The organism is Paenibacillus sp. NPDC056579 (genome assembly GCF_042793215.1).
Taxonomy (GTDB): Bacteria; Bacillota; Bacilli; order Paenibacillales; family NBRC-103111; genus Paenibacillus_S.
The window spans coordinates 403,701-580,342 of the sequence record NZ_JBHTVD010000006.1; the positions used below are offsets into that span (position 1 = coordinate 403,701).

The window sequence follows — 176,642 nt, forward strand, 5'->3', positions numbered from 1 at the left end:
GGAACTGATGCTATTCAGCCGAAGTTACTAGAAACAGCGATGGCACCGTTCTCCGATGTGGATTACATATTCCAACCATTATCAAAAGTATTATAAAAACCTCAGAAAATTTATAGTATTAACTTTGTATATATAAATAACGAAGAAAAGACTATGTTTATTACAATGGAAGTCCAACAAATTTATGTAATTTGTTTTGTTAATGAACACAAGGATATGTAGCCCAAAATTTACAATTATCACCATGAGTTATTGTTATTATTTCGTAGCAGGAGCACCGCATAATTGAGGGCCGTGGGAAAGTATCCCTGGCCAGTTATCGTTAATTTTGCCTGTAATTGTTAATTATTATAAGCCTCAATGTCTCCTTTGAGGTCATCAAAAGTTTCGTACGTGTGTAAGTAATACTTCTCGCACTTTAAGAACGATTCCATTGGGCTGGTATCAATACATCGACCAACTCGAGACATACTCTGAGACATCTTGTATTCGTCCAAAATCTTCTTGAAATCCAGCGATGTGTATTGAAAACTACGATCGCTGTGCAACATAGGCTTGCTTCCAGGATTCGCCAAGGCTTGCTCTAAAGTCTGAAATATCAGCGGGTTGTTATTGGAATGCCCCATGAACTAGGAGTCGACAGATTTATAGTCTTGTTTATCTCATATTTCTTAGCAGCAGCTAGAAAACCAATCTCTCCCCTTGACACTTCTTCAAGAATAATAAGTTTCTCTAGCGCAATATTTTCCTCTGGTCATGAAAAAGCTCCCCTTACAACAAACAGGTTTTATTTTTTCACCTGTCTACCGTAAAGGGAGCATATTATCGTCAGCCGCCATTTGAGGGTTTTCCTGTTCGTCATATAATTGCCCTAGCCGAAGATGAATGTAGGGACTCCCCAACCCCTTCATTTTCAGAACAGCATTTATGGTGTAAACCGAAGTGCTGTTTTATTTCTTGTAATAGAAAGTTAAGATGAAGGTTAATCTTTCCTTCCCCTAAGTCCTGCAGCATCATCCCTCACCATCGATTCGTCGGCGCACATATTTTCAACCGCTCTACAATCGGATCGGGAACATCATGCTGAAACCGGCAAACGGTCGTTCCCTCTATCGTCCTTCCCAAGAAAAACCGGGGAGCAGGCGGGCTTCCTGGCCAAGGCTCGTTTACTTCGTGAAGTCGCATTCGCTGATCGTGTGTAGACATCGCCTCCGTGTGGAGTTCCATCGACTCATGAGCAGTCGGTTTGATTTTTTTATGGTCAATCAATTTTTCAATCTCCAACATTCAATCATTTTTAAAATCTTATCATCTTTTTTTATTTTACAGTTGGTACAATTCTTATAATCAACTGGACAACCGTGGATAACAAAACGTCAAGCATGCTAGGAAAGGACGGACGCAATCCGCTGCATCCATAAGCGAAATCATCAGCAATTTCGGGGGGCTCATCGGTTGGTCGAGATTTGATAGTTGTTGGGATTGCTTGCAGGACCGCCTTTCGCGTTCCAACACGGGGGAGTAGACGAGATAATTCAGCATGACGGTTAATACCCATTCTCCAAGGGTGATAACGATGTGACCAAGACCAAAAGGCGTAGTATTCGTTACCAATGGGGTAACAAGTTCTCCGCTTTAATCCAACGAAAAAAGCTGTCCGTATTACGCGTTATGTGAGCGGGACAGCATCTGGCAATGTTAGTTAATAACTTTATTAAAATTATTAAAAGTACATCTAGAGATTTCTATCGTTGCTTCGTTCGATGTATCATGAGCGTACCACTGTAATTCAATCAAAAACTAGACCACCCATGAACAGAGATGAGCGCGGAGGGGAAGCGTAAACCGACATCGGTCACCGCCTTGGCCCTTAGGTTACCTTAAATCTTCAAGTTTCTCATGAAAGACTCACTAGAATGATTTCTCCCCTTTTAGTTAATCCCTTTTTAACCACTCCCCGGCTCACGTCTTTGGCGATTTGATGCGAGGAGTAAATCCGCTACGTGAAAGCATAGATGGAGAATTTCAGGTATTTCGGATGATAGCTAACTCTGCCCCCGAGGGGATTGGCTTCAGAAAAGATTTGATCATCCAGACAACTCACGGCGTCGTTAACCAGAGACATACCGCATGATGGGCTGGAATCTCTTCTTCTAAATCCACACTGATAGAAACAATTGATACATGCTAATCTATCTGCAGCCTCATCGTCTTATTACATAACAATTATTATGTCTACTTATTATCGATATGCAGACTTTCTTCATCTATCGATTCATGCAACCGGGCAATTTACCTTGCATATATTTGATTACATCTTCCCTTCCTGCGCTTCGTTAGCCGATCTGAATAAAAAAAGCCGCAATAAAATGCGACTTTTTCGTCATTATTGATTAGCGGATCAGCAAGTCCAGTTTTGCAATGACATCCGACAGGGTCTCCTGTGGTACTTTACAGATAAACACTGCCTGTCGGGACTGCCAATCGAGACTCTTTACCTGATCGGCAAGGATGACCCCTTCGATGGGCAAATCCTGCGGAATGACCACTTCGAACGGGTAACCCTTTTGCTTCGAAGTTACCGGACAGAGCAACGACAGTCCGACCTTACCATTATAAGATGCAGGGGAAACGACCAAGGCTGGCCGCTTACCTGCCTGTTCATGACCTGCTTGCGGGTTGAACTGCAACCATACTAAGTCGCCGCGATCTGGCAAATAGTCATTCGTTACCATGTTTCCCGTCCTTGTGGCTCACCGGTTGAAATCTCCGTGTGGACATTATCCGGTGTGATTTGGGATAGCAACTCGTCGAGCGTTATCGACTTTGGCTTGATTACAAGGTGACCTTCTTCGATATCCAAGTCAACTTCGGTTCCTTCCTCTATTCCCACCTTCATAGCAAGGGATTTTGGGATGCGAATGCCGAGGGAGTTACCCCATTTTTGAACTTGAAACATCTAACCACCCCCTATAATTGTATAAACAAAGTGTATACAAAATGTCGTTAGAAGTCAAATCGATGTGGAGTTTTACAAAAATAACTGGCGGTGGCTGCCCTCGTACGGCAACCTAAGTCCTATTCACATTGTTATAGATATTCCGTGTAGCAGCTCGTCCGGATCGTAGCTTAACGATATGCTGCTACTTTGGTAACTCGTTTCCACCCACCCAGACTGCATAATTGATCGTATCCCCTCCATTTACCGGTATCAGAAACAAACACAACTTCACGGTAAACTTGCAGTTTGGATCAGCTAGCAGTTTGTTAATAGTATCTTCTTGTTGTCGTATGGCTTTGCGAAGGATAAGGCTTGCCGGAAGTCGTCATTAGACATAAACGATGGTTTTTCCATTACTGACACAACTCCTTGCCGAAGCCGTCGATGCTTTCAATACTCGTGTTTCTTGATAATAAAGTCGTTTAAATGGAACTCTTTTTGGGATTGCCCTCGGCTGAAATTAAACGGTCGTACTCCGTTCCTCGTTTAGTTGAACAAACTACTCCCTGCATGGAGCAATTCAAAAGAAAAACTTAGCATAAAAAAGACGCTTCCGACAGGAGCGTCTTTATCACCCAAGAACAAGTGTTCGTTTTTTGAAGCAATTAAATTAAATTGGGGCATATTTGACTTTCATATTATTAGTATAAATCATCCGTAATTATAAGTCTATTTTTTTTCAGGATAATGTTCTATAGTTTGTATACCCGGCCGGGAAGCGATGTTGTGGAAAGAGGAAGGTATTGTGCAAATACGTTTATGGAATATCAATTTGAAAGTCCGGTTAATCGGAGAAGCACTGTTTAACATGCTATTTTGGATGTACTTTCCGTTTATAACCGTATATTTCGGTGCGGCATTAGGCAATCATATTGCAGGCATTTTGATGACACTTCCTCCGATATTTAGCATAATAGGAGGTCTGCTTGGAGGAGCTTTAGCAGACCGGTTAGGGCGTCGTCCCGTGATGCTACTGGGTGCTTCATTTCAGACGGTGATGTTTGCTTTGTTCGCGGTATCACCATCCCATTGGATTGATTATATCGCATTTATCGGCATAGGACTTGGGGGAGCCCTATACAGTCCTGCAAGCTCCGCAATGGTTGCTGACCTGGTTCCCGCAAGTAATCGTCGTCAGATTTTCGCAACGTTTACAACGGCCAATAACATTGGCGCCGTGCTTGGGCCTGCACTTGGAGCCATTTTCTTCTTCAATTACCGGCAAGTGCTGTTGTGGACCTGCGCGTTAGTTATGCTCCTGTATGTTGCCGCTATCTATTTCATTGTTCATGAAACACGGCCACAAACGGCGAAAGAACCTGAAGCTTCAATGTCTATTATCCAAGTATTCATGGAACATTGGAAGGGATACGGCATTATTTTTCGCGATAAAGTGTTCCTCATTTATATTTTGGCAGGCATCTTTGCCCTATTGGCCATTATGCAATTGGATCTTTATTGGGCTGTTTATGTAATCAACGAGGTACCTGCCCAAGCTCTATTCACATGGATACGAGATTCCCTTATTCTTTCCAGTACGGAGATCTTCGGATGGTTACTGGGATTGAACGGTTTATTGTTTGTTCTGCTTATCCTTCCTGTTACGAAATGGTTCTTACATTGGAAAGATCGCAATGTATTCATTCTATCATCGCTCCTTACAGGAGTAGGTACATTCTCCCTTGGTCTGAGCACCAATATATGGTATTTGTTATTCGTCACAATAATCTTCACATTTGGTGAGATTGTACGCTCTCCGGTGACACAGAGCTTTATTAGCCGTTATGCTCCGGATCATGCAAGAGGACAGTACATGGGGGCCAACAGCCTACAGAATACTGTTGCGAAGTTTTTGGCACCATTGACGGTTTTCCTATCCAACTGGGTAGCGCCTGTGGGAATATTCAGCATCATTTTGGTGTTTGCTCTTATCAGCATTGTGTTATATAATCAATTATTTAAAATCTATGTGGAGAAGCCGGAGGCAGCGAATTGATGAAATCGTAAATACTGCCGGATTTCTGCTTCCAATTTAAAAAAGCTCGGCGGTAACATAACAACGCCACTCCGAACAAAGGAGTGGTTTCTTTGTATTGAACTTCTCTTTAATGAACTATTCTGCCAGTTAGTTTAGGGCACGGTTGAAATATTAAACAACTTTATTGTCAAACAACAACTCACAGCTACTTATGTGCGCGTAACTTTCAGCTGCACATATGATTTAATGAATCCCGTCGCTTTTCTAGGTGTGCGGGATTTGACGCTTACTTTTTACCAGGGACTTTATTGCATGCCCATTCATGCCAGAATAGGGGCTCCACATTCAAAATTTGACTTTGGCCCCCCTTTCCGGGTAAGTTCCTCGCGCAGTCTCCGTTAGTGAAGTAAACCATTTACAATATTGGCCCTCCAAGTAATGCGTCGTTGCAACGATCACAACAGGGATTCCCACAGTAGGTGATTAACGGATTCTGTTTAATAGCCTCTTGAGCAACATTTAATATTTTTTTTAATTGAAAAACTCTCCAATTGCTATTTCCAACTGTTGTTTTATCATCGAAAGGTGCAAGAACGTCTTCAAATTTGTTAAAGCCCTCAGAACACCCACCAACTTCAACCATAATGGGTGAACCCATTGAATCTTTGGACCACCTCCGAAACATGTTCCTCCCAGCCATTTGTTCAGCTAAATGAAGCGCTGTCAACCGTTCCAAACCTACTCCCATAAGTACGACTTCACCATTTAACTCAGAAAGTGTTCTAAGCGGGGCATAAACATCGGTGGAGTGTTGCTCAGTAACCAATTTCTCCGCTAAGGGGCCAACTGCAGTAAAAGAATTTAAAGGATGATTCCCACGCTTCCGATCCTTCATTTTTAAGATCGTGTATGGAATAGCTCCCATATCCTCTTTGTCGATTTCTCCACTTTGAATATTATAAATTTTCGTGGCCCGCTTTGAATCAATGCTTCCCTCAAAGTAAGGTGCTTCTTGTGAGCTAGCTTGGCGATAGCTGCTTTCTCATACCCGATGTGCGGGTTTAAGGCAATGCTCAGCATTAACGACTCTTGCAGGTAACGGTTAATCACTTCCCAATTCGGCTCGATTCCTACGGCACAATGATCGTTGAACGATACCATAACGTCCGCGAGCAAGCGGGTTTGTAGGAAGTTATGGATCAGCACCGGCTTGTGTGTTCAGCTCGAAATTGCCCTGGATTGCCGTGAACCCGATCACCGCATCGTTGCCATTACCTGGCAAGCAACCATCGTCATGGCCTCGTTCTGCGTCGGATTCATTTTGCCAGGCATGGTTTATTCACGACCCAACCGTTTAATCAAGTTAGCCAGCAGCCTCGTTCTTGGCACCATACTTTCGATAACCAAAAATTCGTCCGCAGTATGCGCGTTTCCGCCACGTGGACCGAGCGCATCAATCGTCGCAACTCTTACGGCCGAAGTCAGGTTACCGTCCGATCCTGAGCCTGTTTTCTTGTCCAATAATAACTCTCCCAGTTGTAACGCTTCTTCTTGAACGATATTCAATAAATGCTCAGAGTTCGCATTTTTGATCATCGGCGGTCTTGTAATGCCGCCTTGCAAGACCAATGTTGTTCCTTCAATCGTTGTCGTCGAGCAAATTTGCTTGATTTTCCGCTCCAACTCCATGGCCTGTTCCAGTGTCTCCATTCGTACATCAATAGAAGCTTTGGCATGGGCAGCGATCGTGTTGCTGGTCGTTCCTCCACTAACTACCCCAACATTGACATGTACGCCTGCATTTGGATCGGTCAAAGCATGAAGCTGAATAATTTTATGTGCGAGTTCGCCAATGGCGCTTCGTCCTTTTTCAGGTTCTTCCCCGGAATGCGCCGCCCTTCCGGTTACATGCAATTCGAATTTACCACCTCCGCGCCTACCGGTTATAAGTTGCCCTGTCATATCGCTCGGTTCCACGATCAAAGCATACTTAACGTCTGAAGCCTCCCGTTCAATCAATTTCCTGGAATAAATCGAACCGTGCTCTTCATCCGAATTCAGAATGATTTTTATCTGCTTGAAACTCTCATCCCCTTGTTCGATCAATGATTTTACCGCAAACAGCATCATGACCAAGCTGGCTTTCATATCGTATATGCCTGGTCCATAAGCAAAGGATTCATCACGAGAAAAAGGTCGGTTTTGTGCGGTACCTACAGGAAATACCGTATCCATATGTCCAATAATCAAGATGTTCGGATTCTGTGACTCAGGATGTACAATGATCAAATGGTCGCCCCGTTCCGTCTGCTGATCGACGACAACTTGAAATCCCAGAGCCTGATAAGCAGAGGCCAGCACGTTCCCCACCTGATCCACACCCGCTTTATTAAATGTCCCGCTATCGATATTGACAAGCTTCTCAAGCAGGTCGAGCATGTCCGTTTCCTTATCTTCCCAAAATTTTGATAGCATTGTTTTCATCCTTTCTTTGTAGCTTTCAATAAAGCTTTTTTCGTATTTTCACAAAAACAATCGATGAGATAAGTCGATCCCTTCACATCAGCGATCCGAATTCCTTTTGTTTGTTCGGAATCCGCATATATGTCCTCACACTTAACATCGTTGTGCTGAACCTCCAGCTCCTCGTAACCTTTCAAAGCTTCAAATAAAACCCTTCCCGAAAAACCGTTTTCTCCCGCAACTCCAACCAAGTGCAAAACCGTTGGCGCAATGTCAATAATGCCTGCCGGAATATGCGTCACATTGCCCTTTTTAAAACTAGGTCCAAAACCCATGCAAAACGGCCGCATATCTTCATTTCGGATAGAACCATGGTAGGATTTATTCTGCGTTCTGTCGTTTAAAAAATGAACAACTCCTTGAATGCCATCCTGATTCACTTCATCGGTCCACGCTGGAACAACGGCTAGCAGAGGGGCTCTGTCGTGAGTAATGCTGCCGAGTACCGCGCTCAAAGGCAGTGCATTGTTCAGTTGCTGATGAAGCGGTTCTTTCGCCAATAGCATACCGCACCAGGTTTGCGCAGATAGCCAATCAGCGAGCGCCTGCAATTCCTCTACTTGAATTTCGTCCCCATAAATAAAAGCGTCCACTGCGACAAAATTCAGTTCTCTGTTCAATTCCTTCCGGGCTTGATCCAAATAATGCCCCAGACTACCGACCATGTTTGCTGTCGAATGCCCGTGATCGCTGATGAGTAATATATCCAATTCATCCTCGATGCCAAGTCGCGAGACAGCTTCCAAAATATCGGACAGACATTGATCCACAAGCCTCTGGGCTTGCTTGGTCTCTTGCGATGCGATGCCGAAACAATGCTGCGTATCGTCCGGTTCGGGAAGCCACAGCACCATAACAGTATTCTGTTCATCGGGCAATTGCTGTTCAATGAGCGTCCGAGTTGCCCATAAAGTGCGTTCCTTCTTTCGGATCCAGACATCGGATTCGGCAGCGGCTGGGCCACGCTCGGCATGCAACCGGCTAAGCTCCGGGAGACCATAGTCGGTAGAAGGATTCATGACATGCTGTGGATGATTAAAATTCCAGATCAACGAAGCTCCTGGCGAGCTTCCGGCCGAAACCGTCAAACGCAGGTTCGCTTGAGCTAATCGATCACCTAACGTCGGACGCAAGAGCAATGCTTCCCCCGTTCGCTGCTGAAATTGGAATAATTCTCGATGGTCTCCTGTTTGGAGCAGTCCGTCCTCTGAAAAACCAGGCGCATACATGAGATTGTTCATCAATCCATGCTGTCCCGGATAGCATCCTGTAGTTAAAGAGGCCATGCATACCCGTGTAAGAGACGGATATACTGAATAAAAAGAATTGAACACCGTTCCGCTTTTCATTAACTGGCAATACGTAGGCATCGTATCTGCTTTAACCTGATCAGGTCTTAATCCGTCCGTTCCGATAATGAGTACCCGCCGTCCCGAAGGACTTTTCTTTTCAGCCGTTTTTCCCATGGATTTCATTCCTTTTTATTTTATAGTCATCCGTTTTTTCACTATCCTCTATTTCTTCATGATCGCACGTATCTGGACAGCAGCTTCCTTCATCGATTCTTGGGCCGGAACATTTTGTGCATAGGTTTTACCGATTGCCTTTTGGAGTTCTGCTTCTATTTTATCGAAGTCAGGCACGACCGGGAGTGCCCTTCCGTAGGGAAGCTCATCGACAGCAGTTTTGAAGAACGGATTTTGTTCATAAAACTTCACCATTTCAGGCGATGCAACGGCAGATTTTCGAATCGGCATATATCCGGTGTGCTGAGTGAAATAAATGGTTTGCTGTTTATCGGTAAGAAACTTGATGAACTTCCAGGCCGCGTCTTGCTTTTCCTTGGGGGCCTTCGCTACAATGGCGAGATTTCCCCCGGAAGACGTTGTTACGGCATACTCTTTAAACTTTGGCACGAAACCGACGCCGAGGTTAAACTTGATACTTTTTTGAATCTCACTCAAGTCGGCTGTCGAGGCCACCAGGAAAGCCACCTTGCCATTTTTAAAATTGACGAGTTCCTGCCCGCTGTCGGTAGTCGTCCCGCCCGTAGGCTGCATCATCGTTTTCGTGTCATAAATCATGCTCCGATACATTTCCAAACCTTGAATCGCCGGTGCTTGGTCGAGCACAACCTCCTTTTGATCCGGGCTGAAAATATCTCCGCCATTGGACCACATCAACGAGTAGTAGTAGAGGGGCGGCAGATATGTCGAGAAGCCGAATCGGTCTGTTTTCCCATCCTTGACGACGGTCGCTTTCTTCGCGGCGGCCATCAATTCGTCCCATGTGGACACCGGATGCTCCGGATCAAGCCCGATCTCCTTCACGATATCTTTGTTGTAATACAAGATCGACGTACTCCTGTTGAAGGGAAGGGTGTATGTCTTTCCATCGATTAAAGTGTTCTTTACAAAGCTGTCCACAAAATCGCTGTAATCAAAGTTCGAATCATTTTGAATATAAGAGTCAAGTGGCAGCAATGCTTTATTGTAAGCAAAGGTTGGCCAGAATCTGGCGTTCAACTGAACAACATCCGGTACAACATTGCCCACAATGGCCGTCAATAGCTTCTTGCCGATATTATTCGTAGTCTCCTGGAACACTGCATTGACCTTTACTTCATTTTGCGATTGATTAAATTGTTCAACCAAACTCTTGGTGGTTTCCCCGATCACCCCGCCATTGCCATACCAAAACTCAATTTCCACCGGCTTCCCCTGCTTGTTATTGTTATTTTGCTGTGATGTGGAGGAAGACGGAGCTCCTTGTTGGCAGCCTGCAAGCAACATAACCAAACATGACGTCGCGATAACACTTTTAATGATTTTACGTTTCATTGGTTTCACCTCATACTTATAATGGTCTATCGCTTACTTTAAACCCGTAGTGGCCACGCCTTTTACAATAAACTTCTGCATGGAAATGAATAATACGGCTAATGGCGCGATAATGACTGCGGCAACGGCCATGACCAGATTCCACTGCGTTCCTCCTTCCGTAATAAATCGCGTCAGTCCTAACTGAACCGTTCGCAAATTTTCATTATTAGTCACAATAAGCGGCCAAAACAATTCATTGTAACTCTTGATAAAGGACAATAAGATATACGTCACAACGGCTGCTCCCGACAAAGGGATCATCAAATGGCGCATAATTCTAGTGTGTCCGCAACCATCGAGAATAGCGGCTTCCTCCAATTCCTTCGGTACTTGCATAAAGGCCTGCCGGAGCATAAATATGCCGAAGGCATTTACACTAAATGGCGCGATCAATCCCGCATACGTATCCACCCAGCCTAATTGTTTGATCGTCAAAAAATTAGGAATAAACGTAATTTGGTTTGGAATCATCATGGTAGCCAGAACCGAGAGAAAAAGAAAGCCGCTTCCTTTGAACCGCAGTCTGGCAAAAGCATAAGCCGCCGGAATGATCAGCAGCAGTTGCATTATGATAATGACGCTTGCTGTAAACAGGCTATTGAATAGGTACCGAAGCAGCGGGGCCGACTTCCATATTTCTACGTAGTTTTCTAGGTGGAATACTTCCGGGATCAAGGTCGGAGGAAACACGTACACCTGCTCGAAGCTCTTTAATGAAGAGCTCAACATCCAAATAAAAGGAAATAACATAACGAATGAAGAAAGACTCAAAAAGGCGTATCCGAACCATCGAAATGCAAATTGTTGCAATCTCATTGATAGTGCACCCACCTTTTGGAGACCTTCATCTGGATAAACGTGATGAGCAGAAGGATAACAAAGAGCACTGTCGCGGCTGCGGAAGCATAGCCAATATCAAAAAAATCAAAGGCATGTTGGTAGATGTAATAAATCATCATATTTGTGCTTTCAGCAGGCCCGCCTCGCGTCATCGAATACAGTAGATCAAAATCTTCAAAAGCACCAATCAACGCGACGATAAGAACAAAAAAGATATAAGGAGAGAGCAGCGGCATCGTAATATTTTTAAACAACTGCAGCCTTCCAGCTCCATCCATCTTACCCGCTTCATACAGCGAATCCGCTATGTTTTGCTTGCCTGCCAGCAGAATCACCATGTAATAACCAACCACCTTCCATATTTTCGTAATGACTAGCGCAGCCATCGCCCACCCCGGCTTTGCCAGCCAAGGAGCAGGAGGAATTGAGAATAAACTGAGTACCCAGTTGATAAGGCCGAAATCCTGGCTGTACATCCATACCCATAGGGTTCCAATAGCCGCCATGGGTGTAATGTAGGGCAAAAATAAGACCGAACGAAATAACCTGACGCCCCGCAGTTTTTCGTCCAGCACAACAGCCAGTACTGTAGCCAGCAAGACTGTAAAGCCGACTGAGAAGACCCCAAATATAAACGTGTTTCCAACCACCTTCCAAAATTCGGACGTGGTAAGCATCTTCGTATAATTGTCTGCAAAAATCCAATTAAAATCTGGGGCAATCAGATTCCAATCCGTCAGGCTCAGAAAAAATGTCATACACATCGGATAAAGATGAAATATAAAAAGTAGAACAATGGCTGGAAAAACCAATACATAAGCGGTTAAGTTCGCATACGCCCATTTGACTCTGCTTTTTTTGCTTTTTACTGATTGCTCACTCAAACCTCTCTGTCTTTCCAAGACCCTATGATTTTCCATGTGCACTCCTTTGCATCGATTGATGGCTTACAGAATTCGAATAATATCAGGAATCGGCTCGCATTCGGATTCCACTTCGTAAGCTCTGTCTTGCTGCAGGATGGTATGCGCTACCCGGTTCATCGACAAATACGCGCTTCGTAGCAAATGATTGGCGTAAATGACGATATTCACTCCCGCTGACTCCAATTCTGTCTCCGTCACACTTGAAAAGGTGCTGGGTACTACAACGACGGGGATATCCTTGAACTGCGGTTTGAATTCCCGCAGAAAAGCAAAGATTTCATCAGGCTGTTCCTTTTTGCTGTGAATTAATATCCCGTCCGCCCCCGCTTGCACATACGCCGCAGCCCGATGCAACGCATCCGGCAAACCTTTATTCAAAATCAAACTTTCAATACGCGCAATCACCATAAAGTCCGAATGATCTTGTGCTTGCTTGCAGGCTCTAATTTTACTTTGAAAATGAGCGATGCTGTCTTGCTGTTGATCGGCCTCCGTTCCGAATAACGAATTTTTCTTCAAACCAATCTTATCTTCGAGAATGATGGCTGAGACGCCCCATCTTTCCAAGGTCTTGATATGAAATACCAGATGTTCGATTTGACCACCTGTGTCCCCATCAAGAATAATAGGTTTTGTGGATACTTCCTGAATATGATGCAAAGTATCGAGTCGGGAGGTAAAATCGACAAGTTCGATGTCCGGTTTTCCCTTTGCAGTGGAATCGCACAAACTGCTTAACCACATGCCATCATAAGCCTTGGATTGTCCGTTCTCGAGTGTAACCTTCGCCCGGTCTACAATTAGTCCCGTCAATCCGTTATGCGCCTCTAAAAAACGGAGTAATCTTCCCTCTTGTAACAACGAACGTAATGTAGATGGATTCAATTCAAATCCTCCTCTCTCATCTTCAATGGAGACAACGCCTCCCTGATCAATGCAACGGCCTCCTGCAATTGAGTCATCGATGTAGCGTATGAAAGCCGAATAAAACGGGGAGCCTGAAACGTATCCCCCGGCGTCACAACGACACCCGCTTGATTCAGCAAGTATTCGGCAAAGTCCTTGCTGTTGGCAATCGTTCCGTTCTCATAAACAGAGCCAAAATAACGGGATACATCAACCATCAAGTAAAAAGCGCCTCCCGCATCGGGACATGCCAATCCTCGAATCGATCGAATTTCACGAATCAGATATTGCCTCCGTTCATCAAAAGATTTTGTCATTTCCTTTACCGAATCTCCGTCATCTTGGAGTGCTGCAATCGCTGCATATTGACCGATCGAGCTTGGATTTGAGGTGGTGTAGCTTTGAAGGACCGTCATTGCTCGAATCACAGGCAATGGGCCACAGGCGTAACCGATTCGCCACCCCGTCATGGCATACGCCTTAGATAATCCATTTATCGTAATCGTCCGCAATTTAATATCCTCACTTAAAGCCGCGATCGAAGGAACTTTATCGCCATAGATCAAATGTTCATAGATTTCATCTGCAATAATGTAAAGATTATGACGAACGGCTATCATACCAATGGCATACAATGTTTCTCGATTAAGTACCGTTCCGGTGGGATTGTTGGGATTTGTCAGCAATATAGCCCGCGTCTTGGAAGTTAATTTACTTTCAAGTCGCTCCACGTTTAGCTGAAAATCTTGTTCCGGATCGGTTTCAACAAACACGGGACGCGCCCCTGCATGTGCGATCATTTCCGGGTAACTCCCCCAGCAGGGAATCGGCAAAAGAACTTCGTCGTCCTCGTTGCAAATCGAGAGCAATGCATTCGCCACTGCTTGTTTGGCTCCAGTAGTGATTATCACTTCCTCCGGGGTATAACTTAGCCCATTTTCTCGCTTGAGTTTTTCGCTGACTGCATGCCGAACTGCATATGTCCCCTGAACTGGGGTATATTTCGTTTCGCCTTTAATAATCGCTTCGATACCTGCATGAGCGATATGGATCGGTGTGGGAAAATCTGGTTCACCTACGTTAAGTGCAATGAGCTTGCGCCCCGATCGACGAAGTGCTTCGACTTTATCTCTTAATTCAGCTCCGATGTAAGGATTTAGTGAACAAACACGATGACTCAGTTGGTAATTCAATGATTGGTTCCCCTTTCGATTCATGTGGTTTCTACAAAGAAATCTTAACACTCGATTGTAATTTAAGTGTAAAAACCACGTTAATGTATTGTTAATTTTATAAATAACAACACATAAACAAAATAAAAACAACACTCGTTTAGGTTCAAACGGAGTGTTGTTTTATCGAAATCTACTTGAATTTTAGATAGAAACCCATTTTAAAGAAGACAAATCGATGTAGGGTTTCCATTCTTCAGGTAAGTCTGTATCCGTAATAATCATGTCCACTTCATGCAGGGTTGTTACTTTATACAGATGCCTGACTCCCATTTTAGAGTCATCCGCTACCAACACTTTCTTTTGGCTTTGAGCCAACAAACTTTTCATCATCAGCGCGCTCTCGCTTTGAAACGTACTGATATTTTCAGGCGTAAAGCCACCGCAGGAAAAAAAAGCTTTATTTACGGTAATGTCCTTTAACATGTCTTGAGCGAGCACGCCCGACATCCCCATCGAAGATACTTGAAGTTCTCCGCCAATCTGAATCACTCGCCCGTCAAATTCTCCGTTTCGCTTATATTGAGCGAATTCAAAAATTATTGGAACGGAATTGCTGACCACCGTAAGCTCCTTTTTGTCTCTTAGGAATGGTGGCATTTGGGCAATGGTACTCCCTGCCAGGAGGAATATAATATCATTGTCCTCCACCCATTTTGCTGCCTCGGCAGCCAGTTTTCTTTTGACCTCCAGATTGATCGACTCTCGATCGTTATATACCCATTCCAGCTTTTGATGGCTTGTTTTGATCGCTCCGCCAAATATTTTTTTAATCTTATTCAGACTCTCCAGCTTGTCCAAGTCTCGACGAATGGTCTCGGTTGTAACGCTGAATTTTTCTGCAAGCTCTTTTACATATACTTTGTCGTGTTCCTCTAGTTCCTTCAATATCTCTTTCCTTCTTTTCTCCACTTCGCTATAGGAAGAATGCATCCTTAACCTCCACACTTTGTATGTCATTCTATTACATTTATCTTATCTGAATCACACCAAAGAATCTATGGGGGATGACATATTAACCATTGCTTTTCGAACATTTACAATTTAACAATAGCGTAGTTTCATTGTATTTTCATATTATGGTGAAATTTACAACATAAAAACCACATATAAACTTTTGAGGTCTAGGTGTTTGCGCATGCCTCCAAAATACGTTCCTGCCATCCGCCATACTGAATGATTCGAGGAACTTCTTTGCAAGTGCGCTGGCTTCTTTGTGAGAATAGCCATGAAGTCCTGCGAATAGGGTTAGGTATTGCCATCCGCTGAGAGAATCGTCCAGCGCACCCGGGATTGCTTATTTTACACATGGTTTCCCTAGTAAAGCCTTGAAAATAGCTTTGTCCAAACGATAAAAAGGTATCAATGTCATCAAGACATTGATACCTTTTTATGATAATGGAAAAATCAGGTTACAGCTATGGCAGGCAAGGCGGCTCGAGTTCGCTCGATTTGTGTGAGATGCGTGTTGACATGCTTGATAAATCCATGGAACAGGTCGGATACGGAAATCTCCTTGTCACTATTGATCCCTTTCTTAAGCCAATCCTGTACCGTCAATCGCTCATAAAATAGTACGTTGTAGGCAAGGATGGCCTCAAAGGCAGTCAGAATGTCATCCAGCGATGTTTGATTCGCTTTGGATGTTGTTACCCACGCATCTTGATCGTACTGCAGAAGCGGAGGCGCGCTCTCCGCAACGATTTTGCGGATTCTTACAGAGTGAACGAGACTGGAATCTACCAGATGGGCGGCGACCTCCTTGATGCTCCACTTGTCCGGGGCAGGCTTCCACTCCAACTGCTCCTCCGTTAATCCGGCCACTCTCTCCTTTATAAGTGCGGACGTATCCCGGTATGTTCGAATTGAAGGCAATGCGGTTTCACTCATCTGTCATACTCCCCATTCCTCGAATAGTTCTTCGTTATGTTCCCCTTTGCGAGGAGGCTTCCGGTATGCTTGAAATTCATATCCCGATAACTTCACAGGAAAACCGACGGTAGTCGTTGTCGTATTATTTGGAAGCGGCAGCTCGTGGAGCAGCCCCGTCTCAGTTACTGCCTTATCTTTCAAAATGTCCTCAAACGTATTAATGGGTGCGCAAGGAACACCCCGCCGGTCGAATTCCTCCAGCCACTCCTTCGCCGTTCTCGTGCTGAAAATAGTTTGGAGCAGCTGAGCCAGCTCCTTTTGATGCCGTGCGCGTAGCGTCTGGTTAATAAACCTAGCGTCTTCCACAAGCTCGGGCCGCTCGACCGCAGCGCACACTTCTCGCCACAGCTTGTCGTTGCCGGCCGCAATGACGAACGGCTTATCGCTGCCGTGATACCCTTGATAAGGCGCATTCCGAGGATGTGCGCTGCCAAGCCGCATCGGCGCTGATTGGTTGCCGAAATACTCGCTCGTCTGCAGTGCGGAAATTCCGAGCACGCTGCCCAGCATGGAGCAATCGATATACGAACCTTGGCAGGTTCGCTGGGCTTGCAAAATAGCCGCAACAATAGTGTAGGCTCCATACAGTCCGGCTGCAAAATCGGCCACCGGCACGCCGCACTTGACCGGTTCCCCCTCTTCTTCTCCCGTGACGCTCATCAGTCCGCTTATGGCCTGAATAGTGACGTCGAAAGCGCCTTTTTGCGAGTAAGCTCCTTCCTGCCCGTACCCGGATATCGAGCAGTACACCAATGCGGAATTCCACTCGCTGAGCGAATTATAGCCTAACCCGAACTTTTGCAGAACACCGGGCCGGTAGTTTTCAACAATGACATCAGCTTTGGCACACAACTTCTTTAAGCGCTCCAGCTGCTCCGGCGACTTGAAGTCGACGGCAATGCTTCGTTTATTCCGGTTCAGAGAGCTGAAATTCGAGCTGAACGATTCCCCTGCCTCATTGGTGAAAAACGGCGGCCACTCTCTCATGCCGTCGCCGATGTCCGGGCGTTCGACCTTGACGACATCTGCGCCTAGGTCGGCTAGCAGAAGGCCGGTAAAAGGTCCGGCTGCGATCTGGCCAAACTCCAGCACTTTGATTCCTGCCAGAGGGCCTTGACCTTGATTCGGCATAGTTCGTATCTCCTCTATCTATGAAGTTAATCTTTTATGAGTAAATAGGCTCCGTGTTGTCATGGCGTGTCACGACGTCACGGAAATGACCTGTTGCAATATCATGAATGTGCCGTTCCTGCTTGCCGATATCCGTACCGTAAATGTGAACGGTTATTGCTATTTCGTCGAACGGATTCGCAACTCCGTGAATATCGTAATCCGGCGGGTAGACAAAGGAAATATCTCCGGCACGAGCCGTTACTTCCGCTACTTCGCGAATCAAGTAGCGGGGGTTAGCTGCTTCGCCATGATCCTCCCGGCGATAGCGTTTCTCTATGATGGCCCCCCGATACAATCCCACCAGGCCCCATACGAGATGATCGTGTACCGGAGCGACCTGACCCGGACCCCAAATAAACGCGATTACGGAAAAGGCTTCGGTATCCGGCTTATACAGCAAATATTGCGCATACTTGTTAGGCAGCGGTGCCTGATGTGACTCGGGAATCAGATCGTCATTCTTCAGGAGCTTTTGCAGCAGAGGCTTGACGGCTTCAATGATCGTACGATGATCCGAGTTTTTGTTCAGAATGGAATCGATATCGGCTTCCAATTGTTTGAAAGAATACAGTTGTGTCATCGGTACACCCGCTTTCTTCAGCTGAATGATAACATCATCAAGCTTAATTGAATGGAGATTTAATAGTAAGAGATGATTGTAACAACTGCTTGGCAAACTCCGGATAAATCCACATCAGCTTCCGGCAGACGACGGTTCGGAGCAGGATCAGCTCCTCGTCACGGGGCGGGTCTATGGAAGCAATGGAGTCCGGGTCTTCCATCGCGCCGAGATCGAACCCCGTTTGGGATTGTATTTCCGAAGGCGTCACTCCCGGCGCGGTTGCGGATAGCCGCAGACGCCCGTCTTGTCCGGTCGGCTTCAGAATGCCAAGAGGAGTAAACACTCCTTCAAGCCGGCTGGCTCGTTTTACTGAACCTTCGGAGGCGGACACCGACGTTACGAAGTCCAGCTTTTCGGGAAAGCCTTTGGCGATATGGTCCGTTTTGAACAGGAAGATCCGTTTGCACATAAAATAGACGACGGCCGAACCCGCACCTCCCGGAAGTCTTACCTTCGGGGATTGATAATCTCCGATAACATGAAGATTAATATTGCCGAAGCTATCGATTTGAGCTCCGCTTAAGAAAAATACATCGACGCCGCCTCTTTGCATCCAATCGAAAAACTCTTTCATTCCCTCGAACGGCCAATCCGGCTGACCTACGATATACGTTTCGGCTTGCCTTGCGTGCATAGCTTTGGCAAGCAGCGCTGCCGCTGCTGGAACCGGCGAATTATTGCCGACAGCAATGACTTCGTGATCGCGAAGCTGTCTTGCCAGCGTGCATATAAGCAATTCATCCCGGGTATAGTTCATAATACGTTCTCCTGTAAATAGAGATTGAATTGCTCCTCCGACCGGGACGCGTCCAAGTACATCTGAATATGCCCGCCATCGACAGAATAATAACCCGGACATGCGGTTGGACGTGCTCCTGAAGGCTGATGAACGATGGCCGTAATGTAGACGGATGGAATCAAAGATCCTTTCTCCATTCGCAATTCATCCGGCGAGACTATCTCCTCCACGGATACAATCGTATGCCGGGAGGCTTGCGCCAGCAGCCGGTTGTTATGCGCCGGGTGAGCCAGGACGTTGCCCGACGTATCCGCTTTATAAGCGTGAAACAAAGCGACGTCCGGACGGATCGCAGGCACGATAGCGAGTTGCTCCTTCTCATCATACGGATTGGTGATCTGAAGAAAATCGCTTCTGATCCTCATGTAATCCGTTCCGATCAGCCCCCTGACGGGAATAAACGGAATTCCCATCGCCCCCGCCTGAAGCGCCGCAGCCAAGGTTGGGCAAGCGTGCTCCCATCCTTCGATGGAGCCCTGCTCGAAGCGCCTGCGAAAATGAGGAGCAAATCCGTATTCTCCCATCGAAATTTGCGAGAATTCTACAGAGCGAACAGCTCCCGAACCAATCAGCAGATCCGCGTTGACGGCAGCAGCTCCAGCACATAGTAAGGCCAGGTCATGCTTGGCGGACCTTATAACCTCCCGGATTAATGCCATCGGCGACATATCCATATTCCCGCTGATCGCGAGCGTCGCCCCATCCTCGATCCAATGTATCGCCTCGGGAAGGCTAACGAACTGCACTGCCAATTGCGTCTCACTTCCTTAGGCTCTTTCCTTTTGAGCCATTATTTTTACTAGCGGCCTATTCCCTATGCGCTCTGCGAGTCAGCAAGCCTTAATCTTGCTTGTTCCTTTTCACGAACCCGTGGAATCACGTCCCGGCCGATTGCCGTAATCGTCTCCAGAAACGGCAATCCACGAAGCAGCACTTTTTTAAAACCGAGATCACCGTACTCCAATATGGTATCGGCCACTTGATCCGGAGTGCCTACCAATGCTATGGAGTTGCCACCCAATACTTGAGTCAACCCTGCCCAGACATGCCGGCCGATACGAAAATCATTGGTACGGGAATCGTTCATCAGCTTCTGCAGTCTCCGGTCCCCTTCGGACTCGTCTTTCGTCGTGACCGCAACTTCCTTCCTGGCAACGGCTGCCTGATCGACATGACGGACAATCTCGCGTGCTCGCTGCCACGCTTGCTCTTCCGTATCGCCCAGAATAACCTGAAAGGAAATGCTGTAATCGAGAACACGGTTGTGCTCGGCCGCCAAAGATTTGACCTCTTCGATTCGCTCTCGAGTCAAATCTAGAGATTCCGCCCACAGCATATAAACGTCCGCTTCCCGGATGGCAGCCCGCTTTCCTGCTTCGGAGGCGCCTCCGAAATAAATGAGCGGTCTGGGCTTTTGAACGGATTTATAAAATAATGAGGCATTGTGCAGCTTGTAGAAGTCTCCTTCGTGATGGAAGTGATCTTCGGTAAAGAGCCGCTTCAGAACATGGATAAATTCCGCAGTCCGGTCATAGCGCCGGTCATGGGGGACGAAATCCCCGTCAGCCGCCAACTCCTCCGCCGATTTGCCGGTCACGACATTGATTAGCGCCCGTCCCCCGGATAAATAATCCAGCGTGCCGATTTGGCGGGCGAAGGTTGCCGGAGCGGTAAAGCCCGGTCTCGCGGCGAACAGGAATTTGATCTTCTCCGTGTGGGAAATAAGCGCCGAGGCTGTAACAAGAGAATCGAGGCAAACATTGCCCGTCGGCAGCAGCGTTGCATCGAAGCCTCCCCGCTCAGCCGCCTGTACAATCTCAATCAGATTGGCGAGAGATGGCTCCCTGTCCGAGCTGTTCCTCCACGGATCGATTCGTGTCGGGTCAGAGACCACTTTCCCGATATTGGCGCGGTCCCCGCTTGTCGGAAGCATCGTAATGAAATCGATAGCCATGCTTTCATTCCTCCTATGATTAAATTGTGGAATGCTTATATACGCTGTGTAGCCGCTTCAGAATATTTGTTCCCGGGCTGCTTAAGCCCGAAATGGTCCCGAAGCGTCGTACCTGAATAGTCGGATCGGAACAGTCCCCGGTTCTGCAGCTCAGGGACAACCCGCTCCAAAATATCGTCCAGCCCTTCCGGCATATAGGGAGCCATCAGGTTAAAACCGTCGCATGCGCCTTCCTTGAACCATTCCTCCAATCGGTCCGCAATGGATTGCGGCGTTCCGGTGACGACATGGTGGGATCGGCTGGTAATATACCAGCGGGCTACCTCCGCGAGTGTCAATCCTTCTTCCTTCGCCTTGCGGAATACGAATTGGAATCGTCCACGACTGCCTCTGATTTCCTGTTCGATATCCGGGAACGGACCGTCCAGCGGATGTTTGGATAAGTCGTAATTCATGCTACCCGACATAAAGGCGAGACCGGTATTCGTATGAATCAGCGACTCCAAATATCGCTCCTTCTCCCGCGCTTCCTGTTCCGTATCTCCGACGATAAGCATGGTTCCAGGCAAAATTTTCACATCGTCACGGGATCGCCCATGCGCTTCTACACGAGATTTGAAATCGGCATAGAAATTTTGCGCAGATTCTTTGTTGGGCTGAGCGGTAAAAATCAATTCCGCATAACGTGCGGCCAATTCCCTGAAAGTCCCCGACGATCCCGCTTGAATTAGCACGGGATGCCCCTGGGGTGACCGGTTTACATTCAACGGCCCGCGAACATTGAACCATGGGCTCTCGTGATGGATGTAGTGAACTTTATATTTATCCGCGAAAACGCCGCGCTCCTTATCCAGCAAAAGCGCATCTTCCTCCCAGCTGTCCCAGAGAGACTTGACCACCTGGATAAAATCCTCCGCCCTCTCGTATCGGGTCGAATGATCAAGATGCTGCGGCTTCCCGAAGTTCCTGGCCTCTGCGTCGCTGGTCGAGGTCACCGCATTCCAGGCGACCCGCCCCTTGCTCAAATGATCCATCGTAGCGAACATTCGGGCTATGTGAAACGGCTCATGATAGGTGGTCGAAGCCGTTGCCGCAAGGCCGATCCGCTCGGTTGCTGCGCTTAATGCCGAGATCAGCGTCATCGGCTCTGCCGACAGGGAAGGGCGGTGCGTGACCGTCATATCGAAGCTGCCGCCGTAATTGTCGTCGATGGCGAGCTTATCCGCTATAAAGAGCATATCCAATTTGGCCCGCTCCGCCTTTTGCGCGATTTCTTTAAAAAGCCCGAAATCCATCGGGTTCTTGATGTCCGCATAGGGATGACGCCATCCGCCTGCGTGATGTCCATTGGCTGCAACGAACAGCCCCAAATGCATCGTTGAACTCATGCAATAATCTCCATTTCTTTCTGATTTTTATAGTTAGTGCTCCATTTTATTACGCCGGATAATGGCATGCCGCCCAGTGTCCCGATCCTACGGCTTGCAGCTCCGGTTCTCTTTCTTTGCAACGCGCCGTCGCCGCAGGGCAACGGGTATGAAACCGGCAGCCAGACGGCGGCTTGGCCGGGGAAGGCATTTCCCCTTCAATCGGCAAGTAAGTGCGCTTACGGTTCGGATTGGCTATCGGAATTGCCGATAACAACGCTTTTGTATAGTGGTGAGCTGGATGTTGAAATAATGAATCCGTAGGCGCTATCTCCACCAGCTTGCCGAGATACATGACGCCGATGCGATCGGAAATATGCCTTACGACGTTGAGTCCATGCGCTATGAACAAGTACGTCAATTGCAATTGCTGCTGCAGATCCTGCATTAAATTGATGACCTGGGATTGAACCGATACATCCAATGCCGATACCGCTTCATCCGCCAATATAAACTTGGGATTCAGCGCGATGGCGCGGGCAATCCCGATTCGCTGTCTCTGCCCTCCGGAAAATTCATGCGGATATCGGTCGTACCAGGAAGGATTTAAGCCGACCAACTGCATAATAGATTCGACCTTCTCCCTCTTTATCGTACCTCTTAAGGATTCATGCACCCAAAACGGTTCCCCGATGATGTCTCCGACCTTCCACCGGTGATTTACGGAACCGTATGGATCTTGGAAGACCACCTGCATATCCCGACGTGTTTCCTTCCACGTTCCCGCTTCCCCCTGAAGCAAATCTTTGCCCTCGAACCGCACGCTGCCCTCCGTTGCCTTTTCAAGCTGAAGCAGCACACGTCCGAGCGTTGATTTACCGCATCCGGATTCGCCTACCAGCCCGAATGTCTCGCCTTTATTAATATGGAACGAAACGTCGTCGACGGCTCGGATGTGCCGCTGCGTCCGCTGAAACAAGCCATCGCGGATTGGGAAATACTTTTTCAACCGCTTGATTTCAAGCAGTGGTAAAGTTTCGTTTCCGCCATGAAGCTTCTCCTGCCCGTCCGGGCCAGATGTATCCCGTTCAGCCAGTGGAACGTTCTTCTCCGGCTCGCCCCAATACACCTCTGCGGCCAGGTTATCCAGCCGCTCCGCATGCCAGCAAGCGACCTCGCGGCCGTTCACTTGGAGCAGCGGAGGCTCCTCCGCCAAGCAGCGGTCGGTTGCGTAAGGGCAGCGCGGATGGAAACGGCAGCCGGCGGGCAGCGCAGTCAGGGAAGGTATCGAACCGCGAATCGTATACAACCTGCTCCCCCTGACCGTATCCATCGTTATAATTGATTGGAGCAAGCCTTGTGTATACGGATGGGAGGGCTGCTCGAACAGTTGATGCACGGTTGCCTGTTCGACTACTTTCCCTGCATACATGACGACGACCCGATCCGCCATTTCGGCTGCAATGCCCAAATCGTGAGTAATAAGCAGAATCGACATGTTAAATTCATTCTTCAATTCTTGCAGCAAGTTTAGAATCTGAGCCTGAATCGTTACATCCAGAGCGGTTGTCGGTTCATCTGCAATAAGCAGCTCCGGACCGCAGGCAAGGGCCATGGCGATCATCGCTCTCTGGCGCATACCGCCGGATAGCTCGTACGGGTACTGCTTCATGCGGATTTCTGGTTCCGGAATTCCTACCCGCCGCAGCAAGGATACCGCCTTCTCCCAAGCCTGGGCTTTCGAAAGCCGTTCATGCCGTAGGATGACCTCTGTAATTTGGTAACCGATGGAAAATACGGGATCCAACGCCGACATCGGCTCTTGAAAGATCATGGCGATCTTTTTGCCTCTCAGCTCGCTAATTTCTTTTTGCGATAATCCGACAAGGCTTTGCCCGTCCAGCAAAATATCACCTTTCGTAACCCGGCCGTTATCGTAATCGATCAAGCGCATAATCGAGAGCGAAGTGATCGTCTTGCCGCTTCCTGATTCGCCAACAAGACATACGATCTCACCACTGTCTATCGTTATGCATACTTCATTCACGGCATTTAAGGAGCCATCGGGCGTTTGGAAATCAACCGATAGCTTCTGTATGTCGAGCAATGGCTTCATGATGTCGCCTCCTGACAGCTCTTAAGCTCTGTTCTTTTTAGGATCCATCCAATCGCGGATTTCATCGCCCAGCAGGTTGACTACAACAACAAGAAGCGTAATGGCCAAGCCCGGGAACGTGGCGACCCACCATGCGACCGTCAAATAGCTGCGCCCTTGCGACAGCAGGTAACCCCAATCCGGGATTTCTTGTATAACGCCGAGACCTAGAAAGCTGAGCCCTGTGCCTACAAGGATAGAGCTCCCTACGCCTATCGTCATCATAACAAGCAGCGGCGACAAGCAGTTCGGCAAGATGTGCCGGACCATAATTTCCAAATGCGAAGTGCCTACCGCACGGGCGGCGTCAATAAAAGGCCGGCTGCGTATGGAGATGACCGTACTACGGATTACTCTGGCCTTTCCCGGAATGGTTGCTACGCTGATAGCCAAAATCACGTTGAAGAAGCTAGGCCCGAGAGCTACCGAAATGGCGATGGCGAGTAAAATTCCCGGAATCGTCATTAAAATATCGTTAAATCTCATGAACACGGAATCGATGATTCCGCCCCAATACCCTGCAATTAATCCGATAAGCGTACCGATTACGCCTCCAATGACAACCGATACGATACCCATCAGCAGGGACTGCCTGCTTCCGAAAATAATCAATGACCATACGTCTCTGCCGAATTGATCGGTACCTAACCAATGGGAGATGCTTGGCGGTTGAAGCAGCTTATCCGTATTCATGTCCGTTGGAGAATAAGGAGCAATCCACTGAGGGACAATGGCGGACAGGACTAAAAAGGCCAGTATGACAAAGGAGCATATCACTAACAGCTTTGAAATAGAAAACGTTCTGAAAGGTACTCGCTTCTTGTAAGACGTTACCCGCTCCTCCGGAACAATGGCTTCCGATGATAAATCTGCAGATACCGGGTTCACCTGCATGGCTTCTCCTCCTTCCTTGGCTGATAGATTATCTGGCTTTGCGGACGCGAGGATCCACATAGGAATATGAAATATCGACCAACAAATTGACCGCTATCGTAAACAAGCCCGTGATCAAAATAGCGGCTTGAATAACGGGAATATCCTTCTGGTTAATCGCGTCTACGACGAGCTTCCCTAAGCCCTGTCTGGAAAAAACCGTTTCGGTAACGACGGCTCCCGCCAGCATATCGCCGACAAGCACGCCGAGTACGGATATGGCAGGCAGCAGCGCATTGCGAAGAACATGCTGATACAAGACGACGCGCTCCGTTAACCCCTTGGCTCTCAAAGTGGTCACGAATTGCTCGTTTACGACTTCCAGAACGCTATTGCGCACCATTCGCGTCAGCATTCCGGCTCCAGTCACGCCTAAGGCGAATGACGGCAGGATCAACTGCTTGAAGCTGCCGTTTCCTATGGCCGGGAGGAGCTGGAATTTGACGGCGAACACGAGGATCAGCAAAATGCCGAGCCAAAACTTTGGCATCGATACACCGAGCAGGCTGATGATGCGAACCACGTAATCCAGTACCCGGTTTTGATAGACGGCCGACAATATACCTAATGTAATTCCGATGACTACCGCGAACAGCGTGCTGACGGCGGCGAGCGACAACGTTGCAGGCAGCTGCGCAATCAAGCGGTCCATCACAGGCTGACTGTTGGCAAAAGAATGTCCAAAATCTCCCCGGATGCTGTTCCAGAGGTAGGTTCCATACTGCTGCCATAAAGGCTGGTTCAAGCCGAACTGTTCTCTCAGGTAATCTACCCGCTCCGGTGCCGCATCATCTCCTGCAATCATATGAGCCGGATCTCCGGGTAGCCAATGGATGATCAAGAAAACAAGAGTCAGCGATCCGATTATAACCGGGATGGAAACGATCAGCCTGTTTATGATGTACTTCCCCATACTGAGCCTCTCCTTGCTTTATTTTTTAATCCAAGCATCATAGAATACCGGCCAAGCAGGGTAATCGAAGGTGATACCGTTCACCACTTTAACGGATGCTACCGAATACTGGAACACGTAAGTCGGGATAGAGTAGACGTTTTTGATGATATACTCCTGTACTTTTTTATATATTTCTTTCCTTTTAGCAGTATCGTTTTCCAAATATCCCTCTTCCAGCCATTGATCCAGCTCCGGACTGTTCGCACGGGCTAAATTGTTCGTCTTGGAAGGACCTTTGGTTGAAAACAGCTGGCGCAGCACGTCGGGATCTCCGGAAAACTGGCTTGCCGCCACAAGATCATAATCGCCCTTCGTACGGCGTTCCGAGTAAGTTCCTGCCGGCAAAGAGACTACCTTCAGCTCGATTCCCGCCTGCTTCAGCTGCTGCTGCAGTACCGCCATCAAGTCCAACCGTTTCTCGCGATTGCCTTGAGTGTCGATGAATTCGATCGTCAGCTTCTTGCCGTCTTTGACCCGGATTCCATCCGTGCCTTTCACCCATCCCAGCTCATCCAGCGAATCGTTCGCTTTTTTCGCATCGGCTTTCCACGTATTTTCTACTGTAGGAGTATAACCGAACATGGACGGAGATAACGGCGACCACGCTTGCTTCGAGGTTCCCAGGTAGATCGTTTTTACGGCGGAGTCCAGATTCATGGCGGAACGGACCGCTTCACGGACCTTCAAATCGTTCCAAGGCTCCTTCTGCGGATTCAAATACATCGAGAAGTTAACCTGCAGCAGCTCCGTTTCTTGAATGCGGAATTGATTGTCCGCTTTAAGCGCCACCAGGTTTTGCGGTGGAATAATATCTGCCACATGCACCTGCTTTCCTTGCAGCACGCTTACCCTAGTCGCTTCCTCCGGCACGTATTTCACCGTCAGCTTATCCAGATAGGCAGGCCCTTGATGCTTGGCTGTCGGAGGAGCCCATTGGTAGTCGGGATTTTTCTCGAACTGCACCTCGGTCCCCGCAACCAGCTTGGATAGCTTAAAGGGTCCCGTACCTACAGGATTCTGGGGATATTTATCGCCATATTTCTTCACGGCGGCCGGAGATACGAAGCCTAGATCCACCTTTGCGGCATTGCTTAGGAACGGAGCGAACGGCTCCTTGAAATTGATTTTGGCCGTAAACTCATCCAAGACATCCGTAGATACGTAGCTTCCGATTTCATTCAGAGAGCTTGATGCTTTTGTCGCGGGATCCTTAATCCGGTCAAAATTAAATTTCACCGCTTCCGCATTGAACGGGGTTCCGTCGTGAAACTTCACGTCCTTGCGCAAATGGAACGTATAGCTTCTCTTGTCCTCGGAAATTTCCCAAGACGTTGCAAGCCACGGTTTTATGCTGTGATCCGGCAGTTCGACGACCAGGCTGTCGTACAAGGAGCGCATCACTCGACCGTTCTGCGCATTGCCTGCTTTGTGCGCATCCAGATTATCGTCCACGACGACGCCGCCTAAGGCAAAGATCAGCTCTCCGCCGGGTGTGGCAGGACCTGCATCCTGAGCTCCTGAATTAACGGCGGCGTTGGTATTGCTTCCGCTGCCATCCCCGCAACCTGCTGCAAATAGCATGATCGATAAGAGCACGCCAGCCGATTGAAACCAAGTTTTTTTCATTGTCCATCTCCATCTGTCCGTAGTCATTGCGACGTTAGTTGCTAACCTTGAACCACTTTTTTCTTCGTATATCGATTGACCGGGAACTCCAGGCCCAGATGTCCACGCAGCGTATCATGCTCATAGTCCTCTCGGAAGAGGCCCCTCGCCTGTAAGATCGGAACAACCAGCTCGACGAAATCCTGCAAGCCGTTCGGAATCCCCACTCCGATAATAAATCCGTCAGCAGCTCCTTGCTCGAACCACTGCTGAATCGTATCCGCTACTTGGGTCGGTGTTCCTACAAAATGGCTTTTCGGCGTGGCAAAACGCAGCGCAACTTCTCTTAGCGTCAAGTTTTGCTCTTTTGCCAACCGTTTGATTTTTTCCGATGAGCCTTGTTGGCTATTGGCACCGAGGTCTCCCAGATCAGGAAACGGTTCATCCAGCGGGTAGGTGCTGAAATTAAAGTCATTGAACGGACGGCCTAATGCAATTAACGCTTTTTCGATCGAGACCAGATTGGCAACTTCCCGGTATTTGCGTTCCGCTTCTTCCTCCGTTAGCCCAATGATCGGCCGGATGCCGGGCAGTATCGAAATCTGGTCCGCCGGCCGGCCGAAGGCAGCAGCCCTTCGCTTTAAGTCCTGATAGTAGCTGCGAGCTTCTTCTATCGATTCGTGGCCGACGAAGATCGCATCGGCATTTCTTGCCGCAAAATTCCGCCCGTCCTCGGAGGTTCCCGCCTGAAACAGTACCGGTTGCCCTTGCTTCGACCGGGCTATATTGAGAGGGCCCTGCACCGAGAAAAACTCTCCCTTATGATTCAACGTGTGGAGCTTGCTTGGATCGAAAAATACCCCCGATGGTTTGTCGCGAACAAACGCATCGTCCTCCCAGGAATCCCACAAGCCTCTTACTACGTCGACATGCTCTTGCGCAATCCGGTACCGCTTATCATGTGAAGGATGCTCCGCCTTGCTGTAGTTATTGGCACTCCCGGACAACCATGAAGTCACGATATTCCAGCCTGCCCTGCCACGGCTAATATGGTCTAGAGAGGCAAACTGCCGTGCAACGGTGAACGGTTCGCTGTAGCTTACGGTCAGCGTCCCTACAAGACCGATGCGGGAGGTGACGGCCGCAAGTGCGGATAAAATGGTGAGCGGTTCGAAACGGTTCACATAATGCGGACTTGAATTTTCGGTAATATGTACGCTGTCGGCAATAAAAGCAAAATCGAATTTTCCGGCTTCCGCCGATTGCGCCTCTCTTTTATAAAAATCGAAATTGACGCTGGCATCGGTTATTGCTTCCGGATGCCTCCAGTCCTCCCAGCCTCCACCTACTCCATGAATCATCGCTCCAAGCTTCAGCCTCTTCTGATTCGACATAGTCGACGCCTCCTCCATTATTTTTAACTATTCCGATGTAATTACTGTGTTATATGAAAATCATAGCTTACCCCCTTGTTTTTGTAAAATGCAAATAACTGAAGAATGAATTCACATTTTTTGAATTGTACTTGCTATCGCAATCCTTTATGCTGGAATTATACCTAGTTTGCTGGTTGGAATAATATGCTTTCATGTTATTATTATATATAGCTAAAATTTCCGGCGTTGTACAATGGAAATATCGAAACTAACGATTCACTTTTAATGAATCTGTGAGGAGGGCATCCGTCATGGATATTCGTACGATCAAAACATTTCAGACCATTATTAGGCTGGGCAGCTTTCAACGGGCTGCGGAGGAGCTTCAGTACGGACAGTCTACCGTCACTATGCATATACAGAAGCTGGAAGGCGATTTAGGGGTAAAGCTGCTGGAACGGGGAAAGAAACTGAAGCTGACGGAGGCCGGCCGGTTGTTTCACCAAAATGCCGATATTCTGCTCAAGGATTACGACTACCTTCACTCGACGATGACGGAGCTCATTCAGGGAGAGGCGGGAAGTGTGAGGTTGGGTGTTATGGAGCCTACGGCCAGCTATCGGCTACCGCAAATTTTGGCCCCTTTTCTGCAGCAGTATCCGAAAGTTCAGGTGTCCATCCAAATCGGCAATACGATGATCTTGACGCAAATGCTGAACGAAGGGCTCATTGATTTGGCCATATGCTCGACTCCGGAGACCGGACTCGGGCATACGTTCGAACCGCTGTTTAATGAAAGATTGGCTCTGCTCGTTCCTGATTCGCATGCTCTTGCATCCAAGGATACGGTTTTATTAAGGGACCTGCAAAACGAAAATATATTGATTACGACCTCCGTCTGCCCGTACCGTAAAAAGCTGGAGACCTCGCTTCTCGAAAAAGGCGGCAGCCCGTATACCGGAATGGAGATCGGAAATATGGCAGCTTTAAAATATTACGTGCAGGCGAATTTCGGTATCGCCGTTGTTCCCGTTATAACCGCGAGCCCCAGCCCTGAAGGCACGGTACTGAAAAACATACAGGATCTTGACTCGGGACTCGTTACCGGGATGCTGCGTAAGCAGGACGGAACGACCTTCAGCTCGGCTGCCGAGAAGCTTATCGCTATATTACGCAAGGAGCTCCAGTTGATGTAAGTTACACAAAAAAGCTGTCACGGATTATCTGACCGGAAAAGCTTATACTATAGTAACTTCAACAGTATCTGGCGTAATCCAATGCAGTGCTATGTGGCAGCTTCTCTGAGCTCCATAGCCATGATTTGTATCGCCCTCATCGATGGCTTCCAGTGCCATCCTAACTTCCAGTATCAGCTTTTTCGAAAATTCGTTTCATAATCAACGATTGTTCCCATCAGTCGAAATGCTCCATCCATGAATATGACCGTATATGTTCGTAACCATATAATGTGATGTTCTATTTCGCGCACAAACGGAAAAACATCCACGGGAGTTGCTTGATCTAACCAGTATGCCATCCCCAGCTCCCACTATCGTGCATAGTGTTTTACCATGGGATAATCGGCCTCTTGAATCTGCTGTGCTTTTGATATTCTTCCATTAATCGAAGAAGTTCATTGGAGTAGTTTATCGAAATAGGGCTCAGCATGAAGGAAATTATTCATTTCTCTACCCAACACGTAATGAGAGAAATCGATTGTAAGTCTAAGATTCGGCAAAGCTTCAACGTATTGAACAGTTCGAAGCAAATCTTGAGTAACTCGTTCCTGGTGAGTCTAGATAAACAAGGGAAGATAGTATCTTCCCGCTGCTCTCTATAAATCATCTAAACGTGATATTGTCACCAACACAAAATACATCCGGTACTTGGGCATTTATATAGAGTGCAGGATAATCGCTGGATTGTTCCAGAAGACTGGTAAGTTGCTCGCCCGAGACAGGAAAAGACTCCAAACCAGAGGTGAAGCTGCTCCTTTCCAATAGATTTCTCCACAATTTCTGCTCACCACTCTCAGGCAGTGCCCCAAAGATCCCCGTAAAGCCAGCCTCTGCTATATGGTCAAACTTTTCCTCCAATGTCCATTCTTTATTATTGTTCCAATATTTCATGGACAACATAGCTTGTTGTACTTCCAATCTTGGTACTTCATCACTACTGACTTTAGCCAATAGCTTGCTACTCATGGAATTCATCCCTCACATGTCTTTTTAAAAACTGATTCAATTATTGTCAAAATGAATACGTGGGCCAATGGCTGAATTAATGGGGTTAAAAAGCCTCCCTTCATGAATTATGAAGTAGAGGCATTCAAGCAAAGTCACCCGTTTGTACTATAAACAATTGGGTTCAGCGGACTTGCTGCCAACTCGCCCGGTTGTACACCCGGTAACCAATTTCTAAGATCAGTCTTACGTGCATAGCTGTCTGGTTCGGCTACTCGTGTGCCATCCGCATAATAGATGATGGTCATTACTTTACGCATATGGTCTGTTGGATTACCGGGTGCACTGTGCAATGTCCATCCTGCATGGAAAGTAGCGTCGCCTGCATTCATACCACCGTACGATTTCGTCTTCAATCCTTTGCTGTCAATGAATTCAGCTAATGTCCGATGGGATTCATCCGAAATGACAAGCTTATTAATATAACCCAGCTTATGAGACTCCGAAGCAAAAGTCATGGACCCTACTTCCTCCGAAATAGGTACCAGAGGCATCCACATTGTTATGGTTTTATCGGTATCTAGCGGCCAATAAATCTGATCCTGATGCCAAGGTGTATGACCCCCTTCCGGTTCTTTAAACAAGGCTTGGTCATGATAAATGCGAACCGACGGTACTCCCATCAGTTCAGCTGCAATTCTGGCAAAACGTTTGGCCAGTACAAACGCACGAACCGCTTCATTTCGTTTCCACAAATTGGTTATTTGAATGAATGCTTTGCCGTAGGTATCTCTCTCCTCTAACGGTTTATTCTGCCGATTTAACTCCCGGACGCAATCACTGATTATTGGTTCAAATTGTGAGATCAATTCTGAATTTGCCACATCCCGTAGAATGATATGTCCTTTTTGTTGATAGTCTTCGATCTGATGTCTACTCAAACTATACGTGCTTTCCACTGGTGAAATCATTGTCTTCTTCTCTCCTTTGTCATTTTATATCATAATTTTATCTACTTAACTGGGCATTGTCTTTGTCAGAACCCGCTTTAATATTGTCAAAAACGATTAATCTCCAAATTGTTTGTGCTATGATAAGTATGATTTAACCGGAAAGGGAGGCATGAATGCATGCTTATCCAATGGGATGACATTCCCCAACTTGCACCCTATGTAAGAGAGGGAGGTATTAATAGGAACAAGCCATGGACATATCCAGAGCGACGGCTCTTGGATTATTTACTTGTGTATATCCAAGAGGGGATTTTTAACTTAAATGTAGATGAACAGAATTATTTACTCCAACCTGGAGAGTTTGGTCTCGTACAACCCGGGAGTTTAGTTGCCCTTGAGGGGATTACCGATACGATTGTACCTTTCATTCACTTCGACCTCTTCTTTAATCCAAAACGATCAAAAAGTTTCCCAACAAAGCCGGGTCAGGTAGATTTAAGTGCATATGCTGAACTCATTCAACCTCGAATAAATCAAGTCTATGGAATTGATATCCCCGTTCGAGTCCAGCCGTATAAATTAGAAAGTTCCCGTTCGTTTTTTATACAGGCTGTTGAGTTAAGTCACCGACGTCACCCGCTGGACCAGCTACGTGCACAACATTTGATCACTGAGATTATTATCAGTATTCTCGATACCTATGGGAGAAACTCTAAACCTCATGCATATAGTTTTGATTGGATCACCTCCTACCTTTCCCATCACTTGAATGAACCAATACGTGTAGAAGATATGGCACGTCGAGCAAATCTATCAATTTCTCGATTTAGCAGCATGTTTAAGCAGCAATTTGGGATGTCGCCTCATCAGTACCTTCTCGTTATGAGAATCGGTCATGCCAAAGAATTGCTATCTCAATCTCAATTGACTCTAGAGCAGATTGCATCCTATTGCGGCTTTGCCGATATGCATCATTTTTCCAAAGCATTTAAAAAGAAAACTGGACTCACTCCTGGTCAATGGAGAAGCAAAACATGATTGAAATCGCGAAAAGCCCGGACCGATTAATAAATCAGATCTGGGGCTTTTCTATTTTCCGTTACTTACAATTAAGTGCCCATCGTATCTCGCATAATATGTCACCTGTTTAAATAATACTGGCCTGGGGTACATCCTTCCAGTTTACGGAAATACCTGATAAAGTTCGCCGGCGTATTGTACTTCAACTTCTCCGCGATCTCCGATATTTTCATTCCAGCCATTTCTTGTCCATTTTCATACGGTATTCAGACAAGTAATCGCTGAAATCGACTCCTGTCTCCTTGCGAAATACTTTCGTCAAGTAGTGGGACTGTAGTTCATGCGGCGGGCACAAACCTCCAGTGTCAGGTCGGTATCGAAACTGGTTTCGATCTGGCGGATAATTTCGCTGGAAATACTCTGATATTGCTCATCCCGCCGCTGCTCCAAAAGCTGCAATAGAGGCGACATGACAGCATTCTGAAGCCACATCTCTACTTGCTTTGCTGTTTTCAAGCGGAACAGCTGAATGTACAACTCTTGCTCCGCGGCGTACAATTGGTTTGGATTAACTCCCGCATCTTTGACGGCTTGCAGCATTTGCAGCAGAAGTCGAACGAAGGACATAAAATAAGCCTCGTGCGTCCGCTCGTCGGCGGCGATGGCAGCAATCAATTGAGGCAGTAGCCGTTCGGCCTGTTCCCGGTCCGCCAGTTTGAGCGCGCCGAGCAGATGTTGCTCGAGAGCGTCAGGATAATACTGTGGAACACCCTGCTCGGGCTGCACTCCCTCGGTATTGTTTTTCGAATCACATGGTTACGACATACTGACTTCGATCGCGGCTTGATAGATCCCAGGACGAGACGCTACAGTGACCGATCGATGTCTTCAACGTCATCTTGTTCAGGCTCCTGTCGCTTAAAGATTTAAATGCTCGTAAAGGTGCTGCCAGCCTTGCCTTGGTTGATGTTGTCTTTCAGCTTGTTGCCTTTGATCGCACCGAAGTCCTGGTTGAGCAGCTTTCGTCGTACATCTTCTTCAACAGCTTGATCGTTTGCATGTACTCCGGGGTCATGAAATCGGGTGTCACTTTCCCATCTTTGATGCCCTATTGGTCTTGCAGCGCCTTGAACGCAGCATTAGAGTCGTCCTTAGTCGGCGGTTGTGCGGAAAAAACGGTGCTATCACTTATCTGGGTGGGTTGTGAAGACGGTGCCTCGCTTTCAGACGCTGTCCCGCTATTGTCTCTCCCTCCACCACAAGCGGTTACCATGGATGCGGCTGAAATGGCAGTGACTTACGGACATTCATTTTTCCAGTTACGGCTTTCTTCTCTTTTTCATTGAACATCATCCGATTAATGAACGTTTTATAAAAAGACAGCCTCCTGACACCTTGGCAACATACAGGTCATCCCTCTACCGAATTGACTATTTTCAGAAAGCGATTACAATGCCAGGAGTCTTAACAAATCTTCGGCTGACAGATATACGCCGTTGGCGGTCGGCCTTTAACGGCACTCGCCAGTGTCGAATGGGAGAAGACAGAATGTCCTCTCCCATTCGCGCTTTCTATGCTAGTTCAGTATCCGTTGTGCCATGGCAATCAGGTCTGCCAGATCAAGCTTGCCGTCATTGTTCAGGTCAAGATAACGGATGGACGCCCAGTTCGGAGCGCTGCTGGTTGCTTGGTAGTTCGCGGAGATCAGCGCCAGGTCGCCGACCCCGGCCGACTGGCTAGCCGACGCGCGGAACTCTGCCAGCGCCTGCGAAAGCGCAATGCTGGCTTGATCTACCTGCGACTGCGTGACCTTGCTCTGATCATACACCGCATTCGCTGCTACTAGAGCTACGACGAGAGCATCAATGGCGCTCTGCGGGTAATAACCAAAGCGCGGTGCTGCCGGATTCAGGACCTTGGCGCTTGCGACTGCCGCGCTTGCTTCGGCGATTGCCGCCGATAGCTCCGTCTTGTCGATTGGCACCGGAGGTGCGATACTAATGGAATGACCGCTGCCGCTATTTACAGTCTGCTCGTTGCCGGATTGGTCGCCCAGAATGATACCGCTCGTGTATACGTTTGTGGTGACCGTTTGATTCTTTGCCTTGAATGTAAGGGTGAACAGGTCCAAGCTGCCAGTAACCGGAGAATTGGAGCCTGTGCTTGCCGCAAGGATCTTGACGGAGCCTGAACCGTAAGTGCTTCCCACCACGGTAAACCCGTTGATCAAGGAGCTCGAATCTACGTATTCCAGATCTGCAGGATTGTAATTCACGGTTACTGATTGGGCATATACGCTGTTGGTCACATTGGATAATCCATAATTCAGCTGGAAAAGCTCTTCTGTTTCAACATGGCTTGGCCCTGTAAAATAATAGGAAGTCCCCCCGGCCGGCAGAGCTTCCACGGTCACTTGTGCCGTTGCCGTCAACGAGCCGTCGGCCGTTGTGGCCGTTACTGCGGCAATACCCGCTTTTTTTGCTGTTACTACACCGCTGTCGCTTACTTCCGCTACTGTGCCATCACTGGTACTCCAGCTTACAGCTTTGTTTGTTGCTTGCTCCGGAGCCACTGTGGCCGTCAACTGCGTCGTTTCCCCTACATGCAATTCGACCGTATCCGGAGCTATGCTGACGCCCGTTACCGGGACCGTGTTCGAGCCGTAGACGAAGGTCACCTTGTTGATCGTGGCGGTCCAATTGTCGCAAGCTTCGTTCCCATACGGGAAAACAATCTTCAGATACCGATAGCCTCTTGTCAAGCTGTCGACCTTGATCCTGATTGTATTGAAGCCGGATGAAGAACTGAGCAAAGTCTGATCGGGTGTGAGCTTCGTGAAGCTCACACCGTCAGTCGAAGTAGCAATCTCAAAGCCGACGGACGACGGCAGGCCGGTCCAAGCCGAAACATTGATATCGAAGGAGTAAATATCGTTGGCCGACGATTTGTAGATCACATATTCCGGGTTCATGCTGTCGTCGTTTTCGTGGCGGAATTGGGTGGCATCGTTGCCGTATTTGTCTAAGCCGCTGGTAGCGGTTGCCTGAACGATATTTGCAGACTTGTCATATAGCTTTGTTAAACCATCCGCTTCATCCGTCCATTGCAGCTTAATCGGATCTTCGGGCTGCACCGGCTCGGCTAAATACTTAAAGGAAACACTCAGCAGTCGTTCATGCCAGTTGAGCTTGCCTGAGAATACCGCCTTCAGGTACTTCGTCCCCGCCGGCAGGTTGCTCGCCGTATTGCTCCACACGGAGTAGCCGTTCGCACCGCCGGTCTGCTTCGATTTGACCTGGATTGGAGTAAAGTTCACGCCGTCGGCGGAGCCGTAGAACGAAAACTGCGGCGTGTTGGAGAACAATCCCGTCGAGATATCCAACGAGTAAATATCTCCATACGGCGATTTGTACATCACGTATTCGGCAGGATCAGGATTATCGTTGGTATGGATGAACGAAGCCGCGTCATAATCGAAATTTTGCGGGTTCGAGGTTTGCACGGCAATTTTTGCCGATTTCGAGTAAAGCTTGGCAAAGTCGTGGGCATCATCCGAAAATTCCACAAGTCCTTCCGGCTCCGGCGTACCCACAACCGGCAAGGGCAGGTTCAAGTTATGCAACAACAGATGCCCGAAGTTAGACGTATCCTGCCAGTTGTTTCCAGTCCCATTCCACATCAGCTGACTTTCCCGGTTGCCATTATTGTTCCCGTCGTCATCGTTGTTTCCAACGTCAAATCCTATCGTAATATCCCTTGCCGGAGTAATGCCCAGGGATGCCCAAGGAATTGATATTTCCACCGTGTAGCCGCCATCGATATCTTTCTGCGCATATTGAATGTCGGTGATATTCCCGCCGATAGACAGCTGCCCGTCATGCCAGCCTAGCGTAATCTGACGGTCGTTCGCCTCGTAGGAGGTTCCCTGGCTGTTGTTGGGATCGAGATAGATTTCAATCGAATCGTCCTGATGAGCCTGAGTCGAATCGTTCTTCAGCACGGAATCCAGGATCATCAGGCCGACATAAAGATTTTGTGCATTGCTTAGCGTGGCGAAGCTGACCGCATTGTTCGGCGTGCCGGTTATCGTCTTGGTCGCATGATTGCGCAGCAACCAATCGGATTCATTCAACGTCCCGTCAACCATAATAGGGCCGGTATGCTGTACGGCAGCCGTCACCTTCCTGCCGTCATTGAGATACAGGGCGCCGAAGTTGGCCGTACTTTTCCAGTTCTCGTTGTCACCCGTCCACATCAGTTGGCTCTCGCGGTTGCCGTTACTACGGCCGTCATCGTCATTGATCCCTATATCAAAGCCTATAACGGAGCCTACCTTTGGAGCCGGAATGCCGATACTGCTCCAAGGAATGGCCATTTCCACGCTGTAGCCCCCATCTATATCCTGCTGTGCATACTGGAGTCCGGCCATGTTGCTGCCGACGGAGAGCTGCGTATCATGCCAGCCGAGCGTGATTTGATGATCGTCTGGGCCATAGGCCGTGCTTCGATCATTGTTGCCGTCTAAATAAATTTCCACCGAGTCGTCCTGATACGTTTTGGATGCTTCGGAGTCATTGACGAGATGGCCATCGAGTACCCGGACGGCTACATAAAGATTTTGGTCATCCCACAACGTTCCGAAGAAGGCGCTGTTGTCAGGCGTTCCTGTGATTATTCTGCGCACCCCATTATTAATGATCCAGTCGGCCTCCGACAAATCTCCATCGATGATCGGAGAATGGGCCGATCGATTGCCTGCTGCGACTCCCCAGACGATGGATCCGTCCTGTGACGGATTGCAATCAACGTTGACAGTGGCAGTCGATGCGTTTCCTGCGGGGTCCGTCGCGACAATCGTAATCGTGTTGCTCCCCTTTACCACCGGAACGATGGCAGTAAACGATTCATCGTTCTGTAAATTCACCGCTACGCCGTTGACCGTAACCGTAGCCGTTTCACTTACGGTTCCTTTCAGCACATAACTGGTAGTTGTCGTCGATCCGGCGGCAGGTACCGTAATGACCGGCGCAACGGGATCATATACCACATGAATGACCTTTGGCTCAGCTTGTTGACCCGCTTCGTTCTCAGCCGAAACGGTAATCAGGTTGTCTCCCTGCTTAAGGTTCAAGCCTGCGCTGAAGGTTGTCGACCCTCCCGCAGTTGGCGACACATCCAGATAGACGATTTTGATGTCGTCCACACGCGGGGAAATAAACATCGTTGCCTGGCTTAAAAATGCGAAACCGCTAATCTTGGTCCAATCAATCTGCTCATTGATGGTTCGGTTGTATGCGGTTACATCTGTGGACGGGACATAGTGCACGGCATTGTCGAAATCCGCCAACGGGATGGTCACCAAGGCCCATTGATTGCTATAAACAGCGGCGTTAATATAATTGGCCAACGGCAATCGGGATTCCACTCTCGTCCCGTTGTTGGACTCCACCACAGCGGAGAAGCTACTGTCAGTCGACGAGGCGTTTACCCGAAACTGGAGCGCACCAGTATGGTGGTATAGCGATAAATCCTTGGTGATGCCTTGCCAACTTGAGTTAAGAAAATCGAGATTGAGGCGCGCGAATCCCCCATCCGGATATTGCCCCAACTTCATCCGCAGAGAACTGGTGCCTTCGGCAGACGCGAAGGTTGAGGCGGAATCCCACACACCGACGGCGTTGGTGGTCAACCCTCCACTGGATGCCCCCAGGACCCCCATGTAGGTGGAGCCAAGGCCTCCTGTGTAAGGTGTGCCGGCAGCTCCCGGTTGAGGCCATCCATCCTTGATCAGCGGCTGAATTAATTCACCCAGCTGGTGGCCGGACGATCCTGCTCCGGCTACGCTATAGGAGCTTTCCGCTACCGTGTCGCCGTTAAACTCGTGCTTAACCTTGACGGTTGCTCTAGAATTCGTTTTGCCCGAAACAGTGAACATGCTCTGGTTGACATGGTTCAGACTACTATGGTTGAGCGTTAAACCCAAATAAGTCGGATCAAACCTGATATCCAGCAACATGGGATCGCCCTGGTTGCCAGATAAATCCGTCGCTACAGCGGATATGACATTGAGTCCGGCCTGCAGCTGAAGCGTCGTGCTAAAGCTCAGATCGTTCGCCACGGCAACAGGCTGTCCATTGATCTTAAGCGTGCCCACTTCATCCAAATGACCCGAAACCGTAAACTGCGCATTTCTTACTGCATAATCCGCATCGTATACGGAGGAACTGACGGTTTGATCGAAGCTGACGAACGGTGGAGCTGCATCTGCATCGGAAGTGACGATGACCGTCACGCTCTTCGCCGGCAATGCGACAGCGGAGGCCGTTCCGCCGATAATGTTGCGCTTGCCTGTCAGCTTCATGTCCTGTCCCAGCGGAATATCTGGGGTGATTTGATGAACGCTTGCCGTCAACCCGCTTAAACCGTTCACATGAACGATCTTCTCCTGAGCCGTCGGATTCACGAGTAGTGCGGTCGTTTTGGAGCCGTTCACAAAGGCGACGCCATCCATCCAGACCGAATTGTCCGTCGTCAAGCCGGAAGCGGCGTCAGCTGTGATACGCCGCACCTTGGAGCCGACCGGTGCGTTATTGAAAATTTTGGCGAGCACATAGAACGCCTTCGATTTGGTCACGGTTACCCCATTGCCGTCAAGCAGCACTTCGCCCACATCGGTCGGATGCCGGTTGGCCGCCCATCCCAGCCACCAGAACCAGTAGTTGTTTCGGATGAACGCCATATCGCTCGCCAAGCGTTGCGAGGCGTTGATCGCCATATCCATTTCCGATACGCCGCTAATCAAGGTGCTGTATTCCGTTTGCCAGCGCTCCTTACCCGGCACATGGTCCAAGGCGTCCGCATAATCCTGATAAACGCTTGTCGTGTCATACCCTTTGGCGAAATAGCTGTGTGACGCCATTCCGCCGATCGCGCTGTTCAGCGCCGGGTCATTGGTCAATGCCGAGAACTCATGTCCCAGCAGCAGCTCATTTTCATGATATGTTGCGCCTTCCGGTGCCAAAATCTGAACGCCTGTCAGGCCGGCGGCATCCAGCTTCGAGCGAAGCAGCTTGGTCACGCGCTGAAACTGCGCCCCGTTGTCCCCTCCCCAATAACACCACTCGCTCACGATCATCGAGAGCGGCTCGTTCTGGAAGCTGATGGCTTTAGGAACCGAAACGCCCTTATTTTTAAGCCATTGGATTACTTTCACTAGATAATCGGTAAACGCCTGCTCCTTTTCGGGCCGCAGCCTTACATGCTCCGTCCCCGTCCACCCGTTTGCCGTCGGAATGGTTTTCATTCCGACCGGAGGCGACCATACGGAGATGATATAGTCGTGCTTTCCCCTCGTCTCGCCGATTTGAATAAGGTCGTAGAGCTCCTGCATTTTGTTGTCGTACAGATTCCCATCCCCGTCCCCTGCTACGGCTGGGATATTCACACGGAACATGCTGATGCCCAAATCGTTGTAGAGCGCATCTTGCCCCCGGTTGCCGGGATAAAATTCCGGGTCCAATCCGCGCGGTGAAATGACGGGAAGACTCCCCATCCTTTGACCGTCTGCTGATCGTTAGGCGATATGTTGACATTATAGATGGTCTGGTCTGGTACGGCCGCGCTTGCCTGACGAGGCGGTATGACAGTGGCTCCTGATATCAAATACAATATGGAGAGCGCCAAAACGAACACTCTCTTCCAAGATTTGATCATGATTACGATTCCTCCTTCAAGGAATACTTTCATATTCACAGATTTAAATAAATCCCTCCAAATCTAAGCGCTTACAAATGAATTAACCACCTCCCTTCCTATTCAAAGGCAGATCCTGGGGATCACTTCGCCTGCCATCCGGCAATCCGAATAAGAATAGCTAAAGGCTCGAACCCACCTCTCTTCCTTCTGGTTGCATCTTATCCCCACTGCTACTCCAATCTTTCTCATCCGATCCCTTACCCGCCGGCCGCTTCGGCCCGTCAGGTTTCCCTGGGCGAAGCCGCTGCTGAAGCAGCCATTCGTAGATGCCCCCCCCCCCCTGCATCCCAAGAAGCTCCAGACTATCCTCTCTGGCCCGCTCCGTGGAGGAAAACAACCAACCTACGGCCACGCTTTGTCTTCGGCTTTTTCATAATCCTGGGGCAGATATCAATCACCTGATTTCATTAATAATGTTAGATATTTCTACTTGAATTCTATTACGATTCGATTATTAAGCGTGACAACTGTTCAGGTCGATATTCATGATATGGGTATTTCGTTGAACTGCATCGAATCCAACGCGATAAATTGTAGATATTCATTTTCTTTCGATGCATATTCATTTTCTGACACCGCCCATCCTGCAGCCGATGACGGCCACATGCATAGAAAAGACCACAAAATGAACATATCAATTACAATAAGTGCTACTGTGATCTGACACACTGTCTTGCGCACCCCCATTTGTGCTTGATGCAGCAAACAACGTAGTATCAACGCATGCAGCGCCTCCCGTCCGGAGAAGTTCCGGCGGAAAGGCGCTGCAAAGGAAAGCCGTCTCGTTATTTTTTTTGCGCTTTATTATACTCCTGAGTGAGCTCTGGGGCTTTTCTATTTTCCGTTACTTACAATCGTAAAGTTTTACCGCCATACCCACCGGCATCATGCAAATTACGCGACCATCGTATTGATTTCGTATAAATATGTCACTTGTTTAAATAATTTTCTCGGTATTGGCCTGGTGTACATCCCTCCAGTTTACGGAAATATCGGATAAAGTTCGCAGGCGTATTGTATTTCAGCTTCTCCGCGATTTCCGATATTTTCATATCCGTTTCAACCAGCCATTTCTTGGCCATCTTCATTCGGTATTCCGATAAGTAATCACTGAAATTGACGCCCGTTTCCTTGCGGAACACTTTCGTCAAGTAGTTAGGGCTGTAGTTCATACGCCGGGCACAAACCTCCAGTGTCAAGTCGGTATCGAAGCTGCTTTCAATCAGCCGGATGATTTCGCTGGAGATACTCTGATATTGCTCATCCCGCCGTTGCTCCAAGTGCTGCAATAGGGGTGACATAACCGCATGCAGAAACCACATCTCCATTTGCTTTGCTGTTTTCAAGTGGAACAGCTGAATGAATAAATCTTGCTCCGCATCGTACAATCGGTTCGGATTAACTCCGGCATCTTTTACGGCTTGCAGTATTTGCAGCAGAAGTCGAACGAAGGACATAAAATAGGCCTCGTGTGTCCGTTCGTCGGCGGCGATGGACGCAATCAATTGAGGCAGAAGCTGTTCGGCTTGTTCCCGGTCCGCCAGTTTGAGCGCATCGAGCAACTGTTGCTCGAGAGCATCAGGATAATACTGTGGAACACCCTGCTCTGGCTGTACTTCTTCAATAAACAAAATCGACTCCTCACCGAGCTTCATCCGGTATTTCAGTGCGGTTAGCGCTTCCCTGTACGCATCACGGATGTGCTTAAAATCTGTAAAGACGCGGCTGAAGCCGATACTGATTTTCAGCTCCAGATAGCGGTCGATCATGTGCATGATGTGTTGCGCCATTGAATCCAAGTAAGTCTTGAACTGCTTAGCGTCGGACTCTGAGCTACCCAGCAAAGTCACTTGCGAATCCCCCATCACGACGGGAAGCAACCGGCTTTCCGCGGCTACGAGTTCCGAGACGATATTGTTCAAGGCAAACATGAGCAAATCCCGGTCCTGCTCCTGATACCGCGTGCCTGCCAATGTATCGATTTGAATTGCCATGACGCACATGTCACTCCAGCCAAGAGGGTGCCCAAACATCGCCAACCTGTCGTGAATTTCCGCCTTGGCTGTATCGCTCTGAAACAACTTGAACACAAAATATTCTTTGATTTGATGGGATTGCCCCTGCATTTCTTGCAGAAGCAGGTGTTCCTGCGACAGCAACCTGCTGAAGCGTTCGTTCATAAATTCGAATTCGTCACTAACCGTAGTCATACTTGCGGCTTCCGGTGCGTTCCGTACAACTTCGTACAAGCTCCTGATCGGCTTGTACATTTTCCTTGATCCCAGATAAGAAATGAACAGTGCAACCACCAATATGCCAAGACATAAAAACAAGGTTAACCAGCCAATATCTTGAGACTCTTTGTTCAGTTCGTCGATCGATACTACGGACAAATATACCCAGCCATTGTAGGGTGATACGCGGTAACTAACCCCTACCCGTTCCTCGTCCCTTTGAGCAGTATAGAAGTCTTGCCCAGCTGTAGTGATCGCCGTCTTGCCACCAAACGACAAGTCATCAAATTGTTTGCCAAGAACGGCTCTGTCGTTACCGGCGAACACATACCGCGCTTCGTCCATGATTAGAACATTACCGAGCTTCGTATCGCTGACGATTAGCTTGTTAATTTCATAGAGTGGGATCGACATGATGAGTAATCCGGTCGGTTTGGAAGAATATGCCGGAATTTTTTTGACCAGCTTCATAGAGGCCGGAGCGGCAGTCCAAAAAGATGTTCTCGGGTCGTTCACCCATCTGTCATATCCCCTCAGGTCACTTGAGGATAGCCCAGACAAGCCGGAATCGTTAACAGACCATTCACCTGTTAAACTGACCAGCTCTGTGCTCATCGCGCCGAGCTCGCTGCTTTGCAACTTGCTCATTGTATCGAGCAGATCGTGCACTGTGCCCACATCACTGGCATTTCCTTGCAAATTGCCTCGCAATGCGGCTATGACTCGCGGCTGGTTCATATACTGGATAGCCGAATAATCTACCAGCCGAAGCAGTTGCTCTATTTGCGATTCCGTTTGCAGTAGCATTTGATGATTGCTTTGGTACACCTTGGTTTGCAGTGTACCGGTCGCTGTGAAATATGAAAAAGCACCCAACACAATGACCGGGAACGTTCCAAGCAGCAAGCTGAACCAGATGAGTTTTGACAAAAAAGACGACGTACGCAATTTCATGGGTTATGCCTCCAGCGATAGTGATCTGACGCAATGTCTTGGTGGGTACCGCCATTGCGTTTGCTATGGCAAGCAACAGGAATATCAACGCTTACAGCGCCTCCCGTCTGAATCAGTTCCGCCGGGAAGACGCTGCAGATGAAGTCTTCTCATTATAGTTTCTGCGCTTTATTATACAACTGAGTAAAACATCGACAATTTTATCACAGCCCGCTAATCATCTACTAATTGACAAATTCTACCTCAGAGGTCTGACCCCTCTTGAATTGATGATCTGATACATCATGACGCCAAGATCCGCTTTTTTCAGTGAAATTTAAAGCTCAATAACGGTAGGCACCGCGTTCAGTACTTATTATTAGCGTTCGGGTTCAGCTTAATCAAGACTCGTGTCGTCAATGCTCGAAATATACATGCCCAACCTGCCTTGGTTGTATGGACCAGTGTCAGGACAGACTGATTATTCAGCGTTCATAGCCGTAACCTTGAGTCCAGCGAAAGGCACAGTCTGCTGCGCCGGATGGCTGACCCGGACGGTCCTTGTCTCGTTCGGGAGCAAGTCGAAGTAATTGTCGCTAAAGTGCAACCTGCCATGCGGAAGCTCGATCTTGACAAGGCGTGCCAATCCCTCTGCTGCTGATACGGTAATCGTTTGCTCCACCTCACTCGCGTCCACCTGTAGCTTTGCTGCAGGCAGACGTAAGTCTTTATGATCGCGCAAATAGACCAAGTTGGCAGGTGCTTCCCATCCTTCCGCCTCCAGTAACACGACGACCTCTTCCGCAGCTCTTCCGTTCAATACGGCGGTTTCAGTCAAAGATCCAAGTTGCACCGCTTCATTGCCAGGTATATCAGCAGCAAGGCTGGTCCGGAACACTTCGTTACCATAGAAATCGAGCACGCTGAGCCGGACGCTTCCGGAGAAACTTTCGGTATGGTCGTTAACAACCCACACGTTCAGCACTTGTCCCGGTTCGTGATCAATGCTTAGCAGAAGCGGATGATAAAATTTTCTCGCATAATAGAAAGATGCCTTGGGTAGCAGCTCGTAGTCGATTAGCGACCAGCTTGTTCCTGGCCAGCTGTCGTTCAGTTGCCAGATGAGGGATCCGCTCGTCCTTTTCTTGTTGCGACGGTAGTGTTCGATACCATACTTCAGCCCTTCTGCCTGCGTCAGCATCGAGAAATTCATATACTCTTCGATATCGCTCGGAATTCCGGTAAATCCTTCCATAAGAAAAATTCCTTTTTGATGAGCGGTATCTTTGTTCCGATAAGCCATCTCAACGCTACCCCAATAAAATTGCCCCTCAGGAATGTGCCGCTCCAGCGTATACCGGTTGGCAGAGGCATGCATTCCGAATTCGCTGCTGAATAAGGTAAAATCGCGCTTATAATTTTTAAAGGTAACACCTTGAATACTATAATCCAGAATAGGTGGCTCACCAAATTTTCGCGGGTATACCGAGCCGTGCCATACCTGCCAGTTATGGCGGTCGCCTTCGTCCGGGTCGTTGGCATCATTGCCGCCAAACGGAGAGGATGGCCAGTAAGCGCGGCTATCGTCCAATTCCGAAAGAACACTTGGAATGAGTTCGTGATAAATGGTTTCACCGTAGAATGGGCATGTAATGTCGCCACTGGACGTCTTCATGTCGTACAACCAATCAATTTCGTTATTGCCACACCACAGTGCCAAGGAAGTGTGATTGCGAAGACGCTTTACGTTGTATTCGACTTCGCGTCGGACGTTCTCCATGAAATTGTGATTAAAGTCGGGGAACAGGGCATTTGCGAAGGCAAAATCTTGCCACACAAGCACGCCGCGCCGGTCACACTCTTCATAGAACAGATCCTTCTCATATATCCCGCCAGCCCAGACTCGTAGCATGTTCATATGTGCTTCGACCGACAACCCGATTAATTCCTGGTACCTGTCATCCGGTGCGGCGCCAATAAAATAGTCGACCGGGATCCAGTTGGCACCTTTTACGAATAGCTTCACGCCGTTCAGCATGAAGGCAAAGGCCTGGTTTCCTTCCTCGTCGTTCAACCGTAATTCGAGCTGGCGGATGCCGAACTGAGCTGCATAGCGATCCAGCTCTACTCCCTCGGTGCATAAGCTTACTTCCAGGCGATACAAATAAGGCTCTCCCAAATCGTGCGTCCACCACAGCTTGGGGTTCTCCACCGGTAGCTTGGCAGCCACTACGTCTCCATGAACAGGAAATCGCGTCGAGGCGGTCGTCTGCCCAGAATCATCCAGCAAACGAATCTCGCATTCATACTCGCGATTCATATCGAACCGCTTCACCTTTACATCAACAAGTACCACCCCTTCCAGGGATGATACGCTTGCGTTGCGGGCATACACGCTGTCCAGCTTCGCAAGGTGCCGCCGTTTAAGCCGAACCTTGCCCCAAATGCCTACAGTCACCATTCTCGGACCCCAATCCCAGCCGAAATTCATTGCCGCTTTCCGGATCCATGGACGTTCCTTCGTATAAGAAGACCATTGGAACTGCTCTTTATCATGATTATGCAGGTGGATTGGGTCAAACTTGACGGCAATTGTATTTTTGCCATTCTTGAGAATGCGTGTGACATCGAAGGTATGAGCCATTAGCATATTGTCCGTCTTGCCGATTTCAAGGCCGTTCACGTAGATTGTGGCAAACGTGTCCAAGCCTTCGAAGATCAGTTCGTGCTTCTCTTCCTTGTCACCCAGCTCATAGTTGAACTGGGTACGGTACCACCATTCCTTCTCCTCAATCCAATGTGACTTCAAATCATTATGGCCGAAGTATGGGTGGTCGATCAATTGTCTCTCTATTAAAGCAGAATGCACATCCCCCGGAACTTTGGCCGTCATCCAGAACCGGTCGTCCAGTCCAGGTGCAGCGAGCTCCAAAGGTCGCTTCTGCCCGACGTCCACATACTGAAGTCTCCATAATTGACTCAGTTCCATACGATCCTCTCCTCGACCTATGTCTAGTTTTCTTCCTTCGCACGGGCAGCGCCTCCCGTCCGAAGCAATTCCGGCAGAAAGGCGCTGTTAAGAAAAAGCCGTCTCATTTATTTTTTCTGTGCTTTATTATACTCCTGAGTGAACTCATCGATCATTTTATCGCCGCCTTTTTTGCGCCAGTCTTCTGTTGCTTTGACAAAGCCTGCCTCATCGATTTGCCCCATAATGAACTTGACACGTGCATCGTTGATGATCTTATCCAACTCGGCGCCGAGTTCCGCTTTGGTTGGTGAAATATAAGGTTCAATTGCGCTAGGCACCGCATTCGGTACTTTTTCCTTATACAGCTTCTTTACTTTCTTCATTACGTCAGATTCCGTTGGCCAGGTCAAATCAGAAGGTGCAATGCGCAACTGGCTCAAAGTATCGACCTGATCTTTCCAAAGCTGCTCATTCGTGAACACTGGATTTCCATTATCAATTTTGTAATGTACTCCTTCAACACCGAATGCAAAAAGATTCAATACGTCCGGTTCCAAATTTTTGTCAAAGTAGGTCAAAATTTTCTTCAGATCCTCTTCCGTTTTGACGCTAGACTTAGGGAACATAAACACTCCAGAATAGCCCGAGTTCGCTGGTAGCTTAACACCCCTCGGCCCTTCGAGGCCCAATACCAAATCGATCTTGGCGTTTGGGTTCAGTTTGAACAAGTCCGAATGTTTGGCGTTCGCGTCGTCGATGCTTGCAATGTACATGCCCGCTTTACCTTGGTTAATGTTTTCCTGAAGTTTAGTACCTTTGACCGCGCCGAAGTCTTGGTTCATCAGCTTTTCATCGTACAGCTTCTTCAACAACTTGAGTGCTTCCATATACTCTGTGGTCATAAAATCGGGCGTTACTTTCCCGTCTTTGATGCCCCATTGGTTGAAACCTCCAAGCGCCGTCTCGAGCACGATCGTCGTGTCATTCACCAAGTTGTCGTCCGATACCGAAAGGCCGAATGTGTCGTTCTTGCCATTCTTGTCCGGATCGTTCAACGTAAAGGCTTTTGCTATACTGTACAAGTCATCGACCGTCTTCGGCTGCTGCAGGCCGAGGTTGTCCAGCCAATCCTGGCGGAAAATGACGCCTTTGCGCGCGAATGGACGGTCTCGGTAAATACCGTAGATTTTTCCGTCAACGGAGATATTGCTCCCAATCTGATCGTTCCAGTACTTTTGCAGGTTCGAGAACTGTTTGATGTATGGGCCGATTTCCCAAAAGGCGCCGGAACGGATCGCATTAATGACGGCGGCGTTCTTGTTGTCTAGTACCACCATCACTTGCGGCAAGTTGCCGGATGCAAGCGTCACGTTCAGCTTATCATTATAGGTCGTGCCAGGGACGAAGGTAACGTCCATCTTGACACCCATCTTATCCTCCAGCGCCTTGAATGCAGCGTTCGAAGCGTCTGTCGCCGGCGGTTGCGCAGAATAAAACGGGGACATAATACTGAATTTATAAGTCTGCGCCTTGCCGCCACTCTCCGCGTCTCCCCCACATGCGGTTAACAGGGAAGCTGCTGATACGGTGGTGATACCGGCTACAATCCCTTTTTTCCAATAAGTTGCTTTCTTTCTCTTCTCCATCGAATACCCTCCGTAATTTGTTATTTATATTTAAGATAGGTTTCCGATAATATGGGAGACCTATCCTTTTACTGAGCCGAGCAATACTCCTTTGGCAAAATGCTTCTGCAGGAATGGATATAGTATCAAAACCGGTACTGCCGCTACCACGATGACCGCATATTTGATGCTCTCCGGCGGCACAACGACTTCTGACAAGGCATTGGCGTCCGTAAATCCACCTGACGACAGCATCACGATTTGCCGCAACCACACTTGAATCGGCCACATATTTGAATCGTTGATGTATAGAATCGCGCTGAAAAACGAGTTCCAATGGCCGACGGCATAAAACAGTGTAAACGTGGCCATCGCCGGCAGCGACAACGGCACGACGATGCTGAACAAGGTCCGCAATTCGTTACAGCCGTCGATTTTTGCGGATTCTTCCAGCCCTTCAGGGAGCTGCTGGAAAAAGTTCCGGAGCAAAATCAGGTTGAACGCACTGATTGCAGAAGGAATCCATAGCGACCAATACGTATCCAGCATCCCCATACTCTTGACGATCAGGAATGTCGGAATCATGCCACCGTTGAACAGCATCGTGAATACAATCAGCAACATGATTTTACTGCGACCGCGCAGCGTCTTTTTGGCCAGGGGGTACGCCATCAGCGTCGTCAGCAGTAAATTGATGAATGTTCCGACGACGGTGATAAAGAGGGTGCTCAACAAGCTTTGATAGATGATTTTGGAGGCAAAAATGAACCGATACGCCTCCCAAGAAATGTTCGTCGGAACGAGCACAATTTTTTTGACAAGCAGTTCCTCAGAGCTGACCAGCGACCCCGATATGACGTAAAGAAATGGAAGAATAGTCACGATGCCGACGATCAGTAGCAAGATGTGGTTAGCCGCATTGAATACTTTAGCTCCCCATGAACTCTCTCTCATGCTAATACACCCCTTCCTCACCGAATTTTTTCGCCAGCGCATTAGCAGAGAAGACAAGAATAAGACTGACCACAGATTTGAACAACCCCACCGCGGTGCTGTAGCTGAACTGCGCATTCAGTAGGCCGGATGTATAGACGTACGTATCGAACACTTCCGCTACGTCACGGTTCCCCGAATTCAACATCAGGAAAATTTGTTCGAAGCCCGTGTCCAGAAAGCTACCGAGTTTCAAGATGAGCAAGATGACGATCGTCGTCCGAATGGCGGGAAACGTGACATGCCATAGCTGGTGCCAGCGGTTGGCACCGTCCATACGGGCGGCTTCGTACAACTGCTGGTCGACACCCGCAAGTGCGGCAAGGAAGATGATCGTGCCCCACCCTGTCTCCTTCCAAATCACTTGCGACGTGATTAACGTGCGAAACCAGTCATTGCTAAGCAGAAAATTGATTTTGGTTCCTCCGAGTGAAGCAATCGCTTCATTGACGATGCCACCTTCCGTCGTCAACATTGTATAGGTCAAGCCTGCTACAACGACCCACGAAATAAAGTGCGGAATATAAATGATCGTTTGTATGAACCGCTTGTAAATCTCCTTACGTACCTCGTTCAGCATGAGCGCCAAGATGATTGGTAACGGGAAGAAAAAGACAAGGTTGTATACCGCCAGTAACAGCGTATTTTTGAATAGCATCCAAAATACCGGATCTGTGAAGAATCGGTGAAAGTGCTTTATCCCGACCCACTGGCTTTTCAAAATGCCAGCGAACGGCTGATAATCCTGAAAAGCGATTACAGCACCCAGCATCGGCAAATATTTGAATAATGCAAAAAACAAGATGCCGGGGAGCAGCATTGCGTAAAGCAGCTTCTCCTTGTTAATATCCAACGCGAGCTGCTTCAGATAGCCTCGTTCGACCGATTTTGACAAGGAAGTATGTCGTTCCTCCCCGATCTGAGCCACAGTCTTGTTCATGTCTACATCTCACCTTTCTTGTAGCTTCGACAACCCCATTGTAATGGCCGACTTTCGTTTCCGTCGATAATCATTTCGTTGCTTTTTGCAGACACCGCTTACAAAAAGCCGGTTTATGGGGGCGGTCATAATCATTTTCTACCGCGCGCTTATCCTTTTTTAGCCGGTCACGTCCTATGTTTCGTCGTACAGGACAGTGAAAGCCGCGATCCAACTGTGTAATCTGCCTTGGTGTCGCGGCTTCCCTTCCCATTTATATGGTGCAGAGTGCTGGAGCACCTTCGTGAATGACAACGCCGTCACAAACAATTCTGCAATATCCTGGCTGCAAATGAATATCGATGATACGACCTCGGTATGGGTAGCCCGTGACGGACACTTTTCCTTCGTGTGGCGGCTTCGGATCCACCTTAAGTGTGCCGTCCGCTCCGGGCTGCAAGCCGACCATACCGAACAAAATTGCTTCTGAGCCCGAAAGTCCTGCTATGACGTTGGCCCGTTTGTGAGGGGGTACAGCAGGTCGATCGCAGTAATGCTCCTGTGGAAAATACGGCAAATGTCTTCCCATCCAGAACAGCCGCTTTAGCACATCCCAAGCCAGCTCGGCTTCGCCAATCTCCCATAAAGTCAGCGCCAAAATCGTCGCTTCTCCCGTATAGCAGCCTCCGCCGGACCAATCCGGATCGTTCAGCTCATAATGAATCGTATCTTCGGCCGAAATGCTGCTGACGCCGTATGGAGCAAGGAAAGCACCATCGCGCAGATGGGAAAGTAATGCTGATTTCATTGGCTCAGTACAAACGCCCATTCGAAGCGTATCGTAGGCTTGGATGGTGTACACCTGCTCCACATGCCCATCCGGGTAACGGCAGATGAACCACCCCGCCTCCTCGTCCCACAGCTGCTCACGGATTGCACGCCGAATTCTTTCTGCTTTATCCCGCCACTGTACAGCTTCCCCGTTGCCCAGTCGATCTGCCAAATCTGCCAGTCGATCATAACACCAGGCCCGCTCGGCGTTCGGGCTGGAGATGACATGCTCGTGAGCTGCACTGCGCATTTCCAACAAGTTATGCTGCTTGCCATAATCGAGCAGCTCGCCCCAGGCAGGTAGCCTGTCCTCGTCACTCAGCAACAACTTTCGCATCACGTCATATAGTTCCTGACCTTCGCCGTGTTGCTCGACATTGCTCCAGATCAGATTGAAAAACGACCACAGGCTATACGAATACGGAACATCCTTGCCGACACCGCTTGGTGAGAATCGTGAATGCCGCTCGATGCCGCTGTTCGCCATGAGCTGCGCTAGCTCCATCATCTTATTGCTGCCAACCATCAATGCCAGCAGCCTACCCGCATAGCCTCCAGTATCCCAAGGATAGCAGCAAATTCCTGCACCCTCGATGCCCGACACGACCGGAAACGGCTGCATTGCGAATTCGGGATGCTCCCACAGGCAGATCAAACCGCTAACGATCGAACGTCGGTAATAGTCCTCTAGCCCAGGAATGTCGCTTTCCAGCCTCGGCACAGATGCACACAGGCGATCTATTCGTTCCTGCCATACATCCTCCGACCATTTTTCCCAAGCTGCCAAGCTTGCCGGTATTCCGTTCTTTTCACCACTGCGAGTCAGTACGACGGCTATTCGACACTCTGTTTCCTCCCCCGGCGCCAGTCGGGTCGGCTGAGAAGCTTCTTTTAGAAGCGTTATTCGTGCTTCGTTGTTTTCCCATACGTCGTCGCCAATTGGGCGTGCCAGTTCGCCCGGTGCTGGATACCCGTAGTCCCAGTCGTCCAGCGGCTGCAAGCGTAGTCGTCCCGGAATCAACTCAGGCTTGACGCACACTTCAATGCTCCGCTCTGTTCGGTTGGCGACACGCATGGCTAGCAGGAACCCTGCCCTGTCTGCCAGCGGAACAAGGCGGCTCTGAACGTACAACGAAATAAGCCTTCCCTCGTGAAAATAGTGGTACGTACCGCTCCGTGTGATGCGGTCCGGCCGCCATTCTGCCCCCGAGTACAAGAGTCCGCAGTCCCCTTTGCCCAAATTCCCGGTGTCACTTACGGTATGCCCGTCCGCTTCGATATTTAGCAGCAGCTGTACGTCATGGGCCGCAAACGGAGGCGAAAACAAACCCTTTACTCCCGCCACCGTATTGGCGAGCGGGGCAACTGTGCTATAGCCGCTTCCGACCCAAATGTGATTAGACGGCGCCAGGCTCGCCCGAAGGTCGAAAGAAAAGTCATTTAATTGAAAATTCATAGGTTTATCCATCCTTTGCACCATATTTACATTTGTAAGTTGCAGTTGAAAGAATGTGGAGAGTGCATACATTCTTGCCTGCATCGGTTGTCTCTCCTACAATGTAACGAGTCATAGTTGTTCATGTCGATATTCATTAAATGGGCAGTTCCCTAGACTCATTTCGAATCCATCAGATAAAACTTATGTATTCATCTTCTTTCGCTACATATTCATTTTCTGCTATGCAGTCGTAACTGTCATGAAGTCTTAACTAGCAGATTGCCGATTTCAATCCTATCGCTACGTAACAATCGTCAAAATGAATAAAACAATATAATTCGGGAAAATTTAAATTAACAACCTTATGTTTCTGGGAAGGTGACGTCTCATGGATTTAAACAAACTTTCTGGAAGTATTGAGAATCCCTTCCTCAGATCTGAAGTTTTCATCTCCCTTTTTGAAATAGTGGGAAATCTTCAGGATTCATGAAGGTCCTGACGTTCTCTCATTCGAACTTACGGTTAGAACAAAGGAGCTGTTAATCCGGAAAGGTTCGCTGATTGTAAAAACGGAATAGAGATGGAGATTTCAGAAACGCCTTGTATCGAATAACCTACATGAAGAGATTATCTATAGCTTCCTCCCCGCAATTTCATTTCACTGAGTGGCCAATACCTAATTAGTCCTCCTTACAATGCATGCTTTAAGTACTCTTTTTGGCTTAAGTTTCTTTTGCAAATTTTTAGCTGGCATCGAAAAATCCGTTTCGCCCATTAATGATTGTTTCCAACATGATACGAACTGTACGCCCAGCCCATTACACTGGGGATAATCCCCTTGCTTCATATCACAATATACTTTTCTATCGATTCGACGTATATCTCGTTCAATATCCTGCTCATTTCAGCCAAGTACCTCAAATCGTCGGCCTTCCGTTTGGAATATTTCGCTGCCGGGCTAAATCCCTGTCCAAGATCGTTCAAATCCCTCATTTGGTTCCCCATAATAGGAAAGTACGAATAAAGCTGACAGTTCCCGAAAAAACCTTATTATTTTTAGTTGTTCTCATTTCATTCGCGCGATACAATGTACCAAATAAAGGAGGGGAATAGGTGTGGAATTGATGAAATGGTTCGTGTAGTTCCTTATGATGAAAAGTGGCCTGATTTATTTTAAAATGAAAAAGTGAATCTTTTTAGTGCTTTTTGGGAAGATGCAATCGAGATACAGCATTTCAAAATCTACAGCAATGTTTTATGCTCTCATTTATCCTGGTAAATTTAGTATAAAAATCGTTGAAGAAAAAGAAAACCCAACGCTTCACCGATGATCACCGGAAACATTGAGTGGGTTTGCTTAGGTGCAGCTCTTGTATGGACAACCATTTCTCATCTTACTTTCATAACTGGGTACTACAAATAAAGAAATAACAAGACAAATCAAACCTTAGCTACTGGAATTATGCATGAAGGACGGTTAACTTCACAGGTTATACCTGTTGAAATCGGGATCCCCTGCTCGGTCCTCATCACAACCACTTGATTCGAATCCTGGTTCCCAACCAAAATGTAATCACAATCATGAGCTGGAATAACCGCAAAATTGCGTGGAGTAGATCCCATGGTGGGTACCGTTCTTATTGGATCAAGCAACCCTTCCCTATCGACGCGGAATATGCACAGACTATCATGGCCGCGATTAGAACCATAAAGAAACATGCCATCAGCGGATAAATGAATATCCGCACAAGTACTTGCTCCGGAAAAACTCTCGGGGAGTGTAGTAACTTGTTGCATTAGAGACAACGAACCAGTAGCAGGGTTATATTGGTAGGCAGAAATAGTAGAAGAAAGCTCGTTGATAACATAAAGCACATGTAAAATCGGATGAAAAGCAAGGTGTCTTGGACCACTTCCCGGATCGACGGATATCTGGCCCGTAAGATCAAGCTTGCCGCTGTCGGTATGATGACGGTAACTATAAATGGTATCGGTCCCTAAATCCGGAACTAGTAAACAAGATCGGGATCCTGGTACCGGCATGATGGAATGGGGATGTGGCCCCTCTTGCCTGTCATCGCGAATGCTTCGTCCAGAATGTTGTTTCATATCCGACACCGGTTGAATAGCGCCGTACTCATCCATCGGATAGACACATACGCTGCCGCCCGAATAATTAACTGTGAACAACCATCGGCCGGTCGAATCCAAACTTAGTTGGCAAGGGTCCCCGCCATGTGTTGGTTGGCGATTGATCTCCGTCATTTGGTTGGTTTCAGGATCGACTTGAATCGAGACGACAGCGCCATTGCTTAAAGTTTCACTCACTACATAGATTCGGCTACCCGTTGAATCGATCGCCACAAATGAAGGGTTTTCTATCCCTGACATCCCGCTAATGTATTCAAGATAGCCAGTTTCGCTATCAAACTCCAATAAATGAATCCCTCTGTCGTTTGCAGGAGTATATGACCCTACAAATAACCGGTATATACGAGCAGTTGTCATATCTTCTCCCCCTCTTTCATAAGCGCCGCTATTCGCAGCGTAATGCATATCGGTAAATCCCATTCATTCGCTCAACTACAATCCTCGCTTGAACGCTTGTTCCTTCAGCTGCCTGGCTTAGCATTTCGTGCAGGAGCAGCCCGGCCTGCTCCTGGAACTCGGGAAACGCTTGGTTGCGTGGTCGCATATAACTGTTCTCTAGTGTAGCGATGGTATCTTGAAAAAAGTTGTTACTTCGCAGATTCACTTGATGATCACGCCAGGCGACGGCATGGCCGGGCTGTCCTCCGCCGCTAAAGTATTCGCGCCTTTGCACGTCGGAGTGTGCGGTGTACTTGGCAAACTCCACCGCCAACGGGATGTGATCGGACAAAGCGGATACCGCTATTCCTACGCCACCAAGCAGGCTGCCCTTCGGTATGCCGGAGGTCGTAGGGATATTTCCAAATTTGATGATCTTTCCTGTTGCCCCCGGTCTGGCATAGTTAGAATAACCGAAGGCAAGCGGAATATAAGCGATTTCATGGGTCTGTGCCATCATGTCATACATTTGGATGGGATTCATATAAAGCGACCCGTGATGCAGTAGAGGAAGCATCTCAAATAGGATCTCCAGCGCCGCCACTCCCACCCACAGTGGAATGCCCCGCGTTTCATCAAAGAAATTGTAACCTCCAATATCCGCACACAGCGACAAGAAACTGCACATAGCATCTGTCGGACACAGCGGCCAGCCCACATGCTGATTGGCCGGCAAAGATTTTGCCAAGCCTATAGCCTCATCCCAGAATCGAGGCAGTGTAGCTGTATTTAACAAATCCGGCCGGTAAGCGGCAACCTGGGCGGCGGCGTCAACGGCAAACGCCCGCTGCTTCCCGTCCCATTGATAGCTGAAATGGCTTGGGCCGGTAGAATTTTTGGACTGGTCATCTAAAAAGTCCCGGTCCACCCATTCGTCCAATGGTACCAGCACGCCTTGCGACGAGCAGATACCGACATGCGGATGATCGATCATGATGATGTCATATTTTTGCGCCAGAATGTTAACCGGATAGTCGCCAAAATCTTTAAGTGACCGGCAGTCCCATGTGATTTCCACGCTGGGATGTTGCTCCTTGAACAATTCGCTTAACAACAGCAGTGGGCCGTAGCCGCGCGGATGGTTCCAGGTCATCCCTCTTAATTGGATCATTTTAAATTACCTCTTTTTGCTTCATTTCGGCGATGGCATCGGCTGAATAACCCAATTCGCCAAGAATATCTTCATTTTGCTCTCCTACAAGCGGCGGATGGTGCCGAATCTCGCCAGGCGTCTCGCTAAACTTGACCGGGATGTTGACGGTTTTAACCTCACCTGCCGTAGGATGCATATAAGATGTAAAAGCCTGCAAATGCACGGCTTGGGGGTCCTGTTCGGCTTCGAGATGGTTCTTGACCTCCGAAACCCACATGTCTCGCTCAAGCATTTTTTCCACCCAATACGCTGTCGTTTGCTTCACCACACTAGCCTGAATACGGTAAAACACCTCATCCCGCTTCTCATACAGTGTCTGTGGATTGCCATAGGCATTCAGTCCTTCGTCTCCAAGAACCTCAGCCAACAAAGGAATCGGATTAACGGAAATACACATAAAGCCGTCCGCCGTTTGGTAGATACCGAATGGAGCGGATTGGCCGGGATGGGCGATCCCGGATTGCGGACGTTCAAACAGCCTGCCTGAATTGAGTGTTACGGCGAATTCCTGTAGCTGATGCGCAAGCAAGCACTGGAACAAGTTAATCTCAATCTTCTGCCCTTTTCCCGTCTTTTCCCGGTAAAACAAAGCGGACAGCACACTATACACAATATGGAACGCACCCAATTGATCTGCAATCCCAGTACCCAGCGGTACAGGCGGTTCGTCCTTGCGACCGGTAAGAGTCGTCAGCCCAGAGAGAGATTGAATCATCAAATCCTGCCCTGGTCGTTCCGCATAAGGACCCTCTTGCCCGTAGCCGGTGCTGGAGCAATAGATAATGCGCGGATTGATCCGTTTACAATCTTCATAGCTAAAGCCTAACTTCGCCATCACGCCTGGTCGGAAATTTTCTACGACAATGTCGCAATCCTGCACAAGCTTGTAGATAATTTCTTTTGCTTCCGGCGATTTCAAATTGAGCGCAAGTGATCTTTTGTTCCGGTTAAACGCCAAATAACAGGGCGATTCTCCACCTATCCGATATCCAAAAAACGCCCACTGCCGATAGCTGTCACCACTGCCCTTGCGCTCGATTTTGATCACGTCTGCCCCTAAATCCCCGAGCATTTGCGTGGCGAATGGCCCTTGCAACAAATGGGTAAAATCCAATACTTTAACTCCTGAAAGTGCATGTTCCATGCTTTTTTTCCTCCCTTGTCGATTGATTGAAGCTTACCTGGTATTTGCCGATAGGCCCTGCTTATAGTCGGTACTACTTTCCGATAAAGCGGGCTTCCCGTTTTTCGACAAATGCGGTGATTCCCTCCTGAGCATCTTCGGTCCGGAACAAATTGGCCAGAAATGCCCGATCGTATGCTTGCGCTGTTTCCAAACTCGCATCACGGCCTTCATTGATAAGCTTCTTCAGCACCTGTACGGCGAGCGGCGCCTTTTGGGCGAGCTCCTGCGCCAAAGCCATTGTTGCATTCAGCAGTTCCTCAGGCTCTGCCACCCGATTGACCAACCCCCATTCCTTTCCCTCGTTTGCCGTCAGAAATCTTCCGGTCATGGCCAGCTCTTTCGCAATATACGGACCGAACAACCGTGAGACCTTTTGCAGCCCTCCTCCTCCCGGAACAAGACCTAGATTAACCTCGGGCAAACCGAATTTTGCCTTTGTGGAAGCAACGATCAGATCGCAAGCCAAAGCCAGCTCGAAGCCGCCGCCAAGAGCATATCCGTTTACTGCAGCCACTACCGGCTTGGCGCAATTTTCAATGGAACGATACATCTCTCGGCCTCTATCCTGAAAAGCAAAAAATTGCCCCGCATCCAACCCGTTGTACTCTTCGATATCTGCGCCAGCCATGAATGCCTTACCTTTCCCCGTTAAAACAACCGCGCGTACATCCAAAGAATCGTGAACAGAACGGAAGCATGCGGTCAATTCCTGCATAAGCAGGCTGTTCATGGCGTTCAGCTTAGCCTCGCGTGAAATCGTGACGACAAGCACGTTCCCAATGATTTGTGTCTGCAAAAATGTAAAATCCGTCAATTCGTCCTTCCCCCTCTTTTATTCTCCTCGTACCGTCTGTCCGCCGTCGGCAACGACGGTTTGTCCGGTAATGAACGAAGCCTCATCGCTGCACAAGAACAGAACCGTATCGGCAATCTCTGCAGGTTGGCCAAAACGTCCGATAGGGTGGGCGTTGTTCCATGCCTGAATGAGAGCCTGCGGATCTTCGACTTCTGCAAAAATCTTCTCGTTCATCGGCGTCATAACGGTTCCCGGTGCAATGGCGTTAATCCTGATGCCTTTACCTGCGTATTGAATAGCCGCCTGACGCGTTAACGCAAGAATTCCGCCTTTGGAGGCCGCATAGCCTGCCCAACCCATAAATCCGCGAAGCGCCTGCGTCGATCCGCAGTTGACGATCACGCCGCTCCCCTGCTGAAGCATATAGGGGATAGCGTATTTGCAACCCCGGAACACACCACCAAGATTGATGTTGAGCACCTTCTGCCAATTGTCCTCGCTCATCTCCGTCACTTCACCGCCGATCGCTACCCCCGCATTGTTGAACACAAAATCTAGTCTCTGCCTGAGTGAAAAAGCTGCGGTCATCAGGCAGCTCACCATGCTGTCGTCTCCTACATCCGTCAACACGAAATGAACGTCATGCCCATAGGCTCGCAACTTCTTAACCAGCGTGATACCAGCTTCTTCGTGAACGTCCCCGATCACCGTCGTCGCTCCCGCAGCCGCAAATTTGCGCACTGCCGCCTCGCCGATTCCCGTAGCTCCTCCTGTTACAACAGCCACTTTACCGGAAAAATCATAATGTATGTTTGACATTTCATACCCTCCTGAAATCCATAACCATTCGCTAGCTATTCTTTACTTACCGACACTTGGCTTACTGCTATTGAAACCTCGGTAGGACGATATACCGCCGTCACCGCACCACTTGCATCCGTGGCGAACAGCACGGAACGTTCGCTGTCCAACATGAAGGTGTATGAGCGGCAGGTTACTGGATCTTTGACGTGAACTTGTGCAGCGTGACCGTATTCAGAGACGAATACATACAGTGCACCGCCAGCATATTCAATTTTGCGTCCGTACACGCCGGGAAGCTCCCCGCCTTCCAACCATTCAAGCTCGGTGGTTACGCCAGCCCGATTTAGCGCTAAGTTGTATAACGCCATCAGCGCATCCTGACGATAGTTGAGTTCCATAGGAAGCGGACACCAGATCATTCGTCCCTCACCAAGCAAAGCTTCTACGAGCCCTTTGGCCTGCTCTGCGGCGGCACCGTTCACCATCTGCTTATTGGCATCCGCAATACGGGCTCCGGCAAAGGAAACTGGGTAGGTACGCCCTCCGATCTCGATTGATTCTTCACGGCGTACGTTCGTTACTTCGCCGGCCTGCAATTCGCTTTCCAAACGGTGCTCCGGACGCCAGTATGCATCCAGTCCTATCGGACCGGTGAAAAGGAGCGTCCCACCGTTCGTCCGGATGTGGCCGATCAGTCGCTCTAGCGCTTCATTGCTAAAGTTGTGGGCACTCGGCACAAGGATGAGCTTCGGATTAGACTCGGCTAATGAATCGAGATGATACTCACTGAACCCTCTGACGTGCACGTTCATGTCATAGGCAAGCGTTCGAACGGCACGTGTGGTCGCTACAGTAGCAAGCTTTCGATTTGAAAAATCATTGGAGTAAGGGAAAATGATAGCAACATCTTCAAGCTTACGGCCGATGAATAGTTCCCGAATGCTTTCCATAAACGACCCGAAGTCATACGAAACGGATACTTCCGGCTTCTCCGTTCCATCAGCACGCAGTGCACCGATGTTTGATTCATTGACGTTGTTCATGTAGAAGTTAGTGTTCCAAATCCACTGAATCGCTCCGGCTCCACCAGTCGAGAAGGCATACGCGTATTTTCGCTCAAGAATGTTTCGCAGCTCTAACTCACTGCGTTTAGCACGGCCATCCGGTGTCTCCACATACATAATGCCGGTTTCCTGGATCAAATTCGGCTTATGCGCGTCTTTTGTAAATACGCCATCCCATACAAGATCGTCCATGCTCCACCACGAATGCACGGTCGTGTAATCGACTTCGAATGCGTAGAAGAACGGCGATGGCCTTTGTGCGGTCAGCGCCTCGTCCTGCCCAACCGTCACCAACTGCTTCGGCTGGATATTTCGAATCGTTTCTACTAGCTGCTTGGCCCAACGGTTGTGCATGTCCATCGTGAACAATGTGTAATCGAGCCAAGGCCCGCCTTTTTTCGCCAATGTTTCCGTCGTACCGAAGTTGATGTCGTTCGGCTCCGGAAGCCGCGCGGCTTCAAAGGAGGGAAGATCATCCGGCGTCATATTCCAGCTCTCCTGAAGAAGACTCAGGATACCGTGACGCTGTTTCAGGAATTCGACGAATGCGTCCTTTTCGAACCGATCATGTGAGGAGCGAGGCCCCTTAAAAATCCGTTTCGGATCGAACATCGACGGTTCGTTGATCAGATCCCAGTGTACGTGCTTCGAATCGGCATGACGGGAAACAATGGCTGCAATGAACCGCTTCTGCGCTTTCACGCTTCTCGGATCCAGATAAGGGTTGACGCCTTCCCAGGTCTCCGGAGTGAACGCGAAGAAGTTAAAGGTTACTTCAAGATCATAACGCTTTGCTGTTAAGATAAAGGCGTCGACCGCGCGAAGTACCTCTTCGTAAGCATGCCCGTCGACAAACATGACTTGGCGCCACGCCGTCCAAATGCCCGTACGGATCAAATTGATGCCCGCGCGTTTCATCTGGGCCATATCACGGTCCCATACCGCAGCATTCGGAAGGAACAAATATTTACGCGCGACATCACTTGTCATGTACGTCATGCCGACGATTGGCAGCGGCATGCCTTCTTTCCAGAAATAATCACGGTCGCAGGTCAAAAAGTTGCCCTGCTTTAGAAGCTCCTCATCGAAGCCCCAGAATCCTTGACGCAGTAGGCGGCCTTCGCCAAGTGATGACACGGCTTCACATTCCGCTATGTAGAAGCCCGCTTGAATTGGCTCTGGAATTCGAACCTTCCCGAATTGAAGCTCGCGATCCGCATGAAGACGAAGCTCTGTACTCCAAATCTCAGCAAATTGTTCAGAGCGATATACAAAGTCCGGTGACGGGGTATTAACGACTGTGGCCTTCGCTTTCAGTACGCGAAGTCTGAATGTCCATTCCGTCCTCTCCATGCGCGTACCGAGAGCCTGCATTTGCAGCATTAGCGTCGCCCGGTCCCCTGGCTCGTACGAAGCATAATTTGGCTTCAGCCATAGCTCCGTGACGCCGAGCGCCGCAAAGTCCGCCCACCGGCCGAGCGCATCCGTTCCGCCATTGTTCCAGAATGTCTCACGTAACGACTGATTGACAAAAATCCATCGGCCACCAGCAAATTCGCCTTTCGTATTCTCGATCAACACGACGGGCGCCGCGACCTCGCGCTCGATCGAGCCGCCGCTGATGCCTTTCAGCAAAGGGTAAATGTTCGCGTCCATCGGCCCTGCAGAACCGAGCTCTCCCGGTTGGTCGTCGGTCCGGCTCACGTGTAGCACCAGGCCATAAGTCGGCTCGACCGTAAATAACGACTCGTGATCCTGCAGAAGCGGAATATCTCGGTTGTGGATTAGTTTCACAATCGGATCCGAATCGACCTCAAGCGCTTCATGAATTTGCAATTGTTGGTGGTAACCGGTCTGTGTTTTCTCCGATTTCCACTTACCGTCCTTCTTGACAACCGGATTCTTGAACGGGGCCCCGCCCACAAATAACAGGCCTTTTCCCGCACGAAGATGAGCCAGTACGGCGTTCCAGGCTTCCTTCGGGAAATATGAGCCGTGCAAATGTACAAGAACTTCCGTGTCCGAAAGCGCTTCTGCGAGATTTTCAGCATCGACTACATAATATTTTTCTTGAAGCTTCTTGAGCTCCGACGCATTCGGTCGCTGACCTTCATACGGAAACAAATCATCGTAAAAAACAACTATTTGCCTTAAACTCATAGTGAAAACCTCCAACAAATTATCGTAGTATCTGAATTAGTTTAGGTTCCGCTGTGTGGAAATGATTCTTTCCTTATTGAATACCTTCATTCTTGGAGGACACAAAGTACCAAAATTACCCAAACAATTGTCTTATTCTGCTACGACGTAAGGATCTTGTCTTTTCTATAATGTAAAAAGAAAACGCTATTCAGGTCGATAATCATTAAATTGGTAATTCCCATGAGCCGCTTCGAATCCAACAGGCTAGATAACATATATTCATTTTCTTGCACTCCATATTCATTTTCTGCTACGCTATGGGTCGAGGTGGCAATCGTTGAAACACTAGGTAGTGCCGTATCTTTTCAAGAGTTGAGCGCTTTCAATTATTTTAAATAAGAAAAAAGACGTTCCACATTCCCCAGTCAACCTCAATGGCAATTGACTGCGGTGCTCTTGTAGTACGTCTTTTTATAGCATTGTTTCTGTAGCTCCTGCCTTCAGATCGACTTTATTATTGTAAGAACGGGCGATTGGCTTCGAGCAATTCTTCTGCCATTTTTCGAATGTCTGTGTAATCCAAATGCCAGCATGTTGGATCATTATATAAAGCCTTGAGAGCTAGCTCAAAATTGCCCGTTGTCGCCGCTGCATAGATGATCTCCGAATTTTCGAGATGCGGTAGGACCATTCGTCGGATCGGTTCCGGAAGCGGTCCGGCTGTAACTGCCGAAAAGCCAAGCGAGTTTACGACACCAAGCGTTTCTACAATCCCGCCAAGTGGCAGATTTGGAATTTGCCCACTGTTGGGAATGTTGACAATGTCGATGAACTCTTTTCCAAGCGCTACAGCCTCGACGATGTCGGCCGCCGTTTCACGACTCCGTTTATATTCTATGGGCTTTCTCCCTTCTATCATTTGCTTGACTTCATCTTTTCGCCTATTAAGCATCCCATATCGTTCCTCTATGGAGGTGCGATGAATTTGGTATGTGGTTAACCGCTTCTCATTTCCGGTAATAATGTTGGGTAGAAATTCACATGTGTGCCTATCACCGACATACGGCAAATAGCCATAGGTGTCCAGCAACTCGCTTGTCAAATATTTATTCGACTGAAATCCAATCTCGTCCTTGTGAGCCTCGTTGATTAAATCCACGAACCGTTTGTCTTTGCCTAGCTTTTCCCGGAGTAAAGCATACCCGTCATGTCCATTCACCTTGAAATCAAGCATCCAGAAAAAATGATTGACTCCTCCGAATCGGACATTTAATTGCTGCTCCGACTCCAGTCCGAAAATATCCTGGAGCACCTCGTAGTTTTCAAACAATCCGTGGCATAGCCCTACAGTTCTTAACTTGGTTCTAGCATAAAAGGCTTTGGTTAAGCAGGCCATCGGATTCGTATAATTCAGAACAACCGCATCGGGAGACAAGCGCTCGATAGTATCAGCGAGTGCATTGAACACCGGGACATTTCGCATATTCCGGCTCCATCCGCCAGGCCCGACGGTATCGCCAACGGTTTGAAAAATGCCATACTTTTCCGGAATGCTGATATCGTTTCTCATTGCTTCCAAACCGCCTGTGGAGATGCAAATGATTACAAAGTCACAGTCTTCAAGTGCCTCTTCCTCGCTTTGCGTAGCGACAAACGTGTGATTCGTCTTTAATTCCTCATTCATTCTATCCCCTAGCCGTTTGATCGTACCTGCACTTTCAATGTCTTTATCCAGCAAGTAAAAATCAATAGCCTTCAAATCTTCCTTAAGCATAATATCCTTTAGGATACGGGGTGCCCATTGATAACTACCGCCGCCGATAAAAGCCAACTTGAGCCGTTCATCCAATTTCCTCATCTCCTCTTTTCGATTCATCAATACTTGTGATAGTTCAGTTCAGATGTATGCAGGCTACAAAAGGCAGGGAAGTTTTTAGCCAGCTTTTCTTTATCCTCCGGTGAAACGGCATCAAATTCATTCAACCTACGTAGTCGGGCTTGCTCGGCCATCTCCTGGTGCGTGACAATGATGCCTTCCCTTTTATAAAGCTCTGGCCCCCACTTCGTACCAAAATCGACATGGCTACGCTCATCGCTCAAATCAAATTCCACCGTAATTGCGGATAACACATCCCCAAATTTCCAAAAGGCTTCGGCCGATTTTCGCTTTTTCTTAAACCCGCAAGCTTCACCGATCATCGTAAGGCTGGAGTAGATTTCGGTAAAATGATTTTTTGCCAATTGCAGCCCTGGACCGGTAGGCCATTTGAATTGGTCGATGGTATAACCCAATTGCTCTAGGCGGCGCATTCCCATCCGACTGTGCCTGAATTCATCCCACATGTGACGCGCCAGATCAAAGTAAAACGCGAGTGGCATTTGCTCCACGGAGTAATAAACACAAGCAAGGCTTTCGCCAGCCGTAAATTCTGTAGCGTAAATGTAAATCATTTGCTTCACGCTATCGGACAGTACAGACATCTCTGGATCGGTATAAGCGGTTTGTCCACGCTTTACCTCAAACCGTTGGAATTTGTCCTCCAGCCTCGCTTCCTCCGGCATCGGACCAGCCGCCTCTTGCACCGGGTGAATAGGCCAAGGAATCTCGCTTGACATATCATGGTTGTTGAACCCTGCAAACACCGACCAAACTCTAACGGCATACTTTTCCCAGTTCTGGGCTTGTAATGCCAGCTCTTCACTCTCGGCGTCTGTGAAAAATGTTTGATTCACAACCCAATTCAATTCCGTATCACGTTCCACCAAATTCAGTTTAATTTGATCTACGGTAGGAGCATTAAGAACCGGATCCAGCTTTAGCAGGAGTTCATCGTATTGTTCATGCAAACGTTTTAAGACGAACAAATAACTAATAAAGAATGCATTCGGACTAGACGCGGTAAATAATCTATCAAACGCCTCACGTACATAAGAAGGAATCCATTCATTATCATTCAATCCACCCGGCAGCTCGACAATACGCTCACGCAGAAATTTAACATTTCGATTATGCAAATATGCATGTCTTCCGAGCTGCAGCTTTTGATCGTATGTTGGTATGGCAATAATCCAGCCTGCAATTATACGGGATAGAGAGAATTCTTGCCACATCAGATGCTTTAATATTGCAGAGGTATCTACCGGGCGCATAAATCGCCCTCTTAACGTGTACTGATCTGCAAATGATACCTTTTTCTCCAATCCGTCAAAATCTTTGTCATCTTTCATTTCTTTTATGACCTCCATCCTGTAAGAGTTCTTTTCACTTCCTTACTATACCAGCGAGGCCAGATCGAATCTTATCCGAATTGGGTATAAAAGTTGCAAATTTGTACGCGAATCATAATTGTTTTTGTTTAACTATTTTTCGATACTCCCTAGGTGTCATATCGCAATATTGGTTAAAGTGCTTGATGAAATAATGAATGGATTGATAGCCGCAGTCAAATGCTATCTCCGTGATAGATTTGTTTGTGTTTCCGAGCTGATACATCGCTACCTGCATTCGTAAACGGTGGATGAATTGATTCGGTGTCACGCCGGTCACCGCTTTAAACCGGATATAAAAATGTGTTCGCTGACGTCCAGTAATGCTTATCACGTCATTCATATTTAGATCTTCAGCAAAATTCTTTAACATATATTCAATGGCTCGAAACATCCCATCATCCATTTCCGGCGCCGATACCGCCAACGGTTGTTGAAAGGAATGCCTCAGTAGGTGCACAAGTATATCAATAAAAAGAGCGAACTGTCTGGCTTCCCAGCCGACTCTTCGCTCCTCCTGCTCAAGGATAGCACGATAAGCCAAATCCTGAACCGCTTGCGCACAAGTACTTTCAGCGGGAATGTAGGGAGAAACTGCTAAAACTGCATAAAACGGATAAAGAAGCTTACTTCCCTCTGGAACTGTTCGCATAATAGAGGCAAAAAACAAAATACTGATCCATCGAATTGGATTCGCCCTGTCTTTAACCAAATTCCAATGAGGTTCAAACGGGCGAAATAAAAACACGTCACCTGGCTTGCCCTCATATTGCTTGTTAATGGTGGCAAAACGTGCTTCATTTTCTCTCAACACATGAATTTCGAGTGCATCGTGCATGTGAAGGTCATGTTCCTCGAACACTCCCGTTTTCCACTCGATGACTAATTCTTTCGACGGTCGTATATTTTCGAAAAACAATCAAGGCACCTCCAGCCAGCCTCATAATGCCGATATCCACTTAGTGTTCTAGCCGAAGTACACGCCCTCCTAGTCTAAAGCAAAGTCCTTCCATTCTAAAAGTTATGAATCCGAATCGCTCCATCCCACTTGATTTCGATCATCTGTTTTTTTAATATCATCAGGTTTGCCATATGTCAGTTCGATTTCGCGCCAGGAATCCCTCGGCAAAAGAATCTCCCCCGACAGGCATGTTTCAAGCCGCTCGTACTTCGACTGAACACCGGACCGTGTCCTCTTGATATACCATGCGTTCTTCTTGGTCGGAGCCTGTAGGTGCTTAAGCGTAATCATCGGGCCGTTTATCTCTTGATGATTGGCATCCAAGCCCGTTCTGCTGATGAGGATCTTCTCGCTCTTCCCAAAATCTTTACCGTCGACGGAAACCATAATAATCGTAGCGAATCCGTTGTTACCCAATAGATGCAGGTGATTTATACCCGCCGGCGGTTGACCATCCAGAAATCCACTGAATGCCTCAGCCTGCGGCGCAGAAACCGTCAGTTGCTTACGCTTGATATCCTTGATAATCTCCCCTGTATCGGAAACTAAAGGGTTTGAAGGAGTAATCGTCATCCAAGGTGCACTGGATTGTGAAGACGGGACTGGACCGAACGCCCTGCGAATGCTGTGGATATTTTGCCAACCCAATTTAAATTAGGATGTTGCACCGGTTGGTACATCTACGTATAATGTCAGTGGATTCGCGCTCGACGATACCAGTTTCTTCTTGAAAAGCATACCTGCTGTACGAAGATGATCGATGACCATTCCGTCCGATTGCATATTGCCAACCATATCTGAAAGGACGCTTGGCTGACGCTCCTCCTTCACGGACCAGCCATCCTTGCCAAACATGCGCTCCCCATGCGCCCAAGCATACCAAGTAATTCCACTCCAACTGCTAAATGAACCATACGCGCTTGCTGCAAGCAAGAGCATCGTTCGATATGGCGCGTTAGTGCTCAGGTTCGCTTCTCCCTCCTTCTGATTAATCTCACCAATAAAATAAGGCTTGTCATTCGGTGTGGAGAGCGTCATATTATTAAACAGATCGTCAAAATCATTTACGACGAGCGGATTCGTATACTGATGATCCTCGATTAAATCCGATATATCATGCTGCATTTCCTGAAAGTCTTCACCCCGCCACAGATTTGAAAAAATCATCGGGTTCTTCACATTCAGATCTCTCACTACATTCTTCATGCGGTTATAGAAACTACGGTCAAGTTCACGCAAAAATTCGCCGCGCGCCAGCTTTTGCTGTGTTGTCGAAGGATTAAAAAATTCACACGGTGCTATACCTTGGGCAGCAGTGTAATCTGCCCATTTGTTATTAAGAATTGTTTTCCAGTACGCTATCTCTGGATGCGCCGCATTCTCGAATGTATTGCCAGCGATAATTGCGTATTCAGACGAAACTTCATTCATCGTCTCGAGATATAACACTTGTGAGCCCTCGCCGTAAGCAATTCCAGTATACGGATTCACATGAGTGAGCAACTGTCTAGCAAATTCCTCCATAAGTAGCGCCGCACGCTCATCAATCATTGGCAGTATCTTAAACAAATCCCGATTATTTGGTGCTTTGTTCAATGCAGCTATTGCCTCCATCCACTCCGACCGGTCTCTCTCATTAGTCTGCAGAATATCCGCATCTCCCGGTAAATATCGTCTGGTCCCTTCAAGTGTCAACACAATGTAGATTCCTTGATTCCGCAGTCGAGCATTAAAGTAATCGAACCGATCCCAAGCCTCATTATTGGGGTCTCGAGTATTCCCATTGTAGGAAGCAAGAGAACCTATTAAGGAAACAGGATTCCAGTCCAGGCTATTCCTCAACGTATGGTGATGCCTAACGACATTAAAACCTAAAGATGCCAGATTTGCCGCAAGATGCTCGGCCTGTTCATGGGTTGGATAAACCGAGGAAATATTCACTCCCCAAAAACGCACAGGCTCTCCGTCAGTTGTTACCATTTCAGTCCCGCGGATTTTTAGCGGCTCAGTGGTATTCACGTTCAATTCTAAAGTACCTCCTTTACTGTCCGTTTGAGAAGATGATGTATTTCGGTTGGATTTTAAGACTAAATCAATCGCGAAAACAAATAATAACAGCATGAGGTAAAACATTTTGAACCTCAATAGAGTGTGTTTGCGCATGAAAGTCCCTCCGAAGAACTGATTGAATCCTTAGCCCTGGTCAGGAGTTTGACACCGTTTATTTTTTATTCGCATCGATCCACTTATTGATTTTTTCGTCCGTCTCCCTTAAGGCTGAATTAAGATCCTTACCATTAAAATAGTCCTCGAAGCCTTGAAATAAAATTGGCCTTACTAATGCATCGTAAGGCGAGTATAGGGGAGCAGGAGCAGGGCTGCTTTTAAAAATAGATTGTAGATTTTTCCCTTTAAGAAACGGCATATCGGCGCCTAATTGTGTTTTTATCTCCGGATTTTTCAAAGCGGATAATCTTGCCGTCGTTCTCGTGCTTTTGAGCTGTACCTCATCTGAAACCGCCACACTCAGCAGTTGCATCGCTTGACTTTTATGTTTGCTTGTCTTGGTGATAGCGAAAATCTGCGCATCGACATGAGAATATATATTAGGCTTTTCTTTGTAGCTCGGATACTGAGCCACATCCCAATTTAATCCATTTTTAGTAGCATCCTCAAGGCCGATATTCAAAAGGTTATTGTAAGGAAGCATCGCAATATTTTTGTCTTTCATAAACCAATTTCTCGACTGGTACGAGTTCAACTTATCAGGTTTATTGTTTGGGATCGACCAAATACCCTTAGCCAGTGTGAATATTTCCCTCCATTCGTTGCTATCGATCCTCGCTCGATTTGTATTGTGGTCCACTACTGTAACGGGTAGCTGCATAGCCATACGCGCGATCGTATCGGGGTCGAGCCCTTTGTACGTCACCCCGTTATCTTCACGCGAGAGTTTTTTGGCTAACTCCATGGTATCCTCCCAAGTCATTCCATCCTCAGGATAGGGCACTCCAAACTTGTCAAAAATATCTTTATTGTAATAGAGCCCACTGAAGTGGGCGAAGAAAGGCAATCCATACACTTCTCCCTTATCTGAAACTGCTCTCACAGAATCGAATATGATCGGATCGAATCGTCCGAAATCCACCTGTTGCTCTTTCGCCAACGGAGTGATATCTTCCAGTAGATCCAATATTTTGAACCCATTTAAATCTCCATTCGAGGCATATATGATATCCGGCGTCTGATCTGCGGCGATTAGTTCCTCTATCGTTGTACCTTTACCGGGTCTTATTGCCTCAACAGTTATATAAGGATATTTCTTGTTAAGCTCTTCAACGATGAGGGAGTTCAGATCCTGATCTGTAATGGAACCGTTGGAAAAATATATTTTTAGCTTCACAGGAGTCGTATCGGTTTGTTTCGCTTCTTTCCCTGCATCCGATTTTTCCCCTCCAACCTCACAAGCTGCAAGAGCCACTATCATAGCCATCCATAATATCAACGATGATTTACTTTTAACCATTTCCATCGCTCCTTCGTTAACTTTTCTTTAAGCGCCTCATTACCCCAGAATCCAGCACATGTACATTGGCATACCCAAGTGAAATATTTTAAACGGTTTCACCTTTGTTTCAGATTTTTATTATTACTTTCGTGTTTCAGAGTGCCAGGCTCCACTGCCATTCTCACCAAAGACATCGATGCCCTTCTCTAGGGTATAGAATGTGCCCCCCGTCCGGAGAACTTCCGGCGGGAAAGCGTTGTAAGATGAAAGCAATCTCGTTATTTTTTTTGTGCTTTATTATACTCCTGAGAGAACTCATCGATAATTTGATCCCCGCCTTGTTTACGCCAGTCTTCCATTGCTTTGACGAATCCTGGCTCATCGATTACGCCCATGATGAATTTGACGCGCGCGTCGTTTATGATCTTATTCAGCTCGTTGCTACGCTCTGCATAGGTTTGAGAAGTGTAAGGCTCGATTACGCTTGGGACCACGTTCTGCGCTTCTTCCTTATACAGCTTCTTAACCTTCTTCATAACATCGGATTCCGTTGGCCAGGTCAAATCCGAAGGTGCAATACGCAGTTGGCCCAAATCGGCGACCTGGTCTTTCCAAAGCTGATGATTCGTGAACACCGGATTTCCATTTTCCATTTTATAATGAGTGCCATCGACACCAAAATCAAACAACTTCAATACATCGGGATCCAGAACATTGTCAAAATAGGTTAAGATTTTCTTCAGATCCGCTTCCGTCTTGACACTTGATTTGGGGAACATGAACACCCCGTAATAGCCCGAGTTACCCGGCAGCTTGACGCCCTTCGGTCCTTGAAGCCCAAGCACGAAGTCAATCTTGGCGTTCGGATTTAGCTTGAACAAGTCCGAAAGAGAGGTGTTCGCGTCATCTATACTAACAAAGTACATACCCGCCTTGCCTTGGTTGATGATGTCCTTTAGCTTGGTGCCTTTAATCGCGCCGAAGTCCTGGTTGAGCAGCTTTTCGTCGTACATCTTCTTTAGTAGCTTGAGCGAGTCCAAATACTCCTTGGTCAAGAAATCGGGCATCACTTTACCATCTTTAATGCCCCATTGGTTGAAGCCACCAAGCGCCGTCTCAAGCACGAATGTCGCATCCGTCATTAGGTTGTCGTCCGACAACGCTATGCCGTACGTATCGTGCTTGCCATTCTTGTCCGGATCGTTTAGCGTAAACGCTTTCGCAATTTTGTAAATGTCATCAACTGTCTTCGGCTGCTGCAGGCCAAGGTTGTCTAGCCAGTCCTGGCGGAAAATGACGCCTTTTCGCGCGACCGGACGCTCGCGGTAAATGCCGTAGATTTTGCCATCAACGGAGATGTTGCTTCCGATCTGGTCGTTCCAGTACTTTTGCAGGTTTGGGAACTGCTTGATATATGGACCGACTTCCCAGAAGGCACCGGAACGGACCGCATTCATAACGGCGGCGTTCTTGTTGTTAGTTACGACCATCACTTGTGGCAAATTGCCGGAAGCAAGCGTCACGTTCAACTTATCATCATAGGTCGTGCCTGGAACGAAGGTGACTTCCATCTTGACACCCATCTTATCTTCCATTGCCTTGAAAGCGACGTTGGAGTTGTCCGTCGCCGGTGGCTGCGCGGCAAAAAAAGGCGCCATAATGCTGAATTTGAATGGCTGCTCCACTGCCTTGTCGTTCTTTTTCGTGCTGCCTCCGCTGTCCGCTTCTCCATTACAAGCGGTTAATAGAGATACGGCTGAGATCGTGGTGATACCAAATACCATCGTTTTCTTCCAATGACTTCCTTTCTTTCTCATCTCCATTGAAAACCCTCCATTTTTATTTTTTTATAAAAGACGCCTCCCTGACTACATGGGAGATCTATCCTTTTATCAGACCGAGCAATACTCCATTAACAATATGTTTCTACAGGGACGAATACAGTAGCGGCACCGTCACCATCTCGAAGACCGAATATTTGATGCTCTCCGTCGGAACGACGAATCCGATAAGCCGTTAGTAAATTCACCTGATTTTCCATAGTCTTAGATGAATCGGCTGCATCTTCGATCTTATAAATCTGCTACTAGTCTCGTTCAGTATGAGCTTCTGGATGATCGACAGCGGGAGAGCAGATTGTATACCACAATTATCTGTGTATTTTTTTGTTATAACATCCAAACGCATCCATGAAAATGATGAGAGCGCTTTATCATGTTCAAATGGTTTTTAAAAAGTTGACGAATGGTAGAGAGCCCTAGAAAGCGATTACAACCACTGCTATTGAATGTATGTATCTCTTCATCAATGTAAAGAGTAATAGCTGTTCAGGTCGATATTCATTAGATGGGTATTTCTATGAGCCGCCACTTCAAGCCCAACGAAATATGACGCATATATTCATTTTCTTTCTCTGAATATTCACTTTCTGCTATAAAACAGATCGAAGCAGATTAACATGAAGCAGTCATCATGGTCGGATTCCCGCTTTTCTTACGCCAAGATTTCCTGTATTAGACAACGACAACTTTATTCTAACGGTCTCAATGTAGGAATCTGAGCAATTCAATTCCCGATCTTCGGCCCAAATATGCCGTCATGTAATGCAAAGCAAACAGCCTTTTATGCAGCAATTAGTAAGCACATAAAACATTCGGGGACGTCTTCGCATGCATCTAAAACTCCAGACTGCCAGTCGTTTTCTGAATGCTAAGATTCAATGTATCCCGTGATGCATCACATGAATCATTTTGAACTTACACAATTAATAATTTCTTGATCAACGTGGTAAAAAAATAAAGAGTCCTTGCGGACTCTCTTGTGAAGTGCCTTAATATGAAGGAACTAGCGGTCCAGTTTTATAGGAAATCGAAGCGGAATGGGTCAACGCCAAATACATCTATCGCCTGAGCGTCCAAAGTACCATTCAGACGGACACGGGTTTTACAATGATCACACTGCCTTCCGGCATATCGCATTAAGGCGTCAGTGTCTGCATCGCTAAGTACAACCAAGATCCCGCCGCCCGGTCACAAAGCGTACTTTCCCGATCAACTTGCTGCGTCGCCGACGAAGCAAGTTTTTCTCATTTTTTCTATCTTGGCCTTCACCTTTGTCCACTTATTGTTGCCGCTTTTGCTTGAGTAACCATTCATATAGATCGTCTCGGCGATATGATTCCGTCCAACAGTCATGGCCCGCACCAGGGAGAACGGTGAACAGCGCCTGATTTCCAAGGGCTTTTAGCGCTCGCATCATCTCCACAGTGTACCCTATCGGAACAATCTCATCTTTAGCGCCATGAAATGTCCAAATGGGCATGTGCTGCAGATTGCTTAGTCTCCATGACATGCCCCCGCCGCAAATCGGCACGATGGCGGCAAACAGATCCGGGTGCTCCATCGCAATTTCCCATGTCCCGAAGCCGCCCATGCTTATCCCCGTTAAATAGATTCGCAGCGGATCCACGCGGTATTCACGCTGGACGCTACGGATGGACCCTATCACTATGTCTTTTTGCATGATCCAAACAGTATCCTCAGGACATTGCGGGGCTAGAAGTAAAAAAGGAAACTCCTTACCTCCAGCTGCCTCTTTCAGCGGACCGTGCTCTTCCAGCAGTCCGCTGTTGTTCCCCCGCTGTCTCGCGCCTTGAAGAAATACGACGAGCGGCCAAGCTTGATCTGCATCATGCTCATACCCGTTCGGCACATAGACCCGGTAATTGATTCCAAGCGGCTTCAATTGCACGGCTTGATCTGTTTGATCCCATTTCTCCATTTCCATGATGCCCCCTTATCATTTAAAAGTAAGCCCAGGAAAATCGAGCTTACCCTGGGTCCCATTTCAATTTGCGTTATCACTTAGGTGTACCTTGTAGAAGAGAAGCCTAACTATGGCTTCGAAAGCACATACGGTTCGGTCTTGATCCAGAACTCTTGATTCCCCCGGCTTCTATGATTCCGGCGCTATCGTTACGAATAGCTTCTTCGAGCCCAAGCGTAGAATAACTTGAGAACGGCTCCAATCCGATATTATAATGTCAGGCGTACCAGGGGTAACCTTCAGTTGCCCCATATTCTTGCCAATACCATAAGTACGGCATTGCTGACCCATCCCATTCCACTTTCATTCCCATCTGTAGTGAGTTGTTTTCAATCAGATACCCCGCTTGATCGCCGAAGCACGTCAGGTACACCATCTCCGAAGTCGTCCCTTTCTCCGGGAGTACTGAAAAATCAACGGACTTTCCACTTTCATCTACTCCATACGGCCAATCATATGAAACTCTGCGCCTAACCCTGCTCGGTTTTGGTGCCGGGGAATCTGCCGATTCTGTGATGATCTTCACGTTGTCAGGCACGAAAAATGCGGCACCCAGGGCCCAAGAACGGCTTCCCAAATGCGATATGCTGCCCCCACAAATATCTGAGGGGGATTCCGCTCCTATTCTCCAGCTGTTCCTCTATCAAGTTCATCCAAAACGTCTCCAATTACGGCCGAATATAATTTTTGTTCCAAATAATCAAAATCGTAACCTGCAATGGAAGTTGTTCTTTTAGGGTTCATTTATTTGTCACCTCGTATATAGTTTCTAAAAATCTTTAAAGTTAGATGTCTACTACGTACTCCGATGTCTTACCATTCCGTTCTCGCCAAAAATTTGGAACGTTACGGTGGCAAGTTCTTCTGAGATGATTAAAACCTCCGGCAATTTCCTATAATGATGGACCTGCTAATGGCAGATGCAACAAAACGGGAGCAAGGCATTGCCAGCTCCCGTCTTGTTATCAGCTCGTTTCAGACAAATCCTGTGAATTTTCCTACTCTTTCAAACGAAAACTGATCAGGCCGTCGTTCATATCACGACATTTTTGTAGAGCTGAGCTCTCCGTAGCAAACTCGCTGCCCCAGGCTATTCGGTAACGGAACTCGTAAAAACCGCCAAGCGTCGCCTTGAAATTCGTTTCCCAGTAATTCGTCATGACCCATGAAAAAAGGTGCGGATTATCCATATCGACTTCCGGATGCCCATGCAGCATCCTTTCACCATGCTCAATTGAACCGAGATGTACAAGCGGCGTATCCGGCATGGCGATGGCGAGGCCATATTGCTCGGAGATGCAAGCCACTCCGTCCTCAATTGCATAAAAGTCGATTCCGGTGCCTGGCAGCTGGTCTTTCCTCGGCCGAAGTGGGAAACCGGGCTTCTGCAACCACAGTTGAACTGTCTCCTCCTCTTCCTTCTGAACAGTGAACGGCAAGGATACATACACACTTTCGGGATCCCACACGCTGTTTTTGTTCATTCGGAGCGACACGTCTACGCGGGGCATGCCGGCGTATGCAGTGAGCAGCAACGAGCAATGGCTCGCTCCCTGAAGCTCGTAAAGAAGTTCTACCGTCGTAAATAACTCGCCGTGGTCGATTCGTTTCACACCCGTCAATCGTCCTGGGGTTCGTTTGACATCGATGCCTTTCCGGTTTCTGCCCATTTGGGTTCGAATCCGCATTATATTTTCAGGACCCCCTGTGGGTGTCACCTCGTAAATGGGTGTAAAAGCGGAATAGTAGCAATCCTCCCGCAGCAACTCCCGGTTCGCTGTTTTATCGAGCCACGAAACGATGCCGGATTGTTCCCTCCAGACGATTTTGACATAAGGGGTTTCAACCAACGTTTCGGTGACGCTGACCAGCTCACTGCCGACAGCCCCGCAACCATCAGGGGCCTCCTTGATATCATTAACGCCGTCCGTACCAATCTGTTGATAGCTGGATGTCGTGCGGCCCTGTAGCGCAGTATCGGCGCGTATCTCGAGCCGCTTCTTAGAGCCTGGTGCTAAGGTCAGCAGAACACATACTTCGAGCCCACGGATTACCTTTCGGGTCTGATAAGGCAGCGCAGTCCCATCCGCCTTGTCGATGACCCGGAACCCTGTCTTCTTCAGCTGTGGCACTTCCCAGTAATCGACGTACATTCTCACGATATCGGTGACAGTCTGATCCGAAGGGTTTAACACTTGATAATGAAGCGGTCTTCCATGCGCCAGCGGTGCTTCGCCGTTGGCTTGCAAAACCTGATCCAGTGCCCTGCTTGCATATTCATGGGCCTGTGCGGCAAACGCTTCCTTCCGGATCGCCAAGGCATGTATTGATAAATGCCATGGTTCGCTAATCGAAGCGGAGTGGCCCCAAGTATGTTCGGCAAACATCATCATTTGGTGCTCAGCCTGCTGCACCGTCTCTTTATCCGCATACTGTCCCTGACTGTCCAGCCGTTTCGCAAGGCGCAGCGTACGTTGGGCGTCACGAAAAAGCTGCGTATGCATCGGGGTCGATACTGCCCCATCATTCCACCAATCAGGCCAATCCCCGCGATAAACCGGGAAGTCACTGGAGTGTTGTCGGAGCAGCGAAAAAAAATCGCTCAAGGATGACATTTCGATCTCGATGCGTTCCCCATGCTTCTTGTTCCATTGTCTGACGAAGTCCATGATATCGGTGTTTGGCGGTGCATTGTCGGTCAAAAGGCCTGATGCCATGATCGCCACAAAATCAAGCGGATATTCCTCTTCCTCCAATTTGGCAAGATAGCGAACAATCCGTGTCTCCGCAATTTCCATGTGGTTGTCTGCGGTGTACGTCGTTTCGAATTCATCCTTGATGATATAGGACAACAGGGCGCCAGGAACGAGCCCAAGATCATTGCCTAGATTGTAATGATCGCCGTTCCACACGAGCAGTCGGTCGCCTTTCGGGGTTTCCCACCAAAATGGGATTTGTTTTCGCCAAAGCGGGAACATACCGTGATGCGAATGGACGCACATCGAAAGGTTTTGAACGCCGAGATCAGCTAGACACTGGGCGTATCCCCATCCGTAACCGTTTAAATCCGCCGTCATTGCGGAATCCAGCTTAACGCCCAGAGAACCGGCGAAATCGACTGCCTTTTGAGTAAAGGTTTTGAAGATATCCTTATCAAGAATCTCCACAATATGCAGGTAATTTGCCGTCAATTCAATATGTCCGGCACGGATGGCGTGCTTGAACCGATCATGCCAGTCAATCCCCGTTTGTTCCAGAAACTGTTCGACTGGCCAGAACGATTCGCAGGTCCATCGGAAGCCTTCCCAATCGCTTCGCTCACCCGAACGAATTTGTTCACTGATTCGGATCGCCTGCTTAATAAAATCGACATGATACAGTGCGATTTTTTCCTGCCTCTCCGTGTATCCGACGTCGGTATGCGCGTGATGAATAATACAAATTTTCCATTTTCTTTTCAGCGGTCGCATTGGTATTCTACCTCTCTCGCTAGAAAATCTTGCTAGAATTTTACCAAATCATTTACATTTACCGGCTGCCCGGTGCGTATGGAGCGATTTGCCGCGATGCCTGTCAGAATGGATCTCGCCCCGTCGATATGATTAGCCGCCCGATGGAAAGGATCTTCAACCGGCGTGCCGAAAATATCGTTCAGCATAACAGTATCGCCACCGCCATGGCCTCCAACTCCTTCTTCAGCCTCTACTTGGTACGGAGCACCAAACATCGGATGAACGATAATCTTTTGCCCCAACAAGGCACCTTCTTCAGACTTTTCTCCACCTGCATTCACATAGGACTGCTCGATGACTTCCATTTCCAGTCTCCCCTTACTGCCGTTAAAGGCAATCCGATATCCTTCCCAAGGCAGATAGGCATTCAGGGAATAGTTTAGGATGGCATTGTTTTTGTAGCGAACCAGGACACCCATCGTATCCTCAATGCTGATGCCATCGCCAAAGACGCTTTGGTCCCTGCGGTAGCCGTCCTCGTGTTCCGCGTCCAAATACAGCGCTTTGTGCTGCTCGTTTTGGTCCATGTGTAGGGCAAAAGGATCGTCCTTGGCCATCGGGTTTCTGGTTGACCGGTCGTAAAATTTGGTAATGCCCCGGCGTTCGGCATTTTCTTTGCCGTAAAAGCGTAAATCACCAAACGCGAACACTGTTTCAGGCTGAGAGCCGATCCAGAAATTGACGAGGTCGAAATGATGGGTCGATTTATGGACCAGCAGACCACCGCTGTTGCGTTTATCCCGATGCCAGCGGCGGAAATAATCAGCCCCATGCCTAGTATTTAGCAACCATTCGAAGTGAACGGAGAATACCTCGCCAATCACTCCGCTTGATATAATCTCCTTTGCCTTCGTATGATGTGGCGCATAACGGTAGTTAAAGGTCACGCGCACATTGCGTCCCGTGCGCTGGACGGCATCGAGTATTTCCTGACATTTCTTCTCGTCAACGGTCATCGGTTTTTCCGTAACGACATCGCAGCCAAGCTCCATTGCCCGGATGATGTAATGATGATGCGTCCGATCGATGCTGGTTACGATAACGGCATCTGGTTTTTCCACCGCGATCATTTCTTCGAATTGCTCGGCCTTGTAGGTGTTTGCTGCCGGATAATAGTACTTCTTTGTCAAAATCTTATTGGCATAATCCATTCTTGTTTGGTTCACGTCGCAAAAAGCGGTCAATTCGGACGTTTCTCGGTAATCCGTGGCAATTGCAGCAAAAAATAGCTCAGCTCTACCGCCGGCTCCTACTTGTACAAAACGCTTTTTTCCGGTCATTTCCACTCACCCCTTTTATCTGTTTTATTTGGTTGAATCCAGATCAGACCAACATTTGTAACAGGCTGCTACTGTATAGTCCTTGTCCTTCGCATCCCATTTGGGTAATGATTTGGATTCAAAAAGATGTCCATCCGATGTCCGCGATTCAAATATTCATTACAGCGACATGCCCTTCAGATGGCTGATGTAGTTTAACCAAGAGACTGCCGTGAAGCAGCAGACAGATGCAGTATATGTTTGAAATATAGATGTAATCAGGGTACATAACATTCCTGACTGCCACAATTGTACGGATTTTGTCTCTTTTACAATGTAACGAGTGTAAGGTGTTCAGGTCGATATTCATAAAGTGGGTATTACATATGCCCCAATAAGATAGAACGCATATAATCATTTTCTTTTGAATCATATTCATTTTCTGCCATGAAGCAATCGAATTCGAATTGTGAAGTCACTAATATGTTTTCTTGTACCATGGCGTTTCTACAAACTCTCAACTCTCGCTTCACGAGCCGTTCCATGACATTCTCCGGACTTAGCTTAATGCACCTGGAAGAGCTCCATAATTTGAAATGATTATCGACACTATTTCGAAGCTACCTCTTGCATGGCATACCTCCCATACGAAAAAACCGATCTAAAAGATGGCTGTTGATTTGCTTACCTTATTGTGTCCCATGGCGACAATTGACCCGGAACAATAGAACAGCTAATGTTTGTCAAGCATTGGTGGTTTGGACTAGAAAAAATGTTGCTTTTCTAGACATGCCAAATAACCTCCATTGGCGCGGAGGACGTTGGTTAATTATGGATTCCTATCTCCATTTCTTTTTGTAGTAATCACTTAACCCTACGGTTAGCACGTCTACGAATACCATATTGCACAGCTAGATATAATGCTCGGTGATGAGTTGTTTTGTATCCTTGAATTGATTTGCATCCCCGAGGCAACCTCAAATGCAGCCGCCAGCTTATTCCCAATTCCACAGCAGCCGTTCTTATATTGCTCTTTCCAATGACTTGGCTGCTCATCGAGCTCCAACAGCAATGAGACGATCTAATCAACGCTAGGCTTTGGGAGTGACTCCTTGCTTGAGTGTTCTAGTTCAGTATCCGAGTTCTTCCGGATACCACCATCGTAAGTTGATAGGTAAAGATTCTAAGAGCGGAAACCAGACAATGTTTTTCGGTTCCTCCCAACGTACCAAACATAAATGCTTAGCATGTTTATGGAATCATTCTCGACAAACTTGCCGATGTCAAATTGCTCCTTCACGTGATGATCAATGAAGATACTCACCGTTTCGATTTGGATCTGCGTTTCCAACGCTCGTCACCCAACCCCCTGTTTCCCAAGCACAAGGCAGATAGCACATCGTTGAATTCCAGAGCACTTCGACCGCCTTGCGCGTTTTCGTAAGCGAGCACGCCTTCCCATCGCTTAAAGATGGGAAGGCGTACTCCGTCTTGGCTTCAACGGGGATCGTTACTCACAGCCGTCTTTTATGGATATAAAGCTTTTTTCATTCGGTGACTCTATTTAGGCTCCCGCACAAGATTATTTACTTCCCGCCTTCTGCGCTTCGACTTGCTTTTCCGTTTCTTCCTTCCACTCGCGGAGCACAGTATTGATATCTTTTCCTTTCAGCAGCTCGCCCATCTTTTTTATCAAATGCGTATTGCCGATCGCGTCATATTTGCTGGCCACAACTCACGTTCGTTCATGTACAGTTCCATCTTAAAATTAATCGAGTGTCCACAATCATGATATACTTGGCATTTGACTGAACTCATAATACGAACGGCAGAATACATAATGATATTAAAAAGCCGAGCCAGGGCTTAAACTGCTCCTGAACTCGACTTTTTTCATGTCCCTGCTCTTACGACTGAACATAATCAATCATAAATATCGGCTGCTCCATGTTATTGATGTAGATGTGAAAACTTCCTGGCTCCACAGTCCACTGCAAATCGGTATCGAGATACTTTAGATCTTCTAAGCGGATGGACATCTCAACGGCGCATTCTCCGAACGCTGGGACTTGAATAACTTGATATGCCACCATTTCACGTGTCGGGCGAACCGCCTTGGATACCAAATCTTCGATAAAGAGGATAGCGATTTCCGAATAGTCGTACCGGCTCGGATTATGGATCTTAAAGGTTACCTTCAATACCTGATCCTCAGTAATCTGATGACTCGATATATTAAAGTCTGAGTACGTCGTTTCTGTATATGTTAACCCATGTCCGAATGGAAAGAGCGGACCAATATCGCAATCTTGATAACGGCTGCTATAACTGGACGATTTGGCCGGTCTGCCCGTGCTGTATTCATTATAATAAACTGGTGCTTGCGCCGAATAACGAGGGAACGACATCGTCAGTTTCCCTGAGGGGGATGCTTGGCCGGTGAGGAGCGCAGCGATAGCTGCACCTGCTCGGGTACCCGGGTACCAGCACCAAAGTAAAGCCGGTATGTCGTCGATAATATCCTGAAGCGCTAGCGGCCGTCCGGAAAAACAAACGCAAGCGTAAGGCAGATTCGTTTTCTTTACATCGCGAATCAGCTGCTGCTGCCGCTGTTCCAGCTCAAGCTTAACACTGCTGTGCCCTTCCCCACTTTGCTCCCAGTGTTCGCCGATCGTTATAATAATATAATCACAAGAAGCTAAGATGTATTTCGGACAATCCTCGAGTGACTCATAAGCAGCAATTTGAAGTGAGTTATCCGCCTGCTTCAAACCCATCGCCAGTGAAACCACATCGTCGAAGCTTCCTTTGCAAGCCCAATTACCGAGCAGTTGATTCGTACTAGCAAAAGGTCCGACAAGGAGAATGTTTTTATGCTCCTTACGCATCGGTAAAAGGGTATTTTCGTTTTTCAAGAGTACGCAGCTTTTGCGAGCCGCTACTTCAGTGGCCTCCAACGACTCTTGATTCAAAATAATCGTCGTTTCCAAGCCTTCGTCTACATATGGATTTTCAAAAAGACCCAACTCATTTTTTAATTGCAATACTTTTAGGACTGCCTCATCCACATCTTTTAGCAACACCGGCTGCTGTTCAATAATCGCTTCAAAGTTTTCCAGATATAGGGTGGACACCATTTCGATATCGACCCCCGCGTTTAACGCCAGCTCAGCCGCTTCCTTGCCATCCCGAGCCACTCGATGCTTTTGAAGCTCCGCGACTGCGCCCCAATCTGAGATAAGCAAATCATCAAAAAGATATCGGTCCCGCAGTATCTCTTTTAACATAGTTCGGCTCGCTGTAACCGGAACCCCATTGAAACTATTAAAAGAACTCATGACGAATTTGGGCTTTTCCTGCAAAGCAATCTCATAGGGTTTGCCGTAATAGGCGAAAAATTCTCTCATCGACATATCAACGGTGTTGTAGTCTTTTCCGCCGATGCCCGCCCCATAAGCAGCGAAGTGTTTCAAACAAGCCGCTACACCACTAGGTGAAATTTTGTCTTCGTGAATTTTCTGGTATCCCCTGATCATCGCTCTTCCTAGATTTCCGGACAGCAAGTGGTCCTCTCCGAATGATTCCATGACCCTGCCCCACCTGGAGTCTCGCACTAGATCCACCATAGGTGAGAAATTGACATGGATACCCGCAGCTCTTAACTCAGATGCGGTCTTTTCGGCTACCATCTCAACAATCTTTTCATCCCAAGTGCAGGAAAGACCCACCGGGATCGGAAAAATCGTCTTATAGCCATGAATGGCATCATGCATAAAAAGTAGTGGAATCTTCAGTCTGGATTTCTTCAAATACTCCGATTGAATCAGGTTTGTAATTTTGGCGCTAGAGGCACCGATGACGCTGCCAATTGTGTACAAGGTCTCATCTTCAAGTATGTGCCTTGAATACTCGGGTCCGGTCTCAACCATTTCCTGATCGATTCTGCCTACATATAGTTCACCAGTAATTTGAGTGAGTTGTCCGAATTTCTCTTTCAGCGTCATTTTCTGAAGCAACTCGTTCAATTGATTATTATCCATAGCCTTATTTCCATTCTAGAGCAGGTAGAATTTCCTTCTGCAGCTCGCACATCTCATCAATCATGGCACAAGCTTGATAATAGGATGGCGCCTGCGGATCAAGCAAAATTGCTTGCAGCAATTTGGTTTTCGATTTTTCAACAAACGCCTCTAATAGGAGTTTATGGATCGTCCCTTGAATATGGATTGTTCCGATAACCGCTGTTGGTAGTTCAACGGTCATAGGCTTTAAGAAGATGCCTTTCCCGTTCACGATCGCTTGGGTTTCGACCACCATATCATCAGGGAGCCCTTTAATCGCACCTTTATTTTGCAAATTGACAGCATTCAGTTGAATTTCATCATCAAAGAAAATCGCTTCGATGATCGGAATGGCATATTCATCACTTGGTTTAACATTCTCTTTATTAAAGGTATAGGCCTCGTTAACCCATGATTCCTGTGACTGTACAGGCTCGTACAATCCTTTGTCCAAAATTTTTCCACTTGCACTATAGACAAAGTCCGGCGTTCTCGAGTCTTTCTTCCACAGATGCTCCCGCGTAGGATCATATCTGTATTGAAGCGCTAAACCCGCGTAGAAATCCTGCGCATAGGAAACATATTCTCCACAATGATTCGTTCCCGGATATGGATAATAGCCGTAAAGATGATACATAGTTCTAGATAGTCCAATATGGTCAAAATGAGCCAAGCGGTTGGCTGTTTGTTCTTTTTCGCGGAAGAGTGGGTATAAGTCTTCACCTGTCTTCTTATCCCAAACCTTGGTGAAAAAGCCGAAGTGGTTCAAGCCGCCCCCTTCTATACCGATATCCTCCGGCTTCATCTCGAGAAAATCGCATAACTGATGAATCCCCATATCTAGACCATGACAGAGACCAACAATCTTAATAGAAGTCAACTTGGAAATAGCTTCTACCAATTTCGCTTCCGGATTCGTATAGTTGATAAACCAGGCGTTCGGGCATACTTTTTCCATCATCCGGGCAATCTCTAGCATTGGGCCTAGGTTACGAAGTGTATGGAACATGGAACCCGGACCTCCGTTTTCCCCGTAAATTTGCTTGCTTCCAAAGCGACGCGGGATATGGAAATCTTGAGACCAATAATAATAACGATCCACTTCAATGGCTACGATGGCAAAATCTGCATTCTGAAGGGCTTTCTCTAAACTGGTGGTTTGCCAAATGTTAGCCGGATGAGAGAAGGTGGTAAACATCTCAGTGGCATACTTAAAAGTACGATTCACATTTTCCGCCACTATATCCATAAGCGCGATTTCAAGATCGACCTGAGTTTTCAATCGCTCTGACAATACAATATCTTGTAATGCTCCTAAGGCAAACGAAACGCTACCTGCTCCGATTAAAGCAATTTTCATCTTTTTCATAGTTCCAGCTCCTTTGATAATATAGAAGTTATAATTTTCTGCAAGCTATTCCTTTAATGCCCCTACCATAGCACCGGACATGATATTCCGTTGAAAAATAACGTAAATGATAGCAGTAGGCAATGCCGAGATAACCGCCGCAGTAGCAATCATCGGATAATCCAACGTAAATTTGGTTTGGAAATAATTGAGTCCTACCGGAAGCGTCCGCAACATGTCATTTTGAATAAGAATTGTCGGAAGCATAAAGTTATTCCATGTCCCCATGGCTGTAAACACAATGAGCGAAACTACGGGGGGATACAGCATCGGGACGATGATATGGAACAAATTTTGCGCTTCGTTCGAACCATCGATTCGCGCCGACTCAAGAAGCGCTACCGGTATATCCTTCATGAACCCTCTTAATAAAAAGATGGAGAATGGAATATTCATCGCAATTTGCGGTAAAATAAGGGCCCAGAGCGTATTCAACAAGCCGATGGATTTCAAGTTTGTAAATAAAGGAATGATGATCAGATCCAGTGGCACCGTAAGTCCCCAAAGGATCATTAGAAATAACAATCCTTTACCCTTGAATTTCATGTAAGCGAAAGGATAGGCACCGAGCAAGGATAGAAGTACTACAAATAAGACAACAACGATGGTGACAATGACGCTATTTTGAAAATAGGTTACAAAATTTCCGACATCCCAGATACGTGAATAATTTTCCCATTGTAGTATTTGTGGCAGTGCCAAGGGGCCGTTGATATTGATTTCGTCCGTTGTTTTTAGAGAAGTACTGATAATGAGAAAGAACGGGGTAATTGTCAACAGCGCCACTACAATCATTATTCCGTAGACGAGAGTACGTCGGATAAACGAAGATTTGGTCATTAGATTATTGATCCTTCTCCCTTATCAGAATGATGGTTCTAGAAACAATTAAAATGAACAAAGTCAATATAATTGAAGCCGCTGCAGCAAATCCCAAACGATTTTCAATAAAGCCCTGGGTATAAACGTAATATGAAATGACATAAGAGCTATATCCCGGACCACCCTTTGTCGTTGCCATAACGATATCAAACACGCTGAAGGAGCCGATCGCCATTAAAATGACGACGGTAGTGATCGTTTGCCGCAAACCAGGAATCGTAACATGGCGGAATTGGCTCCATGCCCCGCATCCGTCTATGTTTGCAGCATCATATAATTGTGAATCGACACCCTGTAAAGCAGCTGTGAAGATCATCGTCGTATATCCGTAACTTCCCCATAAGAAAATGACGAATAACGCATACATAACGAGATCAGGATTCCCTAGCCAACCCGCAGCAGGTTTTTCGATACCGATTTTAGCCAGAATTGCAGACAAAGCTCCAAAGTTCGGATCATAAATCCACTTCCAAATTACAGCGGCTATCACAGATGAGATGACTTGTGGAAAGAAAAAACCCATCTGAAACCATTTGGTAAATTTGATATTGCCTCTTACAAGTAAGTTTGCAAAAATAAGCCCGAGCCAAACGGGAATCGTAGCCCCGCCGACAACCCAAAGTAAAGTGTTTTTGATTGCCTGCCAAAACATCGGCTCGTCAGTAAACAGACGATAATAATTTGTAATGCCTACAAATTTCTTTGGACTAATTCCATCCCAATTCGTCATGCTGATATAAAAAGTTTGTAGTGCTGGCCAACAAATAAAATAAATGATCATAGCGAATGCTGGAAGCAGAAATAAGTAGGCAAGCGGATTTGTTTTCTCCGTATTCTTTTGTTTTTTACTGCGCTGCAATAAGGGGATGGCTTCATGTTTCAGAAGAACCGCCTCCTCTCTTAGGATGGATGTCCAGTACCCCATGACAGGATAAAGGACATCTTGTTTCATCATTTCATCTTATTGGCCTTGTGAAGCTTGTACAAGTTTGTTATATTGGCTTTTAATCTCCGTCCAAGCCTGTTCTGGAGTAGCCTTATGAAAGTACAACAATTGCAACTGTTTATTCAAGATATCCCCAAGCCCGGGAACAGCGTTGTCTAAGAAGAAGCCCATTTGCGTCGATTGTACAGACAGATCCACTTCTTTTTTCAGCTCAGAAGCTTTAGCACCTAACATATCAGCCTTAACCGTCGGTGTTGATCCACCTTCATACCAGAGCTTCACGACATCAGGGTTCATAAACGTGTCGATGAAGTCCAATGCAGCTTGTTTCTTCTCATCACTTAGCTTCGCATTGAGCGCCCATCCACCGTCTGTCGCGTTAACTGTTGGGTGTGTCGGAGTATTTGCACTAGCCGGAGGGAACGCAAATGCACCGGTAGGAATCTTTGTACCCTCGTATGTCGGAATGTCCCAGTTTCCGGCAAGTACCATTACAGATTGGCCTTTTGCATAATATTGCGGCACTGCGGCACCATCGATAGAAGCATCGTCACTTCTGTAATATCCTTTATCGCTCCAGTCGTTTATTTGATTTAGAGCGGTTACGAAACCTTTTTCGAACGCTGGTGTGATACCTTTTTGGAAATAAAACTGTTTGATGTCGTCCATCGGTACTTTATTGTAAAGGATATCGAACAGTGACCACATCTTCGGCAAGTTGGACAATCCACCATTTTCCATCGGCACATAACCCGCTGCCTTTACTTTTTCCAAGATGGTATTGAATTCATCCATCGTTTTTGGCGGAGTAAGGTTCAATTTGTTAAAAATATCTTTATTGTAGAAAACCGTTACAGGCGCCGTCATGAAAGGAATACTGTAATACCTACCTGGAGTTCTCGCGTTTTGAAAATCGACTGCGCCGGATAGCTGTTTATCAATCCAACCCCGACTTTTTACATCATTGGTGATATCCATCAAGTAGTTGTTTTTTTGCAGCATTTGCTGCATCGTATCATCCACATAGACAATATCTTGCCCCGAATCGCTATTGAAAGCTAGCTTTAAGTTTTGAGCATAATTGGCCCAAGGACTCGGATTGTATCGAATCCTTACGTTTGGGTGCGTCTGATTAAAAATTTTAATCGTTTGATTCATGATGTTAACACGGGCTTCATCAGTCATTGAAGAGGTAACCGTCAAAGTAATTTTTCCATCTCCTGCATCTGCGTCCCCTGAAGGATCTTGTCCGGATGTGCATCCGGCTATGCTGAACACCATAATAAACAGCAGGAAGAATATCGAATAAGTTTTTAATTTCTTCATAATACATTCTCCTCGTGTCATCTCATTTGAATCTTTAAAGCACATTTACTGTTCCCTTGGGAATTAGCTGCTACTTTCTGATGGTCCTTAATCGAATAGTGAAATCCCATTTGGAAACTGTTTGTCGGAACTTTGGCGTGACGTCTCAGGATTTAAAAATGGTGCGCTATGGACGAGAGCCTAAAAGCGTTTACAGCATAAGCGCTCGAATCCTTGCTCATGCTATCTGCATCATGCCCTAAGATATTAACAGCTAGCATCGCACCTTACAAAGATCATCTCGTATGCGGTTACACCTCACCCCATACTTACCGCCTGATCAAAATTCAACAGTTTAAGGGGCCTTTGCAGTCTCCACCGAATATGAAGTAGTTACAAAGTTATCCTTAGTATTTGGGTATAATTTAATACCTTTACGACAATTGATTTCCTTTAAGATAAGTAGTAGGAATGACTCATCACATTTTGCTAGCTCAGCTAGTCTATAAAGTTCAAAGAGTCTTTTGTCGTCCAATGCTTTCAATGGAGTATATCCCCTATTATGATAGTGTAAAAAGATTGCAATGATTCGCTAACTACTCATGCGAACATCGTGACCTACGACAAAATCTGCATGACCTCTTACTGCAATGCACTGGGAAACTACTTGAAAAATCAAAGTGCAACTTTGTAATACCATTCGATTTTTACTCAGGGTTTGTTTCATAGCCTTGATTCTGGCTAGATTAAAGCTGCGGCCGCTTCATCCAGACAAACATGCAAATTTGTATGCCGCTGCAGTACCGTAACAGGCACTTGATTCGTGACCTCATCACGCAATGCTTTTCTCATTATTTCCGCCTTTTTGGCTCCATCGGCAATAAGTATAGCCGTACTTGCCTCCAGCAAGTGTTTAATTCCAAGTGTTATTCCTTTCTGTACGTCCTGCTGCTTACTCTGGAAATATTTTACCGAAACTTGTTTGGTAGTGGAATCAAGATCGATAACATGTGAGCACAAATCAAAGTTGACACCAGGCTCATTAAAACCTAGATGGCCGTTCATGCCAACGCCAAGCAGCAATAAGTCAATGTTCCCATGAGCCTTTATTAGTTCATCCATCGACTTGCATTCCGCTTCCAAATTGCTACTTTTACCATTGAAAAAATGAATGTTTCTTTCCTCGATGCCGCATGGTTTGAAAAAATGTTCGTTCAACGTTTGTTTGCAACTACCTTCATCCGATTCATCGAGTCCGACCCATTCGTCGAGACTGATAAAGCGGCACTGATCAAAATTCACCTCTCCTCGCTGCATTGCATCCACTAAGAAAGATAATGTACCGAGTGGCGTAGTTCCGGCTGCAAAGCATACTAAAGATTTCGGCTTTTGATTGATGTACTGAATGATTATTTCGGCTGCCTGCAGAGACATTTCCTTGTAGTCATGAGCTATATACGTTTTCACGCCGCACCTCCTTGTTGGTTAAATACCCCTATTTGTTCAAAAGCAAGAGCAACGGCCCCGACTGCTCCCGCTTCCTCCCCTAAAGCTGTAAGTACGATCTCCGTGGGAACCGGTGTTAAATTGGCAACGGATGTACAAATTTGATCGATGACAACATGAAGTGATTGAGAAACTCCGCCGCCGAGTATTACTTTTTTTGGATTTAGTAAACTAACGATATTGGCAATTCCAATGGACAAGTCAGCTACGAAACGATGAATAATCGATACTGCATTTTCGTCTCTTTTGGTGTATTGCTCGAACAAAATGTGAGGCAGAATTCCATGCTGAGCCAATGCTACTCCGGATATTTTCTTCTCGAAGAGCCCGAATCGACCGAAAGCATTAGACTCGTTGTCAATAACATCCTGCTCCGAAACGAGATAAGCGACTTCCCCCGCCATATGACTGCTTCCTTGGACGAGGGAGCCGTTCGCAACAATCGCACTTCCCACTCCGGTTCCGATCGCAACAACGACGAAGTCGTTCGAATTTCGTGCTGAGCCAATCCACCGTTCGCCTAATGCCGCACAATTCACATCGTTTTCTACAAAAACAGGCTTATCAAAATACTGCTGCATTTGATCTCTGAATGGAACATGACTCCAGCTTAATGCCGGGGCTTCAATCACAATCCCTTCTTTGCTATCTGTGACACCCGGCACGCCGAAACCGATTGCAACAATTTGTTCCTGTGATATACCAGCGGCACTCAAGCTTCTCATTATATGTTCATAAATTTTTTCAAGCCTTCCGGTCGTTTTTACTTTTTCCTTGTAAACGATATCACCCTTTTGATTGGCAATCACGACAATAATCTTGGTCCCGCCAATGTCGACTCCTACAGCATAAGTTTCTTCAGCACATGCTTGCTGAGAGTTTTTCGCATTTAACATGGTTTTTTTCTGTTGCACCTCAGTTCGAAAAAAAGAAGAATGTGTTTTTAGTTAGTTTGTTCGATGTACGTACTATCTGAAACGAATATACACCGTACTCTCTGTTATGTCAATAAAAACAACAAAAAAACAAGGTTGTTTGTAATGAGATACAAACAACCTTGTTAATTTATCCCGCCTATAATAAAAAAATTACATGATATTCTGCTCTAGTTCGAATGAATACGCAATAACTCCAATTGCTCCTGCTTCCGATCCCACCATAGCCGTTTCAATCGTCGTTTGAATCGGAGTCATTTTACTTACCTTGGATTGAACCTCGTTCAAAACAGGCTGCATATAGTCAGACACTTCACCGCCGATAATCACTTTCTCTGGATTGAGGAGACTGACCATATTGGCGATTCCAACAGACAAACTAGTTACGAATCGGTTCACAGCAAGGATAGAACTTGGTTCCCCTTTTTTGTATGCACGAAACAACTGTTGTACCGTACCCTCGATCCCCGCGAGTGCACTTCCCGATATCTTTTTCTCAAAAATTCCGAATTCACCGGGCATGTTCATCCGATTGCTTGACACATCTTCCTCAAGTAGAAAATACGCGATCTCTCCGGCCATAAAATCTTTTCCGAGCACCAAACTCCCGTTAGCAACTATCGCACTGCCGACACCGGATCCCAAACCAATATAAATGTAAATAAAATCATCCAGGTCTTTTGCCCCTCCAACCCATCTCTCACATAAAGCAGCACAGTTCACATCGTTATTAATGTAGATCGGTTTGGCTAAATACTTCTTCATTTCATCAACAAAATGGACATTTTTCCAGCCAAATTCGGGTACATCGACGATAATTCCTTCTTTGCAGTTGATTAATCCGGGAATGCAGAAACCGACTGCGATCACAGCATCCATCAACACAGAAGCTTTATCTAAGCTTGAGAGAATACATTCGTAAATCGTCCGAAAGTCTTTATCGGTTTCCCACCGTTCCTTCCAGACAACATACCCGTCAAGATCCGTGATACAAATAAACAGCCCCTTTAACAAAAGCTCGACCCCAACTCCAAAGCCGGATCGCGGATTAAACCTTAGCTCGATCGCCTTTCGCCCACCTTCTCTGGTAGATGAACCGAACCCGGTCTCCATCACAAACTTCTTGGATATCAATTCATCGACGATAGCGGAAACGGTCGAACGGCTAAGGTTTAGCTTTTGCGCTACTTTAGCCCGACTAATCGGCTGATTGGAACGAATCGTTTCCAATACGAGGTGTCGATTTAATTTTTTCAAATGTTCCAAACTGCCTTTTTTCAATTCCCTATCTCCTTGAATTTTGGTATAAATTTAATTTAAACGAAGAAGCTGGTCACGTCAAATTATAAAAGAACAAGTAAAATCAACTATAGGAGATATTTCACAGCGGGTTGTTTCACATCCTTACAAATCTTTAAACTATCACTTAAATTTTTTACTGCATCAATTATTGCAGCAATTAATGGTGTTAGTAACATGTGATCCATGGAAGAATTTGTTGTATCCGTCCAGAACCACAGCAATCCCAGTTTAAGATCTGCAGCTCCAACATCTCTGTGTACTTACCCACCAATGCCCAATATTACTATATCCCCTCTTACTATATCCTAACTGAACATCTTCGCTTAATCCTCAGTCCCTGATTGTTAAAGTATCCTGCCCGATTGCACTTTCCCCAATACTGTAACTTTAATATGGGATAGCTACACCGCATGATCCATGTAACCACATAACAAAATCCCCGACGATTTTCTCGTCAGGGAATGATTTTGGGACTAAACATATCCTAAAATATATATAATTATATGCTCATTCATTGTCACAACTAAGAACTTAAATAATCTATACTATCCGCAGCTTCGATTCATGGTTTATCACATACATGATCTATTACCACATTGAGGACATGCAATACATATAGCTTCAGACGCATTTACCGGCACAGCAACAGGATACTGGCAGCAATCACAGGGTATATATTTAAATTCTGGTTTGCTATTCTCAACTTTGCTTATCATTAGGACCCTCTCCTTAATGTGAAAAATTGAAGCTACGCTAATTTTAACGTCTACAAGTGAGTTGCTCGTCCGCGGCGGGGCGACATAATCCTCCATTCCCAGCGAAATCATTAATTGGAACCGTAAGCATTCCAGATACCGCTTGTCCTGGGCTTTGGATCGTATTCCTCGTTCAGGAGAATAATTCTCTCCGGATCATTTTTGGACCATTCAAGAAACCCTTTCTTCGTCAGCTCAGCAAGAACCTCATAAACTCCATCGCGACTACGGCCCGTTTTGATCTCAATTTCCCGTATCGACGGCATCCTATGATGTAAGGTTGAAAAATTCGCCAAAATACGAATAAGCTTCCGCTCAATATCCTTCGCCATCGATGTCCACCCCAATTATGCCTTCAAATTTGAACAGCTGCCAATCGTTATTTATTTTCATTTTGACAAGATACTTGTCAAGCCCAGTTACAACTCCTGTTATTTGTTGAATTTCGAAATCATTAAAAACCGTGATGCAGACTTCAACAGCATTGGCTTTAGAAACCTTCAGCTTGCCAAACATCTCTTGTTGCTCTTCCTCAGTTATCTCCGGCCTTTTCAATTTATCTTCCTGTTCATAAAGAATTACGCTCTGCTCACGATGCTCTGGCAGTTTCATTCTTGGCGATTCCCACATTACATTCTCGCCTGCTGTTAATTTATGGGTTTCATGAGCGCCCTCCTTGTAAATTTCTATATTACCAATATACGAACAAATGTTCCCTTTTTCAAGCAGAAAAATAGCCCAGGTAATATTTTCCTGAGCAGATTATTATTTCGCATGCACAAATTTACAGGCTTGCCTCATATACCGTTCGCCTTTAATTTTTATGGAAACATCCGTTATTTCCTCAATTACACCGCTGCCGATCAATTCTTCGCCATGAAATACGATGACCGGCTTACGATCGATAGCAGCCGAATGAAGGTGAATCTCTGAGGTTAGTTCACGGAATCCTCTATACAACCTGTTCCGCTTCATTTCGCTGTCACCTGCTCCGGATATTCCGCCTTCAGTGCCTCGATTGTATCGAATTTAACTGTTTCAAATATGAATTTAGCTGCTGCCTTCGCCGTCTTGTTTTTAATGATGTGACCGTAATACTTTCCGTTCTTGGCAAATACAAACATCGTCTTGTCGGGTTCGTTCAGTAATGGATACTTCTCGATCATGGGAAACCTCCGGGAATGTATTTTCTTTCCCCATTGTAAGCGTGCCTCGGCACCCGTGCAATGAATTTTTCTTACCACAAGTTACCGAAGGTCGTAGCTGCACTGTTGAGCTATAATGGCGGTTGAGGTGATTTTTGTGTATATTCAGCCGATGTTGCTTGAAACCGCGCCGGAACCGTTCTCCGATGACGATTACATTTTTGAACCAAAGATCGACGGTCACCGACTCATCTTGTCCAGGATCAACGGCCAGACACGTTTATATACACGGCATAACAACGACTGCACGCGGCAGTATCCGGAACTAGTAAATCTCGGACTCGACAACGTAATTCTAGATGGAGAGGTCGCGGCAACCGATGAATTTGGCCGAGTAGATTTTGAATCCATAATGGAACGTTTCTCATTGAGGAAGTTAGAAAAGGTCAGGCAGGCTGCGGAGACCAGACCGGTAAACTATGTGGTGTTCGATATCCTGCAGTATAAGGGCGAAGATCTGCGCGGTTACCCATTACATAAACGTAAAGAGCTACTTGCATCATTGACCTTTGGTAATCCGAATATGACGGTCATACCCACTGTCGAGGAGAAAGGCGAGGAACTATACTCCCACATTGAATCGCTCAGCATGGAAGGGATCGTCGCCAAACGTGCCAATTCGATATATGTGAGCAGCAGGTCGAGTGCCTGGCTTAAAATCATTAATTGGACTTACACCGAGGTTTTTATTTCTGGCTATCGTAAGGCCGAATTTGGATGGCTAGCTGCCGATGGGCACGGTCGACCGCTAGGGATAATTGAGCTCGGGGTAACTCCACGCCAAAAGATGGCATTTTATGGTGTCAAAGATCAACTAATACGTGGAGAAGACCGAGAATTTGTTTATCTTGAACCGCGGCTGCGTGTAAAAGTAAAATTACGAAATTGGACAAAGGCCGGGCTCCTGAGGACTCCTGTTATGGTTGATTTCGTGATATGAACATAATATCGAAGCTCCTCATTTACATTACACAATGAACATGGTACGATAATCATTGTAATAGGTTCATATAAAAGCTGGTGTCCGCTATAGCACCAGTTTTTTTATTTATATTGTTTTAAAATGACTTGATCCAAAAATAAAATGAAACAAGAAATAGTCCTATAGAAATATATTTAGCAAAAAATCTTGGAACAACAATTGATGAAAACCAGCCTATTAAAACAGAAGCAAATGCAAGTCCTACCAGTATATATAATGGTTTGGCTGAAATACTAAAGTTTATCCCATCAGCGGATTCATTCATTCTTCTCACTTTCTCATAAAATCTCAATTATAATGGATTAAGATTAAGATATTTATCAATAAATCCTTGATAACATGGTTTCAAAAGCCCCCCAATTTCATTTTAAAACTACATCCAATATTGCTCATTAATCGAAACATCCCCTTTATCCTCAATGCTCTACACAATAATCCAAATACACCTAGATGGTCTATATCAATTGTAATAATATAATTTTCTTGTATTTTATTACGTGCCAACATAATGCCATCAATTCTTAAATACCTATCCAGTGAAATACTATTATTATCAATAGGTTGCCTTACGAGAATTGTTTCCCCACCATTTAAATGCTCTAAAAAATCTGAGTAGTTTGAGATATGTTCAAACTTTAAGTCAACAACATCCATGTGTTCATATATATAATAATTAACATTTAAATTAATTCTAAATATGATCGTACTTTGATCCCCAAAACCAATTCCAGTAATCAATCCATCATGGTATACATTTTTTAACTTAATCAAAATACTCACCACCAAAATAAGGAAATTACTAATAATTGTGGAATAGATTTCTCCGCAAAATTAGTGTTAAACTAGGAAGCCTAAGCGGCAAATTTTCCTTTCTAAGCCTCTTTTGCAAACGACGGACCCATTCCTCAAATTTCTTCTAAAACGACCCAAAAATGCCTTCTGGATAGCAAGGGGTTAATACAAATAAAGATATTACTAAGGATAAATTTTCCACGTATAGTCCAAATCACTCTTTTGGATAATACAATTACACCAAAAAAAGGAGTGATTACCAACATGGCAAACAATTCTTTAGTAGTACAACAAGCACAGGCAGCAATTGATCAACTGAAGTATGAGGTGGCCCAAGAGTTAGGTATTCAATTATCCCCAACTGGTTACAATGGACATCTTGCCACTCGCGATGCGGGAGCTATTGGTGGAAACATAACAAAACGATTAGTCCAAATTGGTGAGCAACAGCTTACCGGGTCCAGACGCTAGTTCTGTATCCTAAATAACAGGCCTTATAACACTTTTCCTCCTCCTTAGCGTGTTATAAGGCCTGTTCCTTCAAACCGAACCCCCTTTTATGACCATAAAGACATCGGTTTATTTATCTTCATATTGAAAATCGATCTCGCCTTTTGCGTTATACAAAATACCTGGATCCGGCTTTTCGTTGTTCCACATATTCTTGTTACTCCTGATTAGAATTCCCTCACCGGCTGCAGCATTAGGACTGCTACCAATCGTCACGATCCCCCGATTTAAGAATATACCCATCCGGAATATGGTGCAAATGATACTCCCCTTGATTTCAATGCTTTATATAAATTTATTTCTGGCTGTGACCTAAATAGCAATCCGTCGTTGTAAGTGGATGCTACTTGTTTCATCTGTTCTTGAAAACCTATAAAGACTCTCAAACGGATTGAGCTTGTGTCATGATTGTGTTCAAAACTACTCAAGTTAGTCGAAGACCCACCACGATTAGTTATTGAGACTATTGAGAGTTGTAGCAAATAGATTCCATAAAATATGTACAATTATAGAAGGTATTAATGAACGTGAAAAATAATATAATAATCCAAATACTATCCCCATTAAAAATCCAGTTAAAGGATAATAGAAATGTATTGAACCTCCACACCCTCGAAAGGGTGGGATTCTTAGCTAGTTAACGGGCGCATTCGTTTCCGCTTTGCCCAACTGCTAAGTTAAGGGCTAGTTCAATAGCCCGTCCTAGATCAGAGCATATAGCTATCTAGGCTGACAGACTGTTACCATCTGCCACAGGTTGACGCATGATGTTGATTGCACCGACACGATCTCGATGCGCTGTATATCCGCAGGTGCATTGATACGTTCGATCTTTTGCTTTGTTACGCTGACCGCAGGATGGGCATGTTTGAGACGTGTATGATGGATTCACTTCAACAACTTTGATTCCAGCGATTGCTGCTTTGTATGCGATGAACATTTGCAACTGATAGAACGACCAATTATGCAGATTCTTAGCGTTTTTGCGACTTGTTCTTGTCGTCTTGCGAATACCAGTCAGTTTCTCCAGCTTAATGACGGATACGTTCTCTTGGATAGCCACATTGACGATCTGCCGACTGATTTTGTGGTTTTGGTCTTTCATGTAACGACTTTCCTTGTCGCGCCGTTTACGGATGGCAGATAGCTTCTTAAGCTTTCCTAGTTTGCGACGATTGTCAATGTACTTACGGCGAATATACTTGTTTTTTCTTCCGTTGCCGACGAACTTAGTCTTGCCACTGGATGTTACGACAACGGCAGGGACTTTCAAGCCAAGATCAATACCCATCACTACGTCGCCTTTCGCTTGTTCAGTCGGTCTTTCAATGGATACTTGTACAAACCATTTAGTCGACTTCTGAACAACGCGGAGAATCCCAAGCTTGCTATTAGACAGCATTGTTTTCTCCCGGTCAGCAACGGCCGCAGGGACGACAAGACGTTGAACTTTTCCGTCCATGACAACGGGGAAAGAAACGCTATCGTCTCCAATCGCATAATTCTGATTGTTGACAAAGTACACACGCTTTTTGAGAATTGGACGCTTCTTTTCCTTCTTGGACTTCTGAAATATGGTTTTAGCGTCCCGAATGAGTTGATTCTTCACGGCAGAGGGCAGATTCGCATTAACAGTCTTTGAGGTTAGCTTTGGAAACGTTTCAGACGCTTCTGCTTGCTCAGTTAGCTTGTTGACCGTCCGAATGTACTCATTGCTCATATCCACCAATACAGACGGATTGGACGGAAATATGCGGATTTGAATTGTTAGCGTCTGCATGATGTCACCCTTTCAAAGCTTGTTCTACTAATTGCTGTGTCCAGAGAGAAGGCAAGTGATTTAGGTGCTTGACTGTTCGCGAAGGCGACGCGAAGTTATTCCTTTCAGTTTCGCATGATTTCCGCAGGAGAATCGGTTGACAGCGTGTTTAGAAAGATATGCACATGATCGGGCATAACTTCCATAGCAGTGAGTACCCAATCGTTTTCAGCGCATATATCCTCAACAAGCTGTTTGAACTGAATCTCTACAAGATTGACTAGCACTTTACGCCTGTTTCTCGGGCAAAAAACTAAATGATTGATCAATGATACGGTTGTTTGTATCAATTGAATAATTACACTACATTAGGTGTATCCATGTAGGACAATTAAGATAGCCTAAAGGCTATCCCTTGTCCTAAGCCGATTCATCCCATGACTGAAGCCAAGGGCTTTCTCGCCTATTTTCTGTAATAACCAAGTGAGCTACTTGTGAGTAGCCTGACTTTGATTGAATTGATAATAAGAATGTCACTCATATACCTACAATCTTTAGGCAGTTGATCAAGTTGAATATTTATCTTGTACTCGCCAAGTTCACCTTTACGTAATGACTTTGAGTCATCAACTGTTGTTTTTTTATTAACTTTTTTCTTAGTTTCTTTAGATTTATTAGATTCATTGAATAGAATTGAAAAAAATCTTCTTCAACATTTTAGTCAACTTTCCTTTGTATAATTTCAAATGAAATAGTATTTTTATTTTAACAGGTATACTAAGTAACCATAGATAATTTCTACTTCTTTAACAGTAACGCCTAGTTCATCAGCCTGTTGTTTATAACTTAAATTAGGTCTCTGATCAATTATTTTTAGTAGATCAAACATTTTCCCAAGGGGTGTCTTCATAAAATCTGCATGTATCACTCTATAACCCGCAATGCCGACTTTTTCAATTAATCCAAAATCAATAAATTTCTTTAATCTCTTAGAAACTGCTGTTTGTGAAATACCCAGATGTGCTGCCATATCCGACTGTGATATTCGACTTACTCCATCATTATTCTTTTTCGCCAAAAGTAAAACTACAAGTCCTTTATATTGAGTAACCAAATATTGAATATTTGCTTCAATTCTTTCTCTCTCTATCATTAAAAGTACCTCGATCCATATAAATCATATTCATTTAACGATAATTTTAACCTTTGTTCCATCTGGATACTTCTCTAATTGATTGCTTACCCAAGATCCAGCGCCGCGATTATCTGATGGATTTATGTACTGTATATCGGCACCAGATCCTCCCTCCGCGCACATTGCCATTGGAAACTCATCACGGTCTAAATTTGGCTTAGTTGGTATGCCCCTTAGAGATTCCTTTCGGTTATCCTCTGCACCCTTCCGGTCATGTGTGCTGCAGTCTCTGGGAATCGATCTGATGGGAACATTAGCGTGTATTCAACTTCTCCATCACTTGTTTGGATAGTTGAAGATGTTAGGATTGAAAAAAATTCAGGCTTGTAAAAGAATATTAAGGTGAGTACGCATAATAACACTAAAGAATACAATTTTGATTTAGTCTTCACTGTTTTTTAATTCCTTCTCTATCTTCAAATTTTCCTCTGCTTCAAAAATGATGATTCTTCTATTATTTTCTGAATCTTGTATACTTGATAATTCTTTTCTATTTGTTCAATTATTCCTACGATTCCCTGTACAGTTTGGCTTTCTATTTCTGCAGTACAATCGCACTGGTTGGGGGGATCGCACTTGTAGGAAATGTGGTATTTATACATGTTTTGATCCTCCCATTTTCTCAGAGAATTAAATTAACTTCGACGGTACGTTATACCATAATATTACATTGATTCGACACATATTACTTCCAGTAACTAGAATTGAACATTTCAAAAGGCCTATATCGTGAATATATTCAGATTTATTTTACTAGTAAAATAACCACTCAAGGCGAGTGGTTTATATTAATAATTATGTGCTACTGGAGCTGGCGACGCGGCTCCTGCTGAAAATGAAGCCCCCATGTCTAATCTAATGTGCACCCCTTAGAATAGACATTGGAAAAACCCCCTGGTTAATCCGATGAATTCTAAGGGGTGTTTTTTATGGGGATAAAGGGACAAACGTACAATACTTATCCAGAGGAAACGAAGCTTGAGGCGATACGTCTGCATCTAGTGGAAAAATGGACGTACCGACAAATCACGGAGCATCTAGCCATTCAAGATAAAGATCGTGTAAAGAAGTGGATGAGGAAATACCGTGAGGAGGGAGAGTTTGGTCTACTTGATCAGCGAGGCCGCAGAACGGAGTATATCGACAAGGATCGTGAACATAAGAAACTCGAAAGAGAAAATGCGATGTTAAAAAAGTGCTTGGAAATCTGGAAACGGGAGGTGTAAGAGGAAAGTACGCCATCATCGAAGAAGCATCAAACATATATCCGGTGGTGCAGCTATGCAAGATGTTGGGCGTCTGGAGAAGTTCATACTATCGCTATCTGAACCGTAAAGAACAAGATCCAGATAGGGAGGTTAAGAAACTCATTCAAGCTGTATACGACCTACGGAGGGGGCACATATGGTTATCGAAGGATTACAGCTGAACTAAAACGACAGCATGACCAAACAGTCAACCACAAGAAGGTTCTGCGCATTATGCAAGAACTCGGTATTTGTTCTATTATTCGAGCTAAGCGTCCGTATTTTAATGCATATCAAGTTATGAAGTCAGATGGTCGAGTTGCTCCAAATTTGTTAAATTGAGATTTTTCGGCAGCAAAGCCTAATAACAAATGGGTTACCGACGTCACACAGTATCGTGTGGGAGATCAGCGACTTTATTTGTCGGCCATCAAGGATCTATGCGGCAACGACATTGTCGCATTTCACATCAGTCATAGCAACGACAATGAGTTAGTGTTAAAGACGTTTGAGAAGGCCTTCAAACAACACAAAGACGTGACTGGGGTGATCGTTCATAGCGATCAAGGATTCCAGTACACGTCCCATGCTTACCACGACATGCTGCCTACGGTTGGCGCCCAAATCAGCATGTCGCGTCGCGGTAATTGTTTGGACAATGCCGCAATGGAAAGCTTCTTCTCGTATCTTAAAGCGGAAGCGCTCTATCCATATGATATCCGTTCAATTGAAGAAGCTCAACAACGAATTGAAGCTTTTATCCAATTTTATAATGAGGAACGAATACAATTAAAACTAAACAAGCTGACACCGATAGAATATCGGCGCCAGCTTGCAGCATAGGGCTTTTTTTCATTGTCTACAATTTGGGGTCTTGACCAATCCACACATGAGGGTCATTTATTAAACAGAAACTTTTAATTGTCGTGTAGTCGAGGAAAATAGCTGCACTCTCTCGCCCATTTCTTCAAGTTTCATTTTAATAAGGTCCTCCGCATTACTAACCGCTTCGTCCGCAGTATCACCTAAAGCGCTTATCCGTAAGGCAGGTACATATGCACAAAAGTTTTTGGAAGCATAATCTTCTTCAATTAGTACGTCAAAGTTCATTATTAATCCCCATTCATAGTTAGTTTATATTTTATAAGAACTGGTTCACTTATGACCATTTACCTATACTCAGTGGTAAAATTTGCATTTACTCTAGGAAAGTTATACTATCTTATGTGGTGCTACACATTTTCTAGACAATAAATGCACTTTATTAAGTTGTAAAATTTAGGCGGTACTTGGGCTTTTCTCAATATCAAGTTCCTTTAAATACTTATAAATCGTATTTTCGTGAACAACACAGTCTTCCCGAAGTAGTTCAGCAATTTTACGATAACCTACTTGTGGAAATTGATCACGAATCTCCATGATTCTTTTTTTGATGTAGCTTTTCTTCTGTGAGGGATTGGCTTTGTAATACAAACTGGAGCGAATCAAGTTTAATAGTCCTGCTTGAGTGGAAAGCGATATTTCTGGATGTTCCTGCTCCAACCATGATATACGTTGTTTTCTCGAAACATTAGAAATATGATTTTTTTTTATCCACTCCAGTTGGGAAGTGAGTTGCTCGACTTTTACCTGGAGTTCTCGGTGCTCATTGTCCTTTTGCTGACTGTTTAATTTATTTTTTTCCTTTTCTTCGTCCAAAAACAGTTTTGCAAAATTACATATAGCTTTGGACTTCCACCGATTGAGAACGTTGGGATGAATGTGGTGCTCATCCGACAATTGAGCAGTGGTTTTTTCCTGCATCATCATTTGCATGACGATTTGAGCTTTCAATTCTGGAGGATACTTTTTTCGTTTAGCTGACATCATTTCAGAAGCCCCTTGTTTGTTTATTAAGAAATCTTTATAAACCTATCTTATGAGGTTTGTCACATCGTGGAAATCATTTTGGAGCAACAGAACTAGTTTTCAGGATAAGAGATGCAATCTTTGTGACTTTTTGTCGATATTTGTTGTTTTTTTGCATCTTATACTTCTTTAGTAATGAGGAGTGTAGAAACAGTGGATGTAATAAGTCCTAAAACCTTTTCAGTCATAATAGCTGAAGATGACATCAATCAAAGACAATTATTAGTCAACTTTATTCAGGAAATGAGCGATCTTGTTGTTTTGGACGCCGTAAGCTCTGGCGATCGCTTAGTTGAAGCCTGTGTCTTGTTGCAACCCGATATTGTTCTTTTGGATATAGGACTCCATAAGAAGGACGGCATAACTGCTGCAAGAGAACTTTTCAGTTTAGGATTAAAGCCCCAAATCATTGTTATTACTGGAAGTTTAAATGGACCGGATGCAGATCCAGCAAAAAACATCGATTACCTTTTGACTGGCTACGAATTGAAATTTGTAGATTTCCTTTTAAAGCCTGTTAGTGAGAACAAATTACTCAAAGCACTACATGAGGCAAAAATTCGAATCCATTCATCTCTGTTAAGTTCAGCTATACTTTCATCGAAACAAGATACGCATATTCATTGGATTACTTGTAAGTTGAAATTTCGGGAGAGGCAGATCCCAGAAGATCTCATCATGTACGTGGAGAAAGCTGAAAAATATCTAGCAAACATCTATCTGTCTGACGGAGAAGTCGTACAAACAACTTCAACACTCAGTGAAATACATAATCAGAGCCAAGGTAATATTTTTAGATCTCATAAAAGTTTCTTAGTAAATATCAAGCATGTGAAGACAGTGTTTGCAAGTATCGATGTAGCGGGGGGATATGATATCAACTTGAAGCATTCTAGTTCAACCATCCCATTATCGAGAAAGCTGTATCCTAATTATGATGCTGCTAAAGAAAGTACGAAAGAATAAATGAACATAAAAAGACTGTCGACACATCGACAGTCTAATGCTAAACTAAACTGCCAGTTAGCGTAACGCGGTTGCCAATCCACGTCGGCAGCCGTGTCTTAGTTGTTTTTAAGCCAACGTACTCGTTAGAAAGAAATTTTATTTTTTCTGCAATCGATCCGTTAAGCTAGTTAGTTCCTGCTCCATCTCATTTTACAATTGAAATATATTGCCGTTCCTTCAATTCAAAATGATCACCTTACTTAAATGTTGAGAGTCTAATACACGTTGCAAGTTCAGAGTTACTTTCCTGTGTTCCCTCTCCGATCCAGCATGAGTATAATTCAAAGACACTCTGATCATCATTAATGTCCCGCATCAAATCGAAGAGAACAGAGACACATTTTACACAAGCCCAATATTCTTCTGGGAAAATTTTTTTCATTTCTTGGTTAAAGTAAAACTTACCCCAATTGGGCACTATTCCATAGACATACGGCAGCTTAAAGTGTTTTCGTATCATCTCATCGCCTTGAACCAATTCATAAATAATAATTCCTGCTGCATCCTCCATTGTTTCATAAACTTCAATTTCATCTTCACTAATCGAGGATGAGAAATCACCCGGGAAAAGAACATACGAATTATCATTTGATAGGAAATGAAATGCTTTAGGGGGTACTAGCCCGCTCTTATCTAGTGGTGATTTTCTTCCTCCCCTCTCGCCTATAGGCAGAGGGTGATTTGATGCAATGTAGTGATACAAGCTCATTCACTTTCACTCCTCTCATCACGACTACCAATAGAAGAAACAGGTAGTGGCACCACGGTGTCTGCCCCTGTTAGATTGAAATATCATACCCGTTAGCTCACACCCCAAGATTACAAAGTGACTTCAAAGGCAGGTGACTGCATAACTGGAGACCATTGGATAAAGTAGGACTGTTCATGCAGGCAGCCGATTATCAAGCTATCGTACCCGTTAGCTTAATCTGAAAGTCGGATTACATTCTATCTTAATGCTTTTTCATCACTTGGAAATGCAATCTGTTCTAATACCCAAGGTTTTTCCCCTTAAGTTGTCATGGATTGCGATCAATGTTGTCCCCAGTCCCTTATGAAAAATACATTAGGAATTCATCTATTTCTCTGAATTATGCAATAAGATGATCCCAAAATAAAACCAGCGGCAGTCCCGGACTGCTGCTAGTTTTATTGAATTAGCGTAATAATTTGCTTAATAAGTTACCCGTCAATAAAAAACGTGAATTGATCTTATAGGTGTTGTATCGTCCCATTCCTTCTCTGGCACGAAATGAATTCCTGTTACATTGGTTAATTTAAACCGCCACCACATAGTATCCTGTAAAAACTCCTCATCTACCTCAAAACTCACTCCATGAATTTGAGCTAAGACTGTGCCTAAACCTATAAGATTATTGTACTTTCCCTTAAAATTACCACTGGCATAAATCGTGTGCAGACCTTTAGTTTTATCCAAGGTAAACCAAAAATCATTACTCTTAATTAAAGTGGTATCTTGATCTTGATAATGCTCGATTGTATATTCAAAGTCTAAATGTTTAATTAGCTCATTAAGTTCCCACCCTAAATGGAATTTGCCTATCCTTGTCCCTGGTATGATTTCCAATTCATAAGAGCTATTCATATTAAATTCTCCTTGGCTTCTAATCAGCTGTTAATTCAGACCCATCAGCAAGCTCTATCCCCGTACGTATGATCCAGGTATTCCACTATACATTTCAATCAGGTAACCATCTTTCACACTATATGAGCTCAATTATTAATGAGAATAGGGAACAACTGCCGCGACGATCTGGTCACTGTTCATGCACTATAGTACCCGTTAGCTTAATCGATTGTTCCATCAATAACCTTATTGTTTTGTGATAGTTAGGGAGTTTGCTTTCGCTTTGGCGGGGTAAGATTTAAATATAACCCCGTCAATGGAAGTTTTCACCTTGTCTCCAATATTTACTTTATCGTAGTCAGCATTATTTACTGTTAGCCAGATCGCGTTTGGTTGAGCTTCCTTTAAAATTTTATTGAGTGGAGTTTTTTCGATATTATTAACCCTTTCTCGCACAATCAGGACCCTGCCATTCTCTTTCGAAATAACGTAACCCTCTGTATAATCTCAAGACTCTACTGAGCCAACCTTATTGTTCATAGAACAGCCTGTCACCATTACGAGTGCAATGGAAAGCATAATAATACATATTTTTTCAAACCGATCTCCTCTTCATTAAGTAATTTAAAATTATGACTTTGCTAATCAGACATGCTTTTGATTAAGCTATCGTACCCTTTAGTTCAACAAGAAACTGTCTTTGAAATAGATACACTGGTTATTCTAACTGATTTACAAAATGAGTCCCGTAAGCGCTAGAATGCTCCCATCCATATTCGAGTTTCGTATCCGTTTCTAATAAGAAGCGAACCCACGTTAGACCAGTAAATGATGGATTACTGTGAAAGCCTTCAAAAGAAAGTAGAACCTTTGAGGGATACTCTGTATCCTTTGTTATTAGAGGATTATTGACTGTCCAGGCAGAACCCAGTAAATTAATTAGCTGAAGTGTTTGAAAACAGCTGCCTCCATAGTCATTTCATCTTTTAACTTACAAACGTTACTCCTAAAAGTGAAGGCTCCTTTTTCGATCTTTCAAACAGTTTTGACACAATTGGGTGACCTGTTCTTACTTCAATATGATTAATAAGTCGATCTGCCTTTTCCTCATTTTTAACTTTAAAAAATGCATTCCAGATTATCTGAAATTTCATGATTACTCCTATACCTTTCGTATATTTTCAACCAACTGTATTTACATAATAATACGCCAATGAACTTATGGGATAATGTTTGTGTCATCAGATGAATGACGAATGTTATTATTTGGATTATAGTATATATAGAGTGTGCTAACTCGGCTGAAGAGCGCGCAAGAGCCGGACGGAAAAACGACGAGTTATACGTTCAACAAGGCGGCAACCGGGAAAGAGGTTTCGATGATGAGGTTCTTTGTGACAATAAATTATCATTCTGCTTGGCGTTTTACAAGTAGGTTGTACGGCACGTTACTTACTTTAACCATCGTGCTCATGGCAATAACGGCTTGCTCAGCTGATACAAGCGTACCGCCAATTAATACGGAAAACACGCCGGCAATTCAACCAACGGAATCCGTGGGGTCAGATCATGTGGTTTCGGTCAGTCATGAGCCGGAAGGTAAACCAATATCAGCCGATGTCAGGGTACATGCCTTTGATACATCATACTTCGACCAAGTTACTGCTGCTTATAAAAATGCACCGGCGTTAGTCGATACACAGCCTTATTTTGTGAAGATTGAAGATAGCTATCAAAAACTGACATTCGTATATAAACTTACAAGTCCACTCTTAGATGTTCCACAATTGCTATCAGACGCGGGCTATGGGCAGATTACCGATAGCGCTTTAATCAAAAGGATTTTTGGCAAAACGGAAAATGACGTTTATGGCCGTGCAAGCGATAACACTCTTATGACATGGTCGGTTGAACATGGCATAGACGATGATCTGACAGTGGTCTACGCGAATTCATCAGATGGAAATTTACCCAATATAATGGCGGAGCCTAAGGTAAAATATGTGTTTGACCCATCCCTCATCAACAAGGTTATAAATGTATATAAGGATACTACGCCGGATTTCAGCATACCGATTGGTACTCCGCCGAAAAAGATGGATATTGCCGCTTTGGATGATATGCTGACATTGAGCTTCTTCGTTAATACTGATAGCAGAGACGCTCATATAAAATCGCTGCAAACCACATTGGAAACGGCAGGATTTACACAGAGAGGCGAATTTTTTCACGGCTACGTATACAAGAAGGGAAAGATTATCGCAAGATATGACTATGGCGATCCAGTAGATGGTGTTTCGGGAGTTAGTGTGACTTTGTTTTATGATGCCTCTTGGTTAACGAATGAAGGGTAACATCCATGGTCTTTTAACCGCAACCCCGGCATGAAAAGTATCTCATGTTTGGGTTTAGTGGTTTTTCTACTTTTCCATACTGGCAAGGAACGCAATTGGAATAAACACGCCGTTTTTTATGGTGGTTCGACCCTGGAAATAAAACAGCGAGGATTCGAATCGTATCGTCAGTTATCAATATCTTTTTCATCACACATCCTGCTTTCTGAATATTTACTCTCACCATTATACTACCAAATACGCGATTTTTACCTCTACCTTACAGACGATGCTCATTCGACGAGACCATTTTATAGCTTAGAGGAAAAACGCTGTTCTCGTCCTCTAAGCTATAAAAATAGGGAGTAGCTGCCACACGGCACATTCCTCCCTTTTCATTTAACTATCGTACCCGTTAGTTTAAGCAATAACGGACCAAATGCTGGACACCCTTAACAAGATGCTGGAGTATCGGACTCTATTCATGGATGATCCGCAAAAAGCTCAAGAGATGTTAAAGACTTGGCATGTCGGCTTCTCCGATTGAGCAATAATCTTACCTTCCACCTATGACGGGAATGAGATTATGTTCTTCTCAAAATCGGGAACGGGATAAAGTTCCTGTCATTCAAATTCGATAAGAACTTAATCCGATACCGATTTAATAAAATCAATTCAAAGCGTACATACACTAACTTTTTCAATAGAGTAATCAACAGAATCTGACCCAAAATCCATCAGAACAACGTTACAAACAGGAGGTGAATGCTTTAATTGCGTATAAAAAATTACAAATTAATTGTAGTCAAATGTTCATGTGAAGTGTAAAGCAGCCTCTTCCGGCAGGAAGCGGCTTTACCCGTTATTCTTTTCTAAAAAAATTTAAAATTGCTTCAATGCGTATTTTACCAGCGCAATCTTCGCAACAAAAATACTTAACCTTTCTTTCCTTCGCTTGTTTATATTTCAGTGAACCTTCGTATGCCCTGAATGTTTTTTTACAACTAAAACAAAGTACATCATAGTAAAACATTGATACCCCTCCTAAGCAACACCTTACTTTCTAGTTGATATATCGAAGATTGTAACCAGTTCTCTCGTATATTCCTGAACATCCAAATGAGGCTTTCTCATTAATTCCATGGTGAACCCGTCAATGGCATTTCTAATTGTTAACGCCATCACCCTTGCCGATGTTTTGGTAAATTCCCGAAAAAGCCCTTCTTGCACCCCTAGGGTGAGAATATTTTCAATTGGAAGTAAAACAGCTTCATCATGGTCTGCTGAAAACTGAAGTTTACCATCAGCAGTTATCTTTTTAGAAACCAATTCTATAACAGCGAAAACATGCTGCCGATTTTCATCTATGAATTCAAGATTGGATTCAATATACACTCGAAGCATTTCTTTAGGAGATTTTTGAGCTTCTATTCGTGGAGCAATGTAAGATTGCCAAGCTATATAGTATTCGATAGCTATTTGCTCCAATAATTCCTCTTTATTTACAAAGTGATAAGAAATAACCCCCTTGCTGATTTTTGCGCGTTTTGCAATTTCTCCTAAAGAGGCTTGAGTGTAACCTACTTCTGCGATTGTTTCAATCGCACATTCCACAATTTGAGCTCTGCGGGCTTTTTCGATGAACGACAATTCTTTTTGATTGGTTGGTTTATTTTTTTTACTCATGGATATATTTTAGTACAGTCGTACAAAAAAATCAAACAAAATAACCATCAGGTGAAGATTATCTAAATGGTCTCTGAACCCTTTTTATATGCCGCTAGCAACAATTGCTTATGAAAACAGCCTTTTAATAAAATGTCTAATACCTAGTACTTACCTGCAAAGGCGAGGCTTTATGCCGCAAGGTGGGCCGGTCGGGAATGGAAGGCTTGCCGAGGCTGCCACCAAGCGAAGCGCCTGGGGGGGGAGGGGGGGCAAGGCAGCCTATACCATGCCCTTTTGACCGCTAAGAGAATAAATCGAGCCGACTATTTAAGTTTTCTGATTCAGGGGTTCTAATTCTGGAATGACAAACAAACACAGGTCTTTGTATGAACACCATATCCCAGTGAACCCCTGAGACATTGCCATTATACGCAGCGTCATAACACTGACCTGGTGCTTTCTTATTGATATTGTTAAACTTATTCCTCTCCTTGCAATGCTTGTTTCCATAAAACAAAAGCATAAGGGATAACAGGATATGGCTTGCCTGGTTCTTTTTTTAACTAGGAGGCGGTGTGCGGTTGGCATCGGGAATGATATAAGGTTCTTGTCATTTGATTTTGACAAGAACCTTATATCATAAAACGAAAAAGCCGCGACTTACGCGGCTCTTAATGAGATTAAGGTTTTGTCACCTTACGAATTGAATTTCGTACGGTGTGTTTTAATAGAAACAATAAATCATTGCGAGATTCGTAATATTCCGTTACATTGTGTTCAACCGACAAGATACTACATAAAAAAAGCTGCTATACCGCCAGAATACTTAGCTACTAGAAAAAAAGAAACGTACAAGCAACTCGTTTCGGAGTTTTGTACGTTCTCATTATTCTTCGTAATTAGCTGTTGCTAGAACTAAATAGCCTCTTCCGTCACTGAATGCCTGAACTGACTGTTGTATAGATCGGCATAGAAACCGCCTTTTTCAAGAAGTTCTTCATGCGTTCCCTTCTCGATGACGTTGCCTTTGTTCATCACGAGAATCAAATCCGCATTGCGAATCGTCGACAGTCGATGGGCGATGACGAAGCTGGTTCGACCTACCATTAGCTTAGACATTGCAGCCTGAATATGAACCTCCGTACGCGTATCGACACTACTTGTCGCTTCGTCGAGGATAAGTATCGATGGATCGGCCAGGACGGCTCGCGCTATCGTTAACAGCTGTTTCTGCCCTTGTGAGAGGTTCGACGCTTCTTCGTTCAGAATCGTATCGTACCCTTCCGGCAGCGTACGAATGAAATGGTCCGCGTGCGCAGCCGCGGCAGCTTGCACGATCTCTTCCTCTGTCGCCTCCTCCCGTCCATAGGCAATATTGTCGCGAATCGTGCCGTTGAATAGCCACGTATCCTGCAGCACCATGCCGAACAGGCTTCGCAGCTTGCCTCGCTCCATATGGCGAATATCTATGCCGTCGATAGCAATGCGGCCGCCGTTAATTTCATAGAAACGCATTAACAGGTTGACCAATGTCGTCTTGCCGGCGCCCGTAGGGCCAACGATAGCCACCATCTGCCCTGGAAGCACATCAATGTTAAGATCGTCCATAAGCAGCTCGTCTTCCTTATATCCGAATTGCACGTGCTCAAACTGAACCGCGCCCTGCGGCTTCCCATGCTCCATCACATTGTCCGCATCACGTTCCTCTTCTACTTCGTCCATTAATTCAAATACGCGCTCAGCCGAAGCAACGGTCGATTGAATAATATTCGCAATGTTCGCAGCCTGGGTGATCGGCATAGAGAATTGTCTGGCGTATTGAATGAACGCTTGCACATCACCGATCGCAATTCGCTGTCCGGTAACCAGAATACCGCCAACCACGCAGATAAGCACATAGCTGATATTGCCGATAAAGCTCATGAGCGGCATCATGACGCCCGATACGAATTGCGCGCGCCAACCCGAGTCATACAAGCGTTCATTAATTTCATTAAACTGCTTGACGGATCTATCTTCATGCCCGAAAGCTTTAATGATCTTGTGACCGGAGTACATTTCCTCCACGTGACCGTTAAGCTCGCCTAGCGTCCGTTGCTGGCCCACAAAGTAGCCTTGCGATCGCTTTGCGATCCTGGCCGTAACTACCGCACTGAGCGGCAGTGTAACGATACAGATCAGCGTAAGCAAAGGACTGATGGTCAGCATCATCACAATCACTCCGACAATCGTCACAAGAGAGGTGATTAATTGAGTCAAGCTCTGCTGCATCGTATTGCCGATATTGTCCACATCATTCGTAATGCGGCTAAGCGTCTCCCCGTGTGTGCGGGCGTCGAAATATTTGAGCGGCAAAAGCGATAGCTTATCATTGACATCGCGGCGCATGTCGTACACGGTCTTTTGCGCGACGCCGGCCATAATATACTGCTGGACATAACCGAAGATGGAGCTGAACACATATAAGCCGATTAGAATGACGATGATGTTTGCGATATATGCGAAATCAATGGCAGCTCCATCTACACCATTCATTCGCGCCATTACACCTTCGAACAGCTTGGTCGTCGCATTGCCCATGATCTTAGGAGCAAGAATCGAGAATACGGTGCTTAGAATCGCCATTACAAAGACGGCGATCAATTGATATTTGCTCGGCTTGAGATAACTTAGCAGCCGCTTCAACGTGCCTTTGAAATCCTTCGCTTTCTCTGCCGGCATACCCGGATGTCCGCCCATCGGACCGCCACCCATGGGGCCCCTGCCCGCTCTCGGTCCTTGAGGCCGATGCGAATCATGCTTGTATTCACTCATGCAATCTCCTCCTCCGACAGCTGCGAAGCTACGATTTCCTTATACACTTTGTTGTCCTGCAGCAACTGCTGATGAGTGCCGTTCCCTGCTATACGGCCATCTTCAAGCACAATAATGCGGTCTGCGTCGACCACGGTGCTGACTCGCTGCGCAACGATAATGACGGCCGCCTCTCCCGTCTCTGCTTGCAATGCCTTGCGCAGCTGCGCATCCGTCTTGTAATCGAGTGCCGAGAAGCTGTCGTCGAACACGTAGATTTCCGGTCTGCGAATTAAGGCGCGAGCAATGGATAGCCTCTGCTTCTGCCCTCCAGATACGTTCGATCCCCCTTGCGAGATCCGTGCGTCGAAGCCGCCTTCCATCTTCATGACGAAGTCCAGCGCTTGTGCAACCTCCGCTGCATGGCGCACTTCTTCGTCGTCGGCATCCTCCTTGCCGTAACGGATATTGTCGGCGATCGTGCCGGAGAACAGTACCGCCTTCTGCGGGACGAAGCCTATCTTTTGGCGCAAGCTCTCCTGAGCCATCTCCCGCACGTCAACGCCGTCTACTAACACGCTGCCGCTTTCTACGTCATAGAAGCGAGGGATCAGGCTGATCAGTGTCGACTTCCCTGAACCGGTACCGCCTATAATAGCCGTCACTTCACCCGGCATCGCCTTGAACGAGATGTTCTGAAGCGCCGCCTGCTCGGCTCCCGGATAGCGGAAAGTCACATCGCGGAATTCGACGAGCCCTCTTCGTCCCGGCTGCGTCGGCTGTTCCGTCTCCCGGATGCTTCCGCTTAGCTCCAACACTTCTCGGATACGTGCGGCCGATGCCGCGGCACGAGGCAGCATAACGAAAATAAACGACAGCATGATGAGGGAGAACAGAATCATCATTGCATATTGAATAAAAGCCATCAGGTCACCGACCTGCATGTGTCCCTGATCAATTCGAATTCCGCCGAACCATACGATAGCAATCGACGAAAAGTTAAGAATCAGCATCATGGTCGGCATCATCAGCGCCATGATTCGATTCACCTTTAGGGACGTATCGGTTAAATCCCGGTTCGCCGTATCAAACTTACGCTTCTCATAGTTGATGCGATTGAATGCGCGAATGACGCGGATGCCCGTCAAGCCTTCACGCTGCACAAGATTGAGCTTATCCAGCTTGATCTGGATCGCTTTGAATAACGGAACGCCCTTACGGGCGATTAGGAAAATAGCCAGCGCCAAAATCGGCATAATGCCGATGATGACGAGCGCCAGCGTCGCGTCCTTCGAGAGCGCCATAATAATGCCTCCTATGGCCATCATCGGCGCGACAATCATCATCCGCATGATCATAATGAGTACTTGCTGCACTTGCGTAACGTCGTTCGTCGTACGTACGATCAACGACGCAGTTCCGAGCTTATCGAATTCCTGCTGCGAGAAGCCGCTCACTTGCGAGAATAGCTTGCTTCGAAGATCCCTGCCAAATCCTGTAGCCGCTTTGGCGGAAAAGTAGCTTGCAATGATCGTACAGAGGGCCCCGAAGGCCGCTACGAGCAGCATCCACCCTCCCATCTTAAAAATATAGGAGGTATCGCCATTCTGGACACCGATATTAACAATGTCCGCCATGAGCGTCGGCAGGTACAGCTCGGATAACGACTGTAAGAATACAAGAACCAGTACCAGAGCAACGAACCCGCGAAACGGTTTCAAATATACAAGCAGCTTACTCATCCCTCATCATCTCCGTTCTCCATGTAATTCCGCATATGCATCTCTTTTTGTTTCAACAAATAGTCCGAAGCTTTCTTCATGGTCTCGGCTAAGTGCTGGCTCTCTTCTACTCCCAGGTGCTCCACAAGGCCGACGAACATATTGAGGCGCGCCTCATTAATTCGTTGAATGTATTTCTTGCCCTTGTCCGTGAGTCGAATCCTTACCACCCGGCGATCGACAGCATCGGCATGGCGCTCGACCAGACCTTGTATCTCCAGACTCTTGATATGCTGGGTTACCGTTGGCGAGGTAACATTCAATTTGTCGCTAATTTCCGATACCATCATTCCCGGCACGTCATCCTTCGTATACAAGCTGATAGAATAGAGCACCATAATCTCACCGGGCTTCTGGCTAAACGTACCTCGATTCTGCATCATATTCCCACGGCTGCGCGATTGGATGAACGATTCCATTAACTGCTTGGCGATTCTCTGCAGCTCCTCCGTCAATTCTCGCTCACTCCTTTCTTCCTATAGTTGATATTTGCTTCTGAAAAAATACATTGGGAACCAATTAATTCAATAATTAAATAGGTTGGTAACCTAATTATATAATTGCGCTTAAAAGAATGTCAAACGAGAGTTAAGTACCCGTTAGTGCAACCAATGGTGACAAGTATTTTACCCTTCATCGAAATTTAGTCTTACTACTATATGCGATAGTGATTCTACTATCTTACAGATAATTGAGATGCTTGCTCTAACGGGTATTGTGTCTGAAGACTACTTACCCCACTAATTGCAATAACTCTTAGGCGTGATCAGCATATAATGCATAGAATTCCATATTAAGGGGGAGTCCTTTTGTATTATAGAATTAATGACGAAACTAATGCTGCAAGATCTGTGCCTTACTATTCGATGGGGTGGAGATTTCGACAAAATGGCTTGCAATCGCCTTATCATGTATTGCAGGAATCGCTGCATTTTATTCAGGAAGCTGTGGCTGGTGAGAGCAATGCAGAAAAGTTCTACGAGAAGCTTCTTGAACTGGCACCATCTGAGGAAGACCGCAGCGTGATTACTTCCATACGTGAAGATGAACGGAGACAATTGCAAATATTAAGGGAGATTTATTTGGCATTTACAGGAAGGGAAGTCCCAGCGTCTGCTCTTATGGAGTATAAGGAACCGGCATCGTATAAAGATGGATTAAGGATAGTTATATTCAATAAGTGGAAAACGAACCAGAACGCAGGAAACCTTCTGGCTGCTATGCCTACAGGATATTATCAGAACCTGTTGGCCAAAATTGCTGTTGATAATGTTACTATTGTTTCTAAATTTAATTATTTGCTGGCTAAGCTTCCTCACTCATAAACAGACTTGTAAGTTTCGGTTCACGAAAAAACGACATCACCATAACGCGCCGCCGTATCTTTACTGTATATTATGCTCTTATTTTCTAAAGTAGTAGAAGTTCTGTCCGCATCATTCAACTATTCAAATTTTAACTGGAGCGAATCACAAATTGGCATATAGCCTATCTTTTGATAGATGCTATTAGATGTGGGATTTGCTAAGTCCGTATATAAAACGCACTTAGTAAACCCTTTATCCAATGCAAGTTGGCTTATTTGCGCCACAATTGAAGTAGCGTAACCCTTCCTGCGCTCATATGGAGGGGTATATACAAATGCCACGCCAATAGCCGTCTGCATTTCCCTTGTATATCCTGCCATAGAAACGGGTATCCCGTTGTCCTCTAAAATATAGAGTTTTTTCGATGCTATTCGGTAGAGGTAAGGGTCTGCATCTTGCGGGATGGACATTTCTGTTTTGCCATAACTCCCCGCTGCATAAAATGCTTCAGCCCAGTATGGGAAAAAGTGAATATCCTTTTCATCTAGCAATCGAACGATACCAACCTTTTGAATGTCTGGGTTCACTGCCGTAAGTTCATATATACGTTGGCTCATGGTTGTTTTGAAGGTTATTCCCTTGCGCAAGGTATATTCTTTGGCAAAATACTCTGCCAAGGTTATTTCAGTTATCACACCTGGAATTTCACGGTCTTTCAGCCCATCTATCAGACAGTTTATAGCTTCTGGGTTAATTATGTTGTCTGTTGCATAAAGCGTAATATTGTGTGGCGGTGTCATTATGGCGGTAAGTTGTATGCCCTTAGCATCCGAAATAGTTGCCATAAGCCAATTTACAGGGTCACGCCAGTCTGTTTTGTCTTTTCCTTCATGCCCAATTATGATATTGCCAAGAGGAATCAAATTTTGTGCTTCATGCCGCATCAGCACATCATAGGTATCATTGTAAAACTCATGCACATCCGTATACAACTTGAATTGCATTGCAATATCACCCTTTCATCTGCGGAGAACCGTATCATAAAAGCTATGATTGCATTATCCTACCCGAAGCATAACGCGGCCACTTATTAATGCCGGCATAGCGTCTTGGTTGTTTAATCAGCTATCGTACCCGTTAGCTTAACGCCAGTGGCCAGTCTACAACATTTTTTACTTAGTTTATCAAGACCTAAATTAATAAATATCAGTCATAATAAAGGGTTCCGTATTTTAGTCATGAATAATATGTGGAACCCTTTATATTTAACTATCGTATTCGTTAGAAGTAAGCATTGTACATTCATTTGTTAAGCATAAATTCCCCATTCATATATGAAGTAATAATCATTGTTTTGACAAAAAAACTTATCATATACGTGTCCTTTTTTTAATCTTAGCACTTCCGGATTATCAGTAATTTTTTTCAATAAATTACTAACTTCTTTTTTTGATACATTTAAGCTATCTAAATCACTTTCTACTCTATTAATAAAATAATCTATATTAACGAACTCCAACTGAATACCTTCAAATTTTAAATAATTTTCAGGTATCCATATTTCTTTTAGAGCCTTAAGCCACTGCAAATCATCAGAAGAAGGCTGTTTAGTAATATCCCATTCATGCATGTCATGTAAGTCTTTACAAAAAATCGCTGAAAATGCCTCGTTAATACTCAAGAATTGGTCACTCTTTGTAAAAATTGTATCTATCGCCATATAACCCTTTGAAAAATTGTATTGTTCAAATATAATTGTTGATAAATTTACCCCTGCAACTTTCTTAGAAAAAAGGTCCAAATCGTTAAACAGTTCTTTAATGTTACTTAACAAATAATCCCCCCTAGAATAGAATACCTTGCTTAATAATAATCCAATGCAATTAAACTAATCACTCCGTTAGCTTAGCTATCTATTATGTAATAATCTGATGGGTTATGTTGTTGAGATAGAAAGGGGAAAGCCGAATGTCAAATTCACACTACATTTTTAAAAATGGTTATTTGTATTATCTTTTAAAGAAAAGAGATGATTTCGTTGTGCTTGTGTTCGAAAAATCTCGCGGGACTTTCCAAGACATCTTTGAAAAGTGTGTTATTTTTAAATTGGACCATGAAAGTGACCTCTTAACATTTGACCACCGAGAAGTCATTAAGGCCGGTACTAAATTCACTGATGTTGGCTACTTCCTAAGGTCAAGTAATGTCAATGAGATTATTAGACTGTTGAGGATAAAGAAAATTTCCTAAAACCTTGCAAATAGCAAGGTGAAGACAGCCAAATTGGCAGCTTGCCACATTGTATTAATGTCGTTGTACATTGTTTATTAAGCTATCGTACCCGTTAGCGGAATCACACATTCAATAATTCCTTGGTCTTTTCTATTGAATATCGAGTGCCAGAAGTTCCAGTTTCACAGGAAAACTGTAACCCATTGATTCCAACAAAAGTAACTTATCCTTTTCTTGTTCATTTACCAACGTCTCAACATTAATTCGCCCGTTTTTTAGATGATATTCAAATGCCTTAGTTATTAGAAACTCACTAAGTCCCTTGTTTCTCCATCGTGGGATTACAAACAACCTTTCAACCGCACCAGTTTGCCAACACATAACGCTTCCAACAAGTTCCTCGCCTTCATACGCCCCAATGGTGTGTAATTCTGGTCCCCCCATCATCCATTCCAGCATATTGATGCTTCTATTTACAACACCTTGATAAAACTGCTTTTCAAGTTCAGTGTATTTTACTCGTTCCTCTTTTGTTTTCATGGAATGATGACGTATAGTAACACCACTTGGCATTTTGAATTTAGGAATGCATTCACTCAACGATTGCTTTGCAAAGTAAAACTTTTGATAGGAAGAAGAAAAACCTTGTTCTATGAAAAATTCCCTATCACCATCAAAATCATCCCACGCAACCAACTTTGTTTTCTTTCCAGGATTACGAATCGCTAAACAGATATCAACTAATGAAGGGTATATTATTTTCCTCACTTCATCAATTCGCTCAGAACCCTCTTCGTTAACATGAATCACAATTTCCATTACGTTGTAGTCATCAGCTATTCCTTGACGCACATATCCTACAGTGATGAGTTTACTATCTTCGTTGAATACACAGCTCATCTTTTGATGCTCAAAATCTTTGTTGTGTTTAAAAAGTGCCCATGCTTTATGGCTTAGTTTCATTACACTATCCTCTAAATCCGAACTATAAGGTCGAACTATCATAGACATCCATACTATCTCCCTTGTGAGTTTCATTCTCTACATAATACAAAATGGATAAATATTTACAAGGTAATCTTTATTAAAAGTAGTTTCATCCACACTGAGCAAAACTGCGCGTTAGTATAATGCGGTTGCCGTTCCATACCGGCAGCCACGTCTTGGTTATTCATCGAACTAACGTACCCGTTAGAGTAAATTATAAAAATATGAAAACCCCGTCTAATTTTCAAGTAATCTCGGTGATTTTTTTTACTACTTCACCGTTAACTAAAATAGCCTCGTTATCTGTCACCCTTTCGACCTGCCTTTGGTACAATCGTCGCGCCTCGACATCACTCAACCTTAGGTAAAACATTACCTTGTATTTCTTTTATGATTTCCAAGAATTGCTCAACTTCTTTGGACGGATGTAATGGATATATCAAACCATATGGAACTGCGAAATCTAAATCACTAGGGATCGTCACCAAGGATGGATGAATATCTGCCCACGCCTCCAATGTTAGCATAACCGTATTACTTTCCTCGCAGCGATTAAACACATCAAGATCATAGAGACGCGGAACATCCTTAATTCGTATTTGAGGATGATTCATTATCAGGAAATCACGTATGTCATGAATGACGGCACTTTCCCCACCATTCACTACAGCCAATTTTTCCCCATACAAATCTTTGACAGAAAGTGTTTTTCTTGAAGCCAGCCTATGTTGCCGAGATACGGCAAAGCAAACTCGGTAACTCCCCAGTTCAAGCACACGGTAGTAATCCTTCAAGTTATCTGTAAGAAATGGCCCCGCAATGATATCGAGTGATTGGCCTATCATGCGGTAAGTTGTTGGGAGTGTATGTGCGTCATCTTCGAAATGAACGATGTTTATTCCGAATTGCGGGTATAGGTCGCTAATTCCATTCCACAAATCAATCAAAACCTTACAGGGGTTAAGCATAGAAGTGCCCGCTCGAACAATATGCCGATTTGCCTGTGCGGACTGATGCATGCGGATAAGAGATTCTTGAAAATACTGCAGCATAAATTTCGCATCTTTGATAAAACTTATTCCTGCCTTTGTGAGCCTGACACCGTGGTTGGTACGGATAAAAAGCGGGATTCCGGCTTGCTTTTCCAACAAATTCATTTGCTTCATCACAGCAGTTGAAGAAATAAAAAGCTTTTCGGCTGCCTTAGAGAAGCTTCCGGACTCCGCCACTTGAACAAACGTCTTCAGTTGCTCAATCATTCAGGAAGGCCCCTCCTTTTGCATAAACCATAAGTTAATACCATGCTAACTTATTTGAAATTCCGTATCAAGCTACTAAACTGTAACATTAGAGAAGAACGAAAGGGAAAACAGAAGCTTTAAAAATACTACAGACAGGAAATGTATTGGAGGAGAATACTATGGAAAACAAAGTCTGGTTCATTACAGGAGCCTCTCGCGGATTAGGACGCATTTGGGCCGAGGCCGCACTCTCTCGCGGGGATAAGGTTGCCGCGACCGCTCGCACACTGGAAAGCATCGTCGACCTTAAGGAACGTTTTGGAGACGCTGTTCTCCCCTTAACGCTCGATGTAACGGATTCCCGGCAGGTCGAGCATGTCGTTCAGCAGGCTCATGCGCATTTCGGCAGGCTGGACGTCGTCCTAAACAATGCCGGTTACACGCTGGTTGGCACGACTGAGGAGGCTGACGAATCCGCCGTCCGCGAACTATTTGACGCCAATTACTTTGGTACGCTTCGTGTCATCCAAGCTGCCCTACCTCTGCTTCGACCACAGGGCAGCGGGCACATTCTCGGCGTCTCAAGCGCCATGGGTCTTGTTGCGGCGCCGCTCATTGGCTTCTATTGCGCCTCCAAATGGGCAGTCGAAGCACTGCACGACAGCCTCGCTCAAGAGGTTAAAGGCTTCGGCATTAAGGTCACGTTGCTCGAGCCGGGCGCCTTTGCCACCGACTTTGGAAGCCCCTTGTCCATGAAGACATCACAGGTATTGGAAGTTTACGCTGAACTTCGAAATCGGGTGTCCATTCGATTATCGACCGAAGAACGAGGCGATCCGAAGGCGACGGCCGAAGCGATTCTTCAAATCGTAGACGCCGAGGACCCACCTCTGCGGTTTGCGGTCGGCGCTGGGGTCTTGCCTTTGGTGCGCGGAACCTATGCCGATCGTTTAGCCACTTGGGAGACATGGGAAGCTGTTTCGAACGGAGCGCAAGGTAAACCGATAAGCCATCGTTAGAATTCGAATTAGCAGACAGTAAAGAAACAGGGATCAGCTGCCAAGGCAGTCTGTTCCCTGTTTTTGCAATGCTTCCAACAGATCCTAGACTGCCTACCGCACAAAATTATTTACGGTTGCATTGAAAGCTGTTAGTACACAAAAAGATGATCGATATCAATCGATTGGTGAATACTTCGAAGCGTGGAACAAAGCTATAGCGGATATTATTAGTTGATCAAAGCGAGATCAAAGAAGGGCCATCCCAAAAAGATGGCCCTGGAACTTGCCGTTACAGACAGCGCGGAGAACCGCATCATAAATGATTGCATTATCCTACCCGAAGCATAACGCGGCCACTGATTAATGCCGGCAGTAGCGTCTTGGTTGTTTAATCAGCTATCATACCCATTAGTTGAATAGTGGGTTAACCCCAACCCCGATATGCTTAATTTAGTTTGCCTAGAATCTTGTACGCAAAAAACTCTTATCCACGATATGGGCAGCAAGAGTTTTTGCTTTCGGCAGTTGCGAGTTACCAGGCGTAAACGCCCTTCTCATCCAAGAATTCGCCATTATGACGTTTACTATCTGTTGCATAACCCACTATAATCGCAGCGGCGGCTTCTTTCGATTTACCGCCGGCGGCATTTCCGTTAAGATCTGTTGAGGTGAATCCAGGCGTTACCGCGAATACTTGAGCGCCACTGTTTTTGACTTCATAAGCCATTGAAAGTGTCATGGCATTGTTGGCCGTTTTAGATGAGTTATAATCGAACGCGTTTAAAGTAAATTCAGCATTTTGCATATGGTTCAGAGAAGCCATGTCGGTCGATACATTGACGATTGTGCCTTCGTTATCTTTGATTAACGGGAACAAGTGCTGGTTCAAACGGAAGGTCCCGAAAAAGTTAACTTCGAAGGCATTCCGTAGATCCTCCTCTTTGGTATCCGTAAAAGAACGGGAGAAAGCGCCCGGCATGCCAGCGTTATTGATCAGAAGCTTCAAGTCCGGATAATTCCTGTTGATTGTATCGGCTGCTTGTTCGATGGTTTTCAAGTCACCCATGTCGATTTGTACTAATTCTACGTCTAACCCCTTGGAAGTTAACTCGGAAACGGCTGCTTCACCCCGTTCGACACTGCGTGCGCCAAGGAGGACTTTCCAGCCTGCTTCACCTAACTGCTTAACGATTTCAATTCCGATTCCTTTATTTGCTCCGGTTACAAAGGCGGTCATTTTCATGCGAATCCTTCTTTCCCTAAATTGATTTTTCTTTAACGATTTATAAGTTACTATGCTACACTAAGTGTAGGTCAACAATTAATTTTTTATAAAAGAGGGTTAGTATGTTAACGATTGGAGAAGTGGCGAAGGAAGTCGGAATCAATATTGGAGCGATCCGCTTTTACGAAAGAAAGGGACTCTTGAAACCCGCTGCCCGAAGCGAGCAGAATAACCGTCTTTATACGGATGATGATCTGAGCTGGCTGGTTTTTATCAAATGTCTTCGTGAAACCGGGATGAGTGTGGAGGACATCAAAAAGTATTATGATATGGTGAACGAAGGAACCTCCACCCTGCCAGAGAGAATCAAACTGATTGAAGATCAAAAGCAAAAGCTGCTGAAAGATATTGAGGAGAAGGAAGCGCAGCTCGTTCATTTGGAAGAAAAACTTAAGCGCTATTATCGCGGGGAAAATTATTAATATATGCAGGGTCATAGACTAAATTTTGATGTCATGAAAGGCAATGCGGCTGCCGTTCTATGCCGGCAGCTGCGTTATATTTATTTATTGAGCTAACGTACCCGTTAGCGCAATGGTTCCTTGAACTATTAATATTCGCCATTGTATTCTGAAAAACTCGTTTTTCTTATGCGAGAAATATGATACGGTACATAGCGATTCTTTGTATCTGGTAATACATTTTCGATAAAGTTAATTGCTGCCTGGACTATTTCATCAGAATTAAAAAAGCTTTCATCTAAAAATCCACTAAGTAATGCTGCATCTTTACCCTTATATTTCAAACAAAAGTACCCGTGACCAGGATCAACATGAACTAAATTGATAATTTCATCTTCATGCTGTTCTCTTTGTTTATCATAAAATCTTACCACTGTATCATGGTCATTGAAGTACAATTCAACATCACACGAGATGGTATCGTATACAAACTTCATTGTCTCCTCCTTTATAAAAAGCACTTCAACAATCTGGATGAATAAGTTATCGTACCCGTTAGCTTAATCATTTCTTGCTAGAGATGCTAGTTCCAACGGAGACAGCGACTCTCCAATCTTTATATAAATCGTTAAGCTCACTTGTTGTTTTAGAAACAAAATTCTCTATAACATCCTCTCTTAAGTATATAGGAGTTATCTGGGGTTCATTTTCCCTATTACGTAGCCATTGTAGCTTTATATCACGGTATTGACTTACTTCTAGTTGGGTTAACAATGGCTCAATAGTGTAAGCATCTGCTACATGTAGCTTGTTTAGAACATCGTTTGTCCATTTCTCTCTCTTTGTTAGGTCAAATTCTACCTGATTCGACTCCTTATTATAGATCTTCCTTATATCATCTTTGTTACCTTGGTACTCCTGTTCAAAATTCGCATACACAGTGTCCGTCCATCTAATGTCCGCATAAATATGAGCGAAATATCCAAGGGTGTAATCTTTCCAGTCAACGTCATCATTTAAGTTTAAATAATACAAACATTTTTCCTCAAGCATTTCAATACTAGGGAATTTATCTTTGTGTACAAAATGAGTAATCCCCTTATCTTTTCTAGTTACATTTTCTCTTACATGGATAGCATCAGGAGCAATACTCCCAATTAAAAAACTCGGAGTTGGTTTGCATAAACAAAGTTCTGAAGCAATGGCAAAATGGACCATCGGATATGGCATCTAAAGAACCTCCGCAGATAAGAAAGTGGAAAGGATGATGTACATCCATTAAATATACCACATATTGGAACTATCCTGCCCGTTACTTCAATGAAACAGGGAGCAGCGCCGCATTGGTCTGCTCCCTGTTATGGTTGAACTATCGTACCCGTTAGTTCAATTGCTTCTTTGCAATAATGGCCACGCTTATAGGTAAGTAAGACATGATTGTCTTACTGCGTTCTTCTGTTTCAATCATGGTTTCTATTCTAAATCCAGCCTCTGAAATTGCATTTATTATATCTCCCATTGTATGAAAGAAATTTACAGTTGGCTTATTAACGTCAACTCCATATTTTCTTCCAGGTGCAGTTGCATCAAAATTATAGTATAGAGGAGATCTATCATGATAATTCCGTTTTATCGTCAAAAATTCATTACTTTCCTTTATAAGTTTCGTCAATGGATGCGGGCCAACATACAATAGACGACCACCAGGTTTTAATACTCTGTACCATGTTTTGAATGCTTTTTTAATATCCTCATACCAAACAAGATAAGTGGCATAAACAACATCGTACATATCATTATTAATTGGAGTTAACGTTTGTGCGTCAGCCACTCGAAAATCAATATCAAGACCTACTTTTTTCGCATTATCAATAGCTATTTCTATTGCAACTTCACTGATATCACATGCAGTGACCTTCGCACCTAAGTTCGTCCACGAAAACGCTTGACTAGCGTCACAAGCACAACAAGTATCAAGTAGTCTTAATCCCTGTACATCGCCTAATAATTGAAACTCAAACTCATCAGATACCCCACCATTTGTATAAAACTCATAATAATCAGGTTTATCCTTCAATATTACTTCCATATATTTTCCTTGATACGCGTCCCACTGTTCTTTAATTATCATGAGGTTATCTTTGTGATTCACTATTCCAGCCCCTTTACATGGTAATATTATACATTTATTAGTAACGAATAGCTTGAGAACTTTTTATTTTAATAAAACTAAACTGCCCGTTAGCGTAACGCGGCTGCCGATCATTACCGGCAGCCGCGTCTTAGTTGTTTATTAAACTATCGTACCCGTTAGTTCAGTAACTTCATGGGAAAAAGATAATAAAAAGCCTGCTCTTGACATATCGTCAAGAACAGGCTTGGATGTCAGTATTACAGTTTTACGACATTCTCCGCTTGAGGTCCACGTTGGCCTTTAACAACATTGAATTCAACGCGTTGCCCTTCATCCAAAGATTTGAATCCTTCGCCTTGAATGGCAGAAAAATGAACGAATACATCGTCGCCGTTTTCCCTTTGAATGAAGCCAAAACCTTTTTCCGCATTAAACCATTTGACAGTACCTGTTTCCATTTGTAAATAACCTCCAAAATTTAAATGCCCCAACAAAACCGGACTATTCACTAGTATATCTCAAAGAAGACACAAAATCTGTTGGAATTTGTCTTTTTAAATATATATAAAGCATTTTTAGATCGATTATGAACTAACGTACCCGTTAGTTTAATGAACTCCTCATCTACCAAGTAAAAACAGACTCTCTCCTAGATATAATTGGTACGACTCAAAACTGAAGAATCAATAAACATATCAAAACAATATTGGCTTTCAATTTCGATAGTTAAGTCACCAGTTTCAAAATAGTGAACTTTTGTCATTGGTTTATGATACAGATAGTGCGTTAAAACAGATATAAAGTCTGTTCCGTGACGTTCGGTAATTCCGACAACAATATCGTTTAACCAATCGTTGATTGGTTGTTCAACAAATCGTTCGAGACTACATTACATTCGGCTCTACTTCAGCAAGTCGGCATTAATATGCCGTCCAACCGCCGTCTGCCGTAATAACGGTACCGTTGATGAAAGCAGAATCATTGGATGCCAAGAAGACTGCAATGGCTGCGATTTCTAGCGGATCGGCCGGCTCCTTTCGCTGCGTTCCTGCTCCTTCTTTGAACGTCTCAAGACCATCCATGTCAATATGAGGCATCGAATTTACGATGTTGGTTTGAACGCCTCCTGGTGCAATGGCATTGCACCGAATACCGGATTTGGCATAGGAATAGCCCACATTTTTGGTCAAACCTACTAGTCCATGCTTTGAAGACGTATACGCTGCGCCGCCCTTACCGCCTGTTATGCCGGCAGTCGAAGCGATATTGATGATGGCTCCTTCCCCCCTATCAAGCATGAAAGGGATCACTTTGCGGATCGCGCGCATGGGACCGGTAAGATTGATCGCCAATACTCGTTCCCAAAGCTCATCCTCCACGGTCCCGACAAGACGGAACTCATCCATAATTCCGGCATTATTCACCAGGATGTCCACACTTCCGAATGAATTGGCAGCCTCGTCCACCATCGTTTGGATATCTCCTTCTTTTCTTACGTCGGCTACGACGCCAATCGCAGTTCCGTCGGCCCGGTTTATCCCATCGACAACTGCGTTAATTGCATGATAATCAAGATCCGCAACCACAACCTTGGCACCCTCTTTTGCATAAAGCTCCGCGATCGCCTTTCCAATTCCAGATGCAGCACCCGTTACGATTGCAACTTTATTATGCAGTTTCATTCAACTCTCCCCTTATAAGCAGGTTAACGACCAGGCGGCCGGTGCTTAATACTTACCGCCTGGGAATCTGCAGCACTAAGATTCTTTTTCCATGCATGGTTTTTCATGATCGTCTTCTCTCCTCATTACGATTGTGTCGAACTTGAGCTCTCTACCTTTTGGCCGTCCTTCAAAGTGTTCTGACCGTTTACCACGAGCTGCTCGCCTTCATTAACTCCTGCCAATACCTCTTGAAATTCCCCATTTATACGTCCAAGCGTTACTTTTCGCTTAAGATATTGATCCCCTTGCCGGATAAAGACAAAGGTATCCGATTCTTCACGGATAACGCTTAATGTTGGCAGCACATGCACTTTCTCTTCCACTTCCGTTGTAAGCTGAACCATGAATCGTTTGCCCGGTTGAAGCTGCAGAGCTTTGTTCGGTATTTCCAGCTCTAGCGTATACGTTTTTGTTGCAGCGCTCATTATTGGCGCCAAGTAGCTGATTTTAGCTGTTCCCTTGGTATCGGGCATATCCGGGTCGTAATATACGATTTCTTGCTTGCCTTTCACCAACTGGTAATGGTTTTCCGACAATTCCGCAGCGACCTTGATCGGATCGGTTTGCTGGACTTGTCCAACCTTTCCTGCTGAAGAGGATACGGACTGGCCGACGACAACTTGGAAATCAGTCAGGATGCCGCTTCCCGGCGCTTTTACATTATAGTTTTCCAAGGAGAGCACAGCTTCATTGAGAGACAACTGCGCTGTTTCAATCTGGGTTTCATAAGAAGCGATGGTATTGGAGCTGTCATTGGCACTCAATTTATTTTTGGCGGATTCCAAACTCATGCCGGCATTATCGACAGCTTGTTTTGATTGATCAACCTCATGCTATAATTTTGGGTTGCATTTTGAAGCGCCGTTTCTGCGCGAGTTACATCATCGAGTAGATTTTTGTGATTATTCTCATTATCCAGCCGTACTTTCTGCAAGGCTTCCCCTGCATTTTTAAGCGAAACCTCGCTCTTCTTCATGGCAATCTCGGCTGCCTTGCTATCGATAACAAAAAGCACATCTCCTTTGTTGACATAGTCTCCGCGGCTCTTAAGAACCTGTGTAACTTCGCCATTGGCTTTGGAGATAATGTCCAGCGTTGTTCCCGCCTTTACTTCAGCCTCTTGCTCTATGGGGGCGCAACGCTCGTTGTGGTTCCGATTGTCTATGAAATCATTGAAAATATGAAATATCGATTCCGTCAGCGATTCACGCGTCAGCGCCACAGTGAGCTCGAGGCATAATAGAGAAATAAAGGAGGAAACAAGATGAGAAAGACTCTGATCCTGACGTTAGCAGCGGTGGCCATCGTAGCGGCAGGCTGCTCTCCAGGAGCAAACTCGGCAACAGTCCAATTAAGCCCAAGACCGGTCAAAACAGAACCGATCACCAAACAGACCATAACTTCGCCGGAAAATCCCAGTGCCAGCGGTATCAACGCGACAATCGTCGCTCCGGCAGTCATCATGATCGGACGCAATCGCACCTTTCCGGCTTCTATCAACGCATCACGAACAATATAGCCTTCTTCACGGAGCTGCTGCGCTCTGTCAATAAGGACAATAGCATTGGTCACCACAATTCCTATAAGCATGAGGAAACCAATCATGGAGGTTGCGTTTAACGGTTCTCCGGTAAGGACTAGACCGAGAAGGCCGCCAATTGCCGCCAAGGGAAGCGAGAAAAGGATGGCAAAGGGAGCACTGGCATTTCCAAAAGCCAGTACCATAATCAAATAAACAACAAAGACTGCAGCTAACATAGCTATGAACAATTGAGAGAAGTTTTCATTAATATCTTCCGACACCCCAACAAGAGGATGCCAAGGTATTCCTCCAGCGTTTTCACGCGGGCGCTGATGCTCGACAGGCTGACTCCGAGCGCGTTGGCCGCATGGCAGAAGTTCAGGTATTCGGCGACGGCGAGCGTCTGGATCAGCGACGCGAGGGGAATGCGCGACCCTAGCGAGGACGGCACTCCCCATTGACGTTCGATCATCGGTGTTGAACGCCGTCGTATTATCTGCCCTTCAACATCATTCTGCTTACATCTGGGCAGTCGAGTCGAATTTCGCAAGCCTGCCCTGCCTGCGCAAATGGACGATTTGGGCTGTCATGCCAACGATGAGAATGACGAAAAGAATGGCTTGAGAGCCTAGAAGAATTGGTGATTTCAGATCAGTGACTATGGGGTGGCCGTTTGGAACACGGCGCAAGATTTCAGAAACGGTCAGTACCATCAGCAGAAACGCAGTCAGGCTGAGGAAGATTGTTTCGAGGTACTTGCCCGCACGCCCAAACCTCGAAATACGCCCGATGCCGTATCCGGCGAGCAGCAACAGGATCGTTGCCGCACCAATACCATAGCTAGCCGACTGATGTGCGATGGGGAAAACTGTGGCAGCGCCGATCAGCATCGAAATGAAGTAGACGACACCGGGCCTTGAACGAGGCACAATCCGTCCGTAGCGAGCAAACATATATATAGCCAGCGGAATGGCGGGCAAACTGCTGAGCGTATGCACCCAGCCGAGTGGTGAAATTCCAAACATAATTGTCTCCTTCCAGTCCTTAAGGACAAGGGTGATTTGTTCTGTGCTGTCTGTAGATTGGCACGAGCCGAAACTAGTGGCTAACAGCATCTCTGATCGAGTCGTTGATGGCTTAAGATGGCCGGCCTATGCAGCCTTCCTCCGCAATTGGCCCACGGTCAGCCACATGGCTGAAACAAGAAAATAGAACGCACCTAATGCGACACAGCAAGTCACGTTGGTGATGGATGGAGCCATCGGCATTCTCACTGTACGATGAAGAATGTGCCTGCCAGCGCGGATTGCCTCATCATGCACTAGTCTTTGTTTGAACCCGGCAATTGCCTTCTCGACATCAAGCGTCGAAGCGCGGTCAACTTCGCCGTACTCACTGTAGTCAGACAATGTGTACGCGGCATGCCCTGTATCGGCATTTGGCAGATATGAAGCGATTTGTTCATAATACGAGCTTATCTCTCAGTAGTACGTAGCCTGCTCTGGATGGGTTAAGCTAAAGGGGTCATGTTGACCTCCTTTCATCTCGATCATCAAGACTGCAACCATCGCCGTCACGGCTTTCATCACAAGGGAAGCGCGAAGCGAGTCGCTCCAAGAGCGGGCCTGTCACGACGCCGAATATCTTTGGATCGCCATAGGCCCGCGCCGAAAGCATCGCGCCGTGAACGGTCGCCATGAACGCTTCGGCCTCGGCACGAGGTGTACTCGTCAGTTGAAGTTGCCCGTGCCGCGCGCCGCGCTCTATCACGGATGTCAACCACGCCGACAGGAAGCGGAAATGCGCACGGACTTCTAGGCCAACCTCCTCGGGCAGGACGGGGAGTTGGCTTGCCAACAGCGCGCAGATACAAAACGGAGCGCTGGCGTCCGCGATGCAGGCTTCCCAATAACCAGCGTAGAACCGAAGCAGTTCGAGCGGATCGGATACCTGACGTTCGAGATTCGCCATCCCTACTTCAGCCTCTTCCCGATACCGCGCAACCAGCGTTCGGACCAGATCAACCTTGCTTGGGAAATGGTGATGGATGCTCGCCTTACGAATCCCAACCATTTCAGCGATGTCGGCATAACTGAAACCGTTGTAGCCGCCAGCGACGATCAGATTACGTGCACAAGCCAGAATGTTATTAGAGGTGATAGATAAATTTTTCATATCAATAGCCTACCAACTAGTAGGTAGATTGTCAAATGGTATAATCGTGATTGCACCTGGCGGTTTTAGAACTGAGTTTAACAAAGTGGCCTCTCTAGTAGTTGCAGCTAATAGAATATCTGATTATCTGCCTCTTTACGAAGGTATTAAAGAGTTTATAAGAAATGATGGCAATCAACTTGGTGATCCGGAAAAGGCTGCAGAGGTTTTCATTGAATTAGTTAATTCCCCCAACAACGATCCATCAAGCCATTCGTAATTGGAAGAAAAAACTGGTTATTTGCGAACACGCCTCGCGGCGCAAAGGCAAGTGCGGCGATCTACAGCGTCATCGAGACGGCGAAGGAAAATGGACTTCTTCCGTTTCAATATTTAAAATACCTGTTCGAACAGCTCCCACAGCTTCAGGATACACAAAATCCAGAGGCGCTCGAGCCTTATTTGCCATGGTCATCTTCGCTTCCAATTACTTGTCGTGTAATGGGATAGGAATTATCTAGCTCGAGGTTAAGTGACGCTTACCCACTCTACAGGCAGGAGCAACAGTTTGCGCGTCTGGGGCTGACGATTTCCAGGCAGACGCTGGCCAACTGGATGATGTACGGCGCGGATCTGGCTGGCGCTGCTGGTCGGCCGGATGCGCGAGCATTTGCTAAAGCAGGACATCCTGCATGCAGACGAGACGACTCTCCAAGTGCTCCGGGAGCCGGGCAAGTCTGCCGAGACACAGTCTTACATGTGGCTGTATCGAACCGGCCGTATGGGGCCGGCGATTGTCCTGTATGACTACCGGCCAACCCGTGGCGGCGAGAATCCGCGTGAGTTCCTGAAGGGATTCGGAGGCTACTTACATGTGGACGGCTATGCGGGCTACCACAAAGTGGCCGGAGTCACTTTAGTCGGATGCTGGGCGCACGCGCGTCGCAAGTTTGACTAGGCGTTAAAGGTGCTGACCGCATCGCAAGACAAAACGAAAACGACGACGCAGCAGGGGCTCGACTTCTGTAATCAGCTCTTCGCTATTGAGCGAGAGTTGAAAGAAGCGACTTCCGAAGACCGGTATACCCAAAGGCAGGAGCGAAGCCGCCCTGTACTGGAGGGTTATTTAGCTTGGCTTCGTCAGCAACGTTCTCGTACGCTGCCTAAAAGTCTACTTGGGCAAGCCATCACCTACAGCCTAAACCAATGGGACAAGCTGTCGAAATTCCTTTATGATGGGTGGCTTGAAATTGACAACAATAGAAGTGAACGCGCCATTAAACCCTTTGTTATCGGGCGCAAGAACTGGCTGTTTGCGAAAACGCCTCGCGGCGCGAGGGCCAGCAGCACCATCTACAGTGTTATTGAAACTGCCAAGGAAAACGGACTTAATCCGCTCCAATACTTGACGTATTTATTTGAGCAGTTACCGCAGCTTTCGAATCCACAAGATCCAGAAGCCTTAGACCGGTTGCTTCCGTGGTCACCATTGCTACCTTTAACTTGCCGCGTATTTAAATCCTGATTTGATCATAGAACAGCCCTCATCTTGGTAACAAGATGGGGGTTGTTTGGCGCTTACTTAATAAGGTTACGAATGAGTAAATCCGGATTCTAAGATACTCATAACTCCGCTATCTCTTAATCACTACTTTTCCTCTTTTGTGCTTGCTTTCGCTCTGGTGATGCGCCTCGGCTATTCCTTGTGCGGTAAAAGGAAAAACCCCATCCACATGAACCTTCAGTTTTTGCTCCTCGACAATGCGGACAATGGCTGAAAAATCGCTGTGGTTCGGCTGAACATGAACATATTGGGCTTCTATTCCGCGAATCTTCGGATGATCGGCGATCGCTGGAGATACCAGGGAAATGAGCTTGCCGCCGTCCTTCAATACTGTGTAACTTTTCAGAGCAGTTTCTCCTACCCCCATATCCATTTTCATCACCATATCCAGTACAATATCTACCGAGCTTACGGCTTCTGCAAAATCGGTTGTAGTATAATCAATGACTTCGTCGGCACCCATCTGTCGCACAAATTCGTGATTCTGCGTACGCGCTGTTGCAATCACGTAGGCACCATGTTGTTTGGCCAGTTGAACTGCTATATGCCCCACTCCCCCTGCGCCGGCGTGAATCAGAATCCGCTGCCCCGGCTGCAACTTGCCATATTGAAACAGCGCCTGCCAGGCGGTGAGCGAAACGGCCGGCAGAGCAGCGGCTTCCTGAAACGAAAGAGTGGGCGGAATGACAACCAGTGCATTCGCTTCCACTGCCACATAGTCCGCATAGCCGCCTGCAGTAACCAACCCCATGACGCGGTCGCCAGGCTTCACATGCGTTACCTTCTCTCCGATCTTTGTCACCACGCCCGCTACGTCGACACCGAGAATATGCGGGAACTGGAGCGGAAACAAATGCTTGCCTGCCCCCGACCGGAATAAATAATCTGTTGCATTGACCGAAGATGCGTGCACTTCCACGAGTATCTGGGTTTCTTTTAGCTCAGGTATATCTACCTCTAGTTCTTGTAACACTTCAGGAGCTCCGTATTCGTGCATAACAATTGCTTTCATGATCAGTTCCTCCTATACATTTTAATCGAACATTTATTGATATATAAACATTCGTTCAATATAATGATCTTACAAGCGCTGCCCACTCGCTTCAATAGGTAAAACAACCGCATTCGTTCATTATTCAACAAAATCCGGCTACTTGTTCATTAAGAAGCAATCGTAAGATTACATCCATTCAAATTCAAAATTACATACACGTCGCTTCATGTAACAAATCTGCAAAACACCCAAAAAGGAGGAACCTATGGACCGACGAATACGCAAAACACGGGAAGCCATTTACGAGGCCTTTATCGGACTATTGGCAGAGTAAAATTTTGAGCAAATTACGATTAACGAGATTGCGGACCGAGCCAATGTAAACCGGGGTACTGTTTATTTGCATTATGAGGACAAATTCGATCTGCTGGATCAGTGTATAGAGACTCACATGGCCCAATTGTTTGAAAGCTGCCTGCCTAGCGGCGACACTTCTCATTTTCCTTCCAAAGCTTCGCTGCTCCGCACAGTCGAATATTTGGAGCAGCATGCTTTCTCCTATACCACTTTGCTGACCAACAAAGGGGTCCCTGCGTTTAGAAAACACTTGCTGGCTGTACTGCGGCAGGGCTTGAGTGAACAAATTGAAATGAGCGACATCAACCGAAACATGAACAAGGAAATACTTGTACAATATCTGGCTTCGGCTGCCGTTGGCGTACTGGAATGGTGGATTACCCGCTCGATACCCTATCCCGCAAAGGATATGGCAGAACAATTGTGGGCGCTGATGGAACGCAATCAAATGGTGCCTCAGCCGTCGGATTAAGGAGAAAATTTGAGCGCTCTCATTTCGTGGAGCGTGCCACACTTTATCATCAAGATGTGGGCTATTTGACGCTTACGAAGTTAAACGAAATCTTCTTCTGTCAGTTCCATGTTGATGCCAACCGCCGCTTTGCTTCCGCCTGCTGCAGCATAAATCAACTGGGAAGGCATTACGTAAGCAGCATCCCCGGCAGCATACACACCCGGAACCGTGCTTTTGCCCCACTCATTCGTGGCGATACCGCCAAACTCATTTACCTCATAACCGAGCGAACCCTGAAAAGACGCCTTCGGTTTCCATTCCGGTGTAACGAATCCTCCCGTTCTCTCGATCCGCGTGCCATCCGCAAATTCCACCTGCCGCAATTTCCCCTCATGACCGATAAACTGCGCTACTGCTTGTTCAACCACTTCGATGTTTCTGGATTTCAGCAGCTGTTTCTGCTCGGCATTCAGAACAGCATGCCCATTTGTACAAATCACAAGATCTTTACTCCAGGTATAGAGCAACTTGGCCATATAAAACACTCCAGGGTTCTCGGAAACAACAATTAACGGCTGATCTCGAAGCTCCCAACCATCGCAGTAGGGACAATTGAACAAACTTGTTCCATAATAATCACGCAAACCTGGAATGTCCGGAAAAACCTCCCGAAGTCCCGTGGTGATCAGCAATTTGCGTGCTTCAATCTGTTTTCCGGTTGACGTCACGACGACGAACATGTTGTCGGTTCGGTGAATCTCGGTTACTTCCCAAGGTAAAAGTTCTACGGAGGGATACCCCTGAACCTCCTCATATGCAATACGCCTGAATTCCGCTGGTGTCACACCGTCTCTTGTAATAAATCCATGGGAGGCATGTGTAACCGCATTTCGGGGCTTACTGTTATCGAATAACGCAACACTGCGCCTGGCCCGCCCAAGTACCAAAGCCGCATTTAGTCCTGCCGGGCCTCCGCCGATAATGGCACAATCATAACTCAAAAGGATCTCCCCCTTAAATGTTACCTAGTAAAAGTGATGTGTTTATTAAGGAATTTCTCACAATCTAACGCAGCCATACATCCACTGCCCGCTATCCGCGGCATTGCAATATTGTTGTCCTCTCATCCTACTCACCTCCTTTCACAGGCCACTTTTTATTTCCGTGGGGAATTTTGTCTGTGCGTGACGGGGAACCTATAAGGAATTGCTCGGGACAGCATTCAGTTCCGCCGGCCTCCACCGATAATGGCAAAATTCCAATCGTCGCAATAAAATCCTTCTTACGTATCACGTTTATTAATCGATATTATAGTTATAATATCTATAAATAGTCAAAAAAATGGTCGATTAATCCATTCCCTTGAATCGCCCGGCCAGTTCATGAATTTTTTTGTTTTTCAGATACGTTTATACCATGTTTTTCGATATGACGATTTTTCCCCGTTTCGGCAACTCTTCGCTTTTGCGATACGCCTGAAGTAGACCTTGAGCAGTAAAGGGATAGGTCTCATCAATGTAGATCCTCAATTTGTTCTCTTTCATATGGTTGACAATAGATTCAAAATCGGTACGATTAGGTCTTGCATGGAAGTAAAATGCGTCAATATTGCGGACCTTCGGATATTCATTAATCGCATACGCCCATAATGAAATATAGGTACCGCCATCCTTGATGACCGAGTAGTTCTTCTTTCCAATTTCTCCTGGTAACCCGGTGCTAAAAGCTGAACTGAAAGTAGATTGGTCCATTGCGGTATCCAATACGATATCAACAGGCTCCGATATTTCGGTGGCAAAGTCGACTTTAGTGTAGTCGATCACCTCATCCGCACCGAGCCCTTTGACGAAATCATGATTATAGTCTCTCGCGGTTGCGATAACATATGCTCCATGTTGCTTGGCCAACTGAACTGCCACATGCCCCACACCACCGGCGCCGGCTTGTACGAGGATGCGTTGCCCCGGTTGAAGACGGCCATGCTCAAACAGCGCTTGCCATGCTGTCAGGGCAACCGCAGGCGCGGCGCCTACCTCTTCGAAGGAAAGACTCTCAGGGATAATGGCAAGATGATCTTCTTCTACCGCAACATAGTCCATATAGGAACCTATCGGCACAATGCCCATAACACGATCTCCCGGCTTGAAATGACGAACATTTTTTCCAACCTCTTTTACGATGCCGGCTACTTCATTACCAAGAACAAGAGGTAACTGAGCAGGAAACATTTCGGCCATCGGACTTTGAAGAATCGCGCCACTACGTAATAAAATATCTGCGGGATTGATGGATGAGACACGCATTTCGACGAGAACCTGTGTGTTGGTGATTGTGGGAACCGGCACTTCCAGTTCCTCTAACACTTCGGGAGTTCCAAAGCTTGTCAAAGCAATTGCTTTCATGATTCTGCCTCCTCATAAGTTTAAACAAACGTTGAATTTTCAACATATGTTATATATAATGAAGTATATCAAGGCGGTAGATAGTGTTCAATGGTTAAAACAAGCTCCATTGTTGGTTTTTCAACAGAGGGCTTCGATATGTTCATTTTGTATGGGATAAAGGGGGAGAATGATATGGACAGGCGTATTCAAAAATCGAGGCAAGCGATTATGGATGCTTTTATGAGGTTGATGTCGGAAAAGGATTTCGAGAGCATGACGATCAACCAAATTGCGGAGGAAGCGAATGTCAATCGAGGAACGGTGTATCTGCATTTCGCTGACAAGTACGATCTGCGCGATCAATGCGTGGAAGCACAATTAAACCAGTTGCAGCTCAGTTGTATGCCTGAAGAGGGCTTGGTTCTTCTCACTTCCAAAACCGCGCTGCTGCGTACGTTTGAATATTTGGAACAGCATGCTTCATTCTATTCCATAATGCTGACTAGCAAGGGAAGCGCGGTTTTCCGAAACCAATTGGAGACAATGTTCCGGCAAAGTCTGAGCATGGTTTCGATCAGTCTCGATCGGGAACTGAACAGGGACATTACGGTACAATTTTTAATTTCAGCGGGAGTGGGTTTATTGGAATGGTGGATTACCCATTCGATGCCGTATCCACCATCGGTCATGGTTGAACAATATTGGAAATTGTTGAACAGATTCCAATTGCAAATGTTCGAAGAAAATAGCGTATTAAAATGACTCAAAACCGTTAGAGCCTCCAGTGTTTTGAACTATTGAGATACGATATTTCAATAAAACAGCGACAGTCTATCCTGAAATAACTGTATTTCATCATCCTGATGGTGCCGCGTTAGTGGCATGGGCGTCTAATACTCAATTTTCTTTAGACACCAAATAACGGATAAAACGTCTTTCCTCCCGCGCCTTCGCTTGAGCTATATCCTCCACCTGTGGACAATATGGCATTGGTAATAATTGATCATTATTCCATCTCATGCGAAGGATTATAACTCTCAAAGTGTAGCCATACTCCGACATTGTGAATCACTTCACACCTTAACTATATTAAAATAACTGTCTTGACATCTTGTAGCACCATACACAACCTCTTATTGAGTTTGACTTGTAAGTACGAAGAATATGGCACAACAGCACAAGCATTTATGTATGAGTACGGAAATATTGACACAATCGTTAAAAGCAATTCAGTTCAATCGCAAGTTGTGAATTATTGTAAAGATGAGATTTCAATTTTCCACCAAGCACTGTTCCATTGTTCATGAGCTGATATTCCTGATTCTTCACAGAACCAATTGACCATTTCTGTTAGTTCACGTGTTCCAACGTTACCAAAAAGTTTCTTGATGTAAGTTAGTAAAAGTAAATATCGAACTCTTGGAGAAGGATGGAGTGGGCTATGAAGTGTCGGGTCAGTTTTACCAAGGGTAGTGGTCAGTATTGCTGCAACATATCCAGCTAATTGAGCTGGCTCTAGGTAAACAGTACATTGACGTAGACTTACTAACGATACAATTTGGAAATCAAATTGCTGCTACAATTCTGTTATGAATTTTATCGTTAGCGTCAAATGGGAAAATAGCTGTTATTGATATTCACGGCAATGTTGTACTGGACCCGATTTATAATAGTGTAAGTATAAACAATAAATACGGCTTTATTGATAAAGAGGGCATTGTTCAAATCCCATTTGGGTTTAAGTTTTCGAATGGTTTTCACAGTGGTCTGGCATCAGTTCTGGTAGGTAATAGATACGGGGTTATAAATAAATCAGGAGAAATAGTTATTGAACCCAAAATTCAATGACGTAGGAAAGCGTTGGTAAAGCAGCGGCTGGATAGGAGATACTCACTGCCTGTAATGCGCACCTTGCACTATGTCGCAAGATGAATAAAAAAGTGAAATCGAACCTCCAAATGAATTCAGTTAAAATTGGATCCATTCCCAGTGATAACTTCGACTATTAGAGGTCTCATCGTACAAAGTAATCTCAGATAAAAATAAACACAATCCGGTTTCTTTCACCGGATTGTGTTTATTTTTAAGAGTCAATGTATTACTAGATTCAAAAAGAGCTTCCGCGTCGTCGTTAAGCCTCGGACGTACCTGGTGTTGTTTCAACACGGATACGTCCAAGATAGTTTTATGGCTGTGTTGCATGAATATTAAAGATTTTCTTTGAAAAAAACACCTAATTTTTCAACGGCTTTACTCACTGGCTCTGGTCTATCGTACAGGTCATAGTGGCCTGCCCCTTCTACTACGAACAGATCTTTTTTCTCAGAAGCAGCTCGGTTATAAAGGTCATGACCATCCTTGTATGAACCAAATGCTCCTTGTACACCACCGACTATGATTTGCAAAGGCTGAGTCAGTAAAGTGTCTGCCAAGTGGAAGGCATCAAAGGCGATGATTGAGTCCACAGTAGTGAATTTCAATTTGTTCGGAGAATTAGGGTGCTGGCCCCTTGGTGTTCTGTAGTAATCAACAGCTTCTACTATGTCGAGTTCAGTCATGCCAGCCGCTTCTCTTTCTGTGTGACTGCTAGGCACCCATTGTGAAATAAGAGGATCGGCTCCGCGTGCTTCAGCTGTGCGTTGTTGGGCAACTTGCTCCAACATTTTGATTGGATCGAATTCACGATATCCACGACCTATATTCGCGACGGAAACCGCACCAACTGCTTTGATACGCCGTTCTGTCATTGCAGCATTAACAGCATATCCGCCTCCTGCACAAACACCTAACACGCCAATACGATTTTCGTCGACATAATCTAGTGTAGTTAGGTAATCAACCGCAGACCGAATATCCTCAACACGTGCAGCCGGGTATTCGGCATAACGAGGCTCGCCTTCACTTTCTCCTTGATAAGATGCATCGAATACAATGGTAACATACCCTAGATCAGCAAGTTCCTGTGCATAGATTCCTGCCGTTTGTTCTTTACAACTGCTACCCGGATGAACACAGATAATAGCTGGATTTTGTTTCTTTTCTTCATCATACTTTGGTATATTTAATATCGCTGCTAACTGTAGTCCATGCGCCGTAAATGATACTCTCTTTTGAATAACTGTCATACTTTTATACCACCTTTGTTTTTATTACACTTGTGCGTGTTAAGTGCCTTGTGTATATTTATAATATAATAAATGATCAGTTGATCCAATAACCACATTGTGAGTTATGGGTGTTAATACACATTATGTTTTATGTGTGTACAAACTGAAGGAGGCTTTCAGTATGGATAAAATAGATCGAAGAATTGTAAAGTCTAAACAAGCGATTCAATCGACCTTTTTGCAAATGTTAGTTAAGGAAGGGTTCGACGAGATTACAGTTAGAAGTATTACGGAACAAGCCAATATGGGCCGAAAGACATTCTATCTTCATTATGTTGATAAGTATGATCTGTTAGATAAGATTGTAGATGACCATATTTTGCAATTGCGACAAATATGTGACCAAAAAAAAGATATGGGGATTATAGAGGGTTCGATAATATGGTTCTCTTATTTTGAGCAGCATAAATTATTTTTCGCTTCTTTGTTTAAAAGTAAAAGCGCTTCATCATTTCGTGGGAAGCTGTTGTCGTTTACTACAGATGAGATAGACAAAAAACTTCATAAGGATTCGCGGCCCCTTATTGATAAGAATGTTTTCTTGAAGTTTTTAGGAACAGCAACCATGGGAGTACTGGAGGCTTATGTACTGGATGAAATAGATAGTGATATTGAAGGTTTAGCAGCGCAAGTAGTGCAATTATATGAGAAACTTATGATCTAAATTGACCTGTTTCAGTTAAATAACATTAATCGCGTTCCTGAAGTGCTTTATACGCGACATCAGAATAAATGCAAGGATAAGGATCTGGAGTTGCTGCAAGCTTTTTTCCCTTCCGTTAGTATGGTACTGGGACGGTGAACTTGTTTGAATCCCGCTAGGCGCGTCCGATTAATCACCGGTGGTAACTTTAATGGCGGATCAAATTTGACTTCAATGGCAACAAGATGGCTTTAAACTTGCGCGTGGTTCGAAAGTTACTTTCGGGATGTAGTGAGGCCGTGGAGCTAAGAAGCCAATTTCAGACCCAACTAGGAGATCTATATCTTACTGTGTTTATTCGGACTGTACTGTTTTTTCCATGGTGCCAGTTCGATTAGCTTAGTTATGCTCCATGACGGAGAGATTATGCAAAATTAATTGCGAAGCGCTTCATGTTACAAAGACAAAGAGCGAATGGCAATCTCGCATCGATTTTGTTTCCTCTGTAGATTCCATTCGTCCCAAAGTATTGAAAGGCCAATCCATAAAATACAGAAATTCCCTGAAATAGCGGTGTTGAACCGATTTATCTAAAGTAAAATGTACTCAAATTCATAGTTATTAAATCCATTCTTATTGGATTTGCTTGTCCCAATAATGGTCCTAAACAGGTCTGTTCTGCCGGGTGATGCCCGTACGGATGGGAGAGGAGAGATACTTGATGCTCAAGCACGCACATATCGTGAATCAGAACGGGCTGCCGTTCCTGCGGTGCCAGATTTGAAGGCAAGCTAAAGGCAGCCAGGGCCATACGCGATATCGAACAAAAAAACGACGTGGATGCATTTAAATATTGGTTTAAGATCAACCAAAAGAATTTTTAATTGGGAATACAGGCAAGCAGCTGAACTTTGATCCGCTACTTGCTTTGTTTACGTTTTATCGTCTTTTTTATTAGGTTCATCTATACATGCATTCACATTTATGTCGTTTATGAACTGACATTTGTGTCGTCAGAATTGAGGGAAACCCAATGCACACATATTGGAACTAAACTCCATTAGTTTAGCATGCAAGGATTAAGACAAACAGCAGCCGATCGGCTGCTGTTTTGTTATTAAACTAAGGTGTCCCGGCTTAATAATGCATAGCATTCTTTTTCTTTTACCTTCGTAAGCGACACATAACCTCAAACTTACCCATGCCTATCCCATAACAGTAAGCGTCACATAACCTCAAACTAGATCATGCCTATCCCATCACACGACAAGTAATCGGAAGCGAAGATGACCATGGCAAATAAGGCTCGAGTGCCTCTGGATTTTGTGGATCCGGAAGCTGTGGAAGCTGCTCGAACAGGTACTTTAGATATTGGAACGGAAGAAGTCCATTTTCCTTCGCCGTCTCGATGACGCTGTAGATCGTCGCACTAGCCTTCGCGCCGCGGGGCGTGTTCGCAAATAACCAGTTCTTTCTCCCGATCACGAATGGCTTGATAGATCGCTCACTTCGGTTGTTATCGATCTCGAGCCGGCCATCCTTCAGAAATGAGGTCAATTTCTCCCACTGATTCAGGCTGTAAGTAATCGCTTGTCCAGCCAGACTCTTCGGCAAGGATTGAGAGCGCTGTTGCTTGAGCCACACCGAATAATCCTCTAGGATGGAAAGGCTTCGCTTCTTTCGCTCGGCATATCGTTCTTCTGGCGAAGCATCCTTCAGCTCGCGCTCAATTTGGAATAGAGCATTACAGTAAGCCAGTCCTTGATTAGCTACTGAATCCTTGTTCCCTCTCGTCGCTGGCGGGGCAACTTTCAGCGCTTCGTTGTGCCAGCTGGCGGTTCTCCACTTCACGAATACTAGGCGTATGCTTCAACCATTTGTAATAGCTGGATCTTACAATATCTGCGATCTCACACAAAGTCTGCACAGGAAACAATCCTTCCTGCTCAGCGGCTTGAATAGCAAGGTAGATATTCTCTTGACGGTGTCCGCTTAACGTCGCCTCCTTTGGATTTCCTGTAACTTTTTTAGAAAGGCAACCTCCGCTCGAAGCCGCTCATTCTCTAGATTCAACTTCTTCAGCTCGAGTTGCTGAAGATCTGCTTCGGTTAACTCCTCAAGTACGACTGGCGATAGTGTATTTGTCTATAATTTCATATTGTGAATAGTTGCCTGTGAGATAATCTTGAACTACCTTTAGCTTAAGTTCCGCGGAATAACTGTTATTATTTGTACGAATAGCTAATCCTTCGGCTCCATACAACTCGTACTGGTGACGCCACTTCACCAGTACACTGATATTATGCTTACGAGCTACCCCAACCCGGCTCATCTTACCCGACACGAATTTATCGGCTCTTCATGCTCGCGAAACAGCTAAAGTTCTTATTGAAAAGTTTATTTTTAATGACGCTTGATTTGCATACCAACTAGTAGGTGCAATTATGAATGCAACAACACATTCAGCGCACTACGGTCCAAGCGACAACATTCTCGAAACAACCATCCTCAATGAAGAGTGATGAAATCCTGCGAATTCATGAGTCTAAGTGAGGAATCATTCGAGGGAGCGTAACGAAGCTGTACCATTTTCATTTCATGTAGTGATATTCCAGGAGATTCTTCAAATTTGAGATTTTCTGCAGCAGCTTCTCCCCGACATTGGTTTCCCTCACCAGCTTCCTCTCCAGTTCTTTGTCCACCAGCCTTTTTATAGACAATACGTCCGTTCCGTTACGCAACACATCTTCTTTTGAATTAAATTTCTGATGGGCAACGAGCTGCATGCCAAAGGAATTATGCAACAAGGTATATCCGGCGATTCCCGTTGTGGATTGATAGGCTTTGGAAAAACCGCCGTCAATGACAATCATTTTCCCGTTTGCTTTAACGGGGTTCTCTCCACGAATTTCTTTTACTGGCGTGTGGCCGTTAATGATATGTCCATGATCCGGATTCAGATCAAACTCCAGCAGGATTTTCCGGCAGATCTCCTCATTTTCACGCAAATGGTAATAAGGGTTCTTTCTCTCCTTATAGGTTTCTTTATCTTTGATAAAGTACCGTTCAAAGGTGGTCATTTCTCTCTTTCCAAAGAGCGAGGAACATTCCCCTGTCCAGATGTACCATACCATATCCGTTGCCAGATCATCCGTCTCTTCCGGATGCGCAAAGGCGTAACGTAAAAAATATTCAAAAACATCGAGCAGCTGACGGCCCGAATACGTCTTGTCTTCAATCTGCATTTCTTCCATGTTCCCTTCTTCATCCAAAGGAATACAGCCGTGAATTAACAAATTCCCGTTGTATTTTAAATAAAGGCTGCCCTTTTCCATAAGAAAATTCATATGTCTGGCCAGCTTTTCGGAATGTTGAACGGAGAACAGCAGTTTTTCCATCACCTGCTGTTCTTCCTCCAACAATTGTTCAGGCTGCTGCGGATTAACGGTTGCGAAACAGGTGTTTTCCAGCAGGTAAGTTTTTCCGTCGATCTTGATTTCAGATTTGTCGAAATCGATCTGCTCAAGCAAAAGCCTTTTAGACATATTAAAGTATGGACGTCTCTTGATAATTGGGATTTCAAGCTTAAACTGGATCATCGCAATGGCTTGATGAATTTTGGAAATCTGCAGGATTTCCTGCTCCGAACCGTTATGCTCGGTCTGCAGCTTCGGTCTAAAGGCCGGATTGTCATCATAGTATTTCTCCGCCAAGTTCAGCAGTGGGCGAAGATTGATTCCATATACGTCTTCGATGATGTCCAGATTGTCGTATCTGGCGCAGATCCGGATAATATTCGCAAGGCAGACCAAGGAACCTGCATAGGCGCCTATCCACAGGACATCATGGTTCCCCCACTGAATGTCTAAAGAATGGTAGTTGATTAGCGTGTCCATAATTTTATCGGGGTCCGGCCCGCGGTCATAGATATCACCGACCACATGAAGATGGTCCACCACCAGGCGCTGGGTCGTATAAGCAAGGCCGATAATAAGCTTGTCCGACTGGCCCAAGGAAATAATTTGCCGGTATATTTCCTCATAATAAGGGTCCTTATTGTTGGTCGAATCCGTCTTGTATAGAAGCTCTTCTACAATATATACGAACTGCTCCGGCAGAGCTTTACGCAATTTCGCGCGCGTATATTTGGAAGAGGCATAAGAAATGAGCTTAAGCATTTGTTCAATCGTTTGTCTGTACCATCGGTTCAAGGCTTGTTTATTGCGCAGGTCTCCTTTAACCAGCTGTATTTTCTCTTCCGGATAATAAACTAACGCAGTAAAATCATTGATTTCATGATCCGTCCAAACCTCACGAAACAAGGCTTTGATTTTCTCTTTTACGGTACCCGAACCGTTTCTTAGTACATGCTGAAAAGCCTGGAACTCCCCATGCAAATCACTGACAAAATGCTCAGTTCCCTTGGGAAGATTAGAGATCGCTTCAAGGTTGATAATTTCTGTTACAACTTTTTCTTCCGTATCATATGTCTGGGCCAATAAATCTAGAAACTGCGCATCCAAAACAAATGTCCCCCTTCAAGGAAATAAGGTGATGTATAAGAGGTTTTCCTCGAAACCTATCTGATAGCCCAGCAAGTAATGCCATAGTTACACCTGGCTTGGTCCTTATCTTTTCAAATCCCTCTCCAGGACCCAAAAACCTAGACCGCCACTGCATTTAATATGCAATCGTTACCGCCTAGATCACTTATCTTAAACCAGACAAGAGCAGGTTCGATACAGCGTCGAAAGCTTTATCGACTTCTGGGTCCTTCAACTTAGGCGCATGGGCGGGATGGTGAAAAACGGTTCGTCGCTAAGAACAAGGCACGGGGCTTGGCTGCCTCATTCCCAGACTTGAACTCTTTTGTTACGAAATACCCCCAGAATCGACCCAATTTGGCTGACAAGTCCGTCGAACATGGGTCTTAATCTATTCCTCCGCCTCATGAGTTACGGCAGCGTGTAACCCGTTTGCTCAAACGAAGCAAACCGACCTCGCGCGAGGCATAACGCGAACGATCACGTTACACCCTGCCGTCTTCATTTCCAATCACGATTCATCTATCACCGCTTATTAACCGTTCAATCATTTCAAAGCATGCGCGGCTGTTCTTCCCCTATTTGCCTCCCGTTAAATCTTTCCCCTTTCCAAGCGATTGACGAGTTCTTCCTGATGCGCTTCGAAGCCTGGTTTACCGAGCAACGTGAACATATTGATTTTGTACGCTTCGACGCCTGGCTGGTCAAACGGGTTAACGCCGAGCAGTAAGCCACTGATACCGCAAGCTTTCTCGAAGAAATACACCATTTCGCCGTACGTGTATTCGTTCAACGTGTCCATCTCAACGATCAAATTTGGTACTCCTCCGTCGACGTGCGCCAAACGCGTGCCTTCCGCTGCCTTCCGGTTCACTTCGTCCATCGTCATGCCGGCAAGGAAGTTCAAGCCGTCAAGATTGCCGGAATCCTTCTGAATCGTAAGCTCTACACGAGGTTTCTTGATGAATAAAACCGTTTCTATTATATCCCGGCGGCCTTCTTGTACAAATTGCCCCATCGAGTGCAGATCAGTCGAAAAATCGACGGAAGCAGGGTATAAGCCTTTTTGGTCTTTGCCTTCGCTTTCCCCGAACAGTTGCTTCCACCACTCGGATACGTAGTGCAAGGAAGGCTCAAAGTTCGCCAGCAGCTCAATGGATTTTCCTTTGCGGTACAAGGCATTGCGGACAGCAGCGTATTGGTAGCTCTCGTTAGTCGCAAGATCCGGATTATTGTACTTAATTCTCGCTGCCGCCGCACCGGCCATCATCCGATCGATATCTAGTCCGGCCGTCGCAATCGGAAGTAAGCCTACCGCCGTCAGAATTGAATAACGGCCGCCCACATCGTCCGGAATAACAAACGTTTCGTAGCCTTCTTCGTCGGCGAGTTTCTTTAAAGCACCTTTGGAAGCATCAGTCGTTGCGAAGATGCGTCTCCGTGCTTCTTCCTTACCGTATTTATTCTCCATGTATTCGCGTAGCACGCGGAAAGCAATCGCCGGTTCCGTCGTTGTACCTGATTTGGAAATAACATTAAGCGAGATGTCCTTGCCATCGAGCAGTTCAAGCAGGTCCGTCAAGTACGTCGAGCTAATGTTCTGGCCTGCAAAATAAACTTGTGTCTTGCCGCTCATTTGGTTGTGGAATGTATGGGACAACGCTTCGATTGCAGAACGGGCTCCCAGGTAGGACCCTCCGATGCCGATAACGATCAAGGCGTCAGAGTTAGAGCGGATGCGCTCGGCAGCAGACTTGATTCTCCCGAATTCGTCCTTGTCGTAGTTCAGCGGTAGATCGACCCATCCGAGGAAATCAGACCCGGGGCCTTCCTTATCGTGAAGCATCTGGTGCGCTGTAGCAACAAACGGTGCCAAGTAGTCCACTTCGTGCTGCCCCATAAAGGGCAGTGCATTCGAATAATTGAATTTAATCGTCATGGAAATCGTCTCCTTTAATCTTCTGCCGCAACGCAGCAGGACAATTTTATCGAATAGTTCTTTTGCTTGTACGATCATCTCTTCAGCTGTTACCACATTCGGAGTAGCTTCTACTGATACGTCTCAATTCCTTCAGAACCTCTCGATGCGGTCCTTAAATTATACTCCTTCTTTTGCGCCTTCTTTGCGACGAGCGAAGGGTTCGTCTTACACCGGACAAAATGCCGATTTTCGCCGTACCGACAAAAAATCACATATCAATAACCTCCATATTTTAAAATAAACTTCGATTGCACACGCCGTTCATGGCCGCGGAGAGCCGCACAGGGCTTGAAGTGGCACAACCGCTTAAGCGCCCCGCCACCGTGGGAGTCCCTCTGCCCCCACCCGAAGCAAAATAAAAGAACCTCCGCCCACAATACGTGGGATCGGAGGTCCTTTCGTACCCCGCGATCACACATGCCTGATCGCAGTCTATATCACAACTCGCGTCGTACGCATCATCTACCGCATAACGCAAGCCAGCATGCCAATCGTTACTCGTTCGCCATCCATTGGAAATGGAAGCTGCCCTTCCGGTCCAGACGCTCGAACGTATGCGCGCCGAAGTAATCGCGCTGCGCTTGTAGCAGGTTCGCCGGTAGACGCTCGGAACGGTAGCTGTCGTAGTACGCCAGCGCCGATGCGAAGGCCGGAACCGGGATGCCGCGTTCCACGGCGACGGAGACGACGCGTCTCCACGCATCTTGATAGTTCTCAACGACGCCGCGGAAATAATCGTCCAGGAACAGGTTTTTCAGCTCCGGATTGCGATCGTAGGCGTCTTTGATGTTTTGCAGGAAGCCGGCGCGAATAATGCATCCGCCGCGGAAAATCATCGCGATGCCGCCATAGTTCAAGTTCCAGTCATACTCTTCGGAAGCCGAGCGCATTTGGGCGAAGCCTTGCGCGTACGAAGCGATTTTGCTCGCGTACAGCGCTTGGCGAACCGCCTCAATGAACGCGGCACGGTCGCCTTCGTAGCCGGACACGACAGGTCCGCTCAGTAGCTTGCTCGCGGCGATACGCTCGTCCTTCATCGCGGAGATGAACCGCGCAAACACGGATTCCGTAATGATGGACAGCGGCACGCCGAGATCAAGCGCGCTTTGGCTCGTCCATTTGCCGGTTCCCTTCTGTCCTGCGGAATCGAGAATGACGTCGACCATCGGCTTACCCGTTTCCGGATCCGTTTTGCCGAAAATATCGGCCGTGATTTCGATCAGGTAACTGTCAAGCTCGCCGTTGTTCCATTCCGTGAAAATGTCGTGCAGTTCGCTCGTGCTGAGATTCAGCACGTCCTTCAGTAGGTGGTACGCCTCGCCAATCAGCTGCATGTCACCGTACTCGATGCCGTTGTGAACCATTTTGACATAGTGGCCGGCGCCGTCCGCCCCGATGTAAGTCGAGCAAGGATCGCCGTTCACTTTCGCCGAAATCGCAGTCAAGATCGGCTCGACCAGCTCATACGCGTCCCGTTGACCGCCCGGCATGATCGCCGGACCGTTCAGTGCGCCTTCTTCGCCGCCTGAAACGCCTGCGCCGATAAAGCGGAACCCTTTCTCCTGCAGCTCTTTGTTTCTGCGCTGCGTATCCGGGAAGAACGCGTTGCCGCCGTCGATGAGAATATCGCCCGGGCTCAAGTAAGGAACCAGCTGGTTGATCGTGTCATCCGTCGGCTGACCGGCTTTGACCATGATCAGGATTTTGCGCGGCGTCTCGAGCGCGTTCACGAATTCCTCGACGCTGTAGGCGCCGACGAAGTTTTTACCCTTCGCTTCTGCCAGCAGCTCGTTCGTTTTCTCTGCCGAACGGTTGTAGACCGCCACCGAGAAGCCTTTGCTTTCAATATTCAATGCGAGATTTTTGCCCATTACAGCCAAGCCGACCACGCCGATTTGCTGTTTTGCCATTTGAAATAACCTCCTTGTCGATCTATACGATTAAAGTCTGCTGCTTATTTTTACGGCCGCTGCGGTTGCGCAGCGGTTGTCGTCGATTATTGCACGGCTTTCTTCCAGTCGGCCGTGAATTTCTCCATGCCTTGATCCGTCAGCGGGTGCTTCGAGATTTGCTCGATGACCGAGAATGGAATCGTCGCGATGTGCGCGCCAGCCATCGCAACGCGCGTTACGTGGTCCGGATGACGAACGGATGCTGCGATGATTTGCGTATCCAAGTTATGCGTGCGGAACAGCTCGGCAACTTTCGAAACCAGCAGCACGCCGTCTTCCGAAATGTCGTCCAAACGGCCGAGGAACGGAGACACATACGTTGCGCCCGCACGAGCAGCCAGGAGCGCTTGGTTGACCGTGAAGATCAGCGTTACGTTCGTCTTCACGCCTTTCCTGCTCAGGTAACGGCAAGCTTCCAGGCCGGCCAGCGTCATTGGCAGCTTGATCGTGATGTTTTTGTCGTATTCGTTGATTTTGATCAATTCTTCCGCCTGGGCGATCATCTCTTCAGCTGTCAGCGCATCCGGCGTTACTTCCGCCGAGACGGACTCGACTTCGGGCACTTCGCGCAAAATCTCGGCGATACGGTCTTCGAACTTCACGCCTTCCTTGGCTACAAGGGACGGATTCGTGGTCACGCCGGACAGAACACCGATTTTGTACGCCTTCTTGATGTCCGCCAGGTTAGCGGTATCGATAAAAAGTTTCATGATCATTACCTCCAATTAGGTTAGATTATATGGTTAGTTAAGCAGCGCTTTCGCCAAGCGAACGACATTGCTTACCGTGAAACCGAAGTAGTCCATGACTTCCGGTCCAGGGCCCGATGCGCCGAACGTATCAATCGACAGGATGTTGCCGCCCGGCCCCGTGTAACGCTCCCAGCCAAGCGAAATGCCAGCTTCGATCGACAGACGCTTCGTAACGCCGTCCGGAAGCACCGATTGCTTGTATTCGCCGGATTGACGGTTGAACAGCTCCATGCTTGGCATAGCCACAACGCGCACGGACACATTGTCCTTCTCCAGCTCGGCTTTCGCGTTTACGGCCAGCGAGACTTCGGATCCCGTCCCGATTAGGATCACATCCGGACGGTCGTTCGTTTCCGTCAGCACGTATGCGCCCTTCGCGACATCGGCAACGTTCGCTTTCGTCGATTCGTACACCGGAAGGTTCTGACGGCTCAGAATGAGCGCGACCGGACCTTCGTTCTGCTGCAGCGCGTACGCCCAAGCGCTCGCCGTTTCGTTGGCGTCGGACGGACGGATAACCGTAAGGCCCGGGATCGTCCGCAGCGCGGCCAAGTGCTCGATCGGCTCATGCGTCGGTCCATCTTCACCGACCGCGACCGAATCGTGCGTGAACACGTACGTCACAGGCAGCTTCTGAAGCGCCGCCAAACGGATGGCAGGCCGCAAATAATCACTGAACACGAAGAACGTGCTGACAAACGGCTTGACGCCGCCATGCAATGCCATACCGTTGCCGGCCGCGCCCATTGCATGCTCACGGACGCCGAAGTACACATTACGTCCCGCATAGGAATCGACGGCAAACTTCGGCTCGCCGGAGATATCCGTCATCGTCGAGTGCGACAAATCCGCGCTGCCGCCGAAAATCGACGGGACCTGCTTGATGAAATGGTTGATCGCATTGCCGCTCGCCACGCGGGTCGAAACGGTTTTGGACGGATCGAACGTCAGAATGTCCGCAGCGTCGATCATGAACTTGCCGTCGACGACACGCTCAAATTCAGCGCCAAGCGACGGATGCTGCGCTTTGTAAGCTCCCACCAGCTCGTTCCATGCCGCTTGTTTGGCTTCGCCTTGCTTCTTCAGTCCGTCGAAATGCGAGCGCACCTCGTCCGGCACGACGAATTCTTCCTCGTACTGCCAGCCGTACACTTTCTTCGTCACAAGTCCTTCTTCTTTACCGATCGGGGCGCCGTGCACTTTGTGCGTGCCGGCGGCCTTGCTGCCGAAGCCGATGATCGTACGCACCTCGATCAGCGTCGGCTGCGAGGCGTTCTGCTTCGCTGCCGCGATCGCTTCGGCGATTTGCCCGATGTCGTTGCCGTCCTCAACGCGGAGATATTGCCAGCGGGCCGATTCCGCGCGCTTCTGCATTTCTTCCCCGAAGGACAGGTTCAAGTCGCCGTCGAGCGAAATATCATTGGAGTCATATAAAACGATCAGTTTACCCAATTTCATATGTCCCGCCATCGACATCGCCTCGTACGAAATGCCTTCCATCAGGCAGCCGTCACCTACGAGCGCGTACGTGTAATGATCGACGATCGGGAAGCCGTCCTGGTTGAACTTCGCGGCCAGATGCGCTTCGGCCATCGCCATGCCGACCGCCATCGAAATCCCTTGGCCAAGCGGGCCGGTCGTTGCGTCAACGCCGTCCGTATGCCCGTATTCCGGATGCCCTGGCGTCCGGCTGTTCAGCTTACGGAACTGCTTTAGATCGTCAAGCGAAACCCGGTAACCCGACAGATGCAGCAGGCTGTAGAGCAACGCCGAGCCATGGCCCGCAGACAACACGAAGCGGTCGCGGTTGAACCATTTCGCATTTGCCGGATTGTGATTGAGCTGTTTGCCCCAAAGTGCATACGCCATCGGCGCGGCGCCCATCGGCAGTCCGGGGTGGCCGGAGTTGGCGGTGTTGGTGGCATCGATGGACAGCGTCCGGATCGTGTCGACGGCAAGTTGATCAATGGTTTGCGTTATAGGCATATTTTTCTCCTTCTTTCGTTTCGGTTTGTTCTTCAAGCTTGGTATCGAGGCGCCAGCGGTAGCCGTCCTTGCCTAACAACTCGTCGCTTACGGCCGGTCCGTAGCTGCCCGCTTCGTACGGATGAAGCGGCACGAGATTTTCCGCGAACGCGTCCAAGATCGGCTGCACCCATTTCCAGGCCAATTCCACTTCATCCCAGTGGGCAAAGAACGTCGGGTCGCCGTTCAGCGCGTCGCCGATCAGATTCTCGTACGCTTCAGGAACGTCTTGCTCGCTGGTATGGAAATTGACGTGCATCGGCTTGAACTCGCCTTTATGCTGCGGATCCCGTGTATTCAGCTGCAGCGTAATGCCTTCGTTCGGGCTGATTTCGAACACGAGCAGGTTCGGCGTCTTGCTGTTGTCGTTGTTCGCAAGCGAAGGCTGTTTGAACGGCTCCTTGAACTCGATGACGATCCGCGTCGATTTCTCTTTCATCCGTTTGCCCGTCCGAATATAGAACGGCACTCCGCGCCAAAAATAATCGTCGATTTCCAATTTCGCGGCGATAAATGTATCGTTCTGCGAGGTTTCGGCAATGCCAGGTTCGGACGTATAGCCGACGACCGGCTTTCCTTGAATCGTTCCCGCCGTGTATTGGCCACGGATGACTTGAGCGGTGACGCTCTCTTTTGGCAGCGGCACGACGGCCTCCATCACTTTCTTCTTGCGCAGCCGAACGTCCTCGGACGTATTGTTGTTCGGCAGATGGATCGCGAACATCATGAGCAATTGCAGCATGTGGTTCTGGAACATGTCGCGCACGGCGCCGACATGATCGTAGTATCCTGCCCGCTCTTCAACGCCGACCGTCTCGTTGGCCGTAATCTGCACGTTGGCAATGTGACGGTTCGTCCATAAAGTTTGAAGCACCGGATTCGCCTGCTGCAAAATTTCTAACTTCTGCACCATCGGCTTGCCGAGATAATGGTCGATGCGGAACACTTCATGCTCCTCGAACGACTTGCTCAGCTTCTCGTTCAATTCGCGCGCGGACTGCAAATCGTGGCCGAACGGCTTCTCGATCACGAGACGTTTCCAGCCATCCGCGGATCCGAGCCCGCTCGATTTGATGTTGGCGGCGATCGTTTCGAAGAACTCCGGTCCGACCGACAAATAAAACATACGGTTCGGCGCGGCGCCAAGCTCGGCTTCCCGCCGCTCGACCTGCCGAAGCAGCTTCACGTAATCCGCTTCGTTGTCGATATGGAGCACACTGTAGCTGAATGCGCTCAAGAAGCGGTTCACGAGCTTGGGATCGTTCGCTTCGCGTCGCGAGAAGCTGCGGAGCGCTTGGCCGATATTCGCCCGGAACGTCTCGTCGTTCAGCTCTCTGCGGCCGAGTCCGAATACGGAGAAGTCTTGCGGCAGCTTCCCGTCCATGAATAAATTAAACAAGGCAGGATAGATTTTTCGTTTGGCCAAATCCCCCGTCGCCCCGAACAATATAAATGTAGTGGCTTCCATTGTGTCATAGCTCCTTTTGCATCGCATCACTTGCGGCACTGGTTTCTGTTCCTTGGTTCAACTATAATACTATTATCATCCATACAAGTAATGCATATATTTCACAGGAGCTATAGACCGTGTCTATGACCAACAATTACGAGTTATACAAAGTGTTCTACTGGGCAGCGAAGACGGGCAGCTTGACCCAGGCCGCCAAAGCGCTGTATCTCACGTAGCCGAGCGTCAGCCATGCGATCAAGCAGCTGGAAGAAAGCTTCGGCCTCACACTGTTCTACCGGACGGCCAGAGGCGTATCGCTGACAAAGGAAGGGGCCGTGCTCTACTCCTACATCGAGCAGTCGCAAACTCTCATTTCGGTGGCGGAGGAGAAAATGGCCGCGCTCAAAAACCTCGGCAGCGGCGAGCTGCGGATCGGCGGGAGCGATTCGCTGTTCAAGCATTATTTGCTCCCGTATCTCGAGGACTACCATCAGAGGTATCCGGGCATTAAGCTGCATTTGAACCACGGAACGACGCCCGAAACGATCTCGTTTCTGAAGGAATGCCGGATCGACGTGGGCGTCGTGCGGATGCCGATCGTCGACGATCAGCTCGAAGTGATGCGGGGCATTCAGCTGCAGGATTGTTTCGTGGCGGGCGAGCTCTATTCCGAGCTGAAGGGCACGGTGCTGTCGATAGAGCTGCTGCTCCAGTATCCGATCATCCTCTTCTCGCGTAACAGCCGGGTACGAATGGCCATTACGGAGCTGTTTCAGAGCTACGGCTACGAAATCAAGCCCGAAATCGAGGTCGGCAGCGTCGATCTGCTCATCGAGTTCGCACGCAAAGGGCTCGGGATCTCGTACGTGACCCGGGAGTTCGTGAGCAAAGAACTGGAAGCCGGCTCGCTCTTCGAGATCCAATTGGACGTCAAGCTGCCGCCGTCTCAGGTCGGGTTCATGACCATGCGCAACATGCCGCTCTCCAGCGCGGCGAGCAAGTTTATCGAGCTTGTGAAGTAGAGAAAAGCCCGCGATGGCGATCGCGGGCTTTTCTGCTTTTACAGGGGAAACGGGGGCAGTTGCTGCGAATCCCCGACCAAAGCCGGGGCTGCCCTTTTCCGTCGTTTCCCATCTAGGAAAATGCGTTTTGATGTCCGCAATATGCACCTAACGCACCTCTCGTAAGTCGGCTACAGTATGAACCAACTCCTGAGCCAGATTACGAATGGCATCATAATTGCCCTCTTCGATCCAATGCCGATTAACCAGGCTTCCACCTATCCCTACTGCAAACGCACCTGCCTGCAAAATATCCCGGATATTGTGCAGACCCACACTACCAGACGCAATCATGGGAACATCATTTAAAGGCGCACGAATTTCCTTTATAAATGCAGCGCCACCTAGTGATCCCGTCAGGAAGATTTTTACAGTTCGCGCACCTGCTTTCACAGCGCGTACAATTTCGGTTGGCGTCATCACGCCGGGGTAAACATCGATGTTATTTTTTGCGCCACAGGTAAGCACTTCTTCATCCTGGTTAGGAGAAACGATAAATTGCGCACCTGCATCAATGGCTCGTTTGGCCATTTCCGCATCCAACACCGTACCGACGCCAATAAGTAAATCGCGGTTATATAGTTTTCTCCAGCGTTCTACCAGAGAATAAACATTTTCGGTATTGGTTTGTTACTTCAATAAACCGAATACCACCTTCCGCAAGCGCTTCACCAGTCCGATTCCGCAGCATTCGAATGTACACCGCGAATCATCGCCATGATTTTCTCCTTGCGCAGATATTCCAGCATATCCATCCTATCTCTCAACCCCTCACAGTAAATTAATCTGAATGTAACGTCTTGTACGGCATAACCATCCATTCCTGTTTTTTCAGATTCACCAAGGCCTCACATCCCCTTCTTTTGTTGGCGTTAATAACCCGATCAGTGGGGACCTATATCCATAGACTTCGTCGCATAAAATCAGGAATTACGTAGCATCCGAAGCATTTCTGGAACCTGGAGATGAAATCATCGTATTATCACCGTTTCAGCGAATATGAATTCGGGGCACATCTTATGGGGGCTAATATAATTGCCGTACCACTCGGGGAGCAATATACCTTCGATATAGATTCGATTATCGAAGCGGTCACAGAACGTACCAAGATCCTTTGTATCTGTTCGCCAAACAACCCTACAGGCACCTATTTGTCAAGAGCGATCGTGCTTGTAGAGCTTGGGCCGAATGCGAAGGTTATCTACGAACAACTGTTGAACAAAGGAATTATTGTTCGTTACGGGGGCGCGTGGAGTCTCCCCGCCATGTTCGAATTTCAGTGGGAACCGAGTCGGAGAATTTAGCCCTTATTCGGGCATTAATGGAACTACTATAACGGTTAAATATAAATCTTCCCATGGATAGCAAAGCAGAGGTGCATTGAATTGTTTAACAGTGTCTAGGACAAGCTTTACAATTCAGAGCGATTCGTGTGTAAGTGATAGCTGACTCGGTCACATGCTGTACGTTGGGTTCTCCAACTTCCTCATCTGTTTTTCTGTGGAAACGATGCGTTTTAATTCCCATTTTCGCCTATCACAAGCTTGACCGTCCGAGCGAAATGCTTCACCGGCGTGCGGTGCACCGTTCGAGCGGTATGCCGTTACGGTAGGAGCCCGTCATCGTCGCATGCTTATCGGTCTGAAAGCAGGACCACCCCGGTAAGGCAATCTTCCTACATTAATTCATGCGGAACATGGTCAGCCTATCAGCGTTCAAACTGGGCATTTCGCCATTTCCGCAGAATTGCAAGCCGAAAGCCGCCCATTTTCCATTCGAAAACGAGGCGGCTTTTTCGTATGCGCGGACTTGCCATGCACGCGAGGCATACCTTCGTTTCAGGCCATAGATCGCATCTATTGCTCATCCGAAAACTATGTATTTCTTCAATGGGGGCGATTCGTATTATAGTAGAGCTACGAACCGCACAACCAATGGGCACACGAAACCAACGACAACATTTAAACACAGGAGTGACTATACATAAAAGACTATTACATATCCGACAAAGCCCATATTTACTGGGACGAAAACATCGAGACCGTTGTGATTCGCTGGCACGGCTTCGCCAAAGGCGAGGAGTTTCGCGAACCGCTCGACAAAATGATCGAGCTCGCCGTCATAAAGAAAGCCAAAAAAGCGCTGTTCGACTCGAGCCACATTCTGGTCGTCGCCGAAGACACCAAATGGCTGGCCGAGGAATGGCTGCCGCGCCTCATAAACGCCGGTATCCGTTACACGGCAACCGTCAATCCGATGCAGTCCTCGGCGGCTGAAGCCGACTATGACCGCGCCGATACGGCGCCGCTGCTGCATCACGAATTCGCGGGCATGTACCCCGCGGTCGATTGGTTGTCCGGTATTACGGCGTAAACGCCGGCCGGCGAAAGAAGAGAGGAAACATGGAACGGGAATTGGCCTTGGACGTGGTCCGCCGTGAGGAATCGGCACGGCTTACGGGCTGAACGGCGGGAACCTTATTCGGACACGGACATGAATAAGAACCGCCGCGTAGGGATTCGCTGGGCATCGACGGGCTCGACAATGTCACGTCGGTGCATCGCATGATTGCACAAGAGCCCAAGCCGATCTCGTTCATCACGCCCGGCGTGCCTTAACGTACGCTCGGAACCGGCAAAGCCGAGACGAGCCAGTTGCTCTTGGCTAGTGGTTGGCAACTACAAGCCCCCACAGCGGACTTTCACCGCCTAGTTAATCGCCATACATGGCACACTGAAAACGGCAGCCGATTGTAGTCGGCTGCCGTTCATATCCTTATGAGCTTTTGTACCGTTTAACAATGACCATAACTAAATGAAGGTAGTTTAATTAATATGATCGAAGTCTCTATGTTTTTAAGGCTAGCGCATTACTGGAATTGGCCGCGACGATAACCGCGAACGATATCATATTCATCCGCAAGCACTACGGCATTCCGATACCATACGGTAATCTGGCACAATCACTTGTGATACGGTTCACTGTAATGTATCAAAGCACAAAGTACTGTTTGACCATAAAATATACATCAGCATATAAACAAAAGCCACTCCTGACAAAAGAGTGGTTTCATTGGATAAAATACAAACCTTTCACGGCTCGATCGAAAAACTTCTCGTTCTCTCCCCAGCCATAGAGCTCGGCAGTATCAAATAGGGTCACGTCCAATTCATATGCACGATGAACGTTTTTAGTCCGTCCTGCTCGTAGGCGGAGCCATATGCCTGATGGAACCCCATGGCACCGTAGCGATTGCCGAGACTTCGAGATCATGACTACCAAGTTTACGTTTTTGCATAACCATATTCTTCTGAACTAAGGATTAGGATGACTTTCCGGAAAGTGTGGAACTGCCGGTAGGCCAGGTGGAGAGCGCTTGCTCAGCAACAGCCTCTAGCATGTCACGACTAAAGCCGGCCTTGGCCTGAACAGCCATACCGTGGGTCACCGCCATCACGAATGCAGCTAGCGCAGCACAGTTAGCGGTTTCCGGCAGATCTCCCTCCTGCTTTGCCCGTTCGAAGCGATCACGCAGCAACGCCTCTCCCTCTGCACGCGCATCGATCAGGGCAAGCCGAATCGATTCGGCATCGTCCGAGCAAGCCACGGCGCCGTTGATTCCTAGACATCCCCTGTGATCCGGGTAACGAGTCTGCAATTCGGCCGCGCTGAAGAGGATATGTGAGACTACCTCCCGAGAGGTTGGCAGCTCCATCGCCGCAGGGGTGAAATCCAGATAGTGCTCGTAGTAGTGAGCCAGCGCTCGGCGGAACAACGCTTCCTTATTGCCAAATGCCGAATAGAGCGCGGGTCGTTCGACACCCGTGGCCTGCGTCAGGTCGGTGTATGACACACCCTCATAGCCTTTGCGCCAAAACACGCAAACTGCGGCGTCCAGCGCCTGATCCACATCGAATTCGCGGTTACGTCCCATCAGTCAGATCACCTCGCTTTTTTGTAACGCCCGATATTAAAGGGGTTATGTCCGATTTTCATACAATATGTTTATCATACCACACGTTACAGAACGCAGCCAACTCCATTGGGCAAGGACACCTACGGCATCGCACCATTGGTGAAATACTTTGCCATCTGGATATTGCATCACACATCAGGCGCCAAACCCGGCCCGCGCTGTTGGCCAATCTCGCCAGAGCGCGACGCATCATCCTAACGTGACGCCACCTGACATCCCTGTAATTGACCCATTGACAGTGCGCGATAAAATGTATAAAACAACTTAACGTAACTATCGTTATGATATATTGACAGCGAGCGACAAAATGTATAACATAACTTAACGTAACTGTCGTTATGATATTCCGCCGATCCTCCACCCCTTGAAACCATCCTGGACATGCATCCGATCCGTCGCTTTGCAACCTTGAAGAGGTGGCAGAGGCCGTCTGCTTCCTCGCCGGACCACATGGGGGCTACATCACCGGTGAGACCATCAATATAGCCGGCGGAATCTAAGACTGTCCGGAGCAGGTGCCAATGCATGGGCACCTGCCAAGCATTCTGACGTGCGCTAGTTGTAATCGCAGTCAACCGACCAAGGAGTTTATTGTGATCTTTGAACCTGCCAATCTGATGCAGAGAAGCGCTCAGCATCGGTATGTCAAAGACCTGGCCGATAAAGAGCAAAGCTTCTAAATTAAAAAATACGCAATTAAAGGAGAAAACATATGACTAGTAAATTTAAGACAGTAGTCGGCATCATTGGTGCGGGCGAGGTCGGCAGCCAGATCGCGCGTGCGGCGATCGCGAACGGGTATGAGGTCGTCATTGCCAATTCACGAGGACCCGAGACGTTGAAGGACCTCATTGACGAGCTCGGCCCGTCAGCACACGCCGCGACTGCGGCCGGCGCTGCCGAGGCTGGTGACTTCGTCGTCGTGGCCGTCCCGCTCAAGCTGGTCAACGACATGCCTGTGGAGCAGCTCGCGGGCAAGATCGTGCTCGACACGAACAACTACATTCCTTGGCGCGATGGCCATTTCCCCATGATCAACTCTGGTGAGATGACAATTCATGAGCTCCGCCAGAAGCAACTTCCTACCTCGAAGGTGGCGCAGGCCTTCACCCACATCCAAGCCTCCCGCCTCTTCATTTCGAGCAGACCAGCTGGTGCCCCCGACCGCCATGCGTTGTCGGTCTCGAGCAACTTTCCTGAGGCTACGGAACTCGTGACGCGGCTGTACGACCAGTTCGGTTTCGATACTGTCGACAACAGTCCGCTGAGCGAGTCATGGCGTAGCAGTTACCGCCAGCCAGCTTGGGATGCGCACTTGCATCAGACCCGTGCTGAGCTGATCGCCAATCTCGCTAGGGCGCGACGGATCATCTTGGAGTGAGTCATCGCGCAGGCAGCCGCAACGTCGGTCTGGGCCGTAGTAGTGGCTAACAAAGACGAAATCGGCGGACGCTATCTCGAAGATTCTGCGGTCGCGCAGATTGATGACACGACAAACCCGTTTTGCCGACGGCGTAAGGTCGTATGCGCTCAACGATAACACAGCCGAGCTGCTTTGGGCGAAAAGCGAGGAAATGGTAGGCACGAAAGGTACATACTCATGACAGTAGTCGGCATCATTGGCGCGGGCGAGGTCGGCAGCCAAATCGCGCGTCCGGCGATCGCGAACGGGTATGAGGTCGTCATTGCCAATTCACGAGAACCCGAGACGTTGAAGGACCTCATTGACGAGGCTGGTGACTTCGTCGTCGTGGCCGTCCCCCTCAATTGGTCAACGACATGCCTGTGGAGTAGCTGTGAGAACCCATGGTCGAGGATAACGAAGAAGTCAAACAGGCAGTGAAAGTCTACAAAGCACTCGGAGAGCCGACCCGGATCAAAACAGCGATGCTTCTTACGGAAGAGATGAAACTCCGCTGCTCCGACATCGGCAGCAAGCTCGAGTCCGTTGCCGGTTCTACGCGGTCGCATCACTTGAAGCAGCTTACGGAATGCGGCCTGCTCACGCTGCGCAAAGACGGCACGTACATTTATTACAGCGTCAATAAACAAGTCGCGCAAAAGTATGCCCCATATCTGCTGGGGTAGCATTTTTTTTCGTCTTATCTATAAATATAAAATATTATAAAGAGCGATACGGATAAGGAGTTGGAAGTATGTCTTACAATTTGAAAATTTATATGCTGGCTTTAGTCAGCTTTCTCGTCGGCACATCCGAATTCATCATAGCCGGCATACTGGATAAAGTATCCGACGATCTCGGCGTCTCCGTCGCAGCGGCAGGCCAGCTGATCACCGTGTTCTCCCTTGCTTACGGGTTCGGGACGCCTTTCCTGATTGCGGTCGCTGCCAAAGTCGACCGCAAAAAGCTGATGCTATACGCGCTCTCGGTTTTCATCGTCGGTAACGTCGCAGCCTTCTTGTTCTCAGGCTTCGGTGCTCTCATCGTTTCCCGCGTTATCGTAGCGCTCAGCAGCGGAGTATTCGTCGTCACGTCGTTCACGGTCGCCGCGAAGCTCGCACCGGCGGAGAAGCAAGGTAGCGCCATAGCCACGCTCACCATGGGCTTCAGTACGGCGCTGATCGTCGGCGTACCGCTCGGCCGGCTAGTCGCTTCCACCTATGACTGGAAGGTAGTTTTTGGTGGCATGGGACTGCTCGGACTGCTGGCGCTGCTGCTCATCGCCTTCGCGATTCCGAAGACGGACGGTGAGCAGCCGGTACCGCTGCGCGACCAGCTAAAGCTGCTCAAGAATCCGAAAATCGTCTTCGCGCTTGGCATCACGTTCTTTTGGATCGGCGGCTATTCCATCACCAACACGTATATTTCCCCCTTCCTGCTCAATATTACGGGCATGAGCGAGAAATTCGTCAGCATCGCGCTGCTCGCGTTCGGCATCGCCAGTCTGATCGGCTCCAAGCTGGGCGGATTCGGTACCGACCGTTGGGGATTCAAGCCCACGCTGGTGACCGGCATGCTGTTGCACGTGGCCTGGCTGGTCGTGATTTCGTTCGCCGCCCATTCGCCGTGGTTGATGTTTCCGCTGCTCATGCTCTGGGCCCTCTCCGCCTGGTCGTCCAGCCCAACGCAGCAGTATTATCTGATCTCGCTCGCGCCCGAAGCGACTGGCATCATGCTTAGCCTGAACACCTCTGTCGTGCAGCTCGCCTTTGCTGCTGGCGCGGGCATTGGCGGAGTTGTCGTGGAAGGCGTTTCGCTGACCGCCGTCACCTGGATAGGAGCCGCCGGCGTCGCCGTCGCCGCGCTCATGTCGGCCGCGGCTTTCGGTTACTTACGCGTCGGCGCGGCTTCCCGAGCAGCACGTAAGGAGGCTCGCGCAGGGAAGATCAACGCGTAAACAATTCTCTTTCACGCCAACCGGGCAGCACCGAAAGCGACTGACCCAAGCAACGCGAGAAGAAAGCCCGCAGCTCCCGCTTTTGTAAGTGGTCAAGACCCCTTTAAGTAGACAATGAAACAAACCTATGCTAAGAGCTGCTTTCGGTAAGCTACCGGAGGCAGCTTTTTCAGCCTTCGCTGTGGTCGATGATGGTTATAAAATTGGATGAACTCTTCGATTTTTCTTTGTGCCTCGACTACATTTCGGATAGTATATGGATAGAGCCCTTCCGTTTTGAGATGCGAGAAGAAGCTCTCCATTGAGGCGTTGTCATAACAATTGCCCCGACGAGATATGCTGATTTGGGCGCCAACCTTTGGAAGCATGTCGTGGTAGGCATGGGACGTGTACTGGAATCCTTGGTCGCTGTGAACGATCAATCCAGTCACGTCCTTTTGCTTTTTAAATGCTTGCTTAAACGTCTGTAGTACAAGCTCGTTGTCGTTACGAGAACTCATCTTGTAGGCTACAATTTCATTGTTAAACAGATCTTAATCGCCGATAGATATATCCATTAATCACCAACTCGGTATTGCGTAATATCCGTTACCCACTTCTCGGCCGGTCGAGAGGCGTGGAAGTCCTGTTTCAACAGGTTCTTGGCTACACGCTCCCCAGTTGATGAAGCATAATTTTTACGATGTTTACGACGAACCTGTGAGCGTACGCCCAACAGCTGCATAATCCGCAGAACCTTCTTGTGATTCATCTGAACGCCATGGTCTTGCAGCAGGAAAAGCTGGATTTGTCGATAGCCATAGACACCATTATATCTGTTGTACACATTTTGAATCAGCGCTTTCGCTTCCTGGTCTTTATCAATGTGTTTACGTTTAAGGAAGGCATAGTACCCACTTCGGGAGACGTTGAAGAGCTTACAGAGCGTGCTGACAGGGTAGCTCTCGGCTGCTGTTTCAATTGTTCTAAATTTTTGTTCTTCACCTCCCGTATCCAGATTCCTAAACACTTTTTTAGCATGTCGTTCTCCCGTTTGAGCTTCTGCACGTACCGATCTTGATCTACATAATCTTCTTTCCGCCCGAGTTGATCTAACAAGCCAAACTCACCTTGTTCCCGATATTTCCGCATCCACCGCTTCATTCTACCAGGATCTAAGATGCCCAGATGCTCATTGATTTTACGATACGTCCATCCTTCAACAATATGAAGGCGTATCGCTTCCTTCTTTAACTCTTCTGAAATGTTTTAAGTTTTTGTCCCTTTTTCAATGGCATAAATAATACACCCCCTAGAATTTCATCGGATAACCTAGGGGTTTAATCCAATGTCTATTCTAAGGGGTGCACTTCAAAGCAGGCAGCAGGCTTCTTTTCGCAAACATGCTTCACTCTTCGTCGCCTGGCCGTAGATTCGCGTGCAAAGGGGACAACGATTTGGCCAGTTTCGGGAAAAAGCAACTTAGTCTCAATTGATGTTATAACCCACAGTGGAATTTACCCCTCGTTTTTTGAATAGCATACTTTCAAACAAATACAACAAAACCAATACTGATCAGGCTTTTTACAATACTCTTGTGACAAAAACTATGTTCAAAATCGGTGACAATAGACGTTCCAACTAGTGACAATCTGAGTTACAACTCACACCAGATGTCAACTTTATTTAATTTTGACGGTAAAAACCTTAAAAACAAGCCAAATTTTACTTTATTTTTGACGTTAAGTTTGTGCTATATTGACGTTTTTAGTTCAAGAGCCATAACTAATAGTAACTAAGTTAGACATATCCTTTGAGATCACAAGGAATAATAAAATCCCTGTCCAAGTGTTGTATTTCGGAGGAGATAGATAGATATTTGAAATGAGAGCAAGTGGTTTCCAGATAAAAAGCACATGACTTATTGGTTGTTACTAATAGCACTTTATATTTCTTTAGTTTTCTCGATTCTTCTTTTGATTTCAGCAGGAGTTCGCTTCAAATACTTGACTATTTCATCAATCGGCATTTGCTTTTCTAATAGAAAGTAAAGAATTCGTTCCTCAATTGGATCCCAGCGATAATAAGCTTGGGAGTACATCTTTCTAATCTTTCTCAATCGTGAACGTTTTAGAGCACTGAGATCTTGCTTCTCCCGCCTAGGAAAATTCTCTTTCCGATACTTGATTATGCGTTTCTCTGTTAAATTTTTGAGCAGTGAAAGAGAACAATCATCTACTATCGGATAAGAACTAAACTCGAAGCGAAGTGAAGATAACTCTTCATGAGTATGCTCGATTTTACCTAACCAAGACATATCTGGTTTGTTAATATGACAACCTATAGTAAAGTTACGTCGTAATGCTCTTTGAATCTGTGATTCTAGTAGTGTCGAATATTCATATCTCTCGCTCATCGCACAGCCCCAAAGGTGAATATTAGGCATATACTCATTGTAAGTAAATTGAGACCAATTTGAATTAAATTGATCATTTTCATTTAAATCGTTGTTGTATTGTAATTTTAACACCATGTCCGCTGTAACATAAAATGTCATCAAATTAGCCCTTTAAAAGGGCTTTTTGTATATACAAAATGTCACCTGCCGCATTATCAAATGTCAATTTATATAATTACTGTATCGTCAAATGTCAAAAATGGATAATGGATTATGATCACACAAGTCCTACCTCCGTTATCGGCTCTCCTGAAATAACGGCGTCGGCCTTCTCGCTGTTCAACGATATTCTCATCAGCGCATATCCGATTAAACTTATGACGAACATCAAAATTGAATGCCATATTATCGACGATCGTTGTGATCATCATCGTAAGCACGAACAAATGGTACGAGCTCTGCGCAATCAGGCGCATGCCGATCAACCTCGTGTACAACCATAGCCATAAATAGGCAAGGATCGTTCTTCCTATTATCTCTAGGGATTCGTTCAAGTTGTGACCAATGCCCCTTCGTTCTTCGAGTTGTGAGTTGAAGATTTACGAAAAATCACGTTTTCGCACTATTATTGCTATGGAGATGTTGTTTTATCCATAAGCAAGGCGACTTTGTCATAATTAAGGATTCTAGCTGTCAATAAATCCTTGGTCAGGATGGAAGTTGCCCGCTTTCTGATATGCTCCCCATACGGTATCAAATGCAACATAAGTTCCGTCGCGATATGCCATTTAGATAACCCCCCCTAAGCTTATAAAAATTAACCTTATCTTTTTTTGAATCATGAACTACAAATGTGACTTTGGCTGGGTATGTAAATTTTATTCTGCTTATTTTAAACGACCAAAGGAGCAACTCTAATAATTCTTGTTCTGTAATATGTGAGTACTCCTTGAAGCGCGTAATGCCAGATCCCATAAGAGGGATTGTTACAGATCGGCCGGCATAAACCTTGTCTATTTCGTTCCACAAATTTAAAAGCAGATTGATGTAATCGTTCATATACAGATATGCTCGATTATCTTCGTCGAACCTCGAAAATGCAGTTAATAAATAATCGCCATTTTTGAAGATTGTCCCCAATTTGTATTTCTTTCGTTTGCCACGTGAACGAGTGTTATTGATGCCTACGACTTTGTCGCGCAATCCCTCATCTTTTTCAATAAGTCGATCTAATACAGACGCATCTGATACAATTTGTGTCAGATAAATTCCATTCAATGAACTCTCCGAAACCATTCGTTCGCCGACAATAGTATCAAAATATTCATTGAACCCAATGACCTTCAATCCATCTTCTTTAAATATTTCGCCTACTTTGACAATTACAACTGAGTTATACAAGGAGATTTCACGACGACAAAGGCCGACACTTCGTTCCTCCAGGAGACACATGCCCCTCTTTTCATCATCGATTTCTATCAAGAATTCCCCTTAAAAACGCAAAAAGAAATCCCTCTTTGGTAAAATGGTGCCTGAAGCCGCATCTTGAAAAGAAAATACTTGGATGTCTGTGAGGGTTGTCCGCTTAAGTCTGCCTGTACGAAGGCGCAAGGAACCCGCGAGATCAAGGTGAGCCTGCGGTATCTGCGGTAGGCCCTTTTGAGACAGCCCCTTCGTTTATTACACCATTTAAAAACGCCCATTGTCCGTAAATCGACAAGGGGCGCCGCTCGTGTGCATGGATCACGGATTAACCAACAACGTTTGTAATGACTTCGATATTGCCGACAGTTGCTTTGGCATATGGGCACGTGAGATGGGCTTCTGCTACTATTTGCTTAGCCACGTCTAATTCTAAACCCTTTAATGTGATGTCCATATTCACTGCTAGTACAAATCCGTCGTTGGCATCTTTACCGATCGAAACATTGGAAACGATCGATATACCTTCCGGTTTGATACTCCTTTTTCTAAGAGCAATACCCATCGCACCCTCAAAACATGCCGCAAATCCTGCAGCGAACAATTGCTCCGGATTTGTTCCGCCTCCGTTACCACCCATTTCCTTAGGATATCTCAAGTCCAAGTTAAGATTGCCGTCGGTGGAAACTGCTTTTCCATCTCTTCCACCTTCAACGTTTACAGTAGCCGTGTACAATGTCTTTTCCATTTTAATCATTCTCGTAACACTCCTATAAAATTGGTTTTTTTATATGGCGGCGCAAGAGTAGCATCTCTAGCGCCGCTGTATTTCACAAATGAGCTGTTCTCAAAGCGAGCTAGAACTTACTTTTTATTTACAAAATTAAGGATCTCTTGGTTGTACTTGTCTTTCTCATCATAGAAGACGCCGTGGCCGCTGTTTTCGAAAGGCACCAGCTTGGAGTTTTTGATTCCCTTATGCAAGGCTTCCGCAACTGCAAATGGAACGGTTTGATCTTTAACACCGTGCAAAATAAGAGTCGGCTGTTTGATTTGACTCAATTTACTGGTCAAATCCGATCATACTTACGACGGTAACAATATTCAGACCTATGCAGATGATGTCCACGCCGTCGTCAAGAGACAAGAATTATTTGGCTTCTATGCTTACTGTTTCAAGGGTTTAGGCTATGTTTGAAGCTGCGAAAGTTGAGTCAATAATTAAAGCTTTCTCAATTCATGCAGAATATTCTCAGGATCCAACCGCTGCATAAAGTCCGGATTCACGTAGGCGGAACGGATAATGCCGGATTCGTCGATCATAAAGGTGGAAGGAATCGGCAGGATCCAGCGGTTCGTCGCGTTGTATTCCGCTAGGTCCATGCCTATTTGTTTCATAATGTCCTGGATGTAATCCGGAACGTCGTAAAGGATGTTATAGAAAGCGGCCACGAGACCGTTTGTGTCGCTAAGCACTTGGAAGGTCAGCTCTTCCTTCTCCTGCTGGGAAAGCGTGTTGTCCGGGCTTTGCGGGCTAACCGCGATCAACTGGCCCCCAAGGGCTTCGATGTCCGGCAGTAGCTTCTGATAGGACTTAAGCTGCCTGTTGCAGAAGGGGCACCATCCGCCACGGTAGAAAGTCAGGACAACAGGTCCTTTGGACAGTTCATCATAAAGGTTAACCGTTTCTCCCAAAGCATTCTTGAGTGTAAAATCCTTTGCCTTCTGCCCCACCTGCAGGCCGTAAGCAATGCCGGATTCCTGCTGCTCCCGGATCTGACGGAACATCTTCGTTTGAATCTCAAAAGGGGTATGCGCAATAAATTCCTGTTTGGCTTCCACTAAAGCTTGAGTTAATGACATGTTTTGCAACTCCTTTTTAATTTAATATCCTCTCGGCATTCGCCGAGGCAGATGGTACAAGGAAGCAAGCTCGACGAAATGCCTGCCGGCCTCTGTCAGCCGGACGCCCCGCGCATGGCGCTCGAACAAGAGGATGCCAAGGTATTCCTCCAGCGTTTTCACGCGGGCGCTGATGCTCGACAGGCTGACTCCGAGCGCGTTGGCCGCATGGCAGAAGTTCAGGTATTCGGCGACGGCGAGCGTCTGGATCAGCGACGCGAGGGGAATGCGCGACCCTAGCGAGGACGGCACTCCCCATTGACGTTCGATCATCGGTGTTGAACGCCGTCGTATTATCTGCCCTTCAACATCATTCTGCTTACATCTTGGCAGTCGAGTCGAATTTCGCGAGCCTGCCCTGCCTGCGCAAATGGACGATTTGGGCTGTCATGCCAACGATGAGAATGACGAAAAGAATGGCTTGAGAGCCTAGAAGAATTGGCGATTTCAGATCGGTGACTATGGGGTGGCCGTTTGGAACACGGGTCAGGGTTTCGGTAACGGTCGGCAACATCAGCAGAAACGCTGTCAGGGTGAGGAAGATTGTTTCGAGGTACTTGCCCGCACGATTAAAGCTCGAAATACGCTCGATGCCGTATCCGGCGAGCAGCAGCAGGGTCGTTACCGCGCCAATGCCATAGCTGGCCGACGATTTTGCGACGATGAATACTGTAATAGAGCCGATCAGCATCGAAATGAAGTAGACGATACCGGGCTTTGACCGAGGCACAATCCGTCCGTAGCGAGCAAACATATATATAGCCAGCGGAATGGCGGGCAAGCTGCCGAGCGTATGCAACCAGCCGAGTGGTGAAATTCCAAACATAATTGTCTCCTTCTAGTCCTTAAGGACATGGGTAATTTGTTTTGTTCTGTCGATAGATTGGCGCGAGCCGAAACTAGCGGCTGACAGCATCTCTGATCGAGTCGTTGATGGCTTAAGATGGCCGGCCTATGCAGCTTTCCGCTGCAATTGGCTCACGGTCAGCCACATGGATGAAACAAGAAAATAGAGCGCGCCTGATGCGGCATAGTCAATCATGATGGTGATGGATGAAGGCATCGGCATTCGCGCCAGCACGATGAAGAATTTGCCTGCCAGCGCGGATTGCCTCATCATGCACTGGTCCCTGTTCGAACGCGGCAACTGCCTTCACGCAATCAAGCGAAGGACCGTGATCAAATTCGCCGTATTCACTGTAGACTGACAATGTGTGGTCAGCATGTGATATATCGGCACTTGGCGGATATCATGCGATTTGTTCGTAAGTTGAGCTTATCCTCAGTAATATGTAGCCTGCTCTCTAGAAGGGTTAAGCTAGCGGAGTCATGTCGACCTCCTTTCATCTCGCTGATCATGACTGCAACCATCACTGTCACGGCTTCCATCACAAAGGGATCGCGAAGCGAGTCGCTCCAAGAGCTGCCCTATAACGACGCCGAATATCTTCGGATCGCCATAGGCCCGCGCCGAAAGCATCGCGCCGTGAACCACCACCATGAACGCTTCGGCCTCGGCACGAGGTGTACTCGTCAGTTGAAGTTGCCCGTGCCGCACGCCGCGCTCCAGCACGGATGTCAACCACGCCGACAGGGAGCGGAAATGCGCCCGGACTTCAAGGCCAACTTCCTCGGGCAGGACGGGGAGTTGGCTTGCCAACAGCGCGCAGATACAAAATGGAGCGCTGTCGTCCGCAATACAGGCTTCCCAATAACCAGCGTAGAACCGAAGCAGTTCGAGCGGTTCGGATACCTGAAGTTCAAGATTCGCCATCCCCACTTCAGCTTCTTCTCGATACCGCGCAACCAGCGTTCGCACCAGATCGACCTTGCTTGGGAAATGGTGATGGATGCTCGCCTTTCGAATCCCAACCACATCCGCGATGTCGGCATAACTGAAACCGTTGTAGCCGCCAGAGACGATCAGATTACGCGCACAAGCCAGAATGTCATCATGGGTAGAAGATAAATTTTTCATATCATTAGCCTACCATCTAGTAGGTAGTTTGTCAAGTGACAAAGTCGTAGTATACGAAAGTGCGGTATTCCAGAATTTAAGTACGAGTAGCCAGGCCTTGTTCACGATCACAGAAACAGGACGATAACTCGAGCAAAGCATCATTCAACGAGATCCGATTTTTTAAAATGGTGGGGGGCGGAACCAACGCACCATGTCGTCATTGCTGCGCAGACGGTATTGTTTGCCTATCGGCAGCAGCTTCAATTGGACACCAAGCAGATCGTTGCCCTATCGCAGGAAATTGCACGGCAAGTCCAGGTCCGCCCGAAGTGGGTATTTTTATTATGCCAATGACACCTAGCTCCCCGGCTCCTGTCTGGCTCATGGCTTCCCTCATTCACTCTTCTTTCACGGTTTCAGGCTTCGCACAAGTCTCCGCCTTTTGGGTCGGAGCTTGCATCGGCGATACGCGCCGATTCACTTGCCTTTGCGGCCTTTCTGGCAAGCTTTTTCGCTACTATCCCTACGTCTGACCTCTCACCATCCGTAGCCTCGTCCTTGACCGTCACGATCTTGGACAAAGTTACCGCCCTAAGCGGAAACGATGAGATCTCCCTGGGTCACGTCAACCGACTTCCCCCCGAATCCAGTCCTCTTAACTTTCGAAGCCTATGGTGGTATAGGACATCCCCTTCTTTTGCAGGGTCATCAGGCCTCGACAGCCAATCTGGTATTTGCCGCCTGTTCCGGGATTTGCCTTTAAGCCCTCCGTACGCATCTTCGCAGACTACGCACTGCCTGTCAGCTAGCACTTCCGCCACCACGCGGTATGCTGGAGACTTTCACTCCTTAGTCGATTGCGCTGCCAAGCGCACAAAAGCGTCAAGGACATTGAAATGTTCCTTGACGCTTCAATTAATGATAATGTGGTCAAAACCACATTCCATTTAAAAAAGACATACTTATAGCCTAGTTCCTCCGGTGGCATCAATATATTGCCCCGTGATCCATCGCGCTTCCTCAGATGCTACATACACAATTACATCAGCAACGTCTTTAGTGGTGCCAACTCTTCCGAAAGCAGTCATTGCAGCTGCTGCAGCATGAGCTTCTGGGATTGCGAGCCAATCCTTGTTCATATCAGTATCCGTAGTTCCCGGCCTTACTGCATTAACAGTAATACTTCTTGATCCAAAATGTGGAGCTAACGCCAAAGAAAGTGTCTCAATGGCTCCCTTAGCAGCCGAATAAGCGGAATGCGTTGGACCGGCAACACGAGTAAAGCCAGTAGTAATGTTAATGATTCGTCCACCGTTCCGTATAAACGGGCTAGCTGCTTGAGTAAGAAAGTATGGAGCTGTAAGATTAACATTAATGACATCTTCGTACGATTCAATTGACGTTTCTTCAAATGGAATGGCCGGGCAAATACCTGCGTTATTGATTAAAATGTCCAATTGCACAGATCCAATTTCCGAACGAACAGCATCTTCAAATGCAGCCCAAAGCTTTGTTACACCGGAAATACCTGTGGTTAAGTCTGCTTCCAGAGCCACAGCCTTTGAGCCTAACGCCTTAATATCTTCAACAACTTTAAAGCAGCATCCCTATTACTGGCGTAATGAACGCCTATAAATTCCGCTCCGCCTGCAGCTAACTTTTTGGCTGTTTCAGCCCCTATCCCACGACTTGCCCCTGTAATCAAAGCAACTTTACCACTGAATCTTCCTTCATTCGTCGACATATCATCCCTACTCCTTTTTGAGAGAAATTTTAATCACTTTTTGGCAAAAACTTTTTTATACCGGTTGAAAGCTATTTGGCTGGCAGTACCTCATTTTGTAAAAAAATCTTCGCTTAGCCCATCAATGATTTCTGCATAAAAAGAACCTTTTTGTACGCCACTGGACGCCAGCCCCTCTATTCGGTATAATATCATAACGATCGTTATGTTAATTGATATTATACATCTTAGTGTGAATTGTCAATACCCTAACGATCATTACGTTAAGTTGTGTTATATTTTTTTGATCACATATCATTCTCTCTATGGCAGGGGAGTCAGGTCGCATCATGTTAGGATGATGCGTCGCCTCTGGCGAGATTGGCCAACAGCGCGGGTCGGTTTTGGCGCCTGATGTGTGATGCAATATCCAGACGGCAAAGTATTTCACCAATGGGCCGTTACAAAAAAAGCGAGGTGATCTGACTGATGGGACGTAACCGCGAATTCGATGTGGATCAGGCACTGGACGCCGCAATTTGCGTGTTTTGGCGCAAAGGCTATGAGGGTGTGTCGTACACCGACCTGACGCAGGCCACGGGTGTCGAACGACCCGCGCTCTATTCGGCATTTGGCAATAAGGAAGCGTTGTTTCGCCGAGCGCTGGCTCGCTACTACGAGCACTATATGGATTTCATCCCGGCGGCGATGGAGCTGCCAACCTTTCGGGAGGTAGTCTCACATATCCTCTTCAGCGCGGCCGAATTGCAGACTCGTTACCCGGATCACAGGGGATGTCTAGGAATCCACGGCGCCTTGGCTTGCTCGGACGATGCCGAATCGATTCGGCTTGCCCTGATCGATTCGCGTGCAGAGGGAGAGGCGTTGCTGCGTGATCGCTTCGAACGGGCAAAGCAGGAGGGAGATCTGCCGGAAACCGCTAACTGTGCTGCGCTAGTTGCATTCGTGATGGCGGTGTCCCACGGTATGGCTGTTCAGGCCAAGGCCGGCTTTGGTCGCGACATGCTAGAGGCTGTTGCTGCGGTAGTTCCACGTTATCGTTCCTCGTTTAGTTTAATAGTGGGTTACCCCGACTTCCGATATGCTTAATTTATTTTACCTAGAATCTTGTACGCAAAAAACTCTTGTCCGCGAAATGGGCGGCAAGAGTTTTTGCTTTCGGCAGTTGCGTGTTACCAGGCGTAAACGCCCTTCTCATCCAAGAATTCGCCGTTATGACGTTTGCGATCTGTCGCATAACCCACTATAATCGCAGCGGCGGCTTCTTTCGATTTACCGCCTGCGGCATTGCCGTTAAGATCTGTTGAGGTGAATCCAGGCGTTACCGCGAATACTTGAGCACTGCTGTTTTTGACTTCATAAGCCATTGAAAGTGTCATGGCATTGTTGGCCGTTTTAGATGAGTTATAATCGAATGCGTTTAAAGTAAATTCAGCATTTTGCATATGGTCCAGAGAAGCCATGTCGGTCGATACATTGACGATTGTGCCTTCGTTATGTTTGATTAACGGAAACAAACGCTGGTTCAAACGGAAGGTCCCGAAAAAGTTAACTTCGAAGGCATTCCGCAGATCTTCCTCTTTGGTATCCGTAAAAGAACGGGAGAAAGCGCCAGGCATACCAGCGTTATTGATCAGAAGCTTCAAGTCTGGATAATTCTTGTTGATCGTATCGGTTGCCTGTTCGATAGTTTTTAAGTCACCCATGTCGATTTGTACAAATTCTACATCTAACCCCTTGGAAGTTAACTCGGAAACGGCTGCTTCACCCCGTTCGGCACTGCGTGCGCCAAGGATGACTTTCCAGCCTGCTTCACCTAACTGCTTAACGATTTCAATTCCGATTCCTTTATTTGCTCCGGTTACAAAGGCGGTCTTTTTCATGCGAATCCTTCTTTCCCTAATTTGATTTTTCTTTAACGATTTATAAGTTACTATGCTACACTTAGTGTAGGTCAACAATTAATTTTTATAAAAGAGGGTTAGTATGTTAACGATTGGAGAAGTGGCGAAGGAAGTCGGGATCAATATTGGAGCGATCCGCTTTTACGAAAGAAAGGGACTGTTGAAACCTGCTACCCGAAGCGAGCAGAACAACCGTCTTTATACGGATGATGATCTGAGATGGCTAGTCTTTATCAAATGTCTTCGCGAAACCGGGATGAGTGTGGAGGACATCAAAAAGTATTATGATAAGGTGAACGAAGGAACCTCAACCCTGCCGGAGAGAATCAAACTGATTGAAGATCAGAAGCAAAAGCTGCTGAAAGATATTGAGGAGAAGGAAGCTCAGCTCGTTCATTTGGAAGAAAAACTTAAGCGCTATTATCGCGGGGAAAATTATTAATATAAGCTGGGCATATAAACTAAATTTTAAATCTCATTTAAGAGCGATTACCCTAATGATGTTATCCGCATAGGAATCCGAAACGTTATCTTCCGAAAAACCCATCCGTTCGCCGCCGTCATCGTTGCATCGATTTCTTCGTCCGTATGCGCAGTGGTCAGGAACCATGAATAGGCGATTGAAATGATGCTGTCACTCAGTCGATTTACCGCGGCGTTCACACTCGAACGGAATTTTCCTGAATGTCTTCTTCCTCCAAGTCCATTGGTAAGTTTTAGTTGTTTTAGTATGAAAAATATGCCAGTGATTGTAATCGAAATAAATATCTGATTATGGTTCATTGACGTAATCTGCCCGTTAGCTTAATAAATCGTGCATTTTTCGGGGATCTCGGCGGCTGTATAGAAGTTCTTGTCTTGAGCTGACGACAAGAACTTCTATACAATAAATAAAAAAGCCGCTGTTTATGCGACTTTAATTGTATAGATGTTGTTGTCTTCCGACATATCCGTGCTGTCGGATGACAACAACTTGATATCATAAATGACAAGAACTTGATGTCCTTCCCCTCTCAGCGATTCGAAAGGCCGAGATTTTGCTGCCCATGCCTCTGTGCAATCGATGACGACGTCCGCGCCGCCACATACCGTTTTGAAGTTGAACGACTCATGTTGACAAGAATTGAAGCACGAAACGGCAGCCACAATATGAGCTGCTGTTTCTAAGTCCTACTGAACTAAGGTATTTCAACGATTTAAACATGCGATCCAGTTATCCTCCATTAAAACTATTCGGAAACCGTGATACCGTCAACAAGATAACTACGCAAACGGCGAACGTCCCGGACTGGCGGTAATCCAAACATCCGCGCATATTCCCGGCTAAAATGCGATGGGCTCTCGTAACCGACTTGAAACGCTGCTTCTGCCGCATCGATCGATCCGGAGAAGATCAGGCGACGCGCCTCTTGCAATCGGATATGCTTTTGAAACTGGATCGGACTCATCCCCGTGACTTCCTTAAAATAGTCGTACAAAGATGAGGCGCTCATACGAGCCTCTGCTGCCAATTCGTCAATCCGTAGCGGTTGGGCAAAGTCGCGGTTAAGCCTCTCGACTACCCCCGCGATTCGTTGCGCATGACTTCCGATGACGGCAAATTGCTTCAAAGACGCGTTGTTTTCGTTCTGAAGCACCCGATATATGATTTCTCGAATAACATACGGCGCAAGCACTGGGATATCCTGCGGCGTCTCGATCAGTTTCACAAGCCGCAGCACCGCATCCAACAGCGTGTCTTGCATCCGGCTTACCTTCAAACCCCGACTGGCTTCAGCTTTTGCTCGTATAGCCTCTCCAGATGCCTGCATGATATCAAGAATCTGGTTCATATCGAATAGGATCTGCAGGCTTAAATACGGTGTTTCTCTCGAAGCCTCCATCACTTGTCCTGTAATCGGTAAATGTGCCGAAGCGGTTAAATAGCTGCTTGGATCATAGTGGTACACCTCTTGCCCCAACATAACCACTTTAGAACCTTGCGCCACGATGCATAGGGAAGGTTCGTAGACGGAGTAAACCGGCTCGGATAACTCGGAAGTCCGAATCAAACGTAAACCGGGAACTTGCGTGTCGTGCGTCCCGTCTTCCAGTGTGAATTTCTCGATAATTTGCAGTAGTTCTCTCCTTTGTTTTTCGAACCAATCACCCATCCTCTTCGTCCCCCCTTTTATCCACGAACAACTTAACTTTATCTTCTTCTGGAGGATTAGGCAATCATCTCGTATGATCCTGCTACCGCTCAGCTTACCGCTGGTATGATAATGGACATGTAACAAATGCGTTGCAAAGTACGAAGTTTCTTAGCATGGAAGGAGATGATTCTCAATGAGTACGCTAAACGTTAAACCCCATCCTTATGTCGGAATGTGGGTGACAAAAGATGGTTTCATCCGGCATGAATTGCTACCGAACGGCCGGTATGACGAAGCGCGCGGAAAACGGAAGAGCGCTTACCAAGGACGATATACCATCGTAGATGACCATATCGAATATGTGGATGATACAGGGTTTACAGCTGACGGCGATTTCCGCGATTCGGTGCTCTATCACGCCGGCATGGTTCTTCATCGTGAGAAATAACAGAAAAATTAAAGCAACCAACTGGAACGAATAAATTCAAAAGGAGAAATGTACAATGTCCGAAATCAATGGAAAAGTAATTGTGATTACAGGAGCAAGTAGCGGGATCGGCGAAGCAACGGCGAAGCTATTAGCTAGTCAGGGCGCCCATGTCGTCATAGGGGCCAGGCGCGTGGATAGACTGGAAACTCTGGCTTCGCTCATTGAGTCTGAAGGAGGTTCCGTAGCTTATCAACAGCTGGACGTTACAAATATCGGCCAAATGCAGGCGATCGTTCGCTTAGCTCAGAGCCGGTTCGGCCGTGTTGATGTCATCGTGAACAACGCTGGTGTGATGCCCCTCTCTCCCTTGGAAGCCCTTAAAGTCGACGAATGGAACCGAATGATCGACGTCAATATCCGCGGGGTTCTGCATGGCATTGCTGCTGGTCTCCCTATTATGAAAGCACAGCATTCTGGTCACATGATTAACGTGGCTTCCATCGGTGCTTACGCGGTTTCGCCGACGGCAGCGGTATACTGTGCGACCAAATATGCCGTTCGCGCCATCACCGAAGGTTTACGGCAGGAGGTTGGCGGCGACATTCGGGTAACACTCGTCTCTCCTGGTGTGACGGAGTCTGAGCTCGCTGAGAGCATTTCAGATAATGAAGCAAGAGAACTGATGAAATCGTACCGACGTGACGCCCTTCCGGCTTCCGCCATCGCGCGTGCCATTGCTTATGCGATTGAGCAGCCGGTAGACGTCGATGTGAACGAGCTGGTCGTCCGGCCTACAGCCCAGCTTGCCTGATGTCAACTAATAAATTCTCGGTGAATATATCTAACCAGTCACTGTAGCATTTCCCAATCTGTTCTCAGTCATGTACACAGTCGCATCGACGGCGAAACGCTCCATCGCCTGAGCGAAACGCTGCTCTTGCGCTTTACGGTGTGCCTCAAGCTCGTAATTGCCGCGTTCGCCCGTCAAAAGCGGCCATGCCATCGTGATTGGCCGACTGCCGTCGTGTCATGATTGAACTAACGAGTTCCGTTAGTTAACAAAATTGTTTGGAACTGCTGTCGGGAATGACATCAAGTTCTTGTCAAAATCGGAAAATGTCATTGGTTCGTGATCAAGAACTTGATGTCATAAATAAAAAAGCCACGATATACTTTGTTCTTGTCAACCGACATCTATTTATTTCTCGGACGACAAGAACTTCTATACATACTTGTTAACGCAATGAAGCTGCCGATTATGCCGGCAGTTCCGTTTCTTAATTGAACTAAGATTTTGCATCTTTTTCCCTTCCATCATGTGGTGAGCTACCATACTGTCGTTGCTGAGCTAAATTCCCCGTTTGTTTAATTAACTACGGATAAAGTTGGCGTTGTATATGCCTCATTTTCTAAAATATTTAAGGCAAAGTATAATGATAATTATTATAAGTATCGGAACAAGAATAGGAGCTACAAAATATAACATTATGATGTAAAAGGCATCCCAGCCTTCTCATAATGACCCTACCAATTACTATCCTCCCCATCCGTTTAAATGAGATCAGCTGCAGGTTGCCGCTGTGTCATCATTATTCAATTAACGTTACCCGGTAGCTTAATGAGAAAGTGTCCATCAGTTTAGCTAAACATCGAAATTAACTTAACATGATTGTTATTTAGCATCATCTTAAATTCATCCAGAGCTTTTACCTCTTTTGAAATTCTAGATACCTTAGTTACAATCACTGCACCTAATTTTGGTAGTGTATCATAAATGTCTTTGTAATTGTCTTCGAAAATCTGATACCAATAAGCTACATCAATGCCCTCAGATTGAGCAGTAATACTAAGTCTCTGTTCTTCAGTACTTTCAATGCCGGATTCTCTTATTATAGCCATAGCTTTCATATGGATAATACTCCTTTTCTGCAGAGGTTTTCATTCAATTAGTTAATTCCCCCAACCCACCGATCCATTTATTTTTAGGGTCTGATGCGTACCAAAGGGCGACCGACAAATTGCTCAAACTACTTGAAGAATTATATGCCAACAAAGAGATAAGTGCTAAGTCGGATATTAACTAATTTTATCTTTCTTTAATAGAAAACTTTCATATATCTATCGAAAAGACAAGCGTTTTTCAGCTTGTCTTTTTTGTTGGAGCAACTACATTCTCAAAGTTTTAATGCAGCACGGTTTTGTATGAAAAAGACGTAAGAACTATTTACGCATTAGCATCTCATTTAATATTTTGTTCAATCTTATAGAATGAGACCTCGATCGATATCCCCATCCCGCGAGTAACCACAAAAAATGCAGGAGAGCGTTGTGCAACTTGCAAGCAATCCCCAACAAAAAAGCGTCAAGGACATTGAAATGTTCCTTGACGCTTCAATTAATGATAATGTGGTCAAAACCACATTCCATTTAAAAAAGACATACTTATAGCCTAGTTCCTCCGGTGGCATCAATATATTGCCCCGTGATCCATCGCGCTTCCTCAGATGCTACATACACAATTACATCAGCAACGTCTTTAGTGGTGCCAACTCTTCCGAAAGCAGTCATTGCAGCTGCTGCAGCATGAGCTTCTGGGATTGCGAGCCAATCCTTGTTCATATCAGTATCCGTAGTTCCCGGCCTTACTGCATTAACAGTAATACCTCTTGATCCAAAATGTGGAGCTAACGCCAAAGAAAGTGTCTCAATGGCTCCCTTAGCAGCCGAATAAGCGGAATGCGTTGGACCGGCAACACGAGTAAAGCCAGTAGAAATGTTAATGATTCGTCCACCGTTCCGTATAAACGGGCTAGCTGCTTGAGTAAGAAAGTATGGAGCTGTAAGATTAACATTAATGACATCTTCGAACGATTCAATTGACGTTTCTTCAAATGGAATGGCCGGGCAAATACCTGCGTTATTGATTAAAATGTCCAATTGCACAGATCCAATTTCCGAACGAACAGCATCTTCAAATGCAGCCCAAAGCTTTGTTACACCGGAAATACCTGTGGTTAAGTCTGCTTCCAGAGCCACAGCCTTTGAGCCTAACGCCTTAATATCTTCAACAACTTTTAAAGCAGCATCCCTATTACTGGCGTAATGAACGCCTATAAATTCCGCTCCGCCTGCAGCTAACTTTTTGGCTGTTTCAGCCCCTATCCCACG

Annotated in this window: 154 protein-coding genes and 9 pseudogenes; 32 read left to right on the top strand and 131 right to left on the bottom strand. The window is 46.4% G+C overall.

Features of this window, described 5'->3' with window-relative positions; translation table 11 throughout:
* Positions 1-341: 341 nt before the first annotated feature.
* The 4 genes from ACFQ88_RS24025 to ACFQ88_RS24040 all read right to left on the bottom strand — a co-directional run bounded on the left by ACFQ88_RS24025 (position 342) and on the right by ACFQ88_RS24040 (position 2,959).
* Positions 342-626 (bottom strand): DDE-type integrase/transposase/recombinase, encoded by a 285-nt coding sequence (locus ACFQ88_RS24025; RefSeq protein ID WP_379457507.1) that lies wholly within the window; start codon positions 624-626, stop codon positions 342-344.
* 394 nt (positions 627-1,020) lie between these two features.
* Positions 1,021-1,269: a hypothetical protein gene (locus tag ACFQ88_RS24030; RefSeq protein WP_379457509.1), complete on the bottom strand. Its 249-nt coding sequence runs from the start codon at positions 1,267-1,269 to the stop codon at positions 1,021-1,023.
* A 1,124-nt stretch (positions 1,270-2,393) separates the two neighbouring features.
* Entirely contained in the window at positions 2,394-2,735 is a 342-nt protein-coding gene (gene mazF, locus ACFQ88_RS24035) for an endoribonuclease MazF (RefSeq protein WP_379457511.1), read from the bottom strand.
* Entirely contained in the window at positions 2,729-2,959 is a 231-nt protein-coding gene (locus ACFQ88_RS24040; RefSeq protein ID WP_379457513.1) for an AbrB/MazE/SpoVT family DNA-binding domain-containing protein, read from the bottom strand. The genes mazF and ACFQ88_RS24040 overlap by 7 nt, the downstream gene beginning before the upstream one ends.
* 787 nt (positions 2,960-3,746) lie before the next feature.
* Here ACFQ88_RS24040 and ACFQ88_RS24045 point away from each other — a divergent pair.
* Positions 3,747-4,997, top strand: a complete 1,251-nt coding sequence (locus ACFQ88_RS24045; RefSeq protein WP_379457515.1) for an MDR family MFS transporter — start codon at positions 3,747-3,749, stop codon at positions 4,995-4,997.
* Between the two features lie 397 nt (positions 4,998-5,394).
* Here ACFQ88_RS24045 and ACFQ88_RS24050 read toward each other — a convergent pair whose 3' ends face one another.
* The 22 genes and pseudogenes from ACFQ88_RS24050 to ACFQ88_RS24155 form a co-directional block, all read right to left on the bottom strand.
* Positions 5,395-5,904 carry an AAC(3) family N-acetyltransferase gene (locus tag ACFQ88_RS24050; protein ID WP_483875133.1) on the bottom strand — a complete coding sequence of 170 codons (510 nt, stop codon included), beginning with the start codon at positions 5,902-5,904 and terminating at the stop codon, positions 5,395-5,397.
* Positions 5,877-6,311, bottom strand: a pseudogene (locus ACFQ88_RS24055) (hypothetical protein); the annotation flags it as partial. The gene ACFQ88_RS24050 and the pseudogene ACFQ88_RS24055, both read right to left, overlap by 28 nt.
* A gap of 3 nt (positions 6,312-6,314) precedes the next feature.
* Entirely contained in the window at positions 6,315-7,454 is a 1,140-nt protein-coding gene (locus ACFQ88_RS24060; protein ID WP_379457517.1) for a M20 family metallopeptidase, read from the bottom strand.
* 5 nt (positions 7,455-7,459) lie between these two features.
* Positions 7,460-8,968: an alkaline phosphatase family protein gene (locus tag ACFQ88_RS24065; protein ID WP_379457519.1), complete on the bottom strand. Its 1,509-nt coding sequence runs from the start codon at positions 8,966-8,968 to the stop codon at positions 7,460-7,462.
* A gap of 48 nt (positions 8,969-9,016) precedes the next feature.
* On the bottom strand, positions 9,017-10,342 hold the full coding sequence (locus ACFQ88_RS24070) for an ABC transporter substrate-binding protein (RefSeq protein ID WP_379457521.1): 1,326 nt from the start codon (positions 10,340-10,342) through the stop codon (positions 9,017-9,019).
* A gap of 33 nt (positions 10,343-10,375) precedes the next feature.
* Entirely contained in the window at positions 10,376-11,200 is an 825-nt protein-coding gene (locus tag ACFQ88_RS24075) for a carbohydrate ABC transporter permease (RefSeq protein ID WP_379457524.1), read from the bottom strand.
* Positions 11,197-12,144: a carbohydrate ABC transporter permease gene (locus ACFQ88_RS24080; protein ID WP_379457526.1), complete on the bottom strand. Its 948-nt coding sequence runs from the start codon at positions 12,142-12,144 to the stop codon at positions 11,197-11,199. Before ACFQ88_RS24080 ends, ACFQ88_RS24075 begins: the two co-directional genes overlap by 4 nt.
* 27 nt (positions 12,145-12,171) lie before the next feature.
* Entirely contained in the window at positions 12,172-13,035 is an 864-nt protein-coding gene (gene aepX / locus ACFQ88_RS24085) for a phosphoenolpyruvate mutase (RefSeq protein ID WP_379457528.1), read from the bottom strand.
* Complete coding sequence (locus tag ACFQ88_RS24090) at positions 13,032-14,249, bottom strand: pyridoxal phosphate-dependent aminotransferase (protein WP_379457530.1); 1,218 nt, start codon at positions 14,247-14,249, stop codon at positions 13,032-13,034. Before ACFQ88_RS24090 ends, aepX begins: the two co-directional genes overlap by 4 nt.
* 183 nt (positions 14,250-14,432) lie before the next feature.
* Positions 14,433-15,221, bottom strand: a complete 789-nt coding sequence (locus ACFQ88_RS24095) for a DeoR/GlpR family DNA-binding transcription regulator (protein WP_379457532.1) — start codon at positions 15,219-15,221, stop codon at positions 14,433-14,435.
* A gap of 474 nt (positions 15,222-15,695) precedes the next feature.
* Entirely contained in the window at positions 15,696-16,178 is a 483-nt protein-coding gene (locus tag ACFQ88_RS24100) for a DinB family protein (RefSeq protein ID WP_379457534.1), read from the bottom strand.
* Between the two features lie 3 nt (positions 16,179-16,181).
* Complete coding sequence (locus ACFQ88_RS24105; protein WP_379457536.1) at positions 16,182-17,351, bottom strand: CaiB/BaiF CoA transferase family protein; 1,170 nt, start codon at positions 17,349-17,351, stop codon at positions 16,182-16,184.
* A 34-nt stretch (positions 17,352-17,385) separates the two neighbouring features.
* Positions 17,386-17,973: a cysteine dioxygenase family protein gene (locus ACFQ88_RS24110; RefSeq protein ID WP_379457538.1), complete on the bottom strand. Its 588-nt coding sequence runs from the start codon at positions 17,971-17,973 to the stop codon at positions 17,386-17,388.
* Positions 17,974-18,016: 43 nt separating this feature from the next.
* The gene (locus ACFQ88_RS24115; RefSeq protein ID WP_379457540.1) at positions 18,017-18,772 is read right to left on the bottom strand and encodes a CoA-transferase; all 756 of its coding nucleotides are present in this window, start codon (positions 18,770-18,772) and stop codon (positions 18,017-18,019) included.
* On the bottom strand, positions 18,769-19,560 hold the full coding sequence (locus ACFQ88_RS24120) for a CoA transferase subunit A (RefSeq protein ID WP_379457982.1): 792 nt from the start codon (positions 19,558-19,560) through the stop codon (positions 18,769-18,771). The genes ACFQ88_RS24115 and ACFQ88_RS24120 overlap by 4 nt, the downstream gene beginning before the upstream one ends.
* 68 nt (positions 19,561-19,628) lie before the next feature.
* Positions 19,629-20,768, bottom strand: coding sequence for an LLM class flavin-dependent oxidoreductase (locus tag ACFQ88_RS24125; protein ID WP_379457542.1), 1,140 nt, complete (start codon positions 20,766-20,768; stop codon positions 19,629-19,631).
* Positions 20,769-20,803: 35 nt separating this feature from the next.
* On the bottom strand, positions 20,804-22,156 hold the full coding sequence (locus ACFQ88_RS24130; RefSeq protein WP_379457544.1) for an LLM class flavin-dependent oxidoreductase: 1,353 nt from the start codon (positions 22,154-22,156) through the stop codon (positions 20,804-20,806).
* A gap of 49 nt (positions 22,157-22,205) precedes the next feature.
* Positions 22,206-24,251, bottom strand: coding sequence for an ABC transporter ATP-binding protein (locus ACFQ88_RS24135; protein WP_379457546.1), 2,046 nt, complete (start codon positions 24,249-24,251; stop codon positions 22,206-22,208).
* A gap of 21 nt (positions 24,252-24,272) precedes the next feature.
* Positions 24,273-25,184 (bottom strand): ABC transporter permease, encoded by a 912-nt coding sequence (locus ACFQ88_RS24140; RefSeq protein ID WP_379457548.1) that lies wholly within the window; start codon positions 25,182-25,184, stop codon positions 24,273-24,275.
* 28 nt (positions 25,185-25,212) lie between these two features.
* Positions 25,213-26,136: an ABC transporter permease gene (locus ACFQ88_RS24145; protein ID WP_379457550.1), complete on the bottom strand. Its 924-nt coding sequence runs from the start codon at positions 26,134-26,136 to the stop codon at positions 25,213-25,215.
* Between the two features lie 18 nt (positions 26,137-26,154).
* Positions 26,155-27,804, bottom strand: coding sequence for an ABC transporter substrate-binding protein (locus ACFQ88_RS24150; RefSeq protein ID WP_379457552.1), 1,650 nt, complete (start codon positions 27,802-27,804; stop codon positions 26,155-26,157).
* Between the two features lie 41 nt (positions 27,805-27,845).
* Entirely contained in the window at positions 27,846-29,177 is a 1,332-nt protein-coding gene (locus tag ACFQ88_RS24155; protein ID WP_379457554.1) for an LLM class flavin-dependent oxidoreductase, read from the bottom strand.
* A 293-nt stretch (positions 29,178-29,470) separates the two neighbouring features.
* Between ACFQ88_RS24155 and ACFQ88_RS24160 the strand changes: the two genes are divergently transcribed.
* The gene (locus ACFQ88_RS24160) at positions 29,471-30,355 is read left to right on the top strand and encodes a LysR family transcriptional regulator (protein ID WP_379457557.1); all 885 of its coding nucleotides are present in this window, start codon (positions 29,471-29,473) and stop codon (positions 30,353-30,355) included.
* Between the two features lie 645 nt (positions 30,356-31,000).
* Here the strand turns inward: ACFQ88_RS24160 and ACFQ88_RS24165 are convergent.
* Together ACFQ88_RS24165 and ACFQ88_RS24170 are read right to left on the bottom strand one after the other, a co-directional pair.
* Entirely contained in the window at positions 31,001-31,363 is a 363-nt protein-coding gene (locus ACFQ88_RS24165) for a hypothetical protein (RefSeq protein WP_379457559.1), read from the bottom strand.
* Between the two features lie 134 nt (positions 31,364-31,497).
* On the bottom strand, positions 31,498-32,313 hold the full coding sequence (locus ACFQ88_RS24170) for a phytanoyl-CoA dioxygenase family protein (protein ID WP_379457561.1): 816 nt from the start codon (positions 32,311-32,313) through the stop codon (positions 31,498-31,500).
* A 159-nt stretch (positions 32,314-32,472) separates the two neighbouring features.
* Between ACFQ88_RS24170 and ACFQ88_RS24175 the strand changes: the two genes are divergently transcribed.
* Complete coding sequence (locus ACFQ88_RS24175) at positions 32,473-33,333, top strand: AraC family transcriptional regulator (protein ID WP_379457563.1); 861 nt, start codon at positions 32,473-32,475, stop codon at positions 33,331-33,333.
* A 101-nt stretch (positions 33,334-33,434) separates the two neighbouring features.
* On the opposite strand, the gene ACFQ88_RS24180 is transcribed toward ACFQ88_RS24175, so the two are convergent.
* Positions 33,435-33,557, bottom strand: coding sequence for a helix-turn-helix domain-containing protein (locus ACFQ88_RS24180; RefSeq protein WP_379457565.1), 123 nt, complete (start codon positions 33,555-33,557; stop codon positions 33,435-33,437).
* Between the two features lie 76 nt (positions 33,558-33,633).
* A complete protein-coding gene (locus ACFQ88_RS24185; protein ID WP_379457567.1) occupies positions 33,634-34,101 on the bottom strand; it encodes a hypothetical protein in 468 nt (155 codons plus the stop codon).
* 173 nt (positions 34,102-34,274) lie between these two features.
* Here ACFQ88_RS24185 and ACFQ88_RS24190 point away from each other — a divergent pair, with 173 nt between their 5' ends.
* Positions 34,275-34,661: a hypothetical protein gene (locus ACFQ88_RS24190; RefSeq protein ID WP_379457614.1), complete on the top strand. Its 387-nt coding sequence runs from the start codon at positions 34,275-34,277 to the stop codon at positions 34,659-34,661.
* 230 nt (positions 34,662-34,891) lie between these two features.
* On the opposite strand, the gene ACFQ88_RS24195 is transcribed toward ACFQ88_RS24190, so the two are convergent.
* From ACFQ88_RS24195 to ACFQ88_RS24375, 37 genes are all read right to left on the bottom strand, one after another.
* Positions 34,892-40,867, bottom strand: coding sequence for a sugar-binding protein (locus ACFQ88_RS24195; RefSeq protein ID WP_379457616.1), 5,976 nt, complete (start codon positions 40,865-40,867; stop codon positions 34,892-34,894).
* A 1,132-nt stretch (positions 40,868-41,999) separates the two neighbouring features.
* Positions 42,000-44,258: a helix-turn-helix domain-containing protein gene (locus ACFQ88_RS24200; protein ID WP_379457619.1), complete on the bottom strand. Its 2,259-nt coding sequence runs from the start codon at positions 44,256-44,258 to the stop codon at positions 42,000-42,002.
* A 460-nt stretch (positions 44,259-44,718) separates the two neighbouring features.
* Positions 44,719-47,226, bottom strand: a complete 2,508-nt coding sequence (locus tag ACFQ88_RS24205) for a beta-mannosidase (RefSeq protein ID WP_379457621.1) — start codon at positions 47,224-47,226, stop codon at positions 44,719-44,721.
* 107 nt (positions 47,227-47,333) lie between these two features.
* Entirely contained in the window at positions 47,334-48,854 is a 1,521-nt protein-coding gene (locus ACFQ88_RS24210; RefSeq protein WP_379457623.1) for an extracellular solute-binding protein, read from the bottom strand.
* A 60-nt stretch (positions 48,855-48,914) separates the two neighbouring features.
* Positions 48,915-49,787 carry a carbohydrate ABC transporter permease gene (locus tag ACFQ88_RS24215; protein ID WP_379457625.1) on the bottom strand — a complete coding sequence of 291 codons (873 nt, stop codon included), beginning with the start codon at positions 49,785-49,787 and terminating at the stop codon, positions 48,915-48,917.
* Between the two features lies 1 nt (position 49,788).
* Positions 49,789-50,646, bottom strand: coding sequence for an ABC transporter permease (locus tag ACFQ88_RS24220; RefSeq protein WP_379457984.1), 858 nt, complete (start codon positions 50,644-50,646; stop codon positions 49,789-49,791).
* Positions 50,647-51,019: 373 nt separating this feature from the next.
* Complete coding sequence (locus ACFQ88_RS24225) at positions 51,020-53,032, bottom strand: MGH1-like glycoside hydrolase domain-containing protein (protein ID WP_379457627.1); 2,013 nt, start codon at positions 53,030-53,032, stop codon at positions 51,020-51,022.
* 1,422 nt (positions 53,033-54,454) lie between these two features.
* Positions 54,455-55,522: a lactonase family protein gene (locus ACFQ88_RS24230; protein ID WP_379457629.1), complete on the bottom strand. Its 1,068-nt coding sequence runs from the start codon at positions 55,520-55,522 to the stop codon at positions 54,455-54,457.
* Between the two features lie 28 nt (positions 55,523-55,550).
* Complete coding sequence (locus ACFQ88_RS24235) at positions 55,551-56,714, bottom strand: ABC transporter substrate-binding protein (RefSeq protein WP_379457631.1); 1,164 nt, start codon at positions 56,712-56,714, stop codon at positions 55,551-55,553.
* Position 56,715: 1 nt separating this feature from the next.
* On the bottom strand, positions 56,716-57,900 hold the full coding sequence (locus ACFQ88_RS24240; RefSeq protein ID WP_379457633.1) for a CaiB/BaiF CoA transferase family protein: 1,185 nt from the start codon (positions 57,898-57,900) through the stop codon (positions 56,716-56,718).
* A 73-nt stretch (positions 57,901-57,973) separates the two neighbouring features.
* A complete protein-coding gene (locus ACFQ88_RS24245; protein WP_379457635.1) occupies positions 57,974-58,756 on the bottom strand; it encodes an enoyl-CoA hydratase/isomerase family protein in 783 nt (260 codons plus the stop codon).
* Between the two features lie 18 nt (positions 58,757-58,774).
* The gene (locus tag ACFQ88_RS24250; protein ID WP_379457637.1) at positions 58,775-59,557 is read right to left on the bottom strand and encodes an SDR family NAD(P)-dependent oxidoreductase; all 783 of its coding nucleotides are present in this window, start codon (positions 59,555-59,557) and stop codon (positions 58,775-58,777) included.
* Positions 59,558-59,592: 35 nt separating this feature from the next.
* Complete coding sequence (locus ACFQ88_RS24255; RefSeq protein ID WP_379457639.1) at positions 59,593-62,766, bottom strand: beta-galactosidase; 3,174 nt, start codon at positions 62,764-62,766, stop codon at positions 59,593-59,595.
* A 496-nt stretch (positions 62,767-63,262) separates the two neighbouring features.
* Positions 63,263-64,597, bottom strand: a complete 1,335-nt coding sequence (locus ACFQ88_RS24260) for a family 4 glycosyl hydrolase (protein ID WP_379457641.1) — start codon at positions 64,595-64,597, stop codon at positions 63,263-63,265.
* Between the two features lie 26 nt (positions 64,598-64,623).
* Complete coding sequence (locus ACFQ88_RS24265) at positions 64,624-65,976, bottom strand: DUF455 family protein (RefSeq protein WP_379457643.1); 1,353 nt, start codon at positions 65,974-65,976, stop codon at positions 64,624-64,626.
* A gap of 112 nt (positions 65,977-66,088) precedes the next feature.
* Positions 66,089-66,934, bottom strand: coding sequence for a helix-turn-helix transcriptional regulator (locus ACFQ88_RS24270; RefSeq protein WP_379457645.1), 846 nt, complete (start codon positions 66,932-66,934; stop codon positions 66,089-66,091).
* A 102-nt stretch (positions 66,935-67,036) separates the two neighbouring features.
* Positions 67,037-67,549 (bottom strand): hypothetical protein, encoded by a 513-nt coding sequence (locus ACFQ88_RS24275; protein WP_379457647.1) that lies wholly within the window; start codon positions 67,547-67,549, stop codon positions 67,037-67,039.
* 81 nt (positions 67,550-67,630) lie between these two features.
* On the bottom strand, positions 67,631-69,139 hold the full coding sequence (locus ACFQ88_RS24280) for a hypothetical protein (protein ID WP_379457649.1): 1,509 nt from the start codon (positions 69,137-69,139) through the stop codon (positions 67,631-67,633).
* A gap of 58 nt (positions 69,140-69,197) precedes the next feature.
* Positions 69,198-70,502 (bottom strand): ABC transporter substrate-binding protein, encoded by a 1,305-nt coding sequence (locus tag ACFQ88_RS24285; protein ID WP_379457651.1) that lies wholly within the window; start codon positions 70,500-70,502, stop codon positions 69,198-69,200.
* Positions 70,503-70,762: 260 nt separating this feature from the next.
* Positions 70,763-72,307 (bottom strand): extracellular solute-binding protein, encoded by a 1,545-nt coding sequence (locus ACFQ88_RS24290; protein WP_379457653.1) that lies wholly within the window; start codon positions 72,305-72,307, stop codon positions 70,763-70,765.
* Between the two features lie 1,297 nt (positions 72,308-73,604).
* On the bottom strand, positions 73,605-74,264 hold the full coding sequence (locus tag ACFQ88_RS24295) for a carboxylesterase family protein (RefSeq protein ID WP_379457654.1): 660 nt from the start codon (positions 74,262-74,264) through the stop codon (positions 73,605-73,607).
* 666 nt (positions 74,265-74,930) lie between these two features.
* Positions 74,931-75,053: a hypothetical protein gene (locus ACFQ88_RS24300; RefSeq protein WP_379457655.1), complete on the bottom strand. Its 123-nt coding sequence runs from the start codon at positions 75,051-75,053 to the stop codon at positions 74,931-74,933.
* Positions 75,054-75,307: 254 nt separating this feature from the next.
* Positions 75,308-77,779 carry a glycoside hydrolase family 38 N-terminal domain-containing protein gene (locus ACFQ88_RS24305; protein ID WP_379457657.1) on the bottom strand — a complete coding sequence of 824 codons (2,472 nt, stop codon included), beginning with the start codon at positions 77,777-77,779 and terminating at the stop codon, positions 75,308-75,310.
* 32 nt (positions 77,780-77,811) lie between these two features.
* Positions 77,812-79,101, bottom strand: coding sequence for a Gfo/Idh/MocA family protein (locus ACFQ88_RS24310; protein WP_379457669.1), 1,290 nt, complete (start codon positions 79,099-79,101; stop codon positions 77,812-77,814).
* Positions 79,102-80,662: 1,561 nt separating this feature from the next.
* Entirely contained in the window at positions 80,663-80,812 is a 150-nt protein-coding gene (locus ACFQ88_RS24315; protein ID WP_379457671.1) for a hypothetical protein, read from the bottom strand.
* A gap of 175 nt (positions 80,813-80,987) precedes the next feature.
* Positions 80,988-83,120: a glycoside hydrolase family 3 N-terminal domain-containing protein gene (locus ACFQ88_RS24320; protein WP_379457673.1), complete on the bottom strand. Its 2,133-nt coding sequence runs from the start codon at positions 83,118-83,120 to the stop codon at positions 80,988-80,990.
* 4 nt (positions 83,121-83,124) lie between these two features.
* Entirely contained in the window at positions 83,125-84,510 is a 1,386-nt protein-coding gene (locus ACFQ88_RS24325) for a family 4 glycosyl hydrolase (RefSeq protein ID WP_379457675.1), read from the bottom strand.
* A gap of 45 nt (positions 84,511-84,555) precedes the next feature.
* The gene (locus tag ACFQ88_RS24330) at positions 84,556-85,344 is read right to left on the bottom strand and encodes a carbohydrate ABC transporter permease (protein WP_379457677.1); all 789 of its coding nucleotides are present in this window, start codon (positions 85,342-85,344) and stop codon (positions 84,556-84,558) included.
* A gap of 49 nt (positions 85,345-85,393) precedes the next feature.
* Complete coding sequence (locus ACFQ88_RS24335; protein WP_379457679.1) at positions 85,394-86,383, bottom strand: carbohydrate ABC transporter permease; 990 nt, start codon at positions 86,381-86,383, stop codon at positions 85,394-85,396.
* A gap of 9 nt (positions 86,384-86,392) precedes the next feature.
* Complete coding sequence (locus ACFQ88_RS24340; RefSeq protein ID WP_379457681.1) at positions 86,393-87,703, bottom strand: ABC transporter substrate-binding protein; 1,311 nt, start codon at positions 87,701-87,703, stop codon at positions 86,393-86,395.
* Between the two features lie 720 nt (positions 87,704-88,423).
* Positions 88,424-89,149 (bottom strand): glucosamine-6-phosphate deaminase, encoded by a 726-nt coding sequence (locus ACFQ88_RS24345; RefSeq protein WP_379457683.1) that lies wholly within the window; start codon positions 89,147-89,149, stop codon positions 88,424-88,426.
* Positions 89,146-90,084, bottom strand: coding sequence for an ROK family protein (locus ACFQ88_RS24350; protein WP_379457685.1), 939 nt, complete (start codon positions 90,082-90,084; stop codon positions 89,146-89,148). The genes ACFQ88_RS24345 and ACFQ88_RS24350 overlap by 4 nt, the downstream gene beginning before the upstream one ends.
* 192 nt (positions 90,085-90,276) lie before the next feature.
* On the bottom strand, positions 90,277-91,404 hold the full coding sequence (locus tag ACFQ88_RS24355) for an ROK family transcriptional regulator (protein WP_379457687.1): 1,128 nt from the start codon (positions 91,402-91,404) through the stop codon (positions 90,277-90,279).
* A gap of 847 nt (positions 91,405-92,251) precedes the next feature.
* A complete protein-coding gene (locus tag ACFQ88_RS24360) occupies positions 92,252-92,512 on the bottom strand; it encodes a LexA family transcriptional regulator (RefSeq protein WP_379457689.1) in 261 nt (86 codons plus the stop codon).
* Positions 92,496-92,810 (bottom strand): YolD-like family protein, encoded by a 315-nt coding sequence (locus tag ACFQ88_RS24365; RefSeq protein WP_379457691.1) that lies wholly within the window; start codon positions 92,808-92,810, stop codon positions 92,496-92,498. Before ACFQ88_RS24365 ends, ACFQ88_RS24360 begins: the two co-directional genes overlap by 17 nt.
* A 135-nt stretch (positions 92,811-92,945) precedes the next feature.
* On the bottom strand, positions 92,946-93,155 hold the full coding sequence (locus ACFQ88_RS24370) for a hypothetical protein (protein ID WP_379457693.1): 210 nt from the start codon (positions 93,153-93,155) through the stop codon (positions 92,946-92,948).
* Positions 93,152-93,346, bottom strand: a complete 195-nt coding sequence (locus ACFQ88_RS24375) for a hypothetical protein (RefSeq protein ID WP_379457695.1) — start codon at positions 93,344-93,346, stop codon at positions 93,152-93,154. Before ACFQ88_RS24375 ends, ACFQ88_RS24370 begins: the two co-directional genes overlap by 4 nt.
* A 136-nt stretch (positions 93,347-93,482) precedes the next feature.
* On the opposite strand from ACFQ88_RS24375, the gene ACFQ88_RS24380 reads away from it, so the two are divergent.
* The gene (locus ACFQ88_RS24380) at positions 93,483-94,325 is read left to right on the top strand and encodes an ATP-dependent DNA ligase (protein WP_379457697.1); all 843 of its coding nucleotides are present in this window, start codon (positions 93,483-93,485) and stop codon (positions 94,323-94,325) included.
* Between the two features lie 387 nt (positions 94,326-94,712).
* Here the strand turns inward: ACFQ88_RS24380 and ACFQ88_RS24385 are convergent, their stop codons facing one another.
* The gene (locus ACFQ88_RS24385) at positions 94,713-95,138 is read right to left on the bottom strand and encodes a hypothetical protein (protein WP_379457699.1); all 426 of its coding nucleotides are present in this window, start codon (positions 95,136-95,138) and stop codon (positions 94,713-94,715) included.
* 285 nt (positions 95,139-95,423) lie between these two features.
* On the opposite strand from ACFQ88_RS24385, the gene ACFQ88_RS24390 reads away from it, so the two are divergent.
* The gene (locus tag ACFQ88_RS24390; RefSeq protein WP_379457701.1) at positions 95,424-95,630 is read left to right on the top strand and encodes an alpha/beta-type small acid-soluble spore protein; all 207 of its coding nucleotides are present in this window, start codon (positions 95,424-95,426) and stop codon (positions 95,628-95,630) included.
* A gap of 489 nt (positions 95,631-96,119) precedes the next feature.
* On the opposite strand, the gene ACFQ88_RS24395 is transcribed toward ACFQ88_RS24390, so the two are convergent.
* From ACFQ88_RS24395 to ACFQ88_RS24415, 5 genes and pseudogenes are all read right to left on the bottom strand, one after another.
* The gene (locus ACFQ88_RS24395) at positions 96,120-96,296 is read right to left on the bottom strand and encodes a CPBP family glutamic-type intramembrane protease (protein ID WP_379457986.1); all 177 of its coding nucleotides are present in this window, start codon (positions 96,294-96,296) and stop codon (positions 96,120-96,122) included.
* Between the two features lie 97 nt (positions 96,297-96,393).
* Positions 96,394-97,452: an RNA-guided endonuclease InsQ/TnpB family protein gene (locus tag ACFQ88_RS24400; RefSeq protein ID WP_379457988.1), complete on the bottom strand. Its 1,059-nt coding sequence runs from the start codon at positions 97,450-97,452 to the stop codon at positions 96,394-96,396.
* Between the two features lie 31 nt (positions 97,453-97,483).
* A pseudogene (tnpA, locus tag ACFQ88_RS24405) lies at positions 97,484-97,787 on the bottom strand (IS200/IS605 family transposase); the annotation flags it as partial.
* Between the two features lie 401 nt (positions 97,788-98,188).
* Positions 98,189-98,581, bottom strand: coding sequence for a winged helix-turn-helix transcriptional regulator (locus ACFQ88_RS24410; protein WP_379457703.1), 393 nt, complete (start codon positions 98,579-98,581; stop codon positions 98,189-98,191).
* A 30-nt stretch (positions 98,582-98,611) separates the two neighbouring features.
* Positions 98,612-98,961: pseudogene (locus ACFQ88_RS24415) on the bottom strand (NucA/NucB deoxyribonuclease domain-containing protein).
* 591 nt (positions 98,962-99,552) lie between these two features.
* Between ACFQ88_RS24415 and ACFQ88_RS24420 the strand changes: the two are divergent.
* The 3 genes from ACFQ88_RS24420 (at position 99,553) to ACFQ88_RS24430 (ending at position 100,713) form a co-directional block, all read left to right on the top strand.
* Complete coding sequence (locus ACFQ88_RS24420) at positions 99,553-99,849, top strand: helix-turn-helix domain-containing protein (RefSeq protein WP_379457705.1); 297 nt, start codon at positions 99,553-99,555, stop codon at positions 99,847-99,849.
* A gap of 192 nt (positions 99,850-100,041) precedes the next feature.
* On the top strand, positions 100,042-100,212 hold the full coding sequence (locus ACFQ88_RS24425) for a helix-turn-helix domain-containing protein (RefSeq protein ID WP_379457990.1): 171 nt from the start codon (positions 100,042-100,044) through the stop codon (positions 100,210-100,212).
* Positions 100,213-100,269: 57 nt separating this feature from the next.
* Positions 100,270-100,713 (top strand): IS3 family transposase, encoded by a 444-nt coding sequence (locus ACFQ88_RS24430; protein ID WP_379457707.1) that lies wholly within the window; start codon positions 100,270-100,272, stop codon positions 100,711-100,713.
* Between the two features lie 60 nt (positions 100,714-100,773).
* Here ACFQ88_RS24430 and ACFQ88_RS24435 read toward each other — a convergent pair whose 3' ends face one another.
* Complete coding sequence (locus ACFQ88_RS24435) at positions 100,774-100,980, bottom strand: type II toxin-antitoxin system HicB family antitoxin (RefSeq protein ID WP_379457709.1); 207 nt, start codon at positions 100,978-100,980, stop codon at positions 100,774-100,776.
* 168 nt (positions 100,981-101,148) lie between these two features.
* Positions 101,149-101,739, bottom strand: a complete 591-nt coding sequence (locus ACFQ88_RS24440) for a transposase (protein WP_379457711.1) — start codon at positions 101,737-101,739, stop codon at positions 101,149-101,151.
* Between the two features lie 192 nt (positions 101,740-101,931).
* Here ACFQ88_RS24440 and ACFQ88_RS24445 point away from each other — a divergent pair, with 192 nt between their 5' ends.
* Positions 101,932-102,744 carry a LytR/AlgR family response regulator transcription factor gene (locus ACFQ88_RS24445; protein WP_379457713.1) on the top strand — a complete coding sequence of 271 codons (813 nt, stop codon included), beginning with the start codon at positions 101,932-101,934 and terminating at the stop codon, positions 102,742-102,744.
* 238 nt (positions 102,745-102,982) lie between these two features.
* On the opposite strand, the gene ACFQ88_RS24450 is transcribed toward ACFQ88_RS24445, so the two are convergent.
* The 3 genes from ACFQ88_RS24450 to ACFQ88_RS24460 all read right to left on the bottom strand — a co-directional run bounded on the left by ACFQ88_RS24450 (position 102,983) and on the right by ACFQ88_RS24460 (position 104,860).
* Entirely contained in the window at positions 102,983-103,495 is a 513-nt protein-coding gene (locus ACFQ88_RS24450; RefSeq protein WP_379457715.1) for a hypothetical protein, read from the bottom strand.
* 480 nt (positions 103,496-103,975) lie between these two features.
* Entirely contained in the window at positions 103,976-104,392 is a 417-nt protein-coding gene (locus ACFQ88_RS24455) for a hypothetical protein (protein ID WP_379457717.1), read from the bottom strand.
* Positions 104,393-104,620: 228 nt separating this feature from the next.
* The gene (locus tag ACFQ88_RS24460) at positions 104,621-104,860 is read right to left on the bottom strand and encodes a DUF3221 domain-containing protein (protein WP_379457992.1); all 240 of its coding nucleotides are present in this window, start codon (positions 104,858-104,860) and stop codon (positions 104,621-104,623) included.
* An 896-nt stretch (positions 104,861-105,756) separates the two neighbouring features.
* Here ACFQ88_RS24460 and ACFQ88_RS24465 point away from each other — a divergent pair.
* Positions 105,757-106,728, top strand: a complete 972-nt coding sequence (locus ACFQ88_RS24465; RefSeq protein ID WP_379457719.1) for a hypothetical protein — start codon at positions 105,757-105,759, stop codon at positions 106,726-106,728.
* 1,035 nt (positions 106,729-107,763) lie between these two features.
* Here the strand turns inward: ACFQ88_RS24465 and ACFQ88_RS24470 are convergent.
* The 4 genes from ACFQ88_RS24470 to ACFQ88_RS24485 form a co-directional block, all read right to left on the bottom strand.
* Positions 107,764-108,393, bottom strand: coding sequence for a TetR/AcrR family transcriptional regulator (locus tag ACFQ88_RS24470; protein ID WP_379457721.1), 630 nt, complete (start codon positions 108,391-108,393; stop codon positions 107,764-107,766).
* Between the two features lie 897 nt (positions 108,394-109,290).
* On the bottom strand, positions 109,291-111,189 hold the full coding sequence (locus ACFQ88_RS24475) for an ABC transporter ATP-binding protein (RefSeq protein WP_379457723.1): 1,899 nt from the start codon (positions 111,187-111,189) through the stop codon (positions 109,291-109,293).
* On the bottom strand, positions 111,186-112,910 hold the full coding sequence (locus ACFQ88_RS24480; RefSeq protein WP_379457725.1) for an ABC transporter ATP-binding protein: 1,725 nt from the start codon (positions 112,908-112,910) through the stop codon (positions 111,186-111,188). The genes ACFQ88_RS24475 and ACFQ88_RS24480 overlap by 4 nt, the downstream gene beginning before the upstream one ends.
* Positions 112,907-113,404, bottom strand: coding sequence for a MarR family winged helix-turn-helix transcriptional regulator (locus ACFQ88_RS24485; protein ID WP_379457727.1), 498 nt, complete (start codon positions 113,402-113,404; stop codon positions 112,907-112,909). The genes ACFQ88_RS24480 and ACFQ88_RS24485 overlap by 4 nt, the downstream gene beginning before the upstream one ends.
* Positions 113,405-113,758: 354 nt before the next feature.
* Between ACFQ88_RS24485 and ACFQ88_RS24490 the strand changes: the two genes are divergently transcribed.
* Complete coding sequence (locus ACFQ88_RS24490; protein WP_379457729.1) at positions 113,759-114,274, top strand: ferritin-like domain-containing protein; 516 nt, start codon at positions 113,759-113,761, stop codon at positions 114,272-114,274.
* 119 nt (positions 114,275-114,393) lie between these two features.
* Here ACFQ88_RS24490 and ACFQ88_RS24495 read toward each other — a convergent pair whose 3' ends face one another.
* The 4 genes from ACFQ88_RS24495 to ACFQ88_RS24510 form a co-directional block, all read right to left on the bottom strand.
* The gene (locus ACFQ88_RS24495) at positions 114,394-115,260 is read right to left on the bottom strand and encodes a GNAT family N-acetyltransferase (protein WP_379457731.1); all 867 of its coding nucleotides are present in this window, start codon (positions 115,258-115,260) and stop codon (positions 114,394-114,396) included.
* Positions 115,261-115,565: 305 nt separating this feature from the next.
* The gene (locus ACFQ88_RS24500; protein WP_379457733.1) at positions 115,566-116,090 is read right to left on the bottom strand and encodes a hypothetical protein; all 525 of its coding nucleotides are present in this window, start codon (positions 116,088-116,090) and stop codon (positions 115,566-115,568) included.
* Positions 116,091-116,638: 548 nt separating this feature from the next.
* A complete protein-coding gene (locus ACFQ88_RS24505) occupies positions 116,639-117,499 on the bottom strand; it encodes a GNAT family N-acetyltransferase (protein WP_379457735.1) in 861 nt (286 codons plus the stop codon).
* Positions 117,500-117,825: 326 nt separating this feature from the next.
* The gene (locus ACFQ88_RS24510) at positions 117,826-118,734 is read right to left on the bottom strand and encodes a LysR family transcriptional regulator (RefSeq protein ID WP_379457737.1); all 909 of its coding nucleotides are present in this window, start codon (positions 118,732-118,734) and stop codon (positions 117,826-117,828) included.
* Between the two features lie 161 nt (positions 118,735-118,895).
* On the opposite strand from ACFQ88_RS24510, the gene ACFQ88_RS24515 reads away from it, so the two are divergent.
* Positions 118,896-119,735, top strand: coding sequence for an SDR family NAD(P)-dependent oxidoreductase (locus tag ACFQ88_RS24515; RefSeq protein ID WP_379457739.1), 840 nt, complete (start codon positions 118,896-118,898; stop codon positions 119,733-119,735).
* 514 nt (positions 119,736-120,249) lie between these two features.
* On the opposite strand, the gene ACFQ88_RS24520 is transcribed toward ACFQ88_RS24515, so the two are convergent.
* Positions 120,250-120,960, bottom strand: coding sequence for an SDR family NAD(P)-dependent oxidoreductase (locus ACFQ88_RS24520; RefSeq protein WP_379457741.1), 711 nt, complete (start codon positions 120,958-120,960; stop codon positions 120,250-120,252).
* A gap of 104 nt (positions 120,961-121,064) precedes the next feature.
* Here ACFQ88_RS24520 and ACFQ88_RS24525 point away from each other — a divergent pair, with 104 nt between their 5' ends.
* A complete protein-coding gene (locus ACFQ88_RS24525; protein ID WP_379457743.1) occupies positions 121,065-121,424 on the top strand; it encodes a MerR family transcriptional regulator in 360 nt (119 codons plus the stop codon).
* Positions 121,425-121,552: 128 nt separating this feature from the next.
* Here ACFQ88_RS24525 and ACFQ88_RS24530 read toward each other — a convergent pair whose 3' ends face one another.
* The 11 genes and pseudogenes from ACFQ88_RS24530 to ACFQ88_RS24580 all read right to left on the bottom strand — a co-directional run bounded on the left by ACFQ88_RS24530 (position 121,553) and on the right by ACFQ88_RS24580 (position 128,958).
* Positions 121,553-121,900: a hypothetical protein gene (locus ACFQ88_RS24530; protein WP_379457745.1), complete on the bottom strand. Its 348-nt coding sequence runs from the start codon at positions 121,898-121,900 to the stop codon at positions 121,553-121,555.
* 67 nt (positions 121,901-121,967) lie between these two features.
* A complete protein-coding gene (locus ACFQ88_RS24535) occupies positions 121,968-122,633 on the bottom strand; it encodes a hypothetical protein (RefSeq protein WP_379457747.1) in 666 nt (221 codons plus the stop codon).
* A gap of 151 nt (positions 122,634-122,784) precedes the next feature.
* Positions 122,785-123,555 (bottom strand): class I SAM-dependent methyltransferase, encoded by a 771-nt coding sequence (locus ACFQ88_RS24540; RefSeq protein ID WP_379457749.1) that lies wholly within the window; start codon positions 123,553-123,555, stop codon positions 122,785-122,787.
* A 239-nt stretch (positions 123,556-123,794) separates the two neighbouring features.
* Positions 123,795-123,995, bottom strand: a complete 201-nt coding sequence (locus ACFQ88_RS24545; RefSeq protein ID WP_379457751.1) for a cold-shock protein — start codon at positions 123,993-123,995, stop codon at positions 123,795-123,797.
* 462 nt (positions 123,996-124,457) lie between these two features.
* Positions 124,458-125,219, bottom strand: a complete 762-nt coding sequence (locus tag ACFQ88_RS24550) for a glucose 1-dehydrogenase (protein WP_379457753.1) — start codon at positions 125,217-125,219, stop codon at positions 124,458-124,460.
* 125 nt (positions 125,220-125,344) lie between these two features.
* Complete coding sequence (locus tag ACFQ88_RS24555) at positions 125,345-126,052, bottom strand: efflux RND transporter periplasmic adaptor subunit (RefSeq protein ID WP_379457755.1); 708 nt, start codon at positions 126,050-126,052, stop codon at positions 125,345-125,347.
* The gene (locus ACFQ88_RS24560) at positions 126,049-126,483 is read right to left on the bottom strand and encodes an HlyD family secretion protein (protein WP_379457757.1); all 435 of its coding nucleotides are present in this window, start codon (positions 126,481-126,483) and stop codon (positions 126,049-126,051) included. Before ACFQ88_RS24560 ends, ACFQ88_RS24555 begins: the two co-directional genes overlap by 4 nt.
* A gap of 140 nt (positions 126,484-126,623) precedes the next feature.
* Positions 126,624-127,067, bottom strand: a pseudogene (locus tag ACFQ88_RS24565) (efflux RND transporter permease subunit); the annotation flags it as partial.
* The gene (locus ACFQ88_RS24570) at positions 127,022-127,255 is read right to left on the bottom strand and encodes a helix-turn-helix domain-containing protein (RefSeq protein WP_379457759.1); all 234 of its coding nucleotides are present in this window, start codon (positions 127,253-127,255) and stop codon (positions 127,022-127,024) included. The gene ACFQ88_RS24570 and the pseudogene ACFQ88_RS24565, both read right to left, overlap by 46 nt.
* Before the next feature lie 46 nt (positions 127,256-127,301).
* The gene (locus tag ACFQ88_RS24575) at positions 127,302-127,808 is read right to left on the bottom strand and encodes a hypothetical protein (protein WP_379457761.1); all 507 of its coding nucleotides are present in this window, start codon (positions 127,806-127,808) and stop codon (positions 127,302-127,304) included.
* Between the two features lie 499 nt (positions 127,809-128,307).
* Positions 128,308-128,958 (bottom strand): TetR/AcrR family transcriptional regulator, encoded by a 651-nt coding sequence (locus tag ACFQ88_RS24580; protein WP_379457763.1) that lies wholly within the window; start codon positions 128,956-128,958, stop codon positions 128,308-128,310.
* Between ACFQ88_RS24580 and ACFQ88_RS24585 the strand changes: the two genes are divergently transcribed.
* The 3 genes and pseudogenes from ACFQ88_RS24585 to tnpC form a co-directional block, all read left to right on the top strand.
* Positions 128,939-129,217, top strand: coding sequence for a Rossmann-fold NAD(P)-binding domain-containing protein (locus ACFQ88_RS24585; protein WP_379457765.1), 279 nt, complete (start codon positions 128,939-128,941; stop codon positions 129,215-129,217). The two genes, ACFQ88_RS24580 and ACFQ88_RS24585, sit on opposite strands and share 20 nt — an antisense overlap.
* A pseudogene (locus ACFQ88_RS24590) lies at positions 129,193-129,447 on the top strand (transposase domain-containing protein); the annotation flags it as partial. The gene ACFQ88_RS24585 and the pseudogene ACFQ88_RS24590, both read left to right, overlap by 25 nt.
* 3 nt (positions 129,448-129,450) lie before the next feature.
* Positions 129,451-130,462: pseudogene (tnpC, locus tag ACFQ88_RS24595) on the top strand (IS66 family transposase); the annotation flags it as partial.
* Between the two features lie 109 nt (positions 130,463-130,571).
* On the opposite strand, the gene ACFQ88_RS24600 reads toward tnpC, so the two are convergent.
* A complete protein-coding gene (locus ACFQ88_RS24600; protein WP_379457767.1) occupies positions 130,572-131,513 on the bottom strand; it encodes an NADP-dependent oxidoreductase in 942 nt (313 codons plus the stop codon).
* Positions 131,514-131,841: 328 nt separating this feature from the next.
* Here ACFQ88_RS24600 and ACFQ88_RS24605 point away from each other — a divergent pair, with 328 nt between their 5' ends.
* Positions 131,842-132,324, top strand: coding sequence for a TetR/AcrR family transcriptional regulator (locus ACFQ88_RS24605; RefSeq protein ID WP_379457994.1), 483 nt, complete (start codon positions 131,842-131,844; stop codon positions 132,322-132,324).
* Between the two features lie 80 nt (positions 132,325-132,404).
* On the opposite strand, the gene ACFQ88_RS24610 is transcribed toward ACFQ88_RS24605, so the two are convergent.
* Both ACFQ88_RS24610 and ACFQ88_RS24615 read right to left on the bottom strand, forming a co-directional pair.
* Positions 132,405-133,307: an NAD(P)/FAD-dependent oxidoreductase gene (locus ACFQ88_RS24610; RefSeq protein ID WP_379457769.1), complete on the bottom strand. Its 903-nt coding sequence runs from the start codon at positions 133,305-133,307 to the stop codon at positions 132,405-132,407.
* A gap of 408 nt (positions 133,308-133,715) precedes the next feature.
* A complete protein-coding gene (locus ACFQ88_RS24615) occupies positions 133,716-134,708 on the bottom strand; it encodes an NADP-dependent oxidoreductase (RefSeq protein ID WP_379457771.1) in 993 nt (330 codons plus the stop codon).
* Positions 134,709-134,882: 174 nt separating this feature from the next.
* On the opposite strand from ACFQ88_RS24615, the gene ACFQ88_RS24620 reads away from it, so the two are divergent.
* Together ACFQ88_RS24620 and ACFQ88_RS24625 are read left to right on the top strand one after the other, a co-directional pair.
* On the top strand, positions 134,883-135,452 hold the full coding sequence (locus ACFQ88_RS24620) for a TetR/AcrR family transcriptional regulator (RefSeq protein WP_379457773.1): 570 nt from the start codon (positions 134,883-134,885) through the stop codon (positions 135,450-135,452).
* A gap of 939 nt (positions 135,453-136,391) precedes the next feature.
* Positions 136,392-136,538, top strand: coding sequence for a WG repeat-containing protein (locus ACFQ88_RS24625; protein WP_379457996.1), 147 nt, complete (start codon positions 136,392-136,394; stop codon positions 136,536-136,538).
* A 359-nt stretch (positions 136,539-136,897) separates the two neighbouring features.
* Here ACFQ88_RS24625 and ACFQ88_RS24630 read toward each other — a convergent pair whose 3' ends face one another.
* Positions 136,898-137,815: an alpha/beta hydrolase gene (locus tag ACFQ88_RS24630; protein ID WP_379457775.1), complete on the bottom strand. Its 918-nt coding sequence runs from the start codon at positions 137,813-137,815 to the stop codon at positions 136,898-136,900.
* 163 nt (positions 137,816-137,978) lie between these two features.
* Here ACFQ88_RS24630 and ACFQ88_RS24635 point away from each other — a divergent pair, with 163 nt between their 5' ends.
* Positions 137,979-138,521, top strand: coding sequence for a TetR/AcrR family transcriptional regulator (locus tag ACFQ88_RS24635; RefSeq protein WP_379457777.1), 543 nt, complete (start codon positions 137,979-137,981; stop codon positions 138,519-138,521).
* Between the two features lie 1,230 nt (positions 138,522-139,751).
* Here ACFQ88_RS24635 and ACFQ88_RS24640 read toward each other — a convergent pair.
* The 7 genes and pseudogenes from ACFQ88_RS24640 to zwf all read right to left on the bottom strand — a co-directional run.
* Positions 139,752-140,324 (bottom strand): annotated as a pseudogene (locus ACFQ88_RS24640) (IS66 family transposase); the annotation flags it as partial.
* A gap of 767 nt (positions 140,325-141,091) precedes the next feature.
* Complete coding sequence (locus ACFQ88_RS24645) at positions 141,092-143,023, bottom strand: fructose-1,6-bisphosphatase (protein WP_379457779.1); 1,932 nt, start codon at positions 143,021-143,023, stop codon at positions 141,092-141,094.
* A 613-nt stretch (positions 143,024-143,636) separates the two neighbouring features.
* Positions 143,637-144,983 (bottom strand): glucose-6-phosphate isomerase, encoded by a 1,347-nt coding sequence (locus ACFQ88_RS24650; protein ID WP_379457781.1) that lies wholly within the window; start codon positions 144,981-144,983, stop codon positions 143,637-143,639.
* A gap of 536 nt (positions 144,984-145,519) precedes the next feature.
* On the bottom strand, positions 145,520-146,935 hold the full coding sequence (gene gndA / locus ACFQ88_RS24655; RefSeq protein WP_379457783.1) for an NADP-dependent phosphogluconate dehydrogenase: 1,416 nt from the start codon (positions 146,933-146,935) through the stop codon (positions 145,520-145,522).
* Positions 146,936-147,021: 86 nt separating this feature from the next.
* Positions 147,022-147,687, bottom strand: a complete 666-nt coding sequence (gene fsa / locus ACFQ88_RS24660; protein ID WP_379457785.1) for a fructose-6-phosphate aldolase — start codon at positions 147,685-147,687, stop codon at positions 147,022-147,024.
* A 33-nt stretch (positions 147,688-147,720) separates the two neighbouring features.
* Positions 147,721-149,715, bottom strand: a complete 1,995-nt coding sequence (gene tkt / locus ACFQ88_RS24665) for a transketolase (protein WP_379457787.1) — start codon at positions 149,713-149,715, stop codon at positions 147,721-147,723.
* Positions 149,693-151,222: a glucose-6-phosphate dehydrogenase gene (zwf, locus tag ACFQ88_RS24670; protein ID WP_379457789.1), complete on the bottom strand. Its 1,530-nt coding sequence runs from the start codon at positions 151,220-151,222 to the stop codon at positions 149,693-149,695. Before zwf ends, tkt begins: the two co-directional genes overlap by 23 nt.
* Before the next feature lie 125 nt (positions 151,223-151,347).
* On the opposite strand from zwf, the pseudogene ACFQ88_RS24675 reads away from it, so the two are divergent.
* Positions 151,348-152,226, top strand: a pseudogene (locus ACFQ88_RS24675) (LysR family transcriptional regulator).
* A gap of 147 nt (positions 152,227-152,373) precedes the next feature.
* On the opposite strand, the gene ACFQ88_RS24680 reads toward ACFQ88_RS24675, so the two are convergent.
* The gene (locus tag ACFQ88_RS24680) at positions 152,374-152,796 is read right to left on the bottom strand and encodes a bifunctional 4-hydroxy-2-oxoglutarate aldolase/2-dehydro-3-deoxy-phosphogluconate aldolase (RefSeq protein WP_379457791.1); all 423 of its coding nucleotides are present in this window, start codon (positions 152,794-152,796) and stop codon (positions 152,374-152,376) included.
* Positions 152,797-153,284: 488 nt separating this feature from the next.
* On the opposite strand from ACFQ88_RS24680, the gene ACFQ88_RS24685 reads away from it, so the two are divergent.
* Together ACFQ88_RS24685 and ACFQ88_RS24690 are read left to right on the top strand one after the other, a co-directional pair.
* The gene (locus ACFQ88_RS24685; RefSeq protein ID WP_379457793.1) at positions 153,285-153,569 is read left to right on the top strand and encodes an aminotransferase class I/II-fold pyridoxal phosphate-dependent enzyme; all 285 of its coding nucleotides are present in this window, start codon (positions 153,285-153,287) and stop codon (positions 153,567-153,569) included.
* Positions 153,570-154,311: 742 nt separating this feature from the next.
* Positions 154,312-154,638 (top strand): hypothetical protein, encoded by a 327-nt coding sequence (locus ACFQ88_RS24690; RefSeq protein WP_379457795.1) that lies wholly within the window; start codon positions 154,312-154,314, stop codon positions 154,636-154,638.
* A gap of 104 nt (positions 154,639-154,742) precedes the next feature.
* Here the strand turns inward: ACFQ88_RS24690 and ACFQ88_RS24695 are convergent, their stop codons facing one another.
* Both ACFQ88_RS24695 and ACFQ88_RS24700 read right to left on the bottom strand, forming a co-directional pair.
* Positions 154,743-154,943 (bottom strand): hypothetical protein, encoded by a 201-nt coding sequence (locus tag ACFQ88_RS24695; RefSeq protein ID WP_379457797.1) that lies wholly within the window; start codon positions 154,941-154,943, stop codon positions 154,743-154,745.
* Positions 154,944-155,587: 644 nt separating this feature from the next.
* On the bottom strand, positions 155,588-156,199 hold the full coding sequence (locus ACFQ88_RS24700; RefSeq protein WP_379457799.1) for a TetR/AcrR family transcriptional regulator: 612 nt from the start codon (positions 156,197-156,199) through the stop codon (positions 155,588-155,590).
* Positions 156,200-156,953: 754 nt separating this feature from the next.
* Between ACFQ88_RS24700 and ACFQ88_RS24705 the strand changes: the two genes are divergently transcribed.
* The 4 genes from ACFQ88_RS24705 (at position 156,954) to ACFQ88_RS24720 (ending at position 159,600) form a co-directional block, all read left to right on the top strand.
* The gene (locus ACFQ88_RS24705) at positions 156,954-157,622 is read left to right on the top strand and encodes an NADPH-dependent F420 reductase (protein WP_379457801.1); all 669 of its coding nucleotides are present in this window, start codon (positions 156,954-156,956) and stop codon (positions 157,620-157,622) included.
* A 219-nt stretch (positions 157,623-157,841) separates the two neighbouring features.
* Positions 157,842-158,084, top strand: coding sequence for an NAD(P)-binding domain-containing protein (locus tag ACFQ88_RS24710; RefSeq protein WP_379457803.1), 243 nt, complete (start codon positions 157,842-157,844; stop codon positions 158,082-158,084).
* On the top strand, positions 158,048-158,329 hold the full coding sequence (locus ACFQ88_RS24715; RefSeq protein WP_379457805.1) for an ArsR/SmtB family transcription factor: 282 nt from the start codon (positions 158,048-158,050) through the stop codon (positions 158,327-158,329). Before ACFQ88_RS24710 ends, ACFQ88_RS24715 begins: the two co-directional genes overlap by 37 nt.
* 68 nt (positions 158,330-158,397) lie before the next feature.
* Positions 158,398-159,600, top strand: a complete 1,203-nt coding sequence (locus ACFQ88_RS24720; RefSeq protein WP_379457807.1) for an MFS transporter — start codon at positions 158,398-158,400, stop codon at positions 159,598-159,600.
* A 125-nt stretch (positions 159,601-159,725) separates the two neighbouring features.
* Here ACFQ88_RS24720 and ACFQ88_RS24725 read toward each other — a convergent pair whose 3' ends face one another.
* The 15 genes and pseudogenes from ACFQ88_RS24725 to ACFQ88_RS24795 form a co-directional block, all read right to left on the bottom strand.
* Positions 159,726-160,100 (bottom strand): integrase core domain-containing protein, encoded by a 375-nt coding sequence (locus ACFQ88_RS24725; RefSeq protein ID WP_379457809.1) that lies wholly within the window; start codon positions 160,098-160,100, stop codon positions 159,726-159,728.
* A gap of 56 nt (positions 160,101-160,156) precedes the next feature.
* The gene (locus tag ACFQ88_RS24730) at positions 160,157-160,609 is read right to left on the bottom strand and encodes an IS3 family transposase (RefSeq protein WP_379457811.1); all 453 of its coding nucleotides are present in this window, start codon (positions 160,607-160,609) and stop codon (positions 160,157-160,159) included.
* A 125-nt stretch (positions 160,610-160,734) separates the two neighbouring features.
* Positions 160,735-160,845 (bottom strand): annotated as a pseudogene (locus tag ACFQ88_RS24735) (hypothetical protein); the annotation flags it as partial.
* A gap of 679 nt (positions 160,846-161,524) precedes the next feature.
* A complete protein-coding gene (locus ACFQ88_RS24740) occupies positions 161,525-162,136 on the bottom strand; it encodes a hypothetical protein (protein WP_379457822.1) in 612 nt (203 codons plus the stop codon).
* Positions 162,137-162,730: 594 nt separating this feature from the next.
* Positions 162,731-163,459 carry a macro domain-containing protein gene (locus ACFQ88_RS24745; RefSeq protein WP_379457824.1) on the bottom strand — a complete coding sequence of 243 codons (729 nt, stop codon included), beginning with the start codon at positions 163,457-163,459 and terminating at the stop codon, positions 162,731-162,733.
* A 268-nt stretch (positions 163,460-163,727) separates the two neighbouring features.
* Complete coding sequence (locus ACFQ88_RS24750; protein WP_379457998.1) at positions 163,728-164,147, bottom strand: organic hydroperoxide resistance protein; 420 nt, start codon at positions 164,145-164,147, stop codon at positions 163,728-163,730.
* A 116-nt stretch (positions 164,148-164,263) separates the two neighbouring features.
* Positions 164,264-164,461, bottom strand: a complete 198-nt coding sequence (locus tag ACFQ88_RS24755; RefSeq protein WP_379457826.1) for an alpha/beta fold hydrolase — start codon at positions 164,459-164,461, stop codon at positions 164,264-164,266.
* A 159-nt stretch (positions 164,462-164,620) separates the two neighbouring features.
* Positions 164,621-165,262, bottom strand: coding sequence for a peroxiredoxin-like family protein (locus tag ACFQ88_RS24760; protein ID WP_379457828.1), 642 nt, complete (start codon positions 165,260-165,262; stop codon positions 164,621-164,623).
* A gap of 21 nt (positions 165,263-165,283) precedes the next feature.
* Positions 165,284-165,574 carry a helix-turn-helix domain-containing protein gene (locus ACFQ88_RS24765; protein WP_379457830.1) on the bottom strand — a complete coding sequence of 97 codons (291 nt, stop codon included), beginning with the start codon at positions 165,572-165,574 and terminating at the stop codon, positions 165,284-165,286.
* A gap of 46 nt (positions 165,575-165,620) precedes the next feature.
* The gene (locus ACFQ88_RS24770) at positions 165,621-166,127 is read right to left on the bottom strand and encodes a hypothetical protein (RefSeq protein WP_379457832.1); all 507 of its coding nucleotides are present in this window, start codon (positions 166,125-166,127) and stop codon (positions 165,621-165,623) included.
* A gap of 126 nt (positions 166,128-166,253) precedes the next feature.
* Positions 166,254-166,421, bottom strand: a complete 168-nt coding sequence (locus tag ACFQ88_RS24775) for a hypothetical protein (RefSeq protein ID WP_379457834.1) — start codon at positions 166,419-166,421, stop codon at positions 166,254-166,256.
* A gap of 207 nt (positions 166,422-166,628) precedes the next feature.
* The gene (locus ACFQ88_RS24780; RefSeq protein ID WP_379457836.1) at positions 166,629-167,279 is read right to left on the bottom strand and encodes a TetR/AcrR family transcriptional regulator; all 651 of its coding nucleotides are present in this window, start codon (positions 167,277-167,279) and stop codon (positions 166,629-166,631) included.
* A 398-nt stretch (positions 167,280-167,677) separates the two neighbouring features.
* Complete coding sequence (locus tag ACFQ88_RS24785; RefSeq protein ID WP_379457838.1) at positions 167,678-167,842, bottom strand: hypothetical protein; 165 nt, start codon at positions 167,840-167,842, stop codon at positions 167,678-167,680.
* A gap of 381 nt (positions 167,843-168,223) precedes the next feature.
* Complete coding sequence (locus ACFQ88_RS24790; RefSeq protein ID WP_379457840.1) at positions 168,224-168,817, bottom strand: SDR family NAD(P)-dependent oxidoreductase; 594 nt, start codon at positions 168,815-168,817, stop codon at positions 168,224-168,226.
* Positions 168,818-168,828: 11 nt separating this feature from the next.
* Positions 168,829-169,005, bottom strand: a complete 177-nt coding sequence (locus ACFQ88_RS24795; RefSeq protein ID WP_379457842.1) for an SDR family NAD(P)-dependent oxidoreductase — start codon at positions 169,003-169,005, stop codon at positions 168,829-168,831.
* Positions 169,006-169,473: 468 nt separating this feature from the next.
* On the opposite strand from ACFQ88_RS24795, the gene ACFQ88_RS24800 reads away from it, so the two are divergent.
* Positions 169,474-170,094, top strand: coding sequence for a TetR/AcrR family transcriptional regulator (locus tag ACFQ88_RS24800; protein WP_379457844.1), 621 nt, complete (start codon positions 169,474-169,476; stop codon positions 170,092-170,094).
* Positions 170,095-170,177: 83 nt separating this feature from the next.
* Here the strand turns inward: ACFQ88_RS24800 and ACFQ88_RS24805 are convergent, their stop codons facing one another.
* Positions 170,178-170,888 (bottom strand): SDR family NAD(P)-dependent oxidoreductase, encoded by a 711-nt coding sequence (locus tag ACFQ88_RS24805; RefSeq protein WP_379457846.1) that lies wholly within the window; start codon positions 170,886-170,888, stop codon positions 170,178-170,180.
* A 103-nt stretch (positions 170,889-170,991) separates the two neighbouring features.
* Here ACFQ88_RS24805 and ACFQ88_RS24810 point away from each other — a divergent pair, with 103 nt between their 5' ends.
* Positions 170,992-171,351, top strand: a complete 360-nt coding sequence (locus tag ACFQ88_RS24810; protein WP_379457848.1) for a MerR family transcriptional regulator — start codon at positions 170,992-170,994, stop codon at positions 171,349-171,351.
* Between the two features lie 787 nt (positions 171,352-172,138).
* Here ACFQ88_RS24810 and ACFQ88_RS24815 read toward each other — a convergent pair.
* Complete coding sequence (locus ACFQ88_RS24815; RefSeq protein ID WP_379457850.1) at positions 172,139-173,062, bottom strand: AraC family transcriptional regulator; 924 nt, start codon at positions 173,060-173,062, stop codon at positions 172,139-172,141.
* 175 nt (positions 173,063-173,237) lie between these two features.
* Here ACFQ88_RS24815 and ACFQ88_RS24820 point away from each other — a divergent pair, with 175 nt between their 5' ends.
* Entirely contained in the window at positions 173,238-173,492 is a 255-nt protein-coding gene (locus tag ACFQ88_RS24820; protein WP_379457852.1) for an Atu4866 domain-containing protein, read from the top strand.
* Positions 173,493-173,547: 55 nt separating this feature from the next.
* Positions 173,548-174,285, top strand: a complete 738-nt coding sequence (locus ACFQ88_RS24825) for an SDR family oxidoreductase (protein WP_379457854.1) — start codon at positions 173,548-173,550, stop codon at positions 174,283-174,285.
* Positions 174,286-175,112: 827 nt separating this feature from the next.
* Here the strand turns inward: ACFQ88_RS24825 and ACFQ88_RS24830 are convergent.
* Entirely contained in the window at positions 175,113-175,382 is a 270-nt protein-coding gene (locus ACFQ88_RS24830; RefSeq protein WP_379457856.1) for a hypothetical protein, read from the bottom strand.
* A 534-nt stretch (positions 175,383-175,916) separates the two neighbouring features.
* The coding region (locus ACFQ88_RS24835; protein ID WP_379457858.1) for an SDR family NAD(P)-dependent oxidoreductase at positions 175,917-176,642 on the bottom strand (726 nt) is incomplete at its 5' end.

Bases quoted from the DNA above. Each gene is read 5' to 3' on its own strand.
- ACFQ88_RS24025 (WP_379457507.1), bottom strand. From the start codon at position 626: ATGGGGCATTCCAATAACAACCCGCTGATATTTCAGACTTTAGAGCAA.
- mazF (WP_379457511.1), bottom strand. From the start codon at position 2,735: ATGGTAACGAATGACTATTTGCCAGATCGCGGCGACTTAGTATGGTTG.
- ACFQ88_RS24040 (WP_379457513.1), bottom strand. From the start codon at position 2,959: ATGTTTCAAGTTCAAAAATGGGGTAACTCCCTCGGCATTCGCATCCCA.
- ACFQ88_RS24050 (WP_483875133.1), bottom strand. From the start codon at position 5,904: ATGGGAGCTATTCCATACACGATCTTAAAAATGAAGGATCGGAAGCGT.
- ACFQ88_RS24060 (WP_379457517.1), bottom strand. From the start codon at position 7,454: ATGCTATCAAAATTTTGGGAAGATAAGGAAACGGACATGCTCGACCTG.
- ACFQ88_RS24065 (WP_379457519.1), bottom strand. From the start codon at position 8,968: ATGGGAAAAACGGCTGAAAAGAAAAGTCCTTCGGGACGGCGGGTACTC.
- ACFQ88_RS24070 (WP_379457521.1), bottom strand. From the start codon at position 10,342: ATGAAACGTAAAATCATTAAAAGTGTTATCGCGACGTCATGTTTGGTT.
- ACFQ88_RS24075 (WP_379457524.1), bottom strand. From the start codon at position 11,200: ATGAGATTGCAACAATTTGCATTTCGATGGTTCGGATACGCCTTTTTG.
- ACFQ88_RS24080 (WP_379457526.1), bottom strand. From the start codon at position 12,144: ATGGAAAATCATAGGGTCTTGGAAAGACAGAGAGGTTTGAGTGAGCAA.
- ACFQ88_RS24095 (WP_379457532.1), bottom strand. From the start codon at position 15,221: ATGCATTCTTCCTATAGCGAAGTGGAGAAAAGAAGGAAAGAGATATTG.
- ACFQ88_RS24100 (WP_379457534.1), bottom strand. From the start codon at position 16,178: ATGAGTGAAACCGCATTGCCTTCAATTCGAACATACCGGGATACGTCC.
- ACFQ88_RS24105 (WP_379457536.1), bottom strand. From the start codon at position 17,351: ATGCCGAATCAAGGTCAAGGCCCTCTGGCAGGAATCAAAGTGCTGGAG.
- ACFQ88_RS24110 (WP_379457538.1), bottom strand. From the start codon at position 17,973: ATGACACAACTGTATTCTTTCAAACAATTGGAAGCCGATATCGATTCC.
- ACFQ88_RS24115 (WP_379457540.1), bottom strand. From the start codon at position 18,772: ATGAACTATACCCGGGATGAATTGCTTATATGCACGCTGGCAAGACAG.
- ACFQ88_RS24125 (WP_379457542.1), bottom strand. From the start codon at position 20,768: ATGGCTATCGATTTCATTACGATGCTTCCGACAAGCGGGGACCGCGCC.
- ACFQ88_RS24130 (WP_379457544.1), bottom strand. From the start codon at position 22,156: ATGAGTTCAACGATGCATTTGGGGCTGTTCGTTGCAGCCAATGGACAT.
- ACFQ88_RS24135 (WP_379457546.1), bottom strand. From the start codon at position 24,251: ATGAAGCCATTGCTCGACATACAGAAGCTATCGGTTGATTTCCAAACG.
- ACFQ88_RS24140 (WP_379457548.1), bottom strand. From the start codon at position 25,184: ATGCAGGTGAACCCGGTATCTGCAGATTTATCATCGGAAGCCATTGTT.
- ACFQ88_RS24145 (WP_379457550.1), bottom strand. From the start codon at position 26,136: ATGGGGAAGTACATCATAAACAGGCTGATCGTTTCCATCCCGGTTATA.
- ACFQ88_RS24150 (WP_379457552.1), bottom strand. From the start codon at position 27,804: ATGAAAAAAACTTGGTTTCAATCGGCTGGCGTGCTCTTATCGATCATG.
- ACFQ88_RS24155 (WP_379457554.1), bottom strand. From the start codon at position 29,177: ATGTCGAATCAGAAGAGGCTGAAGCTTGGAGCGATGATTCATGGAGTA.
- ACFQ88_RS24160 (WP_379457557.1), top strand. From the start codon at position 29,471: ATGGATATTCGTACGATCAAAACATTTCAGACCATTATTAGGCTGGGC.
- ACFQ88_RS24165 (WP_379457559.1), bottom strand. From the start codon at position 31,363: ATGAGTAGCAAGCTATTGGCTAAAGTCAGTAGTGATGAAGTACCAAGA.
- ACFQ88_RS24170 (WP_379457561.1), bottom strand. From the start codon at position 32,313: ATGATTTCACCAGTGGAAAGCACGTATAGTTTGAGTAGACATCAGATC.
- ACFQ88_RS24175 (WP_379457563.1), top strand. From the start codon at position 32,473: ATGCTTATCCAATGGGATGACATTCCCCAACTTGCACCCTATGTAAGA.
- ACFQ88_RS24180 (WP_379457565.1), bottom strand. From the start codon at position 33,557: ATGGCTGGAATGAAAATATCGGAGATCGCGGAGAAGTTGAAGTACAAT.
- ACFQ88_RS24195 (WP_379457616.1), bottom strand. From the start codon at position 40,867: ATGGGGAGTCTTCCCGTCATTTCACCGCGCGGATTGGACCCGGAATTT.
- ACFQ88_RS24200 (WP_379457619.1), bottom strand. From the start codon at position 44,258: ATGAAATTGCGTACGTCGTCTTTTTTGTCAAAACTCATCTGGTTCAGC.
- ACFQ88_RS24205 (WP_379457621.1), bottom strand. From the start codon at position 47,226: ATGGAACTGAGTCAATTATGGAGACTTCAGTATGTGGACGTCGGGCAG.
- ACFQ88_RS24210 (WP_379457623.1), bottom strand. From the start codon at position 48,854: ATGGAGAAGAGAAAGAAAGCAACTTATTGGAAAAAAGGGATTGTAGCC.
- ACFQ88_RS24215 (WP_379457625.1), bottom strand. From the start codon at position 49,787: ATGAGAGAGAGTTCATGGGGAGCTAAAGTATTCAATGCGGCTAACCAC.
- ACFQ88_RS24220 (WP_379457984.1), bottom strand. From the start codon at position 50,646: ATGCTGCTCCCCGGCATCTTGTTTTTTGCATTATTCAAATATTTGCCG.
- ACFQ88_RS24225 (WP_379457627.1), bottom strand. From the start codon at position 53,032: ATGAATTTTCAATTAAATGACTTTTCTTTCGACCTTCGGGCGAGCCTG.
- ACFQ88_RS24230 (WP_379457629.1), bottom strand. From the start codon at position 55,522: ATGACAACTGCTCGTATATACCGGTTATTTGTAGGGTCATATACTCCT.
- ACFQ88_RS24235 (WP_379457631.1), bottom strand. From the start codon at position 56,714: ATGATCCAATTAAGAGGGATGACCTGGAACCATCCGCGCGGCTACGGC.
- ACFQ88_RS24240 (WP_379457633.1), bottom strand. From the start codon at position 57,900: ATGGAACATGCACTTTCAGGAGTTAAAGTATTGGATTTTACCCATTTG.
- ACFQ88_RS24250 (WP_379457637.1), bottom strand. From the start codon at position 59,557: ATGTCAAACATACATTATGATTTTTCCGGTAAAGTGGCTGTTGTAACA.
- ACFQ88_RS24255 (WP_379457639.1), bottom strand. From the start codon at position 62,766: ATGAGTTTAAGGCAAATAGTTGTTTTTTACGATGATTTGTTTCCGTAT.
- ACFQ88_RS24265 (WP_379457643.1), bottom strand. From the start codon at position 65,976: ATGAAAGATGACAAAGATTTTGACGGATTGGAGAAAAAGGTATCATTT.
- ACFQ88_RS24275 (WP_379457647.1), bottom strand. From the start codon at position 67,549: ATGACGATTACTCCTTCAAACCCTTTAGTTTCCGATACAGGGGAGATT.
- ACFQ88_RS24280 (WP_379457649.1), bottom strand. From the start codon at position 69,139: ATGCGCAAACACACTCTATTGAGGTTCAAAATGTTTTACCTCATGCTG.
- ACFQ88_RS24285 (WP_379457651.1), bottom strand. From the start codon at position 70,502: ATGGTTAAAAGTAAATCATCGTTGATATTATGGATGGCTATGATAGTG.
- ACFQ88_RS24290 (WP_379457653.1), bottom strand. From the start codon at position 72,307: ATGGAGATGAGAAAGAAAGGAAGTCATTGGAAGAAAACGATGGTATTT.
- ACFQ88_RS24295 (WP_379457654.1), bottom strand. From the start codon at position 74,264: ATGGAGAAATGGGATCAAACAGATCAAGCCGTGCAATTGAAGCCGCTT.
- ACFQ88_RS24300 (WP_379457655.1), bottom strand. From the start codon at position 75,053: ATGAACCCTAAAAGAACAACTTCCATTGCAGGTTACGATTTTGATTAT.
- ACFQ88_RS24305 (WP_379457657.1), bottom strand. From the start codon at position 77,779: ATGCGACCGCTGAAAAGAAAATGGAAAATTTGTATTATTCATCACGCG.
- ACFQ88_RS24310 (WP_379457669.1), bottom strand. From the start codon at position 79,101: ATGACCGGAAAAAAGCGTTTTGTACAAGTAGGAGCCGGCGGTAGAGCT.
- ACFQ88_RS24320 (WP_379457673.1), bottom strand. From the start codon at position 83,120: ATGGATAATAATCAATTGAACGAGTTGCTTCAGAAAATGACGCTGAAA.
- ACFQ88_RS24325 (WP_379457675.1), bottom strand. From the start codon at position 84,510: ATGAAAAAGATGAAAATTGCTTTAATCGGAGCAGGTAGCGTTTCGTTT.
- ACFQ88_RS24330 (WP_379457677.1), bottom strand. From the start codon at position 85,344: ATGATTGTAGTGGCGCTGTTGACAATTACCCCGTTCTTTCTCATTATC.
- ACFQ88_RS24335 (WP_379457679.1), bottom strand. From the start codon at position 86,383: ATGAAACAAGATGTCCTTTATCCTGTCATGGGGTACTGGACATCCATC.
- ACFQ88_RS24340 (WP_379457681.1), bottom strand. From the start codon at position 87,703: ATGAAGAAATTAAAAACTTATTCGATATTCTTCCTGCTGTTTATTATG.
- ACFQ88_RS24350 (WP_379457685.1), bottom strand. From the start codon at position 90,084: ATGTTAAATGCGAAAAACTCTCAGCAAGCATGTGCTGAAGAAACTTAT.
- ACFQ88_RS24360 (WP_379457689.1), bottom strand. From the start codon at position 92,512: ATGGCGAAGGATATTGAGCGGAAGCTTATTCGTATTTTGGCGAATTTT.
- ACFQ88_RS24365 (WP_379457691.1), bottom strand. From the start codon at position 92,810: ATGTGGGAATCGCCAAGAATGAAACTGCCAGAGCATCGTGAGCAGAGC.
- ACFQ88_RS24370 (WP_379457693.1), bottom strand. From the start codon at position 93,155: ATGAAGCGGAACAGGTTGTATAGAGGATTCCGTGAACTAACCTCAGAG.
- ACFQ88_RS24375 (WP_379457695.1), bottom strand. From the start codon at position 93,346: ATGATCGAGAAGTATCCATTACTGAACGAACCCGACAAGACGATGTTT.
- ACFQ88_RS24390 (WP_379457701.1), top strand. From the start codon at position 95,424: ATGGCAAACAATTCTTTAGTAGTACAACAAGCACAGGCAGCAATTGAT.
- ACFQ88_RS24410 (WP_379457703.1), bottom strand. From the start codon at position 98,581: ATGATAGAGAGAGAAAGAATTGAAGCAAATATTCAATATTTGGTTACT.
- ACFQ88_RS24420 (WP_379457705.1), top strand. From the start codon at position 99,553: ATGGGGATAAAGGGACAAACGTACAATACTTATCCAGAGGAAACGAAG.
- ACFQ88_RS24435 (WP_379457709.1), bottom strand. From the start codon at position 100,980: ATGAACTTTGACGTACTAATTGAAGAAGATTATGCTTCCAAAAACTTT.
- ACFQ88_RS24440 (WP_379457711.1), bottom strand. From the start codon at position 101,739: ATGATGTCAGCTAAACGAAAAAAGTATCCTCCAGAATTGAAAGCTCAA.
- ACFQ88_RS24450 (WP_379457715.1), bottom strand. From the start codon at position 103,495: ATGAGCTTGTATCACTACATTGCATCAAATCACCCTCTGCCTATAGGC.
- ACFQ88_RS24455 (WP_379457717.1), bottom strand. From the start codon at position 104,392: ATGAATAGCTCTTATGAATTGGAAATCATACCAGGGACAAGGATAGGC.
- ACFQ88_RS24465 (WP_379457719.1), top strand. From the start codon at position 105,757: ATGAGGTTCTTTGTGACAATAAATTATCATTCTGCTTGGCGTTTTACA.
- ACFQ88_RS24470 (WP_379457721.1), bottom strand. From the start codon at position 108,393: ATGAGTAAAAAAAATAAACCAACCAATCAAAAAGAATTGTCGTTCATC.
- ACFQ88_RS24475 (WP_379457723.1), bottom strand. From the start codon at position 111,189: ATGAGTGAATACAAGCATGATTCGCATCGGCCTCAAGGACCGAGAGCG.
- ACFQ88_RS24480 (WP_379457725.1), bottom strand. From the start codon at position 112,910: ATGAGTAAGCTGCTTGTATATTTGAAACCGTTTCGCGGGTTCGTTGCT.
- ACFQ88_RS24495 (WP_379457731.1), bottom strand. From the start codon at position 115,260: ATGCAATTCAAGTTGTATACGGATGTGCATGAGTTTTACAATGATACC.
- ACFQ88_RS24505 (WP_379457735.1), bottom strand. From the start codon at position 117,499: ATGTCTATGATAGTTCGACCTTATAGTTCGGATTTAGAGGATAGTGTA.
- ACFQ88_RS24510 (WP_379457737.1), bottom strand. From the start codon at position 118,734: ATGATTGAGCAACTGAAGACGTTTGTTCAAGTGGCGGAGTCCGGAAGC.
- ACFQ88_RS24515 (WP_379457739.1), top strand. From the start codon at position 118,896: ATGGAAAACAAAGTCTGGTTCATTACAGGAGCCTCTCGCGGATTAGGA.
- ACFQ88_RS24520 (WP_379457741.1), bottom strand. From the start codon at position 120,960: ATGAAAATGACCGCCTTTGTAACCGGAGCAAATAAAGGAATCGGAATT.
- ACFQ88_RS24525 (WP_379457743.1), top strand. From the start codon at position 121,065: ATGTTAACGATTGGAGAAGTGGCGAAGGAAGTCGGAATCAATATTGGA.
- ACFQ88_RS24530 (WP_379457745.1), bottom strand. From the start codon at position 121,900: ATGAAGTTTGTATACGATACCATCTCGTGTGATGTTGAATTGTACTTC.
- ACFQ88_RS24535 (WP_379457747.1), bottom strand. From the start codon at position 122,633: ATGCCATATCCGATGGTCCATTTTGCCATTGCTTCAGAACTTTGTTTA.
- ACFQ88_RS24545 (WP_379457751.1), bottom strand. From the start codon at position 123,995: ATGGAAACAGGTACTGTCAAATGGTTTAATGCGGAAAAAGGTTTTGGC.
- ACFQ88_RS24550 (WP_379457753.1), bottom strand. From the start codon at position 125,219: ATGAAACTGCATAATAAAGTTGCAATCGTAACGGGTGCTGCATCTGGA.
- ACFQ88_RS24555 (WP_379457755.1), bottom strand. From the start codon at position 126,052: ATGAGTTTGGAATCCGCCAAAAATAAATTGAGTGCCAATGACAGCTCC.
- ACFQ88_RS24570 (WP_379457759.1), bottom strand. From the start codon at position 127,255: ATGATCGAACGTCAATGGGGAGTGCCGTCCTCGCTAGGGTCGCGCATT.
- ACFQ88_RS24575 (WP_379457761.1), bottom strand. From the start codon at position 127,808: ATGTTTGGAATTTCACCACTCGGCTGGGTGCATACGCTCAGCAGTTTG.
- ACFQ88_RS24580 (WP_379457763.1), bottom strand. From the start codon at position 128,958: ATGAAAAATTTATCTATCACCTCTAATAACATTCTGGCTTGTGCACGT.
- ACFQ88_RS24600 (WP_379457767.1), bottom strand. From the start codon at position 131,513: ATGAAAGCAATTGTTATGCACGAATACGGAGCTCCTGAAGTGTTACAA.
- ACFQ88_RS24615 (WP_379457771.1), bottom strand. From the start codon at position 134,708: ATGAAAGCAATTGCTTTGACAAGCTTTGGAACTCCCGAAGTGTTAGAG.
- ACFQ88_RS24620 (WP_379457773.1), top strand. From the start codon at position 134,883: ATGGACAGGCGTATTCAAAAATCGAGGCAAGCGATTATGGATGCTTTT.
- ACFQ88_RS24630 (WP_379457775.1), bottom strand. From the start codon at position 137,815: ATGACAGTTATTCAAAAGAGAGTATCATTTACGGCGCATGGACTACAG.
- ACFQ88_RS24635 (WP_379457777.1), top strand. From the start codon at position 137,979: ATGGATAAAATAGATCGAAGAATTGTAAAGTCTAAACAAGCGATTCAA.
- ACFQ88_RS24650 (WP_379457781.1), bottom strand. From the start codon at position 144,983: ATGACGATTAAATTCAATTATTCGAATGCACTGCCCTTTATGGGGCAG.
- gndA (WP_379457783.1), bottom strand. From the start codon at position 146,935: ATGGCAAAACAGCAAATCGGCGTGGTCGGCTTGGCTGTAATGGGCAAA.
- fsa (WP_379457785.1), bottom strand. From the start codon at position 147,687: ATGAAACTTTTTATCGATACCGCTAACCTGGCGGACATCAAGAAGGCG.
- tkt (WP_379457787.1), bottom strand. From the start codon at position 149,715: ATGCCTATAACGCAAACCATTGATCAACTTGCCGTCGACACGATCCGG.
- zwf (WP_379457789.1), bottom strand. From the start codon at position 151,222: ATGGAAGCCACTACATTTATATTGTTCGGGGCGACGGGGGATTTGGCC.
- ACFQ88_RS24680 (WP_379457791.1), bottom strand. From the start codon at position 152,796: ATGGCCAAACGAGCCATTGATGCAGGTGCGCAATTTATCGTTTCTCCT.
- ACFQ88_RS24685 (WP_379457793.1), top strand. From the start codon at position 153,285: ATGGGGGCTAATATAATTGCCGTACCACTCGGGGAGCAATATACCTTC.
- ACFQ88_RS24700 (WP_379457799.1), bottom strand. From the start codon at position 156,199: ATGGGACGTAACCGCGAATTCGATGTGGATCAGGCGCTGGACGCCGCA.
- ACFQ88_RS24705 (WP_379457801.1), top strand. From the start codon at position 156,954: ATGACTAGTAAATTTAAGACAGTAGTCGGCATCATTGGTGCGGGCGAG.
- ACFQ88_RS24710 (WP_379457803.1), top strand. From the start codon at position 157,842: ATGACAGTAGTCGGCATCATTGGCGCGGGCGAGGTCGGCAGCCAAATC.
- ACFQ88_RS24715 (WP_379457805.1), top strand. From the start codon at position 158,048: ATGGTCGAGGATAACGAAGAAGTCAAACAGGCAGTGAAAGTCTACAAA.
- ACFQ88_RS24720 (WP_379457807.1), top strand. From the start codon at position 158,398: ATGTCTTACAATTTGAAAATTTATATGCTGGCTTTAGTCAGCTTTCTC.
- ACFQ88_RS24725 (WP_379457809.1), bottom strand. From the start codon at position 160,100: ATGAGTTCTCGTAACGACAACGAGCTTGTACTACAGACGTTTAAGCAA.
- ACFQ88_RS24740 (WP_379457822.1), bottom strand. From the start codon at position 162,136: ATGACATTTTATGTTACAGCGGACATGGTGTTAAAATTACAATACAAC.
- ACFQ88_RS24750 (WP_379457998.1), bottom strand. From the start codon at position 164,147: ATGGAAAAGACATTGTACACGGCTACTGTAAACGTTGAAGGTGGAAGA.
- ACFQ88_RS24760 (WP_379457828.1), bottom strand. From the start codon at position 165,262: ATGTCATTAACTCAAGCTTTAGTGGAAGCCAAACAGGAATTTATTGCG.
- ACFQ88_RS24765 (WP_379457830.1), bottom strand. From the start codon at position 165,574: ATGATCGAACGTCAATGGGGAGTGCCGTCCTCGCTAGGGTCGCGCATT.
- ACFQ88_RS24770 (WP_379457832.1), bottom strand. From the start codon at position 166,127: ATGTTTGGAATTTCACCACTCGGCTGGTTGCATACGCTCGGCAGCTTG.
- ACFQ88_RS24775 (WP_379457834.1), bottom strand. From the start codon at position 166,421: ATGATGAGGCAATCCGCGCTGGCAGGCAAATTCTTCATCGTGCTGGCG.
- ACFQ88_RS24780 (WP_379457836.1), bottom strand. From the start codon at position 167,279: ATGAAAAATTTATCTTCTACCCATGATGACATTCTGGCTTGTGCGCGT.
- ACFQ88_RS24795 (WP_379457842.1), bottom strand. From the start codon at position 169,005: ATGTCGACGAATGAAGGAAGATTCAGTGGTAAAGTTGCTTTGATTACA.
- ACFQ88_RS24800 (WP_379457844.1), top strand. From the start codon at position 169,474: ATGGGACGTAACCGCGAATTCGATGTGGATCAGGCACTGGACGCCGCA.
- ACFQ88_RS24805 (WP_379457846.1), bottom strand. From the start codon at position 170,888: ATGAAAAAGACCGCCTTTGTAACCGGAGCAAATAAAGGAATCGGAATT.
- ACFQ88_RS24810 (WP_379457848.1), top strand. From the start codon at position 170,992: ATGTTAACGATTGGAGAAGTGGCGAAGGAAGTCGGGATCAATATTGGA.
- ACFQ88_RS24815 (WP_379457850.1), bottom strand. From the start codon at position 173,062: ATGGGTGATTGGTTCGAAAAACAAAGGAGAGAACTACTGCAAATTATC.
- ACFQ88_RS24820 (WP_379457852.1), top strand. From the start codon at position 173,238: ATGAGTACGCTAAACGTTAAACCCCATCCTTATGTCGGAATGTGGGTG.
- ACFQ88_RS24825 (WP_379457854.1), top strand. From the start codon at position 173,548: ATGTCCGAAATCAATGGAAAAGTAATTGTGATTACAGGAGCAAGTAGC.
- ACFQ88_RS24830 (WP_379457856.1), bottom strand. From the start codon at position 175,382: ATGAAAGCTATGGCTATAATAAGAGAATCCGGCATTGAAAGTACTGAA.